Origin of the sequence: Haloferax sulfurifontis (genome assembly GCF_014635105.1) — an archaeon.
Taxonomy (GTDB): Archaea; Halobacteriota; Halobacteria; order Halobacteriales; family Haloferacaceae; genus Haloferax; species Haloferax denitrificans.
In genome coordinates, this window is the sequence record NZ_BMCI01000001.1 from 545,586 (window position 1) to 771,871 (window position 226,286).

The window sequence follows — 226,286 nt, forward strand, 5'->3', positions numbered from 1 at the left end:
GGTGAAATTCTTTGAAGAGAATAATGACCGGCACCACTTCTCAGGAGAAGATATACTTGTTTGTGTGGATGGGAACTCAGAGATCTACGCTGATTATGAGCGCTTGAATACACAGTATTCAATTACAGTGTTTGATGCAGAATCAGCTATCAACCATTTTCTAGACGAGATACCATCGGGATTAGTGCTATAGCCGCAATATAAACTACGCTAGAAGCATATTGAATGAGTCTCCTGTGGGAGACCCTAAGAATTTGTCTTCTCTCGAAGACTCGTTTTGATGAACGAGTTTAACCTTAAAAAATATTTTGCTATCGAAATGGTGACTTTCGGCGTTGTTTAGACGCGTGATTTCAGCGGGCTGACCCCTCAATTGCGCGTTCGATGTTTCGCACCGCCGATTTCATGACAAGTTCACGGAATTGACCGAACCACGTTCTCGCCCACAGCGTCTCACCGTACCGCTGCCGCAATCCGAAAAACACAGATTCGGCGTTCGAACGCTGGTTGTACGCCCGATCGTAGATCAACAAATTCCTCGCCCAGCCCCGAAAACCGGGGTCACGTTTCGGAATCAGCGGTGTGACACTTTCAGAACGTAATTTCGTCCGAAGTGCTTCCCAGTCGTATCCTTTATCCGCCGCCACAGCCGTCAGCTTCTCAAGATTCCGCACTAACACCTGCCAGCCGATCTGAGTATCGTGCGGTTGTTTCATCGAACAGTGTATGTCTAGTATCGCACTCGTTTCACAATCGATGAGCAGCGTTGTCTTCACCGCCTCAAACGTGTAGTCTGTTCGCTTCGCGTAGTGCTGGCTAGCTTGGACACGATCCATTCCGGTTGCGTCGATCGCTTGAACATCACCGAGATCATACATTTCAACCGACGCATCGAGCATCGCTCGCCACCGCTTCATCGGAATCTCTTGCTTCCGCGCACAGATCGTAGAGAAGTGAGGAAGCGTCTCAACCGTTAAATCGAGTGATTCTGCAACTCTCGGCATTTCTCGCAGAACATCCATCAGCTTCCGGTAGTCGTGGTTGAGATACTCTTTGAACCCTTGAACGGCGAGAATTACCCAATCGGCATACCCCTCTTTTCCGGGTCGGTATGCCGGAGCTGGCTCGCCAGCGACGGCTTTTTTGGCGAGCGATACAATCGTCTCTGCGAAGCGGGCTGTCTTGGTTTGCACACCCAACCCGTCCCGCTTCAGCTTCTAGTAAATTGGTACTTCTCCGAAGCTACTAGCTTGACGATACTAGTGAAACAACCCTCAGACAGACCGAGTCTAACCGTCTAAACAAGGCCGTGACTTTCTATTCGAGATATGTACTCTCAAAGAAAATCCGGGATATAGGCTATTACTGACCGCCGCAACCCTATCTCAGCACGCAACAGTCGAACACGATGTTCTCACCCGGTTAGTGTTCCCGGAAGCACCATCTGCTTCACCATCTCTTCAGCCAACCCGAAGCACCCCACCGCTCCCACGCCAGCCACGCCACCACGCCGCCGACAAACGCGACGCCCAGATTCACCGCGACGCCGACGAGGGCGATAGCGACCACGAGGGGGTAGCCGTCCGCGCGGGTCAGGCTGGTCAGACTCGTTCGGGCCAGTTGCAGGCCGATGATCGCTAGGATGACGCCGAGCATGGCGACCGGGTAGGCGGCGACCACGTCGGCGGCGAACAGGGCGACGAGGACGTAGCCGACGCCGAGAATGACGTTCGCGCCGGCGGTCCGCGCGCCGAAGGCGTACTTGCCGGCGACGCCGCCACTGCCGTGGCACATGGGGAAGCCGCCGAAGGGGACCGCGAGGAGGTTCATCGCGCCCATGCTGGTGGCGAGTTCGTCGGCGGAGATGTCCCGGTCGAAGTAGTCCGCGAGCAGGACCGACGTGGCGAGCGCGGCGTTGCCGACGGTCATCGCCAACTGTGCGACCGCGGCCTCCGCGGCCGAGAGCGAGAGGTTCCCGAGCGAGAACAATCCGGCGTCGCCGACCGACGGGACGGTGAGCGACAGGTGGCCCACGTCGGCGAAGGCGACCGCGCCGCCGACCGCGAGGACGGCGAGGGCGCTCACGTTCGAGCGTCTGGTGAGGAGGGAAACGGCGGCGACGGCGACCGCGAGACCGGCGAGCGGGAGGTCGCCCGCGCCGAGTTCGAGGCCCGTCGAGAGGAGGACGAGCGCGACGCCGAACTGGACGCCGCGGACGACGGGCGCGCCGATGTAGCGACTCACGCGGGCGAGCGAGCGGGTGCGACCGATGGCGAGGAGGACGACGCCGAGGCCGAACCCGGCGAGGAGCGCCTCGCCGGTCGTGACCGTCTCGGCGAGAACGAGCGCGGCCAGCGCCTTCATCGGCTCGACCGACAGCGGGGCCGCGTAGTACAGCCCCCAGACGACCTGAAACACGCCGAACCAGATGAGCACGACCGCCAACGAGAGGTCGGTCAGGCGGGCGACGGCGACGACGATGGGAAGGACCGTAACCGAATCCCCCACCGCGCCGGTGAACTCGTGCCACTCGAAGTCCACCGCGAGTTCGTCGCCGTACGGGAACGAGACGCCCATTTGGGTGGTGATTCCGTCCCGACGGGGAAATGTATTTGCGTAATCGGGAGATGGAACGATGGTCGCCTGAGGAAACCGAATAGGGTTACGCCGCTCTCGACGCCCCGCGACCGTCGGTGCCGACGCTCACTCGAACGTCGAGCGGTCGAAGTGGACGCCGCCGCGGAGGTAATCGACGCCCATGAACAGCATCACGGGAGCGAGCAGAAGCGCAAACAGCCCGCCGAAATAGGGGTCGCCGCGAGCGTCGAGGACGGACGAGAGACCGTTCGCGAGCACGGCCAGCCCGAAACAGACGTAGCCCGCGCCCGCGACGACGTGCCACCGGAGGATCGTCGACCCGAGGGCGACCGACTCGCGGAGGCCGGCGACGACCAACAGCACGCCGGCGGCGACGAACAGCGCGAACCGGGCGACAGAAAGCGGGTGGGCGAGCGCGCCGAGAACCGCGAGACCGCCCGCGATGAGGAGGTCGAACACCCCGACGACGGCGATAAATCTGCGGTCCATGTGCGCCGCTCTCGACGCGGAGATGTAAAACTATCCACAGCTCCGGGGCCGACAGGTCGGCGGCGAGCCAGCAGACCGCTCACCGCGTCGACGACAGGTCGCCCGACTCGACGACGGTGGCGAACTCGCCGTTGAGGTGCGCCAGCGCGGTGCGGTGCATCTCGTCGGCCGAGAAGTGCTCGCCGTCGTAGCTCTCGCGTTCGAACGTCGCGGTCGCGTCCGCGGGGACGAACACCTCGAAGCCGAGGTTCTCGGCCATCCGAGTGGTCGTCGAGACGCAGTGGTCGGTCGTGAGACCGCAGACGACGAGCGTCGAGGAGTCGCGCTCGCGGAGCCACGCTTCGAGGTCGGTCCCGATGAAACCGCTGTTGACGCGCTTCGTGAACACCGGTTCGTCGGCGGCGGGGTCGGCCTCTGGCTTCCACGCGAAGCCCTCGCGGTCGCTCCGAAGCGGCGAGTCGGGTTCGGTGGAGTCGTGGCGGACGTGGACGACCGGGCGGTCGGCCGCGCGCCACGCCGCGAGCAGGTCGGCGACGCGCGCCTCCATCTCGGGGTTGTTGCGGTCGCCCCACGCGGGGTCGTCGAAGCCGACCTGCATGTCGATACAGACGAGCACGGCGTCGGCCGGGAGGGCGGCGGCGGTCATCGGTCGGCCCTCGAATCGGTGGCCGGCATCAGTCGTCCGCCGGAGCCATCGGCACTTTCGGGTGCTCGCGGGTGATGCGAATCGGGCACTCGTCGGGCGCTTGCGACTCGTCCGACGAGAACATGTACTGCGGCCACTCGCGGTCGCCCTCGACGCCCCAGTCGCCGAGGTCGGCGTGCGGGCAGACGCCGTCGTACTCTTCGATGCGGCCCTGAATGACCTCGCGGGCCTTCTGGCCGGCCTCGGTGTCGGCGGTGATGCCGTCGAACAGCGCGCGCGGCTGGAAGGTGATTTCGAGGCCCCACGGGCAGTAGCGACTGACGCGCTCGTCGTAGAACGGCGCGCGGGTCGTCGGGAACATCGGCTCGCCCCCGAAGGAGAACTCCCACGTCGGGTCGTCGGGGTCTGTCGGGATGTCCGCCGGCCACGGTTCGGGGTCGTTGACGTGGAGGAACTGGAGGATGTGCCAGAGATGTTCGTGGTAGTCGGCCTCGGTGAGGTCCGCCGCCGGCGGCTTGAAGAACGTGACGAGCGAGCACGCTTCGGAGTAGTCCGGGTACACCTCCAGATACTCGAGGAGGCTCTCGCGGAGCGCCAACAGCGCGTCCTTGTCGGTCATCGAATCCACGAAGGTGTAGAGGGCGTCGCCGTTTCGCTCGGACTCGACGCCGAAGTAACACGGGAACGGCGCGCCGTCGCGGTCGCCGAGCATCGTCTCGCGGAACGTCTCGTAGTGCTTTCTCGCCCAGTCGGGGAGGTCGCCGTCGTCGAGGCGGCGGCGGAGCACGTCCTGCTCCATGAGCACTTGGTGACCCGACTCGTTCATGCGCGTCAGTTGGAGTCAGCGGCATTGAGAGTTCGGGTTCGCCGGCCGAACCCGGTCCTCGAAACGACGGGGAACGACCCTCGGTCTGGCGGTCGAAGTCGCCGTCAACCCCAGCTTCAGAGCTGGCGGTCGAGCTTCAGATACCGCGTCTCGTACCCCATCGACTCGTAACACGACCGGGCGGCGTCGTTGTCGGCGTGGACGCTCAGCGCGGCCCGCTCGCACCCGCGGTCGCGGCCCCACTCGTGGGCCCGTTCGAGGAGTTCCGTGCCGACGCCCTCGCCCCGGGCCGCGGGCGCGACGTAGAGATCTTTCACCTTGGCGACCGACCCGCGGGCGAACACGGGCGGCGACTCGGACGCGGCGACGGTGACGTAGCCGCGGAGCGACCCTTCGTCGGAGTCCGGTCCCGCCCCAGACTCCGTCGCCGACTCCCCGTCCGCGACCGCGACGAACGTCTGAACGCCCTCGGCGTCCACCTGCTCGGACCGGTAGTCGAGCGCCTCGGCGCGCGCGTCGACGTCCTCGGCCAGCGCGTCGTAGCTGTCGATGTCGCCCATCTCCGCGGCGAACGGAAGCCACAGGTCGTCTACCAGCGCCTCTACCTCGTCGGCTCGGAGCGGTCGAATTCCCATGAGTCACCGACGACTCGCGGCGGTGTCAAAAGAGTAACTGTATTCGCCGGTCGCCGGCGGCGGGTTCCGGCCGCCTCACTCGATTTCGAGGTCGCCCGCGTCGGCACCGTCTTCCGCGCCCTCGTCCCATTCGAGTTCGAACTCGACGCTCAGTTCGCCGGGGCTCCCCGCGGGGCCCTCGCGCTCGGCTTTCACCTCGAACGTCGGCGACGCGGGCGGCTCCATCGTGACCGTCTAGTCCCCAGATTTCAGCGTAATCGGCTCGCCCGCGTCGAGCTTGTCGGCGACGGCGCGGAGGTACGAGGCGATTTCGGCGCGGGTCTGTCGGTTCTCGGATTTGAACAGCACTTCTTCGGGCATGGAGAGACGTTACTCGCGCAGGGGGATAAGGTTCGGTGCGGTCGAACCCGGACCGGCGGCGGTCCGGGCTCAGTCGGCCCGGAGGCCGTCGGTGAACCGCGACTGGTTCTCCTCGGGCGCGGCGGCGGTCATCGCGGAGACGCCGACGGTCAGAAGCGCCGACAGCGCCATCCCCCAGAGGGCGTAGTCCCACGTGAGGTAGGTCGCGCCGAACAGCGTCACCGACCCGACTTCGATTGCGGGGACGAACACGTGCGCGAGGTAGAACGCCTGCGAGCCGAGGATGCCGGCGAACATGCCCGTTCGGGTCGTCTTCGCCCAGTAGAGCGCGACGACGACCGGCAGGGCCATCTGGGCGAACCCGCCGAAGGCGGTGTCGCCGACCGAGACGAGCGTGCCGGGCCGGAACAGGCTGGCGACGAAGGTGAGCGTGGCGAACAGGGCGACGCCGATTCGGGCCAGCCACGCCTCGCGGGCCTCGCTCGCGTCGGGATTGACGAACGGCCGGTAGAGGTCGCGGGTGAAGTACGACGACCCAGACAGGAGCATCGAGTCCGACGACGACATCATCGCGGCCATCGCGCCGGCGATGACGAGCGCGGCGAACCACACCGGCGTGTACTCGTTGAGGAGCACGGGGAGGACGTTCGCGCCCTCGGGGACGGTGACACCGAGGCCGGCGGCCCACGTGCCGAGGATGAACGCGGGCACGAAAAGCAGGACGACGAGCACGGGCCACAGGGCGAACGAGCGCTTGAGGACGGCGCTCGACTTGGCGACGAAAAAGCGCTGGTTTATCTGTGGGAACATCGCCACGCCGAAGGCGATGGTGACGGCCGACGAGATGATGAACTGCGGCGAGTAGAGGCCGCCGCCGAGCGCGAGGAACTCCGGTTCGTTCGTCGCGAGGGCGTTCGAGAGCGCCGTGGGGCCGCCGGCCGCGGTGGCGACCCAGCCCACCGCGAGCCAGACGACGCCGAGCATGAACAGCCCCTGCAGGGTGTCGGTCCACGCGACGCCGCGGAGCCCCGCGATGACGACGTAGGCGATCATGAACACCGTGATACCGGCCGCGCCGGCCCAGTACGGGACCATCCCGTTGGTCAGGCCGACGATGGCCTCGCCCGCGCCCATCTGCTGGAGCATCACGTACGGGAACAGCCAAAACAGGCTGATGCCGGCGACGAGGGCGCGCAGGCGGGTCGAGCCGAAGCGGTCGCCGAGCATCTCGCCGAGGGTGACGTAGCCGTGGGCGCGGCCGACGAGCCACTGCTTGTAGCCGACGACGTACCAGAGGATGGCGAACAGCACGCCGTCCATGACGCCCATCACGAGAATCCACTCGGGGCCGGCACGGTAGGCGAGGTCGGGGCCGCCGAAGAACGTGAAGGCAGAGAGGAGCGTCGCGAAGGTCGTAAACAGGAGGACGACGGTCCCGATGGAGCGGCCGGCGAGGTAGTAGTCCTCCGCGTCGCGGCTGGTCAGCCGGTAGGCGAGCAGGCCGACCGCGAGCGCGACCACGAGGTACGCGCCGACGACGCCGAGTTGGATACCGAGCGCCGAGACCATCAGCGACCCTCCCCGACGATGCCGCGGTCCCACGCCGTCCGGGTGAACAGGTGGAAGACGACCGCGGTCAGCCCCATCCAGCCGATGTGCCACCAGAGCCACAGCGGCAGGCCGGCGAAGACCCCGCTGTCGCCCCAGAGGAACCACGGGACGGCGAACGTCACGAGGATTGCGAAGACGGCAACCCAGCGGTAGTCGATGCGAACTCGCGTCATTCGTAGGAACGATAATCGATAATGAGGCGTAAATCTTACTCTATCGACCTACGTTGCCCCGTATTGAAGAACTATTTTCTTCAACACCGGCTGTCGAACGACCGGGACCACCCACGTCGCGGGCGGCGGAGCGGCGGTTTCGTCGGTCGGTCGGCCGCGGCGGACCGAGCGCCGAAACAGTTTCCGGCGGCGCGGACGAGCGGACGCACATGAACTTCGGCATCCAGCTCTACTCGCTTCGAGACCTCGACGAGCCGACCGCGGCGCTCGTTCGCCGCGCCGCGGACGCCGGGTTCGACGGCGTTGAGTTCGCGGGCGTCGACGACGCGGCGGCGGTCCGCGCGGCGCTCGACGAGACCGGGGTCGCCGCTCCCGCCGCCCACGTCCCCATCGAGGACCTCGAAGCCGACCTCGACGCCGTCTGCGAGCGCTACGGCGCGCTCGGCGTCGAGACGCTCGTGGTGCCGTACCTGCCGCCGGCGGCGTTCGCCGACGCCGACGCGGTCGACGAGACCGCACACCGGCTGGACGACCTGACCGCGAAGTGCGACGACCGGGGCGTCAGACTGCTGTACCACAACCACGACCACGAACTCGTCACGGTCGAGGGCGAACCCGCGCTCGACCGACTCGCCGAGGAGTCGGGAATCGGCTTCGAACTCGACCTCGCGTGGATTCTCACCGCCGGCTACGACCCCGTCGCGTATCTCGACCGCTACGCCGACCGGACCCCGGTCGTCCACCTGAAAGACGTGGTGGTCGACGCCGACGCGGAACGCGGCGGGCGACCCGTACCGCTCGGCGAGGGCGACCTCGACATCGACCGCTGTCTCGCGGCCGCCCGCGAGGGGTTCGTCGAATGGGCCGTCGCCGAACACGACTTCCCGGAGGACCCGGCGGCGTTCTGTCGGGACGCCGGGGGTTTCGTCGCGACGCACCGAACCGACGAGGGGGCGTAACGAATCGGGCGGGCGGCGACGCCGGCGGGAGAGCGCCCGTTCGCCGAGGACACAGCGGGTTCGGGGGCGACGGCGAACGGCCGGGCGACGTTCGAATCGTCGGCCACGATAGATATTTCCCTCGGGCGCAACTTATATAATGACGTTCGTGGGGACGACCCATGACGCCATCACAATCACCACATCACCACCCCCACCGGGGTGACTTCACCAATGGACGACACTGCAAAATATCTCATTCACGCTTCCATCTCCGCCGACGGGGTCGTCGAACGGAGCGACGTCGTCGGGGCCGTCTTCGGCCAGACCGAGGGCCTCCTCGGCGACGAGCTCGACCTCCGCGACCTCCAACAGTCCTCTAAAGTCGGTCGGATAGACGTACAGATAGACTCGGAAAACGGCCACTCGTTCGGCCAGATGACCATCGCCAGCAGTCTCGACAAAGTCGAGACGGCCATCCTCGCGGCCTCGCTGGAGACGCTGACCCGCGTCGGCCCCTGTCAGGCCGTCATCGAAGTCACGAACATCGAGGACGTGCGCGAGGCCAAGCGCCGGATGATCGTCGAGCGCGCCAAGGAGCTCCTCACGGAGTCGTTCGACGACACCGTGATGTCCTCGACCGAGATTCTCGAAGAGGTCAAAGAGAGCGTCCGCGTCGAGGACATCACCGAGTACCACGGCCTGCCGGCCGGTCCCCGCGTCGCCGACTCCGACGCCATCGTCGTCGTCGAGGGGCGCGCCGACGTGCTCACCCTCCTCCGCTACGGCATCAAAAACGCCGTCGCCGTCGAGGGGACGAACGTCCCCGACGCGGTCGCCGGCCTCACCCAAGAGCGGACCGTCACGGCGTTCCTCGACGGCGACCGCGGCGGCGAACTCATCCTGCGCGAACTCTCGCAGGTCGGCGACGTGGACTACGTCGCGTTCGCGCCCGACGGCCGGTCGGTCGAGGACCTCGACCGCGCGTCGGTCGTCCGCGCCCTCCGGAACAAGGTCGCGCTCTCGTCGCTTCCCGACGACGGCGACGGGGACTTCCGGGCCGCCGTCGCCGCCGTCAACGGGACGGGGGAGGCCCCGACGGACCCTCGCACGGAGTCGCCGACGACTGAGGCGTCGTCGACTCCATCCGCAGACGGCCCCGCGAACGGGTCGGCCGATGCGGTCAGCGAAGCGCCTGCCGAGGGCGGCAACGGTGGCACCGTCGCGGTCGAAAAGCCCGCGGACGCCGCGAGCGCACGCGCCGACATCGACGCCGACGCCGCTCCCGACACGGAGGTGTTCTCCGAGTCCGAGGTCGAAGCCGTCGCCGAGGCGGTCGAACCGGCGGTCGAGCGGCCCTCGCTCGCCGACCACGTTCGGGAGGTCATCGCCGACGAGAGCGGCATGGCCCGCCTGTTGGACGCCGACCTCGGCATCGACGACGAGGTCGCGGTCGAGACGGTCTACGACGCCGTCGAGTACGCCGACCCCGCCCCGGCAATCGTCGTCGTCGACGGCGAGGCGAGCCAGAAGCTCGTCGATATCGCGGCCCAGCGCGGCGTCGGACACGTCGTGGCGCGGTCGGCCGGCGAGTACGTCAAAAAGCCCGTCAGCGTCCGCGTCAGAACCGCGGACCAGCTCCTCGACTGAGGCGGAACGAGACGGCACCCAGCACGACGCCGACCGAGGCGACCTGCCCCGGTCAGTCGAGAACGAGCCGAAGCCCGTCGTCGCCGTCGAAGGCGTCGGGAACCCGAGCGTCCCGGCGGAACCCGAGCGCCTCGTAGCAGGCGCGCGCGCCGCCGTTCTCCGGATGGACCAGCAACGTGAGCGGCGCGTCGGCCGCGTCGGCGTCAGAACGGTGCGCATCGCGGAAGGCCTCCACGAGCGCGGTGGCGCGCCCCTCGCGCCGGTGGTCGGGCGAGACGGCGAGTTCGGTCAGATGCGTGCCGACGCCGAGGAGGTAGCCGACCGGCCGGTCGGCGGCGTCGACGGTGACGAGGAGCGTGCCGACGGCGGGCCACGCGTCCAACAGCCCGGGCGAGGGGTGGGAGACGAGTCGCTGGAGCGATTCGACGGCCGGCACGTCGGCGGCGCGGGCGGGGCGAACACCCGTCGCGGCCGCGTCGCCCCCCGTCACAGCGGAATCCAGACGACGACCGCGCCCAGCGCGCCGGCGAGCGTGGCGAGGAAGTTGACCGCCTGATTGCCGAGGCCGGCTCCCTCGACCGTCGCGCCGAGGAGGCTGTCGACCGTCATCCCGACGAGTCCGCCGGCGAGGACCGCGACGGCGGCCGTCTGCGCCGGCAGGGGAAGCACCAGCACGCTCACGCCGGCAACGAGGGTCGCACCGAGCGCGCCGGCGACCTCGCCCTGCCACGTGACCGCGCCGTCGGTCCCCGCCGGGACGGGCTTGAGCGAGGTGATGAGCCGCGGCTGGTCGAACAGCCCGCCGATTTCGCTGGAGAGCGTGTCGCTCATCGCGGCGGCGGCCGACCCGGCGAACGCGAGGACGAGCAGGTCGCTGACGAACGGATAGCCGAGGGTCTGCGCCGCGGCGTAGCCGACGACGGAGACGAGCGAGACGCCAGAGTTGCCGAGGACGTTGCCGGTGCCGCGAGCGCCGTCGTTGCCCTCGGCGACGCCGCGTTCGGCCTTGCTGTCGTACCGGAACTTGGTGGCGAGCGCGCCGACGCCGAAGAAGGAGACGAGCACGAGCGCCCAGCCGAAGCCGCCGAAGACGACCGCGAAGAGGAGGAGGAGCACGCCAGTTATCATGCCGGCGACGGAGGCCGTCCCGAGCGCGTAGGCCGCGTAGCCGAGCGCGACCGTGAGGGCGAGCGCGACCGCGGTCTGCGTCGGCGACACCGGCCCCGCGAGCACCTCGACCCCCCAGAGGACGAGGCCGATAGAGAGCATGACGAGCGGGTCGTCGCGCTCGTAGAGGACCGTCCGAAGCACCGCGCCGACGAGGCCGCCGACGGCCGCGAGCAGGACGAACCGAGAGAGGAGCACGGCGTCGCCCGTCAGCGACGCGATGGCCGCCTGTCCCGCCGTACCGGCGAGCACCGCGCCCCCGACGAAGCCCGCCGCGCGAAGCGACTCGTCGGACGTTCTCGAATCCACCAGTCGCGCGCCGAGGTTGCCGTAGGCGAGTATCAACACCGCGGCGGCGAACACCGAAAGCGGCATCGTGACGCGCGGGACCGTCGCCAAGAGGGCGAGGCCCGTCGCGGCCAGCGCGAACCCGGCGAGCCCGTTGAGCCGGCCGTCCTGCCGGTCGCCGGGGCGCGCGAACAGCTCGAAGAGGGGGCCGTCGTCGACGACGAAGGCCGCCAAGAGCGCGACTGCGGCGAAGGGCGCGAAGGCGGCCGCGCCGAGACTGGGGGCCGCGAGGGCCAACGTCCCGACGACCGCGAATCCGCCCGCTCGCCGTACCGTGGAAGTCACACCATCCGGTATCCCCGACGCGCACTTAACCCTCCCGACATCACCGACGACCGCACAACCGCGGGTCCGCGGGCCGACGTCGGACGGGCCGAATCTCGGGGGCGACGCCGAACCCGAAGCGTTAGGAGAATCGCACCGAGAACGACTCTCGTGGGACTGTACGACTCCTATCTCGCCCTCCGGTTCCGCCTCGACGACGCCGACGCCCCCGAGCACGTCGCGCTCGTCATCACCGAGCGCGACCTGCTGGAACAGGGCGCGTACGACACGCTCGAAGCGTTCGTCGGCTGGGCGTTCGAGTTCGGAAGCGACCGCGTCACCATCTCCGTGAGCGTCCTCGACGAGGCGGTCGTCCCGACGCTCGCCCGCGAACTCCGCGACCTCGACGTGCCCCAGCGGGTCGAGGTCCGCGAGCCGGGCGACACCGAGCGCGCCGACGCCCCCGTGCAGGTCAGTATCGGCCTCGGCGGGAAACGCGAGTTCGCCTCGGTCGTCCGGTCGCTGGCCGCGGAGGTCGACGAGGGCGCGCTCGACCCCGACGACATCGACGCCGCGGACATCGAACAGCGCCTCGTGTTCCCCGACGAACCCGACTTCGTGGTCAAGACGGGGGCGGAGCGCCTGTCGGACTTCATGATTTGGCAGTCCGTCTACGCCGAACTCTACTTCACCGACGTGAACTGGCGGGACTTCAGGAAGCGCGATTACCTGCGGGCGTTGCGGGACTATCAGGACCGTCAGCGGAGATTTGGCCGGTAGGCCAACCGCTGTCGCGCTCGAAGAGTGCGACAGAAGTTCGGCCGATAGGGCGAATCGCGTGGCGGCGTCGCCGACACTCCCTCCTCGACCGCACAGATATGTTGATTGAATAGCAACACGTCCCTAATGCCCTCCACCTCGACCGACAGAACAGGCCCCCTCCCGTCGCCACCGCCGGCCAGCGAGTGGCTCGAAGACGGGCACGTCCTCCTCGCGCTCTCGCTGTTACTCATCCTCTGGCTCAATCACCCCGCCCCGCCAGACTGGCCATGGGCGCTCGTCGGCGTCGCTATCGTCCCGCCGTGGCTGTTCCTCGAATCCCGATACGAGGGCTGGCGCTCGTGGGTTCCGACCGTCACCTACGGCGGGGTGGTACTGCTGTTAGGGCCGCGGTACGAAGTCGAGTTCGTCGCTCTCGTCCTCGGGCAGAGTGCCGCGTTTCTGGGGTGGCTCTGCTGGCGGACGTACCGGCGACGGGTTCGAAAGTCGTCGTGACCGGCGGACTCGGATACGGTCGCCGACGACTCAGTCAGCCGTCTCGTCGGTCCGCTTCGCCAACTCGGCGGACACCTCGTCAGCCCCCGACGAGGGGAGTTGCTCGCGGAGGCGACCCGCGACGGCGCGGGCGTCTTCGAACTCGACTTCGGCGACGGCCCGGACGAGCGTGACAGCGCGCTCGGTCCGGGTGCGTTGCCACGACTGCTCTCTGGACTCGTAGGTGCGGATACCGCGGAGGAAGTCGACCTTCGAGAACTCCGGCCAGTAGGGCGCACAGAAGTAGACGGCGGCCTCGTTGCCGTTGGCGTGCCACGGCAGGAAGTTCGAGGTGCGCTCGTCGCCGCCGGGGCGGATGATGAGGTCCACGTCGCGGACGGGCTTTCTGGACAGGCGGCGGTCGACCGCCGACACGTCCACCTCGTCGGGCGAGAGGTCGCCGCGGTCGACCGCCCGGCAGACGTCGCGGGCGGCCCCGAGGAGTTCCGCCCGGCCGCCGTACGCGAGGGCGATGTTGAGGGTGAAGCCGTCGTAGTCGGCGGTCCGGGACTCCGCGTACTCGACGGCGTCGCGGACGCGGTCGGGGAGCATGTCGACCTCGCCGATGGCGCGCACGGCGACCTCGCTCTCGTGGACGCGGTCGGCGTCGGCGAACTCGTAGAGCTTGTCTTCGATGAGGTCGAAGAGGGGTTCGCGCTCGTGGTCCGGCCGGTCGAAGTTCTCGGTCGAGAAGGTGTACAGCGTCAGCTCCTCGATGCCGAGTTCCTCGCACCACGTCAGCACGTTCTCCGTCGTCTGCGCGCCGGCCTTGTGGCCGTCGGGGGCGTCGTCGCCGTTCTTCCGGGCGTACCGGCGGTTGCCGTCCTGAATGATGGCGACGTGGGTCGGTCCGTCGTCTATCTCCCGGTCGAGCACCCGCTCGTAGGCGCGTCGAAAGCCGCGTCGGACCCACCCGAACATACACCGTCGGTCGTCTCCCGAGGCAATGTGTCTTGTGGGTTACACCGTCGCACGGTGCGCGGGCGACGAATCGCCACCCGTTTGTACCTCCCCGAGAAGACTCGGACATGAGCGAGACCATCGACGAGGACCTCTACCAGCGGACCCTCGCGCTCCTCGAACCCGGCGACATCGAACTCGTCGGGGCCATCGTCCACACCGACCTCACCAGCCGCGAGGACCTGGAGATGCAGGAGCTGACCGTCGAAATCAACGAGGTAATCGCCGAGCACGCGGGGAAGGGCGACGCGTGGATTTACGCCGGCAACGACGACACCGACTTCTCGTCCAACCAGTTCCAGGGCCTCTCCGTCGAGGACGACGAGTTCGTCTGGGAGTGCCAACAGCTCGTCCGCGACGGCACGTTCGACCTCGTGTTCTACTACGAGGCCATCGCCGACCAAGACGCCATCGTCGAGGGGCTCGAAGCGCTCGACGACGTCGACCGCGTCACGCCGGTCCCCTGAGGCGGTCAATCGACGCGGGGCGCGGCCCGTCGACGCTCGAACATCCTTTTTTACTTCACGAGCGGGGGCGCTCGCCCCGCCCGCGTCGACCGTTCACGGTCGGCTCGCCGGGCGTTCGGTTCTGTTCGCTACGGTGAGAACAAGCGAGGCGTTTATCCGCCTCGCATCCCGAGTGACGCGCATGATACAGGCGGACGCGGACCTCTCTCGTCTCGACCGCGCCATCGTCAACGCCTTCCAAGGCGGGTTCCCCGTCGTCGGACGTCCCTTCGAGCCAGCGGCGGCCGCGCTCCGCGAGCGCGGGGTGGACGTGTCGGCGGCCGACCTCTGCGAGCGGGTGCGGACGCTCGACGAGGAGGGCGTCCTCTCGCGGTTCGGCGCGCTCGTCAACGCCGAGGAAATCGGCGGTACGGCGACGCTCGTCGCCATGCACGCGCCGCCCGAGCGGTTCGACGAGGTGGCCGAGCAGGTGAACGCCCACCGCGAGGTCGCGCACAACTACGAACGCGAGCACCCCCACCTGAACATGTGGTTCGTCGTCTCGGTCGCCGACGAGTCGCGGGTCGAGGAGGTGCTCGGCGATATCGAAGCCGAGACGGGCCAAGCGACGTACAACATGCCCAAGCGCCGCGAGTTCCACGTCGGCGCGAAGTTCCTCCTCGACGGTCCCATCTCGGACGGGGACCTCGACCTCTCGCATCTCGGCCCCGACGTGGAGCCGACGGACGCACGCGCACTGACGCCCGACGAGCGCGACCTCGTCATGGAGATTCAGGGCGGCCTACCGATTACGGAGACGCCCTACGCCGACGTGGCGGAGGCAGTCGGGCAGGACCCGGCGTGGGTCGTCGAGACCATCAAGCGGTTCAATCTGGAGGGGAAGGTCCGCCGCGTCGGCGTCATCCCGAACCACTACGCGCTCGGCTACTCGGAAAACGGGATGACCGTCTGGAACGTCCCCGACGACCTCGTGATGGAGGTCGGCCCCGAAATCGCCTCGCTGGACTTCGTCACCCACTGCTACCGCCGGCCGCGACACGAGGGCGTCTGGCCGTACAACTTCTTCGCGATGACCCACGGCCGCTCCGAGGAGGAGAGCGAGGCCCGAATCGAACAGGTGCGCGAGGTCATGAGCGACTACTGGGACGTGGGCGACGACGACTGGGACACCCTGTTCTCGACGCGCATTCTGAAGAAGACGGGAATCAGGCTGGACGAGCGAGCCGAGGCGAACACGAAGTGAGATGATTCCGCTTGTCCACGACCTCTCCGACGAGACGGTCGTCGTCTTCGGCGGGGGGCCCGTCGGCGCGCGGAAGGCCCGCCGGTTCGCCCGCGAGGCGCGGACCGTCGTCGTCAGCCCCGCGTTCGGAGACCGCGACTTCGGCGACGCGGAGCTCGTCCGAGCGGCCCCCGCGCCCGACGAGGTTCCCGGCTGGGTCGAGCGGTTCGCCCCGGCGCTCGTCGTCGCGGCGACCGACGACGACGCCGTGAACGACGCGGTCGTCGCGGCGGCCCGAGACGCGGACGCGCTGGTCAACCGGGCCGACCGGAGCGGCGAGCGCGACGCCGGGAGCGTGGTCGTTCCGGCCACCGTCGAGGACGGCGACGTGTCGGTCGCAATCACGACCGGCGGGGCGAGTCCCGCCCTCTCGAAGCACCTCCGGGAGCGCATCGAAGCCGAACTGGAGGGAGCCGGCGAGATGGCCGCGCTGACCGCGGAGCTTCGCGCGGAACTCAAGGCGTCCGACCGGTCGCCGGCCGAGCGCCGTGATGCGATTCGCGCGGTCGTGCGAGACCCGTCGGTTTGGAAGGCTTTACGTACCGGCGATGCAAACCCCCGCCAAGAGGCAGCGCGCGTGATACGAGACACACAGCGAGGTGATTCATGAGAGATTCGGGCGTCATCTCCGGTGTGAGCGTCGCCCACGACCGGGCCAGCGTTCGCGAGATTGAGGCCGCGTCGAGCGACGACGTTCGGACGGTCGTCGAGCGACTCCTCGCCCGCGACGGCGTCTCCGAGGCGTTTTCCCTGCAGACGTGTAACCGCGCCGAGGCGTACGTGGTCACCGACGACGCGACCGACGGCCGCCGCGCGCTCGACGATTTCGCTCCCGACGTCCGAGACGGGAGCGTCCGCTACATGGACCACGAAGAGACCCTCCGCCACCTCATGCGCGTGGCGTCGGGGCTCGAATCGCTCGTCCTCGGCGAGGACCAGATTCTCGGACAGGTCAAAGCCGGCATCGAGGCCGCCCGCGAACGCGACGCCATCGGCCCGATGCTCGAAGACGCGCTCATGAAGGCCGTCCACGTCGGCGAGCGCGCCCGCGACGAGACGGCAATCAACGAGGGCGCCGTCTCGCTCGGGAGCGCCGCCGTCAGGCTCGCCCGGGCCGAACTCGACGCCCCCGTCGGCGGGGTGGACGCCCTCGTCGTCGGGGCGGGCGAGATGGGCACGCTCGCGACCAAGGCGCTCGCGTCGGTCGACGTGGGCGACCTCGTCGTCGCGAACCGGACGGTCGCCAACGCCCGCCACCTCACCCGCGAGGTGCCGGGCGTCTCGGAGGCCGCAGGACTGGGCGACCTCCGCGGTCGCCTCCGCGACGCCGACCTCGTCATCACGGCGACGAGCAGTCCCGACTACGTCGTCACGCCGGACCAGTTGGACGACGCCGGCGAGACGATGCTCATCGACATCGCCCAGCCGCGGGACGTCGACCCCGCCGCCGCCGACATCGACGGCGTCCGCGTCCGCGACATCGACGATTTGGAGACGGTGACCGACCGGACCGCGGAGCGCCGCGAGGAGGCCGCCCGCGAGGTCGAGGCGATGATAGACGAGGAGTTCGACCGCCTGCTCGCCGCCTACAAGCGCAAGCGCGCCGACGAGGCCATCAGCTCGATGTACGAGGCCGCAGAGCACGTCAAGCGCCGCGAGGTGTCGACGGCGCTGTCGAAGCTCGAAGCGCAGGGCGACCTCACCGACGAACAGCGCGAGACGGTCGAGTCGCTCGCGGACGCGCTCGTCGGCCAGATTCTCGCCGCGCCGACCAAGAGCCTCCGCGACGCCGCCGGCGACGACGACTGGACGACCATCCAGACCGCCATGCGGCTTTTCGACCCCGGCTTCGACGACCTCGGCGGGTCGGACTCCGCCGGGCCGTCCGAGCCGTCCGGGCCGTCCATCGAGTTCTCGGGCGAGCCGCCGGAGGACCTCGACCGTGAGGCGCTCGAAGGCGAGGTGCCGCGGCGCGTCCTCGAACAGCTCTCCGACGACTGACTGGCGGCCGAAGCGGACGCCGAGCGAACCTTCTTATCCGAGCGCGGGACCACCCCGCGTCGATGGCACGCCGACCGAAATCCACGAGCCTCGCGCGACGCTCCCGTCTCGACGCCGACCGCCGACTCACCGCCGCCCGCGCGTTTTCGGCCGTCGGCCGGCATCTCGTGCACCGCCTCCGGGCGCGAGCGCGTCGCCGCCTCGTCGAGGCGACCCCGAGACGACGGGTTCACGGCCTCGACGGCGTCGCTCGGGCGACTGTCGTCGGCACCGTCGCGGAAGTCGCGAGCGGCGGGCCGGCGGTCGAGGTCTGGCGGGGCGACGCGAGCGCCGGCGACGACCGACGAGGGGAGGGCGGTCGGCCGGTCGTCGGCCGCGCGACGCGCCCGTTCGTTCTCCGCGACTCGACCGGCGAGGTCCGGGTCCGCGTCCCGCCGGCCGGCCACGTCGCGCTCGGCGGCGGAGAAGTGACGGGAGTCGTCGCCCGCGGCGACGAGGTGTCGGTCACGGGATGCATCGTCCGTGGCCGCGACCGCAAGGGGCGACGGCGCCTGACGGGGCCGCGGTTCGTCCTCCGGGCGGGCGGAACCTGACAGTCCGGCAGAATCCTTATCGGGGTGCCACCCGACGGGTTCGGCATGGCAGACCTGCTCTCGGACGACGAAGTCGACGCACAACTCGGGTCGGATTGGGAACGCGACGGCGACGAAATCGTCCGCGTCTACGAGTTCGACGACTACCTCGACGGCGTGGCGTTCGCCGCCAGCGTGGGCGAGGTCGCAGAAGAGGAGTTCCACCACCCCGAGATAACGATTCGGTACCAGGAGGTCGAAGTCCGCCTCACGAGCCACGAGGAAGGCGGCATCACGGACAAGGACCTCCGGCTCGCCGACCTGTTCGACGACGAGCTGTGAGCGACGAGGGGACCGCGGCGCTCACCTACGTCTTCCGGGTCCGCTTCCGCCTCGACGCGGCCGCCGGCGTCGAGACCGACCCGCGGGAGTTCGAGACGACGGTCCGCGTCACGCCGCCGCCGCCCGGCGAGGAGGGCTGGCTGTTGTTCCGCGACGCGCTCTGGCGGGGCGAGGTGAACGACGAGCGCCACGCCCGCGACCTCGCGGCGTCGTGGCTCGACGCGAACGTCGTCTCGTGTTCGTTCTCCGAACTCCGGGCCGACGAGGCGTCGCTGGACGCCTTCCGCGAGGCCGTCGCCGCGGACCTCGACGCGTTCAACGCCGACTCGGTCCGGGAGGTGCTCCACAAGTACTTCGGGAGCGCGATTCGCGTCGAATCGAGCGGTTCGTGACGCGGGGGAAGACATTTATCCACGCCTGACGTACTGTGTTGTCCGAATGGTCGCCGATGACTACGATTTCTGGCTGTTCGACCTCGACGGAACCCTCGTCGACGCCGACTGGTCGTACACGCGCGACGTGTTCGACCGCGTCGGCGACCGACTGGGCCGGCGGTTCACGGACCGCGAAGCCGAGACCATCTGGCACGGGCTCGGCGGCGCGCGCGACCCGATGCTCCGCGAGTGGGGTATCGACCCCGCCGAGTTCTGGCCCGCGTTCCACCGCGAGGAAGACCCAGCGAAGCGAGCTGAAGTGACGTACCTCCACGACGACGCCGAGCGTCTCATCGAGGAGATTCACGCCGCCGGCCGCCCGGTCGGCATCGTCACCCACTGCCAGCAGTTCCTGACCGACCCCGTGTTGGACCACCTCGACGTGCGCGACTGGTTCGATACCGTCGTCTGCTGTACCGAGGAGACGGGATGGAAACCCGACGCCGCGCCGGTCCGACGCGCCATCGGCGAACTGGGGCTCGACGACCGGCTCCTGACCGACGGCGGCACCGCGGGCGTGCTCGCCGGCGACGGCGAAAGCGACATCGGGGCCGCGTGGAACGCCGGCTTGGACGGCATCCACGTCGAACGACACGGCCCGGAACACCGCGGGCGATGCGTGCTCGGCGAGTACCGCGTCGAGAGCTTCGACGACCTCGTCCGGTCCGGCGGAGGTTCGACTCGGCGGGCGAGAAAACGAAGACGAAAATGAGGAGACGACGCTCAGGAGAGCGTCCGCTCGGTCGACGGGCGGGCGAAGATGTCGCCGGTGCTCGTGACGGCGACTTGGATGTCCTCGTAGGGGAACCGGACCTCGATGCCGGGGCGCTCTTCGTCTTCGACGACGGGGTGGAGCAGTTCTTCCAGCGCGTCGGTGTCGATGTACTCGTACAGCGGCGTCTCGATGGCCGAGAGTCCGCCGTAGGACTCGACGGACTCCACGATGACGATGCCGAGCTCTTCGTCGCCGAGCCACTGCCCGACGAGTTCCCAGTCGTCGTCGACGCCGAACGACGCCTCGGCGGTCGCGGCGGCGTGTTCTTCGAGGGCCCGCGTGACCGCGGAAACCCCGACAGCGAGCGCGGAGTCGACGCTGTCGTCGTCGACGAGGTCGCGGACCCGCTGGAGGACCGTCGCGAGGTCGCCGGGACCGGCTTTCTGGACGTACTCGGTGACGCCGGCGGTTGCGGCGACGTCGGCGACTTCGGGCCACTCTTTCGCCGTGAACAGGAGGATGGGGATGTCGGCGTGTTTCTGTCGGACTGCCTTGACGAGCGGCACCCCGTTCGGGAGGACGAGCGAGTCGCTCACGACGCAGTCGACCGACTCGGCGGCGATGACGTCGAGCGCCTCGGTCGCCGACTCAGAGGTGAGAAAAGAGACGGCGTCGAGTTGGCGGAACGCGGCGGTCGAGAGGGCGAGCATCTCGGGGTCGTCGTCGACGTGTAGGACCTTCAGAGGGCGGTTCATATACCAGATATACACGCTACGTGGATAAAAACGTTCCACTTAGTTTATACTTCAGCGAAACGCGAATATCTGAACCGCTCCCGGCGGCTTTCTAAAACGTTACCGCGGCGCTTGGCCCCTCTCGACTCCTGCGAGGGCGGCAAACACGTCGTCGCTTGCCGCGAGCGCGTCGCGGAACGAATCGACGCCGGGTTTCTCGGCCCGGTCGGGGTTCGCGAGGACGGCGACTGGCTGTGTCCCGAGCGAGACGAAGTCGAGCCCGAGCGAGTCGGCGGTCGCGCGGAGACCGAGTCCGGCGTCGGCGCGGCCGGCGGCGACCGCCCGCGCGGGGCTTTCGAACGCCTTCGACCCCCGGTCGAACCCCTCGATGGACTCGACGAGTTCGTGGCGGGTCGTCCCGCGCTCGTCGGCGAGGGCGGCGACCGCGTTGCCGAGGTCGGTCCGCAGACCGGAGTTCGAATCCCGGTTGACGAAGCTGAGGTCGCCGTCCACGAGGTCCACGAGCCCGGACAGCCCGTCGGGGTTGCCTGCGGGAACCACGAGTCCCCACTCGCGGGTCCACGAGCCGAGTTCGACCGCGTCGATGCCGTCCGTGGCGTCGCCTCGGTCGCCCGCAACGACGGCCACGTCTGAGATGCCGTCTCGGAGCCGCCGCAGGCCCTCGCGGGAGCCGAACGGAAGGTACCGCGGCGACGACACGCGGTCGAGCAGGCGCGAGAGCGCGGGGTCGTCCTCGCCGACGCCGAGCAGGTCCGGCGCGCGAACGTCGGGCGAGAACAGTTGGACCGTCACCGACTCGCCCTCGGCGAGGTACTCCACGTCGGCCGGGACCTCGACGACGCCGTCGGCCTCGACGAGGCTCGTCGTCGCGCCCGACCCCTTGTCGACGGGGTAGACGAGCGTGTTCCCGTCGCCGTCGTCGACGAGGCCGACGGGCATGAGCCGCGTCCGCCCCTCGGCGTACCGCTCGCGGGCGGCCATCGCGCCCTCGACCGTCGCGGTCCGGGGTTCCGGGAGGCCCGCGGCGTCGCGGACCGCCGGCGCGACGAACGTCCGGAAGATGGTGAGCGCCGAGACCGGGTACCCAGGCAGGCCGATGTAGGCGCTCCCCTCGCCGAGCGTGCCGACGAGCATGGGTTTGCCGGGCTTGACGGAGACGCCGTGAAGCAGGAGCTCGCCGCGCTCTTCGACCACGCGGTAGATGACGTCGACCGCGCTCGCCGAGGTCGAGCCCGACGAGAGCACGAGGTCGCACTCGTCGGCCGCCCGCCGGAGCAGGCGCTCCATCTCCTCGTAGTCGTCGCCCGCGTGGGGGTAGAGTTTCGGGACGCCGCCGGCCTCTTCGACCCCCGCGGCGATGGTGTAGGAGTTCACGTCGTAGATTTCGCCCGCCTCCGAGCGCAGTTCGTCGCCCGGCCGGACGAGTTCGTCGCCGGTCGAAACGATGCCCACGGTCGGCTTCCCGCGGACCGGCACCTCGTCGACGCCGAGCGCCGACAGCAGGCCGATTTCGCGGGGGGTCAGGCGCGTGCCGGGGCCGAGCGCGCGAGCGCCGGCGGCGATGTCGGTCCCGGCGGGCATCACGCTGTCGCCGGGCGCGACCGCCGAGTAGACGACGAGCGAGCCGTCTCGCTCCTCGGTTCGCTCCACGATGACGACGGCGTCCGCGCCCGGCGGCATCACCGCGCCGGTGGAGATTTCGACGGCGGTCCCGGCTTCGACCGTCACGTCCGGTTCGGTGCCGGCGTGGACCGCTCCGGTGAGGTCGAGTTCGACCGGGTCGGCCTCGTCCGCGCCGAAGGTGTCGCGGGCGCGGACCGCGTAGCCGTCCATGCTCGCGCGGTCGAAGCCGGGCACGTCGAGTTCGGCGTCGATTCGCTCGGCGAGGACGCGGCCGCGGGCGTCTTCGAGCGCCACGGTCTCCGCGTCGGGCGTCAGGTCGAGCGACGCGATGGCCTCGCGGGCGTCCTCGGGGGAGGCGAGGTCGCGGAACTGCTTTCTCATGCGGACCACTCCCAGCCTTCGACGGCGACCGTGTCGCCCTCGTCGTAGCCCTCTACCTCCTCGGGGACGACGACCCACCCGTCCGCGAGCGCGACGCTGGAGAGGATACCCGACCCGCTCGTCCGGGTCGGCTCGGCGGTCTGCTCGTCGCCCGACGCGTCGAGTTTGACGCGGGCGAACGTCCGCGTGCCGGGCGAACTCGGGAGCTTCTTCGTGAGCGTCGCCTCCTGCGTCGGCAGGGGACGCTCGGGGAGCGAGCCGACGTGCTTCAGCACCGGGCGGAGGAACTGGAAGGCGTTGACGACGCAGGCGACCGGGTAGCCGGGGAGCATCACGACCGGCGTGTCCTCGACCACGCCGACCGCGACGGGGTGGCCGGGTTTGAGGGCGACGCCGTGGACCAGCACCTCGCCGATGTCGTCGACCACCTCGGGGATGAGGTCGCGCTCGCCGACCGACGACCCGCCGGTGGTGACGACCACGTCGTGGTCGAGGTCGGCCTCGACGGCCTCGCGGAGCAGGTCGGCGTCGTCGACGACGATGTCGCGGTAGCTCGCCTCGCCGCCCCAGCGCTCGACCAGTCGGGAGACGGTCAGGCCGTTGGTCTCGATGACCTCGCCGGGGCCGGGGTCGGACTCGACGAGCTCCTCGCCGGTCGGGATGACCGCGACGCGGGGGCGTTCGAACACCGTCACCTCCTCGACGCCGACGGAGCGAAGCAGGCCGATATCGGACGGGCGAAGCTCGTGGCCGGCCTCGAAAAGCGGGGTTCCCTCACGCACGTCCTCGCCGCGCTCGCCGACGTTCTCGCCCTCCGCGAGCGCGTCGAACACTTCGAGTTCGTCGCCGAGGCGCTCCGTGTGTTCGACCATCACGACGGCGTCGGCCCCGTCGGGTACGTCGCTACCGGTGTGGACGCGGGCGGCGGTTCCCGGCTCGACCGGGCCGTCGACGATTCGGAGGACGTTCGGCGAGCGGCCGCTCGCGCCGAAGGTGTCCGACGCGCGAACGGCGTAGCCGTCCATGGCGGCGCGGTCGTAACCGGGCACGTCGGCGGGCGCGACCGCGTCGTCCGCGAGCGCCCGGCCGTCGGCCTCGGCGAGCGGTCGGCGCACGGTTCGGTCGTGCGGCGTCGCCGCCGCGAGAAGCGCCTCGCGGGCGTCCGACAGCCGCGTTCGTTGCTTGAACCCGGCCGTGCGTCGGTCGTCGTGGTTCATACCGGCCCTTCGGTTCGGGGGGCAAAAAGCGTCGGCCTCGGAGGCGTCGGCTGGCGGTTTCCGAGTCGGTAAGTGGTTAGTATCGCCCTTGCGCTCGCGCGAGCGCGCGAGACCGCCGGGTTTTTCGACCCCGACTCCCTATGACCGTTCATGTCAGCACTGCGCGACGCGCTGTCCGACCTCCCGGACGCGGTGTTCGCCGACCTGTTGGAGTCCGAGACGTCCTACCTCTTGGTCCTCGACCTCCCGGGCGTGACCGCCGAGACGGCGGAGCTTCGGGTCGAGAAGGGCCGCCTGGTCGTCGAAGCGCGACGCGACAAACAGCTCCCCGCCGAGTTCGACTACGTCCGCGAGGAGCGCCCGCTGTTCCTCGACGCCGAGGTCCCCCTCCCCCCGGACGCCGTGGCCGACGAGGCCGAGGCGTCGATGGAGCGCGGGACGCTGGAAATCCGCCTGCCCAAGCGCGAGGCCGCCTCCGAGCGGACCATCCCCATCACCACCGGCGACGAAGACGCCTGACGAGGCGGGTGGTCACGCTGGTCAACCTCCGCGCCTACTGGCGGTTCCTCGTCGTCCTGTATCAGTTCTTCCCGCTCATCGTCGCGTACACCCGTGACAAGCGGAAGTACCTCCTGTTCGGCGGCGGCCGACGCGTCACGACCGAGATGCGCGTCAAGCGCGCCGACGTCCTCCTCGAGTCGCTACTGACGCTCGGGCCGACGTTCATCAAGCTCGGACAGCTCCTGTCGACGCGCCCCGACATCCTCCCCCCGGAGTACATCGAGGTGCTCGGAACCCTCCAAGACGACGTGCCACCCGCGCCGTGGGACGACTCGAAGGCCGTCCTCGAAGCGGAGCTCGGCCCCGTCGAGGAGGCGTTCGACGCGTTCGACACCGAGCCGATAAGCGGCGCGAGCCTCGGACAGGTGTACGTCGCCGAGTACGAAGGCGAGAAGGTCGCCGTCAAGGTCCGCCGCCCCGGCATCGAGGACCTCGTCGAGGCCGACCTCCGGGTGATTCGGTGGTCGATGCCGCTTCTCATGCGCTTTATCGGCGAGGGGCGAGCGTTCTCGCTGGAGAACCTCGCCGACGAGTTCGCCAAGACCATCCGCGAGGAGATGGACTACGCCGAGGAGGCCGAGACGCTCCTCGAGATTCAGGAGAACTTCGCGGACGACGACACGCTCGTCATCCCCGAGCCGATTCCCGAACGCTCCGACGATCGGGTGCTCACGATGGAGTACCTCCCCGGAACCAAGATAAACAACATCGAGGCGCTGGACGACCGCGGAATCGACCGCACGGAGTTGGCGACGAACCTCCAGCGAATCTACCTCCAGATGATCGTCGACGACGGCGTGTTCCACGCCGACCCCCACCCGGGGAACCTCTCCGTGACCGACGACGGGCGCATCATCTTCTACGACTTCGGGATGCACGGCGAGGTCGACCCGTTCATCCAGGAGAAAATCGTGGAGTTCTACATCGCCGTCGCCAACCAGGACGTCGACGGCATCCTCGACACGCTCATCGAGATGGGGACGCTCAGCCCGAACGTCGACCGGCAGGTGATGGGCGACGTGATGGAACTCGCCATCGCCGACGCCCGCGGCGACGACATCGAGCAGTACCGCGTCAACCAAATCCTCGAACAGGTCGAATCGACCATCTACGAGTTCCCGCTTCGGCTCCCCCGGAACCTCGCGCTCGTGCTCCGGGTCGCCGGCGTCGTCGAGGGGGTTTGTGTCACGCTCGACCCCGAGTTCGACTTCATCTCGGTGGCGACCGACTACCTGACCGAGGAGGGCTACCGCGAGGAGAGCGTCCAGAAAATCATCGAGGGCGTCGGCCAGCAGGGCCAAAAGACCGCCCAGTCGCTGTTCCGGGTGCCGCCCAAACTCGAACGCGTCCTCGACCGGGCGGACCGCGACAACCTGACGCTCAACGTCCGGCTGGAGGACAACCGCGGCGTCCTCGACAAGCTGGCAAAGCGGCTCATCTACGGCATCTTCCTGTCGTTCGGCTTCGTCTCGACGGTCATCATCTACGCGCTGAACCCGGAGAACCTCGTCGCGGTGGGCGCGGCGGGCGCGCCGACGGGCGTCGTGGCCCTCCTGCTTTGGCGGTCGTTCCGTTCGCGAAAGGGCATCCGGACGACGCCGCAGTTCACCCGGCAGAACCTCAAAGAGCGCCGCAGAGAGTAATCAAAGCTGAGAATCGGGCGCGTAATTTTATCGGCTCGCGGGGACACGCTCTCTGCCATGACGGAGTGGCGACCGGTGCTCGTGGGGGTGTGTCTCGCCGCGTGCACCGAATCGCTCGTCTACGCGATGACGGGGCAGTTCACCCTCGTCGGCGGGGTCACGGGGAGCGCGCTCGCCGGCTACGTCGTCGGCACGGACCCCGCCGACGGCGGGTGGCACGGCCTCATGGCCGGGGTCGCCTGGGGGTGTCTGCTGATGCCGCTTTCGGTGCTTTTGACCTTTCTCGAACGGACGCCGATTCTGTTTCCGTTCCAGTACGTCATCCCGCTGGTCGAGACGCCCGGCGAGCTGACGACCGCCATCATGCTCGCGCTCGCACTGCCAAACGTCGCGTCCGGCGCGCTCGGGAGCCGCGCCAGACGCGACGCGACGGGGACGTGGTTCGACCCGGAGATGGCCGAGGTCGACGCGGTCGAAGACGCCTGACCGAACCGGCCGACGCCCGCGATTTTCACGGTAAGGAGTCGCGTGCGAAGACGGTTCCAAACCGTTTATACCTTCCATCCGATAACGGAGAGACATGGCGAAAGAGCAGAAGCAGGTGCGCGAGCTCCAAGAAGGAAGCTACGTCATGATGGAAGAAAAGCCGTGCAAGATCAACGCCTACAGTACCGCCAAGCCCGGTAAGCACGGTAGCGCGAAGGCGCGCGTCGAAGCCCGCGGCGTCTTCGACAGCAAGAAACGCTCGCTCTCCCAGCCTGTCGACGCGAAGGTGTGGGTGCCCATCATCGAGCGCAAGCAGGGACAGGTCGTCTCCGTCACCGGCGAGGACGCCCAGATCATGGACCTCGAAACGTACCAGACGTTCACGATGCGCATCCCCGAGGAGGAAGACCTCAACCCCGAAGACGAGATCGAGTACCTCGAGTACGAAGGCCAGCGAAAGATCGTCTAAACGGGGGCCACAGAGATGTTCCCCGGAGCAACCGCAGACCGCGAGGTCGCCGACTACGTCCTTCTCGGCGCTCCGCTCGACATCTCGACGTCCTTCCAACCCGGAACCCGGTTCGGACCGAACCGAATCCGTCGGTTCGCCGAGTCGTTCGACGACTACGACCGGCGCACCGACCAGTTTTTCACCGACTTGCGCGTCCACGACGCGGGCGACGTCCGCGCGTGGGACGACGCACCTGAGTACGTCGAATGGCTCTCCGGGAGCGTCCGCGACGCCGTCTGGGACGACGCCGTCCCCGTCGTCCTCGGCGGCGAACACACCGTCACCGCCGCCGGCGTCACCGGCGTCGAACCCGACGTGTTTGTCTGTCTCGACGCCCACCTCGACCTGCGAACGGAGTACGACGGCAACGAGTGGAGCCACGCCACCGTCACCCGCCGCGTCCTCGACAAACTCGGTGTCGACGAAGTCGCGATTCTCGGCGCGCGAACCGGCTCGCCCGACGAGTGGGAGCGCGCCGACGCCGACGACGTGACCGTGGTCGAACCCGAGGCCGTCGCCGACTGGGACCCCGACTTCGAGGACGACCAGTCCGTCTATCTGAGCGTCGATATCGACGCCGCTGACCCGGCGTTCGCACCCGGAACGGGCACGAAAGAGCCGTTCGGCCTCACCTCTCGGGAGATGCGAGACGTTGTCCGAGCGGTCGCGCCCCACGCCGACGGCTTCGACGTGGTCGAAGTCAACGACCGCGACGACGGGCAGGCCGCGTCGCTGGCGGCGAAGCTCCTCCGGGAGTTCGTCTTCTCGCACGCCGCCGGGCGGGCAGACGAGTAACCGACTCGCGGCGAACCCCGTTCCTTACAAGTTCCCGAGTCACGACTCCCCGGTATGCAACTCTCCGACATCGTCGCCCGACTCGACGAGACGCTCGCCACCGACGACTTCGCCGACGTGGACGCCAGCGCCAACGGCCTGCAGGTCGGCCCCGACGAGAAATCGGTCGAGAAAGTCGCCTTCGCCGTCGACGCCGCGGAGGCGACCATCGACGCCGCGCTCGACGCCGACGCCGACCTTCTCGTCGTCCACCACGGTCTCGTCTGGGGCGGCCTCGACCGGCTGACCGGCCGCGACTTCGACCGCGTCGAGCCGCTGATTCGCGGCGACCTCGCGCTCTACGTCTCGCACCTCCCGCTGGACGGCCATCAGGAACTCGGCAACGCCGCCGGCGTCGCCGACCACCTCGGCCTCGTGGACACCGAGCCGTTCGGGTCGCTCGGGCCGATTCACATCGGGCAGACGGGAACCTTCGAGTCGCCGAAGGCGGCCGACGAGATTCGGGCGGCGCTCGACGACCTCGACGGGAGCGCGGGCACGACCGTCCTCGACTTCGGTCCCGACGAGATTTCGTCGGTCGGGGTCGTCACCGGCTCCGGCGTCGACTGGCTGGACGAGGCCATCGACCGCGGCGTCGACGCGCTCGTCACCGGCGAGGGCAAACAGAAGGTGTACCACGAGGCGCGCGAGGCCGGCGTCTCGGTGTTCCTCGCGGGCCACTACGCGACCGAGACGTTCGGGGTGCGGAGCCTGCGGGGCCTCGCCGACGAGTGGGGGCTGGAGACCGAGTACGTCAGCCACCCGACCGGGCTGTAAGGGCGACCGAACGCCTGCCAACCCGCCGCACGGCCTCGCCGGACCGGGGCGTTCAAACGCTCGGCCGACGCACTCCCTCGCATGAGCGACCACGACGATGACGGCTACGAGATGCCGGACCGCGAGGAGTTCACACACGACCCGCTGGGCCACGCCGAGGTCCGCGGCGGCATGACCGTCGGCGAGTTAGTCGAGCAGTACGGCCGCGCGGGCATCGGCGCGGCCGACGTGCACGAGGCCGCCGACATCTACGCCGAGATGCTGGCCGACGACGACTGCACGGTGTTCATGTCGCTGGCCGGCGCGATGGTCCCGACCGGGATGCGTAAGGTCGTCTCCGACCTCATCCGCGACGGCCATGTGGACGCCCTCGTGACGACGGGCGCGAACCTCACCCACGACGCCATCGAGGCCATCGGCGGAAAGCATCATCATGGGTCTCAGAACCACGGCGAGAAGACCGAACGCGAGCACGACGAGACGCTCCGCGACGAGGAGGTCGACCGCATCTACAACGTCTACCTCCCGCAGGAACATTTCGCGCTGTTCGAGTCGCACCTGCGAAGCGAGGTGTTCCCGGCGCTGGAGGAGGAGGGAACCGTCAGCATCGCCGACCTCTGCCGCGAACTCGGCCGCGCCAACAGCGAGGTCAACGACCGCGAGGGAATCGAGGAAGACGCCGGCGTCGCCGCCGCGGCCTACGAGGCCGACGTGCCCATCTACTGCCCGGCGGTTCAGGACTCCGTCCTCGGCCTGCAGGCGTGGATGTACTCGCAGACCTCGTCGTTCTCGCTGGACGTGCTGGCCGACATGACGCCGCTGACCGACCTCGCGTACGACGCCGACACGGCCGGCTGTCTCCTCGTCGGCGGCGGCGTCCCGAAGAACTTCACGCTCCAGACGATGCTCGTCACGCCCGGCGCGTACGACTACGGCGTCCAGATTACGATGGACCCCGCCGCGACCGGCGGCCTCTCGGGCGCGACGCTCGACGAGGCGCGCTCGTGGGGCAAACTGGAGAAAGACGCCCGCAACACGACGGTCCTCGGCGACGCGACCATCATGCTCCCGCTTCTGGTCGCCGCGGCGCGCGAGCGAATCGAGTAAGCGCCGCGAGGGTTTCGACCGACCGCGATTGCCGAGACCGCCGCGACCGTCGAGACGGTCCGCGCCGACCGGCCGTCGCGTCGCATCGAGTCAGGTTGGATACCTTTTTACCCGGCGAGCGCCCTTCCATGCTAACGAATGGCACGAGAGGGAGGACGGGGCGCTCGGGTCTGTCTCGACATCTGGCACCCGGACTGCTGGACGCTACAGGTGACCGCGGAGACGAGTGGGGGGCTCCTCGGTCACGGCGTCCACGAGATAGACGGCCTCGCCAACGGCCGTTTCACCGCCTACGCCGACACGACCGAGGAGGTGGACGAACTCGTCGCGGCCGTCCGCGCGTCCGACCTGACCGAGTCGGTGTGGGAGACCGACGACCACGCCGGCGACGCCGGGGTGCCGGGGAGCGCGGCCCGTGGTATCGTCGTCCGCTACGACCTCGGGAACTCCATCAACGACGCCCTCGTCTCGCGGGGGTTCATCCCCGACGAGCCGGTTCGCATGCAGGGCGGCCGCGAGCGCTGGACCGTGCTCGTCCACGAGACGCGGCAGACCGTCCACGAGCGGTTAGAGGAGATTCGCGAAGAGCGGAACGCCGACATCGACGTGGAACTCATCACCGCCCCCGAGGACGGCGGCGGCATGTTCCGCACCGACGCGCTCTCCGAGCGCCAGCGCGAGGTGTACGAACTGGCCCGCCGCCGCGACTACTACACGTGGCCCCGCGAAGTGAGCGCGGCGTCGCTGGCGGGGGAACTGGACATCTCGAAGGCGACGCTTCTCGAACACCTCCGGAAGGCGGAGTCGAAACTGCTCGGCGACTACTGAGCCCGGGTTCGGGTCCCTCGCGTCGGGTTCTATCGGGAGAGCGGCGCTCGCTCTCCCGCCGCCCCACTCATGAGAGGGAGGGGTACTTTGCCCGACAACCGACCCATGTGATAGCATGTCATCGGTAGACGTGAACGACGGACGGAGTCTCTCGCGGGACATCGGACTGTTCGGCGCGGTGAGCACCGTGGTAGCGGGGACGCTCGGAGCCGGGCTGTTCGTCACCCTCGGCACGGCGAGTTCGACGACGGGACCGAGCGTCATCCTCGTCGTCATCCTCTCGGGACTGCTCGCGATGAGTATCGCGCTCAACTACGGCTGGATGGCGACTATCTTCCCCGGCGCGGCGGGGTCGTACGCCTACGTCTCGCGGGCGTTCGACAGCCGCCTCCCCGGGTTCGTGGTGACGTGGTCGAAGTGGCTCGGCTACATGGCCGCCGACGCGGTTCTCGCCATCGGCTTCGGGAGCTACTTACAGGTGTTCTATCCCTCGGTGGACCCGACGCTCGCCGGCTTCGGCCTACTGACGGTCCTCTTTCTGGTCAACCTCGTGGGCGCGAAGAGTTACAGCCGCTCGCAGAACGCCATCTTCGGCTTTCTCATCCTGTCGATACTCGTGCTCGTCGGCCCCGGGCTGTTGAACATCGACGCCGCGAACTACCAGCCGTTTTTCACCGGCGGCTTCGACGGCTTCGTCGCCGCCGCGGTCCCGCTGTTCTACGCCTACATCGGCATCGCCGTCGCCGGGCAGATGGGCGCTGAGGTGAAGAACCCCTCGCGGAACCTCCCCCTGGCGATGGCCGGCGGCACGGCCATCCTCATCTTCCTGTACGTGCTGACCGCCGCCGTCATCTACGGCGTCGTCGGCGACTACACGGTCCTCGCGAACTCGGCGCGGCCGCTCTCGACCGCCGCGGAAGTCTTCCTCGGTGACATCGGCACGGCCATCGTCGGTATCGGCGGCCTGCTCGCCACCGCGTCGTCGGTCCACGCGGTCATGGCCGCGGGCATCAAGATGCCCTACTCGTGGGCGTGGGACGAGGTGTTCCCCAAGAAGTTCTCGGCGGTCTCCGACCGCTTCGGGACGCCCCACTGGTCGCTTCTGACGCTGTACGTCGTCGCCTCCGGCCTCACCTTCTGGAGCACCGGCCTCAGTCAGGCCATCGCCATCGCCACGTTCAGCTACCTCATCGCCTACGCCGCGGTGTCGATAACGGTGCTGTACGTGCTCTACAGCCGCACCGACCTCCGCGCGGAGGCGGGCTTTTCGCGCCCCGCGCTCCTCACGCTGACGGGGCTCGTCGGGTCGCTCGGCGCGGTCGGCCTCCTGACCGAGGCGTACAAGGGCTCGCTGTCGATTTACGTCCCGTGGGTCGCCGTCGGCCTCGTCGTCTTCGGCGTCTACTGGTACCGCGGCCAACAGAAGGACCACGACGTCGAGGCCATCCTCGGGACGCTCCCCGGCGTCCCCTCCGACGAGTACAACCCGTCGGTCCGCGGGGTGAGCGATGACTGACGACGCGACGCCGCGCGGGGACCGCTCGGGCGACTCCGACCTCAACCCGGACACCAGTCTCGACCTCGACGCCGCTCCCCGCGTCGACCCCGACGAGACCATCGACCTCCTGCAGGAACTCGTGCGGATTCCGAGCCCGTACTTCGAGGAGGCCGAGATAAGCGAGTTCGTCTACGACTGGTTGGACGCCCGCGGGCACGACCCGGAGTACCACCACGTGAGCGAGCCGGACATCACGGAGTACGAGGGCGACAACGTCGTCGCCCGACTGGAGGGGTCGGACCCGGACGCGCCGACGCTCCTGTTGAACGCCCACATGGACACCGTGAAACTGGTCGAAGACTGGGACGAAGACCCGTGTTCGGGCCGCATCGAGGACGGGAAACTGTACGGACAGGGCGCGTGCGACATGAAAGGCGGCCTCGCGGCCGTCATGGTCGCGTTCGACGCCCTCGCCGACTGCGACCTCGCCGGCGACGTGCTCCTCACGGCCGTCGTGGACGAGGAGGGCCCCTACGGACTCGGCACCGACCGCCTCATCCGCGACGGCGTCGTCGCCGACTGCGACGCCGCCATCGTCACCGAACCCGGCCCGATTCTCGCACAGGAAGACATCGAGAACCCGGCGCTCCTCCTCGGCGCGCGCGGTCGCTACTTCTACGACATCGACGTCCGCGGACAGGCGGCGCACGGCTCGAAACCCGAGACCGGCGTCAACGCGGTCGTCGAGGCCGGCAGACTCGCGGCCGCGCTCGACGACCTCGACGTGGGCGACCACCCGAAACTCGGGTCGGGTTCGACCTGCCCGCTGAAAATCGAGGGCGGAAGCCAGACGCTGTCGGTCCCCGAGCGCGCCCGCCTCATGGTCGACCGCCACGTCGTCGTCGGCGAGACGCTCGAAGACGCTCGCGCCGACGCAGAACGCGCCGTCGAGGAACTCGGCTTGGAGAGCGAGGTCGACGTGGGGTTCCGCGAGTCGCCCGACGAGGGCATCCGCTACGGCCCCTACGTGACGGACGACGACCACCCGCTCGTTTCGGCCCTCTCGGACTCGACCCGCGCCGTCTCCGGCGTCGACCCCGCCTACGGCTACTTCTCCAGCGTCGGCGACTTCAACTACCTCGGCGACCGCGCCGGCCTCCCGACGGTCATCGTCGGCCCCGACGGCGAGAACATCCACGCCGCCGGCGAGTTCGTCTTCACCGACGACGTGGTCGACGTGGCCGACATCGTCGCCGACGCCGCCGTCCGATTCCTCGGCTGAGGCGGCGGTCGGCGTCCGGGTCCCCCGTATCGACTTCGGCCCCGCTTCGCCGCGCGCGTTCTCAACGCCGAGAACCGGGCGCAAACACATAACAGCCTCGCCCGGCACCTCGGACGCAATGACTGCGCCCCGTCTCACGTCGGTCGTTTCGGACCGCTCCGACGTCGAACTCGCCGCCGTCTTCGAGCGGGTCTGGGGGGCGCGAGGCTACGAGACGCGCGTCCGCTTCCGCGGCCCCGACGTGCACGTGGAGGCCACCGGGAAGACGCCCGAGGGCGCAAAGCGCGACCTCCGAATCTGGATTACGACGACGGGCACCGTCACCGCGGACAAGGCGAGCGCGTTCGTCCGGCGGTGCGAGCGCGCCGGCATCGAACCCTACGTGGCGGCGGTCGGCGGCGGGCGAGTCGCCTCCGACGCCCATCGGCCCGGCCTCGTCGTCCTCGACGCGCCGGCTATCGCCGTCGAAATCCGCGAGGCCGGCGTCGAGTCGTTCGTCCGCGACCTCGCCGCCGGGGCGAGCGGTGCGGGCGGCGACGGCGACAGCGAGGCCCTCGACTCCGAGAGCGAAGGCGACGACCCGGAGGCCGACGGGGCCGACCGACTCACCCGCCGCGAGGCGCTCAAGAAGGCCGGCACCTACGTCGCCGGCGGCCTCGTCACCTACCTCGCCGCCGAGCGCGTCTCGGATGTCGTCCAGCAGTCGCCGGAACTCCGCGCCGCGGTCGCCCGCCGCGCGGCGTGGCTCGACGCCCGCCTCCCGGACGTGCGCCTCCCGACCGTCGAGTGGTCACTCCCGACGCCGCAACCACTCTCCGAGGAATCGACGCTCCCGAATCGAACGACTGCGGTGGCGACGCCGACGAACGCGACGACGATTCCGTACGGCGACCTCCGGACGAATCCCGAGTCGTACGCGGGAACGAACGTCACGTACACCGGTCGCGTCGAGGAGACGATGGAACGCGACGAGACTCGACTGGCGCTCGTCGCCGTCGAGGACGACCGCGGGCGACTCAGCGGCGACGTGGTCGCCCGCTGGCCGACCGGCCGCTTTTTCGACGACGACATCGGCTTTCGACTGCTCGCCGACGAGCGCGTCCGGCTCTGGGGCGTCGTCGCCGGCGAGGGCTCGATTTCGGGCGCCGTGCGGTACCCCCGCATCGACGTGTCGGTGTTGGAGAAGGTGTGAGCGAGTCGGGAGCGGGACGAACGAGACCGATGGTGATTACTCGCTCGCGGGGCGAGAGCGAGGTGGCCGATGACGACGGCACCGTTCCGAACCGAACTAGGCACTCGGTGATGCGGAGCCCTATGAGTGCCGAGGCCAGCTTTCTATCCAGACAGTTGGGGAGATGAACGAACGTCAGAGAGTCGCGTTTGCCATCCGCTGAGAGAGGACAGTTGTCATTTACAGCCCGATACAGTGCACTCTGCGGCGTCACATAGAGCTCGTGATTCGGTGCGCGATCCGCTTTCCACTCACCAGTCACAACCGTGGTACAGAAAAGCGAGTCTCGCTACGAGTGCGGCGAGGACTGGGTCAAAATCCGTTCACCGGGGGGAGGTACAGAACGAGTCTCAAGGTCTGTTCGTGGCATCTCGGTTCCCGCTTCCCATATAGACGGACGAGAACCTGGCTCCGTCTGTGTTCTGGATAGCCCTGAGGCCCACCACTATCGAAAATGGGGAGCTGTCGGGACAGGGTATGAGGAGACATCTGCTCCGCCGCATGCTTGAATGAGATACGAACAGTCTACCGGACCGTTACTGATGAAGAGGTAGGAATCGTCCCACACCCGAGTTCGGATGTACCTTCTTCTCCCTTGATTTTATAAACAGTGACTCTACATAGATACGACAACCAGGTTTCATCTTTGAAACGACGACAACTCCTCCTCGGAACCACCGGACTCCTCACCGCACTCGCCGGCTGTAACACTATCACCGGAAACAACGGAGGCACAGATAACCCCAACAACACAGAAACAACCCCTACCAAGGAAACAGAGAACACAGTCAGTATTTCTACTGAGGCCCAGCCTTCCAAACTACCGTCAATATGGGGTGGACAGAGTATTGAGGAATTCCAGGCCCAGTTCTCAGTTCAGACCTCAGACGAACCAAGTTCCCTGACGGTTTCAAACGGCGAAGTAGAACTAAACAGAGATTCCAGTCAGTGGAATCAGAATACTGTAACTGTTCAGCCAGGCCAGATGAGTTCTGGAGAACAAGAATTCACTGCAACAGCCCAGTGGGGAAGCCAACAAGCCCAGGACACTGCAAAGGCTGCAAAGGCCACGCCTAGCAATTACAAGGTCGACGTAGTTGCCGAGAGAAACGAGGAAATGAGAGAGGAAATCAGCCAGAACTCTCTGGAAGACAACTACCTAGAGAAACGTGGCGGATTCATCACATCAGACCCAGTACTAAATAATTACAGTAGCCATGAACAACTCGGATTCGACAAATTCGGAATCGACCTCGTAGCCTACGAATGGAGACACGACAACGACTATACTGAATTAGCAGAAGCTCAACCTATAGAAGTAAAGAACTTCGTGGACAGTATTGGAGTAGAAACAGGTAACCCCGATATTGAAGCAATCAAGAGTGGCGATGAAGTGCCTGCAGCCATCTACCCCAACGGAAATTTTGCTGAGAGAAGAGGAGGAAACTTCGACTACGAACAATTCTCAAACGCAGAAACAGTAGGCGGAGCACTGGACTGGGTCCACCCATACCTATTCAACTGGCAGGCCAAGATGACGCCAGACGGCCCTTATTCTGTAGAGGATGCTCTTTATGCACCTTCTCTAGAACAGGCAATTGAAGAAAATACCAACAAAGGCTTAGAGGTTCATGCATGGGATGTTGAAACATTAGGCCATGGTACAGGCCTCATATTTGGTAAGAGTGCAGATGGAACAGAAGAACTGAGATTCATGGAGACAGTGTCGTCTCCAGTAACTGCAACTGCAGATGATAATCAACTTCACCCTCTCATAGAGAACTCTGGATACTTAGATCCAGGAAACGATGGATTCGAAGAGTACTGGCACCCACTAAGATTCGGCTGGGAAAAAGACGAAGACACATCTTCATGGGGATTCGAGCAGAAAAAGAGGAGTGCAGTAAGCGCATTCGGAGGAATATCTAACTCACTCCACAAAGAAAACAATCCCGTACCAGGAGCTTCAGATACAGTTGCACCAACAACCGAGTACGTTATAGACTTCACAGAGAAGCTTAGAAATTTCAACCAGAACGACATAAAATTCGAGACTCTATACAACCAGTCGAAAGTATTAGAAAAGATGGTCATGGATGAAGATACCAACCACATCATCTATGGAGACACTGAGAACCCACAGTACGCAGTTGTAGAAGATGACTCTCTAATTGAAGACGTATGGGAAGACAGAAGCGGAGAGTACGACGACTTTAATCAGTTCCTCCGAGATAATCCAGAGTACAGCATGAGCATGGACGATGTCGACACATCACTGGAAGGAGAAGAAGAAATGGGCGACTTCGGCCAGCAAGTACTGGCCGGCATATGAAAATTCTCGACCACACCCAATCTCACCTACCTCCTCTTTGTATTTAATCCCCTCGTAGTGGCCTGTATACACTATAGAAGACGCTCAGGACCGCGTTAACGACATAAGACAGACATTTGAAAACGCAGGCCTCGAAACCGAAGAAGGCCACATCGGCTAAACTATTCTACCGATTTCTAGAGCCATAAGCCCCGTTCATCCAGTCAATAGCCTTCCTAGGTTCTTTCCCCCGCTTAAATTCGGTCGGTGTCGGCACATACATACGAAGGCAATCATCCTCCTCAGTAGAGTATCTTACATCCCATTCTGTTGAATCCCTGTAGTAGCCAGCTCCAATCCAGCCAAAACCATCCCGAACGTCTGCCTCAACGATGAATGCACCTTTCTCAGGTAGATCACCTGCGAGCAACGAGTCAGATACTCCCGGTAAACGACAAAATCGCCCTTCTCGATATCCAGACGTAATCACGAACACCGGTGTTGCCGATGCCATCCAAACCAGTAGATGGTCAGTTCAGTATGAGTCGGCCGTGAGTCGTGAGTGCCGAGGCCACTCTCTCACTCGAACTCCATAGTACAACGCGACCGCGGACGTCGGTATCTCCCGCGCGCTCGTCGTCGCTATTCAGAACGTCGGCGGCGGCGTCGGCAACATGGTGTCGGTGCTCAACATCGCCGCCATCTCCGGCGTCATCGGCATCGCGGGCCGCGAAGGCGACATCCTCCGGAAGGTGGTCGTTCCGACGGTCGTCTTCGCGCTGTTCGTCGGTGCCGTCGGGTCGCTTCTGGTCTACGTCGTCGCCCCGGGCGTGTTCTAGGCGGCGGTCGGGCGGCGGTCGGGTGGCCCCGGTTCCCGAGAGAGCGAACCACTTTTGGGGCGATTCGTGAAACGGACCCCATGAAGCGACTCGAGGAGTCCCTACACGAAGCGCCCATCATCGACAAGGACGGCTACTCCTACCTCGTCCACCCCATCAGCAACGGCGTGCCGATGCTCGACCCGCAACTCCTGCGCGAGGTCGTCGTCGGCATCACCCGCGCCGCCGACCTCGACGTGGACAAAATCGTCGCGCCCGAGGCGATGGGCATCCACATCGCCACCGCGCTGTCCCTCCAGACGGACGTGCCGCTCGTCGTCATCCGCAAGCGCGAGTACGGCCTCGACGGCGAGGTCGCGCTCCACCAGACGACCGGCTACTCCGAGTCGGAGATGTTCATCAACGACATCGAGGACGGCGACCGCGTGCTCGTCGTGGACGACCTGCTTTCGACCGGCGGGACGCTCGCGGCCATCTGCGGCGCGCTCGACGACATCGGCGCGGACATCTCCGACATCGTCGTCGCCATCCGGAAGGTCGGCGAGACCGCCCTCGACGACACCGACTACGAGGCGACGAGCCTCGTGGACATCAGCGTCGACGAGGACGGCGTCGAGATTCACTGAGCGGACCGTCGCCGACCGGCGCGACCGCGATTCGTATTTTCGCGACGGATATGCACAGAATTGCATATAACGACACATCGAGTGGCGTGAAATACGCTCGAACGCGAAACTATTATTGAACGGGGGTCGCTCGTGGCGAGTACAGATGACAGACGACAGCGGTGAACTCGGCCTCGAATACGAAATCGACGACCGGCCGCCGTTGCTGGAGTCGGTTCTCCTCGGGATACAGCACGTCTCGGTGATGATCGTCCCGGCGACCGCCGTGGCGTTCATCGTCGCGGGCGCGGTCGGACTCGGCGTCGCCGACACGGCCTACGTCGTCCAGATGGTGCTCCTGTTTTCGGGGCTCGCCACCGTGGTACAGGCGTACGCCGTCGGGCCGGTCGGCTCGCGGCTCCCCATCGTGATGGGGACGAGCTTCACCTTCGTCGGCGCGGCGACGACCATCGGCGTCGACTACGGCCTGAGCGCGGTGTTCGGCGCGATTCTCGTCACCGGCTTCGTCGTCGAGGGACTCATCGGCTGGCAGTTCGACCGCATCAAACCCTTCTTCCCGCCGTTGGTGACGGGGCTCGTCGTCGTCATCATCGGCCTCTACCTCGTCCCGGTCGGCATGGACTACGCCGCCGGCGGGGTCGGTGCCGCCGACTACGGCGCGGCGCACAACGTCGGCCTCGCGGCGCTCGTCCTCGGCGTCGCCATCGCGCTCAACCTCTTTACCGACGGCATCACCCGGCTCCTGAGCACGCTCGTCGGCATCGCCGTCGGCTACGCGGTCGCCGTCCCGCTCGGCGTGGTGGACTTCTCGCCCATCGCCGACGCGGCGTGGGTCGCGATTCCCCAACCCGGCGCGTTCGGCGTCACCTTCGAGCCCGTCCCCATCGTCACCTTCGCGTTCCTGTTTCTCGTCTCCGCGATGGAGACCGTCGGCGACATGTCCGGCATCACCGCCGCCGAGGGGCGCAACCCGACCGACGAGGAGTTCCGCGGCGGCCTCTTTACCGACGGCCTCATGAGCTCCGTCGCCTCGGTGTTCGGCGCGTTCCCGGTCACGTCGTTCTCGCAGAACGTTGGCATCGTCAACTTCACCGGCGTGATGAGCCGGTACGTCGTCGGCGTCGCGGGCGTCGTCCTCGCCGTCCTCGGCCTCAGCCCGAAGGTCGGCGCGGCCGTCGCGACCATCCCGAGCGCCGTCTTCGGCGGCGCGGTCCTGCTCATGGCCGGGATGGTCGCCGCCAGCGGCGTCCGCCTCGTCTTCCTGCACACGAACCTCGACCGGCGCAACATGGTCGTCGTCGCCGCCTCGCTCGGTCTCGGCCTCGGCGTCGCCACGCGCCCCGACGCGCTCTCGGGGCTCCCGCAGGCCGCCGCGACGTTCTTCGGCCAGCCCGTCATCGTGACCGCGCTGACGGCGCTCGTGCTCAACACGCTCGCGCCGGGCGACCAGAGCCCGCTTTTCGACGCGGCCGACGAGTCGGTTGCCGCGGACGCCGCCGACGGCGCGGACGGCCGCGCGTCAACCGACGACTGACACGCATCGAACAGAGTGTGACTGGTTCCGGTTTCGATATGCGGTTTATATTTCGTGTCTCACGACTGTCGGGAAAGCGTCCGGATTACCAACGAGTTCATTTCTTCTCGCCGCATTACATCTTCACGAGATGAGCGAGCAGCGGGTCACGTTCAACGGGGATACGCGGGTGTTGTACCGACAGGCGGTTCGAACGCCCCTGCCGGACGAGGACGCCGAGCGGCTGTTCCACGAGAACATGATGAACATCGCGGACGCCCAAGAGCGGAAGGCGGACATGCTCGCCGACCCCGACATCCCCCTGCTCGAAGCCTACGAGACGCAACTCGAAGGCATCGCCGAGAGCTACAAGCGGCGATGCCGCCACATCGCCGGCGACGACTTCGAGGAGATTGCGATGGCGTACAACCGCGGGGAGCGCGACGACCGTCTCGGCGCGCTCACGGCCTACTACTTCGAGGGTCTCTGGCGGATGCAACAGCGAATCACCGTCACCGACATGCTGTTTTTCCCCATCATCCTGCGGTACCCCGACTGCTTTACCGTCAACATCCGCTTCGCCAGCGGCCACACGACCACGGAGTCCGTCCTCTACGAGTCGCCGGAACACTCCACCGAGGAACTCGACGACGAGTACGCCGAGCGCTACTACAACGAGAGCCTCTACTCGCAGAAGGAGGCCGCCGAGTACATCAGAGACACCGCGGAGATAATCCGCGAGGAGTTCCCCAGCCCCGACGAATCGACCTTCGAAGAGCGGCGGTACGGCGGCATCACCTCCGCCGGCGGCCGGAAGGGGCCGGTGTTCTCATCGATGCTCAAGCGGGTCGAACCCGACCCGAACCGGTTTTCGGAGCCGGTCGACGAGCCGACGCTCGTCGAGGAGGGCGAGGAGGCGCGGCGAACCGAGCGGGAGCTACTCCCCGAGGGCGCTATCGTCCTCTGAGGCGGTCGCCGCCGTATCGCCGCCGTCGACCCGCGCTTCCGGCGCGCTCGGGAGCGCGTCGGTGGCTGGTGGCTCCCCCTCGTTCGCGACCTCGAACCGGTCGAGCGCGACTCGGAGGTCGCCGGCGCGCTCGGCGAGTCTGTCAACCCGTTCTGCGACCGACGCGAGCGCCGCGGTCTGTTCTTCGGTCGCCGCCGCGGCCTCGCGCGCGCCGGCGCTGGTCCGGTCGCTGATGGCGGACACGTCTTCGACCATGGCGGCGACCTCGGTCGTCGCCTCGGCCTGCCGGTCGGTCGCGCGGCGAATCTCCCGAATCCCCTCGGAGGTGTCGGCCGCGTCGTCGACGATGGTGTCGATGGCCTCGACGGCCTCCTCGATGGTCTCGGAGCCCTCGACGACGCGCGTCCGCGTCTCTCTGATGTCCGCGGCGGTCGCGTCGGCCTGCTCGCGCACGCGGTCGATGGAGGCGCCGATTCGCCCGGTCGCCTCCTGGGTCTCCTCGGCGAGGCCCTTCACCTCGTCGGCGACGACGGCGAAGCCGTCGCCCGCCTCGCCCGCGTGCGCCGCCTCGATGGAGGCGTTGAGCGCGAGGATGTTCGTCTGCGAGGCGAGGCCGTCGATGAACTCGACCACGTCCTCGATGTCGGCGACGGCGGCCGCCAACTCCTCGACCTGTTCGACCGTGCGGTCGGTCGCCGTCTCGATGGCCCGTAGCTCCGAAATCGCCTCGCCGGCCGCGTCGCGGCCGCGTTCGCCGCGGGTGACGGCGGCCTCGGCGTTGTCGGCGACCGACGCGGCCGAGGCGCTCACCTGCTGAATCGTCGCCGAGAAGTCGTTGACGCGCTCCGTCACGTCGTCGAGATGTTCGTCCTGTCGGACCGCGTCGTCGAGGATGCCGGTCATCGACTCGGCGACCGCCTCGCCGGCGTCGTTCACCTCGGCGACGCCCGTGCTCGTCGCCGCGCTCGACTCCGCCACCGCCCGGCTGAACGTCTGCGCGTCGGCGATGACCGCCCCGAGTTCGTCCATCGTCCGGTTGTACGCCCGCGCGATGTCGCCCATCGCGGCGCTCTCGGAGTCGGGGTCCATCCGGCAGGCGACGTCGCCGTCGGCACAGCGCTCCATGACGGCGCGGTACTCCTCCGCCTTCGCTTCGAGGTGGTCGTTGAGGGCCTCGGCCTCGTTCAGGCTCGTTCGCAGGGACTCGCGCATCTCGTCGAAGGAGTCGTACAGCGTGCCGAACTCGTCGATGCGGTCGGTGTCGAGCTCCACGTCGAGGTCGCCGTCGGACATCTCCTCGGCGCGCGCGGTCAGCTCGCTGAGCGTCCGCGTGGTCCGCCGGCCGACGACGACCGCGACGGCACCCAAAGAGCCGAGCGCGACGAGTATCGTCGCGAGGAGGCCGCCGCCGACGCGGTCGCGGACGCCGTAGGCGCTCGCCGCGGGGACCGCGGTCGAGAGCGTCCAGTCCACGCCGTCGAGTTCGGTGTACGCGACGACGTTGCCGCCGGACCTGCCAAGGGCGGCCGCGCTCCCGTTCGCAAGCGGGTCGTCGGGGGGCGCGACGCTCCCGTTTTCGGCCGTCGAGACGATGGTCGAGCCGTCGGCGGCGTACAGCGTGGTCGCGCTTCCGGCCATCGTCTGTTCGGTCGCCGCGAGCCGGGCCGGGAGGCTGACGGTGACGAGGACGACCGACTCGGCGTTCTCCGGCGGCTTGCTCGCGAGGACAAAGGACACCTCGTCGTCGACCGGCGACCGGAACGTCGACGAGGAGACGTACACCCGCTGAGGTTCGGGGTTGACGTTCCGTTCGAGGTCGGCCCACGGGAGGCCGACCGCGGCGGCCGACTCGCCCTCCAGCGAACTCGCGGTGCTCTCTTTGATTTCGCCGGTCGCGTAGTCGACGTAGTGGATGGCCGTCACGTCGGACTGGCCGAGCTCGCCGCTCCGCTGAAAGAGGTAGCTACTGGCCGCCCGCGAGTTGCCGAGCTGGAACTGCCACGCCGAGGAGGTCGTGCGGGTCTGGAGGCGCTTGCTGGCGAGCCACGATTCGAGCCCGTCAGCTTGCAGGTCCGCGGTCGCCGTGAGCTGTTGTTCGACCTGCGCGTCGAGCGTGTCGCGGACCTGCGTGTAGGTGACCGCGCCGGCGCCCGCCATCACCACCATGGCGACGAGGACCGCCGCGAAGAACTTCCGGGCGTAGGTGCGGCGAATCGCCCGCGGGACCGCCGCCGAGACGGACGGCCGCGGGAATCGGTCGCCGAGTCTGTCCGACGGGCCGTCGGGGAGCGCGTCCCGAAGGCGTGACCAGCGTTCTCCCATCGAACGGAGATTTCGTTTCATCTGTGATAAATTCGTCTACTATATAGTACTAATTGAGCGAATATCCTCATGGATAGAACACCCAAACTAACCGGGAGCTGTCGAGGGCATAACGAGGTAAACACACGAATTAGCGCCCTGATTACCGAGTTTCTCTGATTGAGTCGAGATACCGATGGGTCGGTTCGAGCGACATGAGAGGCGCGTCTGACACGGTATCAGCGGCAGTGCTTTTCGAGAGTATATAGTTTCAAAATCGAAAACGATGACGCAGTCCGCGCGCACGACCGTATAAGTATCCCACCGCCGAAGGCGAAGGTATGGACGGTCACGCACGCGGGCCGCGCCGCGAGACGCCGCGGGACGTGGTCAGGTTCTATCTGCTCGACCACCGGACCCCGACCGGCAAGGCAATCGACATCGCGCTTCTCGCACTCAACCTGCTTTTCGTCGGGGTGTTCGTCGTCGAGACCTACCCGCTTTCGGCGTCGGTACAGTCGACGCTCTGGTCCGTCGAGGCCGCCGTCTCCATCGTGTTCCTCGCGGAGTACCTCCTCCGCCTCTACGGCGCGCGGGACAGGACCGCCGAACTGCTCAACGTCTACTCGTTCGTCGACCTGCTGGCTATCCTGCCGACGCTGGCGGTGCTCGTGCTTCCCGTCTCGTCGGTTGCCGCCAACATCGGCTTCCTGCGGGTGATTCGCGTGGTCCGCGTCCTCCGGTTCTACCGCTTTACGCGCGACGAGGAGTTCTTCTTCGGCACCGTCTCGGTCGGCACGCTCCGCGTCATGAAACTGCTGTTGACGGTGCTCACCATCTTCTTCGTCGCCGCGGGGATGTTCTACTCGTTCGAACACCGGGTGAACCCCGACGTGGGGACGTTCGGCGACGCCTTCTACTTCGTCGTCGTCGCGCTCTCGACGGTCGGCTTCGGCGACATCGTCCCGGTGACCGAGGCGGGCCGGTGGGTGACGGTCGCCGCCATCCTCGCGGGCGTCATCCTCATCCCGTGGCAGGCGAGCAAAATCGTCAAGGAGTGGGGCCACCGCGACAAGGTCAACGTCACCTGCCAGAACTGCGGGCTGGCCTACCACGACGCCGACGCCTCCCACTGCAAGTCCTGCGGCCACATCATCTATCAGGAGTACGACTCGCGGGAGTGAACGCGCGTCTCCGGACGCGTCGGACGGTTCGCAGTGGTGAGAACGCGCCCGCTGTTCGAACATGAATATTTATTATAGATTGGCCTGTACTGCCGGGTACAACAATGTCGGTCGTACGCGTACGTCGCTAACTCTTCTCGTCGCCGCACAGCCGTCCGACCGACCCGAACTCATCCCGAAATCGTGAGCACAAACGCCACCCCGACCTACGAACCGACCCTGCGAACAGCCCGTGAACAGCCCGCCGACAGCGAGACCACCACCCCCGACCGCGCCGACTCCGCGTCGGGCGTCGCCCGGTGTCAGCGCCAGTTCGAATCGACGCGGACCGAGCGAATCCACAACCTCGTCGACCGCGAGAACCGGTCGATGCCCCGGATGAACCGGGAGTCCGCGTCCGACTGAGTCGCGTCGGCGGCCCGCGCGTGTTCGTACTCTCCGCGTTCGCTTTCCTGCCCGCAGTCGCTTGCGGAGACACGTCGCTTGAAGTGAGTGGCCGACGCAGGGGCGAGTAATGCGACTGGCACGGATTCGAACCGACGACGGAGCGGTCTCGGGCCGGTACGACGACGGCGTCGTGACGGCCGACGGCGAGGAGTACGAAGTCGGCGTCGACGCCGAACTGCTCGCGCCCTGCGAGCCGACCGCGCTCTACTGCGTGGGCCGGAACTACGCGGCGACGGTCGACCAGATGGACTACGACATCCCCGACCAGCCCGACTGGTTCATCAAACCGCCGGTGTCGGTGCTCGACCCCGGCGCGGACATCGAGTACCCCGACTGGACCGACGAGTTGACGTACGCCGGCGAACTGGCCGCCGTCATCGACCGCGAGTGCTCGGGCGTGGCCGAGGCCGACGTGGACGACGTGGTCCGCGGCTACACGATTCTCAACGACCTCGACGCGCTCGACCAGCCCGGCCGAACGGCTCGAAAAGCGTTCGACGGCTCCGGGCCGCTCGGCCCGTGGATAGAGACCGACGTGGAGCCGTCGAACATCGACATGACGACCCACGTCGGCGGCGAACTCCGGCAGGAAGCCAACACCGAGCGGATGCTCTTTTCGCCCGCCGAAGTGGTCTCGTTCCTCTCGGAGCGCTACACCTTCCAGCCGGGCGACGTGATTTCGTTCGGCAGTCCCGCGAACCCCGGACTGGTCGAACCCGGTGACGACGTGGAGATCTGGTACGAGGGCGTCGGCACGCTCACGAACCGCGTCGTCGACGGCGAGTGAGGAAGTGACAGCGACCGACGGCGAGTGAGGAGGCGGCCACGGCAGGCAGTCGGTCGCCGAGTCGCCCGGCTCAGTTCAGCGTCTCGACCTCGTCGGCGAGGTCGGCCGGCTCGTCCACGGGACCGTTGACGAACAGGCCGTGCGCCATCACGACCGCGGCGAGGGCGCTGAAGCCGACGAGCGTCGCCTGCGGCTCCATCGGGGTGACTCGACCGACGACGACGCCGGCGAGGAGGCTCCCGAGGATACCGAGGAGTACGAGGTCGTAGTACTGCCACGTGTAGCCCATGACGAGTCGTTAGAGAGCTAGCTCCGAAGGCGTGGCGCTCGGTTCCGTCGGCGGAGATACTGAAACGAAGTCGGCGCGCCGGTGCCGCGGCAAAGACGGTCACGGAACGGCTATACGTCGCCAGACACTCGAACCCCTATGGAGTATCAGACTGCGCTCGACCGAGCGCTCAACGTCCTACCGGAACGAAACGTCGAACAGGAACGTCTCACGGTGCCGGACCCGTCCGGCGAGACCGACGGCGCGTTCACCCGCCTCACCAACCTCGGGGAGATCGCGGACGCGCTCTCGCGGACGCCCGCGCACCTCCACAGCGCCATCCAGCGCACGCTCGGGACGAGCGGTCAGCTGGAAGGCGACCGCGCCCGCTACAGCGGGTCGTTTTCCATCAACGACTTCGAGGAGGCCATCGACGGCTACGTCGAGGAGTACGTCATCTGCTCGGAGTGCGGCCTGCCGGACACCCGCCTCGTCACCGAGGACGGCGTCGACATGCTTCGCTGTGAGGCCTGTGGTGCCTTCCGCCCGGTCCAGAAGCGCTCCAGCGTGAGCAACAAGCGCCAGCGCGAGGCCGTCGAAGAGGGTCGGACCTACGAGGTCGAAATCACCGGGACCGGCCGCAAGGGCGACGGCGTCGCCCAGCGCGGGAAGTACACTATCTTCGTGCCCGGCGCGCAGGAAGGACAGACCGTCCGCGTCTACATCAAGAACACGAGCGGGTCGCTCGCGTTCGCGCGACTCGCCTGAATCGGTCTCACGGCGGAACACGAGTCGCTCGGCGACCGACTTCCGCGCACAGTCTCATATTCTCTCGCCGCGGGCGTTTCTCTTCTCCCACCGCGGTCGTCTCCCGGCGACCGAACGGTCACTCGTCTTCGTCGTCGTCGGCACCGCCGCACCGACCGCGGAGTCCCACGAGCGCGATGAGGAGGAGCGTCGCTCCCTCGACGCGCGCCGCGGTCGTCACCCACGGCTTCGCCGTCATCTCGCCGCCGTCCTCGTAGGCGAGTCGCGTCATCGCGGCGACCAGTTTGTCCGGAAAGAGCAGTTCCACGAGGCCGAACGCCGCCAGCAGGGCTCGGAGCATGCCCGAATATCGGGGCAGGACCGACGAAAAACCGCCGACGGTTCCCACATCACGGGAGCGAGCGGCCGCCTCACACTCGCACTGTCGCCGCGACGACCGACAGGGTCACCCGCCAGACTCGAACCCCGCGACGAACGCGTCGGTCGACTCCCGCCACGCGGCCGCGAGGTCGTCCGAGAGCGGGTCGGCGTCCCACGGCTCGACCGCGGCGCGGTCGTCCAGCCACGAAACAACTCTGCGGACGCCTTCTTCGAACCCGACCGTGTAGCGGAATCCGAGGTCGGCCTTCGCCCGGCTGTTGTCGAAGACGGTGCTGTACCGGAAGTGGTCTCGGAGCATCCGCGTCCGGTCGGGCGCGACCGCCCGAAGCACCTCGGTCGGCACGTGGACGAGGTCGGGTTCGGGCGCGTCGAGCGCGGCCGCGACGCGCTCGTGGTACTGGTTCCACGTCATCGTCTCCTCGCTCGTGACGTTGTAGGCGCGGCCGCCGACGCCCGGGCGCTCGACCGCGCCGACGAACGCCCGCGCCACGTCGTCGCGGTGGCACGGCCCCCACAGCGAGGTGCCGTCGCCGTGGACGACGACTGGTTCGCCCTCGCGGATTCGGTCGATGTACGACGAGCCCGTGCCGAGGGTGTGGACGAGCGTCCCGCCCTCGCCGTAGGTGTTCCACGGGCGGAGGACGACCACCTCGAACTCACCGGGGTCGTGCGCGTCGAAGAACGCGTCTTCGGCGGCGATTTTCCCGGCCGCGTAGTCGCTGACCGGCGGGTTCCGCGGGCTCGATTCGGCGACGGGGTTCCGCGGCGGCGGCCGATGGTACACGTCGATGGTGCTACAGAAGACGTAGCGGTCGGCGACGCCCCGGCAGATTTCGACCGCGTCGCGGGCGGCGTCGGCGTCGAAACACGCCATATCGACGACGACGTCGGGCGTCGCGTCCCGAATCACCCCGCGAAGCACCGTCGGGTCGCCTCGGTCGCCGGCGACTCGCTCGACCGCCGGGGGGAGGTCGTCGTCGGTCTCGCCCCGCTGGAGGCTTGTCACGTCGTGGCCGGCGGCGACGAGTCGCCGAACGATTCCCGTGCCGAGCAGTCCGGTGCCGCCGATGACGAACACGTCCATGCGTGGTCCGCCGCGGCGAGCGGTGATAAACCCCGGACAGCGGAGCGACAACACTCATCTCACTCCGAGACATCATGATTATTGATGAAAGTATATCTCACGGACGGGACGAGCTTCGAGTGCGGCGGCTACAAGGCGCTCGACTCCGGCGGGGTCGTCCTCACCGCCGACAAGAAGCGCAAGCGCGTCGTCGGCTACGTGCCGGGCGACGCGCTGGTCTACGTCCTCCCCGACGACGTGGAACCGGGGGACTCGCTCGCCGACGAGGGCGACGGAAACGGAAACGAAGACGGAGACCGAGACGGAGACGACGATACGGGCGACGCGCCCGACGAGTCAGACGACGAGGCCCGCGGACCCGACGACGCGAACGGCGAGAACGACGCCGACGGGAACGGAGACGCGAACGAGGCCGACGAGAGCGAAACCGAAGTCGACGCCGACGAAAGCGGAGACGAGGCCGGAGACGGCGGAGTCGCCGACTCCGACGGCGACGGCTCCGCCCAGACCATCGTCGAAGCCGGGGTCGACCCGGGAGTCCCCGGCGTGACCGGCGCCGCCGACGGGGAGACAGAACACACCCACGCCGACCTCGTCGAGCGACTCGGCGCAGTCGAAAGCCGAGTGGACGGCCTCGACGGGCGGGTAGACGCGATGACAGAACAGCTCGCGGCGGTCGTCTCGGCGGGCGACCTCGGTGCCGAGGGGGCGGTCACCGAAGAAGCGAGGGACCCCGAGGACCCGCGGAACATCCGCGGCATCGGCGAGGCGTACGCGACCCGGCTCCGGGCGGCGGGCATCGACACCGTGTCGGCGCTCCGCGAGGCGTCGGACGAGGAACTCGCGGCGGCCGCGGACGTGTCGGCGCGGCGGGTCGCAGACTGGAAGCGACGGGCCGAGCGGTACGCGGAGCGTCCGGCGTCGGACCGCGATGACGCGGCCGACGACGCGACCGGCGTCGAGTGAGCCGCCCGTCGCTTCTGTTGTGCGGGTTGGTCCCTCGAGAGCCTCGGCCCGCGTCCCACGCCCCACGTAGTTCCCACCGTCCGGGAACCGGCGAAGAGAGTGATAGTTTCCCCGCCCAACTCCCAGTTGATGTACGACACAATCCTCGTGCCAATCGACGGCAGTGACTCGATGCAACCGGTCATCGAAGACGCCGCGGCGTTCGCGGCCGAACGCGACGCCGCCGTCTCCCTAGTCTACGTCGTCGACGAACGGGCCTTCCTGACGCTCGCCGACGAGCGCGTCGACGAGGTGTACGAGGAACTCAGGTCGCAGGGCGAGGCGGCGCTCGGCGAGGCCGCAGAGACGATGGCCGAGTACGGCGTCGACGCCGCCACCGAACTCCGCCGCGGCGACCCGGCAGAGGAGATTCTCGCCGTCGCCGAGGAGATAGACGCCGCGCTCATCTCGATGGGGACCCACGCCCGGTTCGAGGACAACATCCTCGGAAGCGTCTCGCGGTCGGTCGTCGTCCAGTCGAAGGTCCCCGTGCTCGCCACCCCCATCGAGCGTCGGTAGGTCGCGGTCGTCCGGGGTCGCCCACCGTTGTGCCCGATTCAGAGTCGGAGGAGCAACAGGAGGACGCCGAAGAACGTCGAGGCGGCGCTGATGAGGAGCAGGCCGCCGCTGAGGACGAGCGTTCCCCCGTCGAACGCCGGGGCTGACCCGCCGCCGGCGATGTTCATCACCGATATGCTCGCCGAGAGGTCGGCGACGGGAGCGACGACGGCGATGCAGAACGTCAGGAGGCCGGCGACGACGAGCGCGTACGGCGTGAGCGCGGGTCGCCGCCGTGTTCGGGCCGAGTGACGGTGGACGGGGTAACTACGAGACATACCCTACGTACGCCGTCACCCTAGTTTGGTACGTGTCGGCTACTCACCACAGACCTCCGTTAGACACGTCCTACCACCCCGATACCGGCGTTCTCGGAGCGCCGCGCGCACCCCGCGGTCTGCCGCGTCTGGCGGGGGGGTTTCCGGCGTAATTTGGGCCTAACTCTGGGCGGATTCACGGTGGACTCGTGTTCGAGTTCGGAAAATCCTCTTTTAGCCGCTGAGCGTCGGATAAGACGGAGGAACAGATTATGACCAGACTCACAACGCTCGGGGTTGCGCTCGTCGTCGCCTCGCTCGTCTTCGCGGGGACGGCGGCCGCCGCCGGCCTCGCAGTCCAGACGCACGCGTCGGACGCCGTCCAAGCGACCGACGGGACCGCCGTCAGAGCCGACGGCGGCTGGCACGGCCCCGCCGCTGGGACCGCCAACGAAACCCGGTACGCGCCGGGCGACCGCCTGCAAGACCGCTACAACCTGACCGACGAACAGGCCGACGAGATTCGGACGCTCGTCGCCGACATGCGCGCCGACGGCGCGACGACCGACGAGGTTCGGACCGCCGTCCACGAGAAACTCACCGAGTTCGGCGTCGACGAAGCCGACCTGCTTCCCGACCCGGCACTCTACGCCACGGAGCGATTCGACCTGACCGATGAACAGGCCGACGAGATTCGGACGCTCGTCGCCGACATGCGCGCCGACGGCGCGACGACCGAAGAGATTCGGACCGCCGTCCACGAGACGCTCGACGAGTTCGGCGTCGACACGTCGGCGCTCGCCTGTGACGGCGATGGCGTCGGCGACCGCGACCGAGACCGCGACGGTGTCCAAGTCCGCGCGGGCGGTCGCGGCGGCTTCGGGCCGCGCGGTAACTGACGCCCGCGTTCCCCCCGCTGACGACTCCCCCAACGCACACCACTCCCCACGTCGATTCACCCGCGACGACCCACCGAGACCGCCATCGTCGAACCATCCGCCGTGAATCGTCTCACTCCCCCGAACCCCTCACGAAACGCCCCCTGCTAAACACCCCCTCACCCACTGAACGCCCCCTCACCCCACCACGTACGAATCACCGCGGGCCTCCGCCGGCGCGGACGGGAGGCCCGCCGTTTTAATACGTCCGGATTTGACGGTTTACCCGGATGCGACGTGTGCTGTGGTGGCTAATCGGCGGATCGCGCGGGGGTCGGAACCGCCTGCGAATCATCCGCGCGCTCGACGACATGCCGATGAACGCCAACCAACTCTCGAACGAACTCGACCTCGACTACAAGACGACACAGCACCACCTGGAACTCCTCGTCGAGAACAACGTGTTGATGATAATGGGCGACAACTACGGAAAGACGTATTTTCTGACCGACCGGATGGAAGCCAACCTCGACGTGCTCGACGAGGTTGCTCGAAAGGCCAACTTGACCGACGTCTCCGCGGGGGGTGACGGCGCGTGAGCGACGCGGCCAACCGAGACCCCCTGCGACGAACCGCCGTCGTCGTGGGCGTCTCGCTCGCCGTCGCGGCGCTCGCGACGTGGTTCACCCCCGAGCTCGTCGCGTGGTTCGCCCCCGACCTGTTCGGCCCGCACAAGCCGGGCGGCCCCGGCGGCCCGCCCATCCCGGACCTGTTCGTCCAGTTGAAACTGTTCGTCTCGACGTACAACCTCGTCGTGCTCGGGTTCCTCGCGGCCACCTACGCGATGCTCTACCGGGAGCTTCCGAACCGCTTTACCCTGAGCCTGCTCCTCTTTACGGCGGCACTGCTCCTGTACGCCCTCACGTCGAACCCGCTGGCGTCGCTCTTCCTCGGGTTCAGAGGGAGCGGGCTGGGTCCGTTCACGTTCCTGCCCGACCTCTTTGCGGCCGTCGCCGTGACGTTCCTCACGTATCAGAGTTCGGCGTGAGGAACGTGGGACTCGTCGGGTCGGCGCTCGTCGGGGCGCTGTCGTCCGCTGTTGCTACTCCTCGTCCGCCTCGAAGTCGAGCGCGACCGAGTTGATACAGAAGCGCTTGCCGGTCGGCTCCGGGCCGTCGTCGAAGACGTGGCCGAGGTGGCCGCCGCAGGTCGAACAGACCACTTCGGTGCGGTCCATCCCGTGGCTCAGGTCGCGCCGAAGCTCGATGTTCGAGTCCTCGGCGGCGTAGAAGCTCGGCCACCCGCAGTTGGAGTCGTACTTCGTCTCCGAGTCGAACAGTTCGGTCCCACAGCCGGCACACCGGTAGACGCCGTCGTCGCTCCGGTCGACGTGCTCGCCGGAGAACCGCGGTTCCGTCCCCTGTTCGCGGAGGACGCGGTAGGCGTCTTCCGAAAGTCGCTCGCGCCACTCGGACTCAGAGAGACTGAATTCGCTGTTGCTCATGGGTCGAAAGAGGGCTCGGACGCCCAAAGGCCCGTCGGCTACCCGCGTCGGCGGTGTGGCCGGCTACCCGCGCCGGAGGAACTCCGGGAGTCGAATCCGAGCGAAGTCGTCGCGCCGGTTGTCGAGGGCGGACGCTCGGCCGACGGCGTCGGGGATGCCCTGTTTGTCCGTCGGCTTCTGCATCGTCACGTCGGCGCGCCCCGTCGTGGCGGGCGTCGTCTCCTCGTCGACGAGCGCCTCCCAGACGTCCTGTTTCGAGTCGTACTCCGACTCGTTGCGGGCGACGCGCTGTTTGCCCTCCTCGAAGGCGAGCTGGAGGACGCTCCGGCCGTAGGCGGTGCCGGCCTGCCGGCGGATGCGCTCGAACTCTCCCCGGTTCGGGTGGCCGAGCGCGCTGGAGACGCCGAGCGCGTACATCCGGCGGATGGCCTCCTCGTCCGATATCGTCTGCCAGTCCGTCCCGTAGACCCGTTCGTACATGGTTGTGGGTTCCTCAGAGGTCGACCTTCGAGCGGGGGTCGACGACCAGCCCGTTGTCGGTGAACTCGATCGAGCGGATGTCGCAGTCGATGTTCGACCCGCGCATCTTGATGACCTGAATGCCGCGTGTCATCCCCGTCGCCTCCAGATAGTTGTGGAAGAACACCACGCCGTGGGCGAGGAAGTGCTCGTCGGAGTACGACGAGGGGTCGGTCATCTCGGAGATGAGAAGCGTCGTGGCGTCGCCCTGCTTGAGCGCCGTCAGAAACCGCGTCATCTCCTCGGAGCCGTTGGCGAAAAACAGCCGGAGCAACATCGTCGAGTCGATGACGAGCCGGTCGACCTGTCGGGAGTTGACGAACGCGACGATTTTGTCGGTGAGGCTCTGGACGCTCGACGAGCCCCCGCTCTGGGAGAACTGATTGAGGATGTGTTTCCCCTTCGGGCTCACGAGGTTGACGAAGTGAAAGCCCTCGGAGCCGGCGAGCGTCTCGAAGCCGAAGTCGAACCCCGACATGTCGTTTATGAGTTCGTCCTCGGTCTCGTGCATGGTGATGTACATGCACTTCTCGCCGTTGCGAAGTCCCTCGGCCATGAACTGCGCCGTGAACGTCGTCTTCCCGCTCCCCGGCGGTCCGCTCAGCACGTACAGTCGGCGCGGAAGGAAGCCACCCTGGATGAGCTCGTCGAACCCGCTTACCCCACTCGGAATCCGCATGGTCGGACACTCGCCCGCCGTATTATAATCGTTCCGGGACTGGTATCGAAACTGAGATTTTCTCGGCGTCGTCGGGCGCTCGACCCGTTACTCAGGGAACAGTTCGACTTCAGATTCGATACTGTCGATGGTCGCCACGTCGGCCGCGTCGAGTTCCAGCGAGACGGCGTCGAGGTTCGCCCGGAGGTGGCGCTCGCTCGACGCCTTCGGAATCGGACACAACCCCTTCGCGGCCAGCCACGCGAGGCTCACCGCCTCGGGCGTCGCGTCGTGACGCTCCGCGACCGCGACGACCTCGTCCACCTCGCGGACGCGGCCCCCCGAAAGCGGCGAGTACGCGACCACGCCGTAGCCGCGTTCCGCCGCGTGGTCGAGGAGCGCGGGGCGCTGGAACAGCGGGTGGTACTCCGTCTGGTGGGCGACGAGCGGCGCGTCGAGCAGGTCGAGCGCCTCGTCTACCTCGGCGACGGCGAAGTTGCTGACGCCGACGCCGCGGACGAGGCCGTCGTCGACGAGTTCGTCGAAGGCGGACAGCGTCGCCTCGGCGTCGTAGGTGTCGATGGGGCGGTGGACGTACAGGAGGTCGACGTAGTCGACGCCCAGTCGGTCGAGGCTCTCGCGGGTCGTCCGGCGCACGTCGGCGGGCGCGAGGCTGTCCGCCCAGACCTTGGTGGCGAGCGTCACGTCCTCGCGGGGCACGTCCGCCGCCGCGAGCGCGTCGCCGACGACCGCCTCGTTCCCGTAAATCTGCGCGGTGTCGACGTGCCGGTAGCCCAGTTCCAGCGCCGTCGTCACGGCGGCGGCCTCGTCGGCCGCGTCGAGGCCCATCGTCCCGAGGCCGATACGGGGGAGCGAAAGGCTCACCGCGTCGGGTCCCCGCCCTCGCGGCCGCCGTCGGCCGCGGGACCCGACGCGGCGGACGCGTCGCCGACGACGGGCACGCCGTCGAGTTCGAGCAGGTCGTCGAGGCCGGCGATTTCGTGGGTCGGGTCGGGCGTCGGCGTGTGGTCGGTGCGGTGGCCCCGGCGGATGAACGCGGAGTCGACGCCCGCGGCCTCGGCGGCGGCGATATCGCTGTCGCTGTCGCCGACGAAAAGCGGCGACTCGACGCCGAGGTCGGCCATGGCGCGTTCGAGGTAGTAGGGTTCGGGCTTCTTGCGGTGGAGGCTCGTCATCGAGGGCTCGCGGCCGTAGGCGGTTCCGAACAGGTCGCCGGCGTCGAGGTGGTCGACGACGAAGTCGATGGTCGCCTGCTGGTTGCTGGAGACGATGCCCATCGGGGCGTCGATGCGGCGGAGCGCGTCGAAGTCGTCGTAGGGGACCTTCTGCCCGTCGGCGATGGCCCGCTTTTGGGCGGCCGACTGGCGTTCGTCGCGGACGCGGAACAGCGTCTCTGGGTCGAGGTCGTAGGGGTCGGCGGCGGCGCGCACGTCCTCGGGCGACACGTGGATGACCACCTGTTCGACGTGGTCCGGGTCGGGGTCCGAAACGCCGAGTTCGGCGAAGGCGTCCCACGTCGCGTCGCGGAGGGGAGAGAGGTCGACGAGCGTGGTCAACACGCCGTCGTGGTCGAAGATGACCGAGTCGTACATACACCGACTCCGGCGGCGCGACGTGAATCGTTTTCGCCTCCCGCCGGGGCGGCGGGCGCGAACGCGGTCCCTATTCCCGCCGCGTTGCGAGTCTTTTAGCGCCTCGAAGCCTCACGTTTGACCAATGCTGGCTGGACTCTCACGCGGGGTGGCGAGATGACTCGCGACGTGTGCATCGTCGGAGCCGGGGGCGCTGGGGCTGGCGCGGCGTACGCGCTCCGCGAGGCGAACGCGAACGTCACGATTCTCGAAAAGAGCCGCGGGGTGTGCGGGCGCGCCGCGACGCGCCGCCGACACGGCTGTCGGTACGACCACGGCGCGAACTACGTGAAAGACTACGACCGCCGCACCGAGCGGCTCGTCCGCGGACTGGGCGCGGACGGGTTGGTCGACATCGAGGAGCCGGTCTGGACGTTCGACGGCGACGGCGTCGTCTCCGAGGGCGACGCCCGCGACCAACACAAGTGGACGTGGACCGAGGGCATCACCCAACTGGCAAAGCGCATGCTCGCCGAGACCGAGGCGGCCGTCGAGCGGGAGACGCGCGTCGCCGCCATCGACCACAACCCCGACAGCGGCTACTGGTCGGTCGTCGACGAGGCGGGGACGCGCCACGGCCCGTTCGATTCGGTGCTCCTGACGCCGCCGGCCCCGCAGACAGCCGCGATTCTCACGGAGATGGGCTGGGGCGACCAGTGTATGGTCGCGCTCCGCGAGGCCATCGGGAGCGTCGAGTACCGGACGGTTCGAACCGTCGTCCTCCACTACCCCTTCGAGCGCGAGGAGCCGTGGTACGCCCTCGTCAACCCCGACAAGACCCATCCCGTCGGCTGGGTCGCCCGCGAGGAGTGCAAGGAGGGTCACGTCCCCGACGGCGAGAGCCTGCTCGTCGTCCAACCGAGCCCGGAGTGGTCCGAGGCGCGCTACGACGACCCCCTCGACGACGCGGCCGACGAGGTCGCCGGGATGGTCGCCGAACTCCTCGACGACGAGCGCCTGCGCGACCCCGACTGGGTGGACGACCAGGGCTGGCGGTACGCGCTCCCCGACGGCGTCGCCGACCGCGAGATACTCCGCCGCGGGGAGCCCCACGGCCTCTACTTCGCGGGCGACTGGACGGTCGGCGAGGGCCGAGTCCACGCCGCGCTCTGGAGCGGCGTCGAGGCCGGCGAGCGAATCGCCGAGCAGTAGGCGAAAAGAATGACGGCGACGACGAGCGCCTGCGCGACCCCGGTGCGGGGTCAGAGGTCTGCGTCTTCGCCGTACACCGACTCGCCGCGCTGGAGCCGCGCGGCGATGCTGAACGTCTGTTCTCGCTCCCGGCGCGTCGGCGAGTGCGCCGCGAGGTAGCGCGCGACGCCGACGAGAAGCGTCCGCGCCTCCTCGGGCGGCCGCGTCGCCGCCTGTTCGAACCCCGCTTCGAGCGCCTGATAGGTGTGGAAACCGGCGTCCTCGCGGAGGAGAGCGCCCCCGAGTTCGCGGCGGAGCCTCGCCGGGTCGCCGCCGCCGTCGAGGAACCCCGCGGCCGCCCGGCCGGCGTCGTTCACCCGCCCCTCGGCGTCGAACGCCGCGGAGAGTGTTTCGAGCGCCGCCGCCGGGTCGGCGTCGGGGGTCGGGTCGGGGAGCGGGGCCGGCGGCGTGTTCAGGAACCGGTCGAGGTAGACGTTGACTGCGGCGTCGAACACGCCCCGATAGAGCTCCGCGGCCCCGGTCCGCTCGGCGAGCCGGTGGACCGCGTTGGCGTAGGTGAACGTGTGGTGGACCGTGTTCCAGTCGCCGAACTCGTTGGTGGTCGAGAACCGCGCGACCCGCGTGCCGGCGGCGAAGGCGACGACGTCGGCGAGTTCTGCGGGCGTCGCGCCGCTTCGAATCGCCTCGGTCAGCGCGTCGACGATGACGTGCGGGTCGTCGCCGAGGAGGGTGTCGAGCAGGTCGTCCGGGGAGGACCACGTCTCGCCCGCGCCGGCGGCGACGTGGTCGTCGAGGTCAGCGAACACGTCGTCGAGCGTGTCCGCGAGGTCGATTGGTCGCCGCCACTCGGCTGACTCCTCGGCCCGGTCGGCGCGGGCGAGTCCGCGGACGAGGCTCGGGAGGACCTCGTCGGCGCGGTCCCAGCCCACGTGGTCGAGCGCCTCGCAGGCCTTGTTGACGAAGTCGAGGACGTGCCCGGTGTCGAGGTATCGGTGGTCGGTGGCCGCGGCGGCGACCATGCCGGCGAGTTCGGCGTCGTCGTGGCCGGCCGCGATTGCGGTCCGGAGGACGCGCTCCGCGCCGTCGGGGTCGCGAACCTCGACGTTCTCGCGGAACCACGACCGCAGGCGGTCGAAGTCGGTGTCGGTCGCGCCGAGGGCGTCCTGTTCGAACTGCGGCGGTTCGCCGGAGGCGTCGCCCGCGACGTGGACGAGCCCCTGATAGAGCGCGCGCTTTCGGTCGTCGGGGTCGAGGTCGGGGAGGACGTTCGCCATCGCGGTCAGGATAGTGAGCCCCGACCCCCAGCCGTCGCGCCGGTAGCGACAGCCGAACCGGACGCCGGTCGAAAGCGGCTCCGTCGGCTCGGCGCCGGCGTCGAGGAGGCCGATGACGGACTTCGCGACGACCAGCCGGAGGTTCTGTTCGAGGCCGTCTCCCAGCCGGTTCGACCAGCGGACCGCCGGCGGTTCGTCCGGGTCGGGGTCCGGGTCGACGTAGACCGTCCCGTCGCGCACCTCAACGGGGTAGGTCCGCACGTCGTCGGCCCACGGGTCGAACGTGTCGCCGCAGGAGAGTTCGAACCGGGCGTGGTGCCAGTGGCAAGTCAGCACGCCCTCGTCCACGGAGCCGCGGACGAGCGGGAAACCCATGTGCGGGCAAGCGTTGTCGACGGCCCTGATGGAGCCCTCGTGGTCGAAGAGGGCGATAGAGCGCCCGTCCAGTGCGACCTGTTCGCGGCCCGACTCGCGGAGGTCCGCGAGGTCGACGGCGGGGCGAAAGCGGTCTTCGGATGCCATGTGCACACGTTCGACACGATAATTCCTAAAGATTCGCTGAAACGAATTTACGTCCGCGACGTGATGTATTCCCATATCTTCCGTATCTGAGGCCTATTGAGGCCGGTTCCGGTGGAGTTCGGGACGCCACCGACTCCCCCGACCGCTGTGCTTCGAGCTAGCACGATTCGGGCGTGTCTTTTTCGTCACCGAGGCCTAACGAAGAGTCGTGTCCGCGCTGACCGTCCGCATCGACCCCCACGTGCACTCGGAAGGCTCGTACGACGCGCACGACCCGGTGGAGCTCATCTTGGAACAGGCCGCCGAAATCGGGTTGGACGCCGTCGTCATCACCGACCACGACGTCATCGACGAGTCGCTCCGAGCGGCGCAACTCGCACCGATGTACGGCCTCGTCGGCATCCCCGGCGTGGAAGTCTCGACGGCCGACGGCCACCTTCTCGCGCTCGGCGTGGAGGAGCTTCCCCCGCGGCGTCGCCCGCTGGACGAGACGGCCCGCTGGGTGCGCGAGCGCGGCGGCGTCGCCATCGTCCCGCACCCGTTCCAGCGGAGCCGACACGGCATCGGTCGCCGCCGGCTCGGCCGGTATCACGACGCCGCGGGCGGCGACGCCTTCGACGCCATCGAAACGTACAACTCGTGGCTCTTCACGGGCTACAAGAACCGCCGCGCCCGCCGGTTCGCGGCGAAGCGCCAGTACCCCGGCGTCGCCGGGAGCGACGCCCACAAGGTCGGGTACGTCGGCCGCGCCTACACCGAAATCGACATCCCCGACGTGTCCCGCGCCTCGCTCACCGCCGACGACATCTTGGACGCCGTCCGCAACGGTTCGACCGAGGTGCAGGGTCGCCGGACGCCGATTCCGACGAGCACGAAACACTACGCCGGTGCGGCCGGTCGGAAGTCCGCGTACTACGCCAAGCGCGGGGCGCTCGGGAGCGCGCTCCTCGCCAAGAAGGGCGCGTTCAAGTCCGGCTACTACGCGAAAATCGGCGCGCTCAAAAGCGGGTCGCTGGCGAAGACGGGCGTCGCGCAGGCCGCGCGGATGCTCTACCGGATGTCGCCGCTCTCGCGGTAGCGACCCGGTGTGAGCTGTGACGCGGACGGCGGCGCAGGCGTCGAAAACGAGTGCTGTTCTGTTCGGTCTGTTCTGTTCGGTCGAGTTTGGTCCGTTCCCTCTCAGTCGTCCGACCCCACGAGTTCCTCGTACTGCGCGCCGGTCTGCTTGAGTTTCGCCGTCGAGTAGAGTCGCTCGTGGTCGAACGGCAGGTGGTCGGCGGCGAGTTCGTCTATCTTCTCGTCGACGGCGTCGGCGTCCCGGCCGTGGATCATGGTAAAGAGGTTGTACTCCCAGCCCTGCTCGGGGCGGCGCGGCCGGCGGTAACAGAGCGTGACGTACGGGAGGCTCCCGACGGCCTCGCCGCGGGCGTCGAGTTCGTCGTCGGGGACGTTCCAGACGACCATGCAGTTGTTCCGAAAGCCCGTGACGATGTGGTTGACGACACAGCCGATGCGCTTGATACAGCCGTCCGCGAGCAGGCGCTCGACGGCGACGAGCACGTCGTCGACCTCGGCGTCGATGGCGTCGGCCACGTCCCGGTAGGGCGTCTTCGACAGCGGGAAGCCGCCCTGAATCTCCACGAGCAAGCGGGCTTCGAGCGCCGAGAGGTCGCCGGTCGCGTCCTCGGAGATGCGGGTGGCGCTCACGTCCGTCGCGCCGAGGCTCTCGCGGGCGAAGCGGTCGTCGTTGACGATGGGGAACTCGAGGTCGATGTAGTAGTCGGTGAGCATCGGGAGGTTCAGCACCTCACAGCCGGTGCGCTCCTCGATTTCGTCGAGGATGCGGTCGCGCGTCTCGCGGGAGCCGGCGGTGACGACGAACCACATGTTCCACTCGTGGGCGCGGCGGTAGTTGTGGTTCACCTGCCGGTAGCCGTTGATGAGTTCGGCGACCTCGTCGAAGCGCTCCTCGGGCGCGGAGACGGCCGCGAGGGTCGAACTCCCGATGACGGGTGGGTTGAGAACCGGGCCGAACCGTCGGAAGATGCCGTCTTCGCGGAGCCGACGGACGCGGTCGAGGGCGTCGTCCTCGTCGATGCCTAACTCCGCGGCGACGACGCGAAACGGCCGCTGTTCGACCGGGAAGCCGCTTTGGTATTCGTCGATAAGCGCCGCATCGACCTCGTCGATGCCGTCCCGCCAATCGTCCGACAACGCGCTCATTACCCGGCGTTAGGAGTCGGGAAGCCTATCGCTTTCGGACGGCGGCGTCGCTCCCGGGCGACGGGACCGAACGGGACGTTTTTTGACCGCTCGCGCGAACACAGGCGCATGGCAGTAGTCGAAAGCGAGTTCGGGGAATGGCCGCTGAAGCGTCTGATGACGGAAGTCGTCGGCACGGGCACGAAGTCCGCCGAGGACATGACCCGCGAGCAGGCGTCCGAGGCGATGCGCCGCATCCTCGCCGGCGAACCGGACCACACGACGCTCGGCGCGTTCTGGCTCGCCAACCGCTGGAAGCACAACAACGCGGAGGAACTCGCCGCCTACGCCGACGTGATGGCCGAAGGCGTCGAGTACGCCGAACCCGACGTCGACCCCGTCGACTGCGGCGCGAACTACGACGGCAAGGGCAAGACCGCCATCCTCGGCGTCGCCGCCGGCGTCGTCGCCGCCGCGGCCGGCACGCCCGTCGTCGTCCACTCCGGCGACCGCGTCCCGACCCAGAAGCAGGACGCCTACAAGCACGTCCTCGACGAACTCGGCGTCCGCACGGAACTCGACCCCGAGGAGTCCGCCGACATGGTCGACGACACCGGCTTCGGCTTCTACTACCAGCCGCGATTCAACCCCGGCATCCACGCCCTCTGGGAGCGCCGCGACAACATGGGCGTCCGGACGTTCGTCAACACCATCGAGACCATCGCCAACCCCGCGAACGCCTCGGTCCACCTCGGGTCGTTCTACCACCTCGCGTTCGCCAAGAAGATGGTCGACACCTTCGAGGAAAGCGAGCACCACGACCTCGACCGCGTGCTCATGTTCCAGGGGATGGAGGGCTACGACGACATCCGCCCCGGCTACACGAAGGTCGCCGAGTGGACCGCCGGCGACGACGGCGAGGCCACCTTCGACGACTTCGACATCGAGACCGCCGAGTACGGCATGGACTTCGAGTACGACGACCTCGGCGTCGACGAGGACGACGTGGCCGGCGACTCCGCCGAAATCACGGAGTCCGTGCTCGCCGGCGACCGCGAGGACCGCTTCGCCGACGCCGTCGCCCTCAACGCGGCGCTCCGCATCTACGCCCGCGAGGACGTCGACAGCATCGACGAGGGACTCGAACTGGCCCGCGAGACCATCGCCTCCGGCGACGCGGAAGCGGTGCTCGAAGACCTGCGCGCGTTCTGAACTCGCGGCCGACTCGAATTCTTTCGTCTCAACACGTCGGTCCCTCTTGTTCGACTGAACCGCCGTTCTCTATATGTCGAGGTCGCCGTCGGTCTCGTCGAAGGGGTCGTCCCCCTCGCCGTCGTCCAGCGGGAGCGCGATGCCGACGAGCGTCTCGCCGGCCGTGACGGTCGCCTCGCGGGCGATGGAGTAGACGATGCCCGCGCGCTCGGCTTCGACCTCTTGGAGCACCTCGTAGGTGGTCGGGTCGTACACCCAGCCGAGGTGGTCGCCGGGGCGGACCTCGCGGGCGAGTTCCACGTCCTCGCGGGCGACGAACAGGCCCGAGGCGGCGGCCTGCACGCGGCCGAGGTGGTTGCGGTAGGTGCGGCCGTCCCACGGCTCGACCGCGCCCGAGAGGATGCCCATGTCGCGGCAGACGTTGAGGAGGCCCTCGACGCCGGCGACGATGGCCGGCTCGACGAGCTGTTTGTTGTGGGCGAGTTCGGGCGTGATAGAGGGGATGCCCGCGTTCGTCGCCGCGACGCGGAGCTTGCCGTCGAAGCTCCGTTCGGTCCACTCGTCGTCGGCGTCCTCGCCGGCGGCCTCCGCGAGGAGGATGTCGACGCCGAACGCCCGCGCGAGGTCGCGGGACGACTCGTCGCCCCGGAGGTAGACGGTGTGGGTGAGCATGTCCGGGCTCCCCGTGTGGAGGTCGACGATGGCGTCGGACTCGCTGATGTACTCCCAGAGCTTCGCGGCCATGCGCTGGTGGAGCGAGCCGTCGGCGTCGCCCGGCCAGACGCGGTTCATGTTGGAGTTGACGGAGTCGAGCACCTCGGGGGTGACGTAGGAGACGCGGTCGAACGTCAGCGGGTCGGCGACGGGGACGGCGACGACCCGGCCCGAGAGCTCCGCGCGTTCGAGGCGGCCGTGCAGTCGGCGGAGCACTTCGGTGCCGTTGATTTCGCGCCCGTGCTGGGCGGCCTGCACGTAGAGCGTCGGGCCGTCGGTCCCGTCTTTTGGTTCGTAGGTGTGAACGGTCGTCTGTACCGGGACGCCGGAGGGGAGGCGGGTGAGCGTCACGGTCTCCGCGGTGTGCATATCCGACGCATCGCGGTGGGGTGTCTTGTAGTTAGGGGAGCGAGAAAAGCAGACGGCGCGGGGCGCGGCGGGGCGGGGGTGGACGCGACCGTCAGTTCCGGTCGTCCGACGTGTCGATACCGAACGGCAGATACAGGGGACACGTCCGGCGGAACCCGGTCACGAGCAGGATGACGCCGACGGCGACGACGAACGCGGCACCGAGCGCCGCGGGCACCGGGCCGAACCCGAGCGAGAACAGCCCCGCGTAGCTTCCGACCCCGCCGATGACGAACAGCGCACCGAGCGCGAGGCGAACAGTCCGGTCGAGCGTGCCGACGTTTCGTACCATACAGTAGTGCTTGTCTATCGCAATACATTAACGTGGCGTCGGTTCTCTGGAGACGAGGGTCTCAAAAATCGAAGGCCGTTTTTGACGACTCAGTCGTCTGCAGGCGCTCCACCCGACGAGTCGCTCGCGGTCCGGGAGAAGTAGCTGGCGAGGAGCGGGCCGGTGATGTTGTGCCAGACGCTGAACAGCGCGGGCGGGAGGGCGGCGGCGGGCGAGAAGAACGTCAGCGCGAGGGCCGCCGCGAGCCCGCTGTTCTGGAGGCCGACCTCGAACGTCGTCGTCCGGACGCGGTCCTCGGACATCCCGGCGAGGCGGCCGGTCCCGTAGCCGGTACCGAGGCCGATGGCGTTGTGGAGGACGACGGCCCCGATGGCGGCCGCGCCCGCGCCGAGGATGGTGTCGACGTTGAGGCCGACGACGGCCGCGACGATGGCGACGATGCTCAGGACCGAGACGAGCGGGAACACGTCGAGGCCGACTTCGGCGACCTCGGGCGCGTTGCGGTCGAGCAGGAGGCGGAGCGCGAAGCCGAGCACGACCGGGATGAAGACGATTTGGATGATGTTGACGAACAGGTCCATGAAGCCGACCTGAAGCTGTTCGCCGGCGAGCGCGACGACCCACGCGGGCATGACGAGCGGCGCGGCCAGCGTGGTGACGGTCGTGATGGCGACCGACAGCGCCACGTCGCCTTTCCCGAGGTAGGCCATGACGTTCGAGGCGGTGCCGCCGGGGGCCGCGCCGACGAGGATGACGCCGACGGCGAGTTCCGGCGGGAGAGACAGGACAACCGTGAGCGCGTAGGCGGCGGTCGGCATGATGAGCCACTGGGCGAGCGCGCCGATGGCCACGTCTCGCGGGCGCTCCGCGAGTCGGCGGAAGTCCACGGGCTGAAGCGTCAGTCCCATCCCGAGCATGATGAGCCCGAGGAGCGGCGAGATGTACGGTGCAATCCACGTGAACAGGTCCGGTTGCGCCAACGCGGCGGCCGACGCGAGGAGCACGAGGCCGACGAAGTAGGTGTTGGCGAGTTCCGACAGGCGTTCGAGAGTCGAGCGGACGTTCATTCCGACCGCCCTCCGTCGAATTGTGATGTCATCTCACACCACTCGGTCGCGGGGGAGAAAAACGTCTGTCGGTGTGACAGTCCGGGAATCCGACCGGAAGGCGCGGGCCGAGCGGGGTCGTGTCACCGACGGAGAACCGGAGAGCCGTGTCGCCGGCGACCGACCCCGAGGCGGCACGGTTTTCACTCGCCCGCCCGACGGGTCAAGTATGAGCGACAACCCAACGTCCACGCTCCACACGAACAAGGGCGACATCACGGTCGAACTCTTCGAGGACAAGGTCCCGAACACGGTCGAGAACTTCATCGGCCTCGCGACGGGCGAGAAGACGTGGGTCCACCCCGAGACGGACGAGACGATGGAGGGCGAACCCCTCTACGAGGACATCCTCTTTCACCGCATCATCTCGGAGTTCATGATTCAGGGCGGCGACCCGACGGGGACCGGCCGCGGCGGCCCCGGCTACACCTTCGACGACGAGTTCCACTCGGACCTCAGCCACGACGGCCCCGGCGTGCTCTCGATGGCGAATCGCGGCCCCAACACGAACGGCTCGCAGTTCTTCATCACGCTCGACGCCCAGCCCCACCTCGACGGCAAGCACGCCGTCTTCGGGAAGGTCACAGACGGCATGGACGTCGTCGAGGACATCGGCTCGGTCCCGACCGACCGAAACGACAAGCCGGTGTCCGACGTGGTCCTCGAATCCGTCGACGTCGAGCAGTAACCGCCTCGGACACTACTTCCGGTCCCGAAACTGCTCTCCGTCCCGAAGCGACCCGCTCGCGGTCGCGGGGACGACGGTTCGGCCGCCGGTCGACCCGTCGGCGCGGTCGAGCCACGCCGGTCGCGTGACCGTCGTCTCGCCGACCGCGTCGTACGCGAACCAGACCTCGACGCCGAGGCCGTCGCGGGTCTCGTAGGTGACGCGCATCGAGCGGACGAACCCGTCTTCTTCGACGACCGCTTCGACCTGATAGCCGCGCGACCGCGGGAAGTCGGTGCCACGGCCCTCGATTCGGTACCGCGCGCGTCCGGGTCCGGCTTCGGCGGCCGCGGTCGTCGCGCGCTCGATGCGCGTCACGGTCGTCTCGTCGGTCGAGAGATACCAGTCGACGTAGCGGGCGGCGCGCGAGGCCTGCCGCCCCGGCCCGTCGCGCACGTCGGAGTCGAGGACGCGGGCGGCGACGCCGTCGGGCTCGGCGGGGCGGCGGGCGTAGCGCGTGGTCCCGTCGGCGTAGGCGTCCTCGGAGGCGGTCGGGCGCGGGAACGCCCGGAGTCGGCCGGTCCGCTCCACCTCGGAGACGTAGACGTTCGGGGCCTCGACGAGGACGACCTCGACCTCGCGGCCCGTCTCGTCGCCGGCGATTGACTCGCGGTAGCCGAGCGTCCAGCGGTACGACCGATTCGACGCGGCCCGGCGGTGGGCCGCCGCGAGGCGCGTCGCGTTCTCGACGCCCGCGGTGGTCACGCCGGGGGCGACCGACAGCGGTTCGGGAGTCGGCGTCGGCTCTGTGGTCGTCGTCGCAGTCGGCGTCAGAGCCGGTGACTGTTGCCCGCCGAGCGCCGGCCCGAACCCCGGCACGCCGGCCGGGCCGGCGGTCACGACGACCGCCGCGAGGAGAAGCGCGACGAAGACAAGCGGCGCGACCGGAAGCGACGCGAGCGAGCGAGAAAGCGGAGCGACGACTGCGCCGCCCACACCGTCCGCACCCCTCGAACCGACGCCGCCGTCACCCGGCAGGTCGGCGAGGCGGACGCCGAAGTGGTCGGCGACGAGGTCGTCGCCGCGGCCGCCGGGGAGGCCGTACCGGACGAGTTCGTAGAGGTCGTCGACCGAGAGGACGCGGGCGTCGTCGGGGGCCGCGCGTCGGGTTCGCGCGGGGTCGCCGAGGGCGACGACGACCGTCGCCTCGGCCGGAATCGACGGCGACAGGGAAAACCGCGAGCGCGAGACCACCGCGAGTCGCTCGGTTCGGTCGCCTCTGCGGGCGACGACGAGGCGGCGTTCGACGGTCGTCTCCCACCCGCGGGCGGTCCAGAGGTCGGCGAGGAATCGGCGGCCGTCGCTGGGGCCGGCGGCGCGAATCAGGTCGCCGAAGCGCGAGCGACGGGACTGCCGCATCGCTCGGAATTAGGGCTCGATGGCGAAAGAATCACCGGCGGGTCGCTGAGGGGCGGTCGCTGAGGGGCGGTCGCAGTCGGTCGGTCCGTTCCGACTCGGACTGACCCGACCCCACCCGGTCAGCGCTTCGCCGAGTTCTCGTACTCCGACAGGCGGGCCGACACCTGTTCGTCCATCGTCGCCAACACGGCGTCGAGGTCGCGGCCGTCGAACAGCTCGGACAGCCCCTCCGACACAATGGTCCTGACGGTCGTGAAGGGGCCGACGCGAGCGCCGCGGGTGGCCGGCGTATCGACGGTCTCGGCCAGTTGGTCGAACGCGACCGCGAAGCCGGGGTGCTCGTCGAACCAGCCGTCGTCGCGGAGGAGGTCCCGCGTCCGGCGGTGGACCGGGAAGTACCCCGTCCGCCGGTGCCAGCGACGCTGTTGTTCGGGCCGGGTGAGCCACGCGATGAACTCGCCCGCGGCGGCCCGTTTCCGGGATTCGACGCCGTCTGCGACCCACAGCGACGCGCCGCCGACGACAACGCCCTCGCGGGTCGACCCGGGCGAGGGGAACCGCCCGACCTCGGCGGTGAAGCCGCGTTCTGCGGCTCCCCGAACGACCGACGCGGCGCTCGAACTGGAGTCCACGAGCATCGCGGCACGGCCGTCGAGGAACGCCTCGCGGGCGTCTCGCCGAGCCTCGACGCCGGGGTCGAAAAGCAGGTCGTTGCGTTCGAGGTCGCGCCACCACTCGAACACGCGCGTCCCGACCGGGCCGTCGAGGTGCGAGGTGCGGGCGGTGCCGCTCCGGCCGTTGTCGGCGTCGAAGAGGCACTCGCCGGCGGCGGCGAACCACTGCTCGACGAACCAACTGTAGTTCGCCCACGTCGCGCCGTAGTCGACGTTTCCGCTCGTCTTCAGCGTCGCCGCGGCCGAGGTGACCTCGTCGAACGTCGCCGGGGGGTCGCCGGGGTCGAGGCCGGCCCGCTCGAACGCGTCGGCGTTGTAGTACAACACGGGGTTCGAGGCGTTGAACGGCATCGACCAGAGCGCGCCGTCGTGGCGGTAGTAGTTGGCGATTTCGGGGACGAGTTCGCCCGCGGACGCCCCGTCGGGGAGCACCGACTCGACGGGGATGAACGCCCCGCTGTCGAGGGCGCGCTGGGTGCCGACCTCGTACAGTTGCGCGATGGTCGGCGGCGTCCCCGACCGGGCCGCGGCGAGCGTCGCGTCGAACGTGCCGCGGTAGCTTCCCTTCGACGCGGTGTCGACGCGGACGCCGTCGTGGTCGGCGTTGAACTCGTCGACGAGCGACTCCAGGACCTCGGCCTTGTCGCCGGACATGCCGTGCCAGAACTGGACGACGGTCTGGCTCGACTCGGTCGCCTCGGCGTGGAGGCGGTAGCCGTCGATGGAGTCTTGCAGGTGGTCCGCTTGGTCGGAAAGCGCGCCTATCTTCGTCACCGCCTCGGAGAGCGACACGGTCTGTCGGCGGGCCGACCCGGCGGCGTCGACCGCGAGCGCCGCGGTCTCGTCGCTTATCTCGCCGACGCCGTCGGCCTGGCTCACGACCTCTTGGGAGGTCGCCGCCTGCGAGTCCGTGGCGTCGGAAATCTCGTGGAGGCTCCCGTTCGTCTCTTCGAGGTCGGAGACGACGCCGTCGAGCGCCGACAGCGCGTCCTGAATCGTCTCGCTCCCCTCGTCGAGGCGCTCGCTCGTGTCGGTGATGTCGTCGACCGTCGCGGCCGACTGCGCGCGGACCGTCTCGATGGTCGATTCGATGTCGGCGGTCGCGGCCTGCGTCTCCTCGGCGAGCGCCTTCACCTCGTCGGCGACGACGGCGAAGCCGGCGCCGGCCTCGCCGGCGCGGGCGGCCTCGATGGAGGCGTTGAGCGCGAGGATGTTCGTCTGCTCCGCGATGTCGGAGATCTTGGTCGCGATGCCGGTGATGTCGTCGATGCGGTCGTCGAGTTCCTCGACGCGCCCGACGGTCGCGTCGGTCCGCTCGCCGATGGCCGCCAACTCGTCGATGGCGGTCTCGGCGGCGCGCTTGCCGCGGTCGCCGCGCGCGACGGCCTCGTCGGTCGCGTGCCTGATTTCGTCGGCGGAGGCGGCGACCTCCTCGATGGTCGCCGAGAGGTTCCGCATCTCGTCTGCGACCTCCTCGACGCTCTCGCTTTGCCGGCGCGCGCCCGCGGCGATGTCGTCGACGGAGCCCGCGACAGACCGGCTTTCCTCGCGGCTCTCCTCGGCGGCGTCGGCCACGATTCGGGTCGACGCCGAGACCTGGTCGGCGAAGGCGTCGACGGTCCGCATGGCGGTCTGCCACTCCTCGAACAGCTCGTTGAGGGCGCGGGCGTGGCGCGCGAGCGCCGGGTCGTCGGGAACGTCGACGCGGACCGTCAGGTCGCCGTCGATACAGCGTTCGATAGCCGCGGAGAGGTCGTCGAGCGCGGCGGCGTCCGAGGCCGCCGGCGCGGTGGCATCGTCGTCGGTGGAAGGAGACTCCCCGGCCCCAGACCCGACGGCGACCGTGGGTGGTCCCCCGCCGTCGCTCCGCGCGTCGTCGCGCGCCGGCGCGTTCACAGCGTCCGATTCGGAGTCGTCGGTCGCGCGCGACCCGAGCGCGGCCCGGACGGTTGCGCGAAGCGACGACGCTCGGCTCCGGAGGTGGCTGTCGTCGTCCATTGGTCCGGAATCTCTCTGGTCGGTGATAAGACCACGCCCTCGAGTATCACATCTGAGAACGTATTCGTGACTGGTGGTGCATCCGTCGGGGACTCACTCGACGGAAGCGACCCAACGTATCCGGATACCACGGGGAGAATACGGTACGCGCGCTCGTCGTGGCCCGGGGATAAAGCGCGACGAGCGCGCTTCGACGGACGTACCAGAAGTTCGAGGAGTCGCGTGGGGCCGGCCCGCGGCGTCGCCGCGCGACCGACAGCGCAAAGACCACCGCGCGGCAAGGGCCGACGATGAGCGAGGAGTCCGACCGTCCGAAGCCGAGCGACTTCGGAACCGACGAGAACGCCCCGCCGGTCGACGAAAAGCCCTACAAGATAATCTTCGAGGCGAACAAGTGCTTCGGGGCCGGCCGGTGTGCGGAGGTCGCCGACAACTGGGAGATGGACCTCGAAACCGGCCTCGCCCGCGCCAAGTCGTACTTCGTCGGCGAGGACGAACTCGACGAGAACGTCGAGGCGGCGGAGGTCTGCCCGGCGAAGAAGGGCCGCGGCGTCATCCACGTCATCGACCGCCGGACCGACGAGGAGCTATCGCCGAACCCGCACGGCGACGGGACGCTCTCCGTCGACTGGTAAAGCGAAAGCACTTTTCTCCCCCTCGAAGAACGGGAGAGTGCGCGGGGGTGGCTGAGCCAGGCCAAAAGCGGCGGACTTAAGATCCGCTCCCGTAGGGGTTCGCGAGTTCGAATCTCGTCCCCCGCATTTTCATCGCCGAGCGACGGCGACCTCCGACCACGTTATCTCGACTCCCCGCCAATGGGTACGAATGGCTTCGACGCGCAGACACCGCTACTCGGAGGGACAGGGATTCGGCGACCCCTACGACGGCTTCGACCTCGACCCGCCGACGTACCGGCTGAACGGGCGGTTGGTCGACCCGGCGGACGACCACGCCCTCGCCGAACTGGTGGACGAGGCGGGAATCGACCCCGACGCGGTCGACCCGGCGGCGCTCGTCGAGGTCGGACTGGCCTACGTCGCCGTCGAGGAGTACGAACAGGCCGTCGACAGCTTCGGACGGGCGGTCGCCTACGCCGACGAGGACTCGCCGACGGCGTGCGAGGCGTGGGTGAACAGGGGCGTCGCCCACGCCCAACTCGGCGAGTACGACGAGGCGGTCGGCGCGTACCGCGAGGCGCTCCGCATCGACGACGACGGCGAACACGCCGCGACCGCGGAGACGAACCTCGCGTACGCGCTGTGGGAACTCGGCGATTCGTCGGGTCCGCTGGACCGCGCCGAGCGCGCCGTCGAACTCGACCCGCGACTCCCGCAGGCGTGGTACAACCGCGGCTTCTTCCTCGCCGAGCGCGGCCTCCACGAGGAGGCCGTCCGCTGTTTCGACGCCGCCATCGCCCTCGGGATGCGCGATGCCTCGGTGCGGGGCGAACGCGAGCGGTCCCTCGCGTTCCTCGAAGACGCCGTCGAGAGCGAGACCGAAGCGCGGGACAGCACGGCTCCGGAACGCGCCCGCGTCGGTGACGAACCCGAAGCGCACGAGGCCGCCGCCGACGCGGCCGACCCGGACGTGAGAGAGCGAGGCGAGTAGGGCCGCACCCACAACTATTTTGACAGTTCGAATAATGAGATGTAATTAGCCGTGACACCCGGACACCTCATCACGCGATTCGACGCCGCGCTCCTCGGCATGGCCGTCTGCCTCCTCGTGGGGGCCGTCGTCGGCGTCGTGTCCGCCCTCCCGACGTCGGTGGCCGCGGGCGGCGGCGCGACCGGTGCCGCCGCCCTCGCGCTCGGCGTCACCGCGAGCGAACTGTAGCCGGTTCTCGGAGCTCGTAACTCGGTGCGTGAGACGGGTGCCCTTTTGTCTCACAGTATCACTGCTGATAGTCAGCGGGACAACGCTTTACGTCGCATTCGCTTGCTACCGACTGACATGAAGCTCGCCACGCTGGTTCCGGCGGTGCTCAGGCGGAGCTACCTTCGGAAGTTTCTGTTCGTTATCCTCCTCGTGGCCGCGGTGATGGGCGGGTTCGGTCTGTACGTCTCGGACGTGGTCGGGACCGAAGTCAGAGCCGGCACTCACAGCGACCTTGAGATGGTCGCCACGCTGGAGGCAGAGGGGCTATCGAACTGGGTGGACGGCTACGCCCGGACGTCCCGGATGCTCTCGGAGTACGAGGCGGTCCAGACGGGCGACCCCGACGGCATCGACGAGGCGCTCGAACGCGAAAAGGAGACGCTCCCCGACGAGGTGATGGCGATTCACTACCTGCGGCCGTCGGACGGCGACATCGTCCGAAGCACCAACGGGGTGATAGAGACCAAATCGGTGTCCGACCTCGGCCTGTCGTGGACGACGGGGTCGTTGGCGATGGACGACCCCGACGCCGTGGCCGTCTCGGAGGTCTACCGCTACGGCGGGAGCGAGCGCCTCGCGTTCCTCAGTCCGGTCGAGGGGCGGGACGGGGCGGTGATGGTGGTCGTCGACGCGACGAAGCACGCCGAACTGCTGAGCGAACCGGTCGAAGGCTCCCAGACGCGCGTGGTGACCGAGGGGGGCGTCATCGCCTTCGACAAGTACGGAAAGAACGTCCTCACGACGTACCGCGAGGGAGCGGAGACGCCCGCGCTCGACGCCGCGCTCGGCGGTGAAACGGGCGTCGTCGAACGCGAGACCGACGGGGACGCCGGCGGCGACGTCGTCGCTTACGCGCCCGTCTCGGGGGCGAACTGGGCGGTCCTCGTGGAAGCGCCGCAGACCAACGCCTACGCGGTCGCGCAGGTCGTCGAGCGCGACGTCGCCGTCCTCATCGGCGTGGCCCTCGCCGGCCTCGCGCTGGTCGGCGTCGTCATCGGCCGCAACACGGTGCTGTCGCTCCGACGGCTCCGCGCCAAGGCGGCGGCGCTCGCCGGCGGCGACCTCGACGTGGACCTCGAAACCCGGAGAGTCGACGAGTTCGGGGCGCTGACGCGGGCGTTCGCCGAGATGCGCGACGGGTTGCGCGAGCGCATCGAAGCGGCCGAAGACGCCCGCCGCGACCTCGCGAGCGCCGCCGACGACTACCGCGAGACGATGGACGCCGCGGCGACGGGCGACCTGACGGTTCGGACGTCGGTCGAGCCGACCGACGAGGCGATGGCGGCCGTCGGCGACGGTATCGACGCGATGCTCGCCGACCTCGAAGCGACTATCGGACGGGTCGCGTCGTTCGCGGCGACCGTCGACGCGGCGGGCGAGCGCGTCACCGCCGGCACCGAGGAGGTCAGCGCCGCCTCCGAGCGGGTCGAGCTGGCGACGGCCGACATCTCCGAGGGCGCGGCCGAGCAGGCGTCGCTCCTCACGGAGGTCTCCTCGGAGATGCAGGACCTCTCGGCGACGGTCGAGGAGGTCGCCGCCTCCGCCGACGAACTCGCGGCGCTCGCCGGCGACGCGTCGGAGCGCGGCGAGGCCGGCCGGGACGCGAGCGCCGCCGTCCACGACGAGATGGCGAACATCGACGAGCGCGTCGCGGTCGCGGCCGAGGGCGTCGAAGCGCTCCGCGACGAGGTGGCGGACATCGGCGAGGTGGTCGACCTCATCGAGGACATCGCCGACCAGACGAACATACTCGCGCTCAACGCCTCCATCGAGGCCGCCCGCGCCGGCGAGGCCGGCGCCGGCTTCGCCGTCGTCGCCGACGAGGTGAAGGCGCTCGCCGAGGAGACCGCCGACGCGACGACCGAAATCGCGTCGTCTATCGAGTCCGTCGAGGCGACGGCCGACGAGACGGTCGCCGCCGTCAGGACCGCGCGCGAGCGCGTCTCCCACGGGTCCGAGACGGTCGAGTCCGGCGTCGCCGCAATCGACGAGGCGGTCGACAGACTCGAAGAGGTCGACCACGGCGTCGCCGCCGTCGACGAGGCGACCACCTCGCAGGCGTCGGCCGCGCAGTCGGTCGCGCGCCTCGCGGACGAGGCGGCCGACATCGCCGACGAGACGCGAGGCGAGGCCGCCGACGTGGCCGGCGCGGCCCACGAGCAGAACGACGCGATGGTCACCGTCGCCGGGCAGATGCAAGAGCTGTCGTCGGCGACCGACGAACTCCGGGCGCTCGCCGACCGGTTCGAGGTGCGTGAGAAAGCGGCTCGTGACGGCATCGGCGACGAAGACGGGCCCGCGACAGCGGACGGGGCGAGTTCCGAACCGCTGTCGTCGCCGACGATGGCCGACCTCGCCACTGACGGCTCGGGCGGAGACGAGTCTGTCGGGGACGGAGCTGACTCGGGTGAACGCGAACCTACCGGCGACGGCCCGGGCGAGAACTGACGCGGCCGCGTCGCCGGCGGGGTGTCACTGTTCAGTTGTTGCTCGGGTCGATGCTGTTCAGCTATCGCTCGGGTCGGTTGTTCGTTCGACCGCGCGGGAAAACGCGAGCCGTCGCTCTCCGATGTGAGCTTCGTGAGAAAGGGATAGGCAGCCGCACGGGAGCGGCCCGCGCGGCAAATGCCGCCCTAGATTGGTCCCCGCTGACGCTTCGGCCCTCCAAAGCGAAGCGTCACCTGAACGGAGTGCCGCGAGATACTTAAACGTGCCGCCATTCGCCCAAAACCGCCGCAGGCGGGCGATTCGGGGGCGCTCGCGACGCAACGGGCTTTTCTCCCGTCGGGACGTTCGTCCGGGCATGAGCGAAGACGACATCCCCGGTCGAGTCCGCCGCGCGTTCGGCGACCACGGGTCGTTCGAACCGGTCGACGACCGAACCTTCGAGTCCGTGACGACGCCGTTCGACGGCACCGTCGGCGTCGCGGCGCAGGACGGCGGCCGCGTCGAGTTCGACGTGGAGGTGCGCGTCCCGATGCTCTCTGCGGTCGCCGACGACGTGGCCCCCGTGGTCGAAGACGGCTGGTACGAGACGTTCGAACTCCGCCTCGAAGACGTGGGCGGCGTCGTCGCAGGCGACCACGACCTCGACCCCGACGTGACGCGCGCGGGCGACGAGGCGGTCGTTCGGGCGAGTTTCGCCGATATCAACGAGCGACGCGGCGTCGACGACGCCGGCGCGGTCATCGACTACGTCGAGGGCACGTTCGTCGAGGGCATCATCCCCGGCTACGACTACGGCGAACCGGTGACGAGCCTCGTCCAGAGCGCTCGAGACGCCGCCGGCGCGGGCTTCTGAAAAACGAGCGTGTTCGAGCGTGTTCGGTTCGAGCGCGGTTCGGCCGGCCTTGTGGGGCTGGCCGTGTCCGGGCTCAGTCCATCGCGATGTACGTCTGGGTGTCTTCGATGCCCGCCACCGACTGGATACCGCCGGCGATGTCCTTTACTTCGGTGGGCGACTCCACCTCGACTTTCACGATGAAGTCCACGTCGCCGGCGACGATGTGGGCGCTGACGATGCCGTCGGAGACGGCCAAGAGGTCCTGTTTCAGCTGGTCGATGCCGCCGGAGACGGGCGCGGCCTTGACCATGATGTAGGCGTAGACCATCGTCACGCACCCCCCGCCGCGGTGGCGACCTCGTCGCCGACGAGCAGTTGTCGCACGTCGTCGAGCACGCCGAAGTCCGCGAGGACGGCCACGCGGTCACCCGTCTCCAGCGAGTCGTCCGAAAGCGGGATACCCATCGGGCCGTCTTTCTTCCCGAACGCGAGGATGCGGGCGTTCGCCGGGAGCGCCACCTCCTCGATGCTGTAGCCGTTCATCGGCGACCCATCGGTCACCGTCACGAGGATGACCTGCAGGTGTTGGGCGATGTCGGCGATAGCGCGGATGGAGCCGCCGAGAAGCGCGTTCTTCGCGCCGATAGCGCCGAGGCGCTCGGGGTAGACGATTACGTCCACCTCCTTGGCGTACTTCTGGTACACCTCCTCGCGGTAGTCCTCGTCGACCCGGAGCACCGTCCGACAGCCGAAGTGCTTGCCAATCATGCAGGCCGCGAAGTTCACGTTGAGGTCGGCGGTGAGCGCGCCGAGGGCGTCGGCCGCCTCGATACCGGCGTCGACGAGCACCTCCTCGCGGGAGCCGTCGCCTTCGACCACGTCGAAGTCCGCCTCGCGGGCCCGCTTGACCCGGTCGCGGTCCAACTCCACCAGGACGATGTCGTGGCCCTCCTCGCGGAGGACGCGAGCGGTGCGCAGCCCAACCCGTCCAGCACCAATGATAACGAACCGCATGATAAGACGGTATGTCGGCGGAGGCAAATAACCTTCCCCCGGTTGGGGCGAGCGGGCCGTCCCCGGTCGAAGCAAGGCTTTTGATGACTGTGGTAGAATATCTCACGCATGGTTCACGCGTTCATCATGGTGAAGACCGGAGCCGGCGAGTCGGAGCAGTTGCTCGGACCCATCCGCGACTTCGAGACGGTGGCCGAGGCCCACATCGTCGCGGGCGCGTACGACATCATCGCCGAGGTGGACACCGACGCGGTCTACGAGGTGCTGAAGACGGCGTCGAGCCGCGTACAGGGGTTACAGGGCGTCGCCGACACGAAGACGTACATCTCCTTGGACGACTGAGGGGTCGAACGCGGCCTCCTGGACGACTTCGGGAGTCGACCGCGCACTCAGCGCTCGATGTCGAACGAGCCGTTGCGCTCGACGAACGCGACGTGTTCCTCGCGCTGGCGGGCGAGCTCCGGCGGCAGTTCCGCGTAGACGTTGTCGAACAGCTCGTCGGTCCCCGGTTCGGGCGTCGCCTCGGCGACGTCGACGGCCTCGCGCAGTTCCTCGTCGGCGTCGTCGCGCATGGCCTCGACGGCCGCGTCGTCGACGACGCCCGCCTCGCGGCAGAACGACTCGAAGCGGTCGAGGGGGTCGCGCGTCCGCCACTCGGGGAGGTCCGGCTCGTCGTCGCGGTAGCGCGAAGGGTCGTCGGCGGTCGTGTGCGGGCCCTGCCGGTATGTGAGGCTCTCGATGAGAACCGGCTCCCCGGCGCGGGCCTTCTCGAAGCCGCGCTCGACGGCCTCCCTGACCGCCAGCGGGTCGTTGCCGTCGACCTGCATCCCGTCGATACCGTAGGCGTCGGCCTTGGCCGCGATGGACTCGCTGGCGGTCTGGCGCTCGCGGGGGAGCGAAATCGCCCAGCCGTTGTTCTCACAGAAGAAGACGACCGGCGCGTCGAAGACGCCGGCGAAGTTCAGTCCCTCGTGGAAGTCGCCCTCGGAGGTCGCGCCGTCGCCGAAACAGACCAGCGCCGCGTGGTCGTCGCCGCGGTAGTTCGCGGCCATGCCGACGCCCGCGGCGTGGGGAATCTGGCTCCCGATGGGGACCGCCTGCGGGAACACCGGCACGTCGTGGTCGGAGTTGTATTCAGCGTGGCCGCGGCGAAAGAGGAAGATGTCGCTCGGCGGGACGCCGCGGGCGAGCTGGAGGGCGTTGGACCGATACGTCGGCAGTAACACGTCGTCGTCGCGCATGGCGTGTGCGGCCCCGATTTGGGAGGCCTCCTGCCCGCGAAACGGCGGGTAGCCGCTCATCCACCCGCGCCGCTGGAGGGCGAGTGCGCGCTCGTCGAACCGGCGCGCTCGAATCATGTCGCGGAGGGCGGCGCGGGCGTCGTCCGCGGTGAACCCCGTGTCGTCCAGCCCGCGCTCTGCGATGAGTCGGTGCATGGCGGTGAGTCACGGTCCTTCGTGATAAACGTCACCCGTCTGCGGGGCGGTCGGGGGCGGTCGGAGGCGCTCCGAGTCGGGCGGTCCGACCGACGGCGACGCCGGACGAGCGGGTCGCCGAGAGCGACAGGCCAAAGACCACCGCCTCCCTAGGTCGGCTATGGTCTCGGTGGTCAACCTCGTGCTCATGGGCGCGCTCATCGTCCTCCACACCCTCATCGCGGCGGTCATGACCCGGTTTTTCCGCCTGCGGCTGAACACGCGGTGGGGGTCCGTCCTGTACGCCCTGTTTCTCATCCCGCTCGTGCTGTTCGTCTCGACGCTGGTGTTCTCCGGGGTCTTCGGCATCGGCGTCGACCTCGGCAGTCCGACGGCGGCGCTCGGCGTGATGATAGGGATGCCGCTCGCGCTCGGCTTCACCATCGACACGCTCTACGTTCCGCCGCCGGAGGAGTACGAGAACCTCCCGAACTCGCGGTGAGCCGCGAGCGGTCGGGAGTTACTGTTACTGTTCCGCGAGAATCTCTTCGAGCGCCGCCTCGACCGCTTCGAGCACGTCCTCGGGCGACTGCGTCGCGTCGACGCGGACGAACCGCTCCGGCTCGGCATCGATGAGTCGCTCGTAGTTGGCGCGCACGTCCGCGAGGTACGCCGCCTGTTCGAACTTGTTCGTCGCGCCGCTCCGCGCGGCGGCCGTCTCGGGGTCCACGTCGAGGTAGATGGTCTTGTCCGGGGGGCGAGTGAAGGCCGCGTGGATACCCATGATGTACTCCATCGGGCGGCGGAGGTCGCTGTCGCTGAGCGCGGCCGCCTGATAGGCGTACCGCGAGTCGGAGTAGCGGTCGGAGACGACGAGGTCCCCGTCGGCGAGGGCGGGCCGGACGACCCGCGAGAGGTGGTCGGCGTGGTCGGCGGTAAAGAGGAATAGCGTGGCCAGCGGGTCGGCGTCGTCGTCGTCGATGGCGCGGTTGACAGCCTCTCCGTACCACGAGTCCGACGTGGGCTCGCGCGTGAAGACGGCGTCGGGGTACGCGTCGTGGAGCGCCTCCCAGACGGTCGTCTTCCCGCTCCCGTCGAGCCCTTCGAGCGTGACGAGCATACCCTACCAACTCGGCGCTCCGGAAAAAGCGCGCCGAAGCGCGCCGCCACAACGATAATGTCAACGCGGACCGATATACAGCGTAGTGGCACCCACCTGCGAGCGGTGGGACGACCTCCGACCGAGGGACAAACAGTACAGCGTCGTCCGCTTCGACGAGCGGGCGTCCCCGACCGACCCGGCGTTCGCGACGAAGCAGTCGGAGGTCGACCACCCGAACGACGCGCCCGACGAGTGCCCCGCGGCGGCCGAGGAGCTCGTCGTCTACGACCGAATCGGTCGGATGGTGAAACGCACGGACGGGTCGGTCGCGCCCTCGGTGCTGTTCTGAGCGCGGTCGCAGTCGCGGGCGGTGCGGATGCGGACCGCGGCCGAGCGCGAGAACGTCTTTCGCATCTGAGCGTTCGCCGGCGAAATCGACCTCATTCCCCCGTTAGCTTTACCCTCATTCCGCCGAATATTACGGCATGAAAGTCCTTGTTGTCGGCGGAAGCGGATTCATCGGGAGCCACCTCTGCCGCGAACTGCAGTCGCGGGGCCACAGCGTGACCGCGATGTCGCGGAGTCCGAACAGCGAGGACCTCCCCGACGGCGTCGAGAAGGCGATGGGGGACGTGACGGACTACGACTCCATCGCGGGCGCGTTCGAGGGGAAGGACGCGGTCGTCAACCTCGTCGCGCTCTCGCCGCTGTTCGAGCCGAGCGGCGGCAACCGGATGCACGACATCGTCCACTGGCAGGGGACCGAAAACGTCGTGAAGGCCGCCGAGGCCCACGACGTGCCCCGACTCGTCCAGATGAGCGCGCTCGGGGCCGACACCGACGGCGACACGGCCTACATCCGCTCGAAGGGGAAAGCCGAGGGGGCGGTCAAGTCGTCGGGCCTCGACTGGGTCATCTTCCGTCCCTCGGTCGTCTTCGGCGACGGCGGCGAGTTCGTCTCCTTCACGAAGCGGCTCAAGGGGATGTTCGCGCCCGGCGTCCCGCTGTACCCGCTTCCCGGCAACGGGAAGACGCGGTTCCAGCCCATCTGGGTCGGCGACCTCGTGCCGATGCTCGCCGACGCCGTCGAGGGCGACGAACACGTCGGCGAGACCTACCGCATCGGCGGGCCGGAAAAGCTCACGCTCCGCGAGATCACGGAGATGGTGTACGACGCCGAGAACAGGTCCATCACCATCGTCCCGCTCCCGATGGGTCTCGCGGGCGTCGGCCTGACCGTTCTGGGGGCGGTCCCCGGCTTCCCGATGGGGAAAGACCAGTACCGCTCGCTCCAGTTCGACAACACGACCGACCGGAACGACGTGGGCGTCTTCGGCGTCGACGTGTCGTCGATGAAGACGCTCGGCACGTATCTCGCCGAGCGAAACTGACGGCGCTCCAACCGTTTTCCGAAGTTAAGCGGTCGTGAACTGCGCCCCATTTCGCCGGTATGAGACGCTCTCCGGGGATAACGTCCGATTAACACCGGTTTCGAGTCGCCGTTTTTCGCCGATAATCTGATGCTGGAAATACACTTCCCCATCACAACGCTTATGTCCGCGTTCGTACTGCAATTCACGCAATGGCGAGGGGACTGAACCTATGAAGCTCGCAATGATCGGATTCGGGCAAGCCGGGGGAAAAGTAGTCGACAAGTTTGTCGAGTACGACCGGGAACGCAACGCGGGAATCGTCCGCGCGGCGGTCGCGGTGAACTCCGCGAAGGCTGACTTGCTCGGACTGAAGAACATCCCGAAGGACCAGCGCGTCCTCATCGGCCAATCCCGCGTGAAGGGACACGGCGTCGGTGCGGACAACGAACTCGGTGCCGAAATCGCCGAGGAGGACATCGACGAGGTACAGGGTGCCATCGACAGCATCCCCGTCCACGAAGTCGACGCCTTCCTCGTCGTGTCCGGGCTCGGTGGCGGCACCGGCTCCGGCGGCGCGCCGGTCCTCGCGAAACACCTCAAGCGCATCTACACCGAGCCCGTCTACGGGATCGGTATCCTGCCGGGGTCCGACGAGGGCGGTATCTACACGCTCAACGCCGCGCGCTCCTTCCAGACGTTCGTCCGCGAGGTCGACAACCTCCTCGTGTTCGACAACGACGCCTGGCGGAAGACCGGCGAGTCGGTCCAGGGGGGATACGACGAGATCAACGCGGAAATCGTCAACCGATTCGGCGTGCTCTTCGGAGCCGGCGAGGTCCAGGACGGACAGGAAGTCGCGGAGTCCGTCGTCGACTCCTCGGAGATCATCAACACGCTGGCCGGCGGCGGCGTCTCGACCGTCGGCTACGCCTCCGAGGGCGTCGAACCGCGGAAGAACAAGGGCGGCGGCCTCCTGTCTCGGCTGACGGGCGGCGACGAGCCCGACGACAACCTCGACACGGCGCACACGACCAATCGAATCACGAGCCTCGTCCGCAAGGCCGCGCTCGGTCGACTCACGCTCCCGTGTGAGATCGAAGGCGCGGAGCGCGCACTGCTCGTTCTCGCTGGTCCGCCGGAGCATCTGAACCGGAAAGGCATAGAGCGCGGGCGGAAGTGGATCGAGGAGCAGACCGGTTCCATGGAAGTTCGCGGCGGCGACTACCCCATCCCGGGCGCGGAGAAGGTGGCGAGTGTCATCCTCCTGTCGGGCGTGACGAACGTCCCGCGCATCAAGGAACTGCAACAGGTCGCCATCGAAGCACAGGACAACATCGAAGAGATCCGCCAAGAGAGTGATTCGAATCTGGAGACCCTCATAAACGATGACGAGGACGAACTGGAGTCGCTTTTCTAAGCTGGCGCTCGCGCTCGTCGTACTCCTGTCGGCCTTCGCGGGGCAGGCAGGGGCGGTGAGCGTCGCGTCCGACGACGTCCCCGACGAGGCGCAGGTCGGTACGCAGGTGACCGCGTCGGTCACCCTCGAAGAGCTGTACCGGAGCCCGCAACTCGAATCGTGGACGCTCGCGGGCCAGACCGACCTGGAGGACGTGACGTGGACCGTCGCGTACTACGACCAGACGGGCGCGAGAGTCGACCAGCAGTCCTTCGACGGGCAGAACTTCAGCGGCGCGGAAATCGCCACTGCCGACGGGACGAGCGAAGTGGAGGTCACCGTGACGGGAATCGTTCCCGAGGTGGAGTCGTACAGCTACGACCCCGCACAGACGTTCACGATGATCTCGCTCGACCAGACCCGCGAAGGCGGCTCCAGTAACGATATCGACTCGTGGACGGTCCACCACTACACCGAAGAAAGCGCCGCCGCGCGCGACGAACTCGACAGCGCGCGGGACGCGATTCAGCGTGCGAGTGGGGCCAACACGCAACAAGCCCAGCAGACGTTCAACAACGCCGTCGAAGCGTACAACGGCGAGGAGTTCAACCTCGCGACGAACCTCGCCAACGAGGCGGAGACGAGCGCGAATCAGGCCCGGCAGTCGAGTCAGACGACCCAACTGCTCATCTACGCGGCGGGTGGCCTGCTCGTCGTCGCGCTCATCGTCGGCGGGTTCCTCTACTGGCGGTCCCAGCAGTCGACCTACGACAAACTGGGCTGATTCTCCGTGCGAGTCGTCGTTCCCTTCGGGGGACGCGAGCCGAAAACCCGACTCGCCTCATTTTTCGACGCCGACGAGCGACGCGAGTTCGCGGTCTCGATGCTCCGGGACGTGCTCGACGCGGTCCGCGCGGCCGGCGGCGACCCCGCGGTCGTCGCGGACGCGCCCGTCTCGGTCGGGGCACCCGTTACCGTGGACGACCGGCCGCTCACGGCGGTCGTCGGCGACGAACTCGACGGACTCGGCGGCGACCCCGTCGCGGTCGTCATGGCCGACCTCGCGCTCGCGACGCCCGCGGCGCTCGCGCGGCTGTTCGAAACTGACGGCGACGTGGTCGCCGCGCCCGGTCTCGGCGGCGGCACGAACGCGCTCGTCGTCCGCGACCCGAAGTTCTCCGTGGACTACCACGGCGCGTCCATCCTCGACCACCGGCGAATCGCCCGCGAAGCCGGCTGTTCGTTCGCCGAGGTGGATTCGATGCGGCTCGCCGTCGACGTGGACGAGCCGAGCGACCTCGTCGAGGTACTCGTCCACGGCGAGGGCCGCGCCCGCGAGTGGCTGGTCGACGCCGGCGTCAGACTCGAACGCGGGTCGGGCCGGGTCGAAGCCGTCCGCAGTCGCCGATAGAACCTTAACGGGCCACGATAAACATTGGCTAGCGCGGTTGTCCGTCTGCCCGGCGGGAACTGAGGCAACGTGCGCCGCGCGCTCCGCGTCGCGAAGACGGCGCGGGGGGTCGAAGTGGAGTCCGAACGTCGCGACGACGACGCGAGCCACACTCGCAACCAACTCGGGACGAGCGCCTGAGGGCGCTTCGGACGGGTCGGAGACGTGTCTGGCACCAACTATCCGGCCCCGAGCTCGACTTCCGTTCTGCCGCCGCAGTCTCGAACCCCTACCGTATCGGCCGCGAGTGACACGCTTTTAGTGGTTCGTCACACAGCGGGAGGTATGTTCCCGGGTGCCGACGAGTACGGAGTCGACCTGACTATCGACGACGCCGACGTGGAGCGACTGCTCGCCGTCACCCCCGGCGACGCCGACGCGCCGGCGTCGCTTTCGTTCTCACGGAACGTCTTCGTCCCGCTGACGACCGCCTGCCGGTACACCTGCACCTACTGCACCTACTACGACGTGCCCGGCGAGGCGACGCTCATGTCCCTCGACGAGGTCCGCGAGACGGTCCGCACGGGCGCGGACGCCGGCTGTACGGAGGCGCTTTTCACCTTCGGCGACGCCCCCGACGAGCGCTACACGGCGATTCATCGCCAACTCGACGAGTGGGGCTACGACGACATCCTCGACTATCTCGCGGCGGCGTGCGAGGTCGCGCTCGACGAGGGCCTCCTACCGCATTCGAACCCCGGCGACCTGACCCGCGAGGAGTTCGCCGACCTCGTGCCCCTGAACGCCAGCATGGGCGTGATGCTGGAGACGACCGCCGACGTGCCCGCCCACTCGGGGAACCGCCGGAAGACGCCGGGCCAGCGGCTCAACACCATCCGCGCCGCGGGCGAGGTTGGCGTCCCCTTCACGACGGGCATCCTCGTCGGCATCGGCGAGACGTGGCGCGACCGCGCCGAGAGCCTGCTCGCCATCCGCGCGCTCCACGAGCGCTACGGCCACATACAGGAGGTCATCGTCCAGAACGTCGTCCCCAACGAGCGGTCGGACTACGAGCGCCCGTCGCTCGACACGATGCGCCGGGTCGTGGCGATGGCGCGGGTCGCGCTCCCCGAGGAGGTGTCGGTACAGGTGCCGCCGAACCTCTCGGCGGCGGCCGACCTCGTGGCCTGCGGCGTCGACGACCTCGGCGGCGTCTCGCCGGTCACGGACGACTACGTCAACCCCGACTACGAGTGGCCCGCGCTCCGAGAACTCGCCGACATCGCCGACGAGGCGGGCGTCCCGCTCCGCGAGCGACTGCCGGTCTACGAGCGGTTCCTGCCGAGCGGGGCTGGCGGTCCGAGGGGAGAGACCGGCGACCGACTCGCGACAGCGCCGGACCGCGAGTGGCTCCGCGACCCGATTACCGACCGGCTGGAAGCCGACGACGTTCACGGCCGGCGGTTCCGAAACGTCGCCCGCGGCGACGGCCCGCTGTCGATTCCGCGGTGAGAGCGACGCCGCGTCGGTCGACCGTTGACGTCGTTTTCTACCGACGACGAACGAGAACTGAGTAGAGCGCGACGACCGCGGCGGTCACGGCGGGCGCGCGCCCCGAGAGCTGTGGCACGCGCTTTCTGACGAGCGTGTAGGCGACGCCGACGGCGAGGCTGGCGAGGAGAATCCCCCGCGGGCCGTCGCCGAGCGTCAGGAACCCCGGCACCGACAGCGCCGCGGCGAGCGCGAGGTCGCCGGGCGAGCCGTCGTAGGCGGCGAGGCGTCGGGGTTCGACCCAGCCGCCGAGACTGCGGACGTAGACGCCGCGGTCGGTTCGGGCCTCCCACGGGCGGGCCTCGCTACTGCCGCCGAGGTAGTCGGCCGCGCAGTGGAGCGCCGCCGCGACGAACCCGGTCGCCGCGGCCGCGGCCAGCGGGTCCCCCGTGACGACCGCGACTGCGACCGCTCCGACCGAACCGACGACGAACGCCTCGACCTGATGGAGCGTCTTGCGGTGGACGCCGACGACCATGTCGAGGTCGGGGAAGACGCCGCCGACGAGCGCCGCCGCGACGACGAGCGGCGCGGCCGCGGGGGCGACGACCGCGACGGCGGCGGCGAGCGCGAGGCTCATCGCCACGTGCGTCGGGGCCATCACGGGTCGACCACCGCCAGCGTCGGCCGGTTCCGTCGAGTCGTCATCGCTTCGCCTACTCGGCGACCGAGACGTATGAGTTTCGTGGTCGAGTCGAACGCCCGCGGGCGCGGTCGTCCTCGCAGACGCCGCGCCTCAGATGCCGAACCACTCGGGCATCCGCTTTCTGAAGCCGGTGTAGAACAGCGCGACGGCGACGCCGACCGCGACGGCGACGCGGACGCCGCCGGAGAAGACGAGAAACCCGGGGACGGCGAACAGGAGCGTCAGCGCGAGGTCCTCGGGCGCGCCGTCGTAGCGGACGAGATAGCGGGGGCGGAGCCACCGCCCCGTCGGGTGGACGTACACCGCGCGGTCGGAGGTCCGGTCCCACGGCCGGAGCTCGCCGCCCGCGCCGAGCCAGTCGGACGCGGAGTGGAGCCCCGCCGAGAGGAAGAAGAAGGCGGTCGCGACGGTGAGCGCCGAGGGGGATGCGACGGCGACGGCCCCGAACACCGCGGCGGCGACGCTGTAGTAGACGGGGAAGTGGAGCGTCTTGCGGTGGACGCCGACGAAGAGGTCCACGTCGGGGAAGACGCCGCCGGCGAGCGCGCCGACGGCCGCGGCGGTGGCGAGGTCGGGCGCGACCCAGACCAGCGACGCGGCGATTGTCAGCCCCGCGGCCGCGTGGGTGGTCACCATCATCTCAATCGTCGGCGGTCGCCGGGTCTCGACGGCCGTCGAGGAGCGGCGTTCCGTCGGCGCGCGGGCCGAGCGTCGGGCCGTGCGGGCCGTCGTCGGGGTCGAGAGGCCGGCGGGTCCGGTAGTCGGTCGAACGCTCGACCGGCCGGCGGCCGATGGCGGTTATCATGTCGACGTAGTCGTCGAACGAGCGGAACTCGCCGAAGCCGCCGCCGGCGCGCTTCGTTATCTCCTCGGAGAGAATCGTACCCATCAGGTCGTCCGCGCCGCAGTTGAGGAGCTTCAGCGCCTTCGCGTTCCCGAACTTCACCCACGACGACTGGATGTGGTCGACGTTGTCGAGGTAGAGCCGCGCGACGGCGACCATCAGTTCGTCCTCGTCGTCGGACGCGCCGCCGGTCACGAGGCCGCGGTCGTACAGCGGCGTGTTCTGGTGGATGAACGACAGCGGGACGAACTCGGTGATGCCGCCGTAGCGGTCCTGTAGGTCGCGAATCACGTCGAGGTGGAGCACGCGGTGTTTCTCGGTCTCGACGTGGCCGTACATGATGGTCGCCGTCACGTCGAGGCCGGCTTGCATCGCGCCCTCCATTCCGGCGACCCACTCGTCGGTGCCGATTTTGCCGGGGCAGATGACCTCGCGCACCTCGGGGACGAGAATCTCCGCGGCGGTGCCGGGCGCGCTGGCGAGGCCGGCGTCGGCGAGGCGACGGTAGACCTCCTCGTAGCTCCAGTCGGTGCCGCGTTTGGCGTGGTGGGCCTCCTCGGGCGTCATCGAGTGGACGTGCGCGCCGTCGACCGACATGGCGGAAAGCTGTTCGGCGTAGCTCGCGGGGTCGGTGTCGTACGCCTCGGGCGGCTTGTAGTTCACCTCTGCGGCGGGGTTGTCGTAGGCTTCGAGAATCTCGCGGTGTTCCCCGTCGAGCACGAGCGCGGGGTGGAGGCCGGAGACGGACGTGACCTCGTAGACGCCCATCTCGACCGCGTCGGCGACGATGTCGCGGGACTCGGCGGGCGTCTTCGTGAACCCGCCGTGGTCGGCGTCGGAGTCGGCTTCGAACAGGTGGGCGGTGTTCTTGAAGTTACAGAACAGACAGCCGGTGTTGCAGGCCGTCGTCACGTTGTTGTTGAGGTTGGCGACGAACGTCACGTCGTTTCCGACCATCTCGGCGCGCCGGCGGTCGGCGGCTTCGAGCACGAGTTCCTTGCGTTCGGCGTCGATTCCCTCGCGGTCGGTCCCCGTCGTGATGAGTTCGACGCCGTCGTCGACCGTGAGGCGCTCGCCCGCTCGCGCCTTCGCCAAGGCGTTCTCGAACGACTGGTCTGTCTCCGGGACGTGGTCGAACCCGAAGTCGTGGGCGGCACCGGTCATGCTCGTTTGAAACGCGCCACGGTCGTAAAAACGGGGCGGTACCGGAACTCCGACCGCGGGACGCCGCGGCGGAGAAAGCGTTAGGCCGTCCGGCCGTGTTGTGTCGGGCATGGAACACACCCCGTCTTCGGAAACCGAGTCCGCTCTCCGCGACGACCGCGAAAGCCTGCTGTTTTCGGCGCTCGTCGGCGCGGTCGCCAGCGTCGTCCTCTCGCCGCTTCCGGGGTCGACCGTTCTGGGCGGCGCGGTCGCCGGCTATCTCACCGGGAGCGACCGCGAACTCGGCGTGAAGTCCGGAGCCGTCTCGGGGCTGTTCGTGAGCCTCGTCGGCGTCGTCCTCGGCGTCGTCGTCCTCGGTTTCTTCAGCGTCTTCGCTATCGGCGTCGGCCCGCGCGGGTTCGGCCTCGGCGTCCTCGGCATCGCCGTCGTCGCGCTGTTCTTCCTCGCCGTGCTCCTCGTCTACACCGTCGGCCTCGGCGCGCTCGGCGGCTATCTCGGCGCGTACCTCCACGAGGAGTTCGCCTGAGCGGGCCCCCACCGACTCGCCGCCCCGCTTACCGACTCGCCGACCCGGCGCTCAGGGCTCGGACTCGACGCCGGTGAACTCGAAGCGAGCGCCGCCCGCGTCGCTCTCCCCGACCGAGACCGTCCAGCCGTGGGCGTCGGCGACGTTCGAGACGATTGTCAGCCCGAAGCCGATGCCGGCGGTGCCGGTCGAAAAGCCGGTGTCGAAGATGCGCGACCGGAGCTCGGGCGGGACGCCCGCGCCGTCGTCTTCGACGTAGAACCCGCCGTCGAGCGCGCCGACGGTGACGGTGAGGGGGCCGCCCGTGTCGTCGCCGCCGTCGGTCGGTTCGGACGCTTCCGGCGAGCCGTGCTCGACGGCGTTGTCGGACCCGGTCTGGTTGCCTGTAGAACCGTGTTCGGCGGAGTTCCGCATCAGGTTCTCGAACAGTTGATGGAGCCGGCCCGCGTCGGCGACGATAGTCCGGTCGGACGCGACGACGAGCGTCGCGCCCTCGGTCTCGACGTTCTCCCAGCACCGCTCTGCGGTCTCGGCGAGGGACACGGTCGTCGTGGCGAACGCGTCGGTGCCCTGCCGCGCGAGGACGAGCAGTTCCTCCGTCAGCGCGTTCATCCGGTCGTGCGCCCGCGCCACCGCCTCAAGATGGTCGTTATCGACGTTCTCGCGGGCGAGGTCGAGGTGGCCCGTGGCGACCGAAAGCGGGTTGCGCAGGTCGTGGGAGACGACGCTCGTGAACTCGTCGAGCCGGCGGTTCTGGGCTTCCATCTCGCGTTCGATGTCCCGGCGCGCCGTGATGTCCGTGTACACCGCGTATATCGTGTTCTCGCCGACCGGGACCGACCGGAGGAGGAAGTCCCGCTCGCCGTTGGCGGTCCGTCTGCGCACCTCCGTCTGGACGAAGTCGCCGGCGCGGACCATCTCGGTGAGCTTCGCGGCCTCGTCGAGACGGTCGTCCGGCGCGACCACGTCGTCGATGGCGCGGCCGACGACCTCGGATTCGTCGTAGCCGAACGTGGCCTCGAACGCCGGGTTCACCGCGCGGATGACGGACTCGCCGTCGACGAACTCCGAGTCGATGATGCAGTCGGCGCTGTTCTCGAACAGGGCGGCGTACTGGTCGCGTTCGACCCGAAGCCGGCGCTCGAAGCTGAGCCGCTGGAGGGCCGCGTTCGTGTGGGCGACGAGGAGCTCCGCGAGTTCGAGGTCGATTTCGTCGAACGCGCCGGTCTGCTCTGAGACTGCCTGAAAGACGCCGAACGAACCGATGGCGACGCTGAGGCCGGAGCGGTAGTCGCCGAACTCGGGGCGGCCGAACGCGTGGAGTTCCATGTCGACCGCGCGGTGGGACTCGCCGGTGCGGAACGTCTCGCCCATCGCGCCGGCGTCTTTCGGAACCGGCCGGAGGGCGCGGGCCGTCGGCGTCGACGACTGCGCCTTCGGGACGAACCGCTCGGCCTCGGCCTCGAAGGCGAAACAGATGTCGAGGTTCAGGATGCGCTCTGCGGCCTCGACGGTCTCCGCGTAGATGTCGTCGGCGTCGCCGGCCGACGCGAGCCGCATGGCGACGCCGTGGAGCGACGTAATCTTCCGCTCGGTGCGCTGAATGCGGCGTTCGAGCCGGGTGACGATGTCGCGTTCGGTGCGCTGGGCCTGCGAGCTACGGTAGCGGGCGACCGCCGCCCGGATGCGGTCGGCGAGGCGGTCGTACGAGATAGATTCGATGTCGTCGGAGAAGCGATAGACGGCGGGGTCGGCCGCGAGCAGGTCGTCGTCGCCCTCGTCGCTATCGTCGCCCTCGTCGCTATCGTCGCCCTCGTCGCTATCGTCACCCTCGTCGCCCCCGTCCGCCCCGCCGGGGCCGAGGAGGACGACCGGGACCTCGGGGTGGCGGTCGCGGACCAGCGCGACCACGTCGGCGGCGGTGTGTTGGCCGAACTGTCCGGGAATCAAGAGGCAGTCGACCGTCCGGTCGGCGACGTGCCCGAGGGCCGTCCCGAGGTCGAATTCGACGGTGACGGACACGTCGTGGCGGTCGAGCGCGGCCGCGACGGCGTCCGCCCGGGTGCGGTCGGGGGCGACGAAGAGAACGGACGGTGCCGTCCCCGCCGACGTCCCCGGCGAGGGTGACCGAGTCATGCACAGACATGACTGGGAACCGGTATCAATTGATTGGTGAGTGCGACCGGCAGTTCGTGACAGTAAATAAATGATTACTTCCGCGAGCGACGTGAGATAGGGGTCTGATGTCCGCGGACACCGACGCGGACGTGACGACCGCAAGCCGAGCCGTCCGACCCCTGACGGGGCGGTCGCGCGGTCGAACGGTCGTGCGGTCGCGCAGTCACGCGGTCGCGCTCAGACTCGTTTTTCGACTTCGGGGAGGAACGCCGCGAGGTCGCCGCGAACGACGCGGTCGGCGCGGTCGTCGTACTGCGTCGCGTCGAAGTTGACGACGACGAGCGAGCCGCCCTCGGCGGCCCGGCCGGCGAGACCCGCCGCGGGGTGGACCGTCAGCGACGACCCGAGCGACAGGAACACGTCGGCGTCGCCGGCGAGGCGGTTCGCCTCGCTGTAGGCGACCCGCGGGAGGCGTTCGCCGAACAGGACGACGCCGGGTTTGAGCAGGCCGCCGCAGTCCTCGCACCGCGGCGGCGCGTCGCCCGCGCGGACCGTCTCGAACGCGGGGTCTGCGTCGGTTCGCGCGCCGCAGTCCTCGCAGACGACCTCCGCGGCGTTGCCGTGGAGTTCGACGACGCGCTCCGAGCCGGCCTCGCGGTGGAGGCCGTCGGTGTTCTGCGTCACGACCGCGTCGAGGACGCCCCGCGATTCGAGGGCCGAAAGCGCCTCGTGGCCGAGGTTCGGCTCGACGCCGTCGGGGAACATGCGCTCTTGGAGGCGGACGCGGTCGCGCCAGAAGCCGCCGGGGTCGTTGACGAAGCGGTCGCGGTGGAACGACGCCGGGTCGAACTCGGTCTCCCAGATGCCGTCGTCGCCGCGGAAGTCGGGGATGCCCGAGGCGGTGCTCATCCCCGCGCCGGTGAAGGCGACGGCGGTGTCGGCCTCGCGGAGTCGCCGGGCGACCCACGCGGCGTCTGATTCGAGGGCAGCGTCCATAGCCAAACGGACGGGACAGCCGCGAAAAAGCGATACGATTCGCTCGGTGGGCGCATTCGTGCATAGATTCGTCTCGACACGGTGTGAGATACGCACGGAAGTGGAAGCTTCTTAGTGGGATGAGTCCAGAGGACGACCATGACCAGCGTGAAGGACTTCCGCGTCGAGGAGGAGCCGACGGCGACCGACCTCGGGCGGGGCCGCTTCGTCTTCTCGGACCGCTACTCCGTGTTCGACTGGGGCGAGATGCCCGACCACGTCCCGAACAAGGGCGCGAGCCTCTGTCTCATGGGGGCGTACAACTTCGAACTGCTCGACGTGAACCACGTCCCGACCCACTACCTCGGCGTCGTCGAAGACGGCGAGGTCAAAGAGCTCGGCGACTGCGAGTCGCCGCCGACGGAGATGGCCATCGAACTCACGCAGGTGCCCGACCTCCCCCACGTCGACGGCGCGTACGACTACGACGCCTACCACGAGGCCGCCGGCGACAACTACCTCATCCCGCTGGAAATCGTCTTCCGCAACACCGTTCCCGTGGGGTCGAGCCTCCGGCGGCGCGGCGAGCCCGCCGACTACGGCCTCGACGCCGACGAGTGGCCCGACGAGGCCGTCTCCCTCCCCGAGCCGGTCGTGGAGTTCTCCACGAAGTACGAAGAACAGGACCGCTATCTCTCCCGGGAGGAAGCCGACGACATCGCCGGAAAAGTCGACCTCGACCGCCTCGAAGAGCTGGCGCTCGCCGTGAACCACGTGCTGACAGAGCGCGCCGAGAAGGCCAGCTTCGACCACGAGGACGGCAAAATCGAGTGTCTCTACCACGACGGCACCGTCAAGGTCGGCGACGTGGTCGGCACGTTCGACGAAAACCGGTTTTCCTACGGCGGCCAGCAGGTCTCGAAGGAGGTCGTCCGGCAGTACTACAAGCGCGTCCAGCCCGAGTGGGTCGAGGCCGTGAAAGACGCGAAGACCGAGGCCATCGAGTCGGGCGAGCCGAACTGGCGCGAGAACTGCGCGGTCGAACCCGAGCACCTGCCCGCCGACATCGTCGAGGCGCTTTCGGACCTCTACTGCGCCGGCACCAACGCCTACGTCGACCACGACTGGTTCGACGCGCCGGCCATCGAGGACGCCGTGGCTCGCGTCCGCGACCTGTAGTCGGTCGGAACGAGCGAGTCCACTTTTTCCAGTTCTCACGACGCGTCGTCACCGACGAGGAACCGCCAGTCGCGGCGCAGGAGTTGGACGACGCCGAGCGCGACGCGATAGCGGAGAGAGACGGGCACGGCTCCGAATCGCGTCGCCGGTAAAATAGGTCTGGTGTCCGGTGGGGGTCGCCCCGTTCGTCGTCGCCTCAGTCCTCGGACAGTTCGGGCGCGAGCGCCTCGCGCTCGCCGAGGGCGTCGATGATACCGTCGACCGGGCGGTCGGGGTTCGACGCTTGTGCCTCGCGGGTGAGACCGAGCTGGTAGCGCTCGGGGTCGGCGCTCTCGCGGAGGCTGGTGCGGCCGCGGTGGACCGACACGTCGTTGTTGAGGTGGAGCTTCACGGCTTCGAGGAGCGCGTCGGCCTCGAGCGGCTGGCCGCGCTCTTTGATTTCGTCGATCGAGGCGTCGTCCGGCACGTCGAAGGCGCGCTGGGTGATGATTGGGCCCTGGTCGAGGTCGGTCGTCACGTAGTGGGCGGTGACGCCGGCGATGCGGACGCCCTCCTCTTTCGCCTGCCGGTAGGCGGCCGCGCCGGGGAACGCCGGGAGCAACGACGGGTGGATGTTGATGATGCGGTCCTCGTAGCGGAAGACGACGTTCGGGCCGAGGATGCGCATGTAGCGCGCGAGGACGATGAGGTCCACGTCGTACTGTTCGAGGAGGTCGAGCAGGCGCTCTTCGTTGGCGGTTCCCTTCTGGTCGCCGATGTCGTGGAAGGGGACGTCGTAGTGGCTCGCCAGCGGTTCGAGCGTGTCGTGGTTGCCGATGACGACCGAGATGTCCGCGCCGAGGTCGTCGTTGGCCCACGCCTCGAACAGCGCTTCGAGGCAGTGGGACTCCTTCGTGACGAGGACGGCGATTTCGCGGGTCTCGCGGTCCGAGGGGAACCGGACCTGCACGTCGACGCCGAGGTCGTCGCCGAGGTCGGACAGCGCCGCCCGAAGCTCGTCGCGCGAGCAGGTCATCTCCGCGGTGTCGGCGTGGAGGGTCATCCGGAAGATTCCCTCGCGGACCGCCTGGTCTAAGTCCTCGACGTTGATTCCGCGCTCGAACAGCAGGGTGGTCACGTTCGCGATGAGTCCGGTCTTGTCTCCTCCGATGACCGTGATTTCGGTGAGTTCGCGAGTCATACCGTCACCTCCAGCTGTTCGAAGCTGAACATACCCGTCCTGCGTCGGCGAACGGTAAACCGCTGTCGTTCTCCGCAAGCGAATCCCTCGGGAACGACCGTGAATCACCGTCAAAAGGAAAAGCCGACGTGACGGTGAAATCGCCTACGCCAGCGGCAGTATCGACGAGACGATGAGGACGACGACGAGACCAGTCACGGAGATAATCGTCGTCAGCGCGGTCCACGTCTTCAGCGTCTCCATCTGCGTGAGCCCGCCGATTTCCTTGACGAGCCAGAAGCCGGAGTCGTTGTACCACGAGCAGATGTTGCCGCCCGCGCCGATGACCATCACCAGATACGCGGTGTGGACCGGAAGCTGGCCGGTGAGCGGGGCCATGATGCCGGCGGCCGTGAGCATCGCCGCGGTCGCGGAGCCCTGCGCGATGCGGACGATGGCGGCGATGAGCCACGCGGTCACGAGAAGCGGGATGCCGAAGCCTTCGAGGCCGTTGGCGAGGTAGGAGCCGATTCCCGAGGCCGCGAGGAGCGCGCCAAACGCGCCGCCCATCGCGGTGATGGCCGCGATGTTGCCGCCGCTTTTGAGCGCCTCGGTGAGTTCGTCCTCCCAGTCGGACCGCGAGAGGTCGGACCAGCGGTAGTACGTGTAGGCCGCGGCGAGCGCGGCGACGGTCAGCGCGACGTTCTTGTCGCCGATGAACGCGACGAACGGTCGGTTATCCACGACGAACGAGACGAGGGGCTGGAACGGTTCAGCCACCGTCACGCCTTCGAGGGCGTTGACGACGGTGAGCGACCCGACGAGCGCGACGGCGATGACGATGGGCGCGGTGGCTTCGAGGAAACTCGGCAGGGACGACACGTCGCGCTGGGCGCGCTCCTGCAGTTCCTCCGTGGTCGTCCCCATCGCGTCGCGGAGGGGGATGTCGACGTGGCGGTTAATCCAGCGGCCGTAGACGAGGCCGCCCATAGTGGCCGACGGGACGGCGACGGTGACGCCGATGAGCATCGTGGTGCCGATGTCCGCCCCGACTTCGCTGGCGACCGCGAGCGGGCCGGGCGTCGGCGGGACGAACACGTGGGCCGTCGCCGCGCCGGCCCCGACGACCACGAGGTACAGCGCGTAGTTGTCGCCCATTCGGGCGCGCATCGACCGCGCGAGGGGGGCCATGAGGTAGAACACGCTGTCGAAGAACACGGGGATGGCGAGCACGGTACTGCTCCCCCACAGCGCGATGTCGCTGTTACCCTTCCCGACGAGCGACTGGAAAGAGCGGACGATTCGCTGGGCGGAGCCGCTTTCGAGCATCGACTTCCCGATGATGGCGGCCATCAGGATGGGAATCCCGATGCCGGCCATCCCGTCGCCGAAGGCGGACGCCGTCCGCGTCGCCGCGTCGGCGAGCGCGAAGTCGGGGACGAACGCCGCGTTGACGAGTCCGACCGCGAACGCGGCTATCGCCAGGCCGACGAACGCGGGGAGGTCTAACACGACCAGTAGCAACACGACCAACGCGAGTCCGACGACGAACGTCAAGAGCGGACTCTGTGCGAATTCGATTGCCATGCGTGAGACTGCGTATCACTCATGGTATAAAAATGATTATCATATATCATGTATGTAATTATTATATTAAAAATTAAGCGAAATAATTTGTATAGTATGTATAACAAAGAATATGAGTTCGAGCCGGGGGACTGACGCGGAGACTCGCCCGTCAGAGGCTCCGACGACGGCGATGTGGCGCGGTCTCCGGCGGCTTCGTCGCCGACCGGCGCACCGATACGCACATCTGTGTATATCAAACACGACCCAAAACCGTTTTTGCACATGACCGCGCATCGCCACCTGATGACCACTTACACCGCGACGGTGACGGTGCGCCTCAAGCGCGGCGTACTCGACCCGGAGGCGGAGACGACGAAGCGCGCGCTGGAACGACTCGGCTTCGAGCTCGACGCGCTACGCTTCACCGAACGCTACGAGGTGGACCTCGACGCGGCCGACGCCGACGAGGCCGAGGCCCGCGCCGACGAGATGGCAGAACGCTTGCTGGCGAACCCGACCATCCACGACTACGAGGTCGCGGTCGCCGAGGCCTGAGATGATCGCAGTCGTGCAGTTCGGCGGCTCGAACTGCGACCGCGACGCCGTGCGCGCGCTGTCGGACCTCGGCTTCGAGGCCGAGCGCGTCTGGCACGAAGACCCCCTGCCCGAGGAGACGACGGGCATCGTCCTCCCCGGCGGCTTCTCGTACGGCGACTACCTGCGCGGCGGCGCGATGGCCGCCCGCTCGCCCATCATGAAATCGGTCCGCGAGGCGGCCGAAGATGGCGTTCCCGTCCTCGGCGTCTGCAACGGCGCACAGATCGGCTGTGAGTCCGGGCTCACCCCCGGCGCGTTCACGACGAACGCGAGCGCCCGCTTCCAGTGCGAACACGTCTACCTCCGCGTCGAGAACGCCGACACGCGCTGGACCGCGGCGTACGAGGAAGGCGAGGTCATCGAACTCCCCATCGCCCACGGCGAGGGTCGCTTCGAACTCGACGCCGAACGCTACGAGGAACTCGAAGCCGACGACCGGATTCTGTTCCGCTACTGCGACGAGGACGGCAACGTCACCGACGAGGCGAACCCCAACGGCTCGCTCGGGAACGTCGCGGGCGTCCTCGGCGACAGCGAGTCCGTCGCGGTGCTGATGCCGCACCCCGAGCGGGCGTCGCTCCCGCAACTCGGCAACACCGACGGTCGGGGCGTGCTGGCGGGCTTCGAGGGGTAGGGGTATAAAAAAGACCGTCCGCCGCGGTGGCGGGCGGTACGGGGCCGGTTGGCGAACGTAGCGGCGTACACGATGAGCGATGTTGGAGTGTCGAGGTTTCGGCCCGCGTACCGCGTGCTATGGGGCGAGACCGCAGGGAGCGTCCGTGGCGATCCACGCCTCGGCGTTCTCCTCTTCGCGTATCTCGAACCACCCATCCGCGTAGTAGACGGTCTTGTACGTGTGTTTCGTCATGATGGCGGGCGGTTCGGATGGACACGTCCGAACCACCGAATATGACAACGACTCACACCCTCTTTGATACGAATATCCTATCCAACGGTTAGGAGCCTGTTACTTTCGGATAGCACCCCCTAACGCGGTCGAATACGGGAAAACAACGCGAGATAGTGGACGAACGGTCGGAGATGCGGACGGGCGACGCCGCGGTTCCGGTTCTCGGTTCAGCGCGAGTGTGCGCCCGCGCGAAGGCGACATCGGCGGTGACGCTCAGTCGCGCGCCTCGGCGCGCTTACTTCACGAGCGGCATGTTGTAGCTCGTCTCGTTGTCGAGGACGAACTCCCACGTCGCCTCGCAGTCGCAGGACACCTGCTCGAAGACGCTCGGGTCCTGTCGGAGGTTGAAGTCTTTGACCGCCTTGAACACCAGTTCGTCGCAGTCGCCGCAGTTGTGCGCGCCGCGCTCTTGGCCGCCGCCGACGGGGTCGGAGACGACGATGGCGTCCACGTCGGCGGTCTCGCGGAGCGCCTCGGCGACCGACCAGAGCCACGGCGGGCGGTAGCCGCCGTTGAAAAACAGCTCGTCGACCATCGTGTAGCGCTGGACGTTCGTCGGGTTCATCGAGACGGTGTGGCAGTTGTCGACCGCCGCACACCGGCGGATGGAGGACTTCATGTCGTCGAGCGCCTCGGGCTCCGAGAGGAACGGCGGCTTCATCAGGAGGTACGCCTTCACGCCGCCGCCGGCCGCGGCGGCCTCCTCGCAGGCGTCCTCGAAGTCGGCGAAGTCGAAGTACTTGTTCACGCAGTCGTGGCGGACGCGGTCGGTGGCGGTTTCGAGGCCGACTGCCACGTCGGTTTCGAGGCCGCGGTCGGTGAAGTCGGCGAGCTTCTCTCGCGTGACGAAATCCGGAAGCGACTCGACGACCATGCGGTCGCGGTCGGCGAACGTCTCGGCGATGGCGTCGCGGGTCTCGGCGGGCACCTCGCGCTCGTCGAGGAACGAGCCGGAGGTGTAAATCTTGATGAGACCGGCTTTCTCGCCGTCGTCCATCTCCTCTGTCTCGTGGTCGAGACAGACCTGAATCTGGTCCATCAGCGCCTCGTGGGCGACGGTTCCGCCCTCGACGGACTCGGCGACGTAGCCGCACATCGTACAGCCGCCGGCGCGCGCCCACCGACAGCCGCCGGTGTTGAGGATAATCGTCAGCGAGTCGTAGACGCCGTCGGGCGTGTTGTCCTCGTCTATCCACACCCGGGTCGGCTCGTGGGGGTCGTAGGTCTTCTGCTTCCGCGAACGGATGTCGCGCATCACCTTGTTGTGCGCGTCCATCCCGCGTCCCCGCTCGTAGACCTCGGGGCTCGGCTTACTCATTGGATACCCGTATCGGACGGGTGCGTAAAGCGGCTTCGTCTGGGTTCGGCTGGCGGCGGTCGCCGGCCTGTCCCGCCGCTCACATGTTCCGCGAGATGTAGCGGTCGATGTCGGCGACGAGCGACGGGCGGAACGTCCAGTAGCCCTCCCAGCGCTTCGGTTCGGTCTCCAAGGCGAGGAGGGCGACGGGCTGGCCCGGCGTCGCGCCGTCGATACCCCGCCCGTCGCCCGGGGCCGCCTCGTCGGTCCCACCGTCCGACTCGATCGATTCGCCCGGACCGCCCTCCGGCGGCGTGTAGACGACGAACCACGAGTCGTAGAACTCGTCCGTGTAGCCGCCGTGGGTCAGGAGGTCGGAGTTCGACGGCGGCGTCCAGTCCGGAATCCCGTAGACGTGGGTCTGCACGTCGGTCGACGCGACCTTCTGGTAAACCGCCCGCGTCCCGCGCTCGTCTTTGATTCGGGAGAGCCGCTGGAACGACGACCGGAGCCTGCCGTCGCCGGCGCGCCACGCGTGGCGCTCGATGTACCGCGAAATCGCCACGAGGAGCAGTTTCTCCTTGTCGGACTCGGGATAGCCGCGGAGGGAGAACGGCACGTCGTCGAGCCGCGTGAGCACCGACGGAAGCTCGAACTCGTCGAGTTTCGTCTGCCCCGTCTTGTAGAGGTCGGAGTTCACGAGGAGGACGGTGTTCATCACGTCCTCCAGCGACGAGGTCGCCACGACCTCGCGCCCCTCGGCCGTCCCCTCGGAGAGCACGACCACGTCGTCGCCGCGGGCGTCGTCCGACAGCTCGTCGACGTCGACCGGCTGGTCGGCGAACGTGGTTTCGAGCATCCGCTGGACGGGGTCGGGTGCCGAGCGATTGACCACCGAGAGCGACCGACTCGTGGTGCCAATCGCGTCGAGGAAACTATCGAGTCCCATCTATTCGTGAACACGACTGACGGCCGACGAAATAGCTGTTTTGGAGGTCGGAGCCGCGACGGCGGAACGTCGCGGTCGCGGGGGCGGGGGCGGGGGCGGCCGCCGCGACAGACGTTCATATGCGTCGCGCCCGTAGGACACGCATGGAGCGCCGCACGCTCCTCTCGCTTCTCGCGGGCGGCGTCGCCGGACTCGCCGGGTGCGGGACGCCGGACGGGGAGACGGAGACGCCGACGCCCGAGGAGGGGACCGACGCGCCGACAGCGACGCCGACGACCGAAGCGCGCGTAGAGCGGTCGCTGGCGCTCTGGAACCCGACGCCGGACCCGGTGTTCGCAACCGTCGTCGGCGTCCGCGACGGCCGCGACGCGTTCTTGGAGAACCGCGACCTCGTGCCCGGCGAGCGCGCCGCGCTGTCGGTTTCGGTGCCGACCGGGGAGACGGCGGTGCTCGTCGAGACGGACAGCGGCCTGCGGGCCCGGTCGAGATGGGTTGTCGACGCGGCGTTCGAGGGGCTGGAGGTCGTCCTCGGTCGAGACGGCGCGGCGTTCTGGCGGACCGTCTCGTGCGACGCGCGAGGGGAGTGTTCGCTCGCGGCGGCGACCCCGGACGACGGGCCGCGAATCGACCTCCCGCTCGTCGGCGACGGCTCCGCCCGGTGGTACGCGCCCGCGGGCGTCGTCGTGGAGAACTCCGGCCCCGAGACGACCGCGCGGCTCCGCATCGACCTCGGCGATACGGGGCTCGTCGACCGGGCGTACCGCGTCCCCACGGGAGCGCGGCTGTCGGTGCCAGTGACGTACCGAAGCGGGAGCTACCGCGTCGAAGTCGAGACCGACGACCGACGCGTCGAGACGACGTGGTCGGTCCCGGACCAGCCGACGACGTACGTCGACGTATCGAGCGGGGCGACCGGCTGTGGCCCGGCGAACACGACGCTCACGGTCGCCAACCGCGACGACGAACCGCACCGGCTCTCGCTCCGGGTCGACGCCGCGGGCGGCGGCGAGTCGTTCGACCGCGTGCTCGCGCTCGACCCCGGCGAGGTCCGCGAACTCGTCCCCGTGACGACCTCCGGGGGCCACGCCGTTTCGGCGAGCCTCGAAACCGGCACGGCAACCTCGGGAACGTGGTGGTCCTGTCCGCCGCGGGGCCCCGCGAGCGTCGTCGTCGACGCCACCGGAACCGTCTCGCTTCGGGCGGCCGGTCCGCAACCGGGATGAGTCGCACGGATTGCCGCAATCCCGAGACAGTCCGGCGTCGGTTCGCGTCGGCGTAACCGCGAGCGGTTACACCGAGGTGGGAATCACTAACCCGACAGCGACCGTATATAACTAACGAGGATTACAATGACTGAACTCGGTGGTTATCACGACAAGGTCGCTCGGGTGGACCTGTCGTCAGGCGACATCGCGTACGAGGGAATCGACGACGAGGACGCAAAAAAGTACATCGGGGCCCGCGGCCTCGGCGTGAAGTACGTCTTCGACCAGGGACCGGACGTGGACCCGCTGGGACCGGACAACCTCCTCGCGTTCATGACCGGCCCGCTCACCGGCACACAGACCGTGATGAGCGGTCGAATCGCGGTCGTGACGAAATCCCCGCTCACGGGGACCGTCACTGACTCGCACCACGGCGGCTGGAGCGGCGCGCGACTCAAGTGGTCCGGCTTCGACGGCCTGTTGTTCACGGGGAAGGCCGAACGGCCGAGCTACGCCGTCGTCGAGGACGGCGAACTGACGCTCCACGACGCCGAACACCTCTGGGGCAAGGGCGTCCACGAGACCATCGAGGAGCTCGAAGGCGAGGTCGACGGAAGCCTCGGCAAGAACCTCTCGATAATGGCCATCGGCCCCGGCGGCGAAAACGAGGTCAGATACGGCTGTATCATCAACGAGGACGACCGCGCGTCCGGCCGCGGCGGCACGGGGGCGGTCATGGGGTCGAAGAACCTCAAGGCAGTCGTCGTGAAGTCCGGCACGCGGATGCCGAAGCCCGCCGACGCCGACACGTTCAAACAGGGCTACCAGCAGGCGATGCAACTCATCCGCGAGTCCGAGGTCACCGCGCCCAACGAAGGCGGCCTGTCGCTGTACGGGACGAACGTCCTGATGAACGCGGGCGAGGAGCTCGACGGCCTCCCGACGAAAAACGGGAAGTACACCTCGACGTCGGCGATGCGAGACGCCGAGGGTGTCGACATCGACTCCGAGCGCGTCTCCGGCGAGAACGTCCGCGAGAACATCCTCGTCGACGAGCCGACGTGTCACTCCTGCCCGGTCGCCTGTAAGAAGGAAGTCGAGGTGTCGGTGATGCACAAAGGCGAGGAGCTGAACGTCCGCGGCGAGTCCTACGAGTACGAGTCCGCCTACGCGCTGGGCCCGAACTCCGGACACACCGAGCGCGACGAAATCGCCGTCATGATCGACCGCTGTAACGACATGGGCGTCGACACCATCGAGATGGGGAACATGATGGCGATGGCCATGGAGATGTCCGAACAGGGCAAGCTCGACGACCTGAGTGAACAGCTCAACTGGGGCGACACCGAACGCATGATCGACCTCATCACCGAGGTCGCCAACCGCGACGGCGACCTCGCCGACGCCCTCGCGGAGGGCGCAAACGGCCTCGCCGAGCGCTTCGACGCCTACGACAACTCGCTGGCCGTCAAGGGCCAGACCATCGCGGCGTACGACCCGCGCTGCATGAAGGGCATGGGCATCGGCTACGCCACCTCGAACCGCGGCGCGTGTCACCTCCGCGGCTACACGCCGTCCGCCGAGATTCTCGGCATCCCGGAGAAGCACGACCCCCACGAGTGGCGCGGGAAGGGCGAACTCGTGGCGCTGTTCCAGGACATGCACGCCATCTCGGACTCGTTCGACATCTGCAAGTTCAACGCGTTCGCGGAGGGCATCGAGGAGTACGTCCTGCAGTACAACGGCATGACCGGCCGCGACGTGACCGAAGAGGAACTGCTCGAAACCGGCGACCGCATCTACACGTTAGAGCGGTACTACAACAACCTCGCCGGGTTCGACGGCGCCGACGACTCGCTTCCGGGACGCTTCGTCGAGGGCGACGAGGCGATTCCGGGGCAGGGCGCGTCCGAGGGTCAGCTGTGCGAACTCGACGAGATGAAAGAGGAGTACTACGCCCGCCGCCAGTGGGTCGACGGCGTCGTCCCCGACGAGCGCCTCGACGAACTCGGCATCGACATCGGCCCCGGCACGGGCGTCTCCCGCGGCGACTCGCCGGCACCCGCCGACGACTGAGCCGACCTCCAAGCCGGCTCCCGGTTCGGTCGCGGTCGGCTCCCGCGCGAATCCGAATCACGCTTTTTTCGACCGATTGCGAACCGCGGAGACGAGTCTATCGACGAGCGACGCCACCGCCCCGCCGAGGCCGCCGAAGACGACGCCGAACACGAGCCCGGAGAACGCGCCCCAAAGCGGGAGGCCGACCGAGTCGCCGTCGAGGTCGGTCGGATGGAACCCGGTCGAACCGACGCGGACGAACCCCTCCGCGTTCGGGGGAACGTCGCCGAGGCCGACGCGGGCGACGACCGCGGCGACGGCGACCCCGGCGGCGAAGCCGAAGGCGACGGACGACCCCGTGACGAACCCCTCGGCGGGGCGTCGTGACCACGCCGTGAGGCGCGCCGTGACGAAGCCGGCGAGGAAGACGCAGGCGGGCGGGAGCGCGCCCAGCCAGTACCACGAGTCGGCGGGACCGTCGAGTCCATCGACGAGGTTCCGGAGGACGACCGCGCGGCCGGGGCCGGTCGTCTCGACGAGGCGGACGGGCAGGCCCATCGCGCCGCCGAACGTCCAGACGGGCACGAAGGGGACCGGCACGGACTTTCCGCCGGTCATCTCGGTCGCGGCGTCGAGCGTGGAAAACGAGCCGTCGGTGGCGAGGGCGAGCCAGCCTGCGACCGCGAGCGTACCGACGACGAACGCGGCGACGCCGGCGGCGACCCCGGTCGGGAGGAGCGCGCGACCCTCGTCGCGGGGGAGCGAGTAGAGACGCGGGGGCGGGGAGGGCATGCGTGCGGTCGTGGTCGCCGCCGACCCGAATAGCTTGGGGGCGTGGGGGTCGTCCGGTCAGACGACGAACCGGAGGACCCACAGCGCGCCCATGCCGACGAGGATGGTGGCGAGCACGCGCTCGGTGTACCACGCGGCGAGCGCGGCCAACGCGCCGGCGACGAGTTTCTCGTTGCCGACGGAGACCGCGAGGTCGCCGGCGGGCGCGAGGAGCGCGGGGAAGACGAGCGCCGCGAACACGGCCGCGGGGACGTACTCCAGCGCCGACTCGACCGCCGGCGGCACGTCGTCGATACGGCCGAACAGGTAGATAAACGAGCCGCGGATGGCGAACGTGAGGACGCCCGCGAGGACGATGACGAGCCAGACGGTCGCCGAGTCGTAGCCGGTCGGCATTCAGGCGTCGCCTCCGAGGGATTCGACGCCGAGGCCGGCGAGGACGCCGACGACGGCCGCGACGATGATGTCGAGGTGGAAGGGGACGCCCGCGACGACGACGCCGGTGGCGACGAGGCCGCCGACCAGACACGACGCGCCGGACGCGCGGTCCTTCAGCGTGGGGACGAGCAGGGCGAGAAAGACCAGCGGCGCGGCGAAGTCGAAGCCCCACTCCGGCGGGAGGCCGGAGCCGAGGAGCGCGCCGGCGACGGTCGTCACCTGCCAGACGAGCCACAGCGACGCGCCCGCGCCGACGTAGTACGCGAAGCGGTCGGTCTCGCCGTCGCGGCCGTAGCGGGCGATAGAGACCGCGTAGGCCTGGTCGGTCAGGAGGTACGACGCGAGCGCCTTCGCCCGGGCGGTCAGGTCGCGGAAGTAGGGCGCGATGGAGGCCGAGTACATCATCGTCCGGAGGTTGATGACGACGGCCGTGCCGACGACGATGGCAAGCGGCGCGTCCGCGCCGAGGAGTTCTATCATGGCGAGTTGCGACGCGCCGGCGAAGACGAGACTGGAGAAGCCGAGGGCGTGCGCGACCGACAGCCCCTGTTCGACGGCCGCGACGCCGGCGACGAGGCCGAACGGCGCGATGCCGAGTTGGAGCGGCCCCGCGGCCCGGACGCCGTCGAGGAGGTCGGAGGAAACGGTTGGCATCTGTCGGTAGCACGGCGTCGCCCCCGAAATAGGCGTCTATCGTCGGGCGGATTGCCGGCTTTTTCCCTACCGACTGACGACGGCGACCTCGCGGATTTCGAGCGCCGTCTCGAACTCGTCGCGGCGGTCGGCGTCCGCGCCGACGCGCCGGAGGTGTTCGGCGTGCGCCCGGCGGACGGCGTCGACCTCGCGGTGCGAGAAGTCGAGGTCGAGTCCCTTCGTGTCCCAGTGGCCCAGCGGGACGAGAAACACCGCCGTCTCGTCGTCCTCGTGGACGCACTCGAACCCCTGTGCGTACTCGCCGGCCCGCCCGTCGAGATACGCCTGCGCCCGGTCGAGCAACCGCGGCAGACTGCTGGCGGGAACGCTCGCCTTCGCGGCCGCGAGCATGATGGCCGTGCCGTCGATAGCACCGCCGTGGGGCCCGCCGTCGTCGCCGTCCGGCGCGAGGCGCTCGCTGAGTCGTTCGCGCCCGGGTCGCCGGTCGCCGTCTGCCCCCACGGTCATCCCCCCGCGCGCATCGCCTTCCGCGCGAACCGCTCGACGAGGTCGTCGAGCGTCGCCTCGTCGCCCTCGAACGACAGTTGCACCTCGGTGAGTTGGATACTGCTCGTTATCGTGACCTCCTCGGTCTCGATGTCGACGGTCCAGTCGGGACCGACCACGCGGCCGTCGCCGTCGGCCTCGCCGCCGAGGCCTTCGAGGTACTGAATCGCGAGGCGGGGCGAGATGCCGCGGAACGCCCGCTGTCGGCGCGCCACGTCAGCCCCCCGCGACCGGCGGGAAGACGCTCACGGCGTCCCCGTCGTCGAGCGTCGTGGCCATCCCGTCGAGGTGAACCACCTCGCGCCCGTTTCTCAGCACGTTCACGTGCGGTTTGACCTCGCCGTCTTCGATGAGTCGCCCGGCGAGGCCGTCGTACTCCGCTTCCAGCGACCGGAGGACGTCGCCGACCGTCGCGTCGTCGTCGACCCGCCAGGAGATGGACTTCTGGCCGACCACCTCTCGAAACGTCGCAAAGAAGCGTAATTCGAGTTCCATACCCCTTGTCGGCGTCCCCGAGACAAAAAGGTACGTCGCGGCGGGGGCGCAGAGGAGTCCGACCCCCGTTATCGTGGACAGTAATTCAAATAAACTGCAAATATACCGTCTGAACGTTCTCAACCAATTAAGTCGATGGAGCGTCCAGACAGTCCGTTCGACCGAGCCTCCCAATCGGTTTTCGGTACCGATTCTCGCAGGTCGGTACGGCGCGGGCCGAGTGGTCCGTCCGCGACGGTCGACCCGCCCCGACGTCGTGCCGAGCGACTCGGCGGGTTACCGGCCTGCGTCGCGGACTTCGATGCGGCCGACGGACTCGACGGTGACGACGAGGTCGGCGTAGTCGAATTCCAGCGACGCACCCGATACGCGCGGCGCACCGGGCTCTTCGCGGCCGAATAGGGCGTCGAGGGCGTCGGTGTCGACGTGCTCTGTGAGCGGCGGCAGGTCCGCGTCACGGCGGGTGTGTTTGTCCACGGCCGCGGCGACCGCTTCAGAGACGGGCTGGGTGCGCTCGCAGTCGTACCAGACCCGTGTCGGTTCGAACTCGTCTCGGAGCTGTGTGTCAGATGTGATGATGGCTTCGTCCCCCCGATATCGTCCGTTCGATATGTCGTCCCAATCTGTTATATTTCTTGCGTACTATCGGTATGTTCCTTTGATAGTGACAAAATAATGCAAGACTATCGTGGTTGAGATGGGCTGTGAAACGTCCGCTGGGGCGACGCATCGGGCTGTCGGAGCGAGGCGGCAGTCGAAACAGTCCAAACGACAGACAGGAGAGTGAGACGCCGAACGTCCGACGGAGCCGAGCGAGAGTCAGCCGGAACGAACACAACGAAGACGCGAGAAGGCGACTGTCGTCGCGAAGTGACGCGGACAGGTCGGTTCAGGTCGGTGCAGGTCAGGGTAGGCCAGGGCAGTCAGACGGTCGGCGTCACGTCGGTGCCCCACGTGACGCGCCGGTACGACGCGTCGAGGGCCTGGGCGTCCTCCGGGAGGAGCGCCGCGACGAGGAACGTCGAGTACTGCTCGAAGTGGTCGACGAGCGCGGCGATGCGCTCGGCGTCGATGGCCTCGACCGAATCGAGGAGCATGAACGGGACGGTCTCGTACACCTCGTGGACGAGATAGCCCGCGAGGGCGAACACGAGGCCGACGACCTCGCGCTCGCTCTCGCTGAGGTGGTCGATGGAGTCTTCGTACACCGCGCCGGAGTCCGACGCGCGGACGATGTGGAGTTTGAACTGGGTCTTGTCGACCTTGCGACGGCCCTCGCGGACCCGGCGTTCGACCCGCTCCAGCCAGACGCGCTCGATGTTGTCGTAGCCGAGGAGGCCGAGCACCGTCTCCATCTCCTCGTTGAACGCCTCGACCGCCGCGGTCGTGAGCGAGCGGATTCGGGTCCGCGCGGCTTCGAGTTCTTCTTCGACCTGCGCGCGTTCGGTTTCGAGTTTCTCGCGCTCGTCGAACCGGGCGTCGAGCGCGTCGAGGTCGTCGTGGACGGACGCGAGTTCGTCGCGCTTCCGGTCGAGCGCGAACTCGGCCTCGTTGAGCTCCTTGTGGAGTTCGATGAGGTCCCCTTCGGCCTGTCCGCGGAGGTCCGACGCGTCGGCTTCGAGCGCTTCGACCCGCTCGGCGAGCCCCTCGCGGCGCTCGGTCAGCGACGCTATCTGCCCGGTGCGGCGGTCGAGTTCGTCTTCGAGTCGCCGGAGTTTGTCGCGGAGGCTCCGGCGGTCGCGTTCGGCCCGTTCGGCGGCCCGCATCGACCGTTCGAGCTCGTCGAGTTCGCGGCGGAGGTCGACGCGCTCCTCGCGTTTCTCGTCTCTGACCTCGCGGAGGCGGTCGGTCGTCTCCCGAATCTGGTCGCGGCCGACCTCGGTGCCGCAGGTCCAGCAGGTGGTCGTCTCCGACGAGACGAGCCGGTCGGTCACCGAGCCGTCGCCGCCGACCGCCCCCAGCGAGTCCTCGACGAGGTCGGTCTTCCCGTCGAGCACGTCCTCCGTGTACTGGACGACGGTCTGGAGCTCCGAAATCGTCGAGTTGAGCGATTCGATGCGCGACCGAATCGAGTCGATGCGGTCGTTCGCCTCGCCGGGGTCGACGGCCTCGCCGTCGAACGAATCGAGCTCAGACTGGAGCTCGCCGCGCTCCTCGCGGAGCGATTCGACGCTCTCGCGCTCGCTCTGCAGGCGGAAGCGGACGGTTTCGAGGTCCGACCGCGCCGACTGGAGGTCGGACAGCACCTCGTCTAACGCCGCCTGATTCTCGCGTTGGGACTCGACCGTCCGGTCTTCGGCCTCGATTTCTGCGTCGAGTTCGTCGCGCTCGGCTTCGAGCTCCTCGATTTCGGCTTCGAGGGCGTCGCGTTTCGATTCGAACGACCGCCGGTCGGCTTCGAGCGAGTCGAGCGAGTCGAGTCGGCGCTCGACCTGCGTGCGTCGGCTCTGCAGGCGCTCGATTTCGGCCTCGATGGCGTCGGTGTCGACCGGGGCCATGATGACGTCGTGGAGGTCGCGCTCCGCGACGACCGCCCGCCGCGCCTCGTTCGAGCCGAGGAGGAACGCAAAGCGGTCCGCGGTCGTCGTGTCTCGGAGGTACGGCGTCCCGTCGGTCGAGACCGTCCCGTTCTCGCGCGAGAGGATGCGGGTGTACGTCCGGCCGTCGAGTTCGAGTTCGACGATCCCCTCGTCGGCGTCGCCCTTGAGACTGACCGCGTCGCTCCCGCACGCCCCCATGAGCGCGCGCAAGAAGGACGTTCGGTTCGTCGCGTTGCGGCCGGTGAGCACGGTGACGCCGGGGTCGAGCCTGACGCTCCGCTCGTCGATGCCGCCGATGTTTCGTATGTGGACAGTCGCCGCCTGAAGTGCCTCTGAATCGTTCATGTGTCGGATGTGGATGTGTGAGAGCGCCCGAGCCGCTACTCGTCTCCGTCGTGGTCGCAGTCGCAGTGCCCGGAAGAGAGAAGCGCCGTCGGGGTCATTCGCGTGTCGCAGTCTGTGCAGGTGACTCTGATGTCGACTTCGACCTCGTACGCGCCGATGAAGACCGCCTCGGCCTTCACCAGTCGGTCGATGACGTCGATGGTCACGGTGCGAAGTCGGGACCGGAGCTTTCGAATCGTCGCGAGTCCCGACTCGGTCGCGTCCGTCCCGTCGTCGTCGTCGTCCTCGCGCTCGACGTTTCGGTGTCGCTTGAGGTAGTTGTACACCGACTGGTAAGAGATGATGTCGGCCTCTAACTGCTCGACATCGACGCCGCGCTCGCGGAGCGTGTTCCGCGCGTCGGTGCGGCTTCCCGCGGTCACGTCGTCGCTCGTCAGGAGTCGGTAGAAGTTCTCCGCCTCGCCATCGAGGACGTGCGCGCCGGCCTCGTCGAGGGCGGCCCGGATGAGTCGCTTGTTCACGTCGCCCTCCAGTTCGCGGAGGCTCCGTTGTGGCCGCCCCTCGCCGAGCCACGCGGCGACGAGGTCGTCGCCGAGGCCGTCGAGTCCGTATCGGTCCGCGATGCGTTCTATCTTCGGACCTCGGCCGCCGCGGCGGGATACCGTCCTTCCAGAGTCTCGCATTGTGACTTCGCTGTCGCAAGCTTAGCGTGCAACACCCTAAGCGTTACCCATAGGTTATCAGAGATGATAAAACTAGAACACGAGCGAATTACACGATCTACGGGACGATTCTCACAGAGTTCGAGAAGGTTCCGAGAAACGTCAGCGGGCTGGTCGGCCACGCGCCGCCCGACCGCGGTCGGGTTCGGCCGTCAGTTCTCGCGAACTGTCACCCAGAGGTGGACCTCGCGGTAGGCGTTGTCGACCGTCGGCGACGCCGGCGGCGCGCCCTCGTAGAGGAGGTACGTCAGTCGCAGGCGCTCGCCCGTCATCGTCGGGCGGACCTCGTGTGGCTCGTGCCACGTCTCGTTGTGTTCGAGCCGGGGGGTGAACGTCCGGAGCCGCTCGGACTCCAGGACGGTCGTCGAGTTGTTCGACACCTCGACGCGCTGGAGCACCGCGACGACGGTGTAGTTCACCGGCCGGTGTTCTCGATTGCCGACGCCGAGGACGAGCGACGCCGGCTCGCCACGGACGAGTTCCTCCGGGTAGTTGTCGGCGGTGAGTTCGTCGTTCCCGTCTTCGGTCAGGAGGTACAGTTCGGTGAACGACTCGCCGTCTTTCGGCACCGCCACCGCGTAGCCGACGCTGGCGGTCGCGAGCACCACGCTCACCACGAGGACGACGTTCAGCATCGCGTCGGTCCGCGACGCCGGCTCGAACAGCTCGTCGCGCGCGGCGGCGAACCACCGCTGATAGGGCACCACCAGTCGCTCGCCTTCGGGGAGCGCCGACCGCCGGCTCGCCGCGAACGCCGTCGCGACGAGCGTGAAGCCGCTCACGACGACGAGGATGGGGGCGAGCCGTATCCCCCACGGCGTGAAGTTGAGGACGAGGCCGAGAAGCGGGACGACAGCGATGCTCGTCCCGAACGACAGCGCCACCCGCTCGATGCCGTCGATACCCGATATCCGGTCGTGGTCCTCGTCGGCGTCAATCGGCGGACCGCGCTCGGGGAACAGCGCCGCGATGAGCGCGTAGCCGGGGATGAAAAGCACGAACGGCAGGCCGACGACGACCCGAAGCGGCGTCCCCGCCAGTCCGGGCGTGAGCGTCGCGACGAGCGTGAGCGCGACCCCCGCGACGACGACCGCGAGGTCGGCCGGGAGGTCGCGGACGGGTCCGGGGAGGAACAACCGCCAGTCTTGGCGCGGCGACATCTACCCGAGGTGGGAGACACGAACACAAAAATCATTTGTCAGCCGCGGGTTCCGGCGGCGCTACTCGACCGCGCCGACGGCTTCCGAGGAGTCCGTACCGTCGCCCGAATCGAGCGGTTCGGTCGCGCCGGACCCGACCGGGGCGGCGAGCGAGCGGGCCGTCTCGACCAGTTCGGCGGCGTCTTCGTCGCTCACCGAGAGCCCGCTGTAGGCCGCGCGCTCGTACCCCGCGGTGAGCGATTCGAGCGCGTCGGCGGGCGCGACGCCGGCGTCGACACAGCGGTCGCAGAACTCCCAGTGGGTCGCGGCGTCGTCCACCCCCGCGGCGGTCCCGAGCGACTCTCGGACGCCCGCGTAGGCGACGACCACCGCGTCGTTCGGCCGGCCGGCGTCGAGGGCCGCGGCCGCCGAGTCCAACGCCGTCGTCCCCGTCCCCGCCGGTTCCGGGTCGACCGTGTCGCCGGCGTCCGACGCGCCCGACTCGTCGGCGACCGCCGCCGTCAGGGAGTCGCCGGCGCCGTTCCGCCGGAGGAGGACGGCGGCGACGAGACCGACCACCGCGGTCCCGACGACGACCCACGCGAGGTCGAACGGGTCGAACGGGAGCCCGCCGGACGCGCCGCTTCCGCCGGCGGCGGCACCGTCCGAGAGCCGGACGCTCGCCGTCGCGGCGGACGACCCGAGGTTCGTCCCCGCGCCGTCGAACGCGGCCGAGACGGTCGCGTTCTCGGCGCTGGCGTCGCTCGGGAGGTCGAACGTCGCCCGGTACGCGCCCGACTGGTCGGTCGTCGCCGACGCGACCGCGCGCCCGCCGACGCTGACGGCGACGGTCTGGTCGCGCACGGCCTCGCCCTCGTCGGTTTCGAGTCGGCCGTCGACGACGACCGTCCCGTTCCCGGTCTCCCGGGCGCTCGCGTCGAGCGTCGTCCCCTCGGTTTCGAGCGGGACCGACGCCGTCGCGGGGGCGAACGTGACCGCCCTGTCGTCGCCGTCGGGCACGACGCGAATCGAAGCCGCTCCCGTCGCGGTCGCGGGGACGGTCGCCGAGATGGTCGACCGGCCGCTCGCGTCCGTCGCCGCCGCGGTCGCCGACGACCCGGCGAAGGTCGCCGAAAGCGGGTAGTCAGCCACCGGCGTCCCGTTCGCACGAACCGCGGCGCGAACCGAGACGGCGTCGGCGTAGCCGTAGGGCGACGCGGACGGCCCGGACAGGTCCGCGGTCGCGTTCACCTGCGAGACGGCGACGGGGACGACCCGCTCTGTCGCCTGATACATCGACGCGTCGTTCGGGAGATACCGGACGACGAGCGCCGAGGTGTCGGCCGGAATCCGCGTCGGTCGGTAGGTCAGTTCGAACGAGCCGTCGGGGTCGACCGCCGACCGGACCGTCTGCCCACCGACCGCGAAGCGGGCGGTCGTCGCCGCGACCGGCGTGCCGTTGTCGGCGACGAGCGACCCCGAGACGACGAGCGGGTCGGTAAAGGAGATGTTCCGGTCGTAGTCGTCGACGCTGAGGCGGGTGGCGACGAACTCGCGGGAGACGATTTCGTCGCGCCGCTCGGAGATGTTCGCCTGCACCGCCCCGATTCGGGCGCTGGACTCCGTCAGGTCGCCGTCGGTCCGGTTCGAAATCGTCTCGAACGCGTCCGTGAGCCGGGCGGACTGCGTCTCGCCGTCCTCGGCAAGGCGCGTCAGCTCGCGGGCGAGTTCGCGGGCGCGGTCGTCGTCGCCCGCCTGCCTCGCCGCCTCGTACTCGCGGCGGGTCTCGCGGAACTCGCTGACGGTGTCGACGTACGCCCGCTGGGTCTCGCCGACGGTCCGGTACTCCTCGCCCGCGCGGTCGTCTCCGGTCTCGCCTTCCACGTCAACGTACTTGGCGAGCGAGTCGTCGTAGTCGTCGCCGAGCGCCGCCCTCGCGGCGGCGTATTCGCCCCGACTGAGTCGCAGGGCGCTCGCGCCGATGTCGCCGTTGAGTTCGCCCGAGAGGTACGAAAGCAGGCGGTCGAGCTCGTTCTCGTCGTCGGCCTCGTCGGGGTTCTCGTGGAGGACGCCGGTGCTGTTGTTCGTCTCGTTCGCGGTCTGTCGCGGCGGTCCCGCGGCCGACCCGAGCGCCGAAGCGCGGCCCGGGTCGGCACCGACCGGCGCTGACGTCGTCGCGGCCGGGCCGTCTCCGGGCGGGGCGGACCACGCCCCCGTCCCCGCGGAAACGACCGTCACCGGCGCTGTCGAGACGAGACAGGCGACGACGAACATCGTCCAAAGCAACCGCGCCCGGCGGCCCGATTCTCCACGCACTACCCGTAGCCAGACGGGGGGACCTAATGGGTTTTGGCATTCGGCTGACGCTCCGCGGACGGGCGAGTCGCGCGATTCGGGGGACTGAGCCGGGTTAACAACCGGTTTAACGGCCGATTGAATCCCGAGTGCGCCCCGGGTCGTCCGGGGCGCACTCGCAGGCGCCGCCCGCGCCCAACACAAACATTCAACTTGGCCGGCACGAATCGAATCCACGATGCTTCCGACCCGCCGGTGGGCCGCGCTCGCAGGCGTCGCCTGCTCTCTCGCCGTTTACGCGGTCGTCCTCGACGAGCCGACGCCGCTCGTCGCCGCCTGCGGCCTCGCCGCGTGGCTCGTCGTCGCGCAGGTCGACGCCGTCGAGGCGATGCGCGCTGTCGACCGCGACCTTTCTGCGACCGTCTCGGTCGAGCCCACGTCGGTGTTCGTCGGCGACCGCGCCGCGGTGACGCTGACGGCGTCGCTGTCCGAGGCCGTCGACGCGCCCGTCGAGGTCGAACTCGTCGCGCCGCCGAGCGTGAACGCGCCGGAGCGGTCCCGCCGGACGGTCGCGTTCGACCCCGGCGAGACCGAGGGGTCGGTCACGTGCAGTGTGGAGTTCCCCGTCGCCGGGCGAATCGCGTTCGACGAGGCCGCCGTCGACATCGAGGGCCGCGCCGGTTTCTTCACCGAGACGGTGACGCTCGACCTCGACGCCCGCTGTCTGGTCGAACCGCCGGCCCCCGACGGCATCCACGTCGGCCGCGGCGGCGAACTGGTCGGCGCGACCTTCGGCGACCACGCCAGCGACCAGACCGGCCCGGGGCACGTCCCCCACGAGACCCGGCAGTACCTCCCCGGCGACACGCTCTCGCAGGTCGACTGGAAGACCACCGCGCGGATGAACCACCCGTACATCCGCGAGTTCGAATCTGAGTCCGACTACCTGCTGTCGCTCGTGGTCGACTGCGGGTCGCACATGAACCGCGGGCCGACCGGGCGGACGATGCTGTCGTACGCCCGCGAGGTCGCGCTCGGCCTCGTCGACGCCGCGGAGTCCCACTCCGACCCCATTTCGGCGCAGTTCGTCGGGGACGACGCGACGACGTGGGAGTTCGGCCCCTCCTCGTCGTCGAACGCCTACCAGACGGTTCGGCGGCGACTGCTCGCGATAGCGCCGACGACCAGCCCGCGCCGCCCGGTCGGCGCGTCCCGCCCGGTCGCGCCGGAAGACGCCCGCAAGCGGAGCCGCCGCCTCGACGGCGACGACTCGGCGTTCGCGGCGACGCTCCGCCCGTACCTCAAAGACGGCGAGAGCTACGTCTCGCGGGTCAGCGACCGGCCGCTTTTCGACGCGGTGAAGTCCGCGTGCTCGCGGTCGGACCGACAGGACCACCTCGTGCTCGTCACCGACGACTCGGCGAAAGTCGAGACGTACGAGGCGGTCGTCGTCGCGTCGAAACGAAGCTCCCAGACGAGCGTCTTCCTCACGCCGACGACGTTCTTCGACGACGCGGCCGAGGGCGAGACCGTCGATGCGAACGGGGCGAACGGAGCGGGCGACGCGGCCGGGTTCGTCGCCTTCGAGGAGTTCAGAAAGCGCCTCGAACGCCTGCCGAACGTCACCGCCTACGAGGTCGCCCCGAAGAGCGCGATGAGACTGGCGACGGGGCGGGCCACCGCCGCGGAGTGATACCGATGGAGACACCTGTGAACCAGAGCGAACGGACGATTCGAACCGTGTTGGACGCGAACGAGCTCACCCCGATGGACGCGGCGGGCGTCCTCTGTTTCACCCTCGCGGTGGGCCTGACAGACGGGCTGTGGGGGGTCGCCGCGGGCGGCCTCGTCCTCGTCGCGGCGGCGGCGAGCGAGGGACCGCTCGCGTTCGTCGTCGCTCAACTGACCGCCGTCTCGCTGTTCGGAGACGCGGGCCTCGTCGCGCTCGGAGCCACGCAACTGGCCGCGTTCCCGCTCCTCGCGAGCGCCGCGTACGAGCGGCCGCCGGACCGCGCTCGGCTCGCCAGACTGGCGGCGGGCTACGTCGTCGCCCTCGGGGTCGCGTGGGCGCTGTGGACGACGCTCCGGTGGGCGTGGCAGGCCGCGCTGGTCGCCGCCGTCCTCGCGGCGGCGGTCGCCTACGGACTCCACCGCTACGAGCGCGTCGCGCTCGGCCTCGTCGACGCGACGGAGGCGGAGCGATGAGCGCGGACGACGCCCGCGACCGGGACCGGGAGTCGGCGTTGACCAACGGGGACGCCCGCGCCGTCGTGTCGGCCGCCGCCGGCGACGACGGCGGCGACAGGCGACCGAGCACCGACGAGGCGGACGACGCCCGCGGCGAACTCGCCACCCTCCGACGCGAGAACGCCCGGCTCAGACAGCGCTACGAGGCGCTCCGAACGGGCCGGTATCGACAGACCGCCGTCGCGCTGGCCGGACTCGGCGTCGCCGGCCTCATCGGCGGCGCGCTGTTTCCGCCCGTCCGAGAGACGCTCGTCGTCCTCGGCGCTATCGGGCTGTTCGCCGCCGCGGTGACGCGGTATCTCACCCCCGAGCGATTCATCCCCGTCAGTGTCGGGTCGTCCGTGTTCGGCGCGCACGCGCGCAACCACGCCGCCGTCGTCGACGAGCTCGGCCTGCAGGACGCGGCCGTCTACGTCCCCGACGGGGCGCGCGACAGCGTTCGCCTGTTCGTCCCGGAGCACCGCGACTACGCCCTTCCCGACGCCGAGGCGCTCCGCGACACCTTCGTCGTCACCGACGACGAACTGACCCGCGGCGTCGCGTTCGACCCGAGCGGCGGCGGCCTGTTCGACGAGTTCGCACGGAGCCTCGACGGCCCGCTCGGCGACGACCCCGGGACGCTGGCGCGACAGGCGACCGACGCCCTCGTGGAACTGTTCGAACTCGTCGAGACCGCGACCGCCGAGACGGACGCCGCGGACGGTCGCCTGACGGTTCGCGTCGAAAACTGCCGGTTCGCCTCGGCCGAGACGTTCGACACGCCGGTCGCGTCGTTCGTCGCCGTGGTCGTCGCCCGCGGCCTCGACGCGCCGGTCGTCGCCGAGGTCGCCGCCGGCGAGGAGACGGACTTCGCCGTCACCTGCCGGTGGGAGGTCGAAGACGACGGGGAACACGAATCGTCAGCCGACGCGGCGTCGGAGAGTGAAAGTGAGCCCGAAGAAGCAGAAGCAGAAGCCGACGAGCGACGATAGGTCGCCGGCGCGCCCTCAGTCGTCGTCGCCCGCGACCGAGGAGGTCGTCGACTCGTCGAGGCCGACTTCGGGCGTCGGCACGGTGTCGACGACCTCTTCGACGACGTCTCTGGGGTCGCGCCCGCTGATGTCCGCCTCGGTCCCGAGGACGAGGCGGTGCGACATGATAATCGGAGCCAGTCGCTTCACGTCGTCCGGAATCACGTAGTCGCGGCCGCGAATCGCCGCGGCGGCCTTCCCGGCCCGCAGGAAGGCCAGCGAGGCGCGGGGCGACGCGCCGAAATCGACCGCGGCGTGCGTCCGGGTCGCGCCGACGAGGTCGAGGATGTAGTCGAACACCTTGTCGTCGACGTGGACGCTCGTGACGACCTGTCGGGCCTCCCCGATGTCGGCGTCGTCGATGACGTTCGAGATGTCCGAGGGCTTGAGCGACGGCGAGCGGTCGAACCGTTCGAGAATCTCCCGCTCGTCTGCCCGGTCGGGGATGTCGACGACGACCTTGAACTGGAAGCGGTCGCGCTGGGCCTCCGGGAGGTTGAACGTCCCCTCGTACTCGATGGGGTTCTGCGTTGCGACGACCATGAACGGGTAGGGGAGCTTGAGCGTCTCGCCTTCGATCGTCACCTGCCCCTCTTCCATCGCTTCGAGGAGCGCCGACTGCGTCTTCGGCGTCGCGCGGTTAATCTCGTCGGCGAGGACGACGTTCGAGAACACCGGCCCCCGCTGGAGGTCGAACTCGCCGAGGTTCTCGCGGTAGATGTGGGTGCCCGTGATGTCGGCCGGCAACACGTCGGGCGTCATCTGAATCCGCTGGTAGTCGAGGTTCGCGGCGTGTGCGAACAGGTTGGCGATAGTCGTCTTAGCCACGCCCGGAACCCCTTCGAGGAGGACGTGCCCGTTCGTCAGCAACGCGATAGTGAGCGCCTCTATCGCGTCTTCGTTCCCGACGAGGAGTTGCGACGTCTCGTCCAGGATGGCCTCGTAGACCTCTTCGGGAGCACTCATATGGCAACAGTCGGGACGGCGACCACATATAACTGCGGTCTCGGCGAGCCCGCGAGACGGACGGCGGGCCGACCGCGTCCCCGAGCGCCTCGACGGCCTACGAGAACCGTCCCCGCCGGGCGACGAGCGCGACCGCGCCGACGACGAGGCCGCCGAACAGGAGTTGCAATCCGGCCGAGCCCCGGAGCGCCCGAAGCGCGACCTGCAGGGGCGGGCGCTCCTCGGCGTGCGAGAAGTCCAACACGACGGTCTGTCGGTCGGCCGCGAGCGCCGCCGCGAACGCCCGGTTGTCCGGGCGGTCGAGCATCGCGTTGATGAACACGCTCGGGTCGCTCACGACGACCACGTCGCCCGCGCCGAGGCGCTCTGCCGTCACGACGGGGTAGGACTGAAGCGTCTCGGCGTCGTCCAGTTCGCCGTCGTCGTCGCGGTCGAGATACGAGAAGTTCGACGAGCGGACGAGGACGGTGCTTTCGTTCGACGTCACCGTCGCCGGGTGGTTCAAGGTGAGTTGCGTCACGTTTCGGGTGAGCGGGTCCGCGGCGACGCGCGTCGCCACCGGGAGCGCGCCGGAGCGGTACTGGTGGCGGTCGTCGCGGAGCGGCGTCCGGTCGATGCGCGCCGACGCGCCCAGTCGGGCGAGCAGGTCGTTGCCGTGCGGCCTGAAGTCGTCGGCGACGACGACGGTCCCCCCGGCGCGGACGAACGACTCGACGCGGGCGGCCTCGGCGTCGGTGTAGCCCCGCTCCGGGGAGATGACGAACGCGACGGTTCCCGCCGGCTCGACCTCGTCGTACTCGGTGGTGTTGTAGACGACCTGCGTCTCGGCACCCGCGTCCGAGGCGACCCCGCGAATGCCCGAGCCGCCGTCCCACGCGGCGTTGAACGCGCCGTAGGTGGACGACGAGGTGCCCGCGCCGACGCCGACGCCGACGAGCATCGCGACGAGGAGCGCCGCCGCCAACAGGTGCGGATAGCCGACCTCGCGGGAGCCGAGGCGCACTCAGAACACCCCCGGCGGGAGGATGTCGAGGATGCGTCTGACCACGATGTAGCCGAAGGCGACGAGGCCGCCGCCGATGAGCCACAGGAGCCGCCGCCGCCACGCGGGCGTCACCGCGACCGGCGCGGTGAGTTCGACGACGACGAGAAAGCCGATGAGGGACACGACGAACACCAACTCGTAGGACAGCGCGTCGAGGAGGACCAAGACGAGCGTCGCGCCGAGCATCCAGGCGAGCTGGGCGCGGATGAACCGCTCGCGTCGTGCCGTTGCCATGTACGGTCGTGGACGGGGCGGGATAACTAAACTATCGCTTGCGGGGGTCGGGAACCCCCCGGACGCCACGCCGCGACTACAGGTGGTCGAGCGGTCGGATGCCGGCTATCTGTCGGCTGACCGCGAGCGACGAGACGAGGCTCATCACGAACGCGATGGCGAAGCCGCCGGCGAGGACCGTCTCCGGGAGGACGACCACGTCGCCGAACCCGACGAGCAGTTGGGCCAGTCGGTTCAGACCGCGCGCGGCCGGGAACGACAGCGCCACCCCGAGCAGGCCGCCGAGCGTCCCGAGAACGAGCGACTGCACGACGAGCGTCAGCGACAGCGTCGACGACGACGTGCCGAGCGCCTTCAGCGCGGCGAGCTCCCGCGTTTGGTGGTAGACGTGCGACAGCAGGACGTTCACGCTGAGCGCCAGCCCCGCCAGTAGCGCGAGGAAGACGAGGCTCCCGCCGGCGGCCATGATGACCGCCTGGTCGCGCAGAATCTCCGTGAGCTGTTCCTGGTTCGTCCGCACGTCGTAGTCCGGATAGTCCGCTTGGATGTCGGCCGCGACCGCCTCGGGGTCGGCCCCGTCGGCGACGGTGAGCGTCATGAGCGTGGCCGTGTCCGCGCCGGTCGTGCCCGTCACCTCCTGAAGTTCGCTCAGGTGGACCACGACGCTCGGCGTGCCGAGGAACCGCGAGAACGTCGGCGAGACGCCGACGACGGTGAACTCGTTTTCGCGGGCGATGCCCGTGGTGCCGCCGACGTACAGCGAGTCGCCGACGGAGACGTTCATCATCTCGGCGGTCCGCTCGTCGATGACGACCTCGTGGGTCATCGGCCCGGAGTAGTCGCCGTCGGCGTAGTGGACGTCGGTCCGGTTGAACCCCGAGCCGTTCGTAATCTGGACCGACCCGCCGCGGGCGGGCGCGCCGACGCCGACGAGCGTCTCGTAGTCGGAGTCGTTGGACCTGACGTACACCGTCTGGAACGACATCGGCGTGACGAGTTTCACGTCCTCGCGGGCCTCCAGTTCGGCGTCTAACCCGTGGGCGTCGACGATGCTGTTTTCGAAGCCGCCGACGCCGGTCGGCGAGAACCGGACCGGGCCGCCGGTAATCCACACGTCGCGGCCCGCCGCGTCGAACTGCTGTTGGCCCGTCTGTATCACGCCGATTCCCGTCCCGGCCAGAAGCGTCGCCGCGAGGACCGCGAGCGTGATTCCGAGGACGGTCAGGACCGTCCGCCCGCGGGCGTGAGAGAGCTGTGAGACCGCGATTCCCGCCGACGCGCGGACGCGGGAGAGCCGCGGGAACCGCGACGACGCCGGAAGTGTGCTCGCGTCCGAACCCCGGTTCGGGTCGGCGTCCTCAGTCATGCGACATCGCCTCCAGCGTCGGCGTCCGCCAGGTGAGCCACGCCGGATAGACGGAGGAGACGAGGCCGATGAGCGCCGCGACCGCGACGCTGTAGCCGACGAGCACCGGGTCGAACAGCGCGACTTGCACCCCGAGGAGCTCCCGCGTAATCGCGTTCGTCAGGTGGATACCGCCGATGCCCGCCACGACGCCGACGACGCCGCCGACGGTGGCGACGACGACCGTCTCGGCGACGACGAGCAACATCTGCGAGCTCGTCCGGTAGCCCATCGCCGAGAGCACGGCGAGGTTCCGGCGGTCGGCGTTGACTTCGAGGCCCATCATCGTGGCGACGAACAGCACGCCGACGAGGACGGCGACGACGAGCGAGACGGCGGCCATCGCGAGCGGGAGACTGGAGGTCGACGCGCCGCGGACGGCGAGGCCGGTCTGCGTGACGACCGAGGTCCGCGGGTAGAGCGCCTCGATGTCGGACCGCACGCCCGGCGAGTCGGTGCTGACGAGCAGTTGGTCCGCGAGGTCGCCGTCGGTCGAGCCGGTCATCGTCTGCAGTTCCGAGAGGTGGACGAGCGCGACCGGGACGGGGCCGACGCCCGACGACAGCGACCCCTCGCGGACGTCGACGACGGTGAACGCGGCCCGCGAGCCGCCGACGCTCGCGGTCACCTCGTCGCCGGGCGAGACGCCGAGCAGTTCCGCGGCGGCGTCGTTGAGCACGAGTTCGCCGGTCCGCGGGCCGTCGTAGCTCCCGTTGGCGTAGTGGGGGTCCCCCGGCGTGAGCGACGCCGTCGAGACGCCGACGACCGACGTGGGTTTCTCGGGCGGGATGATGCCCGCCGCGAGGACGTACTCGTCGGTCGAGCCGCCTTCGGGCGCGAGCGTCACCAACTGCGTCTGGACCGGCGTGGCGTAGTCCACCCGCTCGTCGCGTGAGAGCCGGTCGGTAATCGCGTGGGTGTCGCCGAGTTGCGGACTGCCGACCGAGACGGCGACCGACGAGGCCGTGCTGGCCTCGGGGACGACCCAGTAGTCGACGCCCTCGCTCTGGATGGCGTTTTCCGCGCCGAGACCGAGGGCGATGCCGCTGACGGTCGTCATGAGCGTCACGGCGAGAGCGACGCCGAGGACGCTCAACAACACCTGCTTCGAGGAGGTGGTTCGCAGGCGGCCGAGGACGCGCCGCCCCGCGAGGCCGACGACGCCGAACAGTCGGTGTCGCCTAGCCATCGCTCACCACGTGGCCGTCGCGGAGGCGGACGACGCGGTCGGCCCGCTCGATGACGTGTTCGTCGTGCGTGGCGACGACGACCGCCCGCTCCGTGGCGGTCTGTTCGATGTAGTCGAGGACGCGTTGGCCCGTCTCGGTGTCCAACTCGCCGGTCGGCTCGTCGGCGATGAGCACCGCGGGGTCGGAGACCAGCGCGCGGGCGATGGCGACGCGCTGTTGCTCGCCGCCGGAGAGTTCGCCCGGCTTGTGGCCGGCGCGGTCGCCGAGGCCCACCCGTTCGAGCAGTTCTTCGGCGCGGGCGCGTCGGTCGCGCTTCGACACGCCGCGTTCGATGAGCGGGAGCGCGACGTTGCCGCGGGCCGAAAGCGAGGGCAACAGGTGGAAGTGCTGGAAGACGATGCCGATGGTGTCCCGGCGGAGTTTCGTCCGCCCGCGGTTCGACAGCGACCGGACGTCGGTGCCCGCGATGCGGACGTCGCCGCGGGTGGGCGTGTCGAGCGCGGCGAGGAGGTGCAACAGCGTGGACTTGCCGCTCCCGCTCGGGCCGGCGATGGCGACGAACTCGCCCGTCGAGACCGAAATCGAGACGCCGTCGAGCGCGCGGACCGTCGGGGCGTCGGACCCGCGGGAGAAAAACGAGTCGGACCCGCGGGTGTACTCCCGAACGACCCGCTCGCAACGGAGAGTCGCCGCCGCGTCCGCCGCGTCGGGGGGACGGTGTTCGGAGACCGAATCAGACATACTGCCACGTGGTCCCCGGCGTGACATATACTTGGTGCGTGGCCGCCGCGGGGACGGGGCTAGGGTGACGCTGACCCACCCGACCCGACCCGACGAACGTCCAGAGTCGCGGGGATGCGTCGGCACGCGTCACCCCACGGTTGAATAGCCTCGGCACCGTCCGCCTCGGTAGTGTTCCCAATCGGCCACCTCGCCCTCGGATATCTCTCGGTTTCGCTCTTCCGAGTCGGCCGTCGACGCCCGCTTCCGACCGGGTGGACGCTGGCCGCCGCGCTCGTCGGCTCGCAGTTGCCAGACCTCATCGACAAACCGCTCGCGTACTACGGCGTCCTCGTCAGCGGCCGCTCGCTCGGCCACTCGCTTCTCGTGATGCTTCCGGTGCTCGTCGTCCTCGTCGGCGTCGGCCACCGGCTTGGCTACAGCGAGCACGCGACCGCCCTCGTCGTCGCGACGCTCTCGCACTACCTCGGCGACACCTACCGGGCGCTTCTCGCCGGCGACTGGGGTTCGATGCAGTTCCTCCTGTGGCCCCTGTTCCCGGCGACCGACTACGCCTCGGACTCGATTCCGCCGTGGGTCCGCGTCTTCGAATCGCTGGGCGACCCGCGGTACAACTTCCAGTACGCCCTCGCCGCCGTCGCGTTCGGGCTCTGGCTGGTCAACCGACTCGACCGTCGGCGAGCGCGAGCGGAGCGGTAGACAAGCAAAGAAAAAACGGTGGTAACGCGAGAGAAAAGAGCGTTAGCCGACGAGTCGCCGGCCGACCGCGAAGACGACGAGCGCGCCGAACAGGAGGTACGGCGCCGTGTTCGGAACTTCCGAAGACGTCGTCGTCTGGGCCGTCGCCGACGTGGACTCGTTGGGCGTCACGACGTTGTCGGTCGTCGTCTGGGCCGTCGCCGTCGACTCGGTGGAATCTCCCGTCTCGTCGGCGTCGGTCGTCGTATCCGTCGCGTCGGTCGTCGTCGACTCGGCGGTGTCGGTCGCCGCCGTCGACGTGTCGGTCGACTCCGAGGTGGTCGTCGTGGCGTCGCCCGTGCCGCCGCCGCCGCCAGCACCGCCGGAGCCGTCGTCGGGCGTGGACGTGTCGGTCGCCTGTTCGACCACCTCGACCGTCGAGGCGTCGCTCACGCCGATGAGCTCGTTCTCGCCGAGGGCCCGGTCGTCGCCGCGGACGACCGCGTACAGCGAGTAGTCACCGGCATCCACGTCGTCGGTGGAGACGGACGCCGAGTAGTGCGTGTCGTTGACCGCCGAGGCGTCGACGCGGACGTTCTCGGAGTCGTCCGCGAGGACGACCTGCACGGCCTCGACGGACTCGCCCGACGCGACCTCGTCGAGTTCGACGGTCACGTCGAGGTCGTCCGACTGCTCGACGCTCCCGGCGGCCTGCGTCGAGACCGCGTAGGCGCGAATCACGAGCGGCTCGCCGGCGTACACCTCTTCTGTCGACTGGTTGCCGACGACGACGGCGTACGTTCCGGGGTCGAGTCCGCCGGTACCGAACTCGCGGTCTGCGTCACCGGTCGCCGACGCGGACCGCCGGATTCGCTGTTCGGAGTCGAGAATCGTGATCGTGTAGTCGCTGTCGCTCGGCGCGTCCACGGAGACCGAAACGGTGTCGCCGGCGTCGGCGCGGCCGACTTGGGTGACGGTGAACTCGCCTTGCGAGGTCGAGACGGTTCTGTCGACGGTGTCGATGGAGCCGCCGATATCGATATCGTAGTCCCCGTTGGCCCCCACGGCCGGGGGCGCGACGGCCGCGAGGAGCATCGCGGCGACCACGAGAACGGGAATCGAGACGCGGGGTCGTAGCATCATCGTTCGTTTTGCTGACCGGTGGTAAAAGCTTGTAGGCAGTTCGTCGCGCCGTCCGCGGGCGGCGCTGGTCCGGTCGAAAAAAACGAAGGAGAGACGAACCGCGCGGTGCGGTCGTTGTCGTTAGTCGTTCCGGCGGACCGCGAGGAGCGCGGCCGCGAGGAGCGCGACCACGGCGAGCGCCGCGCCGAATCCGGGAACGGGGGAGTCGGTCGTGCCGCTCGCGGTCGTCGACGTTTCGTCGTCGAAGCCGGGCGTACTGGACGCCGTGGTGGTGCCGTCGTCCGGCGTCGTCGTTGTCGTCGTGTCGTCGTCGGTCGTCGTCGTCGTGACGACCTGCCGCGACGTCACGGCGAAGTACGAGAAGCCGGGCGTGTCGGCCTCGATGACGACCGCGCCGTCACCGCTGTCGACGACGCGGGTTTCGAGGTCTTCCCACGAACCGGAGTCCTCGTTGAACCGCCGGACCACGAGGTCGGACGATTCGACGCCGAGTTCGTCGAGCCGGCTCTGTCTGACGGTGAACCGGAGGGTCGACTGGCGGTCGCGCGCGCTGTCGGGCACGTCGATGCGCACGTAGCTGACGGCCGTGCCGCCGGGCTGTCCCACGCTACCGGGGAGCCCCGAGCGTTCGCTGACGGTGATCTCACCGGTCGTCCGCTGACTGAACGTGATGCTCACCGCGGAGACGCCCTGCCCGCCGTCGAACTGCGCGTCGAAGCCGGGTGCCGAGAACAGCCGGTCGCTGTCCGTGGTGTCGTCGTGGGGGAGGCTGTTACCGCCGCCGCCGCCACCGCCGCCGCCGACGTTCGCCTCCTCGACGGTGATACTGCCAATCGTGACGCCGTCGACCCGCAGGTCGTACGTGCCGGCGTCGTCGATGGAGACGCTGTACGTCAGCGTGCCGGAGGAACCGGGACCGACGGTGACGCTCTCGGTGGCCAGCGTCGTGCGGCCGGCCGTGAGCGCCTTGGTGTACGTCCCCTCCGCGGTGCCGGTGTTGTTCACGCGCACCTTGACCGTGAACGTCTCGTCGGTGTCCACGGTCGTCTGCGAGATGGTGCTCGCGCCCGCGTCGATGCTGAACGCCGGGGCACGCGCCGAGACGGTGACCGTGTCGATGGTCGTGCCGTTGAACGCGTAGACGTAGTCGCCGGTTCCCGGCGGGGTGTCGGTGAAGGTGAACGTCCGCTGTGCGCCGGAGGCGAGCGAGGTCGAGACGTTCCCGACCGTCGTCCCGTTCCGGGTCACGTCGCCGGAGACGTTGCCGCTCGCGCCGCCGAGGTTACCGAGTTTGACCGTGACGGTCGTCTCCTCGCCTTCGAGGAGCGACGTCGGACTGGCCGACGAGTCGCCGAGCAGTTGGATGTCGGCGGTCGGCGAACTCACGTCGAGCGCGTTCGTCGCGGTCGTCCCGTTGACCGCGACCGTGTAGGTGCCCGCGTTCGTCGGCTTGATGACGAAGTTCACGGACTGGTTCTCACCGGTGGCGAGGGTCACGGACTTCGTGACGCCGAAGTCGGTGGTGCCCGCCTGACTGGTTCCGGTGACGCCGACGTCGGTCGAGCCCGACTCGTCGCCGAAGTTCTCGACCTCAGCGGTCACCTCGACTTTGTCGCCGGTCTGGGCGGTCGCCGGGTCGAGCGAAACGGACGTCACCGCGATGTCCGGCCCCTGATTGACCGAGAACGTCGTGTCGTTCGTGGTCGTGTCGCCGTTGTTGTTGGTGACGCGCACGCTGAGCTGGTGGTCGCCCGAGTCGATTTCGGACGAGTTGAGATCGAGCGTCGCGCCGGGGTTCGGGAACACCGTCGCGTCGTCGGTCACGTCCTCGCCGTCGAGCAGAATCGTCACCGCGGAGGCGTCGATTCCGCTCTCGGGGTCGGTGTAGTTCACTTCGACCGAGAAGTTATCGTCGCTCTCGAAGGTGGCGTTCCGGGAGCTGACCCGCGTGACGTTCGGTGCCGTCAGGTCGGGCGCGACGCTGAAGTTCACCGTCGAGGCGTTCTCGTTCCCACTGCGGTCGGCCGCCGAGACGGACACCGTGTGGTTGGTGCCCGGTTCGAGACCGGTCTTGTTGAACCAGACGTTCGAGAGGTCGTCGAGGTTCGCCTCGCTCGTGACGTCGGTCCCGTCGAAGGTGACGGTCACGGAGCTGAGGTTGACGCCGCTTTCGGCGTCGTCGACGCTCGCGGTCACGTTGACCGAGGTCGTCGTGTTCGAGAGCTCGTCGCCCTCGGCGGGGTTCGAAATCTCGACTGCCGGGTCGGTGTCGTCAGCGGCGATGCTGAAGTTCGTCGTGCTCTCGACGCTGTTACCGGCGTTGTCGGGCACGCGAACCGTCAGGTTGTGCGTCTCGTCGTCGTCCACGGGGACGGTCATGTTGAACCCGGTCGCGTCGGGCGCGGCCGAGGCGCTGATGTCCTGTCCGTCGTACAGGACGGTGACGTTCTCCGCGTCGACGCCGGTGTCGTTCACCGCGTCGCTCGCTTCCTCGTAGGTCGCGTTGAGTTCCACCGTGTCGGTGCCGAACGGGAAGGTCGTGCCGTCGGTCGGGCCGAGCGCGGTGACCGTCGGCGCTTCGCGGTCGTCCTGCACGGTGAAGTTGACCTGTTCTGTCGCCGTGTTGGCGGTCAGGTTCGTGTCGGACGCCTCGATGGTGACGGTGTAGTCCGCCGGCGGGAGGCCGGGCGTGGTGTAGTTGACCGACTCGTTCGTGACCGTCGCGTTGTCGGTCACGTCTCTGAGCTGGCCGTCGCTTTCGACCGTCACCGACACCGAAGAGGTGTTGACGTCCACGTTGTCGGAGAGCGTCGCGTTCACCGAGACCGTGTTGTTGACCTCGGAGAACTCGACGCCCTCGGTCGGGTCGTCGTAGCTGATGGTCGGCGCTTCCGTGTCGTTTGTGACCGCGCCGTAGGTCGACAGACCGGTTCGGGTCGCGGTGTAGTAGTCACCGGACAGGACGAACGGGTCGGTCTGGAGCGTCGTCGGGAGCACCCGCGTGCCGCCGCGCTCGATGTAGACGATGTTGAAGCCGTTGCCGGAGGTGTCGAGGTCGGCGCTGAAGCCGTAGGTGACGTCCTCGATTTGGTCCTCGGTGAGGCCGGCGTTGGCTTCGAGGTATCTCGTCGCCGCCGTGCCCTGCGAGAGGGCGTTCGGCGGGATGTTCGTGTCCGTCAGCGTGACGACGGTCTGCCCGGCGGGCAGGTCCGCGTCGTCGCTGGCGTTAATCCGAATGAACGTGTTACCGCTCGAGCTCACGAGCAGGAGCGTCGACTTCTCCGAGAAGTTGTTGCTCGTGACGGTCGCCGTACTGGAGTCGCTCGCCGTGTTGCCGGCGCGGTCGGTCCCCGTCACGTCGAGCGCGTACTCGCCGGACTCGTTCGTGGCGAGCTCGGCGGTCCACGTCGTCGAGTCGAGCCGCGTGAGGGTCAGCGACTCGACGTCGTCGTTCGGGTACGTGAGTTCCGCGTCGGGGGTGTCGGCGAGCGGTTCCGTGCTCGCCACGCTGACCGAGAGGTTACCGGACTCGGTCGTGTTGAGCGTCGCGGTGACGCCGGGGTCGGTCGTGTCGACCACGACGGGCTCGGACCATTCTACGGTAACGTCGTTGTTACCGAGGTCGGTCGCGGTCGCCGTCAGCGTGTAGCTCCCGTCGGGGAGTTCCGAGGCCACGTCGAGCGTGTGGTTCCCCGTCTCGCCGTCCGGCGTTCTGTCGGGCGTCCGTTCGAACGTCGCCGTCACGCCCGAGTCGGACTCGAACGTGTACTCGACGGTGACGCTCTCCGAGGTGCTGTAGGTGACGTCGACGCTCCCGTTCGTGTAAACGGTGTCCGTCGTCCCGTCGACGGCCGACACGTCGTAGGTCGGCTCGTCGTTGTCCACGCAGACGGTGGCGTTGGCGACGCCGGTGTTCCCGCCGGCGTCCGTCCCCACGAGCGTGAGGTTGTAGGAACAGCTGGCGACGAGCGCGCCGTCGTCGTTCGTGCCGTCCCACTCGATTTCGAACGCGCCGGTCGAGCGGGCGAGCGAGGTCACGTCGCGCGTGTAGACCTCGTCTCCGTCGTTGTTACGGACGACGAACGCCGCGGATTCGAGGTTGTCGTCGGCGCTGTCGAGCGTGATGTCGACGGGGTTGTTCGCGCTCACGTCCTCGCGGTCCTCGTCGTAGTCGGGGTCGAGCGTGAGACTCGCGGTCGGCGCGGTCTCGTCGTACTCGAACTCGAACAGCCGCGAGGTGGCGTGGCCGGCCTCGTCGACGACGGTCAGTCTCGCGGTCGTCGGCCCCTCGGCGAGCGGGACGCCGAGTTCGGAGACGTTGATTTCGAGCGTCGAGTTGGTGTTCGTCGTCGCGCCCGAGAGGTCGACGGCCGTGCCGTCGACGACGAGCCTCGTCGCGCTGGCGTTGATCCCGGACTCCGAGTCGCCGTTGCGGTCGTCCGCGAAGGACGCCGAGACAGTGCTCGACGGCCCGGCGACGTCGGTCGGCGCGACGCTCGTGACGCGCGGCGAGGAGACGAAGTCGAAGGTGAACGTCCGGGTAATCGTGTTCCCGGCCGTGTCGGTCGCGTTGACCGTCAGCGTCGTCTGTCCCTCGTCGAGGTCGCCGGTCGGGACGGTCGCACTCCCGTTGGCGTCGAGCGAGAGCGGCTGTGGGCCGTTACCGAAGTTGTACGTCGCGCGCCTGATGTCCGACTCGTCGCTCACGCTGAGCGTGATGGGCGTCCCGAAGGGAACCGCGCCCTGTGCGGGTGCCGGAAGCCGGACGGTCGGCGGGAGCCGGTCGCGCCGCGTGACCGTCAGCGTCGAATCCGCTTCGACGTCGTTGACGGCGACGGTGAAGTTGCCGACGTCGTCGGAGCCGAGCGCGGTCGGCGCGAGGGCGGTCACGTTCCTCGTGACCGTGGAGTCGGGGCTCACGGCGACGGTTCGGGTGACGTTGTAGACCTCCGTGCCCGACTCGTCACCGGTCGTCGTGTACGTGAGCCGGACCAGGTCGGAGAGCCCGCCGGTGTTCTCGACGGTCGCCGAGACGGTGTAGCGCTCGGTCGTGTTGATGCTCGTCGGCTCGACGGTGACGTCGGTCACGCTCGTATTCGCGGGCGCGATGACGCGGACGGTCCGCGAGACGAGCTCGGCGTCGTCGGTCGAGAGCTCGTCGATGGAGACGTTGTAGGTTCCGGGGTCGTCGAACGAGGTCGTGAAGCTCACCTCGGTCGACTCGCCGGGCTGGAGCGCGCCGGTGTCGGACGGCGACTGCGCCTCGCCGTCGATAGTGAGCGCCGCCTCGTAGCTCCCGTTGACCTCGCCGACGTTCTCGACGGTCGCGTTCGCGACCACGTCGGTCCCGGGAACGACCTGTTGGGGCTCGACGGTGAGGTTGCTGTACTCGAAGGTCGCCGGCTCGAACACGTCGAGCGCGAGCGTGGCGTCGGCGAACGCCTCGCCGTTCGTCACGTTCTTCGACGCGATGGCGTCGTACTCGCCGGCCGTCGGAACGGTGACGACCGCGACGCCGTTGGCGTCCGTCTGGACGGTCGTGTCGCCGACGGTGACCTCGGCGTTCTGGACGGCCGCGCCGGTGTCCTCGCGCGTGACGGTGAACTCGACGTCGTCGCCCGCGACGGGCGTGGTCGTGTTCGCCGTCAGGTTCAGCTGGACGCTCTCGGCGACCTGTAGCGGCGCGCGGTTCGTCACCGACTCGGTGCCCGACTGGTTCGTCGCCACGTGCATCACGACGTAGTCGCCGGGCGTGGCTCCGTCGGGGATGGGGACCTCGACGGTCGTCCGGTTGCCCGCGACCTTGGTCACGGCCGAACCGTAGACGGTCGCGCCGGGACTGACGACGCGGACGTCGTCGAACTGCGACGTGCTGTCGTTGAAGCGGTCGAAGATCGACATCGCCGTCTGGCTCCCGACGAACGACTGCGAACCGGGAGTGACGCCCATGACGTTCGTGTCCGCCGGCATCTGACTGGTGCCGTTGACCCGCGCGATTTCGGTTTCGAGGGAGATGCTCGACCGGTCGGTCGCGTTGATGGTCTGGTCGTAGTTCGAGAGGTCGGACTCGTTGAAGATTGCGACGGTGTGGCTGACCTCGGTCGCGTCGAGCGACGAGGCGTCAACGGTGACCGTCACGTTCTGGCCGTTGCCCGCGGGCGACGGCGCGCTCACCGACGACGACCCCTGCTGGACCGGCAGGGCGTCGACGCCGACGAACGTGACGTTGCCGTCGGTTTCGAGGTTGCCGTCGCCGTTGGCGTCCGAAAAGCCGTTCCCGTCGTCGACGGTGACGACCGCGAACATCCACATGCCGGACTCGTCGGGCGTGAACGCGAACGAGTTGTCGTCCGCCGCGCCCTGCGCCGAGCCGACGACCGAGGAGGTCACGCTGTCGTCGCTGGTGAGCGTCTCAGCGACGCCGGAGATGCTCCGGGGAATCGACGCGCCCTTCTCGAGTTTGGCCGCGACGAGTTGGACGTCCTGGTCCTCGATGGCGCGGGGAGCGCCGGCGTTCGAACCGGCGAACGTGAACGGGACCTCCTGTCCGACGTTGTACACGTACATCGGGTTCTTTCGGAGGGACTGTTCCGGCCCACCTACCCGTACGTACGTGTTGACCGACTGGACCTGATACGCCGCGGCCGAATCGAGCCGCGGGTCGGTGTCGTCAGGCCGGAGCGTCAGGAACGCGCCGTCCCAGACGCTGATGTTCTCCGACGCCTGTGTCAGTTGGTCGTCGTCGACCGTGTCGAGTTGGTTAGCGGGCGGTCCCCCCAGTTGTGCCTCACCTGTGGTGGTCCCGACGCTCGCAGACACTGGGCCTGCGATAACCGAGAAAACCACGATGAGAGTGAGTGCAAGACTCAACCCTTGTTGGGAGAGCCTGCGGTAACGACTCATGTCTCACTCAACAGATACGAACGCCATAATACTTTTGAATGGAAAACTTTCTGAAAAATCGATTCGTCGTCGCGGGCGGTCCTCACGCGGTCGAAATCGACGCCCCGTCGCGCGACCCCCCAGCGTGGCCACCGCGGTCACGAACCCAGAGATACTGTCAGTGACAATAACGGTGACATCGCCCGCTGTCGGCTGTCGCGCGGCACGAGACCCACTGCGAGCCGACGACGGACGACGTTCGAGCGGTCGCAGAGGTATAACGGACATATCAGTATCACACTGAACGGCAACGCCGTCTGACGCGTTCGCGAGCGCTCGAAGACACACGCGTCGGCGTAGACGACACGCGCGAACACGGGGCGCTCGCGTTGTGAATATGTTGATTGCGCGCGTCAGCCGCAGACGCGCGTCGTCTCAGCCGCGTGTCAGTCGCCGTCGCGCGTTTGGGTAACGGTTATCATCGTGGTCGTTGGAGTTGTAGTCGAAGCTCGACAGAATCTCTCAAGAGGTGGTGGGGTGAGATACTGCTCAGAGTCGTCACGAACTGTGGGTTGTCAACGAATGGCCAACAAACGATACGAAGCAGGCGAAACCGTCCCGACGGACATCTGTTCGGCTCTCGGTGTCGAGGACGCGCTGACGTTCGCCGTACCGGTCGAGGTGTACCACGGCTACGGAAGCGCGAGGCACGTCTACCCGACAGAACAGATCGAACGCGTCTCCGACCTGTTCGTCATCGACGGCGAACCCGACGAGATGACCGCCGCGGACGGAGTCCGCCTCTACACGATTCCGCACGACGCCCTCCGCTGAGTTCGACGCCGCACCGACGGGGTGTACGCGAGCCGAGCTGTCCGAAATCCGACCATCGACTGCCCGGCCCGCGACACGCCAACATGCAAGCGACCGGACTGGACAGCTGGCAGACTGCTCTCTCGGTGCCGCGACGGTTGACGCGTGGGTTCCCTTTCGGGGGATAGCCGCAGGTCTCGAATCGGTCACCCATTCCCGCCGGGGAGACGCGTTGCGAGCCTCGTTTCGAGACCGGCGGCCCGTCGGTCGGTTACGACGCGGTGACTCGGCGACGCACCGACTCGCGCCCGCCAAACGTATCAACCACACATATAGTTCCGTTGTTTGAGTAATAGTTATGGCGGTGCTCGTTGGATATGTGGCTGAAACCTGAGCAGTTCTGTCCCCGGAGACTGGGCGGGGAGAGACACTACTCAAGATAATGAACAATAGTGTGGGTTGTCAACGGATGGTCAAAGACAGATACGATGCAGGGGACGCGGTGCCGTCAACTATCTGTACAGTTTCCGACGAGGACGACGAGCTGACGTTCGGCTCGACAGTCGAGGTCGACGAGGGAGAGGTGGCGTTCGCCGTGCCGGTCGAGGTGTACCACGGCTACGGGAACGCGAAACACATCTACCCCATCAAGCGAGTCGACGCGGTTTCGGACCTGTTCGCGACGGAGAGTCAGTTCGAGGAGGTGTCGATAGCGGAGAACGTTCAGCTCTACACGATGCCGCACGAAGCGCTTCGGTGAGTGGGCTGGTCGCGGGGTGGAACGGACTGCTGACGGGGCCATCGGCCGCGAACGCACCGTCCAGCCCGTACACCGGTTCCTCGACGGAGAGACGGCGCGACGAGCGGTCGCGCCGCGTGTGACTCTCGTTGACGAGGCGCTGTCGGAGCGAAGGGTCTACTTACCTGACCGTACCCATCACGAGCAATGACGCTCGAAGACGACGCCCGAGACTACCATCGGCGTCCGCCCGCGGGGAAAGTGGAGATAGCGACGACGAAGCCGACAAACACCCAACGCGACCTGAGTCTGGCGTACTCGCCGGGCGTGGCCGCGCCGTGTCTCGACATCGCCGACGACGAGAACGCCGCCTACGAGTACACGGCGAAGGGCAACCTCGTCGGCGTCGTCTCCAACGGCTCCGCCGTCCTCGGGCTGGGGAACATCGGCGCGCAGGCGTCGAAGCCGGTGATGGAGGGCAAGGGCGTGCTGTTCAAGCGCTTCGCCGACATCGACGTGTTCGACGTCGAACTCGACCACGACGAACCACAGGCGTTCGTGGAGTCGGTCGCCGCGATGGAGCCGACGTTCGGCGGCATCAACTTGGAGGACATCAAGGCCCCCGAGTGCTTCGAAATCGAGGAGTCCCTGCGCGACCGGATGGACATCCCCGTGTTCCACGACGACCAGCACGGCACGGCCATCATCTCCGGCGCGGCGCTTCTGAACGCCGCCGACATCGCCGACAAGGAGCTGTCGTCGCTGAACGTCACCTTCTCGGGGGCGGGCGCGGCCGCGACCGCGACGGCGCGGTTCTACGTCTCGCTGGGCATCCCCCACGAGAACATCACGCTGTGCGACATCGACGGCGTCCTCTCGGAGTCGCGGGCCGAGGCGGGCGACCTCGACGAGTACGCAGAACCGTTCGCCCGCGGCGTCGACGACGGCGACCTCGAAGACGCAATCGAGGGCGCGGACGTGCTCGTCGGCCTCTCGGTCGGCGGCATCGTCAGCCAGGAGATGGTGCGGTCGATGGCCGACGACCCAATCATCTTCGCGATGGCGAACCCGGAGCCAGAAATCGCCTACGAGGACGCGAAAGAGGCCCGCGATGACACCGTCATCATGGCGACCGGCCGGTCGGATTACCCGAACCAGGTCAACAACGTCCTCGGCTTTCCGTTCATCTTCCGCGGCGCGCTCGACGTGCGCGCGACCGAAATCAACGAGGAGATGAAGCGCGCGGCCGCGGAAGCGCTGGCGAACCTCGCCCGACAGGACGTGCCCGACGCGGTCGTCAAGGCCTACGGCGACGGCCCGCTCCAGTTCGGCCCCGACTACCTCATCCCGAAGCCCCTCGACCAGCGCGTCCTCTACGAGGTGACGCCCGCCGTCGCCGAGGCGGCCATGGAGAGCGGCGCGGCCCGCCGCGAGCGCGACCTCGACGCCTACCGCGAGGAGCTGGAAGCCCGCCTCGGCAAGTCCCGCGAGATGATGCGCGTCGTCCTCAACAAGGCGGCGTCGAACCCCAAGCGCGTCGTGCTCGCCGAGGGCGAAGACGAGAAGATGATTCGCGCCGCGAGCCAACTGGTCGAGGAGGGCATCGCCGAGCCCATCCTCGTCGGCCGGACGAAGGAGATTCTCCGGACCGCCGAGGAGCTGGGCCTCGACTTCGACCCGACCATCGCCGACCCCGAAAGCGGCGAGTGGAACCACTACGTGGACCACCTCTACGAGCGCCGCCAGCGCAAGGGCCTCACCCGGACCGAGGCGGCCGAACTCGTGCGGAGCGACTCGAACTACTTCGCCAGCGTGATGGTCGCCATGGGCGACGCGGACGCGATGCTCACCGGGTTGACTCACCACTATCCCTCGGCGCTCCGCCCGCCGCTCCAGATTATCGGCACGGCCGACGACGCCGACTACGCCGCCGGCGTCTACATGCTGACGTTCCGGAACCGCGTCGTCTTCTGCGCCGACGCGACGGTCAACCTCGACCCCGACCAGAACGTGCTCGCCGAGGTGACGAAACACACCGCCGAACTCGCGCGGCGCTTCAACGTCGAACCGCGCGCGGCGCTCCTCTCGTATTCGGACTTCGGGAGCGTCACGAACGAGGGGACGCGCAAGCCCCGGAACGCCGTCGAGCAACTGCACGCCGACCCCGACGTGGACTTCCCGGTCGACGGCGAGATGCAGGCCGACACCGCCCTCGTCGAGGAGATGCTGACCGACACCTACGACTTCGCTGAACTCGACGAGCCGGCGAACCTGCTCGTGTTCCCGAACCTCGAAGCGGGCAACATCGGCTACAAACTGCTCCAGCGCCTCGGCGGCGCGGAGGCCATCGGCCCGATGCTCGTCGGCATGGACAAACCGGTTCACGTTCTCCAACGCGGCGACGAGGTCAAGGATATCGTTAATCTGGCTGGTGTCGCCGTGGTGGACGCCCAAGCGGAGTAGCGGCCCCGAGCAGAGTAACGCGCTCCGGCCGGAGTAGCCCGGCGGGCGACGGCACACCGCGACCGCCCGCTCGGGCGCGCCAGCACGAGAAATTAAATAGACTCGGCCGAGTCAGAGGGTATGGTCGAGTTGGGTACACACACGTCGGCGTCGGAGCGCCGGTTCGCACTCGGGTGGGTCGGGATGGCCATCGTGATGTCGCTCGCGGTTGCGGCCATCGATTTCCTCGAACTCCCGTTGCAGACGGTGTACGTGTTCGCGGCGGGCGTGACGCTCCGGGAAGCCATCGGACTGGCGGTCTGGGCGCTCCGACGCTGAGGGCGGCGGAGAAGGAGCTATACTCCCGACTCCCGAACGTTCACGCGTGCCATCACGTCGCTTCGTCCTCGGGACGCTCGCCTCGCTTTTCGCCGGCTGTAGCGCGTCGTCGCCGACGCCGACCGACGCCCCGACGACGCACACGGAGACCCGGACAGCGACGCCGACGCCGACGCCGACCCCGAACCCCTACGAGTCCCACCTCGCTTCGTTCGGACGGTTCCTCGAATCGGAGTCGGTGGCCCTCACGGAACTGACCGCCGACGAGCGGGCGTCGGTCGTCTCGCTCACCTACGAGAGCGACGCGCGGAGCACCGACCGCCTCAGCGGCGAAATCGGGACCGTCGCCGGCGGGTTCTTCAGGGAGGTCGCCGCCGGATGGGCGGCGTCGCGCCTCGAAGCGACCATCGTCGCGGCCGACGACGACGCGGACGCGGTCGTCGCCCGCTGGCGCGCCGAAGCGACGTGGTTCGAGGCCTACGACCGCGGCGACATCAGCGCGGACGAGCTCTCGCTCCGGGTACTGCGGACTGTCGAGCGGGAGTAACGCGGAAGAACAGGCGACGAGACGCAAAGGGGTTTCTAGCGGCGCTACGGCCGCCGACGAGCGAGTGCGACGAGCGCCGCGAGCGCCGCCGCGAGCGCCGCGGACACCGCGCCGAAACCGGGGGTTCGGGTGTCAGTCGTCGCCGGTTCCGACTCGGTCGACGCGGTCGACGCGGTCGTCGCGGTCGGCGTCGGCGTCTCCTCGGCGTCGACTTGGAGCGACCCCGCCGAGACGCCGGCGACCGCGACGTCGTAGCGCCCGACGGCGTCGGCGGCGACGGCGAACTCGACGGTCCGCGTCTCGCCGGGGGCGAGGTCGAGCGTCCGCGAGTCGCGGACCGCGCCGTCGACGGTCAGGTCGACCGTCGTCTCGCCGCGGGTCTGGCCGGTGTTTTCGACCGTCGCGGTCACGGTGACCGAGTCGCCGACGACCGCCGACGACGGGAGCGACCCGGTCGTGACCGCGAAGGCCGCCTCGGCTGGCGCGGGGGCGAGCGCGAACACCGAGAGTCCGGGCGAGGCGGCGGTGAGCCGAACCTCGCCGTCGGTCTCGGCGACGACGCTCGTCGAGAGCGCCCGCCACTCGCCGTCGCTGTAGCGGTAGAGGCGGAGGTCGGCCGGGTCGAGACCGCGGTCCGACAGCGTCGCCGCCGAGACGGAGAGGGTGAAGTCCACGCCGTCGACGGCGCTGTCGTCCACGTCGTGGGCCACGTCGAGGTAGGAAAGCGGCTCTCCGTCGAGCGCCGGCGTCCCGTCGGGGACGCTGTCGAGCGCCCGGACCGTGAGTCTCGCGTCCGACTTCGCGCCGAGCGTGAGCGAGAGGCCGTCGACTCGGACGCCGCCGGTCTCGACGTCCGAGAAGTCGACGTCGACCGGCGTACCGGGCTTCGCGTTTCGGATGTCGACCGCGAGGCCGCCGCCACTGACGGACGTGCGAACCGACGTTCGCGCGCCGCCGGAGCCGGAGCCGCCCGACGAGCCGCCGTCGTCGTCGGTGTCGTCGTCCGAGTCGTCCCGGTCGTCGCCGGAGCCGGAACCGCCGGACACCTCGACGGACGCGTCGGCCGTCGTCCGCGTAATCGCCGACCCGTCCGCGTCGGCGAGGGTGTCGACCTCGACGCCGAGCGTCGCGTCGCCCGCCGACTCGCCGGTCACGTCGAGCGCCGCGAGCGCGACGTCGCCGGTCCGTCCGGTTCGTGCGTCGGTGTAGCCGACGATTCTGAGGACGCCCGACTCGGGCGCGGCCGTCTCGACCGCGAAGTCGCTTTCGGCGACGCGCACCGAGACGACCGAGGGGTCGTAGGTGACGTTGACCGCGAACGCGCCGACGCCCGCGCTCGCGGGGACGTCCGCGGCCCGCAGGGTCGCCGTCGCCGTCTCGTCCACGCCGACCGAACTAACGCCCGCGACCGAGACGGTCGCCGAAGACGCCGCGCCGGCCGTGGAGACGGCGGCGGGCGCGACGCCCGCGAGGACGACCGAACAGACGACCGCGGCGACGACGAAGCGCCGCGCGAGTTCGAGATGGCTCATCGCGCACCTCCGTAGTCGGCGGTGCGATTGCCGGCGTCGTACTGGGCGACGAGCATCGCGTCGACGGCCGTCACCTCGCCGTCGCCGTCCACGTCGCCGTAGGGGTCGCCGTCGTCGACCGCGGCGACCGCGGCCGCGATGTCCGCGGCGTCGCCGTCGTCGACGGTCCCGTCGCGGGTCGCGTCGCCGACCCGAAAGCCGACGAACTCGACGGCGACGTCGAGCAGGCCGGGCGAGTCGAGCGCCACGGTCGTCCTGCTTCCGTCGCGCTCGGGCGCGACCTGCTGGCCGTCCACGGTGGCCGTCACGTCGTGGTAGCCGGACGGGAAGTCCGCGGGGTCGGCGACGCCGACGACCGCTCGGCCGTCGGGCACGTCCGCGAGGAACGCGACTTCGAACCGCGCGCGGGCGGTGGCGTTGCCGGCCTCGGTGACGAGGCTGTCGACGCTCCCGTCCGCGACGACCGACTGCGCGTCGGTGGCGGCGACGACCGTCGGGTCGTCGAGTGAGCCGTGGCGGTAGGTCACGTTGGTCTCGCCACCGGCGGCGACCGAGACGTTCAGCGCCGGGTAGGACTCGCCGTCGACGGTGACCGAGACGGTGTGGTCGCCCGCGGTCACGTCGTCGCGGACGGTGGCTCCCGCGCGGTCGGTGCCGTCGACGGTGACGGTCGCGCCCGACGCGGGGTCGCCCGCCTCGTCGAGGACATCCACCGACAGCGCGCCGGTGGCGGCGGCGGTCGCGGTCGTCTGCGCGCGGACGTTGTTCGACTCGTTGTACAGGGGGCGAACGTCCGCCTGAATGGTGCGCTCGCCCGCCGATTCGACGGTGACGGTGAACACGTAGGTCCGCGACTCGCCCGCCGGGACGTTCCGTCCGTAGACGAAAAGCGAGTCCCCGCTCGTAATCGTGCTGTTCTGGACGGCCCACGTCCGCGTGCCGTCGGTCGATTTCACCACCGGGTTCGGGTCCGACGGGGCCGACAGCCCGGTTTCGAGGGGCACCTCGACGATGGGGCTGAACAGGTCCGTCCCGCTTTCCGTGTTGTCGATGGTCACTTCGAGTCGGTTGTCGCCGACGTGGAAGTCCGCGGGGACGTCGATAGAGACGCCGTAGCCGGGCGCGGCCGCGGTGGGCGCGGCGACGCCGGCGACGACGACCGCGGCGAGCAGGAGTCCCGTCACGGCGCGTGCGACAGACATCTCAGGCACCCCCCTCGTTCGCGGCGTACTCGTCGCGCGCGACGAGTTGGTCGTTTTCGATTCCGACGACGAGCACGCCCGTCCCGGTCGTGTCGACCTGCACGGTTATCGGCCCGTCGGCGTTGTCCCGGAGCGTCTGGAGTTCGCTCTCGGTGAGTTCGACCGAGTCGAGCGCGTCGGTCGAATCGACGTCTATCGTCTTCGTCACGAGCGCCGGGTTCGACTCCGTGCCGAAGGCGACGGTCACGTCGTGGGTCGGGTTCGCGCCGCCCTGCCCGAGCGTCAACAGCGTGTTGATGGCGAGCGCGGTCGCGCGGGTGTAGCCCCACGACCCGCGGTCGTCGTAGACGGTGACGAGGTAGGTCTGGCCGTCCTGCACGGAGGCGTTCGTGTTCTCCAGTCCGGTCGCGTTGAGCGCCATGAGCGCGTAGGCGGTCGTCTCGGAGGTGGTGCCGACGTCGCTCCACGAGGCGGAGCGGCGCTCGGTCCACGCCCCGCTGTCGGCTTGGGCGTCGAGCAACCACGTCCGGCCGTCGTCGATGGCCGTCTGCACGGCCGGCGTCTCGACGCCCGAGGCTTCGAGGCCCCAGACGGCGAGCGCGGTGGACATCGTGTTCGGGTCGGTGCCGTCGCCCCACGCGCCGTCGGCGCGCTGGGCGGCGACGAGGTAGCTCGCGGCGTCATCCCTGAGCTGGTCTACGGTCGATGCGGCGGTCGCGTTGTACGGGCCAGCCTGGTCGAGGGCGACGAGGGTGAACCCGGTCATGGCGGCGTCATCGTCGAAGTAGAACTTGTCGTTGCGGATGCGGCCGTCGGCGGCCTGTTCGGCCGCGAGCCACGAGACGGTCGCGTTGGCGTCTATCCCGTCGAGGTCGGCGCGGACCGGGGCGCGGGCGCTCTGCACGGGGTCGTTTCCGACCGCGCTCGTGCCGAACAGCGCGTAGGCCGTGTAGAACACGTCGCCGTCGGGGTCGTTCCCGTACATGCTCCACGAGCCGTTCGCGTGCTGGGCGTCCTGTCCGGTCGTCAGACGGGCGACGCCCGCGCCGACGCTGTCGTTGATGCGGTCGCTGTCGTACCCGCCGGGCGCGGGGTTGCGCCGGTAGTACTGGCCGGTGTACAGCGCCCCGAGCATCGGCGAGGTCGTCTGCTCGACGCAGGCGTGGGGGTACCGCACGAGGTAGTCGAGGCCGGCGAGCGTCCGCCCGTCGGTCCCGAGGTGCGTGGTGATAGTCAGGTCGTGCTCGTAGGTCGTCTCGTTGCGGAGGGCGAGCGTCGTCGAGTCGCCGCCCGTGCCGGTGAAGTTCACCGCCGTCGTGTCGACCACGCGGGTCTTCGGGCGCTCGACGGTGAGCCGTTCGGTCGCCGTCTCGGTCTCCCCGCGGGCGCTCAGGTTCAGTTCGAGGTCGTAGGTCGCATCGCGGTTCGCGGCGGCGACCACGGTCCACTCGAAGTACGACCGGTCGTCGGTGTCGTGCTTGGTCGCGGTCTCGCCGGCGGCGAATTCGAGGCCGGCCGGGAGCGACAGGTTCGCGGTCACGTTGCTCTCGTAGTTGCTGTACCCGCGGCCGTAGACGGTGACGTTCTGTCCGGCCTGCACCGGGTCGGCCGCGGACAGCCGTCCGCTGAGTTCGTACGGCTGGCTGGTCGTCGCGTCCCCGTCGCTGTTGCCGCGGGGCGCGTCGGGGTCGTCCACGGAGGCGACGACCGCGTGCCGGCCGGCCGCGAACGTGTGGTTCCGCGTGAGAACGACCGACTCGCGGGGGTCGAGCGCCGGCACGGAAAGCGTCTCGTTCGGCGAGCCGTCGCCGAAGTCGAGTTCGACCGTTCTGGGGTCGTTCGGGGCGTTCCCGTTGTTCCTGACGTAGACGCGCGTCTCGGCCGCCTCGGTCGGGATGACCCGCCACGGAGCGTTCACCGAGAGTCGGAGGTCGGCGTAGGTGACCTCGGTCGTCGCCGCGGTCCGGTTGTCCGTCTCGTCGCCCTCGGCGACCGCGTCGTCGGGGTCGGAGATTGCGACGAGTTCCACGTCCGGGTACGCCGAACTCAGGTTGCCGCGGAGCCGGTCGGTGAGGTCGACCGTCACCGTCTCGTTCGCGCCGGCCGCGAGCGTGCCGACGGAGCGGGTGTAGGTCGTCGAGGCGTCGCTGTAGTAGCCGACGCGGGACCGCGCGACCAGTCGCACGTCGACGTCGGTCGCCTCGGCGGTGCCGTCGTTGGCGACGGTGACGTTCGCGGTCACGCGGTCGTTGCCGAGGGTGTACGCGGGTTCGACCTCGATTCGCGGTTCGAGGTCGGGCGCGGCCGAGGCGTTCACGGCGATCGTCGTCGCGTTGCTGTTGCCGGACGCGTCGGTCGCGGTGACGGTGATGTCGTGTGCCCCCGCCGTCGCCAGCGAGAGGTTCGTCCGGTTCGCCGCCGTCGTCACCGACTGCCCCTCGTCGGTCTCGAAGGTGAAGTTGGCGACGCGGTGGTTGTCGGTCGCGGTCGCGGTGACGGTGACGTTCGCGCCGGTCCTGACCGGCGACGGCGCGCTCGCCGAGACCGTCGGCGGCACGCGGTCGACCACCGGAACGGTCGTCGACAGCGTCACAAGCGTCTGCTCGGTCGTCCCGTCGAGCACCTCGACCGAGACGGGCGCGTCGCCGAGCGTCGCGTAGGTGTGGGTCGTCCGGTTCGCGGCCGTGAAGTCGGTCTCGCCGTCGCCGAACGCCCAGTCGTAGCGAACGTCGGTCACGGACGCCGGGAACGAGCGATTGGTGACGGCGAACGAGACGTTCGTCACGTTCACGTCGGCGGGCGTCGGGGTGACGCGGAGGTCCGCAGAGCCGATGTCGCGGACGGTCACGGTCGTCGTCGCGGTGTAGAGCCGGCGGTCGTAGCCGTCGAGGCCGGTGACGCGTGCCGTGTAGGTCCCGGTCCGGTCGTACGCGTGCGAGGCGTTCCGCGCCGTCGTCTCGGCGGTCGCGCCGTCGCCGAACGACCAGCGGTAGGCGTCAATGCTGGCGGTATCGCCCGAAGCGGTCGTCTCGAAGGTGACGTTCTCGACGGCGCGCCGCGGGTTCGCGGGCGTCGCCGAGAGCGACCCAGAGACGGACGCGAGGGGTTCCACGTCGCCGAGGGCGACGAGCGAGCGGTTGATGTCGGACGACGACCCGGTCTGGACGTAGAGCCAGCCGTCGCCGCCGCCGACCGCGCTCGCGACGGTGGTGTCGAAGCCGGGGGCGTCGAGCGAGTCGTTCCACACCGGCGCGCCCGTCTGCAGGTCGAGCGCGTGGACGGTGCCGTCGAACTCGGCGACGTAGACCGTGTCGCCGAGGACGGCCGGCGCGCCGAGGACGGCGCTTTCGGTGTCGTAACTCCACGCGCGCGAGCCGTTCGCGGCGAGCGCGACGACGCCTTTCTCGTCGTCGTCGTAGCCGCCGCGGGTGTCGACGACGACGCCGTCGGCGACCGCGGGCGACGAGCGGCTCTCGGTCTCGCCGGCGGCCGCGGACCACAGCGTCGAGCCGTTCGCCGCGTCGAAGGCGACGAGCGAACCGTACGTCGAGACGTAGAGAACGCCGTCCGAGACGGTGGGTGCCGCACCGCGGTGGTTCGAGAGGCTCCGGTTCCACCGCTCGGTGCCCGTGTCGGCGTCGAAGGCGTAGAGGTGCGAGCCGAAGCCGGTGTAGCGCGCGCCGTCCCAGCCCTGCGTCACGTAGACGGTGCCGTTCGCCACCGCGGGGACGGCCTGCGCGTTCCCGGTCGTTGCGAGTTCGGTCAGGTTCTTCCGCCAGCGGAGCGAGCGCGTGCCCCGGTCGATGGCGTAGAGCGAGTCCTCGGCCTCCGAGACGACGTAGACCGCGTCGCTCGTGACCGTCGGCGCGGAGAGCCGCTCGCCGTCGGTGAACAGGCCGTCGCTGTCGGCCGGAACCGACACCGACCAGCGTTCGGTGCCGTCGGTCGCGTCGAACACGGTGAGCGTGTCGCGCTCGTTGTTCGCCGCGTCGTTGTAACTGCTCACGAACACCGAGTCGCCCTCGACGGTCGGCGGGGCGGTCACCTCGTCGGGGTAGGCGCTCGCGGACCACAGCGTCGACCCGTTCGCGGCGTCGCGGGCGACGATACCGTAGCCGTTGGCGACGAACACCCGCCCGTCCGCGAACGTCGGCGACCGCGAGTAGAGCGTGGACGTGGTCTCGTTCCAGCGGACCTCGACCGGTCCGGCCGGGCCGACGCCGGCGACGTTCGCGCCGGTGTTGGCGTCGTCGTAGCCGAACTGCGGCCAGCCGTCGGTCGGCGCGGCGAACTCCTCGGCGGCGACGTCAACCGTCGCCGAGGTCGTGAACAGCGGCGTTCCGTTCGCGTTCGCGGCGGTCACGGCGGCGTCGTACGTGCCGGGGTCGGCGTAGGCGTGGGCGGTCTCGTTGGCCGCGGTCGTCGCGTCGGCGGTCCCGTCGCCGTCGAAGTCCCAGCGGTACTCGCCGACCGACTGACCGGCCGCGAGCGAGACGTTCCGAACCGCGAACGCGACCGATTCGCCCTCGGTGAGCGCGTCGGGCGCGGCGACGAGCGTCCCCGACCCGGCGGCCGTCACGTTCAGTCGGAGCGTCTCTTCGACCAGAAGCGCCTCCGTGCGGTTGTCGCGGACCCGAACGGTCGCGTTGTACGCGCCGGCGGCGTCGTAGGTGTGGTTCGCCGTCGCGTTCGGGTGTCGGGTGGTCGCGCGGTCGCCGTCGCCGAACGTCCACGTGTAGAAGTCGCCGTCGCCGACGCCGGAGACGTTCGCGAGGGAGAACCGAACCGTATCGAGATTCGCGCGGGCGGGCGTCGGTGCGGCCGTGAGCGTGCCGTCTCCGGCCGTCGTCGCATCGAGCGTGAGCGACTCCTCGAAGAGGAACTGCTCGCTCCCGCTCCGCGCCGTGACGGAGACGGTATGAGAGCCGGGGTCGGAGAAGCCGGTGAGGACGAGGCTCGCGTCCGGATGCGTCGTGTACCCCGCGTAGGAGCCGTCGACCGTCCACGTGTAGAACGAGGGCGTCTCGCCCGTGATGTTCGACAGCGAGACGTTGACAGGCTCGCCGAGCGCCGGGGCCGTCTCGTTCGCCGTCATCGTCGCGCCCGGCTGTTCGGCCGATTCGAGCGTCACTGTCACCGTCTCGTCGCCCGTCACGTCGAGCTGTCTCGTGTAGACGCGCTGGACGTAGCCGCTCGACGACGAGACGGGCTCGCCTTCGACTCCGCCGTCGTAGCTGAGTCGTCTCGGCGGGGCGACGGCGACGGTCACGTCACCCACGAGTTCGATGCCGGCCGTCTCGTTCGAGAGGTGGACGTCGCCGTCGGACTCGGTGAGGAACCACTCGCCGAACTGCGAGGTGTTCACCGTCGCGCCGTTCGCGTTCGTGTGCTGGAAGGCCACGGCCGCCCCCGAGACGGGCGCGCCGGTCTCGTTGACGACAGAGAGGTTCACCACGTGCGCGTCCGGGAGCGCCGCGTTCCCGAGGTCGGCGGTCGCGCCGGGCGAGGCTCGCTGGAGCGCGAACACGTCGGGCGAGCCGTCCCGGGGAAACGCGCCGGGCGAGCCGGGTTGCGACCCGTTAGCGGCGACGTAACTCACGTCGTACGTGGCGTTCGACTGGAGCCCCGTGAGGTTGTACGCCCCCTGTGCCGATAGCTCGTCGTTGGTCGGTTCACTCCCCTCGGTCGCCGCGAGGACGACGTCGCTCGCGGCGGGCGCGCCCGTCGCGCGGTCGACCGACCCCGCGAGCGACCCCCCGGCCGCCGCCCCCGAGACCGCGACGAACGGACTCGAAAGCGAGACGAGGACGATAATCGTGAGCGATACTGCCCCTACCTGATGTCGATAGCGTGTTGTCATGCCCCACCGTGTTCCCTCCGAAACCCGCGATACTCACGAAATCCGGACTGATACCGTGTGTCATCACGGCGGGGCTATAATTCTGTGTTACTGACGTCACAGCGGTGTTTCAGGGCGTGAAACGGCGTTTCGACTCGCGGGATGCCGGCCGGCGAACGGCGTCGCTGTCGAGTGGTCGGTCGCGGCGGCGGCCCGCGCCGCCTCAGAGAAACGCGTCGCGGTCGGCCGGCGTCGCTTCGGCGCGATACCGCGTGTACGTCGAACGGGCCCAGTCGACCACGGCGTCGGCTTCGGCGTCCAGCACCGCTCGCGGGCGGCCGTGGTCGTCGACGACGCCCATGCCGACGCGGTCGGCGTCGAGAATCGAGAGGACGTACGGCACGCGCTCGTAGCGGTACAGAGAGACGCTGGGGGCGTCGAAGAGGTCAGCCAACTGCCCCGCCGTCTTCTCGCTTCGCGCCATCGCCTCGTAGGCCCCGTCGGTCATGACGACCTCGACGTCGATGTCGTCGTTCCGGCGGCGGTGAATCGTCGCGAGCACGTCCGGCGAGGCGGCGTGGGTCAGGATGCGGATTCTGTCGGCCGACTCGACGTGCGACACCGCGAGCCGCAACGGGGCCTGCGGGTCGCTCGGCGTCGGAGCCACGACGGTCGCGGACGCGAGCGCGCCGAGATTGAACCCGAAGTCGTCCCGCGGGAGCCACCGCAGGAGGTCGCTCTCGGCGAACGCCGTCGCCGCCTCGACCGTCGAGATGGCCGACTGGAGCTGTTCGACCACGACGACCCCGAGCGGCGTAATCTCGTATTCCTCGCCCGACTTCGCGACCCAACCGCGCTCGGAGAGCGACTTCATCACCCGCCAGACCGTCGACCGCGACGTGTCGAGCGTCGCCTGCAACTCGCCCGCGGTCGCCGGTCCCTCGTCGAGCGCCCGGAGCGCCGCTAACCGGTTCGGTGAGGTGACGAGACACCGAAGTTCGTCCACGACCCCGTCCATGGTGAACGATATGACACCGCTGTAATAGTAGTTCCCCTCTGGCGGTGCGAAATCACACGCACAGGACCCTCTGCGGCGCGGAATCGGCTTCGTCGCGTCGGCCGCGGACTGCGAACTCGCGTTCTCACTTCGAGCGAATCCACCTCAGCGGTTATGTGCGTTCGCTGAGGATATCGAACCATGTTCGACCGACTCCTCTTTCCGACCGACGGGAGCGACGGCGCGGACGCCGTCCTCGACCACGTCGTCGATATCGCCGCCGCCCACGACGCGACCCTCCACCTACTGCACGTCGCCCCGGCGGAACCCGAGCGCCGGCCGAATCTTCGCGACGGGGACGGCGACACCGAGGCTTCCGACCCCAGCGATTCGGACGGTTCCGACCCCACCGAGCGCCGCCGAACCGACGGCGAGCGGTTCGTGACCGACGCCGAAGCCCGCGCGTCGCAGTCCGGCGTGTCGGTCGTGACGAGCGTCGAGCGCGGCGAGCCGTACCGAGTCATCACCGAGTACGCGGCCGAGCGGGACGCCGACCTCGTGGTCATGCCGACCCACGGGCGGACGGGGCTGAGCCGACTGCTCCTCGGGAGCACCACGGAGCGCGTCGTCCGCCGGTCGGACGTGCCCGTGCTCACGGTCCGGCCGGACGCGGCGACCGGCCTCGCGTACCCCTACGCCGACGTGTTGACGCCCACCGACGGGAGCGCCTGTGCGACCGCGGCGGTCGCGTTCGGAAGCGAGTTGGCCGCGGCGACCGACGCGGCGCTCCACGCGGTGTCGGTCGTCAACGTCGCCGCCTTCGGCGCGGACATCCGCGGCCCGCTTCTCATCGACGAACTCGAAGAGCGCGCGAGCGACGCGGTCGAAAAAGCGGCCGACTCGGCGGCCGCCGCGGGCGTCGAGACGGTCAGGAAGTCGGTCGGCCGCGACGTGTCGATTCACGACGGCATCCTCGCGTACATCGACGAACACGACGTTGACATCGTGGTGATGGGGACCCACGGCCACACCGGCTTCGACCGCTACATGCTCGGGAGCGTCGCCGAGAAACTGGTCCGGACCTCGCCGGTGCCGGTGGTGACGGTCAGAGAGCCGCGAGACGAGTAGGGCGGGGTCGCCGGGCGTCTGGCCGAGTCGGCGGACGCCGGCCGCTTCCCCGTCAGTTCCGAAGCAGTCCCGTGACGCCCGCGGTCTCGGCGACGACCCATCCGACGAAGACGAGATACGCCGCGCCGAGGGCGTAGCACTCCAGCCGGGTGAGCGACAGGTCCGTCCGGAGCAGGCCGAAAAGCAGGACGGTCGCCAGCGTCAGCACGCCCAGCATGGGGACGGCGACGGCGAAGTCCACCGGGACGCTCCCGACGATGAGCACGCCGACGGGGATGGCGACCAGCAGGTCGAACGTGTTCGACCCGAGGACGTTGCCGAGGCTCGTCGCGCTGTTGCCGTCGGCGGCCGAGCGGACGCTGACGAGCGTGTCGGGGAGGCTCGTCGCGGCGGCGACGACGGTGACCCCCGCGAGGAACGTCGGGACGCCGAACGTCGCGCTGAGCGACTCGACGCTCCCGACCAGTTGGTGGACGCCGACGAGGATGACGAGGAGGCCGCCGAGGAGCCGCGCCCACTCGCGGCCGATGCCGTCGGCGACGCCCGCCTCCTCGCTTTCGTACTCCGAGACGTCCTGCCACTGGATGAACAGGTAGAGCCCGTAGAGAAGCAGGGGAATGAGCGCCACCGGGCGGGTGAGCTGTCCCGTCAGCGCCGGGCCGTCGGGGACGGGGAAGTAGATGACCGCCAGCGAGAAGGTGACGACGAGCGTGGCGACGGCGACCATGTAGAACTGCGCCTCCTTGTAGACGACGAGCCGACTGGTCTCGAGGGGGCCGTCGGTGACGAGCCCCGACAGCGCCGGAATCACGAGGATGTTGAAGATGGCCGAGCCGACGATTGCGCCGACGCCCATGTCGAAGACGCCCCCGGCCGCGGCGACGGCGACGCTGGCGAACTCGGGGAAACTCGACCCGAGGGCGACGACGATAGAGCCCTGCACGACCGCCGGGAGGCCGTAGTACGACGCGAGGTGGTCGGCGGACGCTTCGAGCCAGCCGCTTCCGAGCCAGATGAGGGCGGTCATCAGGAGAATCACGGCGACGTTCGCGAGCGGCGACGACGGGAGGAGACTGCCGAGGACCATTGGAAGCCCGTTCAGCGACGCGGGAAAAGAAGCCACCGACACGGGTGAAAAGCAGTCCGTGGTCTCGAACCGCCGTCAGTCGTCGCCGTGGGCGGACTCGGGGGTGAACGTGACGCCGCCGATTTCGATTTCGTCGGGGACGCGGTCGGTGTCGTGCGCGCCGACCGGGGGGAGGTTCGCGTCGGCCGCCGGCGACGCGTCGAGGTCGGTCGCGGACGCGAGGCCCTCCATCTCGCCGTCGGCCTCGCGCGCGTCTTGGTCGATGCGCATCGAACAGAACTCCACGCCGCACATCGAACAGAAGCGCGCCTCCTTGTAGTTGTCACCGGGGAGCGTCTGGTCGTGGAACGACCGCGCCCGCTCGGGGTCGAGCGCGAGGTCGAACTGCCGCGCCCAGTCGAACTCGTAGCGGGCCTCCGAGAGCGCGTCGTCCCAGTCGCGCGCGCCGGGGAGGTCGGTCGCCACGTCGGCCGCGTGGGCGGCGATTCGGTAGGCGGCGAGCCCCTCGCGCACGTCCTCGCGGTCGGGGAGACCGAGGTGTTCTTTCGGCGTGACGTAACACAGCATCGCCGCGCCGGCGCGGCCCGCCTCGGTCGCGCCGATGGCGCTCGTGATGTGGTCGTAGCCCGGTGCCACGTCGGTCACGAGCGGCCCGAGGACGTAGAACGGCGCGCCGTCGCAGACTTCCTGCTGGCGCTCGACGTTCTCGGCGATTTGGTCCATCGGGACGTGACCGGGACCTTCGACCATCACCTGCACGCCGTAGTCCCACGCGGTCCGCGTGAGTTCGCCCAGCGTGTCGAGTTCGGCGAACTGCGCGTCGTCGCCGGCGTCGGCCAGACAGCCGGGTCGGAGACCGTCGCCCAGCGAGAACGTCACGTCGTGCTCGGCGAAGACGTCGCAGATGTCCTCGAACGCGACGAAAAGCGGGTTCTGCTCGCCGTGTTCTTCCATCCACTGGGCGAGAATGGAGCCGCCGCGGGAGACGATGCCCGTCTTCCGGCCGTCGGTAAGCGGGAGGTGTTCCATCAGCACGCCCGCGTGAATCGTCATGTAGTCGACGCCCTGTTCGGCCTGTTTCTCGATGATTTCGAGGAGCAGGTCGCGGGAGATGTCCGCGGGGCTGTCGACGCGCTTGACCGCCTCGTAGATGGGGACGGTGCCGATGGGGACCGGCGAGTACGCGACGTTCGCCTCGCGAATCTCGTCGAGATTCGACCCCGTCGAGAGGTCCATCACCGTGTCCGCACCGTAGTGGACCGCGGTGTGGAGCTTTTCCAACTCTCCTGTGAGGTCGCTCGTCGTCTCGCTGTTGCCGATGTTCGCGTTGACCTTGGTGGCGAACTCGCGGCCGATAACCATCGGGTCGAGCGAGTCGTGATTCCGGTTCGCGGGGACGACCGCCTGCCCCTCGGCGACCTGTTTCCTGACGAACTCGGGGTCGCGGTTCTCGCGCTCGGCGACGCGTTCCATCGCCGGGGTGACGCGTCCCGCTCGGGCGTGTTGGAGTTGTGTCGACGCCATTGATTACTTAGTGATACAACTAACTAATAACAGTTGTGACGGGCGGGTCGGAAACGAGGGACAGAGAGACAGAGAGACCGAGGACCGAGAGACAGAGCACGCGGGCTATCGGCTTACAGCCCGAAGGCGCGACGACGCGTCGCTCAGCCCTCGTAGCCGGCGTACTCCATGAGGCTCGCGAAGATATCGGAGTCCATCACCTCCTTGTAGACGACGCCGCTCAGCATGCCGCCGGGGTAGAAGTTCCCGTTCATGACGTGGTTGACCTTGTGGCAGTGCATGAGGTAGATTCCGGGCTGGGCGTCGGCCGTGAACTCGACCGTGTGGCGCTCCGCGGGCGCGATGTTCGTCACGTCCATGTCGTGGCGGGCGGCCTCCGGGACGACGCCGCCGTCCTTTTCGACGAGTTGGAAGCGGTGGTTGTGGATGTGCATCGGATGGCTCATGTAGCCCGCGTTGACGTAGTGAATGCGGACGGTGTCGCCCCGTTCGACGATGATGGGCGAGCCGTCCTCGGGGTGGAGCGTCCGCGGCGCGCTCTTGCCGTTGACGGTGAACACGTCCGGCTTCCGGTTCCGGGGGTCGTACGTCACGTTCTCGCCGGCCATCTGTCGGGGGAGCCGCGAGTCCCAGTCGCGGACGGTCATGAAGTACTCCCTGTCGGCCGGTTCGTACCCCTTCGGGTCGACGCGGAGGATGCCGTACATCCCCATCTCGATGTGCCGGTGGGTCTGGTAGTGACAGTGGTAGAGATGCGTCCCGGGGACGTTCGCCGGGATGGTGTAGGTGTGCTTCTCGCCGGGGTCGACGCGGATACCCGTCGTCGTCGGCACGCCGTCGTCCTTCCAGGCCTTGCGCACGCCGTGGAAGTGGACCGTGTGGGGGCGCATCCCGTCGGTGTTGTCCAGCGTGACCTCCATGTCGTTGCCCTCGGTCGTCCGGAGAATCGGCCCGGGGACGCTCGGCGCGCCGTCGTCGGCGCTGAACGCCCACACCTGCGGGAGTTCGACCGGGCCGCCCATCGTTTCGAGGGGGTGGGCCGCGTGGCGCGCCGGCGCGCTCTTGAGGGTGACTTTCCCGCCCTGCTCGTCGACCTGTACGACCTCCGGCGGGCTGGTGTACGGCAGGCTCGACTCGCTCGTCTGGGCGACCGTCGTCTCGTCCGCGCCGACGGCGGCTGAGTCACCGTTCGTGGGCGCTGTACACCCCGCGAGGCCGAGCGCTCCGACGCTTCCCGTTGCGGCGAGGAATTCGCGACGCGACACCGTCGAACCGGGTGCACCGACGTAGTTTCGCATTACAGTCGGTCGTTGGCCCGGGGGAGTGGAATACCGTCTCGCCGGTTCCCGTCGCACAGGAGCCCTGCGAACATGTTCGGCGGGGTCGATACGTACCGGGCCGAAAAACGGTCAGTCGGGGCGTACCAGTCCGAATCGACGGCCATCGGTTCGACCGGACCCGACGCTGGTGCCCCGCGACTTTCATACGCCCCGGCGGTGTATCGGGAGCCGAACCGACGGCGCGCGGGTCGCCGCCGACCAATCCACTCTCACGCAGATGTCGACCAACCCACTCTCAGACGCGCTCGAACCGGACTTCGAGACGGTGTTCGACGCCCTCACCAGTCCGCAGTGCCGGGCCGTTCTCAAGGAACTCGACGGCCCGATGACCGCCTCGGACATCGCCGCCGCGTGCGACCTCCCGCGGTCGACGGTGTACCGGAAACTCGAACAGATGGTCGAGGCGGGACTCCTCGAAAAACGCGACCGCGGCCGCGACGCCGCCCGCTACGCAGTCGGCTTCGAGGAGGTGGTCGTGACGCGCGAACCGGGCGACCTCTCGATTTCGGTGTCGTCGCCGTCGCGGTCGGCCTCGGACCAACTGTCGACGCTGTGGTCGGCCGTCGGCGAGCAGACCGACGACTGAAGACTAAACTGACGACCGAGAACTAGACCGCCGCGTCGTCCCGCGCGAGAAACGCCTTCATCACTTTGCCCTCGGCGCGGTGGAGCTTCTCGCTCGTCGTCGACTTCGCCAGCCCCACGGCCTCGGCGAGTTCGGTGAGCGTGCACGTCCGCGGCGTGTCGTAGTAGCCCTCGGCGACGGCCGTTTCGAGGAGGGCGTACTGGTCGTCGGTGAGAAGCGACTCCGTGTCTATCGACTGGTGGATGGAGACGAGGTCGAACGGGATGCCGAACTGCGCGAGCTGGTCGCCCAGCTCCGAGAGGTTCTCGCGCGGCGCGGTCACCTCGACTGTCACCTCGCCGTCGACGATGGTGATTGGCAGTTCCAGCGGGATGCCCACCTCGCTGAGCGTGAGAATCAAAAGCGGCTCGGTCGTCTCGAACTGCACGAGCGCGCGCTCCGGTTGCGCTTCGAGAATCGTCACCGAGACGACCGAGTCGTACTCGTCGATGGTGGTGACGACCGGCTCGATGTCGGCCGCTCGTATCTCGACGAGGCCGACGCCCGTCTCGTCGGCCGGCATCGCCGCGAGGACGGTGAACTCGGCGTCCGGATACCGCCCCGAGAGGTCGGAAACCCAGACCTGCTCGGGGAGCGTGATGGAGAGTGTTGCCCGAGGCATCGGTAGTGAAACGAAGTCGTCCCCGCCGCACAAAGATAGTTCCGAACATGTTCGCCCTCCGGCCGCGTTTCGGGAACCACCGAGGCGGGTTTTTCACCGGACCACCGACCGTCGAGTGTCGAGCGGGGCGGGACCGCCGCCTCGCCACCTTCAATCATGAACCCGAACGACACCACATCTCCGACGCTCGGCCGGCGAACCGTACTTCGACTCCTCGGCGGCGCGGCCGTCTCCGCGACCGCGCTGGGAAGCGCCGCCGACGCCGCGCGGGCGCAGTCGGGGACCGACCTCGATTCGTGGTTCGCACAGACCTCGAACTACGACGGCGTGGTGGACAAGACGGGGAGTTCGACGGTGACGGTGACAGTCGGTGCGGAGGCCAACGGCGGCGCGTTCGGGTTCGGCCCGGCCGGCGTGCGCGTCGACCCCGGGACGACGGTCGTCTGGGAGTGGTCCGGGAAGGGCGGGTCGCACAACGTCGCGGCCGAAGACGGGAGCTTCGAGTCCGACCTCGTCGGCGACGCGGGCCACACCTTCGAGCGGACGTTCGACGCGGCGGGCGTCTACAAGTACGTCTGTACGCCGCACGAGACGCTCGGGATGAAAGGCGCAATCGTCGTCGGCGACGCCGACGGCGCGACCGCGACCGAGGCGGCCGACTCGACCGACTCGGACGCCGAAAACGAGTCGGAGGCGGCCACAGACAGCGCCGGCGAGGGGGACGCCGACCTCGACGCGTGGTTCGAGAACACCTCTAACTTCGACGGCGTCGAGGCGCAGACCGGTCTCCAGCGCGTGACGGTCGACGTCGGGGCGCAGGCCAACGGCGGGGCGTTCGGGTTCGGCCCCGCGGCGATTCGCGTCTCGAAGGGGACGACCGTCGCGTGGACGTGGACCGGCGAGGGCGGGTCGCACAACGTCGTCGCCGAGGACGGGAGCTTCGAGTCCGACCTCGTCAGCGCCGGCGACCACACGTTCGAACACACGTTCGAGGAGGCCGGGACGTACACCTACGCCTGCACGCCGCACAAGACGCTCGGGATGAAGGGCGCGGTCGTCGTCACCGACGACGAGGGCGGGTCGAACGCGCAGGTCGCCGAGCCGTTCGGCGACCCCGAGACGGAGCGCCTCGGCGGCATCGCGCTGGCCGGGACGTTCGGCGCGATGCTGGCGTCGCCCGCGCTGTTCGGCGCGTTCATGTGGCTCACAGGCGAGGGCGGCGAGTCGGCGGGCGAGACGTATCCGAAGGAGAACTCGGAGTAGGTCACCCACGGTCGGGCAACGCTTTCAAAGACTGGGCGACTGCGACGCGGTCGTGACGAGACGACGGCGACAACCCGTCGCGATGGTGTCGAATATTCCCGGCGCTGTCGTCGGTCCAGAACATTGTTATCGCTACCAACGTGTTGACAGCTATGCGCCGCCGCGCGTTCCTCGCGTCCGCCCTGACCGCCGCCTCCACCCTGACCGCGGGGTGTAGCTCGCTCAGTCCGCGAACCGAACACACCGACCCGGCGGTCGAGCGCGACGACAACCCCCGAGACAGGGGAATGTACCTCCAGTTCGACGGAGACGGAGACGACGGAGACCTCGCCACCGTGGGCGTCGACCCCACGTCCGGACCCCTCCCGAGGCCGCTCGCCGTCTCGATTTCACACTCTCGCGACACCGAACTTCGGTCGCTCACACAGCGGTTCGCGGCCCCCGACGGCGACGGGTCCCCGCCGAAACTCTCGCTACGGGGGCCATTCGAGGCCGGTCACAGCCCCCACCCGTCCGTGTCGCTGTTCCAAGACGGGGCGGCCGCGGTCGTCGAAGTCCATCGGTTCGGCGAACTCGCCGACGAAACCGCGTTCATGGGCCTCACGGTCACCGAATGGCCGGACTCGGCCCGCAGACTCGTCGTCGACAGTACCGTGGAACTCGTCGAGACGGGGACGTTCGAGCACACGCACGTCCTCGATGGTGACCTAGCGTTCGAGTTCTTCGCCGAAGCCGACGACGGAACCGCGGACACGCCCGATTCGTCGGGATAACTGGGAACCGTCTCGCCGCGAGCGCCCAAACGCCGCAACCGTCCTCGGCGGGCGAGACGTGTCCGAAAGAAGAGAACGCGTAAGTCGTCTGCGGGGGTGTGTGGAGTTTCCGGGGCCGGACGACTCCGTTTTCTCGCGTGGCGTGTTCAGAACAGCGACGCGAGCACCCCCGAGATATCGACGTGGAACCCCCACCGCTGGACTCCCTTGTAGCCGAGGTAGATGCCGACGATACCCAGAATCCCGGCGAGGTTGGGTGGGGCCGGAATCGGCGTTTCTATGAGGCCGAACAGGGCTCCGGCGAAGACGCCTGCCAGCAGGGCCAAAACGAGTTGCGAGGCCATAGGTGAGTCATCCGCGTTCCCCGGTAAATAAGTACAGCTATCGACGCGAGCGCGGGGGCCGTCCAGCCGCGGTTCGAAACCGAGACTACTCCACGTACACCCGCGTCACGTGGCCGCCACAGCCGCATCGCTCGACGTACTCGTACGCCGCGTCTTCGCCGAGCCGCTCTGCGAGCGCGTCGTACAGGTACGTCTCCGGGTGGCCGTGGTCGCCGTGGGTGACGAGGTTGACGTGGTGGCCGGCGGTGGTGTGTTCGACCGCGGCGACGGCCTCCGAAATCACGAGGTTCCGGTCGGCGGCGTGCCGCGGGAGTTCGAGGTTCGCGGACCACGAGGTGTCGTGGACGCGGTCGGTCGCCGAGTCGGGCGTTTCGCGGTCGCGGTCGCGGTCGGCGGGGCGCGAGTCGGTCGTCATACGATTCGAGAGACGGCTTCCGGCTCAAAGAGCGACTATCCGAACATGTTCGTCCGGGCTGTGCGAGGCCGGGAAGCGGCGTGTGGAGCCTATAGCAGGCGTGTGAACCACGACGTGTATGGAGATTCAACGCAAGACCATCGCGAAGGCAATCGTCGTCGTGTTCGTCTTCAACCTCGCCGTGATGGGTGCGGGCGCGTGGTTCGCCTATCAGGAGGCCCCGCCCATCCCCGACGAGGTGGTCGGACCCGACGGCGACGTCGTCGTCAGCGGCGACGCGATTCGAGAGGGAAAGACGGTGTTCCAGCGAGACGGCCTGATGAACCACGGGTCGATACTGGGCAACGGCGCGTACTACGGGGCGGACTACACCGCAGACGCGCTGGACTCGAAAGTCCGATTCATGCGGAACTACTACGCCCAAGAGCGGTACGGTGAGACCTACGACCAACTCGACTCCGCCGAGCAAGCCGCCGTCGCCGACGTGGTGAAATCCGACCTCGACGACAGCTACGAGGGCGGCGCGATTCGGTACACCGCGGCCGAGGTGTACGCCCACGAGCAGGTCCGCCAGGAGTACGTCGAGCGCTATCACGAGGGCGACCACGAGCGCGGCGTCCCCGCGAACATGATCGACTCCGAGGAGGAGGCGCGGGCGTTCGCGGACTTCGCCATGTGGACGGCGTGGTTCTCCCACACCGACCGCCCCGGCGGCACCCACTCGTACACGAACGACTGGCCGTACCAGCCCGGCGCGGGGAACGACGCCACCGCCGCCTCGATGACGTGGAGCGTCGTCGCCATGGTGCTCCTCGTCGCGGGCGCGGGCCTCGGCATCTGGCTGTACAAGTCGGTCGAACTCCCCGAGCCGTCGGCCGAGGACATCGCGGTGCCCGAACCCGGTGACGTGAGCGTCTTCCCGAGCCAGCGGGCGGCGCTCCGGTTCATCCCGGTCGCCGCCGGGTTGTTCTTGGCGCAGGTGCTGTTGGGCGGCCTGCTCGCGCACTTCTACATCGAGCGCGCCGGCTTCTTCGGCGTCGAGTCGGTATTCGGCGTGCCCATCCTGCAACTGCTCCCGTTCGCCATCGCCAAGACGTGGCACATCGACCTCGGCATCCTCTGGATCGCCGCGACGTGGCTCGGCGCGGGGCTGTTCCTCCCCCCGCTTCTGACCGGCTACGAGCCGCCGAAGCAGTCGACGTACATCAACGTCCTCCTCGGCGCTATCGTCGTCGTCGTGGTCGGCGGCCTGTCGGGCATCTGGCTGGGCGCGAACGGCTACATCGACGGCTCGCTGTGGTGGGTTCTCGGCAACGAAGGGCTCGAATACCTCGAAGTCGGGAAGCTCTGGCAGTTCGGCATCCTCGCCGGCTTCCTCATCTGGGCGGGGCTGGCCGTCCGCGGCCTGAAGCCGCTTCTCGACAAGGAGCCGCCGTACGGGCTGGCGCACATGATTCTGTACGCCGGCGGCTCTATCGCCCTCCTGTTTACCGCGGGCTTCCTGTTTACCCCCGAGACGAACATCGCCGTCACGGAGTTCTGGCGCTGGTGGGTCGTCCACATGTGGGTCGAAGGGGCCTTCGAGTTCTTCATCGTCGCCATCGTCGGCCTGACGCTGGTGTCGATGAACCTCCTCAGTCGCCGGAGCGCCGAGAAGGCGGTCATGCTTCAGGCGCTTCTCGTCATGGGGACGGGCATCATCGGCGTCTCGCACCACTACTGGTGGGTCGGCATGCCCGACATGTGGGTCCCCATCGGGAGCGTGTTCTCGACGCTCGAACTCATCCCGCTCGTGTTCATCCTCTACGAGGCGCTCGGGCAGTACCGCGCGATGTCGGGCGAGTCGTTCCCGTACCGCCTGCCGTTCATGTTCATCGTCGCCAGCGGCGTCTGGAACTTCGTCGGCGCGGGCGTGCTCGGCTTCTTCATCAACCTCCCGCTCATCAACTACTACGAACACGGGACCTACCTGACGGTCGGCCACGCCCACGCCGCGATGTTCGGCGCGTTCGGCTTCCTCGCGCTCGGCATGGTCACCTACATGCTCCAGCTCTCCATCGACGCCGACCGCTGGGACGGCTCGTGGCTCCGCGCCGCCTTCTGGTGTTGGAACGTCGGCCTCGTGTTGATGGTGTTCGTCTCCGTCCTCCCGGTCGGCTTCCTCCAGTTGGAGACGGCGTTCACCGGGAGCTACGCCGCCGCGCGGAGCGTCGCCTTCTACGACCAGCCGCTGATTCAGACGCTGTTCTGGGCGCGGCTCCCCGGCGACACGCTCATCATCCTCGGGACGGTCATCTACGCGGCCGACCTCGTCAGAAAGCGGTTCGTCCTCCGGCAGTCCGCCGACGACCCGAGCGTCGAGGACATGGCCGTCGCCGAAGGTATCTTGGGCGACGACTAACGGTCGAGCGCTGTCGAACCGCTTCTTTTCTGCTCGCTTGTTGAGACCGACTTCTGTTGTACGCGCACGCGTCACTGTCGCGCCAGACCCGTCGAAGAAGCGGAATTCAACAGAGCCACTGACGGCTGATTCACGTTCCCGATTTTTCACCGCCGGTGGACTCCCGACTCTCCCACGCGAGCACCAACCCCGTCACGGCCCCGACGACGACCGTCCCGCCGAGCGTCGCAATCACGCCCAGCGCCCCGAGGAACAGCGGAACGACGAGAAACAGGACCACACCTCTCACGAGCGCCGCCACCGCCCCCACCCCGACCGGCGTTTCGAATGGATTGCCCTCCATCACGACCACCGCGAGTTCGAGCAGGTACATCGGGACCGGGAGCGCGAGCAACCCCACGAGGCCGCCGACGAGCGCGCCGCGGACGCGGGAGTTCGGCCCGCCGAGTCGCCGCCAGAGCAGGCTGGCGAGCAGACCGCCGCCGAGAAACCCCCCGACGACGAGCACCGCCGTCGGTCCGGAGGGGACGGCCGGGTCGCCGCCGGTCAGAAGCGCGGTCACCGGGTCGGCGAGAACGTACCAGAGCGCGAACGCGCCGCCCGCGAGGGCGAACGTGAGCGACGGGCGGCGGCGCGCGGCGGCGAGGACCGAGGACCGAGGCATACGAGAGATTCGGCGCACCGGGAGATGAAGCTCGCGGGCGGTGAAGAACCGACCGACTGCGGGCGGAAACAGACCGAAAAACGACGCGGTCGGACGCTACTCGACGACGATTGCGCCCTTCATCCCGAGCGTCTCGTGCGGGGTGCAGGCGTATCTGTACGTCCCGGCCTCCTCGAAGGTGTGTTCGAACGTGTGGCCGCTACTGCCCGCTAACTCCGATTCGAAGGAGCCGTCGTCGGCGGCGACGTTGTGCGAGCCGCCTTCGCCGTTCCATTCCCAGACGACCGTGGTGCCCGGTGAGACGCGAACGGCGGCCGGGCCGAAGCCGAACGCCCCGCCGTTGGCTTGCGCACCCACCGTCACCGTCACCGTCGAACTCCCGGTCTCGTCCGAGACGCCGTCGTAGTTGTCGACGTTGTCGAACCAGCCGTCGAATTGCGGGGCGCTCCCGTCGCCGGAACCGTCGTCGCCGCCGGTCGTGCCGCCGGATTCGGTCGTCGATTCGGCGGTCGATTCGGCGGTCGTCGCGCCGACCCCGTCCGCTTCGGCCGCGTTCGCGGCGTCGTCGCCGGAGCCGGAACAGCCGGCGAGCGCCGTCGACAGCGCCGCCGTCGCAGTCAGTGCCGTAAAGCGCCGTCTCGTGAAGGTTGTGTCGCGCGTCATCAGCTACACCTCGGCGGCGACGGATGCAAGCGGTTATCCCGAACGTGTTCGGGGTGGCTCCCGCGCGCCGCCACTTTCCGAGGGTCAGTCGCCCGCCGACCGGGTCGTCGGCATCGGGCCGTCGTATTCGGCGGGGACGTACGCACAGAGCGGGTCGCTGGCCAGCGGGTCGCCGGTGTGGGCGTACGCCCGCGAGCGACTGCCGCCGCAGACGTGGCGGAACTCGCACGCGCCGCACTTCCCGCCGAGGGCGTCGCGGTCCCGGAGCGACCGAAAGAGGTCGCTCTCGCGGTATCGCTCGACGAGCCCGCCGTCGCGGACGTTGCCGGCGGACGCGGGGAGAAAGCCCGACGGGAACAGCTCGCCGGTGTGGCTGACGAAGGCGAACCCGTCGCCCGCGGTGATGCCGAGCCGGCGGCCGATGCCGTCGGTCGGGGGGGCGTCGCTCGCGTCCCGCCGGCGCTGGATGGCGACCCGCCGGTAGTGAGGCGCTTCGGTCGTCTTGACGCCGAAGGGAGCGTCCTCGCTCACCTCGGTCAGCCACTCCATGACGCGCTCGGCGCGCTCGGGAGATATCGGGTCGAGGACGCGTCCGCGCCCGACGGGAACGAGGAAGAACACCGACCAGAGCACCGCCCCGAGGTCGGCCACGAGGTCGCAGAGCGCGGGGAGTTCGGCGACCGTCTCGGCGCAGACGGTCGTGTTTATCTGGAGCGGGAGGCCGGCCTCGCGGGCCGCGCGGGCGGCCGCGACGGTCTGTTCGAAGCTCCCGTCCTCGCCTCGAAAGGCGTCGTGCGACGCCGCCGTCGCGCCGTCGAGACTGAGCGCCATGCGCCTGACGCCCGCGTCGGCGAGGTCGGCGACCGTTTCGGGCGTCAGCGACGACGTTCCGCTCGGGGTGAGCGTCATCCGGAGGCCGAGGTCGGTGCCGTACTCGACGAGGTCCACGAGGTCGGGGCGGGCCAGCGGGTCGCCGCCGGAGAGGACGACGAGCTGTCCGGGGCCGAACTCGCGGGCCTGTTCCAGCAGGCGCGTTCCCTCCGCGGAGGTCAGTTCGTCGGGGTGTCGCGCGGGCGTCGCGTCCGCCCGGCAGTGGTCACACGCGAGGTCGCACGCCTGCGTCACCTCCCAGATGAGGACGAACGGCCGCCGCGAGGTGTCGATGCTCGACGGGTCAGCCGGGGCGGTCGCCGTCGGCGGCGCGTCCGCGTCACTTCCCGCGTTCGTATCGGTGTCGACGTGTGGCGGTCGAGACATGGCTCTGGCCGGGTGGTTCGAGGGCGCGGGAGGTGAGCGACGCCCCGAACGTGTTCGGCCGACTGGCCGGGGGAACCGAGACGAACACGTTCGGGGTGAGCTTCCTGCGCTGTCGCCCCCACGGCTTTGGTATGGAGCACGAGGCGTACCTCGACGGACTCGACGCACCGACCGAGCGAGCGGTCGACTTCCTCGACGTGCGGGAGTTGCCGCCGCCGGAACCGCTCACGGAGACGATGAACCGCCTCGCCGACCTCGACGGCGAGACCGTGTTCGTCCAGCTCAACGACCGCGAGCCGAAGTTCCTCTACCCGAAGCTCGACGACCGGGGGTTCGCCTACTGCTCCGCCGAACGAGACGACGGCGTCGCCACCGCAATCTGGGTGCCCTGAGTCGGCGACTGCGCCGACTCACGTCCGGTATTACCCCTCCAGCGCCGGTCTCTACGCCGCTTGCGCCCCGAGACGTATCAACCGAGCCTAATTTGGCATAATCGTTAATGTAATAACACCCCGGGCGTTTGTACGTGGTATGAGTTCAGACCACACGAATACCACCCACTCCGAATGGTGCCCCGACTGCGGCACGAAAATGGCTTTCACCGGCACACAGCCGGCGGGGGTCGCGCAGTTCTTCTGCGAGCAGTGTCGGTACCGCCGCGACCGTTTCGTCGGCGACGACTGAACCCCCGTTCGTCTTCTCTGTATTCACGCGCTCGATAGCGGTCGCGCTTCGCGGCGTCTCACGGCGTGGTACGGCTCGCGAAGATGTTCGGAGCGCGTCTCCAAACCGGACAACCATTGTCCGTTTATACCCGTGTCCGGGCACTCGATTCAACCGGAGGGAGACAACATGCTATCTACGACTCGGCGGCGGACGCTCCAGTGGCTCGGACTCGGCGGCGCCGCCTCGCTCGCCGGCTGTGCGACCGAGGCACCGACGACCGCGCAGTCGCTCGACGAGACGGGGGAACCGACACGGCAGGGTTCGACGAACCTGGTCGACCAAGTCGCGGCCGGCCCGACGGACATCCCGGGCCCCATCGACCGGAGCGAGCCCGCGGAGGTCGACGTGACGCTCCGGCCGGAGGAGGTGACCGCGGAGGTCGAAGACGGCGTGACGTTCACCTACACGACGTACAACGGGCAGGTGCCCGGCCCGCTCGTCCGCGTTCGGCAGGGAGACACGGTGAACCTGACGTTCGAGAACCCCGAGGAGAACACCATGCCGCACAACGTCGACTTCCACGCCGTCGCCGGCCCCGGCGGGGGCGCGGAAGCGACGATGACGAACCCCGGCGAGACGGCGCACCTGCGGTTCAAGGCGACCTATCCCGGCGCGTACATCTACCACTGCGCCGTGCCGAACATGGACATGCACATCAGCGCCGGGATGTTCGGCCTCATCCTCGTCGAGCCGCCAGAGGGACTGCCGGAGGTCGACCACGAGATATACCTCGGCCAGCACGAACTCTACACCGACAAGGACGCCGGCGAGGAGGGCCAGCACGCATTCGACTACGAGGCCATGCGGAACGAGGAGCCGACGTACGTCCTCATGAACGGCGAGAAGTACGCGTGGACGCCCGACGGCCGGGGACCGGCCGCGACGGTCGGCACCGGCGAGACGGTCCGGTTGTACTTCGTCGACGGCGGACCGAACCTCTCCAGTAGCTTCCACCCCATCGGGAGCGTCTGGGAGACGCTCTATCCCGAGGGGTCGCTGACGACCGAGCCGCAGACCCACATCCAGACGCGGCAGGTGCCGCCGGGGAGCACGACCATCGCGACGATGAGCTCGCCCGTCCCCGGCGACTTCAAGCTCGTCGACCACTCGCTGTCCCGCGTCGTCCGCAAGGGCTGTATGGCGGTCGTCCGCGCCGAGGGCCCGGAGGACCTCGAGATATTCGACCCCGACCCTGACCCGCAGTAGTCCCACCGGGCCGACCGGTACTCACCGACTGACCGCTGTTTTTCTATCTGTCTCTGTTGAAGCGACCACAGCATTATGGCGTTCGCTTTCAAAATGCCAAAGATGCCAGACGACAAACAGGGCCGAGATAAGCAAGCGGCCAACGAAGAACAGCGCCAACGCGAGCGAGCGCTCCAAGAGGCGCGTGACCGCGCCGACGAACCCAAACCCGGCGAGCAACTCGGGGACCTCGACGATGCACTCGAAATCCAGGACTATCCGACCACAACGGAGCAACTCGTCGAGAACTACGGCGACTACGAGGTCGAAACACAAGGTGGGTCGAAACCAGTCGACGAGGTGCTCGCCTCGGTTGACAACGAAATTTACGACTCCGCGGACGACGTTCGCGACCGGATACAGCGATTGATAAATCGGAGGTGAGTGCGTCCGAAGTGGCCTCTGTCGTGGCGATATTTCGGTGACTTGCGTTCCGAGACGTGTCCGCTCTGTCTGTACCGCTCTTTAGCCCGCCCCATCAGCACCTCCCGTCCCGTGACCGAGACGCGCACTCGATTCAGTACGCCCGCTTAGACCTTCCCAAATCGACAAAATTGGGTCAATGATGTTACTTGAGTGGGGCGTCGTTATTCGCTATGGCTTCTGGGCGCTACCCCCGTATCACGGTTGCTGAAGGCTCTCAACCCAGCAAGGAACCCTTCCAGCTCAGCGTTGAGAAGCTACGGGATTTCTCATCCGATGCACCTGCCCAGATTCGGAGTTCATTTGAGAACCTTTCCCCCGAAGCACAAACGGTTGGCTTCGGCTCAATCCAGCCGTACTCCAGTATTTGGAGTGATGGCCAAGGATGGCTTGTTCTCATTCCGAGTGACCGTCAGGTACAGAACCACGCCTTTGGAACAGACGAACAGATTATTCCGGACCGCCCGGTCGAGGGGTGCTGGCAGACGAATCTCGTTCACTTCGTTCTTCCTGACGTGCTTAGATGGCAGTCACTCGATGCGGGAGAGTGCATTCAGACCGAATACACCGTACTGCATTACCCGGAGCGGGAAATATTGGAGGCCACGATGGACAAGTGGGTGAGCAATCGCCCCGAAGATATGGGCTGTCTTCCCGCAGAGGAACACCGCTTTACCGAATCATTTGTGCCGAAAGCTAGAGCGGACACGGCATGGGAAGCGTTTGAGTGGAGCTATACACTCACGATCGAAGAATAGCTCTCAATCTACTGATTCGGACGACCGACTCGCGCACGCTATTCAGCACGGACTCGGCAAACTATCCGGACTCGACAAACTACCACTGACTACGGATTTCAACCGCACCACCGACCTGCATCTAAACCCCGCCGGAGCGCCGCACCCCGAACGGTGAGTCGAACGTGTTCGGAGGTGGGCCTACGCCCGCGGCGACCCTACCTCGGACTATGCCAGACATTCCGTCCCTGTTCGGCGGCGGGTCGCGGGCCGACCGCTTCGACGATATCGACCAGTTCGTCCCCGAGCACCTGCCCGACTCGGACGCCTTTCTCGACGGCCACCGCGTCCTCGACGGCGACGACCACGTCGCCGTCCACCGGGTCGCCCGCGACCTGTTCGAAGCGCGGGGCGTCTACGACGTGACGTTCGGCTACAACCTCGCGCGGCTGAACCTCGACCGACGCCACCCGGACGCCGGCTTCCGCTACGCGGAGGACCGGAACGACCCGTCGGTCCTTCTCGCGGAGTTCACGCCGACGACGCCGTTCTGCCCGCAGTCGAAGACGCTCACCGTCGGCGCGTTCCGGGCGTGGAACGGCCTCGCCGACCGCCACGACTACGACCGCGTCCGGGTCCGCGTCGCACCGATGCACCAGCAGGCCGACGCCATCAACGCGGAACTCGACGCGATGGACCCCGCTGACGCGCAGGCGGAGACGGACGACTCGGTCCCCGATACCGGGTCGCCGACGGGTGAGCGCGACGGCGACGAGTCGGGTGCGGTCTCGCTGTCCGAGGAGTTCGAGGCGGCACTGAAGCGGCTGTCGAGCGAGCCGGAGTAAGGTGGGCGTTCGCCCGCCGGTTGGCCCTGCGGTTCAGTCGTCGGCGGTCGGCGCGAACACGAGCACCGCGCTACAGTCGACCGGCGCGCGCGGCGAGATATCGCGGTCGCCGCCGAACCGCATCAGCTCTCCCGCCGCGACCTCGTGCGTCTCGCCGTCGAGGGTGAGTTCCATCCGGCCATCGACGACGTGAAAGACGATGTCGAAGCCGGGGTGGGAGTGCGCCGGCACCTCGTCGCCGGCTTCGAGGCGGAGCCTGACGGTTTTCGGGCGGTCGGTCTCGAAGACGGACGCGTGCATCACCGGCGGGAGGTCGGCGAGCGCGGCGTGTTCTACCATTGCGGGTGAACTGTCGGCCGCGCGGTCGGTAAGCCTGCGGCCGAACGTGTTCGGAGGTAGAGCGCGGCCAACGAGGTGGCGAATGCAGGAGTTATTTTTCCCTCCCGGGAGTCGACGCGTTCGATGCCCTCCATCGTGAACGAAATCGTGTTCAGCGAGCCCTCCGGCGGCCCATTTGCACTCGTCCAGCTCTGTAGCGCGCTCGTCATGTCGGGGCTCTACTGGCAGTACGCCGTCGTGGAACAGTCCATGTCTGGCGGCTGGCTCCTGTTCATGATAGCCGGGATCGCCCTGTCCGGAATCGCGGAATCGCTTCCGAACAACCGGCGACGAGCGACCGGCATCCTGCGTCTCGCGTCGATTCTCGTCTTAACGAGCCTGCTCGCACTTCTCTTTCTCGCGCCCGAACTGCTCGGGATGTGAGAGAGTTCGAGACGCATCTCCGACGCACTGACTCAGTCCGCGCTGTCGTCCGCATCGGCGGCCGATGCGGCCGCGCCGCCGACCAACGACTGCGGGCTGTGGACCCAGATGACTCGCAGGAGGTTCGCGGCGAACGCCGCGACACCGACGAGCACGAGCGCCCAGCCCGCCGTCTCGACGGCCGTCGAGAGACCGACGAGGTCGCTCGCGACGACGGCGGCGACGCCCGAGACGACGAGGCCCAAATCGAGGCGAGCGAGGCGAGCGCTGTAGAGGTCGTCGAGCATCGGCACGGGTTCGAGGCCGAGGCGGTCGCTGTAGCGGTGGACCCAGACGATGAAGGGGACGACGTGGTAGAGCGTCCCGAGCACGACGAAGCCGACGAAGCCGAGGCGGAACAGCGAGCCGGTCCCGGGCGCGCCGAACAGGCGGTCGCCGGCCAGCGGGGCCGTGAGCCACGCGGGAAGCGTCAGGACTGCCCACCCGGCGAGCGCGACGGCCGCGACGGCGTACCGGGTGAGCATGGGCGTCCAGTCGACCGCCGACTCGACGAGGCGATGGGCGAGAATCGCGGCGACGCCGAGAAGCGAGAGGGTCACGAGCGCGCCGCCGACCCGCGCGAGCGTCGGGTCGGAGACGAGTCGGCCGCCGGCGAGGGCGACGACGCCCAGCGGGTAGCCGACTTCTTCCACGCGCCGGAGCCACACGTCGACGCCGCGGAGCTTCGTCTGGGTGAACATCGTCGCGAGTTGGTAGAGCGCGCCGACCACGGTCGTCACGACGACGCCGAAGACGGCGAGCGTGACGTGGGCCGCGCGGACGCTCCCGTGCGTCGCGCCGACGCCGGCGAAAAGCGGGCGCGTGAAGTCCACTGCGAGCAGGAACCCGAGCGCGGTGGCGACCGCGAGAAAGCCGAGTGCGAGGCCGAAGTGGCGCTCGGTCACGTCGGAGTCGTCGAGTCGGGAGAGCGTGCGCGCGACGTTGTAGGCGAACGTCCAGAAGCCGAGGAGCGCGGCGGCACCGAAGACGGGAAGCCACGCGAACGCGCCGAGGAGGAAACACGCCGCGAGGCCGCCGAGGCCGACGCCGACGGCCCACAGTTGAGCGGTCGCGAGCCGCCGCGAGTAGAGGTCGACGCCGGACCAGACCGGGACGAACTGCGTCATCGCGCCCATGATGGTGACGCAGACCCACCCCGCGAGCAGGAGATGGACGTGCGCGAGACGAGCGGTGCCGGCGACGACGCCGGCGGCGAGGGCGACTCGGAGGCCCACCGCGGCCGTGAGGAAGCCGAGCGCGACGACGAAGTGCCGGAGCGGAATCGTCATCGGTGGCTGTCGGGCCGTGTCGACCTCGGCGGGAATGGCGCTCATACGCGGACTAGCGCGGCGCGAAGTCCTACCGGTGACGCCGAACATATTCGCCGAGGATGGAGAAACGGAGGAGCCGGGTCGGCACCGCGGTCACGACCCGCGGCCGCGACGCTACCGCTTCGGGAAGGTCGCCGCGAACTCGTTCGGGCCCTGCTTCTCGACCGCGTAGTTGTCGGCGTCGAAGGCGTCGACTTCCGCTTGCATCTCGTAGAACAGCGGTTTCGGGTCGTGGTCGTTGAGAATCGTCAGCGACTCGCCGGCGTCGAGGTCGTCGAAGGCGGCGTGAATCTTCGGATGGCGCTCCGCCGGCGGGAGGTCGCGGACGTCGAGGATGGTGTCTGCCATACGTGTCCTACCTCACGGGGGACCGCCGAGTCGGTTACCCCGAACACGTTCGCTCGCGCGGCGGGTGATATCGATACTACTCGTCGCCGGGAGGGAGTAAATATACAGCTTCCACGGGGGTCGCCGGCGATGACCAGTACCGCCACGGGAGCCACGGGGCCCGCCAGTTCGAGAACTCGGGGACACGACTCCCCGACGCATCGCGAGTTCACAGATTCGAGTGGCATCTACGCAGACAGGAATGGACGAACAGACAGACGGTCTGGTCTGGTCTGCCGACGCGCGCTCCCGGAGCCGAACTGCCGATGTTCTGGTCTGAAAGATATGTTTATACCCATTCAACATGTTATTTACTGACAAGTGTATATCACCGATAACGAATTGGAGGAGAACGGAACAGACAGACCGATGCCGGTCGGTTCGGCACCGCTCCCGTAAGCAGTCAGAACGCATATGACTCTCATCTCGGAACTACCACCACGACATGGACATCGAAGCGAGGATTAAACGTCGGCAACGCCGAGACGGAACGCCTCGCCTCCTCGTCGATTACGACTCGCTCTCGCCGGTCGCACACACCGACGACCCGGTGAACTGCGGGCCGGTTCTGGAGCGACTGCTCGACTACCTCGACCCCGTGTTCGACGGGCATCTCCCGCCGAACGCCTACGTCTACGGCCCGAAGGGGTCGGGGAAGTCGGCGGTCGTAACGGCGCTTTTCGACCACCTCGTCCGCGCGTCGAGCGTCAGCAACGCCGCCATCCACACGACGACCCGCGTGCAGGCGACGTTCGCGCCGCGGTTCGTCTACGTCGACGCGCGCGAGACGACGAGCGCGTTCGCGTTCTACCACGCCGTGCTCGACGCGCTCGTCGACGAGTCGGTGCCGAAGCAGGGCATCAAGACGGAGGCGCTCCAGTCGCGGCTCAAAGCGACGCTCGACGCCCCCCAAACGGGTGCCGTCGTCGCCGTCGACCATCTCGGAGAGCCGGGGACGCTCGACGGCGAGGCGTTCGTCGACCTCTGTGCCGGACTTCCGAGCAAGGTCAGTTGGCTGGCCATCGGGCGCGCGCCGCCCGGCGAGACGGTGCTGACCGACTACACGGCCGACGAGGTCCAGTTCGAGCCCTATCAGAGTCAGGTGCTCATCGACGTGTTGATGACGCGGGCGGCGGCGGCCGGCTCGCGGCGGACGCTCGACCACCGCCTCGCCCGCGACATCGCCGAGTGGGCCGACGGCGACGCCCACGACGCGCTCGCGGCGCTGTTCGGCGCGGCCGACGAGGCGGTCCGCAACAGACACCGGAGCATCACGGCCGCCGACGTCGCCGCGGGCATCGCCGCGGTCCCCCAACCCTGCGTCTCGCTCGGCCGCGTGCTCGCGCTCCCGGAGAACCGCCAGCAGGTGCTCCACGAACTCCTCGCGTTGCGCCCCGACCAACAGGAGTCGGTACAGGCGGCGAGCCAGCACATCGCCAAATCGGTCGACCTCTCGGCGACGACGGTCAAGCGAATCCTCTACGAACTCGCCGAAGACGGCATCACCCGCCGAGTCACGGCGGAGCGCGTCGACCGGAAGGGGCGGCCGCCGAGCCGACTCGAACCGCAGTTCCCGACGGTCGTGTTCGAACGGCTGTTCGCCGCTCAGTAATCCGTTTCCACTTATCGACAAAGAATATAGTACAACTGGGTGTCACAACTCAGCATGGGACTGACTAGTAACCGACGGTCCACCGCTGGCATCCTCGCTCTCTGTTGTGGACTCCTTTCGACAATGATTGCTGTGGAGGTTATCGGCGGCTATCTCTCGTTAGAGGGACTGCCGGTCGTGTATGGCCTTCTGGGACTGTCAGCAGTCGGAACTCTCGTGTCGAATCGGTTCAGCCGAACCGCCTCGTGGAAGTCTCTGCCTCTGTACGGCGCATTGACGTTTGGCAGTTCGATTCTCCTGTTTCTCTATCTGTTCTCTCTAACAGATGCGTGATGGTCCTTGCCCCGGCGTTGGTGCATCACTAGAGCCGTCAGTTTCAACCGATGACTGGAAACTCTGTCAAAAAGAGTGTGAAACAGACAGACGGTGTAGCTCTCACGGGGGCCTCGTTATTCCATCGTACCGACGCTGAACTAACCGTTCGGTGGCGCGTGCGTAGTGAACGAAAAGCATTCGCGCGAACGAGAGGTCCGAAGGACCCGGTAGTGAAACGATTCAGCGGTCGAGCGAATCGAGACCGGCTTTTTGGCATGAGCGGGGTTTCGCCGAGCGGTTCCCGCAGCGAAGCGAGGAAACCCGAGGCGAAAAGAGGTTCTTCTGTACGTAGCGATTTGAGCTGGCCATATTGAGTGCTGAACCGATAACCGACTCGCGCCTGTATTCAGCACGAATCCAACAACCGCCACCAGCGAAGGCATCAACAGAGTCGGAGTCGAAAACCCGCCGCCAACTCCGTCGTCGGCGTCGTGCAACGCTTACGCGCGGGGACAGAACTATACTTCGTCCACGGGACCAGTAGGTAATGACGACCACCCCGACGCCCGTCCGTGCACCGCCCGTCGGCGCTCCGTCGAACCGCTTCGGCGCGCCCGCGACTCCGCGGGGTGTATCGACCGCATGACAGACGCATCGAGTCGGGAAGACGACGTAGTCGACGCCGTCGTCGAGACGCTCTGTGCGGCCGCGCCCTCGATTCGGGCGGGACTGCCCGGCCGGCGCGTCTACGAGGAGGGGACGAACCCGAGCGGCGAGCGTCAACTGGAAGCCGACACCTACGCCGACGAACTGCTGTTGAAGCGGCTTCGCCCCCTCGACGGCGTCGGCGAGTACGCCAGCGAGGAGCGCTCCGACGTCATCGACGTCGGCGAGGGCGTGTCGGTCGCGCTCGACCCGCTGGACGGGTCGACGAACCTGAAGCCGAACAACGTGATGGGGACGCTCTACAGCGTCTACGACGAACCGCTCCCCACGGGCGGCGAGAACCTGCTCGCCGCGGGCTACATCCTCTACGGCCCGGTGACGACGCTCGTGGCCGCCCGCGACGGCGTCGTCAGCGAGTACATCCTCGAATCGGGCATCAAGCGCCCGCTCCGCGAGGAGTTGACGCTCCCCGACGACCCGGCCATCTTCAGCTTCGGCGGCCGCGTCAACCGCTGGTTCGACGAGTTCGAGGCGTTCGCCCGCGAGACCGAACGGACCGAGGGGATGAAGCTCCGCTACGGCGGGTCGATGATCGGCGACGTGAACCAGATCCTCCACTACGGCGGCGTCTTCGCGTATCCCGCACAGACCGACGCGCCGGGCGGGAAGCTCCGCCAGCAGTTCGAGGGCTTCCCCATCGGCTACATCATCGAGTGCGCGGGCGGGCGGTCGTCCGACGGCGAGAAGTCGCTCCTCTCGGGGACGCCCGAGGGCGTCCACGACCGCGTGCCGGTCTACATCGGCAACGATTCGCTCGTCGAGTCGTTGGAAGCGCGACTGAAGTGACGGACCGCCCTCGGTGGCGTGATGACGAGCCACGCGTTCCGAGGCGACCGAACGCAGTCGGCGAGCCGACCGCTCGTCAATCGCCGCGTGAGGGCCGCGTTCGACTCGGCGCGAACGAGACATACTGACAAGTAGAAAAAATGAATCGGTATCGGACACGTTTCGATTCCCGAACGTCAGGCACGGTCTGTGAACGGCTCTGTTCTCATCATCCGATTGTCGGTCTACAAGCCTCAAGCGTGCTAACTCTGAATTATCTGAGACAGACGGGAATAGAATCGCACATCGAAGTCGGTCAGCCGACATGCGCAGTTAGAGCGCACGAAACTGCGTACTACCGCTGGTTATCGCCGGTTTCGTCATCAGAGACGCGCTATCGAGTCAACGACTCCAAAACAGTTTGATATTCGATACTATCCCATTCAGTTTTCATTTTTGATATGTGTTTCGAGACGGACAGAGCCGAGTACGTTCCCACAGTCGGAGCGCGGCGTATCGGCCTCGACACGCCGAACTGGTCGGATGGACATCGGACGCCGGCGAGTGCGAGTGCCCGAGAAGGATTACACGCGTACCCCTGTCATGGAAACCGGCCGGGCGGCTCAGTCGAAGCGCCCGTTGTTCGAACTCCGCGCGGCCATGTTCATGTTCACCTCGATGATGTTGGCCGTGCTCGTGACCATCTCGGGGATGGTGTCGCGGAACTGCTCGCCTTTGATTCGACTCGTCGGGCCGGACACGCTCAGCGCGCCGAGGACGGTGCCGTTGCGGTCGCGTATCGGCGCGCCGACCGCGCGGAGGCCTTCGATTTCCTCCTCGTCGTTGCAGGCGTACCCCCGCTCGCGTATCTGGTCGAGCTCGTCGAACAGCGCGTCGCGGTCGGTGATGGTCGCGGCGGTCTTCGCCGGCAGGCCGTGTTGGTCGACGATTTCCTCGACCCGACTGCGCGGGAGGAACGCGAGGATGGCCTTGCCGGTCGACGACGCGTGGAGGTTGTCCGGGCGCTGAATCTTCGACCGCTGGTACTGGCTCCCGACGGCGCGCTCGCCGCGCACCTTGAGCAGGCTGATGCGCAGGCCGTGCTGTTCGGTCGAGAGGTGGGCGTACTCGCCGGTCTTCTCGGCGAGCGCCTCGACTTCCTCCTTGCCGACTTGGTAGAGTATCTGCTGGTTGCGAACGTACTCGCCCAGAAGCAGGAACTGGAGGCTGAGGTGGTAGCTGTCGCCGTCCTTGGCGACGAGGTTGTTCTTCCGCAGGGTCGCCAGATGGTTGTACACCGTAGATTTCGAGAGGCCCAGGTAGTCGACCAACTCGGCGACGCGCGCACCGTCTAACTCCTCGAGCGCCCTGACGACGCTGACCGCCGTGTCCACCGTGCTGAGGGTCCGGGACGGGGCATCGGTGTTGGGGTTCTCGGGCATGCTACGAGAACGTCTATCCGGTGGCATAGCTGTTCCGAATATCTTGCAATCAAAACGTGGGAGTGAAATCGCTGTCGAGACCGTCGAGCTGAGCCGATATCGCTCGATGATTGTCCAACAGGCGGCGCGCCCGCGAGACGACCGGTCTCCGTGATGCGCGCGAACGAGCGCGTCACGCGTAACGCGGTGGAAGCGACGCCCAGCCCTCTCGAACCCATCGCTGTCAGATGTGTGGAATCGCTTCTCTCCCAGTCTTCTGCTATCTCGCCGGTTTTGGTTCGGTTCTCACCGCGAGCCGATGTCTAAGCCGTTGTATTTACTGACAACATATCGAAACGGGGCGGTAGAGCGCTCAGTTCTCCCAGAAAGAGCCGATAGCTGGCGGGCGAGCGCTCGGCCGGTGAGGGGCAGTTGTCTACAAAAACGATACCCAGCGCCCGAGCGTGGCTATCACATCGGGGAACGCGGCCGAAGCCACGACAGGAGTTCCCGTCGAGGAGGGGTGTCACATATCGAAACTACCGGCGCGACCGCGAGGAACACCACAGAAGAGTCGCGACCATGGCAGTATGTCACCGCCACTCAGCTGAGGCGGGTCGGAGAGCGGCAGGCCGCCCACCGCGACTCACGCGCCGGCGAGGCGAGCGAGCGTCCCCGCGAGAACCGTCGCCGCGGTCGCACAGTCCGCCCAGTCGGTCCATTCGCGGGGGTTATGCGAGAGGCCGTCCGCCGACGGGGCGAACAGGAGCACGGCATCGGTGACGCTGGCAACATTTGCAGTATCATGCATCGCCGCGGAGTGCATCCGTTTCGCGTCGATATCCCCGGCCGCGGCGGCGTCGAAGGCGGCGTCGACGCAGTCGTCGGCCATCTGACTCGGGCGCTGGTCGCGGTAGCGGTCGAAGTCCGTCTCGACCGGATGCGCGGCTTCGAGTCCGTCGAGCGCCGCGTCGGCCCGCTCGGCGATGGCGTCCATCGCGCCGTAGTCCACGTCGCGGATGTCCATCTGCAGGCTGACTTCCCCGGGGACGATGTTGCGCGCGTTCGGGGCCACGTCGAACTGGCCGACGGTCCCCACGGCGGTCGGACTCCGGTTCTGCGCCACGTCGTCGGCCGCGGCCCGGAACTCCACGACGAACTCGCTGGCGGCGACCAGCGCGTCGCGGCGCTCGTCCATCGGCGTCGCGCCCGCGTGGTCGGCCTCGCCGACGATGTCGGCCGCGCAGGTCGTGATGCCGGTGATGGCGTCGACGACGCCGACCGACGCGCCCGCGGACTCCAGTACGGTCCCCTGTTCGATGTGGAGTTCGGCCCACGCGTCCCACTCTTCGGCGTCGATGGTGTCGGTCCCGCGGAAGTCGATGGCGTCGAGGTGGGCTTCGAGGGTCGTCCCGTCGGCGTCGCGGAACGCGAGCGCGTCGTCGGCGTCCCGCGCGCCCGTCGCCACGGACGACCCGAGCAGGCCGTGCGAGAAGCGCGCGCCCTCCTCCTCGGTGAACGAGACGACGTCGATGGGGCGGTCGAGCGCGAGGTCTGCCTGTCGTTCTTGGAGCGTCCGAACGGCTTCGAGCGCCGCGTAGACGCCGAGCGGACCGTCGAAGATGCCGCCTTCGGGGACCGAGTCGAGGTGACTGCCGGCGGCGACGGGGGCCGCGTCGGGGTCGGCCCCCTCGGGAACCCACCGGCCGGCGACGTTGCCCACGGCGTCGACGCGGACCGAGAGGCCGGCGTCGCGCAGTCGCTCGACGAAATATTGACGGGCGCGGCGGTCGGCGTCGCTCCCGGTCAGGACGGTGCGGCCGCGTCCCGCCGGCGCGTCGATGTCGCCGAAGCGGGCGTTCGCTTCGATGTCCTCGCGGAGTCGTTGCTGGGAGGCCTGCATATGCGGCTCAACTCGCAAACGATGTGCAATAATTGTGTGTGTTCGTGGCAGATTCTACGGGTCGACGGCGGCGACGACGGGCGAGACGCGCGGCTGGTCGGGGTCGAACAGCCGGGTCGAACCGCCGCGTTAGAGCGTTCGAATCGTCTGACACACCACGTCGACGCCGATGTCGAGAGCGTCCTCGTCGATGTCGAACCGCGAGGTGTGGTGGCCGAACTCGTTGCTCGCGCCGATGCCGACGTAGGTCGCCTTCCCGCCGTGTTCCTGAACCCGCCGGATGAGATAGGAGGCGTCTTCGCTCCCGCCGATGTCGAGTCGCGGGACCGTCTCGGTCACGTCGTCGAGGTCGGCCGCCGACGCGAGGACGGCCTCTATCATCTCGTCGTCGGCCGTGAACGTCGCCGTCTTCCCGTACAGGCCCGTCTCGACCGACACGTCGTGCATGCCCGCGGCGTGGTCGAGCACGCGCCGGGCCTTGTCGAGCATGTACTCGTTGAGGTCGGCGGTCCCGCCGCGGACCTCGACGCGGAGGCTCGCCTCTTCCGCGATGATGTTCTGCGGGTTGGGCGACTCGAACTTCCCGACGTTGATGCGGGTCGCGCCGTCGGCGTGGCGCGGAATCCCGTAGAGGTTCTGGACCGCGGCGGTCGCCGCGTGGAGCGCGTTGCGCCCCTCGTTGGGCGCGTTGCCCGCGTGGCTGGGCGCGCCCTCGAAGGTCACGTCGAGTTTCGCGTTCGAAAGCGGGTTCTCGTAGGCGCCGATGACGGTTCCCGTGGGGTTGCCGAGGCCGAGGTGGAGCGCGAGGAAGTAGTCGATGTCGGAGAGCAGGTCGGTCTCGCTCATCGGCTTGCCGCCGCGGCCGCCCTCCTCGGCGGGCTGGAAGAACAGCCGGAGCGTGCCGTCGAACCCGCCGTCGTCGTCGATGTCGCGGGCGATACCGAGGCCGATAGCGGTGTGGCCGTCGTGGCCGCACGCGTGCATTTCGTTGGGGTGCGTGCTCGCGAAGCCCAGTTTCGCGGGGCGGTGTTCCTCGTCGCTCGACTCGGTGCGTTCGAGGGCGTCCATGTCGACGCGGACGCCGACGGTCGGCCCGTCGCCGAAGCGCTTCTCGGCGACGAGACCCGTGACGCCGTCCATCCGGTCGAGGTAGGCATCGGGTGCGCCCTCCTCGCGTGCGCGTTCGACTGCGGCCGCGACCGCGTCGTCGTCGGGGACGCCCAGTCGCTCGTCTTCGGCGACGGCGTCGGAACCGAGGTGGAGCGTGAACTCGCGGTCGTCGAGCGCGGCGGCGATGAGTGCGGTCGTGCGGAACTCCTTCCATCCGGACTCCGGATGGGCGTGAAGGTCCTGTCGTAACTCTCGCAGGGAGAGCGTGCTGGCGTACGCCATGAAGCCGATATTGCAACCACCCGCTTAAACTGTTTGGGAAGCGGTAGCACAACGAACCCGACCGGTCTATAGTGCAGATTAGTGCCAAGTTTGTGAGAGTTTGGCAAAGCTATAAATAACGGTGTTTCATGAGCTAAGGTATCACGCGTACCGCTACAAGGGTGTGTACGTAGCTCAACAAAACAATGGCAGACGACAACATTACCGAGATAAACATGGACAGACGGCAATTTATCGCGGCCGCGAGTGCGGTCGGCGCGGCTGGCTTCGCGGGCTGTACCGGCGGTGACTCCGGTGGCTCCGGCGGCTCCGACGGGACCGAAACGAGCGGTGGAAGCACCGACAGCAGTTCGTCGGGTAACTCGGGAGAGACCGTCCGCGTCAACGTCGCGCTCGCCGCGGAGCCGTGGAACTTCGACCCCGCGCTCTGGACGGACACCGCGACCAGCACCATCGGCGGCCTCATCTACGACGAGGTCATCGAGCTGACCCCCGACTCCGAACTCCAGCCCGGCCTCGTGACCGAGGTTCCCGACCCCGTCGACGGCGGGACCGCGTTCGAGTACACGCTCCGCGAGGGCGTCACGTTCCACAACGGCGACGAGGTGACCGTCGAGGACTTCAAGTACTCCGTCGACTGGATTCTCAACCCCGACAACAACTCGCCGGTCAAGAGCCGCCTCCCGTTCGTCGAGGACACCGAAATCGTCGGCGACCGGACGCTCCGGCTCAACCTCTCCCAGCCGTTCGGGACGCTCAACTGGTGGCTCACGCGCGGACTGGAGGGCATCGTCCCCGAGGGCTCCCGCGGCGACACCTCGGAGGGCAAAGGACCGAGCGGCCTCGCGACCGACCTCACGCAGGACCCCTCCGGCGCGGGCACCGGCGCGTTCAAATTCGTCGAGTGGAAAAGCGGCAGTCACGTCCTCCTCGAGAAGAACGAGGACTACTGGAAGGAGGGCGCGCCCGCCGTCGACGAGTTCAGATTCGACTTCATCGGCGAGGACTCCACGCGCCTCGCGAACCTCCGTTCGGGCCAACTCGACCTGACCGACAAGGTCCCCCCGAAGGACTTCGACGGCCTCAGCAGTCAGCCGGACATCACGACCGAGTCCGTCCCCGGCAACTTCACGCAGGTGCTGTACGTGAACCTGATGGAGTCCGAGGGCAACCCGATGAGCAACCGGCACAACCGCCGCGCGGTCCTGTTCGGCATCGACCGCGAGGAGATTCTCGACGAGGTGTTCTACGGACAGGGCGCGGTCCAGAAGGGACCGTGGTACCCAGACAGCGACTGGACCTCGCCGAAGCTCAAGGAGATGCAGATGTACGACCCCGAGAAGGCGAAAAAGGAACTCGAACTCGCGGGCAACCCCGACGGCTTCGAGATGGACATCATCGCCACGAAGGGGTCGTGGTTCAAAGACGAGGCCGTCGTCATCCAGAACCAGCTGTCGAAAATCGGCATCGAAGCCACCGTCACCGCCGTCGACAAGTCCACGCTCCTCAACCAGGTGTACAGCACGGACACGTGGCACGCCGCGATGGAAGACTGGGCGCAGTCGATTCCGGTCGCCACGTCGTGGCTCGACGCCGGCTACGCCGACAACAACCACAACCACAACAACTGGCACCACCCGTCGGACGACCTCGAAGACATCTACGCGCCGAGCGGCCCCGCCGCGCCCGAAGACGCCGAGGGCGACTTCTCGAACGGCCACGAGTGGTACGTCTCGAAGCTCCGCGAGGCGCAGGCGTCGACGGACGAACAAGAACAGAAGGAAATCGTCTGGGAACTGGAGGAGTACCTCGTCGAACACGGCATTCAGATCGACATCGCCTACGTGAACAAGCTCGAAGCGTGGCGCAACGCCATCAACGACTACGAGGTGGGCACGTTCCAGGACAACTACCGCTTCGTCTCGAAGGGTGAGTGAGGAGCCGATGCACACGCGTTCGCGTCGGACTCGTCGACCGCCGGCGGCGACCGAGGAGGTGACTCAGCCGTGAGCATGTCCCGGTTCGTCCTCAAGCGCCTGCTGTTGAGCATTCCCGTCCTCCTCGGGGTGAGCGTCGTCGTCTTCGCACTCGTTCACCTCGCGCCGGGCGGGCCGGTCCGGGTGATGCTCGGCCCGCTCAGCAACGAAGAGCTCGTCAGACAGATTCGCCTGGAGATGGGGCTCAACCGCCCGCTGTACGTCCAGTACGGCATGTGGGTGTTCGACGCGCTACAAGGCGACTTCGGCGTGTCGTGGACGGTCCAACAGGGGACGCCCGTGACAGACATCATCGTCGAGCGCATCCCGCTGACGGTCGAGCTGTCGATTCTCAGCATGATTACGGCCGTGCTCATCGCCATCCCGGCGGGCATCATCAGCGCCGTCCGCAAGGACAAGCCCGCTGACCACGCCGCGCGCATCGCCGCGCTGTCGGGCATCTCGATTCCCGACTTCTGGCTGGGCATCATCCTCATCATGATCTTCGCGGTGCAGTTTTCGTTCCCGTGGGCGACCGGCGGCTGGACGCCGCCGTGGGTCGACCCGGTGGCGAACCTCCAGCAGTTGTTCCTCCCGGTCATCACGCTCGGGACGGCCTACTCCGCGCTCATCGCCCGGATGATGCGCTCGGAGATGCTGGACACGCTCAGTCAGGACTACGTCAAGACCGCCCGTGCGATGGGCATCGGCGCGCGCGAAATCGTCCTCAAGGACGCCTCGAAGAACGCGCTCATCCCCGTCGTGACGGTCATCGGCGTCGGACTCGGCCAACTCATGAACGGCGCGATTCTGACCGAGACGGTGTTCAACCTCCCCGGTATCGGGAAGCTCCTGATACTGGCCATCGACCGTCGCGACTACCGCATCATCCAGGCGCTCATCCTGTTCATCGCGAGCGTGTTCGTCTTCGCGAACCTCGCGGTGGACGTGCTGTACGCCTACCTCGACCCCCGCATCAGACACGATGGAAACTAACATGGCAACGACAGACCAGACGGACGAGGCGGTGCCGGCCGCGCAAGCCCCCGGCACGCACCACAGTCAGTTCGAGATGTTCTGGAAGGAGTTCCGCCGGAACACCCTCTCGCTCGTGGGGAGCGCGATCATCCTCACGATGCTCCTGACCGCGCTGTTCGCGCCGTTTCTCGCCCCCCACGACCCGACGACGCAGTTCGAGGCACCGGACGGCGAACACAACCCGATGCCGATGGGCACCGAGATGCTCGTCGAGAACGACGCCGGCGAGGTCGTCGGCACGACGACGGCCTACCTCGGCACCGACCACCACGGCCGGGACATCCTCTCGCGCATCATCTACGGGTTGCGGACGCTGATGACCGTCTCGCTCGGCGTCGTCGGCTTCGCGATGGCGCTCGGCGTGACCGCCGGCGCAATCGCCGGCTACTACCGCAACACGTGGGTCGACGAGATCATCATGCGCTTCATGGACATCCTGTTTTCCTTCCCGAGTCTCATCCTCGCCATCGCGGTGCTCGGCGTCCTCGGGGTGGGAAGCACGGAGTACGGCTCGTTTACCCTCCCGAACATCGTGAAAGTCATCGCCGTCATCGGCGTCGTCTACATCCCGAGTTTCGCGCGCGTCATGCGCGGCTCAGTCCTCAAGGAGATGGAAGAGGACTACATCGACGCCGCGAAGTCCCTCGGCGCGAGCGACCGACACATCCTCGTGAAGGACATCGCCGTCAACACCCTGCCGACCGTCGTGGTCCAGGGGACGCTCTACATGGGGACGGCCGTCCTCGCCAGCGCCGCGCTGTCGTTCCTCGGACTCGGCATCCAGCCGCCGAACGCGAGCCTCGGGCTGATGCTGTCGAACGCCCGCGGCTACCTCTACAGCGGCGAGTGGTGGTACTCGGTGTTCCCCGGGCTCGTCATCGTCGTCACCATCCTCGGGTTCAACCTGCTCGGTGACGGCCTGCGCGACGCGCTCGACCCCCGCAACGACGGAGGCGAGCGATGAGCGCCGAACCGGACGAACGGCCCGTGCTCGAAATCCGCGACCTCGTCACGCGGTTCTACACCGACGAGGGAACCGTCAAGGCCGTCGACGGCTCGTCGTTCGACCTCTACGAGGGCGAGACGCTGGGCATCGTCGGCGAGTCCGGCTCCGGCAAGTCCGTGACCGCGCTGTCGATGCTCCAACTCGTCGACAGCCCCGGTCGCATCGAGCGAGGGAGCGTCCGCTACCGCGGCGACGACCTGCTCGAAAAAAGCGAGGCCGAGATGCGGACGATTCGGGGCAACGACATCGCGATGATGTTCCAGGACCCGATGACGAGCCTCAACCCCGTGTTCACCGTCGGCAACCAGATCAGCCGGGTCATCAAGACCCACCAGGACGTGTCGGACGCGGCGGCCCGCGAGCGGACCATCGAACTCATGGCCGACGTGGGCATCCCCGAACCGACCTCGCGCGTGGACAACTACCCCCACCAGTTCTCCGGCGGGATGCGTCAGCGCGCGTTGCTGGCGATGGCCATCTCCTGCGAGCCGGACGTGCTCATCGCCGACGAGCCGACGACGGCGCTCGACGTGACCATCGAGACGCAGATATTCAACGTCCTCGACAAACTCCAGGAGAAGTACGGGATGAGCATCATCCTCATCACGCACGACCTCGGCGTCGTCGCCGGGACCTGCGACCGCGTCGCCGTCGCCTACGGCGGCCGCGTCGTCGAGCGCGCCGGCGTGGACGCCCTCTTCGAGAATCCGCGGCACCCCTACACCCGCGGCCTCATGCGGTCGATTCCGCGACTCACCGACGACACCGACCGGCTGACGCCCGTCGAGGGCGACGTGCCGAACCTCACCGACCTGCCGTCGGGCTGTTCGTTCCACCCGCGGTGTCCCCACGCGACCGCCGAGTGCGAGTCGTACGACCCCGAACTCCGGGAGGTCGAACCCGGTCGGGAGGCGGCGTGTCTCCACGCCCGCGGCTACGACCTCTCGCCGTCGGCCATCGAGACGAAGCGCGCGGAGGCGGACGGCGGCGGTCCCACGGCCCCCGCGACCGACGGAGGTGAGCCGCGATGAGCGACGACCCGCTGTTGTCCGTCTCGGGGCTCCACAAGTACTTCACCCAGAACGACGGCTTCATCGACCGCCTGCTCGGAGCCGACGAGACGGTGAAAGCCGTCAACGGCGTCTCCTTCGACATCGAGCGCGGCGAGACGCTCGGCCTCGTCGGCGAGTCCGGCTCCGGCAAGTCGACGACCGCGCGGTCGGTCCTCCGGCTGGACGAGCCCACGAAAGGGACGGTCAGTTACGACGGGACCGACCTGACGGCGCTGTCGGACCGGGAGATGACGGAGATGCGCAAGCGCATCCAAATCGTCTTCCAGGACCCCGCGTCGAGTCTCAACCGCCGGAAGACCGTCGGCCAAATCATCAAACAGCCGATGGAGATTCACGGCCTCTACAAGGGCGAACGCGACGCCCGCGTGGACGAACTCATGGAGACGGTCGGCCTGCCTCCGCAGTACTCCAACCGCTACCCCCACGAGTTCTCCGGCGGCCAGCGCCAGCGCGTCGGCATCGCCCGCGCGCTCGCTGTCGACCCGGACTTCATCGTCGCCGACGAGCCCGTCTCCGCGCTCGACGTGTCGATTCAGGCGCAGATTCTCAACCTGCTCGACGATTTGCAGGAGGAGTTCGACCTGACGCTTCTGTTCATCGCTCACGACCTCAGCGTGATTCGCCACGTCTGCGACCGCGTCGCCGTGATGTACCTCGGCGAAATCGTCGAACTCGCCGACGCCGACGAGCTGTTTTCGAACCCTCAGCACCCCTACACGCGGGCGCTGTTGGGCGCGATTCCCCAGCCGGTGCCCGAGCTCGCCCGACAGCGGCAGGTGCTCGAAGGCGAAGTTCCCTCGCCGCTTGACCCGCCGTCGGGCTGTTCGTTCAACCCGCGGTGTCCCGAAGCGACAGAAGAGTGCACGTCGGTCGACCCGACGCTCGACGACGTGGCGGGCGCGACCGGCGGCCACAAGGCCGCCTGCATCCACGTCGACGAGTTCGAAACAGGCGCAGGCGTTCCGAGTGCCGCACAGGACGTCGACGAGCGGTTCAGCATCGAGAACTTCGACGCCGAACCGACGCTCGTCACCGACGGCCGGGGTGACGACGACAGATGACCGTCGCCGTCAAGCCGATGCTCCGCATCGTCCTGACGTTCGCCATCGTGTGGTTCTACCGCGGGCTGTTGCCGCCGCTGTCGCCCGTGGCGAGCACCGTCGCGCTGGTCGTCCTCGCGGTGCCGACGTGGGTGGTCGTGAGCCGCCTGCTTTTCAACTCCGGCGGGGCGCTGGCGGTGATAGACGACGAGTTCGACCGCGGCGGGTAGCAGTCGACGGGCGCGCCGCTCGTGCCCTGCCCGCAACACTATTAATAAGAATACTGACTTATACGCAATTATCTAACCAAATCGTTAGTATCGGATGGGTATTCATAGACATCTGATTGTGGATACTACAAGAGCTATATAGCCATATTTCAGCAATTCGACTCAGTGTCTGTTAGACATCGCGGTTAAAGGAGAAAACACATCTTTTCGGCGGTATATCCGCAATAGATGCACTGATAACCTATATCCGAGAATTGTCTAATATTTCTCCGGATTGAAAGAGATATAAGTTCTGATATATAATTGATTCTGGTAGGTGTGTCGTTCGAGTGCGGTATCGTCATACTCTGTGGTCGGAGTCGCCCGCTACTTGGAACCCGAAGTACCGTTGTGAGTCGAGTACGAGCCGAGGTGACAGAGACGAGGCCACCGGGCCAGCGAACGACCGCCCTCGGCGTCAGTCCCGTTGATAGAACGCCGCGATGTCCCGCCATCGGTCGAAGTACGCCTCTTTTTGCGTATCGAAGTCCGCGCCCACCGACGGGTCCGGCTCGATAACGTCACGCTCTCGGAGGAGGTTTTCCGCCGCCGTCTCGACGTCGCTGTAAATCGACGTGATGAGTGCGGGGGCCATGATAGCGCCGGCAGTCGTTCGCGGCTCCATCTCGACGACCGGGCGGTCCCATATCGACGCGCGGAGCGTGTTCCACCAGTCGTAGTTGCCGTCGAGCGTCGGCGTCCCGTCGTTGATGACGAGCACGCGGTCGATATCGGTGTCGAAGTGCTCTTCGACCAGCGAGATGTACGTCCACTCGGTCAGGATGATGCCGGTAATGAGCCCGCGCGCCAGTCGGCCGTGGACCTCCTCGGTCGACAGGGAGTTGTCGTAGTTGAGGCCGAGGAGCGACCCCGCGACGTCGGCGTCGAAAAACGGGCTTCGGTTGCCCTTGAGGAACACCTCGTAGCCGTGGCCACTCGGGACTTGCCGGGCGAGTTCGAGCCCGCGCTCCGGCGTGCAGTTGAGGACGCGGTCGAAGAACCACCGAAGGAGGTTGCCGGTGTCGAACGACGCGCCGGGCAGGTAGCCGTCGATAGGGTGACGGTGGTAGTACAGCGCCGGGTGCGGCGAGACGGACTCCGAGACGTACTTGACGACGCTCGAGGCGCCGAAGGTGATGCTGAAGTCCCCGGGTTTGACGCCGCCGTTCGCCAGCACCGAGGCATTGCCGTCAGTGAGCCCCTGAAAGAGTTTGATGCCGTCGAAGCCGGTCCGCTCGGCCAACTGGCCGTCGGCGACGCCGATGAACGAGCCGGGGGGTCGAATCGCCGGAAAGAGCGACCGAGGCAGGTCGAGCGTCTCGAACAGCGACTCGAACCACGTGGGCAGGGGCGTCGTCACGTCGGCACCGAACTTCAGCGCGTTCGTCCAGTCGGTCTCGATATCGCGCCACGGCGTCGACGCGTCGAACCGGAGCCGGTACAACAGCCACGTCGTCGGGCTGAGAATCCACTCCACCCGCTGGAACTTTTCGGGGTGCTCCTCGCGAAGCTTCAGAATCTTCGGAAGGGGGCTGGTCGGAGAAAACGCGATATTCTGGTTAATCGAGAGGTCGGACAGACCGAGGTCGCGGAGCTTCGACGCCTGTTCGGGCGCGGAATCGAAGTACATCTGCGGGGAGAACACCGGCTCACCGTACTTATCGACGAGCACGGCGGTCCCCGACGTACTCGCGACCGAGCCGATACCGGTCTGCGGGAGTGCTGGTGCCGCTTCGTGGAGCGCTCGCTCCCACGCGAGCGTCGTCTGCTCGACGACGGGTGCCTCACCGCCGGCGAGTCGTTCACCGTCGGTGCTGTACACGTCGACATGCACGCTCGCGGTACCGAGATGAACGCCGACCAGTTGCGGGCTCTCCATACCACGCCGTCACACAGGACGCCATTAAATCCTTCCGAGGATGGTACCCCAGCGAGCGCGTGAGGGCGCAGTCCGGCCGACTGACAACAGCGGGGTTCATTTGAGAAGAGTTAGCATATGCTCTGGGAGAGCGCACATTCGGTTGACAAGCATCCCCGAAGTGAGAGAATACAGTTAGATAACCGTGGAGATAGGGGACATACCCGGATAAAGTCTAATTGTAGCCTGAGAGACCCAGATTCTGTATCTGAGAACAGAAGTGCACTCGAGCTGAACAGACCCGTCAGGGCCAGCGGCGGCTTGCAAGAGTAGTCGAGACGGGAATTACAAATCTATGCGCGTAATGTTAGTGGTTCGTGTGGAGTTCGATGACGTTGGCGGCGCTCTGGACGATGTCGGGAACCTCGTCGGTGAACCGCTCGTTATTCATGCGGCTGACGGGTTGCGAGACGCTGATTGCACCGAGGACGGTCCCGTCTTTCGCGATGATGGGTGCGCCAACGCATCGGAGCCCTCTGATGAGTTCCTCGTTGTCCACGGCGTAGCCCCGGTCACGGACCGTCGCCAACTGTGCGTCGAGTTCCGCTCTGTCGGTGATGGTCTGGTCGGTCTCCGCGGGAAGGCCGTGTTCCTCGATGATGTCGTCGACGCGGTCGGACGAGAGGTGCGCCAGTATCGCCTTTCCGAGTCCGATGGCGTGGAGCGGCCGTCTGAGGCCGGGGTAGATGTCTAAATCGACCGCCCGCTCGCCCTGTTCGGAGGCGAGATAGACGCCCTGTCCGTACTCCTCGACCATCAGGTTCGCGAGTTCGCCGGTCTGGGACGCCAACCGGTGGACCTCGCGCTTCGCCACCTGATACAGCGGGTGGCGGTGCTGTACGTATCCCCCGAATCCGAGCAGGCGGAGACTCAGTTCGTAATCGGTCCCGTCGCGGACGACGAACTTCTCGGCTTCGAGCGTGCTGAGGTGGTTGTGAACCGTGCTCTTGTTCATCCCGAGTTCCCGTGCGAGGAACGTCACACTGCTCGACCCGTGTTCTCGAAGCGCGTCGAGCACCCGAATCGTCTTCCGACTCGTTTCGACCCGGTTGGGCGCGTTTTCTGTCATAACAGCGTGTCGTCGAGGCAACCCTAAATAGTTTGTTCCATCGAGTAGAACAGCTGTTCGATTCAGCGAGACAGCGGAGCGAGTCGTCGACCCCGCTCGAACGGCGGCTGTAGAAGGGGAGAACCCAAGATATCTGCCGCCTAACGGTCGCTGTGCGGTGTTCGGGGGAGCCTCGGCAAAAACTATTTACGCTCACTCTCTGAGCTACGGTGTATGGAGATACAGACAGAGAGCTTCTCCATCGAGAGCCACAGCAGGTTCGAGATTCTGAGCGTCACCCCCGAGGTGGAAGCGACCATCGAGGACCTCGGCGTGACCGATGGACTCGTGTACGTGTCGACGCCGCACACGTCCGCGGCGCTCTCGACCAACGAGTACGAAGAGAAGCTCCTCGACGACATGATTGACAAGTTCAAGGAGATTGCCCCCCCGGACGAGGGCTACTACCACGACCTCGACCACATCACCGCGGGCGAGCAACCGAACGCTCACGCGCACCTCATCTCCGCGATGATCAAGCGACCGGTCCTGCTCGTCCTCCGCGACGGGGAGCTCGACCTCGGGACCTGGGAGGAGGTCATGTTCTTCGAACTGTGCGGCCCGCGCGAACGAACGATTACTACGACGATTCTACAATAGCCATGACGGACCAACGACTCGGACGATCGGTGACTGTCGCTATCGACCACGGCCTCCATTGGGGTTCGCTTGAGGGGTTCGAGGACCCCGCGGCGCTCCTCGACACGGTGTTGGACGCCGGCCCCGACGGTATCCTGGCGAGCGTGCCGTTCCTGAAGCGCTTCGAGGACCGAATCGACGCCACCGACGTCCACACCATCGGTACACTCGACCTCCTGTACGACTCGACGATGCCGGGCGACATCGAGAACGCGGAAATCCACTCCCAGGTGTTCAGCGTCGAGGACTGCGCCGACGTGGCCGACGCCGCCAAAGTCGCGCTCGTCTTCGGCCGGGAGGACCCCGACGTGCTGAAAGAGAACGCCGAGTTCGTCGCGGCCGCGGCCGAAGAGTGCGACGACGCGGGGATTCCGCTCATCGTCGAGCCGACCCTCTGGGGCCAGCGCGCTGACGACGAGTTCGACACCGACTACCTCGTCAACGCCAACCGCCTGGGCTTCGAACTCGGCGCGGACATACTGAAGACGCCGTACCCACCCACGGGCTTCGAGCGCATCGTCGACAACGCGCCGGTGCCGACGTACATCGCCGGCGGCCCCACCGTCGAGACGGACCGAGAGGTACTGGAGATGGTCCACGGTGCCGTCGAGGCCGGTTCGCAGGGCGTGATGTTCGGCCGGAACGTCTGGCAACGGGACGACCCCGCGGCCATCATCGACGCGCTCTCGGCCATCGTCCACGAGGGCGCGACTATCGAGGAGGCGGAGACGCTGTTGTGACTCCCCGAGGGAGCCCCCAAACCCACCCATGAATCTCCCGTACCCCCACTTTCAGGTCAACTTCAAGGTGTATCCGGACACGAGCGGCGAGGACGCGCTCGCGTTCGCGCGGATGCTCGAAACGATAGAGGCGGAGACCGACGCGCGCTTCGTGTTGACGCCGCAACTGCCGGACATCCGGCTGATAACCGAACGCACCGACCTCGCCGTCACCGCGCCCGCGATGGACGCCGTCGAGCCCGGTCGCGGGATGGGGAAAATCCTCCCCGAGACCGTCGCGGACGCGGGGGCCGACGGCGTCGTCATCAACCACGCGGAGAACCGCGACACGCTGTCCGACCTCGTGTGGAAAATCGAGCGCTGTCGCGACCTCGACCTCGACTCGGTCGTCTGCGTCGACAGCATCGAGATGGGTCGCGCAGTCGCGGAGTTCGACCCCGACTCGATGATATACGAGATGCCCGAAGACATCTCGTCGGACCGCGCGATCACGCAGACCCACCCCGACCGCGTGCGCGACTTCATGTCGATGGTCGAAGCGGAGAACCCGCGCACTCGCGTCCTCGTCGGCGGCGGCATCTCGACCGCCGAAGACGTCCGCCTCGCGTTCGAACAGGGAGGCCACGCGACCGGTGCCGCATCGGCCGTGTCGCTCGCGTCGGACCCGGAGCCGCTCCTCCGCGACATCGCCGCGAGTTTCCCCTGAGACGGTCAGACGGTCGCCGACGGCGGACCGCCCCGTCTCGCGCCGCGCGGTGACTGCGGCGCGTCAGACCGGCGCAATCTTTTTTAGTGGTCATCGATGATGTGCAATACACGACAATGACAGCGAAAAACATCCTCGTAGTGTGTGGCACATCGGTCGCGACGTCGACGGTCGTCAAGGAAGCGCTGAAAGAGAAGCTCCCAGCGCGGGGCCTCGACATCGGGACCATCGCCAAGGCGAAGGCGACGGAAGCCCCCGGCAAGGTCTCGTCGGGGAACTTCGACCTCATCGTCACCACGACGCAACTCAACCAGGACAAGTTCGACATCCCGGTCATCCACACGACGGCGTTCATGACCGGCATCGGTCAAGACGAAGTCCTCGACGACATCGCCGCGGCGCTCGAAGACTGATTGACGCGTCTGCGACGCGGATTTTTCACGAACGATAGCAATGTTTATGTGGGCTCACTCTCATCCTGAGACAGGGTTGTGAGTTAATAGCATGGCAGTACCAGAAGTACTCTTACAGAGTGGTGTGAGTTCCCTGTTGAATTCGATCAACAGCGTAATCCAATCGCTGGGCGTGAGCGTCCTCCTTCCGATAATCATCTTCCTCATCGCGCTCGCGTTCCGGGTGGACGTGTTGAAGGCGGCGCGCTCGTCCATCCTCATCGGCATCGGCTTCATCGGCATCAATCTCGTCATCGGGCTGTTCAGCGAGAACATCAGCCCGCTGGCCCAACAGATGGTCGAGGTGACCGGCATCACGCTTCCGGCGGTCGACGTCGGCTGGCCCGCCGCCGCCGCCATCGCCTTCGGTATCGCGGAACTCGGCGTCTGGATGATTCCGCTGTTCGTGGTGATGAACCTCGTCCTCTTCGCTATCGGCTTTACCTACACGCTCAACGTGGACATCTGGAACTACTGGCACTTCGCCTTCATCGGCGGGCTGGTCTACATGAGCACGAACAACTGGCTGTACTCGGTGGCGGTCGGGCTGACGCTGGGGCTGTTCGTCCTCGTGGCCGCGGACTGGACGCAACCGGCCGTCGAAGAGACCTTCGACACGCCCGGTATCTCCATTCCGCACGGGACCTCGGCACCCTACGCCGTCGCCGCGATTCCGATTCACTGGGCGGTGGATAAGACGCCGCTCGGGAACATCGAAGCCGACCCCGACGCGATTCAAGACCGGTTCGGCATCCTCGGTGAACCAATCTTTGTCGGCCTCGCCATCGGGCTCGTCATCGGTATCGCCGCCTACAGTAACGCGCTCTTCGTCGCCGAGAGCTGGTACGCCATCCTCACCGCCGGCATCTCGTTCGCCGCGGTGATGCACATCCTCCCGATGATGGTCGGTATCCTCATGGAGGGGCTGACGCCGCTTTCGGAGTCGATTCGGAACTACATGACCTCGCGGTTCGAAGACCGCGACATGGCGATCGGCCTCGACTCGGCTATCCTCATCGGCCACGAGTCGGTCATCGCGTCCAGCCTGCTCATCGTTCCCATCGCCATCGTGATGTCGATCATCCTCCCCGGCAACGACGTCCTGTGGGGAATCGACCTGGCGACGTTCCCGTTCTTCTTCGCGCTGATGGTTCCCATCATGAACGGCAACATCGTGAAGATGGTCGTCACGGGAACCATCCTGCTCATTCCGCTTCACTACATCGCCTCCGCGGTGGCTCCCCTCCTGACGCAGGCGGCGGGGAGCGCGGGCTTCGACCTCGGTGGCCGCGGGCTCATCACGTCGCCCGTCGCTGACGCGGGGTCGCCCGCGACGGGCATCCTGACACTCATCCCGGCGCCGGTCGCCCTCGCGGTCGGACTCGTCATCGTCCTCGGTATCTGGGTCGCACTCCGGATGTGGCCCCAGCGGATGTACATGGTCGCCGGCGCGTCCGAAGAGAAAGCGCGGGAGACCGTCGAACGTCGTCACACCGGCAAGGGCGGCGGGCTCCTGCCCAACAAACTCGGTTCGACCGTCGACGCGACGAGCGCAGAGGGTCGCTCCGACGACTGACCGCGCAGTTACAGTTACAGTTACAGTCACCCGTCGGTGCCCGCGACTCGACCGCGACGAGTCGCCGCGTTTCCCGGCACCGCCGGCGAACCGGTACCAACACTTTTCTCGGAGACCCGCGTACGACTCATCGATGCGAACCGAAAGCCTCGAACTGACTGGCGAGACGGACGAAGCGGTCCTCACGGAACTCGGCGCGTACGCCTACGACCAAGGCTGGGCCGACAAGACCTACGCGGACGCCCTTCTGGAACGCGAAGCCGACTACCCGACGGGACTCGACATCCCGACGATGGGGTTCGGCATCGCCATCCCCCACGCCGACCCCGACCACGTCTCCGAACAGGCCGTGCTCCTCGGACTGCCGCCCGCGGGCGAGTCGATAGCCTTCCGGAGCATGGACAACCCCGACGAGCGCGTCGAGGCCGAAGTCGTCGTGTTGCTTCTCGTGACAGACACCGACGGCTACTCCTCGTTCCTCTCGAACCTCGCGAAACTCTTCCAGGCCGAGGAGTTCGCCGAGCTGACGAAGCGCCGCGACGCCGACGGCCTGCTCGACCTCGTCGTCGAGCGCTGTGTCGATTTCGACGGCTGAGAAGGTCCAGTTCTCAGTCGATGAGCGCTCGCACGTCCTCGCGGGTCTCGGCGTTGAGGGCCGCCTCGGCGAGCGTCACCGCCGACTCGTCGTCGACGTCCCGGACGCCCGCTTTCACGTCGGGAATCGTCACGGCGCTCATGCTCAGTTCGTCGAGACCGAGCCCGACGAGCAGTTCGGTGAAGTCCGGGTCGCCGGCCATCTCGCCGCACATACCGACCCAGGCGTCGCCCTCGTGGACGGCCTCGACCGTCCGCGCGATGGCGCGGAGAACCGGCGGGTGAAGCGGGTCGTGTAACGAGGCGACGCGGTCGTCGTCGCGGGCCGCGGCCATCACGTACTGCGTGAGGTCGTTCGTCCCGATACTGAGGAAGTCGAGGCGTTCGGCGAACTCGCGGGCGAGGAAGACCGACGCCGGCGTCTCGACCATCGCGCCGAGTTCGGGGACCGCGTAGTCGATGCCCGCGTCGTCGAGTTCCGCGGCGATTGCGCTCACTTCGTCGAGGAGCGCGTCGAGTTCCGCGACCGTCGACACCAGCGGGAACATCACGGCGAGTTGCGCCGGGCCGGCGGCCGCGCGCAGAATCGCGCGGACGTGTTCTTCGAACAGTTCGGGCCGCTCGCCCGGTGCGAACCGGACGCCACGGACGCCGAGAAACGGGTTATCGCCGGGGTCGGAGTCGACGTACGGAATCGGCTTGTCGCCCCCGATATCGAGCGTTCGGACGACCACGCGCGACCCGGCGAACGTCTCGCACACCTCACAGAGCGCCTCGTACTGCTCGTCTTCGTCCGGCGGCGCCTCCCGGTCGAGAAAGAGGAACTCCGTTCGAAAGAGCCCGACGCCGTCCGCGCCGCGTTCGGCGGCCGCCACCGCTTCCCGCGGCGTTCCGACGTTCGCGGCGACTTCGACGTGCCGGCCATCGACCGTCGTGACGGGGTCGTGCCGAACCGTCGCGCCGCTCGATTCCCGCGCCGCGGCGACGGCGTCGGCGTCCGGGTCGACGGTCACGTCGCCCGTGGTGCCGTCGACGACGAGACGCGTGCCGTCGTCGAGGTCGACCGCGTCGGGGTCGACGCCGACCACCGCCGGAATCGCCAGCGACCGAGCCATGATGGCGGCGTGCGACGTGCGGCCCCCCTCGACCGTGACGAACCCGGCGACCGCGTCGGGGTCTAACTGCGCGGTGTCGCTCGGCGTGAGCCGCTCCGCGACGAGCACTGTTCCCTCGGGGAGCGTCGAGAGGTCGACCCGGTCGCGGTCGAGCAGAATACGGAGCAGTCGGTCGCGGACGTCTCGGAGGTCGTCCGCGCGCTCGGCGAACATCCCATCCGCCCCCTCGAACGTGGCGATGGGGTCCTCGAACGCCCGGAAGACGGCTCGCTCGGCGGTGACGCCGTCTTCGCTGACCGCGGTTTCGACGCCGTCGGTGATCTGTGGGTCGTCGAGGAACTGCAGATGCGCGTCGAATATCTCCGCCTCTTCCGCGCCGACACGCTCGGCCGTCCGAGACCGCTCGCGGGCGAGTTCGTCCGCCGCCGTCTCTCGTGCCGCCTCGAACCGCTGACGTTCGGTCTCGGGGTCGACCGCCGACCGCTCGTCGTCGTCGAGGTCGACCGCGGAATCGTACTGGACGACCGTGCCGACACCGAGTAGCGGCGTCACCCCGACGCCCGAGATTCGGCGGTCGCTCATCGGTCCCCCGTAGCTATCGCTGAATACGCTTCGCTTGCGAACATGGCAGGCGTCTAGTCCGCATCCGCCGGTAAAAACACTCGCCAAACGGTAAAGCCTTAGTGCCGGCGTGGGATGTTGTCGCACGGATGCCAGCGAAATCAGCGACAGTAGTCGTAGAGCACGAGACCGGTCTCCACGCGCGCCCCGCGTCGATGTTCGTCCAGACGGCGTCGAAGTTCGAGACGGACATCTCCGTGCGGAAAGCCGGCGGGGAGACGGAAGTAGACGCCAAAAGCAGTATCGCCGTTCTCTCGCTCGGTGTCGGCCCGGACGAGGAAATCGTCATCACCGCCGACGGCAGTGACGGCGAGCAGGCCGTCGAGCGACTCGTCGAACTCGTCCGGAACGACTTCGACCTCGATTCGTAGACGACCGCTCGGACACGTCGTCGACCCGACGCCCGCCGACGTGGTGGGCGCGACGAGTGACTACAAAGCCGCCTGCAACCACGACGGCGAGTTCGACCGCGGAGGGGAACGGCCTCGCGGAATCGGTCGGGGTTCCTCCTCCCGGCCGAATCTGAGACAGATATCTGACGGTTTCTGGTGTTACTCAGATATTTGAGAATTTCGGCGGGCAGTCCGAGAGTACGCGGGATATCCCGGACACGCGCGCTGAGAGTGGATTCAACCGCCGATTGAGATTTCAGGCGTTCAGAAATCGAAGTTTGGCGTTCGGTAAAGAAAAACGAGCTTATCGTTGCTTTCGAACGTGTATATCGGTGTTTCCGGATATATGTCTCTACACCCACGAGATCAGCTTATATTGATTACTGATATGTGTCTTTGACCAGGAGGTCTAGCGTCGAACCGGGGAGTCGGTCGACATCGCGGGCGACGCGGTCGTCTCGGTGCTCGTCGCGTTGCTCGTGTCCGCGGCGTCGGCGTCGCCACCGGTCGTACAGCCGGCGAGCCACGCCGCCGCGGCCGTCCCGCCGACCGCGAGCGCCTGCCGCCGCGTCAGCAACCGACCGACCGGTTCGTCGTCGTTGTCCATAGTCGTCTGTTCGCCGTCGGGCCGATAACCGTTGGCCGAACTGGGGCGGAACTGAGACCCCAGTGGTCCACAAATTCGAGGGCCGTCGGGGACGTCGCGGCGCACCCGACGGTCAGGCGGTCAAAAAACGCGTGCCGATGACGGGGCTGTCGGTGGTGACCGTCGCGGTTAGTGGATTGCTCTCCACACCAGTCCGAGGAGGATGAACGGCGCGAACGGTATCATGAGCACTGCAATCAAAGCGACGATGAGCGTCCCCATGAGCCCCATCTGGGTGTTCGAGTAGTCGGTTCGAACGGGGTTGACTGCGCGGGCCATACGTAGTCGTCAGTTCCCCTCATACATAACGTGACTGGATAGTTAATATATAAATAGCCGCGAGAGCGGAGCGGCAGTTGTGGGCGAACACAGGACGTGACGGGGGTTACGCCCGACTCGGCTCCGGCGCTCGAAGCGCCAAGAGCACGCCGACGACGGCGACGCCGCCCGCGGCGAAGAACGCGGGTGCGTAGCCCGCGTAGTCGATAATCGCGCCGGCGGCGATGGGGGCGGCGAACGCCCCGAGGAGTCCGACGCTCGTCAGGAGCGAGACGGCCGTCGCCCGCACCGAGGGGGCGACGAGCTCGGCGATGTACGAGAAGATGAGACCGGTGACGAGTTGGATAGCGAAGCCGACGACGACGACCGCACCGACGACGAGGCCGAGCCGCGAGACGAACGCGAACGCGACGACCGCCGGCGTGGCGACGGCGAACGACGAGACGATGACGCGGCGGCGGCGACCGCCGAACGCGCGGTCGGTAATCACGCCGCTTGTCGACCGCGCCACCGCGCCGATGGCGGGAAAGAGCGCGGTCAGGAGGCCGCTCGCCGCCAGCGAGATTTCGAACTCGCTGGCGAGGAAGCTCGGGAGCCACGTGTTGACGAACAGGTACAGCGAGTAGGCGAGAAAGCAGAGCCCGCAGACGGTCCAGACCGCCCGACTCCCGAACAGTTCGCGGAGCGCCGCCCCGTCGGGGGACGGCGCGTCGACACCGGGGACGCGTCGGCGCGTCGCGGCCGCGAAGAACGCGACGCCGACGACCGCGACCCCGGCGTACAGCGGGAGAATCGCGGGCCAGCCCGCCGCGTTTGCGATGAGCGGGCTCCCGAACTGTCCGATGGCGAACCCGACGGGCGCGCTCGCGGTGAACACGCCGACCGCGGTCGCGCGCTGTTTCGGGGGGACCGCGCTGCCGACGACGTTCGCGCCCGCGTTCCAGAACGTGACGTACGCGAGGCCGCCGAGCACCCGCGAGGCGAGGAGCCAGCCGTACGCGCCGGCGGTGGCCGCGTACCAGCCCCAGCCGCCGGCGACGACGAGCGCGACGGTCGCCAGTCCGACCACGCGGCGCACGGAAAACCGGTCGAGGACGACGCCGATGGGGACGCTCGTGACGACCGCCGTCGCGTACATGACGCTCACGAGCCAGCCCGCCGCGCTCGAACTCAGCCCGAGCGAGTCCTGAATGGCCGGAAAGACGCTCGCCGGGGCGATTTCGTAGGCCGCGGCCGCCGTCGAAAGCAGGAAGAAGCCGACGACGATTCCCAGTGTCTCGCGTCGCGTGCCCGTCGTGTCGTCAGTCGTACTCACGGTTTCGCTACCTGCTCGGCGGAGGAGTATGAAACCGCCTGATGTCGGTCCGGTTTCGTCTCGTGGTGACCGCGAGCGGCACCGACTCAGTCGCCGCCTCGAAGCGCCCGCTCGATGGGCGTCTCGCCGCCCGTGAGGCGTATCGTCTCGCCGACCGTCCGGTCGGTGTCGAGACAGGCGACGGCCGTCTGTGCGACGTCGGCCCGCGGAATCTCGGCCGTGTCGCCGCCGAGGCCGTCGGCGGCCAGCGAGACGGAGCCGGTGCCCTCTGCGTCGGTGAGCGCCGTGGGGCGGAGAATCGTCGAGTCGAGCGACGACTGTTCGAGGTGGTCGTCGGCGCACCGCTTGGCGACCAGATACGGCCGCAACGGCTCCGGCCCCGCGAGCGGGTCGCCCGCGCCGACGGAGCTAATCATCACGAAGCGGTCGATTCCCCGGTCGACACAGGCATCGACCACTCGCCGAGCGCCCCAGAGGTCGACCATGAGCGTCTTGTCCGCGCCCGTCGACCCACCGGACCCTGCGGTGAAGACGACCGCGTCGGCCCCGTCGAGCGCCGCGTCGAAGTCGCCTTCGAGGTCGCCCAGTCGCGGCTCGCCGCCGCGGTCGCGGACCGCCTCGAACTGCGACTCGTCTCGCACGACGCCGACGGGGTCGTGGCCCGCGTCCGCGAGTCGCGGGAGAAGCTCGCGTCCGATACCGCCGTTCGCGCCGATGACTGCGACCTGCATGATTCGGCGGCGTGTAGTCGGGCCGGCGCAATAGGGGGCTTGGTTCGGCGAAGATGGCGAGGGGGCCCGCGCGACGGGAGCGCCGACGACCGACACCGAGTCCCGTCGAACCGGACGGTACTGCTGGAATCGTCACCGTCCTTGGTCCGCGGGCCCGCGTTCGAGTATGCGCGATTCGAACCGCGAGTGGATTCTCGCCGAGCGACCCGAGGGAGAGCCGGACACGGACAGCTTCGAACTCCGCGAGGGCGACCGCCCGGAGCCGCGACACGGCGAACTCCTCGTGCGCGTGCGATACCTCTCGGTCGACCCGTACATGCGCGGTCGGATGCGAGACGCGGAGTCGTACGCCGAGCCGTGGTCGGTCGGCGACCCGATGCGGGGAGCCGTCGTCGGCGAAGTCGTCGAAAGCAAAAGCGACGCCTACGACGCGGGCGACCTCGTGACCGGCAACGGGGCGTGGGCCGACTACAGCGTTCTCGACGCCGACGAGGTCGCGCCGGTCGACCCGTCGGTCGCGGACCTCCCCGCCTACCTCGGCGTGCTCGGGATGCCCGGCCGGACGGCGTACTTCGGCCTGCTCGACGTGGGCGACCCCTCGCCCGGCGAGACGGTCGTGGTGTCCGGGGCGGCCGGCGCGGTCGGCTCCGTCGTCGGCCAGATTGCGAAGCTCAACGGCTGTCGCGTCGTCGGCTTCGCCGGCTCCGACGAGAAGGTGTCGTGGCTCACCGACGACCTCGGTTTCGACGCCGCAATCAACTACAAGCAGGTCGACGACTACCTGGCGGCGCTCGACGACGCCGCGCCCGACGGCGTCGACGTCTACTTCGACAACGTCGGCGGCCCCATCACCGACGCGGTGTTCACCAAGCTGAACCTCGACGCCCGCGTCGCCGTCTGCGGGCAGATCGCTCACTACAACGACGAGAGCGTCCCGACCGGGCCGCGAAAGCTCCCGCAACTCATCGCGCCGCGCGCGAAAGTGCAGGGACTCCTCATCGGCGACTACGCCACCCGGTTCGGACAGGCCAGCGAACGGCTCGGGTCGTGGGTCGCCTCCGGCGACCTCGAACACCGCGAGACCGTCGTCGACGGACTGGAGAACGCGCCCGACGCGTTCCTCGGACTGTTCTCCGGCGACAACATCGGCAAGCAGGTCGTCGGCGTGTCCGAGCCCTAGCTCGGCGGTGCTTCGGCCGTCAGTGGCAGGTCGCCCCACGAACGCGACCGGTCGTGCGACTCCGTTTTAGCCCGGCCTAAATTTCGAAGCACCTATATCGCTTTAGGCGAGCCTAATCCGTATGTTGGACGACGACGGCGAGAACGCGAGGCCGACCCGGAGAGACTACCTGACGTACGGTGGGGCGCTTCTCGGCGGCGGGGTGCTCGCGGGATGCGCCGGCCAGTCGGGCGACGACGCGACGGCGACGACGACCGCGACCGACGCGGCGACCGAAACCGAGACAGGGACCACCGAGACGGCGGCCGAGACAGCTGAATCGAGCTACGCGGCCGAGCTGTCGCCGGTCGGGACGGTCACGCTGGACGAGTCGCCGACGAACGTGTTCACCCACTTCCCGTGGTTCCCGGACATGGCGAGCGCGCTCGGGCGGGGCGACACCGTCAACGACCTCTGGTGGGACGGCACCGTCGCGGGCCTCGACTACTTCACCGCCGACTTCGACGGCTTCGAAATCGAGTGGGCGGACGCGGCGGGCGAGTACGGCTTCACGAAAGAGCGGCTGTACGAACTCGACAGCGACCTCCACCTCGTCGACCCCGCGTGGGTGTCCACGCAGGACAACTGGAGCCGAGCCGACATCGACGAGGTCGCGGACAACGTCGGCCCGTGGTTCGGCAACTACTACAGCAACTTCAACGCCGCGCCCCCGGGGGAGTGGGCCGACGGCTACGAGTACTGCGACCTCTGGGAGCTGTTCGACCGCGTCGCGTCGCTGTACGGCGAGCGCGACCGCTACGAGGCGCTCCAGTCCGTCCACGACGACCTGCTCGGCACCGTCGAGGGCGGACTGCCACCGGAGTCCGAGCGTCCAACCGCCGCGTACCTCTCCATCTCGACGGACCTGTCGAGCATCTACCTGCTCCGCCTGAACGCGCCCGGCTACTGGAACTCTCACACCCGGCCGCTCGGCGCGGTCGACGCCTTCGCCGACGCGGAGTTCACGGGGCCGTTCCAAGAAGTCGACATGGAGGCGCTGTTAGAGGCCGACCCCGACGTGATTCTCGCGTTGTGGACGGTCACGGAGACGTTCGACTTCGACGGGCTGAAGCGGAACCTCCGAGACGACCCCGTCGGCCGCGAACTGGCCGCCGTCCAGAACGACCGCGTCTACCCGCAGGGGACGCGGTGGCAGGGGCCGCTGATGAACCTGTTCCAACTGGAGATGACGGCCAAACAGCTCTATCCCGAGCGGTTCGGCGCGTGGCCGACCTACGAGGACGGCGACGACTACCCCGACTTCGGGACCGACGAGCGGTTGTTCGACCACGAGCGGGTCGAGGAAATCGTCACAGACGGCTAGCCTGTCACAGCCTGTCGTTCCCGTCAATCAGTGGTAGTATCAGAAAAAATAAATTTTGAGAGCTGGTAGCGGGAGCTGAGTTCGACGCCCGTGGAGTTTTCAGATTCTGTCCGCGTGAACCCGGCCGACCAGCCACTCTGTGGTTTGACAGAGACGACATCTGTTCCAGACGAAACAAATCCGACAAACGAATAGACGACGCATCCGTCTCGGGAGCGTCTCAACGGTCAGCGGCGGCGTCCGGTCGGCTCAGTCGGATTCGGACTTGCGTGCCGGAGTCGGACGCTTCCACGCTCAGCGTCCCGTCCGAGCGAGAGACGATCCAGTACACCAGCCACAGGCCGATGCCGGAGCCGTGTTCGAGGTCCGTCTCTTCGCCGGCTTCCAAGACGGCGAACTCGGATGGCGGGAGGCCCGGTCCGTTGTCCTCGACGATAATCGTCACTTCCGACGGGGACACATCGGTCGTGACGCGCACGGCGATCGGTTCGTCGCCGGAATGGTGAGACACGGCGTTCTCGATTAACTCGGCGAGTGCGAGGTCGAATCGTGGATGTGCGTCAACGACGACGTCATCGACGTCGAACGAGACGGATTTCAGAAATTCGGCCGGAACGTTTTGTCTCAGCTTGAGTAGATACTCGTTGAGCGAACGGCGGTCCGTCTCAGAATACGACAGCACGGTCTCGATTTTCCTCGCTTTGGCCGCTTGTTCGACGACTTTCATCGCACGCGTATGTATGCGACCCGCCGACTGAGCGGTCTCACCACCCGTCGAGTCTCGGATGATGGCCGCAAAGCCCGCAATCACGTTGAGGTCGTTTCGAATGTTATGACGGAAGATACGCGACAGGACTTGTTTGAGGAGGTCCAATTCTTCCTCGCGCTCTTTGAGGGCCGTAATGTCGCTCAACACGACGATTTTTCCGGTCACTCCCCGGCCATAGGAAATCGCCGACGTCTCAATCGAGAACGTTCGCGTTCCACCGTTTACCGCTAACTTGATGACGTCGGTGGTCTCCTCGTCCGAAAGCACCGAAGCGTCGCAGATGAACTCCTCGAGTTTGGTACCGATGAGGCGCCGTCCTGACAGTTGGTGTCCCGATTGGTTCGCATCAACGATGTAGCCCGCAGAGTTGACCACGAAGATGGGGTCGGTGATCTCTTCGAACGTCTGCTCCCGAGCGACGGGAACGAACTTCAGTAACCCGTGTTCCCGAATCGAATACGCGAAAAAGAGCCCGGAACACGAGTACAGAACTGACGTGGGGTCGAAATAAATCGGGACGAGTCCCACGACTTTCACTACCGTCGAACCGACGAGCATCGAAAACACGACTAAGAGATAGACGGTCTGTCGGCGTTGCGTGCCGCTCGTCCGGAGCAGTTCTCCGACGAACATACCGGCCGCCAGAAACACGAGCAGGTAGCCGTAGACCTTCGTCACGAGGAACTTGATCGGGCCATCGAAGATTGGAAAGTGTAAGATACCGTCCGCGGTCGCGTAGTATGCACTCGTAAACACCAGTTCGTACGGATTAACCCACGAGATGACAAACAGAAGCAGTATCGGGCTGAACAGGACGTAAACGACGGTCCGGGAGACGGTCTGTTTGAAGACGAACTCGTAGGCGAGTAAGAAAAGCGTCACTGCGGCGGTCGGAATCATCACCCAGAAGAAGTTTGCAACCGCTAACGTGAGCTGTGGGTCCGGGATAAGTGTGAACGTCGCGAACAGCAACGACCAGAGACCGCCGGTGGCCATCGAGAGGATAAACCAGATGACGCCCGGTTTATCGCGTTCTTGCCAGAGGAGATGGCAGTTCACGACCGATGGAATCACCCCAAGGTACATCAGGACGACAGCGATTTCAGGGGTGAGCCATCGGTCAAGCACGTATTCTATACCAGCATTATCGAGCTAATTATTCTTTTGGGAGACCTGTAATATAATCCACAATTCATGCTGGAGCGCCCATCCAGTGACGCCAGTGTGGCGACAGGAACGGCGATTCTACCCCTTCTCGCTACGGGGAACGCCCGCATCCGCGCTCACGTCTCGAAGCACTCGCCCGGTCTCCCTGAGGACTCCTGTAGACCGGTGACCAAACAAGTATAGTACGAGCGGCGAGATTGCTCCGAGAGATGAACGGTACGGACTGGTTCCCACGACGGCAGTCTCCGATCTGTCACCTCCGCTCTCGGGGAGGAGCATTACTGAGATGAGGGTAGCCGACGCACGGTTCCTGTTTTTTCAGTTGAACATCTGGCTGTGTTTGCTCTCGGCCGCGATGGTCGGGGTCTCGGGGCTAGCGATGGGTGTCGACCCTCGCTCAATCGGGAGCGGGCTCCTGCTCGCGCCACTCCTGTTTTATTTCATATACGTCGAAGACCGACGCGGGGGGACGGCCGAAGACGAGATAAACCAACCGCACCGGACGAAGCTCGTCCGGCGGTACCAGCGGGGGCTGTTCGCGACGGAACTGCTCGCGTTAGTCGGCTACGAACTGGTGGTCTGCCTGCTGGTGTTTCAGGCGGGAACCGCGACTGCCAGCGACCTACTGTTCGCCCAGATTCCCCTCGTCGTACTCGGAAGCTACGGGTGGCTGAAGCGCTATCCGACGCTCGATTCCATCGGCGTCGGGTTCACTTGGGCGTTCGTGGCCGTCTTTTCGGTCGTCGCGGCGACACCCCTGCAGTATTCGCTCGACGGCGCGGCTGTCTTCTTCGGGTGGTTTCTGATTACCGCCGCCGGAGTCGAGTCCCGCAACATCCAGGACATCTCCGGAGACACACACGCGAATAAGACCACGCTCGCGGGCTACTTAGGACCCCGAACGGCGTCGGTGTTAGTTCGACTCCTGAAAGCGGGCGGCGTGGCCGTGTTCTGGGCCGTTTCCGGGCCGCTCGTCGCCGGCCTCGTCGTCTGCTACTTGCTTTCGCTCTCGGTGTTCCGCCATCTCACGCGGCTACACAGGCGGGGCCCGTCGTCTGAGACGAGTCAGAGCTCCGCCCGCGGGTGACGTGACGCGATGCGACGCGATGCGACACGACGTTGCGCGACGTGGTGCGACGCCACGTGATGCGACGTGACGCCGCGGACCCCGCTTTGCGGCGGGGGTCTCAGCCTCTCAACGCGTCGACCGGCCGGTCGTTCGCCGCTTTCCACGCGGGGTAGACCCCGCTGAGGATGCTCGCGACGACGGCGAAGCCGAACCCGTACACCAGATACTGGAAACCGCTCCACTGCAACGCCCCGAGCGGGTCTCCTGTAATCATCTGGAAGATGACGAGCCCCGCCGCAAGCGAGAGGAGCACGCCGATGAGCCCTCCGAGCGCGCCCATCAGGGCGGCCTCCGTCAGAATCATCCGGAGCACTTCGGAGCGCCGAATCCCGACCGCACGGAGGACGCCGATTTCGCCGCGGCGTTCGACCGTGCTCATCAGCATCACGTTGAGGATGGCGACGCTCGCGACGACGAGCGAGATGCCGCCGATTGCCAGCAGGGCGAGCGAAAGCGTCTCCAAGAACCCGCCGACTTGGCCGGCGTTGCCGAACGTGTTGATGCTGAGTTCCTCTTCGTCGTCGGTGTTGAAGTACTCGTCTAACTCCCCGCCGATTTCGGTCGCGGTCGAGCTATCCGCGGCGACAATCGTCACGACGTCGTAGTGGTTCTGGTCGGAGAGGGCGGACTCGGGCAACACGAGTTCGCCGCCGCCGAAGCCGAACGCGTTTTCTTCCTCGATTAAGCCCTGTACGCGGTACAGTTGGCCGTCGTACTCGACGGGGTCTCCCTCCTCGATGCCGAGGGTGGTCGCGGTGCTGTTGCTGAGGAGTGCGCCGCTCAACAGCCGGGTGGGCGCTTCACCCGAGGTGAGGTTGTACAGCGCCGCCGCGTTCGTCACCCCGGTGACGCTCACCCGCACCTCCCGTCCGTTTCGCGACGAGACAGTCGTCGAGTTCGTCTTCTGGGGGACCACCTCCGCGTCGGTCACCAGATTCCGCATCGTATCGACCTGGTCGTCGGTCACTCCGTCCGTGTCGCTGTCCTGACCGGACGTTATCGACACCTCGTTGCCGATGCTTCCCAGTTGCGACGTCGCTTGTTGCTGGATTGCGGCCGTCGCCATCCCGAGCGAGCAGATGGAGACCACGCCGATGATGATGCCGAGCGCGGCTAACACCGTCCGCAGTTTGTTCCGGCCGAGGTTCCGCCACGCCATCTGGACGCTGGGGAACCGCCAGAGGAAATCGACGACGCTCATCGCCCGGAGACCTCCGTGATGACGCCGTCGACGAGTCGGACGGTGCTGTCGGTGTACTCCAGCATCTGTTCGTCGTGGGTGACCGCGACAATCGCGACGTTCTCGTCCTCTTTTAACCGAGTCAGCTCGCTCAGAATCGTCTCTCCGGTGGCTTGGTCGAGGTTCCCCGTCGGCTCGTCGGCGAGGAGAATGTCCGGCTCGTTGATCAGCGCCCGCGCGATGGCGACGCGCTGTCGCTGGCCGCCCGACAGCTGATCGGGTGTGTGGTCGAGTCGGTCGCCGAGCCCCACTCGCTGTAGGAGGTCCTGCGCGCGGTCGTGCCGGTCGACCGAGGTGTCCCACATCGAGGGAAGCTCGACGTTTTCGGTCGCGGTCAGCATCGGCAACAGGTGGAAGTCCTGAAACACGAACCCGATACCCGACCGACGCTCTTCGGTCAGCTCGTCCTCGGTGAAGTCGGTCACGTTGCGACCGTCGAGGTGGACCGTCCCCTCTGTCGGCGTGTCGAGCAACCCGATCATGTTCAGCATGGTACTCTTCCCGGAGCCCGACGGGCCGATGATCGTCACCATCTCACCGCGGTCGGCTTGGAAGTCGACGTGGTCGAGCGCGGCGATGACCTCCTCGCCGTTCTGGTAGCGTTTCACGACGTCAGTGAGTTCGATGACACTCATGCTAGTGGTGGCGCCAGCGATAGATGCCAACTCCGCCGAGTACGACGACCACCAGCACGCCCCCGATAACGGGCAACGAAAGCGGGAGACCACCCGACGACCCGCCCGAACCCTGACCCCGATTGGACTGGGGACCGCCGGCGGCGGGCGTGGCGCCGGCGCCGCTCGAATCGATCGGCACCTCCTGTGTCGTCGTCACGCGGTCGCCGTCCACGATGTAGGACACCTCGATGGGGACGGTGGTCGGCTCGCCGCTGAGCTGTGCGGTCAGGTCGAACGTGGCGAACTCGCTCCCCTCTACGCGCCCGACGAAGTAGCCGCCGGACGGCGAGCCGTGGGACACGTTTTCCGTCTCCTTGACAGTCAGCAAGACCGAGCTCGCGTCCGTGTTCCCGACGTTCGCGGCGTCGCCCTGTATCGTCACGGAGCCGGTGGTTCGCGTGGTCTCGATGCTCGTCAGTCGAATCTCGCCGGGGACCGACTCGTCGTCTATCTCCTTCGACAGCGAGGTCGTGTACGTCTCTCCGTCGACGGTGTACGTCGCGGTGAACAGCACGACCTGGTCGCTCATATCGTCGGTGTCGAACACGACAGAGCGGTTCGTGTCCGGGCCGAGGTTCGCAGTGTACCGCTGGGCGACCTGAGAGTCGTTTACCGACGCGGTGATTTCGACGTTCGAGAGGTTCGTGTTCCCGTAGTTGGTCAACTCCACGTTGACGGTGTCGTTCGTCTGCTCGGTCACGGAGAGCCCGGCTCGCACGTCCCGTTCTTCGACCTCCACGATGACCGGGTACTCGACGTTGATGACGTTCCCGTTTTCGTGGCGGCCGGAGACGTGGACTCTGAGCTGTTTCTCTCCGGCGCTCGTGAACGTGGTCGACAGCGGCACGTCGACGGAGCCACCCGGCCCGAGCGTTCCGAGGTTGTTCGCTTCGGCGACGATGCGACCGCCCGAACGGAGCGTGACCTCTTTGAGGTCCACGCCGCCGGAACTGCTCTCGAAGTTCGAGACGGTCGCGCGAACCGTGACCGACTCGCCGACGTACGGCTCACTCGGTTCGACTGTCGTCGAGTTGACCACGATTTGCCCCGACTGGGCGCTCACTGCCGAGGGACCGCCGACGAGGATGCTCGTGACGGCCAACAGCGCGACTGCCCCCGCGACAGCGGGCCGAACACCACGACTCCGCGTCATGCGCACGACCCGGACGTCACAGTCGTTTGACGACCGCCGTCGGTTCGCCTGCCGGGCCGAACCGACCGCGTCAGCGGTGTCTGCTTCTTGGAGGGCCGATCGATCAGTGGGACCATCTGGTTGCGTCGCTCCATTTCTACAGAACAAATCAGCGAGCCAAGAATAAATGAGTCTTTTCACTACTTAGACCCAAATCACCCATAGATACCGTCGCAGTCGGTGAATCTGATACCCGTTTGTCGGTTTCAACACGCCGCCGACGTCTCGGGAAAAAACCGGACGCTCGAACAGACGCCCCGACGAGACGTCAGGTCCGAGTCGCGACGAGATACGCGGTGCCGGTGAGTCCGATCCACAGTATCCCGGCGACGCCGGCAACGAACACGAGCCGTGTCGACCCCACGACTCCGGCGACGAGCCAGACCAGGATTCCGAACCCGGCGAGTAGCTGGACGAACAGCCCGCGCATCGGTACCGGTTGGCTTCGAACCGTCCGAACCATTCCGTACCCGCCGAAGAAGAGCGCGGCCAAGAAACAGCCGCCGCCGAGGAGACCCCACGCGGAGAGGAGGCCAGTCCCGGAGGCCGCCCCCGGTTCAGGCTCGGTCAGGGCCGCGGCGGTCTCGGTGGAATCCGCTGACTCCGAGCCGGTCGCCGGTACCGGGCGAATCCGTGCCGTCGCGGATTCGTTGCTGTCGATTCCGAGGCCGTCTTCGACGCTGAGTGCGACCGTAAGCGTCTCGTTCGGCATGCGGAGGCTGAGTCCGGCGCGCTCCCGCGTCGTGTGGCTCGTCCCGTTAACGACGAAATGGTACTCCGAGACCGAGCCGGTCTCCGCCGCGCTTTCGGCCCCCGAGAGCTGGATTTGACTCCCCGCGACCGCAGTCGACGGTGTACTGAGCCGCGGGGTCGGCCGTCGGTACCGTTGCCCAATCGGGGCGTCCGCGACCGGGATGAAGTCGACCCAGCCGTTGGTAATCGTGATTTCGTCGCCGTCGCCTTCCGGCAGGATAGAGGAGTGATACGGCCCGCTCGCGGCCCCCCAGTAGTTCGACTCCGCGTTGACGGTCCGTATCGAGTCGGTGACGATTCGCGCCGTCGCGTTCGCCGTGACGAGCCGGGAGATGTTGATATCCATCCCGGTGTCGTGGCCGTAGACGTCGTTGTTAGCGATTCGGTAGCGGTCGGCGTCCGCCTCGCCGTACGAGAGCTCGATACCCGTCGGCAGTGAGTCGTCGACACGGCGGATATCGACTGCGCCCTCGGCCGTCGACCGGGTGTGGCTCACGCCGTCGGTGCGAAGGACGGCGACCGTATCGTCCCAGAGCGTCGCGATTTCGATCTGTTGCCGGAGTTGCGGGTTCGCAACGAGCTCCTCGAACGGGGCGTCGACATCGCTCTGGTCGAGAATCGCACCGCGGGACCCCTCGGCGACGTAGAGTCCGGTTCCGGGGGCGACGCCGTCGAGTGCTGGCGGTCGGACGTGCGTATTCGTGTTGAACACGATGTCGTTGTTCCGAACCGTCGCGTTCAGGGTGCCGCGGGACACGAGCCCGTAGCCGTTCGCGGCGATGACGTTGTCCGACACGGTGAGTTGGCCGCTGTGGGTGAGCGGACTGGAAACGAGAACCCCGGCACCGCCGTTGTTCGCGAGGCGGTTCCCCGCGACGGTAACGCGGTGCACGAGGAGGTCCGAGCGCACCGTCAGCGCGTGGCCGCGGTTGTCGACAATCGTGTTGTTGGTCGCGACGAAATCACGGGCCAATGCGCGCACGAACACGTCGAGACCGTCGCCGCCGTTCTCGGCGATTCGGTTTCGTGACAGCGTGACGTTTCGGACCACGTGGCTGTTGACCGCGACTCCGTCCTCACCGTTGTTGAGAACTCGGTTCCCGGTCACCCGACCGTTCCTGATCGCCCAGTTGGAGAGCGCGACCCCGTGTTCTCCGTTTTCGCTGATGACGTTGTCCGTGAGCCACAGTTCGCCCTCGCTCGTTTCGGACTGGATTTCGAGCCCGTTGCGGTCGTTGTCGACCAACTCGTTCCCGCGAAGCGTCACTCGCGTGACGCCACGGTCACGCCGCTCGGACTGCCGAACGCGAATCCCGGTCTCCGACTCCGAAATCCGGTTTTCGTTTGCGACCAGCGTCGTCTGCGTCCGCGTCTCGACGTGGATTCCCGCGTCGCCGGCGTGCAAGCTGTTACCTCGGAAACTGCCTTCGCTCTGGGCGGCCCGTATCGCCACGCCGTCTCCCCGCACGTCGATGAACCGACTGTCGCTGACCCGGATGCCGGTCGCGATATCCGCGTCGGCGAACAGCCCCGCGCCGTCGATCTCCTCGAACTCGGAGTCGCTGACGGTAATCCCCCGGACGCGCGTGAGGTCGGTCGGCGGCGCGTACGCGTACGGCGTCGTCTCCGCGCCGACGACGTACATCGCGTGGACCCCGTCGGATAACTGCGGAATCCGGCGTTCGAGCAGGCTGACCCCGACCGGGTACACCCCGCGCGTCCGCGGGTTCACGACCCCATCGAACTCGACGATGAGCCGGTCCCGACTCGATACGTACGTCGAGTGCGATAGCGAGATTTCCACGTGACGCCCGCTGACCGACACGTCCGAGACGGCATCGTCGAGCGACTGGTCGATGTCTCCGTCGTTGTCGGTATCGAGGCCGATGCGACGAAGCGACCCAGTCTCGATGTCGGCTACCGACCGCTCGGCCGGATACCGCAAGCGAATCGTCTCCATCGAGACGCCGACGCCGGGGGCGAGCCTGAGCGTGTGCCGTGCGGTCCGGTTCCGGCGTCGGTCCGTCGAGTCGAGTTCGACCTCTTCGACGGCCCCGATCGACGGGCTCGCGCGAATCGCGTGGCCGCCGATTTCGGTAAGCGTCGACCGCGTTATCGTCACCGGGGGCGTCGTCGTGCCGTTCGCGGAGAGCCCGGCCACAGAAAAGTTTTGCAGACGCGAGTCGGTGATGGTGACTGCTCCCTCCCCGCTCGTGGTCGTAATCCCGCTTCGACCGCCTCGTAACGTGGTATTTCGCAACGAGAGCGTCGACGACTCGGAGCCGTTGTAGCGAATCGTCTCCCATCTGAGGTCCCGCCCGGAGGCCGCACTCTGCGTAATCAGCACGGGCCGCGTTTCGGTGCCGGTCGCGCGCAACGACCCCCGGACCGTGAGCGAGACGCCCTCCGCGAGTTGGACCTCCGTTCCGGGGCGGATAGTCAGCGTCGCGCCGGGTTCGACAGCGACACTCCGGATGAGGCGATAGGGTCCGCCGTCTTCGGTCCACGTCGTGTCCGACTGAATCGGTGATTCGACGAACGTGACCCCAGAGGGTGCCGCCATGGCCGACGCGCTCAACATGGGGGCGAAAAGCGTACAGACGACAGCGAGCGCCACAGCCCACGGGATCAGTTTGTTAGTCACCACGTTTGTCTTACACCCTGATAGGTCAGGATACGGATTTAGTTTTCCCTTCCCCGAGTATCCGTCGCCGGCCCGAGGTCGAGACCGCTACCTCGACGACTAATATCTAATAATATACAAAATAAATCTTATAGAACGACCGTTCGATAGAGTTTTAGGCCTCAACGAATCACGTCTCAGGTGTGAAATCGAACGTCGGAGACAGTGAAGACTCGGTCGGTCGACCGACGAGTCGGCAGTTAGATAACTAACACAAATCACCAAGATGGTACGGAACAAATCAGCGATACTCCTTTGTGTGCTAGTAGTAACGTCAATCGCGGCAGTTCCCGTGTCGGCCGAGAGTTCAGTGTACGGCAATCCGGAGCTCTCGCTGAGCGTGTCGGACAACACCTACCGGTCGAGTGAGTCCGCGACGCTGTCGATTGTCGCAAGTAACAACGGACGGCTCGAACAGGGTGGGCCAGCGCAGTACGAACAGGAGGTTCAGACCGCACAGAGCGTCCAGATGGAGGTTCTCGAAGACCAGATCGACGCGCCGATCGACGTGAAAACGGGGACCGTGACGGCGGGCGCAATCCCGGATTCGGGAACCGCTCGATTCGATTTCAACGTCGAAATCGGTGCCGCCGAGCCGGGGACCTACGAGATTCCCGTCGAAGTACAGTACAAGTACGTCCGGATGGTCACGTACGGCGACGTCGATGGCCCGGAATACGTGTGGCGGACGGTCACGAAAGAGAAGTCGGTGACGGTCGAGGTCGAAGACCGTCCGCAGTTCGAGGTCGTGAACGACGAGAATAACGCGGTGTTCGCCGGTGACACCGGCCGGCTCTCGTTCACGCTCGAAAACACGGGGACGCGAACCGCCACGTCGTCTTCGGTCCAGGTCACGACGCAGTCGCCGACGGTTTTCTTCGGAACGACGCAGAACCCGCAGTCGTCGACGAGCCTGTACGTTCCGTCGCTTCAGCCGGGTGAGCGGACGAACCTCTCTGTCCAAGTCGGTGCGGCGGCAGAAACCCAAGCCGGGTCGTACCCCATCGACCTCGCCGTGTCGTACGAGAACCAAAACGGTGTTACCGAGACCTCGGATACGCTGACGACCGGAGTCACGGTCAAACCCGAGCGGACGTTCGAGATCAGAGACATCGAAACGAAACGCTTCAGAGTCGACGAAGGCGAGGCGAAGATCGACGCACAGGTCGTGAACACGGGCAGTGGGTCCGTGAGCAACGTCGCCGTCCGTATCGGCAACACGGCGGTTGTGACGCCGACGAACGGCGAGTCCGCGATCGGTGACCTCGAACCGGGCGAGTCCCAACCGGTCTCCTTTACCGTCTCGATTCCGGCGAGCGCCGAGCCGGGGACGAACACGTTCCCGTTCATCGTCGAATACGAGAACCAAGACGGCGACGTGAGGACGTCCTCACCGATTCGCAAGTCGATATCGATCGGAGCGGAACAGGACCCGTTTTCGGTCGTGAACGTCAGCACGAGCGTCTCGCCGGGGACGACGAAGACAGTGGACGTCGAGGTCCAGTACAACGGTGAAGAGCCGGTCTCGGCGGCCAACGCCAAGCTCTTCGTGAGCGACCCGATTTCGACGTCCGACGACGGCGCGTATCTCGGCGAGATGCAACCGGGAGAAACGAAGACGGCGACGTTCACCGTCAGCGCCGCCTCGGGAGCGATCGTCAAAGCCTACGACGCCTCGGTCGAGGTCCGGTACGACGAGGCCGACGGCGACACGAAATACACTGACGGACTGCCGGTCGGCATCGCCCTGTCCCCGTCGAGCGGCGGACTCCCGATTCCGATGTCGGTCATCGGGGTCCTCGCACTACTCGGAATCGGCGCGATAGCCGTCGTCTACCGCCGCCGATGACGGATTATGGACGGAACAAGGAGTAACCATGGATAAGCTACGCGAGGTATTCAGGTCGGTCGGCCAGCAGGTCCAACAGCGACCAGTCGCGGTGCTCATCCTCGCAGTCCTGCTGATATTCAGTGCGTTCGGCGGTGCCGCACAGATCACGAGCGTCACTGGCGACGCCGCGTTCGTCGCGGACAACCCGACGTACAACGCCTTTTCGGAGTCGTTCGACCGGGGGAGCGTCGCCATCCTCGTGCGGGGAGATATCACGGAGCCGCGGACGATCCACGCGATAGACCGCGTCGACCGGGAGATGTCGACGAAGGCGAACGTCCATGCAGTAACGAGCCCGGCCGATCAGATCCGACAAGAGTACGGGCGAATCCCCGACTCGGAGGCGAAGATTCGGGACGTGATCGGGTCACCGGACTACACCGTGGTCCAGATCGTCTTCGATACGGGACTCACTCAGCAAGACGAGCGTCCCATCTACACGCAAGCCGTGGAGGCGACTGACTGGGCGCAGTTCCCCGCCGGAACGACGGTGACCGTTACCGGCAGTGCCGCGTTCTCTGCACAGCTCTCGACGCTCATTCAGCAGAGTACACAGCAGTTGCTCGGGCTCGCCATCGGGCTCATGGTCGTGGCGCTGTTCTTCCTGTTCCGCGGCGTCCGCCTCCGCCTCCTCCCGATCGTCGCCGTCTTCGTGGGCGTTATCTACACCTTCGGGGCGATCGGGTACGCGGGAGTCCCCAACTCGACGATGACCAGCGCGGTCTTCCCCATCTTGATCGGACTGGGCATCGACTACTCCGTCCAGTTCCACGAGCGGTACGAGGAGGAACTCGAAAGCCATCCGCCGCGTGAGGCGCTTCCGGAAGCGCTGAGCGGAATCGGCCCACCCGTCTTCGTCGCCATGCTCGCCGCCGCCTTAGGGTTCGGAGCGACGTGGGTCTCGACGTCGTCCCCGTCTATCATCTGGTTCGCGCAGACATCGATCTTCGGCGTGCTCCTCACGTTCGCCGCGGGGATCATCGTCCTCCTCCCGCTTCTCACCCTCTGGGTTCGCCGGAAGGACGACTCGACGGAGGAAACGCAAACGCCGGACGGAGGCGAAGATGACGCCCCGACGACGGCCACGGCCACGCAGTCCCAACACGACTCGGACCGGGTCGGCCTCGTTGGACAACTGCTCGGCCGTTCGGCCCGGCTACTCGCAAGTCACCCAGTGCTCGTCCTCGGCATCGCGCTGTTGATCGCCGTCGTGGGCTTCCAGGCCAGCGGGTCGCTCGACACGCTCGCGGATACGGAAGGGTTCATCCCGCAGGACCTCCCGGCGTATATCGACCTCCAACAGTTCCGCTCCGTTACCGGCGGCGGCTCGAGCACGAGTTACGACGTCCTCGTGACCGGCACGCACCTCAAACACCCGACGACGTTGCAGTGGATGCTCGACTTCCAGCACGTCGCGACACAGGCCCCGCTCGTCCAAGGCGTCGATTCGCCGGCGACGCTGATCATGCAGTACAACGGGGGGCAACTCCCGCGTACCGAAAGCGGCGTCAAGCGCGTGCTCGAAACCGTGCCGGAGGCACAGAGGCTACAGTACTACAACGACGGACGCGCACATATCACGGTCTACTCCGCACAGGACATGAGCACCCAGCAGGCACTGTCGTTCCTCCAGAACACGCGTGAGTCAATCGCGTACAGTAGCCCGCCCCCCGGCGTGACGGCGGAGGTCACGGGTACCGCCGCGATTTCGACGCCCTCCATCGTAGAGCAGATCAACTCACGAAACGTGACGACCGGACTGGGAGTCCTGTTCGTGTTTATCCTGCTCCTCCTGTACTATCGCGACCTGGTGAAGGCCGTCGCCCCGCTCATTCCGATGGTGTTCGTCATCGGCTGGCAGAACATCTACATGTATCTGCTGAACATCCCGGTCTCGCCGCTCGGCGCGAGTCTCGGCGCGATGACCGTCGGAATCGGCGCAGAGTACACCATCATCGTGATGGACCGGTATTACGAAGAGAAACAGCAGGCGGGCGTCAGTCGACTCGACGCCGTCCAGACGGCGGCCACGCGGGTCGGGAAGGCAATCAGCGTGTCGGGAATGACGACCGTGTTCGGCTTCTCGGCGCTGGTGTTGTCGCCGTTCCCAATTCTCAGCGGGTTCGGGTTCCTGACCGTCGGCGTCGTGTTCCTGACGCTCATCGCGTCGCTGGTGACCCTCCCCCCGACGCTCGTCCTCTTGGACTCGATCGCCGAGCGCGTGACCGCCATGCGCTCGTCGTGAGTGTGACTCCGCCCCGCTTTTCTTTCCGTCCCCCGCGCTAACGCGCGAGGGGGCCGCCGCTCTCGTCGATGACCGACCTCCGGAGGCGGAGGCAACGCACGGGATGGACAACGTCAGACCCACCGGGGGTCTGCGATACGCTCTCGGTCACGCCCCGAGAGACGCGCCCCACGAAACCGTCGAAATCAGGTTCCTGACCATCTCGACGAATGTGCCGATGAGTCCGTCCGACGAGGACTCCGAGGGGACGCTGGGTAACGGCGTGTTCGTTCGCACCGACCCGGCTGGGGTCGTTGTCGACGCGGTCGGTTCGTCGGCCGTTGCGTTCGGCGGTGCGACCTGAATCGTCTCGATGTGTTCCCTCCCGGTCGAATCGGTCGCGCGGACCCGGATACGTGTCGGATAGCCGTCCAGTTGGAGCGTTTCGTTGATGCGAACGTCGCTGGTCACGCCCCCACCGTAAATCTGCGCTAAATCGACGGTGTTGCCGGTCGGTCCGACCGTCTCGGCGTACACGCTGGTAACGCGGCCGTCGTACACGCGGCCTTCGACGTGGACGCGGTCATCGCTGACCCGAATCGTGTCCGGCCGGAGTTCGATAGTCGGGCGCACGAGTTGGGTAACGTTCACCTCGAGTTCGCGTGTCGTCGCGTTCTCGGTGCCGTCGTCCGCAACGATGGTAATGTTTCGACTGTCCCCCGCGAGTGGGATCGTCTTCGTGAACGTGTGTTCGATCGGCCGTGAACCGATTGGCTTCGGCTGAATCTCGTAGTTCAACCCCGAGCCGTCCGCCGACCCTCGACGAACGCCGACCGAACGGATGCCGACCGCGTCCGTCACCCGGATTGTCAGCCGAACCGCGGAGCGCGTTTTGATGAGGCTCTGGTTGAGTATCTCAATCGACGGCGGTGTCTCGTCCATAACGTAGAGGTCGACGTCGTAGTGGCGGCGGTGGCCGCGCGAATCGAGCACCGATACCCTGAGACTGTTTTGGCCAGCATCCACGCGCTCGTCGAACGGCCCCAGCCGAAGCGGTCTGGAAATCGACCCGTTCGGATCGTCGATCACGACGCGTTTTCGAAAGCCCCAGGGCGCCTCGACGCCCTGACCGTGATAGCGCAGTTCGATCGACACCTGCTCGACGTCCGAGTGGTCGTAGATCGTCCCGTCGAGGCTAATTCGAGACCGGTTTATCGTATAGTTGGTCTCGGGACGGTCGTAGATACTGGTGTTGCCCGTCCGGAACGGCGACGTGAACACTATCGCCGGGGCGATCGAATCTTCGATTACCGTTATCCGTCGGGTCGTAGTGCTCCCGTTTTGCTTTACGAGGACCTCCAGCGCGTGCTCACCAGCGGTCATCTCGAGCGTTGCCGTTTCCTGAACCGCGGTGCTGTTCGGGGTATAGACCCGCCTGCTGTCACCATCCACGCGGACGACGAGCAACTCGATCACTGCCGACCCGTTCGCTCGAACCGTGAGTTCGGGGTTGTCGCCCGTCGTGACCGTGTCACCGTCGGCAACAGTCCGGTTTTCGAGTACCAGCGTCAGGTTCGGCTCTGAGCGCTCGGTCGAGTTGTTCCGTTCGACCTGCTGGTGTGTGTCCGGGACGCCGATAGCCCCGTCTCCGGTCGTCGTTGATGGCTCCGCCGCGGCGCTTATCCCTGCAGTAAAAGAGAGTATCAGCAGAACTGCGGCCACCCAACCCACGTGCTTGGAGTCCATGTTCGAATACACTAGCCAGTGGGCGTTTCGAAGATAAATCTACAGACCCAGCTATCATCGTTGAAATTCAGAGGGGACCAACAAGGTGGCTCCAAGGATACGGGCCAATACGGTCCCGAGATCGGGAGCCACCAACCCAAGATGGAGTGTTACTGGCTTGTCGTTACGAGTAAGCAAATCGGTGTACGATTACCCGCGTTACGGCCGTCAAACAGCCGGCCAATGACACGCCTAGTTGGATCGATCCGATGACTGCCCATACAGAGGCTGGCCCGACGCCAACCTTTGTTTTTCTCAGAGCTATCGATACTAATCTATTTCGGTCCCAACCGCGTCCCACGCAGTCTCCGCTTCGTTGCGATACGACTCGGTCCCGGCGGAGCCGACCAGCCCCGCCGTTCCAGAATCGACACCGTTCGTACCTCTGTGGCGCATCCACCCGGCGAACGGCCGAGACCAAGGGAGACAAGTACCCAAACCGCTACCTCTCTCCGAGAGGAACTCTACCCATGGATAACAGCGAAGCGATCGATGCGCTCATCGAGCTCGGTCTGTCTACGTATGAAGCTCGGGTGTTTACTGCGCTTATCGAACTCGGAGAGGGGACGGCGCGCGAAGTTGCGAAGACGTCTGACGTCCCCCGACCGCAGGTGTATACGACGGCCAAAGAACTGCAGTCACGAGGCTTCATTAGCGTCCAACAGGCGAATCCACAGGTGTTCCAGCCGATATCGCTGTCCGAAGTCGAGTCGCAACTCAGTCGCGAATTCGCATCCAAGCGCGACACGGCGTTCGACCGGCTCAAGACGCTCGAACGGCAGACCGCTCCGGCGGCCGAACAGAGCGAAGACGTGTGGACGATTACGGGCACGCCGGCGATTATCGGCCGGGCCAGTCAACTCATCGACGAAGCCGAAGCGCGTGTGATCTACGGTGCTGAGAACCTCGCGCAACCGGATGCCGAACTCCAGCGGACAATCCGCTCGTGCTGTTCGCGCGACGTCTCAGTACATCTGCTTCGGGATAGCGGCCAAGAGATTTCGGACCAGTGGCAGGAGATCGACTGTGTGTCCACCGTGTCGATCCCACCGCAACAGTCCAAAGGCGACCACGCAGTGCGACTGTTACTCGTTGACTCGGATAGCTTCCTACTGAGTGTTCGTAGCAACCGGTCAGCACCCGAAATCGCGATTTGGAGCGCAAACACGACGTTTGCCGAGGCGTTCTCACAACTCCTCACGAGCAGTCTCCCCGTTGCCGAGTGAGATAGCACTCCCGTCTATCCTACCGACTCGCTTACGCCCGACAGCGTTCGCTGTTTCGGGACGTCCTGAGCACTCTCCGAGGTTCTGACTGCGACCCAGAAGTTCGCGAGAACCGGTTCCATTGTTCACGACGCTCCTCCCAGACGGGTGCGACAAACACACCAGCTAACCGTTCAGAGTCTGCTTTGAGGCTACGGTCTCCACTTCGGCGCTGTCGGTGGCGACTCCCGCTCGTCAGAAGCGTCTCTTCGGGTTGGTAGGGTAAAATAAAAAGACCGGAACGAATCCGGTTGGTTACTCGTCTGCTGTCGTCACATCCTCGTCGGAGTGACGAGGAGTGGTGGCGGCGTTAGTTCTCGCGGCGGAGTGCGAGAAGGGCCGCGCCGACGAGTGCGACGAGAGCGACTGCGATACCGAAGCCGGGCGTGTTGGAGGACGTGGTGGTCTCCTCAGTCGGCTCTTCGGTGGTCTCAGTCGGCTCGGCGGTCGTCGTTTCAGTGGGTTCTTCCGTGGTCGTCGTCGTTTCCGTTTCGCCCGAGGACGTCGTCGTGGTGTCCTCACGCTCGGAGACGACTTCGACGTTCACGGTGTCCGTGTTGTCGCCGTCGTCGGCTTCCACGGTGAACGTACCCGTCTCGAAGTCGGTGGTGTCAATTTCGACCATCCACATGCCGTCGTTGCCCCACTCGTCAGTGTCTTCGAGTGCGACGGACGTGCCGTCTTCACTCGTCACTTCGATGCTGATGGTGTTGTCGTCCGGCTTGAGGTTCGTCGAGCCAGCGATGACCATCGTTTCACCGGTTGCAACCGGGTTGATGCCAGACGCTTCAGCGGCGTCGGGGTAGATCGAGTCGATGGACGTCGAGGACTCGGCCAGACGGAACGTCTCGGTGACGATCAGGTCGTCGCTCGCCGTCTCGTCAACCGTTTCGGAGGCGATGAGCTCGTTGACCTGCTCACCGTTGTTGCTACCTGCGTCAAGATCGTCAAGGTAGGTCATCAGTTCGGAGAGGTCGCCACTGCTGCTAGCCGGCGGGAGCGAACCGTCACCGACGTTACCGTCACGACCGACCGAGAGGATGTGGGCGGTGATCCGGCCCTGCGTGAGGCCGACGGTGATGTCGTCCTCCTCGTAGGTACCGTCACTGTCAACGCTCACTTCCTGGTAGTTGACGTTACCGCGCTCGTCGACGAAGATGACGAGGACGGAGTTGGCACCGGAGGCGGTACCGTTAACGTCAACCGTACCGGAGGCGACAGGAGCGACCTGACCGTTGATCGTGGTGAACTGACCCGTGAGGGCCTGGTCGGTCACACGGAGCGAGTTACTGCTACTCACACCGCTGGTGAATTCGGACGTCGTAAGCGAGTCGTCGACGGAACCGTCGCCGCCAACGTCAGCGTCCGACGCGTCGATGACACCGATGCGGTAGGTACCCGTCAGCGACAGGATACTGCTACCGTCGCCGCCGAGGCCCGAGAGCGCAACGTCTTCCTCTTCGAACGTGTCGTCGGAGTCAACGTTAATTTCGTTGTTGCCACCGATTTCGAGGAGCTGCCAGTCGCCATCGTCGCGGACGTAGATTGCGACGCTGTCGGAGCTGGTAGCCGTACCGTTAATGTCGACTTCCGAGCCAACGACGTACTGACCGGTCGGGCTCGAAAGGGATGCACCGCCTTCTTCGACGGTGAGCGTAATGTCGTTCGTCGCGTCCTGATCGACTGCTGCAGTCGCGCTCACACCAGCGTCGTAGACTTCGATGTCGACGTCGCTGTCGTCGAGGTACTGCGTTTCAACGCCGCCAACTGCACTGGCGCCGTCGATTTCGACGACTGCGTACGCGATGTCAGCAGTCTCAACGGTCGGGCCCGTGGCGGAGCCGCTCGCGTTCGTAGCGCTGCTGTTCGCGATGCCGACTTCCGAGGTGTCGCCGATGTTACGGAAGACCGCCTTGGCCTGTTCCGTCGTGGCGTCGTTCCGGAGGTCGGAGAGGTCGATAGCGACAACGTGCTCGTTGCCGTCGATGCCGTTCGTGACGGTGTACTGAACGTCAGTACCCTGCGTCACGGATTCGCTGTCGAGTTCGAGGCCGACCTCGTCCTGCGACGAGATCGTGAGGGTCATCGTCTCAGAAGCGTCACCGAAGTCAAGGTCTTCAGCGCCTTCGAGGATGATCGTGTACTCGCCAGCGTCCTGACCGGACATGTCGATCTGGGCACCGTTCTGCGAGTCAACCGTGCTGTCGTTGATGATGTCGCTGGAGCTGGTCAGGACCTCGTTGGTGATGTCCGTTCCGCTCGGATCTTCGACGGTCACCGTGACCTTCTCGGCGGACTCGTAGTTGTAGTTCGCGTTGACGTAGAGTTCGTCAGCGTCGTCCGAGCTGATGGCGGAGCCGGTGACGTCGCCACCGGAGGCCGTCACGATTTCGCTGTCGGTGATGCGCGGCGCCAGCAGCGTGACGTTGGCCGAACCACTGTTGCCGTCAGCGGAGTACGTACCAAGCGGCTGGTTCTCCGAACTCTGCGGGATGGGCGAGGTAAGGTCAAGGGGGATACCTTCCGCGTTGCCCGAGACACCCGTCAGAAGCGGCTCCGAAGCACCGAGGCCGGCGTCCGTGTCAATTTCCTCACCGAGGAAGACGCGGTCGCCGGATGCAATTGTCTTGTTGAACGTTTCGTTGTCAGCGTCGAGATTTCCACGCTCCGCGGCGGCACTTCCCGTGAACGCGATGGCTCCCGCAAAGACGGAAGTTACCATCAGCGTGGCGAGAAGTATCGCACGCGTTTGATCTTTGAGCTTTGTCATAGTGTACTTGTAGCGCCAGTATTTTCCGCGCAGTTCGCTATAACGCGGATCCCTACTAGCGGGGGATGGGCAGGGGTACGGTAGAACGATATAAGCGGCCTTGGTAAATGCTTTCTGTTTCTATTGCATGTTTGGTCGCTGTCCCCGTTTTCGTCTTCCACTTGGCGTCCGGACGCGGGCCCGCCCGCACGCAACAATACAGTCAGAGTCAGCGGACGGTTCCGGCCAACACTCTCGGAGCAGACGACCGAGAACCCGACCGCCACCGAGCATCGAACTAATCCGACCACCGACAACGACACGACAAGAGCGGTCGTGACGACGACGGCAGCCTCACCCTCGACAGGTCCACGAGACGCAAGAAAAGAGACCACGACCGCCGAGACGAGTCAGACCGAGAATCCACGGACAGACCACAGCTTCAGTCGCGAGCCGACGGCAGTACCGCGTGGAAGAGCGTCACCCGCGAGTGGTCACGTTCGACTCGATTTCGATTTCTTCCGGTCCCGCGACGACCGTGTCGTTGTAGCTAATCGAGACGTTCGCAGAGCCGGTTCCTGGCGGAGCGAAGCTACAAGTGACGACGCCGTTCTTGCCGACCGTCGTCAGGCACCGCGAGAAATACGTGGTTCCTTCCTGCGACATCGTGAGATCGATATCCATCTTGGTCTGTGGGGCGAGGTTGGTCCGTGCCGAGACGTTAAGCTTCGTGTCGGACATGGTGGCCGAGAGGTCATCTACCGACGGTTCGGCGACCGTGAACGCTTCAGTCAGTACGACTTGCTCGCCGTCGGCGTGGATATCGCTGTCGATTGCGACCGTCACGTTGTACGTCCCGGTTTCCAAGCGGGCGGAGTCAGCGACGACGTTGAGGCTGTCGGTCTCCGCATCGTATGCGACATCGAACACCGTCTGTGGGGAGATGAGATCCATCTCGGAGCTCTCAACCCGGAGGTCGACACCGGGACCCACGTTACCGAGACCATTCGGTGCGTATTCGAGACTACTGTGGATGGTCTCGCCTCCGAACGATACCGAAGCATCGCTTACGCCTTCCGTACGGGGGTTGACGACGTGGTATTCGAACAGCAGTGTCTCGTTGTCCGCGACTGTTATCGGTTCGTCGAACGCGACTGTCAGCCCGCCAGTAGACGTGACCTGATACCGATTGACGGCGGTTCTGAGCGACCGGTCGATCTCACCGTCGGCATCCGTATCAATCCCAATGTGGTCGACCAGCTGTGAGCTGTGCAGCGAGGGAGACGGACCCCCGCGGTAGGTAATCCGAAGCGTTTGGCCCGTACGAGCGTCACTCTCTGGCGACCACTGTACAACGTGTGTCGTGTGCGCGCCCGTGGACGCGTTACGCGCGAACACCGACCGCGTGCCGGGAGCGGGGCGTTGAACGGAGCTTTCGAGCCCACTCACACGGTACTGCACGACCGCGTCGTCGCCGACGGCAACGACGGGGGACCCACCCTCGCGTGATCTATCGGTACAGTCGATGGTATCGGGTTGCTGAGTGGCCGGTACCGAACACACCGCGCTCCCCCGGACCGATGGGGGCTCAATCCAGAGACGGTCCGCAATCCGGGTCTGGCCGGCGGAGGCGATGACGTTGTACCGTCCGGTCGGGAGCGTCTCCGGGGCGGTCGCGCTCGGCCGAGTGAGGACCGAGACAGTGTCGTTTGCGTCCGCCGCGCGGAAGGCGGCGTCGGGGTCGTTTGCGTTTCGCGTGTCGAACACCACGGTGACAGCGCCGTCGCCGGAGCCGTCGGTCGCCGAGACGGTCGCCGAGAAGTCACCTTCCGCAGATGCGATCTGGAGTCTGGCTTCGTCGGTGTTGTTGAGGACGAGCGTGCGCTTTACGAAGTCGCCTTGCTGTTCGATCCGTTGGGCGTCCGCGAACCGCACCGACTCGTCTGTCGATTCCGACGCAGACACCGCGATTGCACCGCCGGGAATCGCCGTGAGGCCGAGAATCAACAAGAAAATAACAGATAATGTTCGTATCGAGCGGGTCCGTGGACACATACCCCTGACTATCTGGTCCGGCAGTAAGTACTTTCTGTCACAGTCACCATCCTCAAACGCCTGCAGGCGGCCCACAGGTCAGTTGAGAGTCCAGTTTTTCGTTTGGGTTCTGTCATCGGTCAGTACGGGTCCCCGATAACCGCCCGTTTGACGTGATTGACCCCGTCAAACGAGGGGTTTCTTGTTGATTCACCGACCGGTGTCCACAAAAGATATTAGTTGTGTGTCGCTACTGTTAGTAGAGATGTATACACAGGTTTTACTCCGAGCGTCTTGTCAAATCACTTCCCTCCATCACACGTCTGAAACGTACTGATGTACAGGGACACAGTTCGTTCTACGCTACTTGCGCTCTGTCTCGTTTCCGTGCTAACTACTTCGATGGTCACCCCCGTCGTCGCCCAGACCGCGAGTTCGGGGCAGGTGTACGGGTCGCCCGATATCGACGTGTTCACCTCGACGAGCGAGTTCGAGCCCGGAACGCAGTCGGAGCTCAGGCTCACACTCCGAAACAACGGCCAGATCGACCAATCGGGCCCGGAGCGCTACGAGAGCCGCGTGACGACCGCCCGCGGCGTCACGGTCGAAGCGATGTCTGGAAGCGCGCCAATCGACATTAACACCGGCACTATCGGGGCCGGAAACGTCGCGACGGGCACTGTCGACCTTGCGCCGATCGATATCACGGTCTCCGAGAATGCGACCCCCGGAACGTATCGGATTCCGATCGAGGTGTCGTACACGTACACCCGACTCGTCGATTACGACCCGTCGGGTGCCGAGTACACGGACAACACGCGAACGAGAACCCACTACGTGACGGTTCGCGTCCGCGATCAGCCACGGTTCGAAGTCGTCGAGACGTCGTCGACCGCGCAGGTCGGGAACACTGGCGACCTCTCCGTGACGATCGAAAACACCGGCACCCGCGCCGCGACCGAAGCGAGCGTCACGGCGACCTCGCGGAGCGACGAACTCGTGTTCGGGACGGCCTCGGCGAGTTCGACCGCGCAGGTCGGCCGCTGGGCCGTCGGCGAGCGTCGGACGGTCAATTACACCGTTTCGCTCGCCGAAGACGCAACGGTTCGCGGCTACACCGTTAATCTCGACGTCGACTACACCGATACGGACGGCATCGCTCGAACGTCGCGAACGATGAACATCGGCGTCACCCCCGCTGAAGAACAGAGCTTCGCCCTCGAAAACGTCTCTACGAACCTCCGTGTCGGCGCGGACGGAACGGTCTCGGGGACGGTCGTCAACAACGGGCCGAAACGCGTCGACGACCCCGTGCTCCGGCTCAGGTCGAGCAACCCGAACATCAACGTCGAGACGTCCGAATACGCGCTCCCGGACCTCGAACCGGGCGACAGTGCCACGTTCGAGTACGAGGTCGGCGTTAGCGACGCCGCGAGCGCGAACGTCCAACAGCTCAACCTCACGGTGGAGTACCGCAACAGCCGTGGGAACATCCGAGTCAGCGACGGGCTCACGACCAACGCCGAAATCGCGCCGCACCGGGACCGCTTCGTCGTCGAGGTGGTCAACGACACGATCGAAGCAGGCAGTGACACCGCACTCCGCGTGCGGGTCACCAACAACGGTGAGGAGCCACTCAGAAACATCGAAGCGAAGGCGTTCGTCCGCGACCCCCTCAGTAGTGACAACGACGAGGGCATCATCGGCGAACTCCAGCCGGGCGAATCCGAAGAGTTCACCATTGCGCTGAGCGCCGGGGCCGGCGCGTTGCCGAAGCGCTATCCGGTCTCCTTCGACTTCCAGTACGAGATGCCGGACGGAGACACGGAAGTGTCGCAAACGTACACCGTGCCCATCGAAGTAATCGAGTCACAGGGCGGCGGCCTCCCGATCGGGCTGATCGTCGGCGCGGTCGTCGTTATCGGCGTGCTCGGTGTGTTCGGCTGGCGGCGCTTCAACACGGACGAGTAACTAATGGACTTCCAGATCGATTACCAGCACTACATCGACGTTGTCGACGGTTGGATAGTCGACCAGCCGAAGACAGTACTCCTCGCGTTCCTACTGCTTTCGGCGGGGTTTTCCGCCGGGCTCGGACAGTCTGGAACCTCGTCTGGAACCAGTCAGTTTACTGAAGACGTCCCCGCGTATCAGGCGTTCGAAGAGGTCAACGACAACTTCGAGCGGGTGACGTTCGAAGAAGACACCGGCACGACACAGCTCATCCAATCGGGGACGAACGTCCTGTCGAAGCCCGAGCTACTTCGGATGCTCAGGGCGCAACAGCGGTTGCAAGCGAATCCCGAGCTGTCGGTCGTACAGACGACGAGCGTCGCCCGGGCCGTCGCCAGAGTCATAGACCCATCGGCCACGACGCTCGCTGAAGAGATCGACGCCGTCGAACAGGCGACGCCGACGGAGATCGACCGCGCAGTCCAAGTCGCCGTCGAACAGAACCCCGCGATTCGGGCGAGTCTGAGCGAGGACTTCAACGTACGTTCCGCGTCCGCGTCCGCGACGATCGGTATCGTCACTCACTCGCTTAGCGGAGAAGTGTCCGACTCGGCGGGGACGGGCGGTGACAGCCCGCTGACGGAGATCCAACGTCACGCCGAGTTCATCGTCGGCTCCGTCGGCGGGGATATCCGGGTCTTCGGGAGCGGAATCCTCTCCGAAGAGTTCAACTCAGTGATCGGCGACTCCCTCGCGCTCGTCGTTCCCGCGGCGGTCGTTCTGATTCTGTTCTTCTTGGTGTTCGCCTACCGCGACCCGATCGACCTCCTGATCGGGGTCGTCTCCCTCGCGATGGCCGTCCTCTGGACGTTCGGGTTTATGGGCCTCGCGGGAATCGCGTTCTCGCAGATGCTGATCGCGGTGCCGCCGCTCCTCCTCGCGGTCGGTATCGACTTCGGTATCCACGCCATCAACCGCTACCGCGAAGAGCGGACCGAGGGCTTCGGCATCCACGAGTCGATGCGGACGGCGACTGACCAGCTTCTCGTCGCGTTCACTATCGTGACGGGAACGACCGTAATCGGCTTCGCGGCCAACGCGTCGAGCGACCTCGGGCCGATTCGGGACTTCGGTATCGTCGCGGCCGTCGGCATCGTGTTCACCTTCCTCATCTTCGGCATCTTCCTGCCGGCGGCGAAGGTGTATCTGGACAGCCTCCGAGAGCGGGTTGGCTTCCCCGAATTCGGGTCCGAGCCACTCGGTGCAGAAGACACGGTCCTCGGGAAGGTCCTCCCCGTCGGGATTCACATCGCTCGTATCGCCCCGAAGGCGTTCCTCGTCATGCTGGTCGTGAGTACCGCGTGGATGGGGTACTACGGGTCGGGCGTCGATAGTCGCTTCACGCAGGATTCGTTCCTCCCGCCGGAGGACAACCCGGAGTATCTCGAACTGTTCCCCCAACAACTGCAACCGCGTGACTACACGGTGACGGAGACCACGAACTTCCTGGAGGACAACTTCCAGACGGGTGAAGAAGATGTCACGACGGTGTACGTGGAGGGCTCGCTCACGGACGGTGGTACCTTAGAGTCCATCTGGCGGGCCGGGAACAGCCCCCCCGACAGCTTCGTCGTCGACGACGGCCACGCGCGGGAGACGAGTATCATCACCGTCATCCAGAGCTACGCGGAGCGGGACCCCGAGTTCGCGGCGCTCGTCGCTCGGAACGACCGCGACGCGGACGGCATCCCCGACGACAACCTCAAGCAGATCTACGACGCGCTCCTCGACTCGCCTGCGCGCGGTCAGGCGCTCAACTACATCACCGACGATTACACCTCCGCGCGCGTCGAGTACGCGGTCGAGTCCGACGCCAGTCAGGCCGACGTGACCGAAGACACGCGCGCGGTCGCGGACCGCTACCGCGTCGAGGCGACGGCCACCGGCAACGTCGTCATTCTGAAGGCCGTCTCGGACGTCATCGCGCAGTCGGCGTTCATCAGCCTCGTGCTCGCGCTCGGCGGCTCCGCGGTCTTCCTCATCATCATCTATGCCCTGCTCGAAGGCCGGCCCTCGCTCGGCGTCGTGAATCTGGTCCCGATCGTCGTGACTGTCGCCGCTATCGCCGCGACGATGCGGTATCTCGACATCCCGTTCAACGTGATGACCGGGACGATCCTGTCTATCGGTATCGGCCTCGGAATCGACTACTCGGCGCACCTCGTCCACCGGTTCGCCGAGGAGTACGACGAGGGCACGGACGTCTTCGTCGCGCTGACCGACTCGGTGCGCGGGACCGGTGGCGCGCTGACCGGCAGTATGCTGACGACGGTGACTGGAATCGGCGTTCTCGTCATCGCGATTACGCCGATTCTCGGCCAGTTCGGACTCCTGACCGGGCTCTCGATTCTGTACTCGTACGTGGCCTCGCTCGTCGTCTTGCCGCCGGCGCTCGTCGTCTGGGCGCGCCTCGTCCACGGCGAGAACGCGGAGACGACCGAGCCGGCGAGCGGCCCGGACGGCGCGGGCGGTTCGGTGTGAGTCTGCCGGCCATCCCTCGGTGAAACGCGGGGCGGGGGTTCACCCCGCACGGTCGAGACGCGCGGCCACGGCGGGCAAAACGCCGGCCGGGACGCACCGACTCCCCCCAACAACGCCCGTGCGCTCAGCCGCGGGATATCGGGATTTTTTTCGCCCGGTGAGTAGCAGAGCAGACCATCAATGAACGTGTTCTGCTTCGGGGCAGGGAAGGCGGGGGGGAACGTCGTCGAGCAACTACTTCGCTACGAGCGTCAGCTGAAGGCGGATTTCGTCGTCGGCGCGGCGGCGTGTGATACGACCGCGGCAGACCTCGACGACCTGGCGCTGATCCCCGAGGACGCGCGCGTGCTGTTCGGCACGGCCGAAACCGAGGGACACGGCTTCGACGGCGACGCCGCCGGTGGCGTCGCGGCCGCCAAGGACGCACACCGACAGCTCCTCGAACCGACCGACAGTGCACCGATTGCGGCGAGCGACGCCTTCGTCGTCTGCGCCGGCCTCGGTGGCGGGACCGGCGGGCCGACTGCCGCAGTCATCGCCGAACAACTCTCCGAGCTGTACGACCAGCCGGTGTACGGCGTCGCCAGCTTCTCGACGTCGACAACTGACCCGCAGTGCGCTTCGAACACCCTGCGGTCGCTCCGGCAACTCGTGTCGGCCACGGACCACGTCTTCGGGTTCGACACCGCCTCGTGGGTCAAAGAGGAGCCGGTATCCGAAGAGCAGTACGACACGCTCGACGCGGAACTCGCGCGCCGCCTCGGCACGCTGTTCGCGGCGGGCGAGGTCACGACCGCCGACGACGTCGGTGCGAGCGTCGTCGACGCCTCCGAGATCATGAACACGCTCCGCGGCGGTGGGCTCGCGACGCTCGGCTATTCCGAACGCCCGCTCCCGCCCCGCGACACGAGCGTTCGCGGGCGTCTCAAGCGACTCGTCGGCGACGACACAGAGTCGGTCGACCAGATCGACTCGCTGAACCGAATCACGACGCAGACGCGAGAGGCCGTCCGCGGACAGCTGACGCTCCCCTGCGATATCGAGACGGCATCGAGGGGGTTGCTCGTGATTACCGGACGGCCGGCGTGGCTCAACCGCGACGCGATAAGCCAGAACCAGGGCTGGCTCGAAGACCAGACCGGGAGTCTGGAGGTTCGCAACGGCGACGACCCGCGGCCGGATGCGGACGCCCTCAGCGTGTTAGTCGTCCTCGGCGGGGTCGCCCCGCCCGAGCGACTGACCGCGCTCCAGGCAGTCGCGGATGCGGACGACCCCAGCTAAAGACATCGTTAAGTACGGTTCGACACTATCTACGCTATAACCCTCGCGCTGACGACCCCAGAATTCATGACTTACTTCTCGGATTCAGCAGACGCAGATCGACATCAGACACAACAGGCCATTCTCGAAGCGACGCATCAGATATTACTCGAGTCCGGTTACAGTGAGATATCTATCTCGCGAATCGCCGACCGAGTCGGCATTAGCAAGTCGGTCATCTACCATTACTACGACAACAAGGAGTCGTTACTGGCGGAACTCTTAGACGTCGTGCATCGACGGTTCCTCGCGAAGATATTCGAACAGGAGGACACGACACCGCGCGAAGAGCTCGAACGGTTTCTGACCCTGTTCGTCGCCGCGCCGTCGGTGAGTTGCCAGCCGGAGACCGAGCTGACACAGCTCGCGAAGACGTACGTCGAACTGCGAACGCAGTCGATTTCGAACCCGGACTACCGCTCGATTTTTACCGAGTCGGAAAACAGGGTTAAACGACGGCTCGCGGAGACGATCGAAGAAGGAATCGAACAGGGGGATTTCAAGCCCGTAAACCCGGAGCGAACGAGCGAACACATCCTCACGTTCGTCGCTGGGGTGCTGTTTCGGCAAGCGACGACCGACTCGGTCGACGGTGAGCACCTGTACCGCGAGATTCAACAGCTCCTCGCCGACCGGATTTACGTCTGAGGGCCGCTCGGCGAGACGGCGAACGCCGCCGAGAACGGACCCGCGCTATCGCTACGACGGGGCGAGTGCAGACGCTCGTCAGGCACGGACGGTAGTCACTCGGGGAGGTGAGAGACGAGAGCCGTCAGAAAACGGCGGCGGGGACGGACAACAATCGGTTACGGGTGCTCAGTCGTTTCTAAACCAACGACGGCCGGTGAACAGGAGCGCAGTCACCACGAGGCCACCGAAGAAGCCGCTAAGCAGGAACGTCGACGAGTTCGAGGGGTTCGCACTACCGAGGTCAACCGTGAGTGCGTTCGTGCCCGAGGCGCTTGCCGACGAATCGAACTGGACCGACTGCGTCGCCCGGCCGGACGCCTCGCCGACGTCGTACGTCGCGGCGACCGTTGCGGTGTCCGACGGCCAGCCGTTGACATCGACGACGACCGTCTCCGAGGTCGCGGCGTCGACCGACTGAAGCGAGGTCGTCGGCAACTCCGACTGGTTCGACGCGCCCGAGATGACGACGTTGTCGATGGGGGCGTTCCCGTGGTTGGTGACGCGATACCGAACGGAGACCGAGTCGTTCTCTTCGAAGGCGGTCGCGTAGACCGACACGTCGTCCCGAATCGACTCGACCTGCATGGTGTCGAACGCTTCGACGGTTTCGCCGTCGTTGTAGCGGAGCGTCGCCTTGAGCGCGGTCTCGCCCGCCGCCGACGGTTCGACCGTGAACTCGTAGGTCGTCGAGTTCTCCGCGGCGAGGACCGGGGTGAGCGCGGTCTGGGCCTGCATCTCTCCGGTAACCGAATCGAGTCGAAGCGATAGGTCCGTCAGCGCCGCGTCGTCGCCGTTCGACACCGTGACGGTGACGGTGGTATCAGTTTCGGCGACCGCGTTGTGAGTCTCGATTTGGACGCGGGGCGGAACCGTCGTCGACGTGCTCGGCTCCGAGACCGTGACGAACACCGGATGCTTGAGGTGGACGATTTCCGACGTCGCACCGTCGGAGTCGTAATAGCGACCGCGGACGTGTACGGTCAGTCGCTTGTCACCGGCGGTGGCGAAGCGCGCGCTCACCGGCACTTCGGCGGTGTCGCCAGCACCGAGCACGCCGATTTGGTTCGCCTCACTGTGTTTCGTTCCGGAGCTATCCACAACCGTCACCTCCGTGACTTCGAAACTGCCGCTCCCCGAGCTGGAATGACTAATTGTCGGGGTTATTATGATACGGTCGCCGGTTTCGGGGTCGTCGTCGGACACGCTCACCCCGGTTACTGCGGTATGCGCGGGCGACGCCGCCGCACCACCCACGGCACTTCCGACCGTGAGTAAACAAACAACCGTCACTAATCCAACTAATACGCCGTTCTTCGGGCCGAGTTTCGATGTCATGCAAACTTTAGGCTCGCCTAAATAAATAAAAATGCATCGGTTTTTAGGGCAACCTAATACCTAGGCGTGGAGTCCAGCGGACGGGGCGTGAAAGTCACTATTATTTGATATTTCTCCGCTGTCTCACCGTCCGGATGGGGATACGTCCGAAAGACGTCTCAGGGGAAGAGTCGGCCGGTTTGCCACTCCCAGACCAGTTCTGTCCCCAGCCAGACGAGCAACCAGACGGTTACGAGGACGAAGACGAGGGCGGTAATCGACAACTGCTGGAATGGTCGCGTAACCGCGAGCAAAAGCGGGTAAAACAGAAGCAGGACCCCAGCCATGGCGCCGAGGCCGATCAGACTACAGACGTACCGCTCGGTCGCGTCGATCTCTGCGGGTTGGATCACTCCTTGCGTCGGTTGGTCGTCGTCAGGTACCGGCCCGTGTCGGTTGTACATCTGTCTGTTCCCCTCCGTTATACTACATCAACAATAATTATAAACTTAGCGTCGAGGACGACACGACAGTCGACGAACAGTTGTCTGACGGAATCTTGATTAACGTCGTCAGAGTGGACAGCACAATGCCACTGTCAAATTCTCCGGACGAATCGGCGGACGACCGGGCAACGTCTGACTCTCGCGGCGGGGTCACACGCCGACGGGTGTTGCAAGCGTCGGCCGGAACGGGCGCGCTCTTGCTCGCCTCCGGGACAGCCGCCGCCAACGGCAAAGGCGGCCAAGCGATCGTCAAGGAAGACGAGTACTATCCGGACGAGTCGTTCGTCATCCTCGAAGCCGAATCGTGCGAGAACCAGACGCAGTACGGTTCCTGTCGCGACGACTCGCTCCCGTTCCGGTGTGAGGGCCAAGGCGGGCGGTTCCCCCCGGGCAAAGGCGGCGCGCTCCCGTTCCCGTGGTGGAACTTCAAATACGAGAGCGGCCCGCTCGAAGGGGAACTGCTTCGCATCTACACGCGGGACAACAGCATCGACACCGACAGCACCTACCGCTGGACGCGGAAGGAAAAAGACTGCCCCGAAACGCCCGACTACTACCAAGTCGGGTTCGCCCGCGACTAAGAACCCTCAGAGACGCGCTCCGCGACGCGAACCGAGCGTCTGTCGACGAGAGACATTCGCGCGACCGAGACCCGCCTTTTCTCCGTGGCGTGTGCGAAGACTGTCATCAACAGCTTCCGAGCTGAAACGCCGAAACGACAGCGCACGAGCGGTAGCCCGCCTAGAAACACTTTTCAGCCTCAGATTAGATAGAAGACATGATGACTGGCATGAACGAGTCCACCTATCGCGGTACCCGGTCGGTTCCTGCGGTGCGAACGGCTGACGCGAGTTGTACCCAAACCGATGAGTGAGTCGACGTTCCTCGAACAGACCAGAGTCCACCTCCACAAAGCGCTCGAAACGGACGACCCCGACGAGAAGAACTTTCATCTCCGAAATGCGCTTCAGCTCTGTGCGTGGGACGACCTGACCGACCGAGCCGAACAGAACGACGCCGACTGACGTTCTTCTCGCCACCGGTTCCGCATACTCGAGGACTCGCTTAGAGACGAGTAGCCGAACCCACCGTCGATTCGCCTCGCGTTGGGGAACCAGTCGTCTCGGCAGTCCGAAGTATAGTATCCAGAGACGAGATATTTCAAATATAGTTTTATTTCTGATGAAAATCTCGTTCGTCTGCGTTGTCGGGTTTTCGAATAGACTATTTTTATAAATAATATTCTCCAATATAAATTGATTATCTCTCTTTTTCCGCATTGAATTTCGAGCTTGTATATTTTTGTAGAGGTCACGATCCATTCGATTTCCAATTTCACCAGCTTAGTGTGATGTTGTTATATCTGACTATTTCTGTATTCGCGTGTTCGCGCTCACAGTCGTGGTCCGCCAGAGATGGCTGTCTCGACGCGAGTCGGCTCGGTGGCGAATCAGAATCAGTCGTAGCTCCGCGGCCGTTGCGAACAGACCACTGGGAAGGACTGTCCGTACTATGTGACAGTCACACAATCTAGCTTTAATAGCATCCCCGGCGAACGAGTGGGTAAGCCCCCACAGGCGGCTCGCATGCAGTCGACAGGCATCGTACCCGATGCCGCGTTTCGACTGTTTTCACCCACTGATTGCCAGCCGCCCGTCCGGGCGTAGGAAATTCCAATGCAACTCACAAACCTCTTCAACGACGACTCCGCCGTCTCGCCGGTCATCGGCGTGATTCTGATGGTCGCGATTACCGTCATCCTCGCGGCCGTCATCGGCACGTTCGTCCTCGGCCTCGGCGACCAGGTCAGCGAAACGTCCCCGCAAGCGAGTTTCAGTTTCGACTTCGCAAACGACGTGTCTGACAGCAACACCGCCGCTCAGCTCGTCATCACGCACGAATCCGGGACCAGCATCTCGGCGGACCGCCTCACCGTGACCGTCGACGGAACCGGCGTCGCCGCCGACACGACCGATGATTACTCGTTCAGTAGCGAGTTCCCGGACGACGTCGAGGCCGGTAGTTCCGCCACGGTCGAGAAGGACGCGGCCGGGGACGACGTCTGGGAAGGCGAGTCCATCCGCGTCGTCTGGACCTCGGAATCCGGATCGAGCTCTGCCACCCTGCACTCACAGACCGCACCGCAGTAACCACGCGCCGTCACCTTTTTTATTGAATCGAACGCGCGTCTCAGGACACGAGACAGTTCACAGCGTTGTTCTAACACCGATATGTTCGTTACATCTCTCCGAGCGGCGGCCGCCCTCCCGTGAATTACGACCACACAAGTAGCCCATCAGAACACTCTAGAGGGCCTGTAATACCTAACACACCCTCAGACAGAGAGAGGCCAAATTCTTTATACGTGTGCTTTCGTCTATCTGATAGTACGCGTCAACTCGGAGTGTGTACGCTTGTCGCCTCTCGCAGACACACCCCATAGTGACACGGAGGAATCCAGTAAATGAGTACGAAACCCCAACCAGAATCCCCCGTAGACGCTCCACAGGAGGGAGCGACGAACGGGCAGTCCGCCTCGGACATCCACCTGAGCGGTGACGAGCTACTCCTGTCCGCGGACAGCGACATTACGCCCACCCTCTCGGTCGTGATGCCCACCCTCAACGAAGAAGGCGGCATCGCCCAGTGTATCGAGTGGGTCAAAGCCGCCCTCGAAGACATGCAGATTTACGGCGAGGTCGTCGTCGCGGACAGCTCGACCGACCGCACGCCCGAGATTGCGGCAGAGAACGGGGCGATTGTCATCGAACCCGACGGCAAGGGCTACGGCTACGCGTATCTGTACGCCTTCGAGCGCGTCCGCGGCGACTACATCGCCATGGGCGACGCCGACTGCACCTACGACTTCGAGGAGCTTCCCAAGCTGTTGAATCTCGTTCGGTCGGGCGAGGCCGACATGGCCATGGGCTCGCGGCTGGAAGGTGAGATTCTCCCCGGGTCGATGCCGCCGCTACACGAACACGTCGGGAATCCACTGTTGACGAAATTCCTGAACGTCTTCTACGGCGCTGGCGTGAGTGACGCGCATAGTGGGATGCGCGTGTTTACTCGAGACGCCTGGGAGACCATGGAGTGTTCGTCGACGGGCATGGAGTTCGCCAGCGAGATGATTATGGAGGCCGGCGCGAAGGACCTCGAGATCGAAGAGAAGCCGATTACGTATCATCCCCGCGAGGGCGAGGCCAATCTGGAGAGCTTCCCCGACGGCTGGCGACACGTTCGGTTCATGCTCGTGAATGCACCGGGGTATCTGTTTTCGGCACCCGGGTTCGGGTTGTCTGTCGTTGGCGTGTTGGCGCTGGTGTTGGCGTGGACGGGGATCGAGATCGGCGGCGCCTCGTTCGGGATTCACACCGGCATTGGCGGCGGTTTGTTCGTCCTCGCCGGCTTCCAGTTGATGCTGTTTGGGGCGTTTGCGACTGTGTCGTCGGACCCGGTTCGCGGCGCGTCGGACCCATTTACGACGTGGTTCACACAGCGGTTGTCGCTCGAGAAGGGTGCGACGCTTGGGACGTTCGTGCTGCTCGGCGGACTTGCCTACGGTGGGTTCTTAGCGTACACGTGGGTCACGAGCGGGTTCAGTTCCCTCCCGCTTGCCGTCGCCGACGTCGTCGCGACCGTGGCCGTCGTGGTGGGGTTGCAG

The 226,286-nt window shown here is 67.2% G+C and carries 209 protein-coding genes, 1 tRNA gene and 2 pseudogenes (2 of these 212 cut by a window edge); 112 read left to right on the plus strand and 100 right to left on the minus strand.

From position 1 onward, the window contains the following. Positions 1-193 carry the 3' end of a DUF8203 domain-containing protein gene (locus IEV64_RS02930; protein WP_188423095.1) on the plus strand. The gene continues 875 nt to the left of window position 1, outside the view, so only the last 193 of its 1,068 coding nucleotides appear in the window; its start codon lies off the left edge, out of view; the stop codon is at positions 191-193. 160 nt (positions 194-353) lie between these two features. Here the strand turns inward: IEV64_RS02930 and IEV64_RS02935 are convergent, their stop codons facing one another. The 9 genes and pseudogenes from IEV64_RS02935 to IEV64_RS02975 all read right to left on the minus strand — a co-directional run bounded on the left by IEV64_RS02935 (position 354) and on the right by IEV64_RS02975 (position 7,338). After that, entirely contained in the window at positions 354-1,214 is an 861-nt protein-coding gene (locus tag IEV64_RS02935; protein ID WP_188423259.1) for an IS5 family transposase, read from the minus strand. Between the two features lie 235 nt (positions 1,215-1,449). Further along, complete coding sequence (locus IEV64_RS02940; RefSeq protein WP_188423096.1) at positions 1,450-2,577, minus strand: putative sulfate/molybdate transporter; 1,128 nt, start codon at positions 2,575-2,577, stop codon at positions 1,450-1,452. 126 nt (positions 2,578-2,703) lie between these two features. After that, on the minus strand, positions 2,704-3,087 hold the full coding sequence (locus IEV64_RS02945; RefSeq protein WP_188423097.1) for a DUF7994 family protein: 384 nt from the start codon (positions 3,085-3,087) through the stop codon (positions 2,704-2,706). A gap of 79 nt (positions 3,088-3,166) precedes the next feature. After that, positions 3,167-3,733: a cysteine hydrolase family protein gene (locus IEV64_RS02950; RefSeq protein WP_007275688.1), complete on the minus strand. Its 567-nt coding sequence runs from the start codon at positions 3,731-3,733 to the stop codon at positions 3,167-3,169. A 28-nt stretch (positions 3,734-3,761) separates the two neighbouring features. Further along, positions 3,762-4,559, minus strand: a complete 798-nt coding sequence (locus IEV64_RS02955; protein ID WP_007275687.1) for a YqcI/YcgG family protein — start codon at positions 4,557-4,559, stop codon at positions 3,762-3,764. 116 nt (positions 4,560-4,675) lie between these two features. Next, positions 4,676-5,194 (minus strand): GNAT family N-acetyltransferase, encoded by a 519-nt coding sequence (locus IEV64_RS02960; RefSeq protein WP_007275686.1) that lies wholly within the window; start codon positions 5,192-5,194, stop codon positions 4,676-4,678. Positions 5,195-5,269: 75 nt separating this feature from the next. Next, positions 5,270-5,554: pseudogene (locus IEV64_RS02965) on the minus strand (amphi-Trp domain-containing protein). A gap of 69 nt (positions 5,555-5,623) precedes the next feature. After that, on the minus strand, positions 5,624-7,123 hold the full coding sequence (locus IEV64_RS02970) for a sodium:solute symporter family protein (protein WP_007275684.1): 1,500 nt from the start codon (positions 7,121-7,123) through the stop codon (positions 5,624-5,626). Continuing rightward, a complete protein-coding gene (locus IEV64_RS02975; RefSeq protein ID WP_188423098.1) occupies positions 7,123-7,338 on the minus strand; it encodes a DUF3311 domain-containing protein in 216 nt (71 codons plus the stop codon). The genes IEV64_RS02970 and IEV64_RS02975 overlap by 1 nt, the downstream gene beginning before the upstream one ends. A gap of 209 nt (positions 7,339-7,547) precedes the next feature. Here IEV64_RS02975 and IEV64_RS02980 point away from each other — a divergent pair, with 209 nt between their 5' ends. After that, on the plus strand, positions 7,548-8,297 hold the full coding sequence (locus IEV64_RS02980) for a sugar phosphate isomerase/epimerase family protein (protein ID WP_188423099.1): 750 nt from the start codon (positions 7,548-7,550) through the stop codon (positions 8,295-8,297). A gap of 213 nt (positions 8,298-8,510) precedes the next feature. Next, positions 8,511-9,926 carry a DNA primase DnaG gene (dnaG, locus tag IEV64_RS02985; protein WP_188423100.1) on the plus strand — a complete coding sequence of 472 codons (1,416 nt, stop codon included), beginning with the start codon at positions 8,511-8,513 and terminating at the stop codon, positions 9,924-9,926. A 52-nt stretch (positions 9,927-9,978) separates the two neighbouring features. Here the strand turns inward: dnaG and IEV64_RS02990 are convergent, their stop codons facing one another. Continuing rightward, complete coding sequence (locus IEV64_RS02990) at positions 9,979-10,416, minus strand: GNAT family N-acetyltransferase (protein WP_188423101.1); 438 nt, start codon at positions 10,414-10,416, stop codon at positions 9,979-9,981. Then, positions 10,413-11,726 carry a DUF92 domain-containing protein gene (locus IEV64_RS02995; protein ID WP_188423102.1) on the minus strand — a complete coding sequence of 438 codons (1,314 nt, stop codon included), beginning with the start codon at positions 11,724-11,726 and terminating at the stop codon, positions 10,413-10,415. The genes IEV64_RS02990 and IEV64_RS02995 overlap by 4 nt, the downstream gene beginning before the upstream one ends. A gap of 150 nt (positions 11,727-11,876) precedes the next feature. On the opposite strand from IEV64_RS02995, the gene IEV64_RS03000 reads away from it, so the two are divergent. Both IEV64_RS03000 and IEV64_RS03005 read left to right on the plus strand, forming a co-directional pair. Then, positions 11,877-12,485 (plus strand): undecaprenyl diphosphate synthase family protein, encoded by a 609-nt coding sequence (locus tag IEV64_RS03000; RefSeq protein WP_188423103.1) that lies wholly within the window; start codon positions 11,877-11,879, stop codon positions 12,483-12,485. Positions 12,486-12,611: 126 nt separating this feature from the next. After that, positions 12,612-12,980, plus strand: coding sequence for an Rz1 protein precursor-related protein (locus IEV64_RS03005; RefSeq protein ID WP_188423104.1), 369 nt, complete (start codon positions 12,612-12,614; stop codon positions 12,978-12,980). A gap of 30 nt (positions 12,981-13,010) precedes the next feature. Here IEV64_RS03005 and uppS read toward each other — a convergent pair whose 3' ends face one another. Then, the gene (gene uppS / locus IEV64_RS03010) at positions 13,011-13,940 is read right to left on the minus strand and encodes a polyprenyl diphosphate synthase (RefSeq protein WP_188423105.1); all 930 of its coding nucleotides are present in this window, start codon (positions 13,938-13,940) and stop codon (positions 13,011-13,013) included. 107 nt (positions 13,941-14,047) lie between these two features. Between uppS and IEV64_RS03015 the strand changes: the two genes are divergently transcribed. The 8 genes from IEV64_RS03015 (at position 14,048) to IEV64_RS03050 (ending at position 19,789) form a co-directional block, all read left to right on the plus strand. Next, entirely contained in the window at positions 14,048-14,446 is a 399-nt protein-coding gene (locus IEV64_RS03015; protein ID WP_007275675.1) for a DUF5778 family protein, read from the plus strand. 181 nt (positions 14,447-14,627) lie between these two features. Next, a complete protein-coding gene (gene ahbB / locus IEV64_RS03020) occupies positions 14,628-15,689 on the plus strand; it encodes a siroheme decarboxylase subunit beta (protein ID WP_188423106.1) in 1,062 nt (353 codons plus the stop codon). Position 15,690: 1 nt separating this feature from the next. Next, complete coding sequence (locus IEV64_RS03025) at positions 15,691-16,338, plus strand: precorrin-2 dehydrogenase/sirohydrochlorin ferrochelatase family protein (protein WP_188423107.1); 648 nt, start codon at positions 15,691-15,693, stop codon at positions 16,336-16,338. Continuing rightward, positions 16,335-17,729 (plus strand): glutamyl-tRNA reductase, encoded by a 1,395-nt coding sequence (gene hemA, locus IEV64_RS03030; RefSeq protein ID WP_188423108.1) that lies wholly within the window; start codon positions 16,335-16,337, stop codon positions 17,727-17,729. The genes IEV64_RS03025 and hemA overlap by 4 nt, the downstream gene beginning before the upstream one ends. 62 nt (positions 17,730-17,791) lie before the next feature. Continuing rightward, positions 17,792-18,322, plus strand: a complete 531-nt coding sequence (locus IEV64_RS03035; protein ID WP_007275670.1) for a hypothetical protein — start codon at positions 17,792-17,794, stop codon at positions 18,320-18,322. Between the two features lie 45 nt (positions 18,323-18,367). Next, complete coding sequence (locus IEV64_RS03040; protein WP_007275669.1) at positions 18,368-18,643, plus strand: 4a-hydroxytetrahydrobiopterin dehydratase; 276 nt, start codon at positions 18,368-18,370, stop codon at positions 18,641-18,643. Then, positions 18,640-19,035 carry an LWR-salt protein gene (gene lwrS, locus IEV64_RS03045; RefSeq protein ID WP_188423109.1) on the plus strand — a complete coding sequence of 132 codons (396 nt, stop codon included), beginning with the start codon at positions 18,640-18,642 and terminating at the stop codon, positions 19,033-19,035. The genes IEV64_RS03040 and lwrS overlap by 4 nt, the downstream gene beginning before the upstream one ends. Before the next feature lie 46 nt (positions 19,036-19,081). Further along, positions 19,082-19,789 (plus strand): HAD family hydrolase, encoded by a 708-nt coding sequence (locus IEV64_RS03050; RefSeq protein ID WP_188423110.1) that lies wholly within the window; start codon positions 19,082-19,084, stop codon positions 19,787-19,789. A gap of 11 nt (positions 19,790-19,800) precedes the next feature. Here the strand turns inward: IEV64_RS03050 and IEV64_RS03055 are convergent, their stop codons facing one another. The 3 genes from IEV64_RS03055 to IEV64_RS03065 form a co-directional block, all read right to left on the minus strand. Then, positions 19,801-20,547 carry a response regulator gene (locus tag IEV64_RS03055; RefSeq protein ID WP_188423111.1) on the minus strand — a complete coding sequence of 249 codons (747 nt, stop codon included), beginning with the start codon at positions 20,545-20,547 and terminating at the stop codon, positions 19,801-19,803. A gap of 99 nt (positions 20,548-20,646) precedes the next feature. Next, complete coding sequence (locus IEV64_RS03060; RefSeq protein ID WP_188423112.1) at positions 20,647-22,551, minus strand: molybdopterin biosynthesis protein; 1,905 nt, start codon at positions 22,549-22,551, stop codon at positions 20,647-20,649. Continuing rightward, entirely contained in the window at positions 22,548-23,768 is a 1,221-nt protein-coding gene (locus IEV64_RS03065) for a molybdopterin molybdotransferase MoeA (RefSeq protein WP_188423113.1), read from the minus strand. The genes IEV64_RS03060 and IEV64_RS03065 overlap by 4 nt, the downstream gene beginning before the upstream one ends. A gap of 150 nt (positions 23,769-23,918) precedes the next feature. Between IEV64_RS03065 and IEV64_RS03070 the strand changes: the two genes are divergently transcribed. The 16 genes and pseudogenes from IEV64_RS03070 to IEV64_RS03145 all read left to right on the plus strand — a co-directional run bounded on the left by IEV64_RS03070 (position 23,919) and on the right by IEV64_RS03145 (position 40,782). Continuing rightward, complete coding sequence (locus IEV64_RS03070; RefSeq protein ID WP_004062650.1) at positions 23,919-24,287, plus strand: Hsp20/alpha crystallin family protein; 369 nt, start codon at positions 23,919-23,921, stop codon at positions 24,285-24,287. An 8-nt stretch (positions 24,288-24,295) separates the two neighbouring features. After that, entirely contained in the window at positions 24,296-25,972 is a 1,677-nt protein-coding gene (locus IEV64_RS03075; RefSeq protein ID WP_188423114.1) for an ABC1 kinase family protein, read from the plus strand. Between the two features lie 57 nt (positions 25,973-26,029). Further along, positions 26,030-26,458, plus strand: coding sequence for a DUF5518 domain-containing protein (locus tag IEV64_RS03080; protein WP_007275662.1), 429 nt, complete (start codon positions 26,030-26,032; stop codon positions 26,456-26,458). A gap of 94 nt (positions 26,459-26,552) precedes the next feature. After that, the gene (locus IEV64_RS03085; RefSeq protein ID WP_004062652.1) at positions 26,553-26,927 is read left to right on the plus strand and encodes a translation initiation factor IF-5A; all 375 of its coding nucleotides are present in this window, start codon (positions 26,553-26,555) and stop codon (positions 26,925-26,927) included. Between the two features lie 15 nt (positions 26,928-26,942). Next, entirely contained in the window at positions 26,943-27,764 is an 822-nt protein-coding gene (gene speB / locus IEV64_RS03090) for an agmatinase (RefSeq protein WP_007275661.1), read from the plus strand. A 54-nt stretch (positions 27,765-27,818) separates the two neighbouring features. After that, a complete protein-coding gene (locus IEV64_RS03095; protein ID WP_188423115.1) occupies positions 27,819-28,580 on the plus strand; it encodes a Nif3-like dinuclear metal center hexameric protein in 762 nt (253 codons plus the stop codon). Positions 28,581-28,661: 81 nt separating this feature from the next. Then, complete coding sequence (locus tag IEV64_RS03100) at positions 28,662-29,687, plus strand: deoxyhypusine synthase (RefSeq protein WP_188423116.1); 1,026 nt, start codon at positions 28,662-28,664, stop codon at positions 29,685-29,687. A 138-nt stretch (positions 29,688-29,825) separates the two neighbouring features. After that, positions 29,826-30,515 (plus strand): helix-turn-helix domain-containing protein, encoded by a 690-nt coding sequence (locus IEV64_RS03105; RefSeq protein WP_049920603.1) that lies wholly within the window; start codon positions 29,826-29,828, stop codon positions 30,513-30,515. Positions 30,516-30,630: 115 nt separating this feature from the next. Next, the gene (locus IEV64_RS03110) at positions 30,631-32,031 is read left to right on the plus strand and encodes an APC family permease (protein WP_007275657.1); all 1,401 of its coding nucleotides are present in this window, start codon (positions 30,631-30,633) and stop codon (positions 32,029-32,031) included. Beyond that, the gene (locus IEV64_RS03115; protein WP_007275656.1) at positions 32,024-33,295 is read left to right on the plus strand and encodes a M20 family metallopeptidase; all 1,272 of its coding nucleotides are present in this window, start codon (positions 32,024-32,026) and stop codon (positions 33,293-33,295) included. The genes IEV64_RS03110 and IEV64_RS03115 overlap by 8 nt, the downstream gene beginning before the upstream one ends. A 118-nt stretch (positions 33,296-33,413) precedes the next feature. Beyond that, positions 33,414-34,487 (plus strand): hypothetical protein, encoded by a 1,074-nt coding sequence (locus IEV64_RS03120; protein WP_188423117.1) that lies wholly within the window; start codon positions 33,414-33,416, stop codon positions 34,485-34,487. 685 nt (positions 34,488-35,172) lie between these two features. Then, positions 35,173-36,858 carry a hypothetical protein gene (locus tag IEV64_RS19785; RefSeq protein ID WP_229722450.1) on the plus strand — a complete coding sequence of 562 codons (1,686 nt, stop codon included), beginning with the start codon at positions 35,173-35,175 and terminating at the stop codon, positions 36,856-36,858. 575 nt (positions 36,859-37,433) lie between these two features. Beyond that, positions 37,434-37,676: pseudogene (locus IEV64_RS03130) on the plus strand (L-lactate permease); the annotation flags it as partial. An 80-nt stretch (positions 37,677-37,756) separates the two neighbouring features. Further along, positions 37,757-38,302, plus strand: coding sequence for a hypoxanthine/guanine phosphoribosyltransferase (gene hpt / locus IEV64_RS03135; RefSeq protein WP_007275651.1), 546 nt, complete (start codon positions 37,757-37,759; stop codon positions 38,300-38,302). Between the two features lie 145 nt (positions 38,303-38,447). After that, positions 38,448-39,836, plus strand: a complete 1,389-nt coding sequence (locus IEV64_RS03140; protein ID WP_188423118.1) for a uracil-xanthine permease family protein — start codon at positions 38,448-38,450, stop codon at positions 39,834-39,836. 130 nt (positions 39,837-39,966) lie between these two features. After that, complete coding sequence (locus tag IEV64_RS03145) at positions 39,967-40,782, plus strand: hypothetical protein (RefSeq protein WP_188423119.1); 816 nt, start codon at positions 39,967-39,969, stop codon at positions 40,780-40,782. On the opposite strand, the gene IEV64_RS03150 is transcribed toward IEV64_RS03145, so the two are convergent. Next, positions 40,753-43,104, minus strand: coding sequence for a methyl-accepting chemotaxis protein (locus IEV64_RS03150; protein WP_188423120.1), 2,352 nt, complete (start codon positions 43,102-43,104; stop codon positions 40,753-40,755). The two genes, IEV64_RS03145 and IEV64_RS03150, sit on opposite strands and share 30 nt — an antisense overlap. A gap of 320 nt (positions 43,105-43,424) precedes the next feature. On the opposite strand from IEV64_RS03150, the gene IEV64_RS03155 reads away from it, so the two are divergent. From IEV64_RS03155 to IEV64_RS03165, 3 genes are all read left to right on the plus strand, one after another. Then, entirely contained in the window at positions 43,425-44,267 is an 843-nt protein-coding gene (locus IEV64_RS03155) for a potassium channel family protein (RefSeq protein WP_007275647.1), read from the plus strand. A gap of 183 nt (positions 44,268-44,450) precedes the next feature. After that, a complete protein-coding gene (locus IEV64_RS03160) occupies positions 44,451-44,672 on the plus strand; it encodes a hypothetical protein (protein ID WP_007275646.1) in 222 nt (73 codons plus the stop codon). Between the two features lie 109 nt (positions 44,673-44,781). Continuing rightward, positions 44,782-45,501 carry a fumarylacetoacetate hydrolase family protein gene (locus IEV64_RS03165; protein WP_188423121.1) on the plus strand — a complete coding sequence of 240 codons (720 nt, stop codon included), beginning with the start codon at positions 44,782-44,784 and terminating at the stop codon, positions 45,499-45,501. A gap of 70 nt (positions 45,502-45,571) precedes the next feature. Here the strand turns inward: IEV64_RS03165 and IEV64_RS03170 are convergent, their stop codons facing one another. Next, positions 45,572-45,790 carry a DUF8015 family protein gene (locus IEV64_RS03170; protein WP_007275644.1) on the minus strand — a complete coding sequence of 73 codons (219 nt, stop codon included), beginning with the start codon at positions 45,788-45,790 and terminating at the stop codon, positions 45,572-45,574. A 138-nt stretch (positions 45,791-45,928) separates the two neighbouring features. On the opposite strand from IEV64_RS03170, the gene IEV64_RS03175 reads away from it, so the two are divergent. After that, the gene (locus IEV64_RS03175) at positions 45,929-46,537 is read left to right on the plus strand and encodes a translation initiation factor IF-2 subunit beta (RefSeq protein WP_004062666.1); all 609 of its coding nucleotides are present in this window, start codon (positions 45,929-45,931) and stop codon (positions 46,535-46,537) included. 118 nt (positions 46,538-46,655) lie between these two features. Here IEV64_RS03175 and IEV64_RS03180 read toward each other — a convergent pair whose 3' ends face one another. Next, a complete protein-coding gene (locus tag IEV64_RS03180; RefSeq protein ID WP_007275643.1) occupies positions 46,656-46,877 on the minus strand; it encodes a hypothetical protein in 222 nt (73 codons plus the stop codon). 105 nt (positions 46,878-46,982) lie between these two features. Next, positions 46,983-48,002 carry an NAD-dependent epimerase/dehydratase family protein gene (locus IEV64_RS03185; RefSeq protein ID WP_188423122.1) on the minus strand — a complete coding sequence of 340 codons (1,020 nt, stop codon included), beginning with the start codon at positions 48,000-48,002 and terminating at the stop codon, positions 46,983-46,985. Positions 48,003-48,086: 84 nt separating this feature from the next. Between IEV64_RS03185 and IEV64_RS03190 the strand changes: the two genes are divergently transcribed. Next, positions 48,087-48,968 (plus strand): helix-hairpin-helix domain-containing protein, encoded by an 882-nt coding sequence (locus IEV64_RS03190; protein WP_188423123.1) that lies wholly within the window; start codon positions 48,087-48,089, stop codon positions 48,966-48,968. Between the two features lie 129 nt (positions 48,969-49,097). Continuing rightward, positions 49,098-49,526 carry a universal stress protein gene (locus IEV64_RS03195; protein ID WP_004968281.1) on the plus strand — a complete coding sequence of 143 codons (429 nt, stop codon included), beginning with the start codon at positions 49,098-49,100 and terminating at the stop codon, positions 49,524-49,526. Between the two features lie 38 nt (positions 49,527-49,564). Here IEV64_RS03195 and IEV64_RS03200 read toward each other — a convergent pair whose 3' ends face one another. Continuing rightward, a complete protein-coding gene (locus IEV64_RS03200) occupies positions 49,565-49,843 on the minus strand; it encodes a hypothetical protein (RefSeq protein ID WP_007275639.1) in 279 nt (92 codons plus the stop codon). Between the two features lie 251 nt (positions 49,844-50,094). Between IEV64_RS03200 and IEV64_RS03205 the strand changes: the two genes are divergently transcribed. From IEV64_RS03205 to IEV64_RS03215, 3 genes are all read left to right on the plus strand, one after another. After that, positions 50,095-50,721, plus strand: coding sequence for a hypothetical protein (locus tag IEV64_RS03205; RefSeq protein WP_007275638.1), 627 nt, complete (start codon positions 50,095-50,097; stop codon positions 50,719-50,721). A gap of 278 nt (positions 50,722-50,999) precedes the next feature. After that, a complete protein-coding gene (locus IEV64_RS03210) occupies positions 51,000-51,299 on the plus strand; it encodes a winged helix-turn-helix domain-containing protein (protein ID WP_188423261.1) in 300 nt (99 codons plus the stop codon). Continuing rightward, positions 51,296-51,748, plus strand: coding sequence for a DUF8036 family membrane protein (locus tag IEV64_RS03215; RefSeq protein ID WP_004968277.1), 453 nt, complete (start codon positions 51,296-51,298; stop codon positions 51,746-51,748). Before IEV64_RS03210 ends, IEV64_RS03215 begins: the two co-directional genes overlap by 4 nt. A gap of 54 nt (positions 51,749-51,802) precedes the next feature. On the opposite strand, the gene msrB is transcribed toward IEV64_RS03215, so the two are convergent. The 5 genes from msrB to IEV64_RS03240 all read right to left on the minus strand — a co-directional run bounded on the left by msrB (position 51,803) and on the right by IEV64_RS03240 (position 54,994). Further along, positions 51,803-52,204, minus strand: a complete 402-nt coding sequence (gene msrB, locus IEV64_RS03220; protein WP_188423124.1) for a peptide-methionine (R)-S-oxide reductase MsrB — start codon at positions 52,202-52,204, stop codon at positions 51,803-51,805. A 63-nt stretch (positions 52,205-52,267) separates the two neighbouring features. Then, positions 52,268-52,684 (minus strand): DUF8057 family protein, encoded by a 417-nt coding sequence (locus IEV64_RS03225; protein ID WP_007275636.1) that lies wholly within the window; start codon positions 52,682-52,684, stop codon positions 52,268-52,270. A gap of 13 nt (positions 52,685-52,697) precedes the next feature. Beyond that, the gene (locus tag IEV64_RS03230; RefSeq protein ID WP_007275635.1) at positions 52,698-53,402 is read right to left on the minus strand and encodes an RAD55 family ATPase; all 705 of its coding nucleotides are present in this window, start codon (positions 53,400-53,402) and stop codon (positions 52,698-52,700) included. An 87-nt stretch (positions 53,403-53,489) separates the two neighbouring features. Further along, positions 53,490-54,266: an aldo/keto reductase gene (locus IEV64_RS03235; RefSeq protein ID WP_188423125.1), complete on the minus strand. Its 777-nt coding sequence runs from the start codon at positions 54,264-54,266 to the stop codon at positions 53,490-53,492. Continuing rightward, a complete protein-coding gene (locus tag IEV64_RS03240; protein ID WP_188423126.1) occupies positions 54,263-54,994 on the minus strand; it encodes an HAD family hydrolase in 732 nt (243 codons plus the stop codon). The genes IEV64_RS03235 and IEV64_RS03240 overlap by 4 nt, the downstream gene beginning before the upstream one ends. Before the next feature lie 156 nt (positions 54,995-55,150). On the opposite strand from IEV64_RS03240, the gene IEV64_RS03245 reads away from it, so the two are divergent. Then, on the plus strand, positions 55,151-56,185 hold the full coding sequence (locus IEV64_RS03245) for an NAD(P)/FAD-dependent oxidoreductase (protein ID WP_188423127.1): 1,035 nt from the start codon (positions 55,151-55,153) through the stop codon (positions 56,183-56,185). A gap of 50 nt (positions 56,186-56,235) precedes the next feature. On the opposite strand, the gene IEV64_RS03250 is transcribed toward IEV64_RS03245, so the two are convergent. Continuing rightward, a complete protein-coding gene (locus tag IEV64_RS03250) occupies positions 56,236-57,981 on the minus strand; it encodes a Rieske (2Fe-2S) protein (RefSeq protein WP_188423128.1) in 1,746 nt (581 codons plus the stop codon). A gap of 208 nt (positions 57,982-58,189) precedes the next feature. Here IEV64_RS03250 and IEV64_RS03255 point away from each other — a divergent pair, with 208 nt between their 5' ends. Then, complete coding sequence (locus tag IEV64_RS03255; RefSeq protein ID WP_007275631.1) at positions 58,190-59,059, plus strand: CehA/McbA family metallohydrolase; 870 nt, start codon at positions 58,190-58,192, stop codon at positions 59,057-59,059. 101 nt (positions 59,060-59,160) lie between these two features. Here IEV64_RS03255 and ahbB (IEV64_RS03260) read toward each other — a convergent pair whose 3' ends face one another. Further along, a complete protein-coding gene (ahbB, locus tag IEV64_RS03260; RefSeq protein ID WP_188423129.1) occupies positions 59,161-60,204 on the minus strand; it encodes a siroheme decarboxylase subunit beta in 1,044 nt (347 codons plus the stop codon). A gap of 108 nt (positions 60,205-60,312) precedes the next feature. On the opposite strand from ahbB (IEV64_RS03260), the gene IEV64_RS03265 reads away from it, so the two are divergent. Beyond that, positions 60,313-61,395, plus strand: a complete 1,083-nt coding sequence (locus IEV64_RS03265; protein WP_188423130.1) for an anthranilate phosphoribosyltransferase — start codon at positions 60,313-60,315, stop codon at positions 61,393-61,395. Positions 61,396-61,464: 69 nt separating this feature from the next. On the opposite strand, the gene IEV64_RS03270 is transcribed toward IEV64_RS03265, so the two are convergent. From IEV64_RS03270 to IEV64_RS03280, 3 genes are all read right to left on the minus strand, one after another. After that, entirely contained in the window at positions 61,465-62,478 is a 1,014-nt protein-coding gene (locus IEV64_RS03270) for a succinylglutamate desuccinylase/aspartoacylase family protein (RefSeq protein ID WP_188423131.1), read from the minus strand. Positions 62,479-62,569: 91 nt separating this feature from the next. Then, entirely contained in the window at positions 62,570-62,809 is a 240-nt protein-coding gene (locus tag IEV64_RS03275) for a YgaP family membrane protein (protein ID WP_188423132.1), read from the minus strand. Between the two features lie 89 nt (positions 62,810-62,898). Beyond that, the gene (locus IEV64_RS03280) at positions 62,899-63,876 is read right to left on the minus strand and encodes a bile acid:sodium symporter family protein (RefSeq protein ID WP_007275626.1); all 978 of its coding nucleotides are present in this window, start codon (positions 63,874-63,876) and stop codon (positions 62,899-62,901) included. 208 nt (positions 63,877-64,084) lie between these two features. Between IEV64_RS03280 and IEV64_RS03285 the strand changes: the two genes are divergently transcribed. Then, entirely contained in the window at positions 64,085-64,603 is a 519-nt protein-coding gene (locus tag IEV64_RS03285; protein WP_188423133.1) for a peptidylprolyl isomerase, read from the plus strand. Between the two features lie 12 nt (positions 64,604-64,615). On the opposite strand, the gene IEV64_RS03290 is transcribed toward IEV64_RS03285, so the two are convergent. Next, a complete protein-coding gene (locus IEV64_RS03290) occupies positions 64,616-66,001 on the minus strand; it encodes a hypothetical protein (protein ID WP_188423134.1) in 1,386 nt (461 codons plus the stop codon). 119 nt (positions 66,002-66,120) lie between these two features. Then, positions 66,121-68,673 carry a methyl-accepting chemotaxis protein gene (locus IEV64_RS03295; RefSeq protein WP_188423135.1) on the minus strand — a complete coding sequence of 851 codons (2,553 nt, stop codon included), beginning with the start codon at positions 68,671-68,673 and terminating at the stop codon, positions 66,121-66,123. A 290-nt stretch (positions 68,674-68,963) separates the two neighbouring features. Here IEV64_RS03295 and IEV64_RS03300 point away from each other — a divergent pair, with 290 nt between their 5' ends. The 6 genes from IEV64_RS03300 (at position 68,964) to IEV64_RS03325 (ending at position 73,852) form a co-directional block, all read left to right on the plus strand. Further along, positions 68,964-69,308 carry a ferredoxin gene (locus tag IEV64_RS03300; RefSeq protein WP_004969217.1) on the plus strand — a complete coding sequence of 115 codons (345 nt, stop codon included), beginning with the start codon at positions 68,964-68,966 and terminating at the stop codon, positions 69,306-69,308. A 41-nt stretch (positions 69,309-69,349) separates the two neighbouring features. Continuing rightward, positions 69,350-69,434: transfer RNA gene (locus tag IEV64_RS03305), tRNA-Leu, on the plus strand. Between the two features lie 64 nt (positions 69,435-69,498). Beyond that, positions 69,499-70,281 carry a tetratricopeptide repeat protein gene (locus tag IEV64_RS03310; RefSeq protein ID WP_188423136.1) on the plus strand — a complete coding sequence of 261 codons (783 nt, stop codon included), beginning with the start codon at positions 69,499-69,501 and terminating at the stop codon, positions 70,279-70,281. Between the two features lie 51 nt (positions 70,282-70,332). Next, on the plus strand, positions 70,333-70,509 hold the full coding sequence (locus tag IEV64_RS03315; RefSeq protein ID WP_188423137.1) for a DUF8015 family protein: 177 nt from the start codon (positions 70,333-70,335) through the stop codon (positions 70,507-70,509). Positions 70,510-70,626: 117 nt separating this feature from the next. Further along, the gene (locus IEV64_RS03320; protein WP_188423138.1) at positions 70,627-72,999 is read left to right on the plus strand and encodes a methyl-accepting chemotaxis protein; all 2,373 of its coding nucleotides are present in this window, start codon (positions 70,627-70,629) and stop codon (positions 72,997-72,999) included. Positions 73,000-73,354: 355 nt separating this feature from the next. Continuing rightward, entirely contained in the window at positions 73,355-73,852 is a 498-nt protein-coding gene (locus IEV64_RS03325) for a DUF5813 family protein (protein ID WP_188423139.1), read from the plus strand. Between the two features lie 73 nt (positions 73,853-73,925). On the opposite strand, the gene IEV64_RS03330 is transcribed toward IEV64_RS03325, so the two are convergent. Both IEV64_RS03330 and IEV64_RS03335 read right to left on the minus strand, forming a co-directional pair. Then, the gene (locus IEV64_RS03330) at positions 73,926-74,162 is read right to left on the minus strand and encodes an Lrp/AsnC ligand binding domain-containing protein (RefSeq protein WP_004969212.1); all 237 of its coding nucleotides are present in this window, start codon (positions 74,160-74,162) and stop codon (positions 73,926-73,928) included. A 2-nt stretch (positions 74,163-74,164) separates the two neighbouring features. Next, a complete protein-coding gene (locus IEV64_RS03335) occupies positions 74,165-74,848 on the minus strand; it encodes a potassium channel family protein (RefSeq protein WP_007275617.1) in 684 nt (227 codons plus the stop codon). Between the two features lie 108 nt (positions 74,849-74,956). Here IEV64_RS03335 and IEV64_RS03340 point away from each other — a divergent pair, with 108 nt between their 5' ends. Beyond that, on the plus strand, positions 74,957-75,190 hold the full coding sequence (locus IEV64_RS03340) for an Lrp/AsnC ligand binding domain-containing protein (protein WP_007275616.1): 234 nt from the start codon (positions 74,957-74,959) through the stop codon (positions 75,188-75,190). 47 nt (positions 75,191-75,237) lie between these two features. Here IEV64_RS03340 and IEV64_RS03345 read toward each other — a convergent pair whose 3' ends face one another. Beyond that, positions 75,238-76,284 carry a thiamine pyrophosphate-dependent dehydrogenase E1 component subunit alpha gene (locus tag IEV64_RS03345; protein WP_188423140.1) on the minus strand — a complete coding sequence of 349 codons (1,047 nt, stop codon included), beginning with the start codon at positions 76,282-76,284 and terminating at the stop codon, positions 75,238-75,240. 160 nt (positions 76,285-76,444) lie between these two features. Here IEV64_RS03345 and IEV64_RS03350 point away from each other — a divergent pair, with 160 nt between their 5' ends. Beyond that, complete coding sequence (locus tag IEV64_RS03350; RefSeq protein ID WP_007275614.1) at positions 76,445-76,765, plus strand: DUF7991 family protein; 321 nt, start codon at positions 76,445-76,447, stop codon at positions 76,763-76,765. A 24-nt stretch (positions 76,766-76,789) separates the two neighbouring features. Here IEV64_RS03350 and tmk read toward each other — a convergent pair whose 3' ends face one another. After that, entirely contained in the window at positions 76,790-77,383 is a 594-nt protein-coding gene (gene tmk / locus IEV64_RS03355; protein WP_188423141.1) for a dTMP kinase, read from the minus strand. Positions 77,384-77,468: 85 nt separating this feature from the next. On the opposite strand from tmk, the gene IEV64_RS03360 reads away from it, so the two are divergent. From IEV64_RS03360 to cofG, 6 genes are all read left to right on the plus strand, one after another. Continuing rightward, positions 77,469-77,714: a hypothetical protein gene (locus tag IEV64_RS03360; protein ID WP_007275612.1), complete on the plus strand. Its 246-nt coding sequence runs from the start codon at positions 77,469-77,471 to the stop codon at positions 77,712-77,714. Positions 77,715-77,850: 136 nt separating this feature from the next. Further along, positions 77,851-78,756, plus strand: a complete 906-nt coding sequence (locus tag IEV64_RS03365) for a complex I NDUFA9 subunit family protein (protein WP_049920600.1) — start codon at positions 77,851-77,853, stop codon at positions 78,754-78,756. Between the two features lie 211 nt (positions 78,757-78,967). Continuing rightward, on the plus strand, positions 78,968-80,155 hold the full coding sequence (locus IEV64_RS03370) for a tubulin/FtsZ family protein (protein WP_004969204.1): 1,188 nt from the start codon (positions 78,968-78,970) through the stop codon (positions 80,153-80,155). Beyond that, positions 80,124-80,918: a hypothetical protein gene (locus tag IEV64_RS03375; protein WP_229722453.1), complete on the plus strand. Its 795-nt coding sequence runs from the start codon at positions 80,124-80,126 to the stop codon at positions 80,916-80,918. The genes IEV64_RS03370 and IEV64_RS03375 overlap by 32 nt, the downstream gene beginning before the upstream one ends. A 6-nt stretch (positions 80,919-80,924) precedes the next feature. After that, entirely contained in the window at positions 80,925-81,545 is a 621-nt protein-coding gene (cofC, locus tag IEV64_RS03380) for a 2-phospho-L-lactate guanylyltransferase (RefSeq protein ID WP_188423142.1), read from the plus strand. Between the two features lie 324 nt (positions 81,546-81,869). Continuing rightward, positions 81,870-83,036, plus strand: a complete 1,167-nt coding sequence (gene cofG, locus IEV64_RS03385) for a 7,8-didemethyl-8-hydroxy-5-deazariboflavin synthase subunit CofG (RefSeq protein ID WP_188423143.1) — start codon at positions 81,870-81,872, stop codon at positions 83,034-83,036. 37 nt (positions 83,037-83,073) lie between these two features. Here the strand turns inward: cofG and IEV64_RS03390 are convergent, their stop codons facing one another. From IEV64_RS03390 to cofH, 3 genes are all read right to left on the minus strand, one after another. Continuing rightward, positions 83,074-83,676, minus strand: coding sequence for a hypothetical protein (locus IEV64_RS03390; protein WP_007275607.1), 603 nt, complete (start codon positions 83,674-83,676; stop codon positions 83,074-83,076). A 135-nt stretch (positions 83,677-83,811) separates the two neighbouring features. Next, a complete protein-coding gene (locus IEV64_RS03395) occupies positions 83,812-84,360 on the minus strand; it encodes a metal-dependent hydrolase (RefSeq protein WP_188423144.1) in 549 nt (182 codons plus the stop codon). 1 nt (position 84,361) lies between these two features. After that, complete coding sequence (cofH, locus tag IEV64_RS03400) at positions 84,362-85,729, minus strand: 7,8-didemethyl-8-hydroxy-5-deazariboflavin synthase subunit CofH (RefSeq protein ID WP_188423145.1); 1,368 nt, start codon at positions 85,727-85,729, stop codon at positions 84,362-84,364. 109 nt (positions 85,730-85,838) lie between these two features. Here cofH and IEV64_RS03405 point away from each other — a divergent pair, with 109 nt between their 5' ends. Next, complete coding sequence (locus IEV64_RS03405) at positions 85,839-86,255, plus strand: DUF5518 domain-containing protein (protein ID WP_007275604.1); 417 nt, start codon at positions 85,839-85,841, stop codon at positions 86,253-86,255. A 51-nt stretch (positions 86,256-86,306) separates the two neighbouring features. Here IEV64_RS03405 and IEV64_RS03410 read toward each other — a convergent pair whose 3' ends face one another. Together IEV64_RS03410 and IEV64_RS03415 are read right to left on the minus strand one after the other, a co-directional pair. Then, on the minus strand, positions 86,307-88,391 hold the full coding sequence (locus IEV64_RS03410) for a GAF domain-containing sensor histidine kinase (RefSeq protein WP_188423146.1): 2,085 nt from the start codon (positions 88,389-88,391) through the stop codon (positions 86,307-86,309). Positions 88,392-88,610: 219 nt separating this feature from the next. Then, the gene (locus IEV64_RS03415; RefSeq protein WP_007275602.1) at positions 88,611-89,369 is read right to left on the minus strand and encodes an SIR2 family NAD-dependent protein deacylase; all 759 of its coding nucleotides are present in this window, start codon (positions 89,367-89,369) and stop codon (positions 88,611-88,613) included. 138 nt (positions 89,370-89,507) lie between these two features. Between IEV64_RS03415 and IEV64_RS03420 the strand changes: the two genes are divergently transcribed. Further along, the gene (locus IEV64_RS03420) at positions 89,508-90,527 is read left to right on the plus strand and encodes a phosphoribosylaminoimidazolesuccinocarboxamide synthase (RefSeq protein ID WP_188423147.1); all 1,020 of its coding nucleotides are present in this window, start codon (positions 89,508-89,510) and stop codon (positions 90,525-90,527) included. A 196-nt stretch (positions 90,528-90,723) separates the two neighbouring features. Here the strand turns inward: IEV64_RS03420 and IEV64_RS03425 are convergent, their stop codons facing one another. Continuing rightward, the gene (locus IEV64_RS03425) at positions 90,724-91,707 is read right to left on the minus strand and encodes a formyltetrahydrofolate deformylase (RefSeq protein ID WP_188423148.1); all 984 of its coding nucleotides are present in this window, start codon (positions 91,705-91,707) and stop codon (positions 90,724-90,726) included. Positions 91,708-91,851: 144 nt separating this feature from the next. Next, positions 91,852-93,273, minus strand: a complete 1,422-nt coding sequence (locus tag IEV64_RS03430; protein ID WP_188423149.1) for a GntP family permease — start codon at positions 93,271-93,273, stop codon at positions 91,852-91,854. A gap of 285 nt (positions 93,274-93,558) precedes the next feature. On the opposite strand from IEV64_RS03430, the gene purS reads away from it, so the two are divergent. Together purS and purQ are read left to right on the plus strand one after the other, a co-directional pair. Continuing rightward, positions 93,559-93,810, plus strand: coding sequence for a phosphoribosylformylglycinamidine synthase subunit PurS (gene purS / locus IEV64_RS03435; RefSeq protein WP_004969187.1), 252 nt, complete (start codon positions 93,559-93,561; stop codon positions 93,808-93,810). Between the two features lies 1 nt (position 93,811). Further along, on the plus strand, positions 93,812-94,486 hold the full coding sequence (gene purQ, locus IEV64_RS03440; RefSeq protein WP_007275597.1) for a phosphoribosylformylglycinamidine synthase I: 675 nt from the start codon (positions 93,812-93,814) through the stop codon (positions 94,484-94,486). 511 nt (positions 94,487-94,997) lie between these two features. Here purQ and IEV64_RS03445 read toward each other — a convergent pair. Both IEV64_RS03445 and IEV64_RS03450 read right to left on the minus strand, forming a co-directional pair. Further along, positions 94,998-96,080, minus strand: coding sequence for an archaeosine biosynthesis radical SAM protein RaSEA (locus IEV64_RS03445; RefSeq protein ID WP_007275596.1), 1,083 nt, complete (start codon positions 96,078-96,080; stop codon positions 94,998-95,000). Positions 96,081-96,159: 79 nt separating this feature from the next. Next, the gene (locus IEV64_RS03450) at positions 96,160-97,008 is read right to left on the minus strand and encodes a DICT sensory domain-containing protein (protein WP_188423150.1); all 849 of its coding nucleotides are present in this window, start codon (positions 97,006-97,008) and stop codon (positions 96,160-96,162) included. A gap of 143 nt (positions 97,009-97,151) precedes the next feature. Here IEV64_RS03450 and IEV64_RS03455 point away from each other — a divergent pair, with 143 nt between their 5' ends. Beyond that, positions 97,152-98,231, plus strand: a complete 1,080-nt coding sequence (locus IEV64_RS03455; RefSeq protein WP_188423151.1) for an Ig-like domain-containing protein — start codon at positions 97,152-97,154, stop codon at positions 98,229-98,231. Positions 98,232-98,357: 126 nt separating this feature from the next. After that, positions 98,358-100,289 (plus strand): aldehyde ferredoxin oxidoreductase family protein, encoded by a 1,932-nt coding sequence (locus IEV64_RS03460; protein ID WP_007275593.1) that lies wholly within the window; start codon positions 98,358-98,360, stop codon positions 100,287-100,289. 57 nt (positions 100,290-100,346) lie between these two features. On the opposite strand, the gene IEV64_RS03465 is transcribed toward IEV64_RS03460, so the two are convergent. The 11 genes from IEV64_RS03465 to IEV64_RS03515 form a co-directional block, all read right to left on the minus strand. Then, the gene (locus IEV64_RS03465; RefSeq protein WP_188423152.1) at positions 100,347-101,063 is read right to left on the minus strand and encodes a DUF7978 family protein; all 717 of its coding nucleotides are present in this window, start codon (positions 101,061-101,063) and stop codon (positions 100,347-100,349) included. Positions 101,064-101,120: 57 nt separating this feature from the next. Continuing rightward, complete coding sequence (locus IEV64_RS03470; RefSeq protein WP_007275591.1) at positions 101,121-101,459, minus strand: AzlD domain-containing protein; 339 nt, start codon at positions 101,457-101,459, stop codon at positions 101,121-101,123. Then, entirely contained in the window at positions 101,460-102,155 is a 696-nt protein-coding gene (locus IEV64_RS03475; protein WP_050459488.1) for an AzlC family ABC transporter permease, read from the minus strand. Positions 102,156-102,221: 66 nt separating this feature from the next. After that, positions 102,222-102,662 carry a DUF8048 family protein gene (locus tag IEV64_RS03480; protein ID WP_007275589.1) on the minus strand — a complete coding sequence of 147 codons (441 nt, stop codon included), beginning with the start codon at positions 102,660-102,662 and terminating at the stop codon, positions 102,222-102,224. Next, a complete protein-coding gene (locus IEV64_RS03485; protein ID WP_007275588.1) occupies positions 102,659-102,916 on the minus strand; it encodes a MoaD-like domain-containing protein in 258 nt (85 codons plus the stop codon). Before IEV64_RS03485 ends, IEV64_RS03480 begins: the two co-directional genes overlap by 4 nt. Before the next feature lies 1 nt (position 102,917). Further along, on the minus strand, positions 102,918-103,196 hold the full coding sequence (gene samp3, locus IEV64_RS03490) for a ubiquitin-like modifier protein SAMP3 (RefSeq protein ID WP_004969175.1): 279 nt from the start codon (positions 103,194-103,196) through the stop codon (positions 102,918-102,920). Positions 103,197-103,472: 276 nt separating this feature from the next. After that, complete coding sequence (gene ddfA, locus IEV64_RS03495) at positions 103,473-103,826, minus strand: DdfA family disk-determining factor (protein WP_306452310.1); 354 nt, start codon at positions 103,824-103,826, stop codon at positions 103,473-103,475. Between the two features lie 293 nt (positions 103,827-104,119). Then, positions 104,120-106,081, minus strand: coding sequence for an archaea-specific SMC-related protein (locus IEV64_RS03500; RefSeq protein WP_188423153.1), 1,962 nt, complete (start codon positions 106,079-106,081; stop codon positions 104,120-104,122). A gap of 35 nt (positions 106,082-106,116) precedes the next feature. Beyond that, entirely contained in the window at positions 106,117-106,764 is a 648-nt protein-coding gene (rdfA, locus tag IEV64_RS03505) for a rod-determining factor RdfA (RefSeq protein ID WP_188423154.1), read from the minus strand. A gap of 191 nt (positions 106,765-106,955) precedes the next feature. After that, complete coding sequence (locus IEV64_RS03510) at positions 106,956-107,963, minus strand: DUF1616 domain-containing protein (protein ID WP_188423155.1); 1,008 nt, start codon at positions 107,961-107,963, stop codon at positions 106,956-106,958. Positions 107,964-108,023: 60 nt separating this feature from the next. Continuing rightward, the gene (locus tag IEV64_RS03515) at positions 108,024-110,216 is read right to left on the minus strand and encodes a DUF4129 domain-containing protein (protein WP_188423263.1); all 2,193 of its coding nucleotides are present in this window, start codon (positions 110,214-110,216) and stop codon (positions 108,024-108,026) included. Between the two features lie 259 nt (positions 110,217-110,475). Between IEV64_RS03515 and IEV64_RS03520 the strand changes: the two genes are divergently transcribed. The 3 genes from IEV64_RS03520 to IEV64_RS03530 are packed head-to-tail and all read left to right on the plus strand — an operon-like array spanning position 110,476 to position 113,455. Next, positions 110,476-111,930 (plus strand): DUF58 domain-containing protein, encoded by a 1,455-nt coding sequence (locus IEV64_RS03520; RefSeq protein WP_188423156.1) that lies wholly within the window; start codon positions 110,476-110,478, stop codon positions 111,928-111,930. 17 nt (positions 111,931-111,947) lie between these two features. Beyond that, positions 111,948-112,442 (plus strand): DUF8163 family membrane protein, encoded by a 495-nt coding sequence (locus IEV64_RS03525; protein WP_188423264.1) that lies wholly within the window; start codon positions 111,948-111,950, stop codon positions 112,440-112,442. Next, a complete protein-coding gene (locus IEV64_RS03530; RefSeq protein WP_188423157.1) occupies positions 112,439-113,455 on the plus strand; it encodes a DUF7982 domain-containing protein in 1,017 nt (338 codons plus the stop codon). Before IEV64_RS03525 ends, IEV64_RS03530 begins: the two co-directional genes overlap by 4 nt. Positions 113,456-113,470: 15 nt before the next feature. On the opposite strand, the gene IEV64_RS03535 is transcribed toward IEV64_RS03530, so the two are convergent. The 6 genes from IEV64_RS03535 to IEV64_RS03560 all read right to left on the minus strand — a co-directional run bounded on the left by IEV64_RS03535 (position 113,471) and on the right by IEV64_RS03560 (position 119,075). Then, entirely contained in the window at positions 113,471-114,460 is a 990-nt protein-coding gene (locus IEV64_RS03535) for an AAA family ATPase (protein WP_188423158.1), read from the minus strand. Between the two features lie 97 nt (positions 114,461-114,557). Next, on the minus strand, positions 114,558-115,463 hold the full coding sequence (locus tag IEV64_RS03540; protein WP_188423159.1) for a DUF4350 domain-containing protein: 906 nt from the start codon (positions 115,461-115,463) through the stop codon (positions 114,558-114,560). Further along, the gene (locus IEV64_RS03545; RefSeq protein ID WP_004969163.1) at positions 115,464-115,739 is read right to left on the minus strand and encodes a DUF8044 family membrane protein; all 276 of its coding nucleotides are present in this window, start codon (positions 115,737-115,739) and stop codon (positions 115,464-115,466) included. Between the two features lie 76 nt (positions 115,740-115,815). After that, on the minus strand, positions 115,816-117,105 hold the full coding sequence (locus tag IEV64_RS03550; protein ID WP_007275946.1) for an ABC transporter permease: 1,290 nt from the start codon (positions 117,103-117,105) through the stop codon (positions 115,816-115,818). Beyond that, positions 117,098-118,333: an FtsX-like permease family protein gene (locus tag IEV64_RS03555; protein ID WP_007275945.1), complete on the minus strand. Its 1,236-nt coding sequence runs from the start codon at positions 118,331-118,333 to the stop codon at positions 117,098-117,100. Before IEV64_RS03555 ends, IEV64_RS03550 begins: the two co-directional genes overlap by 8 nt. Further along, complete coding sequence (locus IEV64_RS03560; RefSeq protein ID WP_007275944.1) at positions 118,326-119,075, minus strand: ABC transporter ATP-binding protein; 750 nt, start codon at positions 119,073-119,075, stop codon at positions 118,326-118,328. The genes IEV64_RS03555 and IEV64_RS03560 overlap by 8 nt, the downstream gene beginning before the upstream one ends. Positions 119,076-119,246: 171 nt before the next feature. Here IEV64_RS03560 and IEV64_RS03565 point away from each other — a divergent pair, with 171 nt between their 5' ends. After that, positions 119,247-119,774, plus strand: a complete 528-nt coding sequence (locus IEV64_RS03565) for a metal-dependent hydrolase (RefSeq protein WP_007275943.1) — start codon at positions 119,247-119,249, stop codon at positions 119,772-119,774. A gap of 42 nt (positions 119,775-119,816) precedes the next feature. Here IEV64_RS03565 and IEV64_RS03570 read toward each other — a convergent pair whose 3' ends face one another. After that, complete coding sequence (locus IEV64_RS03570) at positions 119,817-120,896, minus strand: hypothetical protein (RefSeq protein WP_007275942.1); 1,080 nt, start codon at positions 120,894-120,896, stop codon at positions 119,817-119,819. A 120-nt stretch (positions 120,897-121,016) separates the two neighbouring features. After that, a complete protein-coding gene (locus IEV64_RS03575; RefSeq protein ID WP_188423160.1) occupies positions 121,017-127,742 on the minus strand; it encodes a PGF-pre-PGF domain-containing protein in 6,726 nt (2,241 codons plus the stop codon). 618 nt (positions 127,743-128,360) lie between these two features. Between IEV64_RS03575 and IEV64_RS03580 the strand changes: the two genes are divergently transcribed. The 5 genes from IEV64_RS03580 (at position 128,361) to IEV64_RS03600 (ending at position 132,658) form a co-directional block, all read left to right on the plus strand. Further along, the gene (locus tag IEV64_RS03580; RefSeq protein WP_004969155.1) at positions 128,361-128,612 is read left to right on the plus strand and encodes a hypothetical protein; all 252 of its coding nucleotides are present in this window, start codon (positions 128,361-128,363) and stop codon (positions 128,610-128,612) included. Between the two features lie 448 nt (positions 128,613-129,060). Next, positions 129,061-129,351 (plus strand): hypothetical protein, encoded by a 291-nt coding sequence (locus IEV64_RS03585; protein WP_049920630.1) that lies wholly within the window; start codon positions 129,061-129,063, stop codon positions 129,349-129,351. 186 nt (positions 129,352-129,537) lie between these two features. Next, a complete protein-coding gene (locus tag IEV64_RS03590; RefSeq protein WP_188423161.1) occupies positions 129,538-131,793 on the plus strand; it encodes an NADP-dependent malic enzyme in 2,256 nt (751 codons plus the stop codon). A 120-nt stretch (positions 131,794-131,913) separates the two neighbouring features. Beyond that, positions 131,914-132,111 (plus strand): hypothetical protein, encoded by a 198-nt coding sequence (locus IEV64_RS03595; protein WP_004967129.1) that lies wholly within the window; start codon positions 131,914-131,916, stop codon positions 132,109-132,111. Positions 132,112-132,157: 46 nt separating this feature from the next. Continuing rightward, a complete protein-coding gene (locus tag IEV64_RS03600) occupies positions 132,158-132,658 on the plus strand; it encodes a DUF8159 domain-containing protein (protein ID WP_188423162.1) in 501 nt (166 codons plus the stop codon). Between the two features lie 44 nt (positions 132,659-132,702). On the opposite strand, the gene IEV64_RS03605 is transcribed toward IEV64_RS03600, so the two are convergent. From IEV64_RS03605 to IEV64_RS03620, 4 genes are all read right to left on the minus strand, one after another. Continuing rightward, complete coding sequence (locus tag IEV64_RS03605; RefSeq protein WP_188423163.1) at positions 132,703-134,190, minus strand: PGF-pre-PGF domain-containing protein; 1,488 nt, start codon at positions 134,188-134,190, stop codon at positions 132,703-132,705. Continuing rightward, positions 134,187-135,392, minus strand: a complete 1,206-nt coding sequence (locus IEV64_RS03610; protein ID WP_188423164.1) for a dockerin-like protein — start codon at positions 135,390-135,392, stop codon at positions 134,187-134,189. The genes IEV64_RS03605 and IEV64_RS03610 overlap by 4 nt, the downstream gene beginning before the upstream one ends. Before the next feature lies 1 nt (position 135,393). Further along, the gene (locus IEV64_RS03615; RefSeq protein WP_188423165.1) at positions 135,394-141,252 is read right to left on the minus strand and encodes an outer membrane protein assembly factor BamB family protein; all 5,859 of its coding nucleotides are present in this window, start codon (positions 141,250-141,252) and stop codon (positions 135,394-135,396) included. Positions 141,253-141,454: 202 nt separating this feature from the next. Then, positions 141,455-142,249 (minus strand): helix-turn-helix transcriptional regulator, encoded by a 795-nt coding sequence (locus IEV64_RS03620; protein ID WP_004967134.1) that lies wholly within the window; start codon positions 142,247-142,249, stop codon positions 141,455-141,457. A gap of 180 nt (positions 142,250-142,429) precedes the next feature. On the opposite strand from IEV64_RS03620, the gene IEV64_RS03625 reads away from it, so the two are divergent. Next, positions 142,430-143,356 (plus strand): universal stress protein, encoded by a 927-nt coding sequence (locus tag IEV64_RS03625; RefSeq protein ID WP_188423166.1) that lies wholly within the window; start codon positions 142,430-142,432, stop codon positions 143,354-143,356. Positions 143,357-143,408: 52 nt separating this feature from the next. On the opposite strand, the gene IEV64_RS03630 is transcribed toward IEV64_RS03625, so the two are convergent. The 3 genes from IEV64_RS03630 to IEV64_RS03640 all read right to left on the minus strand — a co-directional run bounded on the left by IEV64_RS03630 (position 143,409) and on the right by IEV64_RS03640 (position 147,265). After that, positions 143,409-144,443: a sodium:calcium antiporter gene (locus IEV64_RS03630; protein WP_007275932.1), complete on the minus strand. Its 1,035-nt coding sequence runs from the start codon at positions 144,441-144,443 to the stop codon at positions 143,409-143,411. Between the two features lie 75 nt (positions 144,444-144,518). After that, positions 144,519-145,967 (minus strand): phosphomethylpyrimidine synthase ThiC, encoded by a 1,449-nt coding sequence (gene thiC / locus IEV64_RS03635; RefSeq protein WP_188423167.1) that lies wholly within the window; start codon positions 145,965-145,967, stop codon positions 144,519-144,521. A gap of 143 nt (positions 145,968-146,110) precedes the next feature. Next, positions 146,111-147,265: a multicopper oxidase domain-containing protein gene (locus tag IEV64_RS03640; RefSeq protein WP_007275930.1), complete on the minus strand. Its 1,155-nt coding sequence runs from the start codon at positions 147,263-147,265 to the stop codon at positions 146,111-146,113. Between the two features lie 259 nt (positions 147,266-147,524). Between IEV64_RS03640 and IEV64_RS03645 the strand changes: the two genes are divergently transcribed. Continuing rightward, positions 147,525-147,893 carry a winged helix-turn-helix domain-containing protein gene (locus tag IEV64_RS03645; protein ID WP_188423168.1) on the plus strand — a complete coding sequence of 123 codons (369 nt, stop codon included), beginning with the start codon at positions 147,525-147,527 and terminating at the stop codon, positions 147,891-147,893. A 22-nt stretch (positions 147,894-147,915) separates the two neighbouring features. Here IEV64_RS03645 and IEV64_RS03650 read toward each other — a convergent pair whose 3' ends face one another. Beyond that, on the minus strand, positions 147,916-148,554 hold the full coding sequence (locus IEV64_RS03650) for a helix-turn-helix domain-containing protein (protein WP_007275928.1): 639 nt from the start codon (positions 148,552-148,554) through the stop codon (positions 147,916-147,918). 156 nt (positions 148,555-148,710) lie between these two features. On the opposite strand from IEV64_RS03650, the gene IEV64_RS03655 reads away from it, so the two are divergent. Both IEV64_RS03655 and IEV64_RS03660 read left to right on the plus strand, forming a co-directional pair. Next, positions 148,711-149,817: a halocyanin domain-containing protein gene (locus IEV64_RS03655; RefSeq protein WP_188423169.1), complete on the plus strand. Its 1,107-nt coding sequence runs from the start codon at positions 148,711-148,713 to the stop codon at positions 149,815-149,817. Between the two features lie 152 nt (positions 149,818-149,969). After that, the gene (locus tag IEV64_RS03660) at positions 149,970-150,590 is read left to right on the plus strand and encodes a DUF8121 family protein (protein WP_007275926.1); all 621 of its coding nucleotides are present in this window, start codon (positions 149,970-149,972) and stop codon (positions 150,588-150,590) included. Between the two features lie 146 nt (positions 150,591-150,736). Here IEV64_RS03660 and IEV64_RS03665 read toward each other — a convergent pair whose 3' ends face one another. Next, positions 150,737-150,934 carry a XapX domain-containing protein gene (locus IEV64_RS03665; protein ID WP_007275925.1) on the minus strand — a complete coding sequence of 66 codons (198 nt, stop codon included), beginning with the start codon at positions 150,932-150,934 and terminating at the stop codon, positions 150,737-150,739. Between the two features lie 85 nt (positions 150,935-151,019). Beyond that, the gene (locus IEV64_RS03670; protein WP_188423170.1) at positions 151,020-151,349 is read right to left on the minus strand and encodes a CGCGG family putative rSAM-modified RiPP protein; all 330 of its coding nucleotides are present in this window, start codon (positions 151,347-151,349) and stop codon (positions 151,020-151,022) included. 118 nt (positions 151,350-151,467) lie between these two features. On the opposite strand from IEV64_RS03670, the gene IEV64_RS03675 reads away from it, so the two are divergent. Next, complete coding sequence (locus IEV64_RS03675; protein ID WP_188423171.1) at positions 151,468-153,750, plus strand: nitric-oxide reductase large subunit; 2,283 nt, start codon at positions 151,468-151,470, stop codon at positions 153,748-153,750. 130 nt (positions 153,751-153,880) lie between these two features. On the opposite strand, the gene IEV64_RS03680 is transcribed toward IEV64_RS03675, so the two are convergent. The 3 genes from IEV64_RS03680 to IEV64_RS03690 all read right to left on the minus strand — a co-directional run bounded on the left by IEV64_RS03680 (position 153,881) and on the right by IEV64_RS03690 (position 156,334). After that, the gene (locus IEV64_RS03680) at positions 153,881-154,414 is read right to left on the minus strand and encodes a hypothetical protein (protein ID WP_007275922.1); all 534 of its coding nucleotides are present in this window, start codon (positions 154,412-154,414) and stop codon (positions 153,881-153,883) included. Between the two features lie 96 nt (positions 154,415-154,510). After that, on the minus strand, positions 154,511-155,077 hold the full coding sequence (locus tag IEV64_RS03685; RefSeq protein ID WP_188423172.1) for a halocyanin domain-containing protein: 567 nt from the start codon (positions 155,075-155,077) through the stop codon (positions 154,511-154,513). An 84-nt stretch (positions 155,078-155,161) separates the two neighbouring features. After that, entirely contained in the window at positions 155,162-156,334 is a 1,173-nt protein-coding gene (locus IEV64_RS03690) for a TIGR04053 family radical SAM/SPASM domain-containing protein (RefSeq protein ID WP_188423173.1), read from the minus strand. A 32-nt stretch (positions 156,335-156,366) separates the two neighbouring features. Here IEV64_RS03690 and IEV64_RS03695 point away from each other — a divergent pair, with 32 nt between their 5' ends. The 6 genes from IEV64_RS03695 to IEV64_RS03715 all read left to right on the plus strand — a co-directional run bounded on the left by IEV64_RS03695 (position 156,367) and on the right by IEV64_RS03715 (position 160,310). Continuing rightward, entirely contained in the window at positions 156,367-156,726 is a 360-nt protein-coding gene (locus IEV64_RS03695) for a DUF2249 domain-containing protein (protein ID WP_188423174.1), read from the plus strand. Between the two features lie 139 nt (positions 156,727-156,865). Continuing rightward, positions 156,866-157,018 (plus strand): HVO_2142 family zinc finger protein, encoded by a 153-nt coding sequence (locus IEV64_RS20035; RefSeq protein WP_157575444.1) that lies wholly within the window; start codon positions 156,866-156,868, stop codon positions 157,016-157,018. A gap of 168 nt (positions 157,019-157,186) precedes the next feature. Then, on the plus strand, positions 157,187-158,266 hold the full coding sequence (gene nirK, locus IEV64_RS03700) for a copper-containing nitrite reductase (RefSeq protein WP_188423175.1): 1,080 nt from the start codon (positions 157,187-157,189) through the stop codon (positions 158,264-158,266). 102 nt (positions 158,267-158,368) lie between these two features. Beyond that, positions 158,369-158,689 carry a DUF5789 family protein gene (locus IEV64_RS03705; protein WP_049920629.1) on the plus strand — a complete coding sequence of 107 codons (321 nt, stop codon included), beginning with the start codon at positions 158,369-158,371 and terminating at the stop codon, positions 158,687-158,689. A gap of 212 nt (positions 158,690-158,901) precedes the next feature. Continuing rightward, a complete protein-coding gene (locus tag IEV64_RS03710; RefSeq protein WP_007275915.1) occupies positions 158,902-159,486 on the plus strand; it encodes a hypothetical protein in 585 nt (194 codons plus the stop codon). A gap of 209 nt (positions 159,487-159,695) precedes the next feature. After that, a complete protein-coding gene (locus IEV64_RS03715; RefSeq protein WP_188423176.1) occupies positions 159,696-160,310 on the plus strand; it encodes a DUF7998 family protein in 615 nt (204 codons plus the stop codon). A gap of 33 nt (positions 160,311-160,343) precedes the next feature. Here the strand turns inward: IEV64_RS03715 and IEV64_RS03720 are convergent, their stop codons facing one another. Beyond that, a complete protein-coding gene (locus IEV64_RS03720; protein WP_188423177.1) occupies positions 160,344-160,649 on the minus strand; it encodes a cupin domain-containing protein in 306 nt (101 codons plus the stop codon). Between the two features lie 123 nt (positions 160,650-160,772). Between IEV64_RS03720 and IEV64_RS03725 the strand changes: the two genes are divergently transcribed. Then, positions 160,773-161,072, plus strand: coding sequence for a DUF8011 family protein (locus tag IEV64_RS03725; protein ID WP_007275912.1), 300 nt, complete (start codon positions 160,773-160,775; stop codon positions 161,070-161,072). A gap of 32 nt (positions 161,073-161,104) precedes the next feature. On the opposite strand, the gene IEV64_RS03730 is transcribed toward IEV64_RS03725, so the two are convergent. Both IEV64_RS03730 and IEV64_RS03735 read right to left on the minus strand, forming a co-directional pair. Next, entirely contained in the window at positions 161,105-162,445 is a 1,341-nt protein-coding gene (locus tag IEV64_RS03730) for a hypothetical protein (RefSeq protein WP_188423178.1), read from the minus strand. A gap of 111 nt (positions 162,446-162,556) precedes the next feature. Then, on the minus strand, positions 162,557-162,790 hold the full coding sequence (locus IEV64_RS03735) for a DUF2249 domain-containing protein (RefSeq protein WP_004967158.1): 234 nt from the start codon (positions 162,788-162,790) through the stop codon (positions 162,557-162,559). A gap of 484 nt (positions 162,791-163,274) precedes the next feature. Between IEV64_RS03735 and IEV64_RS03740 the strand changes: the two genes are divergently transcribed. Both IEV64_RS03740 and IEV64_RS03745 read left to right on the plus strand, forming a co-directional pair. Beyond that, positions 163,275-164,441 carry a Cdc6/Cdc18 family protein gene (locus IEV64_RS03740; protein WP_188423179.1) on the plus strand — a complete coding sequence of 389 codons (1,167 nt, stop codon included), beginning with the start codon at positions 163,275-163,277 and terminating at the stop codon, positions 164,439-164,441. A gap of 957 nt (positions 164,442-165,398) precedes the next feature. Beyond that, positions 165,399-166,268 carry a class 1 fructose-bisphosphatase gene (locus IEV64_RS03745; RefSeq protein ID WP_007275908.1) on the plus strand — a complete coding sequence of 290 codons (870 nt, stop codon included), beginning with the start codon at positions 165,399-165,401 and terminating at the stop codon, positions 166,266-166,268. Positions 166,269-166,870: 602 nt separating this feature from the next. Here IEV64_RS03745 and IEV64_RS03750 read toward each other — a convergent pair. The 3 genes from IEV64_RS03750 to IEV64_RS03760 form a co-directional block, all read right to left on the minus strand. Then, on the minus strand, positions 166,871-167,689 hold the full coding sequence (locus IEV64_RS03750; RefSeq protein WP_007275907.1) for an IclR family transcriptional regulator: 819 nt from the start codon (positions 167,687-167,689) through the stop codon (positions 166,871-166,873). A 625-nt stretch (positions 167,690-168,314) separates the two neighbouring features. Next, entirely contained in the window at positions 168,315-169,571 is a 1,257-nt protein-coding gene (locus tag IEV64_RS03755; protein WP_188423180.1) for a M20 family metallo-hydrolase, read from the minus strand. 129 nt (positions 169,572-169,700) lie between these two features. Next, entirely contained in the window at positions 169,701-170,963 is a 1,263-nt protein-coding gene (locus IEV64_RS03760; protein WP_188423181.1) for an amidohydrolase, read from the minus strand. Between the two features lie 185 nt (positions 170,964-171,148). Between IEV64_RS03760 and IEV64_RS03765 the strand changes: the two genes are divergently transcribed. From IEV64_RS03765 to IEV64_RS03790, 6 genes are all read left to right on the plus strand, one after another. Beyond that, positions 171,149-172,900, plus strand: a complete 1,752-nt coding sequence (locus IEV64_RS03765) for an ABC transporter substrate-binding protein (protein ID WP_007275955.1) — start codon at positions 171,149-171,151, stop codon at positions 172,898-172,900. Positions 172,901-172,975: 75 nt separating this feature from the next. Then, on the plus strand, positions 172,976-173,935 hold the full coding sequence (locus IEV64_RS03770; RefSeq protein ID WP_004967165.1) for an ABC transporter permease: 960 nt from the start codon (positions 172,976-172,978) through the stop codon (positions 173,933-173,935). Between the two features lies 1 nt (position 173,936). Then, complete coding sequence (locus tag IEV64_RS03775) at positions 173,937-174,941, plus strand: ABC transporter permease (protein ID WP_089776722.1); 1,005 nt, start codon at positions 173,937-173,939, stop codon at positions 174,939-174,941. Then, positions 174,938-176,014, plus strand: coding sequence for an ABC transporter ATP-binding protein (locus tag IEV64_RS03780; protein ID WP_188423182.1), 1,077 nt, complete (start codon positions 174,938-174,940; stop codon positions 176,012-176,014). The genes IEV64_RS03775 and IEV64_RS03780 overlap by 4 nt, the downstream gene beginning before the upstream one ends. Continuing rightward, positions 176,011-177,117 (plus strand): ABC transporter ATP-binding protein, encoded by a 1,107-nt coding sequence (locus IEV64_RS03785; protein ID WP_004967168.1) that lies wholly within the window; start codon positions 176,011-176,013, stop codon positions 177,115-177,117. Before IEV64_RS03780 ends, IEV64_RS03785 begins: the two co-directional genes overlap by 4 nt. Continuing rightward, the gene (locus IEV64_RS03790; protein ID WP_188423183.1) at positions 177,114-177,326 is read left to right on the plus strand and encodes a hypothetical protein; all 213 of its coding nucleotides are present in this window, start codon (positions 177,114-177,116) and stop codon (positions 177,324-177,326) included. Before IEV64_RS03785 ends, IEV64_RS03790 begins: the two co-directional genes overlap by 4 nt. A 457-nt stretch (positions 177,327-177,783) precedes the next feature. On the opposite strand, the gene IEV64_RS03795 is transcribed toward IEV64_RS03790, so the two are convergent. Beyond that, positions 177,784-179,244 carry an FGGY family carbohydrate kinase gene (locus IEV64_RS03795; RefSeq protein ID WP_188423184.1) on the minus strand — a complete coding sequence of 487 codons (1,461 nt, stop codon included), beginning with the start codon at positions 179,242-179,244 and terminating at the stop codon, positions 177,784-177,786. A 346-nt stretch (positions 179,245-179,590) separates the two neighbouring features. Continuing rightward, on the minus strand, positions 179,591-180,352 hold the full coding sequence (locus IEV64_RS03800; RefSeq protein ID WP_188423185.1) for an IclR family transcriptional regulator: 762 nt from the start codon (positions 180,350-180,352) through the stop codon (positions 179,591-179,593). A 213-nt stretch (positions 180,353-180,565) separates the two neighbouring features. On the opposite strand from IEV64_RS03800, the gene IEV64_RS03805 reads away from it, so the two are divergent. The 6 genes from IEV64_RS03805 to IEV64_RS03830 all read left to right on the plus strand — a co-directional run bounded on the left by IEV64_RS03805 (position 180,566) and on the right by IEV64_RS03830 (position 185,099). Next, positions 180,566-180,991, plus strand: coding sequence for a secondary thiamine-phosphate synthase enzyme YjbQ (locus tag IEV64_RS03805; RefSeq protein WP_004967184.1), 426 nt, complete (start codon positions 180,566-180,568; stop codon positions 180,989-180,991). A 2-nt stretch (positions 180,992-180,993) separates the two neighbouring features. After that, positions 180,994-181,770, plus strand: coding sequence for a class I fructose-bisphosphate aldolase (locus IEV64_RS03810; RefSeq protein ID WP_188423186.1), 777 nt, complete (start codon positions 180,994-180,996; stop codon positions 181,768-181,770). A 28-nt stretch (positions 181,771-181,798) separates the two neighbouring features. Then, positions 181,799-182,476 (plus strand): triose-phosphate isomerase, encoded by a 678-nt coding sequence (locus IEV64_RS03815; protein ID WP_004967186.1) that lies wholly within the window; start codon positions 181,799-181,801, stop codon positions 182,474-182,476. 116 nt (positions 182,477-182,592) lie between these two features. Further along, complete coding sequence (locus tag IEV64_RS03820) at positions 182,593-182,889, plus strand: PTS sugar transporter subunit IIB (protein WP_007275964.1); 297 nt, start codon at positions 182,593-182,595, stop codon at positions 182,887-182,889. Positions 182,890-183,061: 172 nt separating this feature from the next. Next, the gene (locus tag IEV64_RS03825; RefSeq protein WP_188423187.1) at positions 183,062-184,504 is read left to right on the plus strand and encodes a PTS galactitol transporter subunit IIC; all 1,443 of its coding nucleotides are present in this window, start codon (positions 183,062-183,064) and stop codon (positions 184,502-184,504) included. Positions 184,505-184,637: 133 nt separating this feature from the next. Further along, complete coding sequence (locus tag IEV64_RS03830; RefSeq protein ID WP_004967190.1) at positions 184,638-185,099, plus strand: PTS sugar transporter subunit IIA; 462 nt, start codon at positions 184,638-184,640, stop codon at positions 185,097-185,099. Between the two features lie 13 nt (positions 185,100-185,112). Here the strand turns inward: IEV64_RS03830 and ptsP are convergent, their stop codons facing one another. Next, positions 185,113-186,795 carry a phosphoenolpyruvate--protein phosphotransferase gene (ptsP, locus tag IEV64_RS03835; RefSeq protein ID WP_188423188.1) on the minus strand — a complete coding sequence of 561 codons (1,683 nt, stop codon included), beginning with the start codon at positions 186,793-186,795 and terminating at the stop codon, positions 185,113-185,115. A gap of 128 nt (positions 186,796-186,923) precedes the next feature. Here ptsP and IEV64_RS03840 point away from each other — a divergent pair, with 128 nt between their 5' ends. Further along, a complete protein-coding gene (locus IEV64_RS03840; RefSeq protein ID WP_083874932.1) occupies positions 186,924-187,205 on the plus strand; it encodes an HPr family phosphocarrier protein in 282 nt (93 codons plus the stop codon). 430 nt (positions 187,206-187,635) lie between these two features. On the opposite strand, the gene IEV64_RS03845 is transcribed toward IEV64_RS03840, so the two are convergent. The 4 genes from IEV64_RS03845 to IEV64_RS03860 all read right to left on the minus strand — a co-directional run bounded on the left by IEV64_RS03845 (position 187,636) and on the right by IEV64_RS03860 (position 190,197). Further along, a complete protein-coding gene (locus IEV64_RS03845; protein ID WP_188423189.1) occupies positions 187,636-187,833 on the minus strand; it encodes a hypothetical protein in 198 nt (65 codons plus the stop codon). Between the two features lie 168 nt (positions 187,834-188,001). Further along, positions 188,002-188,151 (minus strand): DUF7535 family protein, encoded by a 150-nt coding sequence (locus IEV64_RS03850; RefSeq protein WP_007275969.1) that lies wholly within the window; start codon positions 188,149-188,151, stop codon positions 188,002-188,004. A gap of 106 nt (positions 188,152-188,257) precedes the next feature. Beyond that, on the minus strand, positions 188,258-189,466 hold the full coding sequence (locus IEV64_RS03855; RefSeq protein WP_007275970.1) for an MFS transporter: 1,209 nt from the start codon (positions 189,464-189,466) through the stop codon (positions 188,258-188,260). A gap of 86 nt (positions 189,467-189,552) precedes the next feature. Next, the gene (locus tag IEV64_RS03860; RefSeq protein ID WP_188423190.1) at positions 189,553-190,197 is read right to left on the minus strand and encodes an SDR family oxidoreductase; all 645 of its coding nucleotides are present in this window, start codon (positions 190,195-190,197) and stop codon (positions 189,553-189,555) included. 166 nt (positions 190,198-190,363) lie between these two features. On the opposite strand from IEV64_RS03860, the gene IEV64_RS03865 reads away from it, so the two are divergent. Further along, positions 190,364-191,377 (plus strand): NADP-dependent oxidoreductase, encoded by a 1,014-nt coding sequence (locus IEV64_RS03865; RefSeq protein WP_007275972.1) that lies wholly within the window; start codon positions 190,364-190,366, stop codon positions 191,375-191,377. A gap of 121 nt (positions 191,378-191,498) precedes the next feature. After that, a complete protein-coding gene (locus IEV64_RS03870; RefSeq protein ID WP_188423191.1) occupies positions 191,499-192,740 on the plus strand; it encodes an ABC transporter substrate-binding protein in 1,242 nt (413 codons plus the stop codon). A gap of 220 nt (positions 192,741-192,960) precedes the next feature. On the opposite strand, the gene IEV64_RS03875 is transcribed toward IEV64_RS03870, so the two are convergent. Beyond that, positions 192,961-194,595 carry a histidine kinase N-terminal 7TM domain-containing protein gene (locus tag IEV64_RS03875; protein WP_188423265.1) on the minus strand — a complete coding sequence of 545 codons (1,635 nt, stop codon included), beginning with the start codon at positions 194,593-194,595 and terminating at the stop codon, positions 192,961-192,963. Between the two features lie 367 nt (positions 194,596-194,962). On the opposite strand from IEV64_RS03875, the gene IEV64_RS03880 reads away from it, so the two are divergent. After that, positions 194,963-195,763, plus strand: a complete 801-nt coding sequence (locus IEV64_RS03880) for a UbiA family prenyltransferase (protein ID WP_007275976.1) — start codon at positions 194,963-194,965, stop codon at positions 195,761-195,763. A gap of 100 nt (positions 195,764-195,863) precedes the next feature. Here IEV64_RS03880 and IEV64_RS03885 read toward each other — a convergent pair whose 3' ends face one another. From IEV64_RS03885 to IEV64_RS03900, 4 genes are all read right to left on the minus strand, one after another. Continuing rightward, the gene (locus tag IEV64_RS03885; protein ID WP_007275977.1) at positions 195,864-197,006 is read right to left on the minus strand and encodes an ABC transporter permease; all 1,143 of its coding nucleotides are present in this window, start codon (positions 197,004-197,006) and stop codon (positions 195,864-195,866) included. After that, entirely contained in the window at positions 197,003-197,680 is a 678-nt protein-coding gene (locus IEV64_RS03890) for an ABC transporter ATP-binding protein (protein ID WP_007275978.1), read from the minus strand. The genes IEV64_RS03885 and IEV64_RS03890 overlap by 4 nt, the downstream gene beginning before the upstream one ends. 1 nt (position 197,681) lies before the next feature. Beyond that, positions 197,682-198,875, minus strand: a complete 1,194-nt coding sequence (locus IEV64_RS03895) for a COG1361 family protein (RefSeq protein ID WP_049920634.1) — start codon at positions 198,873-198,875, stop codon at positions 197,682-197,684. Between the two features lie 307 nt (positions 198,876-199,182). Beyond that, positions 199,183-202,248 (minus strand): right-handed parallel beta-helix repeat-containing protein, encoded by a 3,066-nt coding sequence (locus IEV64_RS03900; protein WP_188423192.1) that lies wholly within the window; start codon positions 202,246-202,248, stop codon positions 199,183-199,185. A 394-nt stretch (positions 202,249-202,642) separates the two neighbouring features. On the opposite strand from IEV64_RS03900, the gene IEV64_RS03905 reads away from it, so the two are divergent. Together IEV64_RS03905 and IEV64_RS03910 are read left to right on the plus strand one after the other, a co-directional pair. Beyond that, positions 202,643-204,199, plus strand: a complete 1,557-nt coding sequence (locus tag IEV64_RS03905) for a COG1361 S-layer family protein (RefSeq protein ID WP_188423193.1) — start codon at positions 202,643-202,645, stop codon at positions 204,197-204,199. Positions 204,200-204,227: 28 nt separating this feature from the next. Further along, positions 204,228-206,486: an efflux RND transporter permease subunit gene (locus tag IEV64_RS03910; protein ID WP_188423194.1), complete on the plus strand. Its 2,259-nt coding sequence runs from the start codon at positions 204,228-204,230 to the stop codon at positions 206,484-206,486. Between the two features lie 147 nt (positions 206,487-206,633). Here the strand turns inward: IEV64_RS03910 and IEV64_RS03915 are convergent, their stop codons facing one another. Continuing rightward, a complete protein-coding gene (locus tag IEV64_RS03915; protein ID WP_188423195.1) occupies positions 206,634-208,211 on the minus strand; it encodes a hypothetical protein in 1,578 nt (525 codons plus the stop codon). Positions 208,212-208,720: 509 nt separating this feature from the next. On the opposite strand from IEV64_RS03915, the gene IEV64_RS03920 reads away from it, so the two are divergent. Then, the gene (locus tag IEV64_RS03920; RefSeq protein ID WP_188423196.1) at positions 208,721-209,476 is read left to right on the plus strand and encodes a TrmB family transcriptional regulator; all 756 of its coding nucleotides are present in this window, start codon (positions 208,721-208,723) and stop codon (positions 209,474-209,476) included. A gap of 349 nt (positions 209,477-209,825) precedes the next feature. Here the strand turns inward: IEV64_RS03920 and csg are convergent, their stop codons facing one another. Both csg and IEV64_RS03930 read right to left on the minus strand, forming a co-directional pair. After that, positions 209,826-212,285: an HVO_2072 family ArtA-dependent S-layer glycoprotein gene (gene csg / locus IEV64_RS03925; protein ID WP_188423197.1), complete on the minus strand. Its 2,460-nt coding sequence runs from the start codon at positions 212,283-212,285 to the stop codon at positions 209,826-209,828. A 459-nt stretch (positions 212,286-212,744) separates the two neighbouring features. Continuing rightward, a complete protein-coding gene (locus IEV64_RS03930; RefSeq protein ID WP_188423266.1) occupies positions 212,745-214,274 on the minus strand; it encodes a DUF7827 domain-containing protein in 1,530 nt (509 codons plus the stop codon). Positions 214,275-214,700: 426 nt separating this feature from the next. On the opposite strand from IEV64_RS03930, the gene IEV64_RS03935 reads away from it, so the two are divergent. From IEV64_RS03935 to IEV64_RS03950, 4 genes are all read left to right on the plus strand, one after another. After that, the gene (locus tag IEV64_RS03935; RefSeq protein WP_188423198.1) at positions 214,701-216,269 is read left to right on the plus strand and encodes a COG1361 S-layer family protein; all 1,569 of its coding nucleotides are present in this window, start codon (positions 214,701-214,703) and stop codon (positions 216,267-216,269) included. A gap of 3 nt (positions 216,270-216,272) precedes the next feature. Beyond that, positions 216,273-218,792 (plus strand): efflux RND transporter permease subunit, encoded by a 2,520-nt coding sequence (locus IEV64_RS03940; protein WP_188423199.1) that lies wholly within the window; start codon positions 216,273-216,275, stop codon positions 218,790-218,792. A gap of 180 nt (positions 218,793-218,972) precedes the next feature. Continuing rightward, a complete protein-coding gene (locus IEV64_RS03945; protein WP_188423200.1) occupies positions 218,973-220,073 on the plus strand; it encodes a tubulin/FtsZ family protein in 1,101 nt (366 codons plus the stop codon). Between the two features lie 66 nt (positions 220,074-220,139). After that, positions 220,140-220,760: a TetR/AcrR family transcriptional regulator gene (locus IEV64_RS03950; protein ID WP_188423201.1), complete on the plus strand. Its 621-nt coding sequence runs from the start codon at positions 220,140-220,142 to the stop codon at positions 220,758-220,760. A 168-nt stretch (positions 220,761-220,928) separates the two neighbouring features. Here the strand turns inward: IEV64_RS03950 and IEV64_RS03955 are convergent, their stop codons facing one another. Both IEV64_RS03955 and IEV64_RS03960 read right to left on the minus strand, forming a co-directional pair. Next, on the minus strand, positions 220,929-221,900 hold the full coding sequence (locus tag IEV64_RS03955; protein WP_229722459.1) for a COG1361 family protein: 972 nt from the start codon (positions 221,898-221,900) through the stop codon (positions 220,929-220,931). A gap of 395 nt (positions 221,901-222,295) precedes the next feature. Beyond that, entirely contained in the window at positions 222,296-222,580 is a 285-nt protein-coding gene (locus IEV64_RS03960) for a hypothetical protein (protein WP_188423203.1), read from the minus strand. Positions 222,581-222,786: 206 nt separating this feature from the next. Between IEV64_RS03960 and IEV64_RS03965 the strand changes: the two genes are divergently transcribed. The 4 genes from IEV64_RS03965 to IEV64_RS03980 form a co-directional block, all read left to right on the plus strand. Then, the gene (locus tag IEV64_RS03965; protein ID WP_188423204.1) at positions 222,787-223,203 is read left to right on the plus strand and encodes a hypothetical protein; all 417 of its coding nucleotides are present in this window, start codon (positions 222,787-222,789) and stop codon (positions 223,201-223,203) included. A gap of 285 nt (positions 223,204-223,488) precedes the next feature. Further along, on the plus strand, positions 223,489-223,647 hold the full coding sequence (locus IEV64_RS03970) for a hypothetical protein (RefSeq protein ID WP_004967223.1): 159 nt from the start codon (positions 223,489-223,491) through the stop codon (positions 223,645-223,647). A gap of 651 nt (positions 223,648-224,298) precedes the next feature. After that, on the plus strand, positions 224,299-224,772 hold the full coding sequence (locus IEV64_RS03975; RefSeq protein ID WP_188423205.1) for a type IV pilin domain-containing protein: 474 nt from the start codon (positions 224,299-224,301) through the stop codon (positions 224,770-224,772). Between the two features lie 314 nt (positions 224,773-225,086). Then, positions 225,087-226,286, plus strand: the 5' portion of a protein-coding gene (locus tag IEV64_RS03980) for a glycosyltransferase family 2 protein (RefSeq protein WP_188423206.1). The gene runs 42 nt beyond the window's last position; the window shows 1,200 of its 1,242 coding nt (coding positions 1-1,200); the start codon lies at positions 225,087-225,089; its stop codon lies beyond the right edge, outside the window.

Excerpts from the sequence above, each read along its gene's own strand:
- IEV64_RS03190 (WP_188423123.1), top strand. The coding sequence starts at position 48,087 with ATGAAAGTATATCTCACGGACGGGACGAGCTTCGAGTGCGGCGGCTAC.
- IEV64_RS03040 (WP_007275669.1), top strand. The coding sequence starts at position 18,368 with ATGGCAGACCTGCTCTCGGACGACGAAGTCGACGCACAACTCGGGTCG.
- IEV64_RS20035 (WP_157575444.1), top strand. The coding sequence starts at position 156,866 with ATGAGTTCAGACCACACGAATACCACCCACTCCGAATGGTGCCCCGAC.
- IEV64_RS03605 (WP_188423163.1), bottom strand. The coding sequence starts at position 134,190 with ATGAGCCATCTCGAACTCGCGCGGCGCTTCGTCGTCGCCGCGGTCGTC.
- IEV64_RS03550 (WP_007275946.1), bottom strand. The coding sequence starts at position 117,105 with ATGACTGAGGACGCCGACCCGAACCGGGGTTCGGACGCGAGCACACTT.
- IEV64_RS03690 (WP_188423173.1), bottom strand. The coding sequence starts at position 156,334 with ATGTCTCGACCGCCACACGTCGACACCGATACGAACGCGGGAAGTGAC.
- IEV64_RS03100 (WP_188423116.1), top strand. The coding sequence starts at position 28,662 with ATGAGCGACCACGACGATGACGGCTACGAGATGCCGGACCGCGAGGAG.
- IEV64_RS03945 (WP_188423200.1), top strand. The coding sequence starts at position 218,973 with ATGAACGTGTTCTGCTTCGGGGCAGGGAAGGCGGGGGGGAACGTCGTC.
- IEV64_RS03775 (WP_089776722.1), top strand. The coding sequence starts at position 173,937 with ATGGCAACGACAGACCAGACGGACGAGGCGGTGCCGGCCGCGCAAGCC.
- IEV64_RS03120 (WP_188423117.1), top strand. The coding sequence starts at position 33,414 with ATGACTGCGCCCCGTCTCACGTCGGTCGTTTCGGACCGCTCCGACGTC.
- IEV64_RS03870 (WP_188423191.1), top strand. The coding sequence starts at position 191,499 with ATGTTGGACGACGACGGCGAGAACGCGAGGCCGACCCGGAGAGACTAC.
- IEV64_RS03895 (WP_049920634.1), bottom strand. The coding sequence starts at position 198,875 with ATGACGCGGAGTCGTGGTGTTCGGCCCGCTGTCGCGGGGGCAGTCGCG.
- IEV64_RS03050 (WP_188423110.1), top strand. The coding sequence starts at position 19,082 with ATGGTCGCCGATGACTACGATTTCTGGCTGTTCGACCTCGACGGAACC.
- IEV64_RS03860 (WP_188423190.1), bottom strand. The coding sequence starts at position 190,197 with ATGCAGGTCGCAGTCATCGGCGCGAACGGCGGTATCGGACGCGAGCTT.
- IEV64_RS03455 (WP_188423151.1), top strand. The coding sequence starts at position 97,152 with ATGGAGCGCCGCACGCTCCTCTCGCTTCTCGCGGGCGGCGTCGCCGGA.
- IEV64_RS03830 (WP_004967190.1), top strand. The coding sequence starts at position 184,638 with ATGCGAACCGAAAGCCTCGAACTGACTGGCGAGACGGACGAAGCGGTC.
- IEV64_RS02980 (WP_188423099.1), top strand. The coding sequence starts at position 7,548 with ATGAACTTCGGCATCCAGCTCTACTCGCTTCGAGACCTCGACGAGCCG.
- IEV64_RS03720 (WP_188423177.1), bottom strand. The coding sequence starts at position 160,649 with ATGGTAGAACACGCCGCGCTCGCCGACCTCCCGCCGGTGATGCACGCG.
- IEV64_RS03845 (WP_188423189.1), bottom strand. The coding sequence starts at position 187,833 with ATGGACAACGACGACGAACCGGTCGGTCGGTTGCTGACGCGGCGGCAG.
- IEV64_RS03915 (WP_188423195.1), bottom strand. The coding sequence starts at position 208,211 with ATGGACTCCAAGCACGTGGGTTGGGTGGCCGCAGTTCTGCTGATACTC.
- tmk (WP_188423141.1), bottom strand. The coding sequence starts at position 77,383 with ATGCTCGTCACGCTCGAAGGGCTCGACGGGAGCGGGAAGACGACCGTC.
- rdfA (WP_188423154.1), bottom strand. The coding sequence starts at position 106,764 with ATGCGAGACTCTGGAAGGACGGTATCCCGCCGCGGCGGCCGAGGTCCG.
- IEV64_RS03205 (WP_007275638.1), top strand. The coding sequence starts at position 50,095 with ATGACCAGACTCACAACGCTCGGGGTTGCGCTCGTCGTCGCCTCGCTC.
- IEV64_RS03290 (WP_188423134.1), bottom strand. The coding sequence starts at position 66,001 with ATGCGGCAGTCCCGTCGCTCGCGCTTCGGCGACCTGATTCGCGCCGCC.
- IEV64_RS03480 (WP_007275589.1), bottom strand. The coding sequence starts at position 102,662 with ATGACCGTGGGGGCAGACGGCGACCGGCGACCCGGGCGCGAACGACTC.
- IEV64_RS03065 (WP_188423113.1), bottom strand. The coding sequence starts at position 23,768 with ATGAACCACGACGACCGACGCACGGCCGGGTTCAAGCAACGAACGCGG.
- ptsP (WP_188423188.1), bottom strand. The coding sequence starts at position 186,795 with ATGAGCGACCGCCGAATCTCGGGCGTCGGGGTGACGCCGCTACTCGGT.
- IEV64_RS03900 (WP_188423192.1), bottom strand. The coding sequence starts at position 202,248 with ATGTTGAGCGCGTCGGCCATGGCGGCACCCTCTGGGGTCACGTTCGTC.
- IEV64_RS03595 (WP_004967129.1), top strand. The coding sequence starts at position 131,914 with ATGGTCGAGTTGGGTACACACACGTCGGCGTCGGAGCGCCGGTTCGCA.
- IEV64_RS03325 (WP_188423139.1), top strand. The coding sequence starts at position 73,355 with ATGAGCGAAGACGACATCCCCGGTCGAGTCCGCCGCGCGTTCGGCGAC.
- hpt (WP_007275651.1), top strand. The coding sequence starts at position 37,757 with ATGAAGCGACTCGAGGAGTCCCTACACGAAGCGCCCATCATCGACAAG.
- IEV64_RS03745 (WP_007275908.1), top strand. The coding sequence starts at position 165,399 with ATGACAGACGCATCGAGTCGGGAAGACGACGTAGTCGACGCCGTCGTC.
- IEV64_RS03055 (WP_188423111.1), bottom strand. The coding sequence starts at position 20,547 with ATGAACCGCCCTCTGAAGGTCCTACACGTCGACGACGACCCCGAGATG.
- IEV64_RS03975 (WP_188423205.1), top strand. The coding sequence starts at position 224,299 with ATGCAACTCACAAACCTCTTCAACGACGACTCCGCCGTCTCGCCGGTC.
- IEV64_RS03150 (WP_188423120.1), bottom strand. The coding sequence starts at position 43,104 with ATGGGAGAACGCTGGTCACGCCTTCGGGACGCGCTCCCCGACGGCCCG.
- IEV64_RS03370 (WP_004969204.1), top strand. The coding sequence starts at position 78,968 with ATGAAGCTCGCAATGATCGGATTCGGGCAAGCCGGGGGAAAAGTAGTC.
- IEV64_RS03530 (WP_188423157.1), top strand. The coding sequence starts at position 112,439 with ATGAGCGCGGACGACGCCCGCGACCGGGACCGGGAGTCGGCGTTGACC.
- IEV64_RS03730 (WP_188423178.1), bottom strand. The coding sequence starts at position 162,445 with ATGAGCGCCATTCCCGCCGAGGTCGACACGGCCCGACAGCCACCGATG.
- IEV64_RS03620 (WP_004967134.1), bottom strand. The coding sequence starts at position 142,249 with ATGGACGGGGTCGTGGACGAACTTCGGTGTCTCGTCACCTCACCGAAC.
- IEV64_RS03585 (WP_049920630.1), top strand. The coding sequence starts at position 129,061 with ATGGTCAAAGACAGATACGATGCAGGGGACGCGGTGCCGTCAACTATC.
- IEV64_RS03615 (WP_188423165.1), bottom strand. The coding sequence starts at position 141,252 with ATGACAACACGCTATCGACATCAGGTAGGGGCAGTATCGCTCACGATT.
- dnaG (WP_188423100.1), top strand. The coding sequence starts at position 8,511 with ATGGACGACACTGCAAAATATCTCATTCACGCTTCCATCTCCGCCGAC.
- IEV64_RS03880 (WP_007275976.1), top strand. The coding sequence starts at position 194,963 with ATGAGGGTAGCCGACGCACGGTTCCTGTTTTTTCAGTTGAACATCTGG.
- IEV64_RS03810 (WP_188423186.1), top strand. The coding sequence starts at position 180,994 with ATGACGGACCAACGACTCGGACGATCGGTGACTGTCGCTATCGACCAC.
- IEV64_RS03095 (WP_188423115.1), top strand. The coding sequence starts at position 27,819 with ATGCAACTCTCCGACATCGTCGCCCGACTCGACGAGACGCTCGCCACC.
- IEV64_RS03800 (WP_188423185.1), bottom strand. The coding sequence starts at position 180,352 with ATGACAGAAAACGCGCCCAACCGGGTCGAAACGAGTCGGAAGACGATT.
- IEV64_RS03650 (WP_007275928.1), bottom strand. The coding sequence starts at position 148,554 with ATGCCTCGGGCAACACTCTCCATCACGCTCCCCGAGCAGGTCTGGGTT.
- IEV64_RS03535 (WP_188423158.1), bottom strand. The coding sequence starts at position 114,460 with ATGAGTGCTCCCGAAGAGGTCTACGAGGCCATCCTGGACGAGACGTCG.
- IEV64_RS03555 (WP_007275945.1), bottom strand. The coding sequence starts at position 118,333 with ATGGCTAGGCGACACCGACTGTTCGGCGTCGTCGGCCTCGCGGGGCGG.
- IEV64_RS03780 (WP_188423182.1), top strand. The coding sequence starts at position 174,938 with ATGAGCGCCGAACCGGACGAACGGCCCGTGCTCGAAATCCGCGACCTC.
- IEV64_RS03285 (WP_188423133.1), top strand. The coding sequence starts at position 64,085 with ATGAGCGACAACCCAACGTCCACGCTCCACACGAACAAGGGCGACATC.
- IEV64_RS03430 (WP_188423149.1), bottom strand. The coding sequence starts at position 93,273 with ATGGCAATCGAATTCGCACAGAGTCCGCTCTTGACGTTCGTCGTCGGA.
- IEV64_RS03170 (WP_007275644.1), bottom strand. The coding sequence starts at position 45,790 with ATGGGCTACACGTGGCAGTACTACGACCTCGTACTCCTCGGTATCCTC.
- IEV64_RS02960 (WP_007275686.1), bottom strand. The coding sequence starts at position 5,194 with ATGGGAATTCGACCGCTCCGAGCCGACGAGGTAGAGGCGCTGGTAGAC.
- IEV64_RS03015 (WP_007275675.1), top strand. The coding sequence starts at position 14,048 with ATGAGCGAGACCATCGACGAGGACCTCTACCAGCGGACCCTCGCGCTC.
- speB (WP_007275661.1), top strand. The coding sequence starts at position 26,943 with ATGTTCCCCGGAGCAACCGCAGACCGCGAGGTCGCCGACTACGTCCTT.
- IEV64_RS03590 (WP_188423161.1), top strand. The coding sequence starts at position 129,538 with ATGACGCTCGAAGACGACGCCCGAGACTACCATCGGCGTCCGCCCGCG.
- IEV64_RS03375 (WP_229722453.1), top strand. The coding sequence starts at position 80,124 with ATGACGAGGACGAACTGGAGTCGCTTTTCTAAGCTGGCGCTCGCGCTC.
- IEV64_RS03765 (WP_007275955.1), top strand. The coding sequence starts at position 171,149 with ATGGCAGACGACAACATTACCGAGATAAACATGGACAGACGGCAATTT.
- IEV64_RS03295 (WP_188423135.1), bottom strand. The coding sequence starts at position 68,673 with ATGGACGACGACAGCCACCTCCGGAGCCGAGCGTCGTCGCTTCGCGCA.
- IEV64_RS03865 (WP_007275972.1), top strand. The coding sequence starts at position 190,364 with ATGCGCGATTCGAACCGCGAGTGGATTCTCGCCGAGCGACCCGAGGGA.
- IEV64_RS03320 (WP_188423138.1), top strand. The coding sequence starts at position 70,627 with ATGAAGCTCGCCACGCTGGTTCCGGCGGTGCTCAGGCGGAGCTACCTT.
- IEV64_RS03085 (WP_004062652.1), top strand. The coding sequence starts at position 26,553 with ATGGCGAAAGAGCAGAAGCAGGTGCGCGAGCTCCAAGAAGGAAGCTAC.
- IEV64_RS03795 (WP_188423184.1), bottom strand. The coding sequence starts at position 179,244 with ATGGAGAGCCCGCAACTGGTCGGCGTTCATCTCGGTACCGCGAGCGTG.
- nirK (WP_188423175.1), top strand. The coding sequence starts at position 157,187 with ATGCTATCTACGACTCGGCGGCGGACGCTCCAGTGGCTCGGACTCGGC.
- IEV64_RS03300 (WP_004969217.1), top strand. The coding sequence starts at position 68,964 with ATGAGCGAGGAGTCCGACCGTCCGAAGCCGAGCGACTTCGGAACCGAC.
- IEV64_RS03815 (WP_004967186.1), top strand. The coding sequence starts at position 181,799 with ATGAATCTCCCGTACCCCCACTTTCAGGTCAACTTCAAGGTGTATCCG.
- IEV64_RS03645 (WP_188423168.1), top strand. The coding sequence starts at position 147,525 with ATGTCGACCAACCCACTCTCAGACGCGCTCGAACCGGACTTCGAGACG.
- IEV64_RS03340 (WP_007275616.1), top strand. The coding sequence starts at position 74,957 with ATGGTTCACGCGTTCATCATGGTGAAGACCGGAGCCGGCGAGTCGGAG.
- IEV64_RS02950 (WP_007275688.1), bottom strand. The coding sequence starts at position 3,733 with ATGACCGCCGCCGCCCTCCCGGCCGACGCCGTGCTCGTCTGTATCGAC.
- IEV64_RS03335 (WP_007275617.1), bottom strand. The coding sequence starts at position 74,848 with ATGCGGTTCGTTATCATTGGTGCTGGACGGGTTGGGCTGCGCACCGCT.
- ahbB (WP_188423106.1), top strand. The coding sequence starts at position 14,628 with ATGATACAGGCGGACGCGGACCTCTCTCGTCTCGACCGCGCCATCGTC.
- IEV64_RS03560 (WP_007275944.1), bottom strand. The coding sequence starts at position 119,075 with ATGTCTGATTCGGTCTCCGAACACCGTCCCCCCGACGCGGCGGACGCG.
- IEV64_RS03920 (WP_188423196.1), top strand. The coding sequence starts at position 208,721 with ATGGATAACAGCGAAGCGATCGATGCGCTCATCGAGCTCGGTCTGTCT.
- IEV64_RS03755 (WP_188423180.1), bottom strand. The coding sequence starts at position 169,571 with ATGCAGGCCTCCCAGCAACGACTCCGCGAGGACATCGAAGCGAACGCC.
- IEV64_RS03785 (WP_004967168.1), top strand. The coding sequence starts at position 176,011 with ATGAGCGACGACCCGCTGTTGTCCGTCTCGGGGCTCCACAAGTACTTC.
- IEV64_RS03545 (WP_004969163.1), bottom strand. The coding sequence starts at position 115,739 with ATGGCAACGGCACGACGCGAGCGGTTCATCCGCGCCCAGCTCGCCTGG.
- IEV64_RS03715 (WP_188423176.1), top strand. The coding sequence starts at position 159,696 with ATGCCAGACATTCCGTCCCTGTTCGGCGGCGGGTCGCGGGCCGACCGC.
- IEV64_RS03155 (WP_007275647.1), top strand. The coding sequence starts at position 43,425 with ATGGACGGTCACGCACGCGGGCCGCGCCGCGAGACGCCGCGGGACGTG.
- IEV64_RS03940 (WP_188423199.1), top strand. The coding sequence starts at position 216,273 with ATGGACTTCCAGATCGATTACCAGCACTACATCGACGTTGTCGACGGT.
- IEV64_RS03770 (WP_004967165.1), top strand. The coding sequence starts at position 172,976 with ATGTCCCGGTTCGTCCTCAAGCGCCTGCTGTTGAGCATTCCCGTCCTC.
- IEV64_RS03405 (WP_007275604.1), top strand. The coding sequence starts at position 85,839 with ATGGAACACACCCCGTCTTCGGAAACCGAGTCCGCTCTCCGCGACGAC.
- IEV64_RS03005 (WP_188423104.1), top strand. The coding sequence starts at position 12,612 with ATGCCCTCCACCTCGACCGACAGAACAGGCCCCCTCCCGTCGCCACCG.
- IEV64_RS03580 (WP_004969155.1), top strand. The coding sequence starts at position 128,361 with ATGGCCAACAAACGATACGAAGCAGGCGAAACCGTCCCGACGGACATC.
- IEV64_RS03070 (WP_004062650.1), top strand. The coding sequence starts at position 23,919 with ATGTCAGCACTGCGCGACGCGCTGTCCGACCTCCCGGACGCGGTGTTC.
- IEV64_RS03950 (WP_188423201.1), top strand. The coding sequence starts at position 220,140 with ATGACTTACTTCTCGGATTCAGCAGACGCAGATCGACATCAGACACAA.
- IEV64_RS03705 (WP_049920629.1), top strand. The coding sequence starts at position 158,369 with ATGCCAGACGACAAACAGGGCCGAGATAAGCAAGCGGCCAACGAAGAA.
- IEV64_RS03610 (WP_188423164.1), bottom strand. The coding sequence starts at position 135,392 with ATGTCTGTCGCACGCGCCGTGACGGGACTCCTGCTCGCCGCGGTCGTC.
- IEV64_RS03415 (WP_007275602.1), bottom strand. The coding sequence starts at position 89,369 with ATGGACGCTGCCCTCGAATCAGACGCCGCGTGGGTCGCCCGGCGACTC.
- IEV64_RS03510 (WP_188423155.1), bottom strand. The coding sequence starts at position 107,963 with ATGTCGCCGCGCCAAGACTGGCGGTTGTTCCTCCCCGGACCCGTCCGC.
- IEV64_RS03805 (WP_004967184.1), top strand. The coding sequence starts at position 180,566 with ATGGAGATACAGACAGAGAGCTTCTCCATCGAGAGCCACAGCAGGTTC.
- IEV64_RS03420 (WP_188423147.1), top strand. The coding sequence starts at position 89,508 with ATGACCAGCGTGAAGGACTTCCGCGTCGAGGAGGAGCCGACGGCGACC.
- IEV64_RS03445 (WP_007275596.1), bottom strand. The coding sequence starts at position 96,080 with ATGAGTAAGCCGAGCCCCGAGGTCTACGAGCGGGGACGCGGGATGGAC.
- IEV64_RS03935 (WP_188423198.1), top strand. The coding sequence starts at position 214,701 with ATGGTCACCCCCGTCGTCGCCCAGACCGCGAGTTCGGGGCAGGTGTAC.
- IEV64_RS03520 (WP_188423156.1), top strand. The coding sequence starts at position 110,476 with ATGCTTCCGACCCGCCGGTGGGCCGCGCTCGCAGGCGTCGCCTGCTCT.
- IEV64_RS03680 (WP_007275922.1), bottom strand. The coding sequence starts at position 154,414 with ATGCCTCGGTCCTCGGTCCTCGCCGCCGCGCGCCGCCGCCCGTCGCTC.
- IEV64_RS03165 (WP_188423121.1), top strand. The coding sequence starts at position 44,782 with ATGCGACTGGCACGGATTCGAACCGACGACGGAGCGGTCTCGGGCCGG.
- IEV64_RS03115 (WP_007275656.1), top strand. The coding sequence starts at position 32,024 with ATGACTGACGACGCGACGCCGCGCGGGGACCGCTCGGGCGACTCCGAC.
- IEV64_RS03270 (WP_188423131.1), bottom strand. The coding sequence starts at position 62,478 with ATGCACACCGCGGAGACCGTGACGCTCACCCGCCTCCCCTCCGGCGTC.
- IEV64_RS03345 (WP_188423140.1), bottom strand. The coding sequence starts at position 76,284 with ATGCACCGACTCATCGCAGAGCGCGGGCTGGACGACACGGGGTTCACC.
- IEV64_RS03025 (WP_188423107.1), top strand. The coding sequence starts at position 15,691 with ATGATTCCGCTTGTCCACGACCTCTCCGACGAGACGGTCGTCGTCTTC.
- IEV64_RS03470 (WP_007275591.1), bottom strand. The coding sequence starts at position 101,459 with ATGCCGACCGGCTACGACTCGGCGACCGTCTGGCTCGTCATCGTCCTC.
- IEV64_RS03910 (WP_188423194.1), top strand. The coding sequence starts at position 204,228 with ATGGATAAGCTACGCGAGGTATTCAGGTCGGTCGGCCAGCAGGTCCAA.
- IEV64_RS03740 (WP_188423179.1), top strand. The coding sequence starts at position 163,275 with ATGGACATCGAAGCGAGGATTAAACGTCGGCAACGCCGAGACGGAACG.
- purS (WP_004969187.1), top strand. The coding sequence starts at position 93,559 with ATGACCACTTACACCGCGACGGTGACGGTGCGCCTCAAGCGCGGCGTA.
- IEV64_RS02945 (WP_188423097.1), bottom strand. The coding sequence starts at position 3,087 with ATGGACCGCAGATTTATCGCCGTCGTCGGGGTGTTCGACCTCCTCATC.
- IEV64_RS03140 (WP_188423118.1), top strand. The coding sequence starts at position 38,448 with ATGACAGACGACAGCGGTGAACTCGGCCTCGAATACGAAATCGACGAC.
- IEV64_RS03265 (WP_188423130.1), top strand. The coding sequence starts at position 60,313 with ATGGCAGTAGTCGAAAGCGAGTTCGGGGAATGGCCGCTGAAGCGTCTG.
- msrB (WP_188423124.1), bottom strand. The coding sequence starts at position 52,204 with ATGAGCAACAGCGAATTCAGTCTCTCTGAGTCCGAGTGGCGCGAGCGA.
- IEV64_RS03970 (WP_004967223.1), top strand. The coding sequence starts at position 223,489 with ATGAGTGAGTCGACGTTCCTCGAACAGACCAGAGTCCACCTCCACAAA.
- IEV64_RS03275 (WP_188423132.1), bottom strand. The coding sequence starts at position 62,809 with ATGGTACGAAACGTCGGCACGCTCGACCGGACTGTTCGCCTCGCGCTC.
- IEV64_RS03840 (WP_083874932.1), top strand. The coding sequence starts at position 186,924 with ATGCCAGCGAAATCAGCGACAGTAGTCGTAGAGCACGAGACCGGTCTC.
- IEV64_RS03245 (WP_188423127.1), top strand. The coding sequence starts at position 55,151 with ATGACTCGCGACGTGTGCATCGTCGGAGCCGGGGGCGCTGGGGCTGGC.
- IEV64_RS03365 (WP_049920600.1), top strand. The coding sequence starts at position 77,851 with ATGAAAGTCCTTGTTGTCGGCGGAAGCGGATTCATCGGGAGCCACCTC.
- IEV64_RS03820 (WP_007275964.1), top strand. The coding sequence starts at position 182,593 with ATGACAGCGAAAAACATCCTCGTAGTGTGTGGCACATCGGTCGCGACG.
- IEV64_RS02955 (WP_007275687.1), bottom strand. The coding sequence starts at position 4,559 with ATGAACGAGTCGGGTCACCAAGTGCTCATGGAGCAGGACGTGCTCCGC.
- IEV64_RS03195 (WP_004968281.1), top strand. The coding sequence starts at position 49,098 with ATGTACGACACAATCCTCGTGCCAATCGACGGCAGTGACTCGATGCAA.
- IEV64_RS02970 (WP_007275684.1), bottom strand. The coding sequence starts at position 7,123 with ATGGTCTCGGCGCTCGGTATCCAACTCGGCGTCGTCGGCGCGTACCTC.
- IEV64_RS03060 (WP_188423112.1), bottom strand. The coding sequence starts at position 22,551 with ATGAGAAAGCAGTTCCGCGACCTCGCCTCCCCCGAGGACGCCCGCGAG.
- IEV64_RS03670 (WP_188423170.1), bottom strand. The coding sequence starts at position 151,349 with ATGACGACCGACTCGCGCCCCGCCGACCGCGACCGCGACCGCGAAACG.
- IEV64_RS03035 (WP_007275670.1), top strand. The coding sequence starts at position 17,792 with ATGGCACGCCGACCGAAATCCACGAGCCTCGCGCGACGCTCCCGTCTC.
- IEV64_RS03735 (WP_004967158.1), bottom strand. The coding sequence starts at position 162,790 with ATGGCAGACACCATCCTCGACGTCCGCGACCTCCCGCCGGCGGAGCGC.
- IEV64_RS03750 (WP_007275907.1), bottom strand. The coding sequence starts at position 167,689 with ATGCCCGAGAACCCCAACACCGATGCCCCGTCCCGGACCCTCAGCACG.
- IEV64_RS03760 (WP_188423181.1), bottom strand. The coding sequence starts at position 170,963 with ATGGCGTACGCCAGCACGCTCTCCCTGCGAGAGTTACGACAGGACCTT.
- IEV64_RS03310 (WP_188423136.1), top strand. The coding sequence starts at position 69,499 with ATGGCTTCGACGCGCAGACACCGCTACTCGGAGGGACAGGGATTCGGC.
- cofG (WP_188423143.1), top strand. The coding sequence starts at position 81,870 with ATGTTCCCGGGTGCCGACGAGTACGGAGTCGACCTGACTATCGACGAC.
- IEV64_RS03790 (WP_188423183.1), top strand. The coding sequence starts at position 177,114 with ATGACCGTCGCCGTCAAGCCGATGCTCCGCATCGTCCTGACGTTCGCC.
- IEV64_RS03180 (WP_007275643.1), bottom strand. The coding sequence starts at position 46,877 with ATGCTCCGAGCCCTGCTGGCGGCGTTCGGCCTCGTGGAACTGCTCTTT.
- IEV64_RS03875 (WP_188423265.1), bottom strand. The coding sequence starts at position 194,595 with ATGTACCTTGGGGTGATTCCATCGGTCGTGAACTGCCATCTCCTCTGG.
- IEV64_RS03145 (WP_188423119.1), top strand. The coding sequence starts at position 39,967 with ATGAGCGAGCAGCGGGTCACGTTCAACGGGGATACGCGGGTGTTGTAC.
- IEV64_RS03460 (WP_007275593.1), top strand. The coding sequence starts at position 98,358 with ATGACTGAACTCGGTGGTTATCACGACAAGGTCGCTCGGGTGGACCTG.
- IEV64_RS03225 (WP_007275636.1), bottom strand. The coding sequence starts at position 52,684 with ATGTACGAACGGGTCTACGGGACGGACTGGCAGACGATATCGGACGAG.
- uppS (WP_188423105.1), bottom strand. The coding sequence starts at position 13,940 with ATGTTCGGGTGGGTCCGACGCGGCTTTCGACGCGCCTACGAGCGGGTG.
- ahbB (WP_188423129.1), bottom strand. The coding sequence starts at position 60,204 with ATGAGCGCGTTGTCGGACGATTGGCGGGACGGCATCGACGAGGTCGAT.
- IEV64_RS03080 (WP_007275662.1), top strand. The coding sequence starts at position 26,030 with ATGACGGAGTGGCGACCGGTGCTCGTGGGGGTGTGTCTCGCCGCGTGC.
- IEV64_RS03410 (WP_188423146.1), bottom strand. The coding sequence starts at position 88,391 with ATGACTCGGTCACCCTCGCCGGGGACGTCGGCGGGGACGGCACCGTCC.
- IEV64_RS02975 (WP_188423098.1), bottom strand. The coding sequence starts at position 7,338 with ATGACGCGAGTTCGCATCGACTACCGCTGGGTTGCCGTCTTCGCAATC.
- IEV64_RS03350 (WP_007275614.1), top strand. The coding sequence starts at position 76,445 with ATGGTCTCGGTGGTCAACCTCGTGCTCATGGGCGCGCTCATCGTCCTC.
- IEV64_RS03175 (WP_004062666.1), top strand. The coding sequence starts at position 45,929 with ATGGAGTATCAGACTGCGCTCGACCGAGCGCTCAACGTCCTACCGGAA.
- IEV64_RS03640 (WP_007275930.1), bottom strand. The coding sequence starts at position 147,265 with ATGCGAAACTACGTCGGTGCACCCGGTTCGACGGTGTCGCGTCGCGAA.
- IEV64_RS03725 (WP_007275912.1), top strand. The coding sequence starts at position 160,773 with ATGCCCTCCATCGTGAACGAAATCGTGTTCAGCGAGCCCTCCGGCGGC.
- purQ (WP_007275597.1), top strand. The coding sequence starts at position 93,812 with ATGATCGCAGTCGTGCAGTTCGGCGGCTCGAACTGCGACCGCGACGCC.
- IEV64_RS03110 (WP_007275657.1), top strand. The coding sequence starts at position 30,631 with ATGTCATCGGTAGACGTGAACGACGGACGGAGTCTCTCGCGGGACATC.
- IEV64_RS03660 (WP_007275926.1), top strand. The coding sequence starts at position 149,970 with ATGCGCCGCCGCGCGTTCCTCGCGTCCGCCCTGACCGCCGCCTCCACC.
- IEV64_RS03390 (WP_007275607.1), bottom strand. The coding sequence starts at position 83,676 with ATGGCCCCGACGCACGTGGCGATGAGCCTCGCGCTCGCCGCCGCCGTC.
- IEV64_RS03890 (WP_007275978.1), bottom strand. The coding sequence starts at position 197,680 with ATGAGTGTCATCGAACTCACTGACGTCGTGAAACGCTACCAGAACGGC.
- IEV64_RS03450 (WP_188423150.1), bottom strand. The coding sequence starts at position 97,008 with ATGGGACTCGATAGTTTCCTCGACGCGATTGGCACCACGAGTCGGTCG.
- IEV64_RS03960 (WP_188423203.1), bottom strand. The coding sequence starts at position 222,580 with ATGTACAACCGACACGGGCCGGTACCTGACGACGACCAACCGACGCAA.
- IEV64_RS03465 (WP_188423152.1), bottom strand. The coding sequence starts at position 101,063 with ATGCCCTCCCCGCCCCCGCGTCTCTACTCGCTCCCCCGCGACGAGGGT.
- IEV64_RS03230 (WP_007275635.1), bottom strand. The coding sequence starts at position 53,402 with ATGCGGATTCCGAGTGGGGTAAGCGGGTTCGACGAGCTCATCCAGGGT.
- IEV64_RS03280 (WP_007275626.1), bottom strand. The coding sequence starts at position 63,876 with ATGAACGTCCGCTCGACTCTCGAACGCCTGTCGGAACTCGCCAACACC.
- IEV64_RS03105 (WP_049920603.1), top strand. The coding sequence starts at position 29,826 with ATGGCACGAGAGGGAGGACGGGGCGCTCGGGTCTGTCTCGACATCTGG.
- IEV64_RS03330 (WP_004969212.1), bottom strand. The coding sequence starts at position 74,162 with ATGGTCTACGCCTACATCATGGTCAAGGCCGCGCCCGTCTCCGGCGGC.
- IEV64_RS03655 (WP_188423169.1), top strand. The coding sequence starts at position 148,711 with ATGAACCCGAACGACACCACATCTCCGACGCTCGGCCGGCGAACCGTA.
- IEV64_RS03515 (WP_188423263.1), bottom strand. The coding sequence starts at position 110,216 with ATGTTCGTCGTCGCCTGTCTCGTCTCGACAGCGCCGGTGACGGTCGTT.
- IEV64_RS03500 (WP_188423153.1), bottom strand. The coding sequence starts at position 106,081 with ATGAACGATTCAGAGGCACTTCAGGCGGCGACTGTCCACATACGAAAC.
- IEV64_RS03250 (WP_188423128.1), bottom strand. The coding sequence starts at position 57,981 with ATGGCATCCGAAGACCGCTTTCGCCCCGCCGTCGACCTCGCGGACCTC.
- samp3 (WP_004969175.1), bottom strand. The coding sequence starts at position 103,196 with ATGGAACTCGAATTACGCTTCTTTGCGACGTTTCGAGAGGTGGTCGGC.
- cofH (WP_188423145.1), bottom strand. The coding sequence starts at position 85,729 with ATGACCGGTGCCGCCCACGACTTCGGGTTCGACCACGTCCCGGAGACA.
- IEV64_RS03185 (WP_188423122.1), bottom strand. The coding sequence starts at position 48,002 with ATGGACGTGTTCGTCATCGGCGGCACCGGACTGCTCGGCACGGGAATC.
- IEV64_RS03850 (WP_007275969.1), bottom strand. The coding sequence starts at position 188,151 with ATGGCCCGCGCAGTCAACCCCGTTCGAACCGACTACTCGAACACCCAG.
- IEV64_RS03425 (WP_188423148.1), bottom strand. The coding sequence starts at position 91,707 with ATGACTCGCGAACTCACCGAAATCACGGTCATCGGAGGAGACAAGACC.
- IEV64_RS02940 (WP_188423096.1), bottom strand. The coding sequence starts at position 2,577 with ATGGGCGTCTCGTTCCCGTACGGCGACGAACTCGCGGTGGACTTCGAG.
- IEV64_RS03625 (WP_188423166.1), top strand. The coding sequence starts at position 142,430 with ATGTTCGACCGACTCCTCTTTCCGACCGACGGGAGCGACGGCGCGGAC.
- IEV64_RS03395 (WP_188423144.1), bottom strand. The coding sequence starts at position 84,360 with ATGATGGTGACCACCCACGCGGCCGCGGGGCTGACAATCGCCGCGTCG.
- IEV64_RS03475 (WP_050459488.1), bottom strand. The coding sequence starts at position 102,155 with ATGCCAACCGTTTCCTCCGACCTCCTCGACGGCGTCCGGGCCGCGGGG.
- IEV64_RS03665 (WP_007275925.1), bottom strand. The coding sequence starts at position 150,934 with ATGGCCTCGCAACTCGTTTTGGCCCTGCTGGCAGGCGTCTTCGCCGGA.
- IEV64_RS03710 (WP_007275915.1), top strand. The coding sequence starts at position 158,902 with ATGGCTTCTGGGCGCTACCCCCGTATCACGGTTGCTGAAGGCTCTCAA.
- IEV64_RS03200 (WP_007275639.1), bottom strand. The coding sequence starts at position 49,843 with ATGTCTCGTAGTTACCCCGTCCACCGTCACTCGGCCCGAACACGGCGG.
- IEV64_RS03675 (WP_188423171.1), top strand. The coding sequence starts at position 151,468 with ATGGAGATTCAACGCAAGACCATCGCGAAGGCAATCGTCGTCGTGTTC.
- IEV64_RS03240 (WP_188423126.1), bottom strand. The coding sequence starts at position 54,994 with ATGTACGACTCGGTCATCTTCGACCACGACGGCGTGTTGACCACGCTC.
- hemA (WP_188423108.1), top strand. The coding sequence starts at position 16,335 with ATGAGAGATTCGGGCGTCATCTCCGGTGTGAGCGTCGCCCACGACCGG.
- IEV64_RS03885 (WP_007275977.1), bottom strand. The coding sequence starts at position 197,006 with ATGAGCGTCGTCGATTTCCTCTGGCGGTTCCCCAGCGTCCAGATGGCG.
- IEV64_RS03630 (WP_007275932.1), bottom strand. The coding sequence starts at position 144,443 with ATGGTCCTCGGCAGTCTCCTCCCGTCGTCGCCGCTCGCGAACGTCGCC.
- thiC (WP_188423167.1), bottom strand. The coding sequence starts at position 145,967 with ATGGCGTCGACACAACTCCAACACGCCCGAGCGGGACGCGTCACCCCG.
- IEV64_RS03570 (WP_007275942.1), bottom strand. The coding sequence starts at position 120,896 with ATGATGCTACGACCCCGCGTCTCGATTCCCGTTCTCGTGGTCGCCGCG.
- csg (WP_188423197.1), bottom strand. The coding sequence starts at position 212,285 with ATGACAAAGCTCAAAGATCAAACGCGTGCGATACTTCTCGCCACGCTG.
- IEV64_RS03685 (WP_188423172.1), bottom strand. The coding sequence starts at position 155,077 with ATGACGCGCGACACAACCTTCACGAGACGGCGCTTTACGGCACTGACT.